This is a genomic window from Streptomyces sp. NPDC001373 (assembly GCF_042895815.1).
In the GTDB taxonomy this organism is placed as follows: Bacteria; Actinomycetota; Actinomycetes; order Streptomycetales; family Streptomycetaceae; genus Streptomyces.
In genome coordinates, this window is sequence record NZ_JBIAWQ010000001.1 from 335,554 (window position 1) to 562,658 (window position 227,105).

Sequence of the window (227,105 nt, forward strand, 5' to 3'; positions counted from 1 at the left end):
GTCGATCAACGACGACCACAGATCGGCCGGCACGACGCCGCGGTGCGGGTAGTAGGTGACGAGCTCCGAGGCACTCGCCGTCTCGGTCTGCCGGGCAACGGTCGGCCAGAGGTAGAGCTCGTCGACGCCGAGGAACGTCGCGGCCTTCCAGCGATGGGTCCGGTGCGGTGTGCGGCCCGTCGTGATCCAGCGTTCCACCGTTTTGGGATCGACCCCGATCTGGGCGGCAACCGACTGGATGGTGGCCGCGCTCGCCGAAATGGCAGCGCGCAGGCGCTCGTTGGCCACGGGTTGAGCCTTCCCACCGGGACGCCAGGACGTTTTCACCGTAGACCGAGACGTCCCCAAACGTCCACACGGACCGTGACGCGTCCACTACGTCGAGCAGTTTCCTGCACTCATGAACGAAACGCGCACGCGCAGCGACCGCAGGGGCCCCCTGCCCGACCCCCCTCCCGGCCCGAGCCCCCGCCTGCTCGTGCGGGCCGCACGCGGCTGGGCCCGGTTCCTCACCTCCGCCGATCCCCGACCGGGAGTGCGCGGGAGGCCCTGTGACCTCCGTGACCTCTGACGACGCCTTCGGGCACGAGTGGCACCCCTGGCTCGGGCGGACCGTGATGGACATCCCGAGCAAGGGAACGGGACGCCTGATGGCCGTTGTGCTCGAGCAGGTGTGCACCTACGGAGGACAGGAGCACTGGGTGCGGCTCGCCTACATCCGGCCTGCCTCCGGGATCGAGTGGTCCACCGCGCTCGGGAACATCTCGCTGGTTTCGTGACGACGCGCGGACGCCGCCGGACCCCCGGGGGGGTGCGGCGGCGTCCGTGAGTGGGGTTGTCATGCCGGGAGCCAGGCGTAGCAGTTCGTCGAGGTGAAGGTTGCTGCGCCTGCGGGGATGGTGGCCGTGATCCTGTCCCCGGGCTTCGGCGGGGTTTCCGGGCCCGAGGTGAGGACCGTGCCGTCCTTCGACTTGGCTTCCCAGGTGCACGTGGTGGTCTGGGTGGCGGCGCGGTAGGTGCCGGGGGCGGGGTTCTCGCGGGAGCCGTCGCCGAAGCCCTTCTGGGCCGCGTCCAGGACCGGCTTCTGGTCCGGGCAGAGGAAGGTGATCGCGTCCCTGGCGCCCGTCACCTCGCCCGAGGCGATCGACGCGGCCGCCGCGTCCTTGTCGCGCTTCGCGGTGCGCTCCACCCGCTGGCAGGTCTCCTGGCCGGTCTGGAGGACGGCCGCCGGGTCCGTCTTCTCCGGGACGCGGCCGCTCAGGTACTTCTTCTCGTTCTCCTTGAAGCTGCCCGTCTTCGGGGTGAGCCTGGCGTCCGGAAGGACCGGGCCGGCCGGCTTGGCGTTCGGGTCGGAGGGGGCCGACGGGCTCGCGTCCGCGGGGTCCGGGGCCGGTGACGCGGCCGGCGGCTTCGGCCTGGCCGGGCCCGCGTCGGCCTTGGTGTCGCCGGAGGAGCTGCATCCGGTCAGGGCCAGGGCGGAGGCCAGGAGGAGGGCGGCGGTCGCCGTTGCGGAGCGGAGGTGCATGGAGGGCTCCCGAGGGGTGGGAAGGCGTACGGGGCCCGGCGGTCTGCGCGCCGGGCCCCGTACGTCCTCAGGTGGTTACTTCTGGCCGAAGGTGAGGATCAGCTGCGGAGCGGCGTCCGCGGCGGTCGACTCCGAGGACCAGAGCCACAGCGCGTCGGTGCCCGTGCTGGTCAGGCCGAGGCTGTAGCTGCTGCCCAGCACCGCGGAGAGCGCGGTGGTGTCCAGCTCGACGTTCTGGAGGGCCGAGCCGTCCGGAACGCCCGCGATGCTGCCGAGCGGGGTGGTGCCGAGGGTGGGCTTGGTGGTGAACGTCGTGCCCGCACCGCTCCAGGTGCCGGTGACCGGGACCACGGAGACGGTGTCGGTGGTGCCCGCACCGGTCTGCGTGGAGGTCTTGAACTGGAGCGAGGCGGCCTTCAGGACCTGCCCGGCCGGGGCGGCCGGGAGGGTGAAGCGCAGGTACGACTCGTACGCGGAGGTGCCTCGCACCGCGAGCTGCGTGGAGGTGCCGTAGGCCGTGGACGGGGCGCCCTGGTTGATGTAGGTGTCCTCGGCCGCGGGGACCTTGGAGACCGTGTCGGTGGGCGCCTTGGCCAGGTCGTAGTGGTTCTTGACCTGGGCCTGGGTGAGGGCCGTCGGGTAGACCGCCGTCTCGTCGATCTGGCCGGCGAAGAAGTTGCTGGTCGGACGGTTCGGCCAGCTGTTGAGGTTGTCCCCGCCCACGTGCCAGTAGCCGGCGTACGGGGTGGAGGTGGTGGCGCTGTTGGTGCCCTTGTTCTGGCCGTCGACGTAGAGCGTCATGCCGCCGGGGCCCTGGGTGCCGACCACGTGGTGCCACTTGTTGTCGTTGTACGTCTCGAACAGGCCCGTGGTGATGGTGCGGGTCGAGCCGTTGAAGACGCCGAAGGCGAGGCGGCCGGTGTTGGTCATGTACAGCTGCTTGTCGTAGGAGCCGCTGTTGTTGACCGTGTTGTTGCCGAAGCCGATCAGCTTGCCGCCGCGCGTGGTGTTCGTCCTGAACCAGGTCTCGACGGTGAAGCTGCTGCCCACGAACTGGCGGTGGTCGCTGTACACCTGCTGGCTGGTGCCGTTGAAGCCCATGGCCGTGCTGGTGCCGCTGACGGCGCCGGGGCTCTGCTTCAGCGCCGGGGCGTTGACCTGGATGCCGCTGGTGTTGCCGCCGTCGGAGGAGTCGGCCACGTACGGGCTGACGGTGTCGTCGTAGCGCCAGTACAGGTTGGCGCCGTCGGCGCGGACCTTGTCCGGGTAGGCCTGGACGGACGTCGGAACGTTCACGGAGGCGGTCGCCGACAGGGCGCTGGTGTTGCCGGCGCCGTCGGTCGCGGTCACCCGGTAGGTGTAGGACTGGCCGGCCTTGACGGTGGTGTCGGTCCAGGAGGCCTGCGGCCGCTCGAACTCCAGGGAGTCGGCGGTCATGGTCTGGATCGGGGTGGCCGAGCCGTTGCGGTAGATCCGGTACGTCAGCTTGCTGTCGTCCTGGTCGTAGCTGGTGCGCCAGCGGACCTGGACCTCGCCGGGCCCGGTGGCGGCGGCGCTGGCGACCGGGGTGGTGGGCGCGCCGACGTCACCGGTGTTCGCGAAGCGGGTCAGACCCGCCTGCGGCTTCCCGTTGATCTGGGTGAACTCGCCGCCCACCCAGAGGTACTTGACGTCGGACTTCTCGGCCACGGCCAGGACGCGCGGGCCGATGCCCTCGCCGATGCCGTCGTTGGCGGTCGGGTGCCAGCCGAGCTTGCGCGGGCCGCGCACGAAGCCGTCCACGGGGGCGGGTGCGGCGCCGGTGTGGTCGGTCGGCTGGGCCATCAGGAAGTTGCGCTTGCCGTCGGGGAACTCCAGCTCGGAGGAGCAGTCGTGGGCGTGCGAGGCGCTGTAGAGGACGCCGTCGTAGGGGAGCACGAACTGGGTCGCGCCGAGGCAGCGGTCGCGCCACTTCTCGTTGAAGTCGGTGTTGAGGCCGATGCGGCCGTCGAACACGCCGCCGCCGGAGCCCTCGTTGGCGGTGTAGTAGCCCGTGGAGTCGGCGGCGATGTCCTTGACGACCGAGTTCGACGGGATGGTGGAGTAGGTCTTGGCGACCGCCCCGGTGGTGGCGTCGACGACGGCCAGGGCGTGCGAGTTGGAACCGTTGACCGTGAAGAAGTCGCCGCCGAGCAGGACCTGCTTGCCGTCGTTGCTGACCTTGATGGCGCGACCGGGCTCGTCGGCGTTGGCGGTGAAGGGCTTGAGGGCGCCGGAGGAGGCGTCCACGGCGGCGAACCGCTCGCGGGTCTGGCCCTCGACGGCGGCGAAGTCGCCGCCGACGTACAGGGTGTCGTCGGTGACCTCCAGCGCGCGCACGGTGGCGGGCACGCCGGGGTGGAAGGAGGCCTTGGGGGTGCAGGTCTCGATGTCGACGGCCGCGAGGCTGGAGACCGGGGTGCCGTTGACGGCGCCGAAGTAGCCGCCCGCGTACAGGGTCTTGCCGTCCTTGGAGACGGCCAGCGCCCGGACGGTCGCGGTGCCGTCGCCGACGGTGAACGCCAGCTTGCAGGAGGTGGGGTTGCCCGTGGCGGCGTCGAGCGCCACGAAGTTCACGGCCTCCTGCTCGGTGCCGCCGACGGCGTCGGGCGGGAGGACGGCCGAGAAGGTGCCGCCGGCGAAGACGGTTCCGTTCGCCTCGGCCATGGCGAAGACGACGCCGTTCGGCTGCCAGGTGGGCAGCTCGTCGGCGGTGAACGCCACCGGCGGCGTGATGGCCGACGCCGCCGGCATCAGCACGACGCCCAGGCCGGTGCCGGCACCGGCCAGGGACAGGGCGAGGGCAGCAGTCAGCCCTCTGGATCTACGCATGAACCCCCCAGGGCAGTCGCCCGGTCTGATGGCTGGAACTGTACGAACAGCCATGTGTACCCGGCGCAGACTAGGACGCGGGCGAAGGCCCGGTCACCTCACTTGACCCACTGCATACCAACTTGGGATCAACAGGGTTCAGAACAGAGGGCGCACGAGGACATACGGCAGGTTTGCCCCGGTCAGGACCGCGGAGCATCGCGGGCATGACCGAGACACGGCAAATCGTAGGCGAAATATACGGCCTCAGCGGTCGATTCGGACGGTCGCGCCCGCCAGTTGGTCCTCGACCTGCCGGATGTCCGCGTCGACCATGATGCGGGCCAGTTCGGGCACGAGGACCGTCGGCTTCCAGCCGAGGATCTCCCGCGCCTTGGAGGCGTCGCCGATGAGGGCGTCGACCTCGCTGGGGCGCTCGTACTTGGGGTCGTAGCGGACGTGCTCGTTCCAGTCCAGGCCGGCGTGGCCGAAGGAGGACTCGACGAACTCCCGCACGGTGGCGGCGACTCCGGTGGCGACCACGTAGTCGGTCGGCTCGTCCTGCTGGAGCATCCGCCACATCGCCTCGACGTACTCGGGCGCGTAGCCCCAGTCGCGGACGGCGTCGAGGTTGCCGAGGTAGAGGTGGTCCTGGAGACCGGCCTTGATCCGGGCCACCGCGCGGGTGATCTTGCGGGTCACGAAGGTCTCGCCGCGGCGCGGGGACTCGTGGTTGAAGAGGATCCCGTTGACGGCGAACATGTCGTATGCCTCACGGTAGTTGACCGTGGTCCAGTACGCGAAGACCTTCGCGGCGCCGTACGGGCTGCGCGGGTGGAACGGGGTGTCCTCGTTCTGCGGGGGCGGGGTGGAGCCGTACATCTCCGAGGACGAGGCCTGGTAGATGCGCGTGTCCACGCCGCTGGCCCGGATGGCCTCCAGCAGCCGCAGCGCGCCGAGTCCGGTGACGTCGCCGGTGTAGAGGGGCGCGTCGAAGGAGACCCGGACATGGGACTGGGCGCCGAGGTTGTAGACCTCGTCGGGGCGTATGTCGCGCAGCAGGTTCACCAGGGCCACGCCGTCGGAGAGGTCGGCGTGGTGCAGGACGAAGGAACGATTCGCCGTCTGCGGGTCCTGGTAGACGTGGTCGATCCGCTCCGTGTTGAAGCTGGAGGACCGCCGCACGAGTCCGTGCACCGTGTAGCCCTTCGAGAGCAGGAGCTCGGCGAGGTACGAGCCGTCCTGCCCGGTGACGCCGGTGATCAGTGCGGTCTTGCCCATGGGTCCCCCTGGGGTCCGTTGTTGCTGTTGCCTGTGAGGCTGCGCCTCGGTGTGCGGTCTGTGTGGTCGGTGCGACGGGCGGGACGCCGTAAGTCCGGGTCGGCGCGCTTCGGCGGACTGGCATCATCGGCGGTATGACTAATCCGCAGCCGCTCCTGCCCCCGCACGCCCGCGTCTTCGTCGCCGGACACCGCGGCCTGGTGGGGTCCGCGGTCGTCCGCCGCCTCACCGCCGACGGCCACGAGGTGCTCACCCGCGGCCGCGCCGAGCTCGACCTGCGCGACGCCGCCGCGACGGAGGCGTACCTGAGGGACGTCCGCCCGGACGCCGTGGTGCTGGCCGCCGCCAAGGTCGGCGGGATCATGGCCAACAGCACCTACCCGGTGCAGTTCCTGGAGGACAACCTCCGGATCCAGCTCAGCGTCATCGGCGGGTCGCACGCCGCAGGGGTGGGCCGCCTGCTCTTCCTGGGCTCCTCCTGCATCTACCCCAAGCTCGCCCCGCAGCCCATCACGGAGGACGCCCTCCTGACCGGGCCGCTGGAGCCCACCAACGAGGCCTACGCCCTCGCGAAGATCGCGGGCATCGTGCAGGTCCAGTCGTACCGCAAGCAGTACGGGGCCTCGTACGTCTCCGCCATGCCCACCAACCTCTACGGCCCCGGGGACAACTTCGACCTGGAGTCCTCGCACGTGCTGCCCGCACTGATCCGGCGCTTCCACGAGGCCGCCGCCGCGGGCCGCGAGGAGGTCACGCTGTGGGGCAGCGGCACCCCGCGCCGGGAGTTCCTGCACGTCGACGACCTGGCGGCCGCCTGCGCGGTGCTGCTGGAGCGCTACGACGGGGACGAGCCCGTCAACATCGGCTGCGGCGAGGACCTGACCATCCGGGAGCTGGCCGAGACGGTCGCCGAGGTGACCGGATTCGAGGGCCGGCTCGCCTGGGACACGTCCAAGCCGGACGGGACCCCGCGCAAGCTGCTGGACGTGTCCCGCCTGACCGCGCTGGGCTGGAAGCCCGGCATCGGGCTGCGCGACGGCATCGCCTCCACCTACCGGTGGTGGCTGGAGCAGAACTGATCTCAACCCGGGCCCCTCAGTACGCTCCGCGGCCGTCGACGACGGCGCGGAGGGTACGGCCCATGACGTCGACATCGCTGGTGAAGGACCAGTTGTCCACGTACTGGAGATCAAGCTGAATCGTTTCATCCCAGGAGAGGTCGGAGCGTCCGCTGATCTGCCACAGCCCCGTCATCCCGGGCCGTACCGTGAGCCGGCGCAGCTCGACCTCGTCGTACTCCGCCACCTCCTCCGGCAGCGGCGGGCGCGGGCCGACCAGGGACATGCTGCCCGTCAGGACGTTGAACAACTGAGGCAGTTCGTCCAGCGAGGTGCGGCGCAGCAGCCTGCCCACCCGGGTCACCCGGGGGTCCCGGCGCATCTTGAACATCAGCCCGTCGTTGTCGTTGGACCCCGACAGCTCGGCCTTGAGCCGGTCGGCGTCCACCACCATCGTGCGGAACTTCCACATGACGAAAGGGATCCCGTCCCGCCCGATCCGGCGCTGGCTGTAGAAGGCCGGGCCGCGCGAGCCGAGGCGGATGGCCAGCACGAGCCCGAGGAACAGCGGTGACAGCAGGAGCAGTCCGGCCGCGGCCGCGACCCGGTCGAGCACCGACTTCAGCAGGGTCTGCGCCCCCCGCCGCACGGGCGGGGCGACCCGCAGCACGGCGAGCCCGCCGGCGGACAGGGTCTCCAGCCGTTTGACGGAGACCTCCACCAGGCCGGGGAAGACCGCCATCTCCAGGCCCTCGTCGTGCAGCGCCCACGCCACCCGCCGCAGCCGCTCCCCCGCGATCCGCGCCCCGGGCACCACGAGCACCAGGTCGGCGTGGTGGCTGCGGACCGCGCCGAGCACGGCGGCCGAGTCCTCGGACAGGGCCCCGGGCATCCGCGCGGCGAGCCGGGCCGCGACGGGCACCCCGCCCTCCAGGGAGCCCTCGCCGACCGGGAGCACGCCGACGACCACGTACGGGTGGTCGGTGCGCGCGGCGAGGTGCGCGATGACGTGTTCGGCGGCGGCCGGCTCCCCGACCACGAGCACCCGGCTGACGGCCTGGGCCGCGCGCCGGGCCGCGAACAGGTGACGGTAGATCAGTTTGCGGCAGGCGACGGTGACGAGCAGCGCCGGCAGCAGCGCCCCGAGGGCGGCCAGCCGCGGGGTGCTCTCCCCGGTGACCACGCGGGCGACGGCCAGGACACCGATCAGAATCAGCCAGTCGTGCACCATCGGCAGCACGCCGCGGGATTCGCCGAGCGCGCGGGTGGCGTAACGTCGGCGCAGCGCCTGCACGCCCGTCCACGCGAGGGCCGCGCCCAGGGCGCAGTACACCGGCCTGGCCTGCTGCGCCGCGTCGAAGACCAGGCCCACGGGAACGGCGGCGCCGGCGAAGTCGGCGGCCACGGCGGCGGGCAGGTACCAGCGGGCCTTGTCACCGATGCGCCGCGCGGGGGCGTCCGGGGCCCCGTCCGCATCCCCGGCCGCCGCGGCCACTCTTTGCGCAGGAAAATGGACATGCCTCATGGGCCCCCCTGGCACGTGGTCTATGTCGGTGGCGCTTGTCCGCCGCTTCCCCAAGCAACGAACATCTGTCGCACCGGGAAACAGTACGACAAACGCCCGTACGGTAAATGCCGTTCGACTGAACGCCGCCTCTTGTTACCCAAGGGTTAGCAACCGGTACCAACCGTTCCACGGCACCCGGAGCGCCCTCGCACACAAAGGTGAATGGTCCGGATACCGGATACGTCTCTTCGGACAACGAACCGTTTCCAGCCAACCTTTTGATGTGACCCTGACATCGGACACTCCAGGTGGCACGCTCTGATCCGTTCATCGCACAGCCCTGATCTGCCCGGAGGCCCACCCAGCCATCCGGAACCCCCCCTTGCAGAAGGAGTCTGCGTTGAGTCCCACCCCCCAGCGGCGTGCCACCGCGGCCGGCGCACTCGTAGCCGCGGCTGCCCTGGTCGCCGTAGGTATGCAGGCCGGTACCGCCACCGCCGCCGCCGACGTCACCGCGTCGCAGGCCCGCACGGCCGCCCAGCCCAACCCGGGCGCGGCCAACCTCGTACTCAGCGCTTCGGAGCGTGCGACGCTCATCAGCGAGGCCAACTCGACCACCGCGCAGGCCGCCAAGGCGCTCGGCCTCGGCAGCGGCGAGAAGCTGATCGTCCGTGATGTGTCCAAGGACGCCGACGGCACCACGCACACCACCTACGAGCGGACCTACGACGGCCTGCCCGTGCTCGGCGGCGACCTGACCGTCCACGCCAAGGGCGGCGTCACCAAGAGCGTGACCAAGGCGACCCAGCACGAGATCAAGGTCGCGGACACCAACGCCACGGTCAGCACCGCCGCCGCAGAGGACCAGGCGGTCTCCGCCGCCAACTCCGCGGGCTCCAAGCAGTCCAAGGCCGACAAGGGCGCCCGCAAGGTGATCTGGGCCGGCTCCGGCGTCCCGGTCCTCGCCTTCGAGACGGTCGTCGGCGGCCTCCAGGACGACGGCACCCCCAGCCGCCTGCACGTGATCACCGACGCCAGGACCGGCGCGAAGATCACCCAGTGGCAGGCCGTCGAGACCGGCACCGGCAACACGCAGTACAGCGGCCAGGTGACCCTCGGTACCACCCAGTCGGGCAGCTCCTACACCCTGACCGACGGCGGCCGCGGCGGCCACAAGACGTACAACCTCAACGGCGGTTCGTCCGGCACCGGCACGCTCTTCAGCAACTCCACCGACACCTGGGGCAACGGCCTGCCCTCCAACAAGGAAACGGCCGGCGCCGACGCCGCCTACGGCGCCCAGCTGACCTGGGACTACTACAAGAACGTCCACGGCCGCAACGGCCTGCGCAACGACGGCGTGGCCCCCTACAGCCGGGTCCACTACGGCAACGCGTACGTCAACGCCTTCTGGGACGACTCCTGCTTCTGCATGACCTACGGCGACGGCTCGGGCAACAGCAAGCCCCTGACGTCCATCGACGTGGCCGCGCACGAGATGACCCACGGTCTGACCTCGGTCACCGGCAACATGACCTACAGCGGTGAGTCCGGCGGCCTGAACGAGGCCACCTCCGACATCATGGCGGCGGCCGTCGAGTTCTGGGCCAACAACGCGAACGACGTGGGCGACTACCTCGTCGGCGAGAAGATCGACATCAACGGCGACGGCAGCCCGCTGCGCTACATGGACAAGCCGAGCAAGGACGGCGCGTCGAAGGACGCGTGGTACTCCGGCATCGGCTCGGTCGACGTCCACTACTCCTCGGGTCCGGCCAACCACTGGTTCTACCTGGCCTCCGAGGGCTCCGGCGCCAAGGTCATCAACGGCGTGAGCTACAACTCGCCGACCTCCGACGGCCTCCCGGTCACCGCCATCGGCCGTGACGCCGCCGCGAAGATCTGGTTCCGCGCGCTGACGGTGGGCTACTTCAAGTCGACCACCAACTACGCCGACGCCCGCGTCCAGACCCTGAAGGCCGCCGCCGACCTGTACGGCCAGGGCTCCGCCACGTACAACAACGTGGCGAACGCCTGGGCCGCCATCAACGTCGGCCCGCGCATCAACGACGGGGTCACCGTCACCGCGATCCAGAACCAGACCACCCAGGTCAACACCGCGGTGAGCCTCCAGGTCCAGGCGACCAGCACCAACGCGGGCGCCCTGACCTACGCGGCGACAGGCCTGCCGGCCGGCCTGTCGATCAACTCCTCGACCGGTCTGATCTCCGGTACGGCGACCACCACGGGCACGTCCAACGTGACCGTCACCGTCACCGACTCGGCGAGCAAGACGGGCACCGCGTCCTTCACCTGGACCGTCGGGACCTCGCAGCAGAACGTGTTCGAGAACACGACCGACTACGCGATCAACGACAACGCCACAGTCGAGTCCCCGATCACGGTCACCCGCACGGGCAACGCACCGAGCACCCTCAAGGTGGACGTCAACATCCTCCACACCTACATCGGTGACCTGAAGGTCGACCTGGTCGCCCCCGACGGCACGGTCTACAACCTGCACAACCGTTCCGGCGGCAGCGCCGACAACATCATCAAGAGCTACACGGTGGACGCCTCCTCCGAGGTCGCCCAGGGCGTCTGGAAGCTGCGCGTGAACGACAACGCCACCTTCGACACCGGCAGGATCGACAGCTGGAAGCTCACCTTCTGACCCCTCGGGGCAGGCAGTGAACCACGGCTGAACCGCTCAAACCACGGGGCCGCCCGGGAGGAATCCTCCCCGGGCGGCCCTGTCCCATGCGCCCCTGCGGTGCGGGGCACGCGGGCGGTGGATCAGCCGATCGAACGGAAGGCCGCGCCGAGGAAGGCCCGGTCGAAGACGACGCGGTCCTTGCCGCGGTCCTGACGGGGGCGGGCGCGGTCCTCGTCGCCCCAGTCGTCGTCGCGGTCGTGGCGGCCGTGGTGGTGGTCGTCCGTCGGCTTGAGGTACACCGAGCGGGCGTTCAGGTCGTGCGCGCGCTCGCCCGGCCGCAGCGCCTCCTGGGTCTCGCCGCCGCAGCTGTTGTCACGGAAGACGAGGGCCAGCGAGTCCGTGTCGTTCTGCACCGCGAAGGCCGACCGGTTGCGGCTGGTGCCCGTCAGGCGGTAGCAGGTGTCGTTGTCGCCCGGCTCGATCGTGCCGTGGCGCACGTCCCCGTCGTCGTCCGTGAACCGGTAGTGGATCTCGCCGAGGGTGCCGTGGTCGTGGTCGTTGGCCAGGGCCTGGCCGGAGGCGGGAAGGACCAGTGCGACGGCGAGGAGGGCGGTGGCTGCTGTGGCTGTGGAGCGAAGGCGCATGGGGGGTCCGTTTCTCGCGGGGGCGTCCGCGGGGCAGCCTAGGAGCCCGCGGGGCGGCGTGGCCGGTGCCATGCGCCAGGATGTTCGGAGGTTCACCCTCCTGGAGCGCCCTGCCCCGCCGCTGCGCGGGCCTGGTCCCCTACCCGCCCTTCCACCGTTCCCAGGGGCTCCGCCCCTGACCCCGTGCGTGCGCTGCGCACCCGTGCGCTCGAACGCGGCGCGGGGTCTGGGGCGGAGCCCCAGGGAACGGGCGAAGGGCGGGGCGGGGAGCAAGGGCCCGCGCAGCGGTGACCCGGCCGGCCGGAGCCCTTACGCCGGCTGCTGCGGCCGGGTCGGGTCGGTGGCCGGGGACGGGGTCGGGACCTTGGCGGCGTCCGTGCCGGCCGGTGCCGTGCGGCGCATCAGCAGGACCACCGCCAGACCGCCGGCCAGGCCCAGCGCGCCCGAGACCACGAAGGTCTCCCGCAGCCCGCTCGCGAAGGCCACGTCCACCCAGGCCCGGGCCCCGGGCACGGCCTCCAGCAGCCGGCCGGCCCCGCCGGAGGCCAGGGCGTCGGCGGTGCCGGCGGGCCGCCCGTCGAGCCCGTCCGCCAGCCCGGCCTGGAACACGGCACCCAGCACCGCGATGCCCAGAGCCGTGCCCAGCTGCCGCGAGGTGTTCAGCACCCCGCCGGCCATGCCCGCCCGTGCCGGGGGCACCGCCCCCATCGCGGCGGCGGCCAGCGCCGGCATCGACACGCCCACCCCGACCCCGGTCAGCGCCAGCCCCGGCACCAGCGCGGGCCAGCTGTCGCCGGCGTCGAGCATCCAGGCCTGGAGCAGCGCTCCCCCGCCGATCAGCAGCAGCCCGCCGCCGATGGTCAGCCGCGCGGAGACCCCGTGCAGCAGCCGCCCGGCCACCGCCGCGACGACGAAGGCCGCCAGGCTCATCGGCACCAGCGCCAGACCGGCGCCCACCGGGGTCATGCCCTCGGCGGACTGCAGCCACAGGGAGACGTACATCAGGTAAGAGAACGCCGCCCCGGAGGTCAGCAGTCCGGCGGTCATCACCGCCACGAAGGCCGGGCTGCGGAAGAGCGAGAGGTCCAGCATCGGGCGGGAGCCGCGCAGCTCGACGAGGACGAAGCAGGCGAAGGCGGCCGCCGCCAGGGCGAACAGCCCGAGGGTCGCGGGCGAGCCCCAGCCGTCCTCACCGGACCGGATCAGCGCGTAGGTCAGGGCCCCGGCCCCCACGGTGAAGGTGGCCATGCCCGGCAGGTCGAGCCCCCGGGCCCGCGGGTCGCGGGACTCCGTCACCGCCCTGAGGGTCACGAACACGGCCAGGGCGCACAGGGGCAGGTTGATGAAGAAGATCCAGCGCCAGCCGAAGTGCTCGGTGAGCAGCCCGCCGACAATCGGCCCGGCCGCCGCGGCGGCGCCGTTGACCGCGCCCCACACGCCGAAGGCCACCCCGCGGTCGCGGCCCTGGTAGGAGGCGCTGAGCAGGGCCATGGAGGTGGCGGCCATCGCCGCGCCGCCTATGCCCTGGACGGCGCGGAAGGCGATCAGCGCACCCGGTCCGCCGGCCAGGCCGCAGACGAGGGATGCGGCGGCGAAGACCACGAGCCCGCCGAGGTAGACCCGGCGGCGGCCGATCCGGTCGGCGAGCGACCCCGAGCCGAGCAGCAGGGCGGCGAGGGCGAGGGCGTAGATGTCCATCACCCACTGGAGCCCCGAGAAACCGGTGTGCATGTCGGCGGCCATGTCCGGGAGGGCGACGGTCACGATCGTGACGTCGACCAGGAGCATGAACGCCCCGATGCACACCGCCGTCAGGGGCAGCCATTTGCGCATGGGGATTCTCCTCTGGTTCTTGCGGGCCGGGGTCGTCGGTGCCCGGCGTCGGGTCTTCTCTGCGGTCGCCCCACCGTGGCAGCGGAGCCCCGAATCACCCACCCGGAAGGCCGGTTCCGCAGGATTCCGGTCATTGCCTCACCTGGAATGATGGAAACCATGCATCTCACGACCCGCGGGGACCGGTCCACCGAGCTGGACGCCTTCGACCAGGCCCTGGCCCAGGCCCTGTCCATCGACGGCCGGGCCCCCTTCAGCCGGCTGGCCGAGGTACTGGAGGTCTCCGACCAGACGGTGGTGCGCCGCTACCACCGGCTGCGCGGCAACGGCCTGCTCCGGGTCGTCGGCCTGCCCGTCGGCGGCCGGGTCGGGCTGTTCGAGTCCTGGGTGCGCGTCCAGTGCGCCCCGGACGCGGCGGTCGCGGTGGCCGAGGCGCTGGCCCGCCGGCCGGACATCGCCTGGGTGACCCTGAACTCGGGCGGTACGGAGATCCACTGCATGACCCGTGCCCGGACCCGCGAGGACCGGGACGCCCTGCTGCTGGAGAAGCTGCCGCGCACCCGCCGGGTGACCGCCATCAGCGCGCACACCGTCCTGCGCAAGTACATCGGCGGCCCCGGGGTCTGGGCGGCACTGAAGGGGCTGCGCCCGGACCAGATCGAGGCTTTGCGCCCGCCGCCGCCCGCGCCGGAGTACAAGGAGGCGCGCTACACCCTCGACGAGGCCGAGCTGGCCCTGCTGGCGGTCCTGCGGCAGGACGGCCGGGCCGGCTACCCGGAACTGGCGCGGGCCTCGGGCCTGTCGGAGTCCACGGCCCGGCGCCGGCTGGAGCGGCTGCGGGAGCGCGGGGCGGTCTACTTCGACGTGGAGATCATCCCGGAGCACCTCGGCTACGAGGCGGACGCCTCCCTGCTGCTGACCGTTCCGCCGGCCCGGCTGGCTGAGGTGGGGGCCGCGCTGGGCAGCCATCCGGAGGTGCCGTTCGCGGCGGCCATCACCGGGGCGGCGAACCTGCTGGCCGTGGTGGTGTGCCGGGACACCGACGCGCTGTACACGTACCTCACCGAGCGGATCGGCGCGGTGCCCGGCATAGGGCAGGTGGAGGTCATCCCGAATCTGCGGACCCTCAAGCGGGCCGGGATGCTGGTCGAGGACGGGCGGCTGGTCGACCCGCCGCCCGCCCCCTGACCCGGGTCAGCGCAGCAGGACGCCGCCCGTCGCCGTGTCGGCGTCCACCGGGCCCGCGACCAGGCCCAGTTCGGCCGGGGTGGCCAGCATGGGGTGCGTGGGCAGGACCCGTACCGTGTAGCCGAAGGGGCCCGTCCGGTCGAGGGCGAGGGGACCCTCGTAGACCCAGCGCCCCTCCAGGTCGGGACCGGCGGCGGGCTTGAGCGGGAAGGCCCGCCCGTCCTTGATCACGTCCTCGGAGTCGACCCGGCCCGCGACCGCCTGCACCTCCACGTCGTCCGGCGCGAGCGCGTCGAGCGCCACCCGGACCCGCAGCGTGAGGGTGGCGCCCAGCTCGGCGGTACCGCCCACCGGCGTGGCGGCGACGGCCTCCACGTGCTCGACGGCCACCCTCGGCCAGGCCGCCCGGACCCGGCCCTTCCACCAGGCCAGGTCCCGCGCCGCGTCGGCGGTCAGGGCGCGGTGCGCGAGCGCCGCCGGAGCGTAGAGCCGTTCCACGTACTCCCGTACCATCCGCCCCGCGAGCACCTTCGGGCCCAGGGACACCAGGGTGCGTCGGACCATCTCGATCCAGCGGTCGGGCAGCCCGGTGCGGCCTGCCCGGTCGTAGAAGCGGGGCGCGACCCGGTTCTCGATCAGCTCGTAGAGGGCGGCCGCCTCCAGGTCGTCGCGCCGCTCCTCGTCCGTGCCGAGCCCGTCGGCGGTGGGGATGGCCCAGCCGAAGTCGGGCTCGAACCACTCGTCCCACCAGCCGTCCAGCACCGACAGGTTGAGGCAGCCGTTGAGCGCCGCCTTCATCCCGCTGGTCCCGCAGGCCTCCAGCGGCCGCAGCGGGTTGTTGAGCCAGACGTCGCAGCCCGGGTAGAGCTTCTGCGCCATGCCCATGCCGTAGTCCGGCAGGAAGACGATCCGGTGCCGCACGCGCGGGTCGTCCGAGAAGCGCACCAGCTCCTGGACGAGCCGCTTGCCGCCGTCGTCCGCCGGGTGCGCCTTGCCCGCGACGACGATCTGCACCGGGCGCTCCGGGTCCAGCAGCAGGGCGCGCAGCCGCTCGGGGTCGCGCAGCATCAGCGTGAGCCGCTTGTACGAGGGGACGCGGCGGGCGAAGCCGATGGTCAGCACGTCCGGGTCGAGGACGCCGTCCACCCAGCCGAGCTCGGCGTCGGCGGCGCCGCGCTGCTTCCAGGAGGCGCGCAGCCGGTCGCGCACCTCCTGGACCAGCTGCTCGCGCAGGGAGCGCCGTACGTCCCACACGTCCTGGTCGGCGATCTGCGCGACGGCGTCCCAGCGGGTGGAGCCGCCGACCGCGAGGGCGTCCTCGGTGCGTCCGGCGCCGATCTGGCGGGCGCCCAGACGCATGACCTCGGGGGCGACCCAGGTCGGTGCGTGCACCCCGTTGGTCACGGAGGTGATGGGCACGTCGGCCGGATCGAAGCCCGGCCAGAGCCCGGCGAACATGCCGCGGCTGACCGCGCCGTGGAGGGTGGAGACCCCGTTGGCGCGCTGGGCGAGGCGCAGTCCCATGACGGCCATGTTGAACACCCCCGGGTCGCCGCCGGGGTAGGACTCGGCGCCGAGTTCCAGGATCCGTTCGACGGGCACGCCGACCAGCTCGCCGCCCTCGCCGAAGTGCCGGGCGACGAGGGAGCGCTCGAAGCGGTCGATGCCGGCGGGGACGGGGGTGTGGGTGGTGAAGACGGTCCCGGCGCGGACCGCTTCGAGGGCGGCGTCGAAGCCCAGGCCCTGCTCCCCCTCCAGTTCCCTCATGCGTTCGAGGCCGAGGAACCCGGCGTGTCCCTCGTTGGTGTGGAAGACCTCGGGTTCGGGGTGGCCGGTGATGCGGCAGTAGGTGCGGACGGCCCGGACGCCTCCGATGCCGAGCAGCATCTCCTGGAGGAGGCGGTGGTCGCTGCCGCCGCCGTAGAGGCGGTCGGTCACCTCGCGGGCGCCGGCGTCGTTGTCCTCGACGTCGGAGTCGAGCAGGAGCAGCGGGACGCGGCCGACGCGGGCCTGCCAGATGTGCGCGTGCAACGACCGTCCGCCGGGGAGGGCGAGGGTCACGCGGGCGGGGGTGCCGTCCTCCTGGCGGAGCAGGGCGAGGGGCAGTTCCTGGGGGTCGAGGACCGGGTAGTGCTCCTGCTGCCAGCCGTCGCGGGAGAGCGACTGGCGGAAGTAGCCGTGCCGGTAGAGCAGGCCGACGCCGATGATCGGGACGCCGAGGTCGCTGGCGGCCTTGAGGTGGTCGCCGGCGAGGATCCCGAGCCCGCCGGAGTACTGGGGGAGGGCTGCGGTGATGCCGAATTCGGGGGAGAAGTAGGCGATGGCGGCGGGCAGCCCGCCGCTGTTCTCGTGGGTCTGGTACCACCTCCCGCCGTGGACGTAGTCGTCGAGGTCGGCGACCGCGACGGCGAGCCGCCGCAGGAAGCGCCGGTCGGCCGCGAGTTCGGCGAGCCGGGTGGCGGAGACCGAGCCGAGCAGCCGGACGGGGTCGCCGGCGGCGGCCTGCCAGCCCTCGGGGTCGACGGATTGGAAGAGTTCGCGGGTTTCCGTATGCCACGACCAGCGCAGGTTGCGCGCGAGTTCGGCGAGTGGCATGAGCGGCTCGGGGAGGACGGGGCGCACGGTGAATCGACGGATAGCCTTCACGTGTTCCACCTTCGCAGGGGATGACGGATCGGAGCGGCCGCACCACGCTGTGCAGGCGCGCAACGCCCCCGGAAGGCTACTGCCGGATCCGGTCCCCGGGCGGCCGTTCGTCCAACAGGTCGTCCAGATGCGGGCGCAGCGAGGGCGGCAGGGCGGCGCGTTCGAGGCCGCGCAGCAGGACGAGCACCGGGAACGAGACGAAGACGGCGAGGCGGAGCAGGGCGTGCAACTCGCCCTCCAGGGCCTCCGGGTCGGTCTCGGCCGCGGCGGCCCGGGCGAGGGCGGCGCAGAGCCGGCGCCCGGCGTCGTCGTCCCAGGAGTCGGGCCAGTCGCAGGCCTCGGCGGCGGCCAGGCAGCGCACCCGGGGGTCGGGCGAGAGGAGCCCCTGGACGCACTCCCGCGCGCGGGGGTCGGCGTCGAGGCGGTCCCACTCCTCCAGCCCGCGCGCCCCGGTCCCGGAGAGCAGGACCCGGGCGCTGCTGCCGGCGTCCAGCCGGTCGACGGCCCGCCCGTAGAGCTCGATCCGCTCCAGCACCACCCACGCCCCGCCGGTGGTGCGCAGCCGCGACCCGGCGCGGGGGGCCCCGCGCAGGCAGCGGACCACGGCGAGGGTGGCAGCGGCGCCGCCGGGGGTGACGGGGGCGGAGACCTGGAGCCGGCCGGCCCGCGAGAGGAGCCGCTCCAGGGCGGGCGGCGCGGGCCAGAGCAGTCCGAGCCGCTGGAGCCCGAGGTCGCTGATCCCCGCCTCGACGGCGACGAGCGCGCCGACCTGCGCCTCCAGCGCGGCCGGGTCCTCCTCCACGCAGGCGGCCTCGACGAGCACTCCGGCCAGTTCCGCCTCCGCCCCGGGATCCCACACCGCTTCGCTCACCCACCGCGCGGCCCCTTCCCGCTGCCGGGGGTCGGGATGCACGAGCTGCTCGGTCAGACCCATGCGGCGCATTCTCGCGCGGATCACGTCCCCGGATGACCCCTTCCGAAATGCTGAAACACCGTCAGCCTCCGGTGCGGGGCGCTCGGCCCCGCGCCCGCGTCCCGGCGCCCTGGCGGGGCGCCGGGGACCGGTGGGACAGGGGGTGCGGGGGTGTCGGGCCGGACCTCACCTGGTCCCGGCCGACTTGACGGAGCCTCGGCCGATGTCGACCAGGGGCTTGGGGAATCGGGCGCTCCTTACGTACGAGTAGTTGACCGACAGCACGGATTGGGCGCTGCGGGATTGGGAAGGGCTCAGCGGGTACACGCGGTACACGCACGGCGCACCCTCCCCCGACCTTCTCCCGCCACCCGAGTGAACGCGGACAGGAGCGGCCATGCCCGCAGCCCAGCCGTCTTCCGAGCGGCTAGAAACAGAGCGAACAGAGCGTGCACTACCAGCCGTGATTCCGGCTGGCCCGTCACCGAGCCCTGCGAACTGCCTTCAGGTGATCCCATCATGATCGGTCGCATTCCCGTGCTGGACGTCCGCCCCGCCGTCGACTGTGGCGCCAGACCCGCCAAAGCGGTGGTGGACGAGGTCTTCGAGATTTCCGCCACCGTCTTCCGCGAGGGGCACGACGCCGTTTCCGCCCATGTCGTCCTGCGCGATCCCAGCGGGCGGCTGCGCCCGCCGGTTCCGATGCGCGAGCTGGCCCCCGGTACCGACCGGTGGGGAGCCCGCGTCTCCGCCGAGATCGAGGGGAGGTGGACGTACACCGTCGAGGCGTGGAGCGATCCGGTCGCGACCTGGCGAGCCCAGGCCGCGGTCAAGATCCCGGCCGGCCTCGACACCGGCCTGACGCTCCTCGAGGGCGCCGAGCTCTACGAGCGGGCCGCCGCCAAGATCCCCAAGCGCGACGGACGCGAGGCCGTGCTGGCCGCCGCGGACGTGATGCGCGACGAGGACCGGCCCGTGGAGGTGCGCCACGCGGCCGCGCTCGCCCCGGCCGTCGACGCGGCGCTCGCCCGGCGCCCCTACCGGGAGCTGGTGACGTCCGCGAAGGCGCTGCCGCTGCTCGTCGAGCGCAGGAGGGCCCTCTTCGGCTCCTGGTACGAGATGTTCCCCCGCTCCGAGGGAGCCGTGGTGGAGCCCGGCTCGAACCCCGTGAGCGGCACGTTCCGGACCGCCGCCGAACGGCTCCCGGCCATTGCCGCGATGGGTTTCGACGTGGTGTACCTGCCACCGGTCCACCCGATCGGGTCGACCTTCCGCAAGGGCCCCAACAACACCCTTTCGGCGGGAAGTTGGGATCCGGGAGTACCGTGGGCCATCGGCTCCCCGGAGGGCGGGCACGACGCCGTCCACCCCGACCTGGGGACCCTGGAGGACTTCGACGCCTTCGTCGCACGGGCCCGCGAGCTCCGGATGGAGATCGCCCTCGACTTCGCCCTCCAGTGCTCCCCGGACCACCCCTGGGTGGAGAAGCACCCGGAGTGGTTCCGCCACCGCGCCGACGGGACGATTGCCTACGCCGAGAACCCGCCGAAGAAGTACCAGGACATCTACCCGATCCACTTCGACACGGACATGGCCGGGATCATCGAGGAGACCTGCCGGATCCTGCGCCACTGGATGGACCACGGGGTCCGGATCTTCCGCGTCGACAATCCGCACACCAAGCCGGTCGTCTTCTGGCAGAAGGTGATCGCGGACATCAACAGGACAGACCCGGACGTGATCTTCCTGGCGGAGGCCTTCACCCGGCCCGCCATGATGCGCGCCCTGGCCTCGATCGGCTTCCAGCAGTCGTACACGTATTTCACCTGGCGCAACACCAAGGCCGAGCTGACCGAGTACCTGACCGAGCTGTCCGGCACCCGCTCGGCCTCCGTGATGCGGCCGAACTTCTTCGTCAACACGCCGGACATCCTCCACGAGTACCTCCAGAAGGGCGGCCGCCCCGCCTTCGAGGTCCGGGCGGTCCTCGCCGCCACCCTCTCCCCGACCTGGGGCGTCTACGCCGGCTACGAGCTCTGTGAGAACGAGCCGGTCCGCGAGGGCAGCGAGGAGTACCTGAACTCCGAGAAGTACGAGCTGCGCCCCCGCGACTGGGCGGCGGCCGACCGCGAGGGCCGCTCCATCGCCCCGCTGATCACCGCCCTGAACCGGATGCGCCGGCGCAACCCCGCCCTCCAGCAGCTGAGGGACATCCACTTCCATTCGACCGACAACGAACAAGTGATCGCCTATTCGAAACACGCGGAGGGCAATTCCGTACTGGTGGTCGTCAACCTCGATCCGCACCACACCCAGGAGGCGACGGTCTCGTTGGACATGCCGGTACTCGGCCTCGACTGGCACGGGTCCCTCGCGGTGCGCGACGAGCTCACCGGCGAGACCTATCACTGGGGCAGGGCGAACTACGTGCGCCTGGAACCGGGCCGTACGCCCGCGCACGTCCTGGCCGCCCTGCGACCGTCCCCGCCCACCGGAGGGTCACCCACCACATGATGATCAACGACCCCGTCCACGACACCTTCGAGGACACCCCCGCCAAGGACCGCGACCCCGACTGGTTCAAGCGGGCCGTCTTCTACGAGGTCCTCGTCCGCTCCTTCCACGACAGCAACGGCGACGGCGTCGGGGACCTCAAGGGGCTCACCCAGAAACTGGACTACCTCCAGTGGCTGGGGATCGACTGCCTCTGGCTGCCGCCGTTCTTCGCCTCGCCGCTGCGCGACGGGGGCTACGACGTCTCCGACTACACCTCGGTGCTCCCCGAGTTCGGGGACCTCGCCGACTTCGTGGAGTTCGTGGACGCCGCACACGGCCGCGGCATGCGGGTGATCATCGACTTCGTCATGAACCACACCAGCGACCAGCACGAGTGGTTCCAGCAGTCCCGCAAGGACCCGGACGGGCCCTACGGGGACTACTACATGTGGGCGGACAACGACAAGCAGTACCAGGACGCCCGCATCATCTTCGTCGACACCGAGACCTCGAACTGGACCTACGACCCGGTCCGCAAGCAGTACTACTGGCACCGCTTCTTCTCGCACCAGCCGGACCTCAACTTCGAGAACCCGGCCGTGCAGGAGGAGATCATCTCCGCCCTGCGGTTCTGGCTGGACCTCGGCATCGACGGCTTCCGCCTGGACGCCGTGCCCTACCTGTACGCCGAGGAGGGCACCAACTGCGAGAACCTGCCCCGGACCCACGCGCTCCTCAAGCGGGTCAGGGCGGAGATCGACGCACACTACCCGGACACCGTCCTGCTCGCCGAGGCCAACCAGTGGCCCGAGGACGTCGTGGACTACTTCGGGGACTACGCGACCGGCGGGGACGAGTGCCACATGGCCTTCCACTTCCCGGTCATGCCCCGCATCTTCATGGCCGTGCGCCGCGAGTCGCGCTACCCCGTCTCCGAGATCCTGGCCAAGACCCCGGCGATCCCGGACCGCTGCCAGTGGGGCATCTTCCTGCGCAACCACGACGAGCTGACCCTCGAAATGGTCACCGACGAAGAGCGCGACTACATGTACGCCGAGTACGCCAAGGACCCGCGGATGCGGGCCAACATCGGCATCCGGCGCCGGCTGGCCCCGCTCCTGGACAACGACCGCAACCAGATGGAGCTGTTCACCGCCCTGCTGCTGTCCCTGCCCGGCTCGCCCGTCCTGTACTACGGCGACGAGATCGGCATGGGCGACAACATCTGGCTCGGCGACCGCGACGGGGTCCGCACGCCCATGCAGTGGACCCCCGACCGCAACGCCGGTTTCTCCTCCTGCGATCCGGGAAGGCTGAACCTGCCGGTCATCATGGATCCGGTCTACGGGTACCGCGTCACCAACGTCGAGGCCGCGATGTCCTCGCCCTCCTCGCTGCTGCACTGGACCCGCAGGCTGATCGAGGTCCGCAAGGCGAACCCGGCCTTCGGCCTCGGCTCGTACACCGAACTCCCCTCGTCCAACCCGGCCGTCCTCGCGTTCCTGCGCGAGTTCGGGGACGACCTGGTGCTGTGCGTGCACAACTTCTCCCGCTTCGCACAGCCCACCGAGCTGGACCTGCGGTCGTTCAACGGGCGGGTCCCGGTGGAGCTCACGGGCGACGTGCGCTTCCCGCCGATCGGTGAATGGCCGTACCTGCTGACCCTGGCGGGCCACGGCTTCTACTGGTTCCGCCTGCGCCGGGAACAGCCCGGCCTGTAGGCCAGTCGCGCGAACCTGCGCGCCACCGGAACGGGGCGGGCACTCCAACGGGTCAACGCCCGCCCCTGTACGGAGCATCCTGACCCGACACTCGCACTTACCGGAGAAGCAACTGCCGCACATCCGGGACACTCTGCGCATTCTGTGACGGCCCGGGGAAAGGACGCGACGCCATGTCGGAGGCTGCATCCGCCCGGAGCCGGCTGACGGCCGACCGGGCCGCCGGGATCGGCCCGCTCGAACCGATGCTGAGGGAATGGCTGCCCGCGCAGCGCTGGTTCGCGGGCAAGGGACGCGGGATCGTCCGGCTCAGGGCCGTCTCGGCGGCCGAACTGCTGCCGCCGGGCTCCGTCCCGGGACTGCTGCACCTGCTGCTCGACGTGGACGGGGACTGCTACCAACTCCTCCTGGGCATCAGGCCGTCCCCGCTGCCGCCCGCCCTCGCCCCCGCCCTGATCGGCCACCCCCGGTCCGGCCCGTACGCGGGCAGGGCGGTGTACGAGGCCCTGGGCGACCCCCGGCTCGCCGCCATGCTGCTGGAGCGGCTGCGCTCCCCCGGCACCCTGGGGCCGCTGCGCTTCGACCGGGACCCGGACGCCCCGATCGAGGCCGGACTCGCCCCCCGGCCGCTGTCCGGGGAGCAGACCAACTCCTCTCTGATCTACGGGGACGCGTACATCCTCAAGGTGTTCCGCCGGGTCGGCCCCGGGACCAACCCGGACCTGGAGCTGCCCAGAGCCCTCGCCGCCGCCGGCTGCGCACGCGTCCCCGCCCCGGTCGCCTGGTACGAGGCCGCGCCGGGCGGCGGAGAACCGTTGACCCTCGGCGTGCTCCAGCCCTACCTGCGCGGCTCCGACGACGGCTGGCAGCTGGCCCTGCGCCGGCTCGGGGCCGGCGCCGACTTCACCGCCGAGGCGCACGCCCTGGGCCGGGCCACCGCCGAGGTGCACAGCGCCCTGGCCGGCGCCCTGCCCACCCTGGCCCTGGGGCCCGAGCAGACCGCCCGGCTCGCCGCCGGGATGACCGCGCGGCTGGCCGCCACCGCCCGCGAGGTGCCCGCGCTGCGGCCCTACGAGGCCGGGCTGCGCGGCGCCTTCGACGCGCTGGCCGCCTCCCGGGGCGCCGGAGTGCCCGCCCAGCGCATCCATGGGGACCTGCACCTGGGCCAGACCCTGCGCACAGCCGACGGCAGCTGGGCGCTGATCGACTTCGAGGGCGAGCCCGCCCGCCCGCTGGCCGACCGCCGCCGCCCCGAACCGGCCGTCCGCGACATCGCCGGGATACTGCGCTCCTTCGACTACGCCGCCCGCTCCCACCGGCCCTTCGCCCCCGCCTGGGCGGACGCCTGCCGGGCCGCGTTCTGCGAGGGCTACGCCCGCACCACCGGCCGCGACCCGCGCGAGGACCCGGTCCTGCTGCGGGCGTACGAGACCGACAAGGCGGTGTACGAGGCCCGCTACGAGTCCCGGCACCGCCCCGACTGGCTGCACGTCCCGATGGCGGCGATCCGCCGGCTGTCGGCGCCCGAACGCCCCGCCCACCGCATGCCCCCGCCCGTACCCGGCACCACCCCCCACCCGAAGCCCCCGAGGAGGCCGCTCGCGTGAGCGCCGCACGACAGCCGTCACCGACCGTCCGAGAGGAAGCCGCCCCCGACGCGGCCCCGACGCCCGCGCCGAAGACGGCCGCCCGGCCGCCCGTACCCAGGGGGTCGCGGGCCCGTCGCGCCGCGCCGCCCCACGGGGTCCGGCCGGCCGCCGCGCTGGACGCGGGGGAACGGGCCCGGCTGCTGGAGGGCCGCCACCACGACCCGCACGCGCTGCTCGGCGCCCGCGCCCAGCGGGGCGGGGTGACCTTCCGGGTGCTGCGCCCCTACGCGAAGGCCGTCACGATCGTGGCGAAGGGGCTGCGGGCCGAGCTCTTCGACGACGGCGACGGGCTGTTCTCAGGGCTGCTGCCGCTGACCGGGGTGCCGGACTACCGGCTGCTGGTGACCTACGACAGCGACGAGGTCGAGGTCCACGACCCCTACCGGTTCCTGCCCACCCTCGGCGAGCTGGACCTGCACCTGATCGGCGAGGGCCGGCACGAGGAGCTGTGGACGGCCCTGGGCTCGGAGGTCATGGAGCACCAGGGGGTCTGCGGCACCCGTTTCACGGTGTGGGCGCCGAACGCGCAGGGGGTGCGGGTCACCGGGGACTTCTCCTGCTGGGACCCGGTGGCGTACCCGATGCGCTCGCTGGGCTCGACCGGGGTGTGGGAGCTGTTCCTGCCGGGGGTGGGCGAGGGGGCCCTGTACAAGTACGACGTCACCCGCCCGGACGGGGGCCACACCCTGCGGGCCGACCCGATGGCCCGGTACGCGGAGGTCCCGCCGGCGAACGCCTCGGTGGTCACCGCCTCCCGCTACGAGTGGGGGGACGCGCGGTGGATGGCCGCGCGGGGGCTGCGCCCGGCGCACCAGTCGCCGATGTCGGTGTACGAACTGCACCTGGCGTCCTGGCGGCCGGGGCTGAGCTACCGCAGCCTGGCCGAGCAGCTGCCCTCGTACGTCAAGGAGCTGGGCTTCACGCACGTGGAGTTCATGCCGGTCGCCGAGCACCCCTTCGGCGGCTCGTGGGGCTACCAGGTGACCGGCTTCTACGCGCCGACCTCGCGGCTGGGCACCCCGGACGACTTCCGCTTCCTGGTGGACTCGCTGCACCGGGCAGGGATCGGGGTGATCGTCGACTGGGTGCCGGCGCACTTCCCGCGGGACGCGTGGGCACTGGCCGAGTTCGACGGGCGGCCGCTCTACGAGCACCAGGACCCCCGGCGGGCCGCGCACCCGGACTGGGGGACGCTGGAGTTCGACTACGGGCGCAAGGAGGTCCGCAACTTCCTCGTGGCCAACGCCGTGTACTGGTGCCAGGAGTTCCACGTGGACGGGCTGCGCGTGGACGCGGTGGCCTCGATGCTGTACCTGGACTACTCGCGCGCCGAAGGCGACTGGTCGCCCAACGAGCACGGCGGCCGGGAGGACCTGGACGCGGTGGCGCTGCTCCAGGAGATGAACGCGACGGTGTACCGGCGCTGTCCGGGGGTGGTGACGATCGCGGAGGAGTCCACGGCCTGGAACGGGGTGACGCGGCCCACGGACTCGGGCGGGCTGGGCTTCGGGCTGAAGTGGAACATGGGCTGGATGCACGACACGCTGCGGTACGTGTCGAAGGAGCCCGTGCACCGCAAGTACCACCACCACGACATGACCTTCGGGATGGTGTACGCGTTCAGCGAGAACTTCGTGCTGCCGATCTCGCACGACGAGGTGGTGCACGGCAAGCGCTCGCTGGTGTCGAAGATGCCGGGCGACTGGTGGCAGCAGCGGGCCACGCACCGGGCGTACCTGGGGTTCATGTGGGCCCATCCGGGCAAGCAGCTGCTGTTCATGGGGCAGGAGTTCGCGCAGGGTTCGGAGTGGTCGGAGACCTACGGGCCGGACTGGTGGCTGCTGGACACCTCCTACCCGGCGGCCGGGGACCACCGGGGGGTGCGGGAGCTGGTGCGCGACCTGAACCGGGCGTACACGGCGGCGCCGGCGCTGTGGGAGCGGGACTCGGTGCCGGAGGGCTTCGCGTGGGTGGACGCGGACGCCTCCGACGACAACGTGTTCGCGTTCCTGCGCTACGGACACGACGGCTCGCAGCTGCTGTGCGTGTCGAACTTCTCCCCGGTGGTCCGGCACGGGTACCGGATCGGGGTGCCGGAGGAGGTCCCGGCGTGGCGGGAGGTCCTCAACACGGACCGGGAGGTGTACGGAGGGAGCGGCGTCCACCACGGCCGTCCGCTGCGTCCCGAGCCGGTGCCGGCCCAGGGGCGCGCCAAGAGCCTGCGGCTGACGCTCCCGCCGATGGCGACGGTCTGGCTCAGGCCCTGAGTGCGTGGGGCCCTCGCCACCCCCGTATGCGAGGGCCCCGTTATGGATCACGCAAGGCATAGGGGCGTGGTTCACGGTGTGTGGCGGGGATCACGCGACGGGTCCCCGGAGGCACCTGAAATGGAGTGGCCTGATCCGTACCCTGTACAGGGATCTTCCGGCCCTCCGATTACCGGACAGTCGCCGGGAAAACCGCATAAAGTCATGAACTGCCTAGGACTTTCCTACGAGTTATTGGCTTGTTTGATTGGTCTGTAGTCGCAGCGGCTCGGCCACTCCTACGGTGTGCCCTGTGCACTCCAGCCCACCTTTCAATGCCCCCGCCGCGCGTCGCCTGCGCGCGGCCCTGGGCATGGCGCCCGGTCATGTCGCCTACGGCCTGCGGGCCCAGTACGGCCTGCTCGTCGCGCCCGAGACCGTGACGGCCTGGGAGCAGGGCGAGCAGTCGCCCAGCTCCGCCGAGCTCACCGCCCTCGCCGGCGTGCTCTGGTGCTCCCCCGGGGAGCTGCTCGCCGAGCCCGTGACCCTGCGGGAACACCGGCTGGCCCGGGGCATGGACCCCGAGGACCTGGCCCGCCGGGTCGGGCTGGAGCCGGGCGCGTACCTCAAGATGGAGGACAGCGGGCGCTGGAAGGGCAACGAGCGCCAGTCCGCCGCCCTCGCCTCGGCCCTCAAGCTGAGCCTCGCCCAGTTCGTGGCGGTGACCGGCAAACAGGAGGAGCTCGACGGGCTGCTGCGCAGCGCGGCGACCACCCGCTGGCAGGCGTACGCGAAGCCGCTGGCCAAGCTGCTGCCGGTGCCCAGGTCGCATCTGGAACGGGTCCTGGAGCTGCTCCACAACGAGTACCAGCAGCGGATGGCGGCCACGGTGAGCTGGGGCGGCGGCGAGAGCTCGACCTGGACCGGCGACGCCGGCCGGGAGTACCTGGAGGCGATCTCGGAGCGGTTCTGGTCGCTGGCCGGCGGTGCGGGATAGGACGCTCCGGGCGCGGCGGCCCCGGACGCCCCCCTCGCCGGAGGACGTCCGGGGCCGTTCGGCGCGCGAGCGGGGGCGCAGGTCCCGGCGGGCCGGGCCGTACGGTCCGCTCAGAAGACGGACTCGGCCTCGTACATGCGGCCTTCGGGGACGGTCTTCAGCTCGGTGACGGCCTCGGCCAGCGGGGCCATGACCACGTCGGTGCCGCGCAGGGCGGTCATGTTGCCGAAGTCCCCGCGGTGCACGGCCTCCACGGCGTGCCAGCCGAAGCGCGTCGCCAGGACGCGGTCGTAGGCGGTGGGGACGCCGCCGCGCTGGACGTGGCCGAGGATGACCGGGCGGGCCTCCTTGCCGAGGCGGTGCTCCAGCTCGGCGGCCAGGCGGTTGCCGATGCCGGCGAAGCGCTCGTGGCCGTAGGCGTCGATCGCGCCCTTCTCGTACGGCATGGAGCCCTCGGCCGGGTGCGCGCCCTCGGCCACGCAGATGACGGCGAACTTCTTGCCCCGGGAGAACCGTTCCTCCACCATCTTGACCAGGGCGTCCACCTCGAAGGGGCGCTCCGGCAGGCAGATGCCGTGGGCGCCGCCGGCCATGCCGGACTCCAGGGCGATCCAGCCGGCGTGGCGGCCCATGACCTCGACGACCATCACGCGCTGGTGCGATTCGGCGGTGGTCTTGAGGCGGTCGATGGCCTCGGTGGCGACGGTGACGGCGGTGTCGAAGCCGAAGGTGCGGTCGGTGGCGGAGATGTCGTTGTCGATGGTCTTCGGAACGCCGACGACCGGCATCCCCGCGTCCGAGAGCATCCGCGAGGCCGTCAGGGTGCCCTCGCCGCCGATCGGGATCAGGGCGTCGAGCTCGTAGCGCCGGGCCAGCTCGTGCGCGTTCTCGGCGGCCTCGTGCAGCCGGGCCCGCTCCATGCGCGCCGAACCCAGGATGGTGCCGCCGCGGGCCAGGATGCCGCTGACGGCGTTGATGTCCAGGGAGCGGTAGTGGCCGTCGAGGAGGCCCTTGAAGCCGTCCTCGAATCCGATGACCTCGTCGCCGTGGCCGACCAGCGCGCGGTGTACGACCGACCGGATGACGGCGTTCAGGCCGGGACAGTCGCCGCCTGCGGTGAGAACTCCGATACGCATCGTCCTGTGTCTCCTGCTCCTGGTCGTACCTGATGGGCGTATTGATCCCACGTGTCCGATTGTTCCATGGCGGCAGGGTGGCCCGCGCTCCGCGCCGCTCCGCCCACCAGGCCTTTCGCCCCCGCCCTCCGGGCCTTTCTTCCGTCGGGTGCTTTATCCACTGAACGGGGTATTGTCAAGAGGTCGAGCCGCACCAAACAGATATCCACCAGCATGGACGGAGACCAGGCGTGACGCGCAGCGTGTACGTGACCGGGATCGAGCGGGGGGACGGCCGCCAGGTCGTCGAACTGGGGATCATGGAGCTGCTGACCCGCCGGACTAGCCGGGTCGGCGTCTACCGTCCGCTGCTGCACGATGCGCCGGACCGCCTCTTCGACCTGCTGAAGGCCCGCTACCGGCTCGACCAGGACGCCTCGGACGCGTACGGGATGGAGTACGGCGAGGCCTCCGCCGTCCTGGCCGAGAAGGGCACGGACGAGCTGGTCTCCCGGCTCGTGGACCGCTACCACCGGGTGGCCCGCGACTACGAGGTCATGCTGGTCCTCGGCACCGACTACGCCGACACCAACCTGCCCGACGAGCTGGCCCTGAACGCCCGCCTCGCCAACGAGCTCGGCGCGGTCGTGGTGCCCGTGGTCGGCGGCACCCGGCACGCGGCCGACGCCGTGCGCGCCGAGGCCCGCAACGCCCACCGGGCCTACGAGAGCCTGGGCTGCCACGTCGTGGCGATGGTGGTCAACCGGGTCTCCCCCGCGGACCGGGACTCCATGGCGGAGCGGCTGGCCGCCCGCCTGCCCGTGCCCTGCTACGTCCTGCCGGAGGACAAGTCCCTGTCCGCCCCGACCGTCGCCCAGATCACCCGGGCGCTCGGCGGCGAGGTGCTGCTCGGCGACGACGCCGGGCTGGCGCGCGACGCCGTGGACTTCGTCTTCGGCGGCGCGATGCTGCCCAACTTCCTGAACGCCCTGACCCCCGGCTGCCTGGTGGTCACCCCCGGGGACCGCGCCGACCTCGTCGTCGGGGCCCTCGCCGCGCACGCCTCCGGCACCCCGCCGATCGCGGGCGTGCTGCTGACCCTGGGCGAGCGCCCGGGACAGGACGTCCTGGCCCTCGCCTCGAAGCTGGCGCCCGGCACCCCCGTGGTCTCGGTGGCCGGCAACAGCTTCCCGACAGCCGCCGAACTCTTCTCCCTGCAGAGCCGTCTGAACTCCGCGACCCCCCGCAAGCTGGAGACCGCGCTCGGCCTCTTCGAGCGGCACGTGGACACCGCCGAGCTGCGCGGGCTGCTGTCGGTGGCCCGCTCGGAGCGCGTCACCCCGATGATGTTCGAGCACGAACTGCTGGAGCGGGCCCGCTCCCAGCGGCGGCGCGTGGTCCTGCCCGAGGGCACCGAGGAGCGGGTGCTGCGGGCGGCCGACGTGGTGCTCCGCCGGGGGGTCTGCGACCTGACCCTGCTGGGCGACGAGCAGGCCGTCCTGAAGAAGGCCGCGGACCTGGGCGTCGACATCTCGGGCGCGCAGCTCATCGACCCGGCCGTCTCCCCGATGCGGGAACGGTTCGCCGAGTACTACGCCCGGGCCCGCGCCCACAAGGGCATGACCGTCGAACTGGCCCACGACGTGGTCACCGACGCCAACTACTTCGGCACGCTGATGGTCCAGGAGGGCCTGGCCGACGGCATGGTCTCCGGCTCGGTGCACTCCACCGCCGCGACCATCCGCCCCGCCTTCGAGATCATCAAGACCAAGCCCGAGGCGTCGATCGTCTCCTCCGTCTTCTTCATGTGCCTGGCCGACCAGGTCCTCGTGTACGGCGACTGCGCGGTCAACCCGGACCCGAACGCCGAGCAGCTCGCCGACATCGCCGTCCAGTCGGCCGCCACCGCCGCGGCCTTCGGCGTCGAGCCGCGGATCGCGATGCTCTCGTACTCCACCGGCACCTCGGGCTCCGGCGCGGACGTGGACAAGGTCCGCAAGGCCACCGAGATCGTCCGCGAGCGCCGGCCGGACCTGCTCATCGAGGGCCCGATCCAGTACGACGCGGCCGTGGAGCCCTCGGTGGCGGCGACCAAGCTGCCCGGCTCCGAGGTGGCCGGCCGGGCGAGCGTGCTGATCTTCCCGGACCTGAACACGGGCAACAACACGTACAAGGCCGTGCAGCGTTCGGCGGGCGCCGTCGCGGTCGGCCCGGTGCTCCAGGGCCTGCGCAAGCCCGTCAACGACCTCTCGCGCGGGGCACTGGTCCAGGACATCGTCACCACGGTGGCCATCACCGCGATCCAGGCCCAGACCCAGGGCGCACCGGCCCCCACCGCCTGACCCTCCCCCAGCACCCCTCCCCCGCCTCCCCGCCCGTTCCGAAGGAAAGACACCCGCCGTGACCGCAACGCGCGTACTCGTCCTCAACTCCGGCTCCTCGTCGGTCAAGTACCAGCTCCTCGACATGGCGGACTCCTCCCGCCTGGCGGTCGGCCTGGTGGAGCGGATCGGGGAAGAGGGCTCGCGCCTGGTGCACGAGCCGCTCGCCGGGCCCGGGGCCGGGGGCGGCAAGCGCGAGCGGACCGGCGCGATCGCGGACCACGCGCAGGCCCTGCGGGCGGTCGCCGAGGAGCTGGCCGCCGACGGCCTGGGCCTGGACTCCCCCGAACTGGCCGCCGTGGGCCACCGGGTGGTGCACGGCGGGACCCGGTTCGCCGCACCGACGGTGATCGACGACGAGGTGCTGGCGGAGATCCGCAGCCTGATCCCGCTGGCCCCGCTGCACAACCCGGCGAACGTGACGGGCATCGAGGTGGCGCGCGGGCTGCGCGCGGACCTCCCGCAGGTGGCCGTCTTCGACACGGCCTTCCACGCGACGATGCCGGAGCACGTGGCCCGGTACGCGATCGACGCGTCGACCGCCGAGAAGTACTCCATACGGCGCTACGGCTTCCACGGCACCTCCCACGCCTACGTCTCGCGGGCGACGGCCGCGCTGCTGGGCCGCGCGGTGGAGGACGTGAACGTGATCGTGCTGCACCTGGGCAACGGCGCCTCCGCCTCGGCCGTGCGCGGCGGGGTGTGCGTGGAGACCTCGATGGGCCTGACCCCGCTGGAGGGGCTGGTCATGGGGACCCGCTCGGGGGACCTGGACCCGGCCGTGATCTTCCACCTGGCGCGGGTGGGCGGGCTGTCGGTCGACGAGATCGACTCGCTGCTCAACAAGAAGAGCGGTCTGCTGGGTCTGTGCGGCGACAACGACATGCGCGAGGTGACCCGGCGGGCGGGCGAGGGCGACGAGTCGGCGCGCCTGGCGCTGGCCGCGTACGTCCACCGGCTGAAGAAGTACATCGGCGCGTACACGGCGGTGCTGGGCCGGGTGGACGCGGTGGTGTTCACGGCCGGTGTCGGCGAGAACGCCTCGGTGGTCCGGGAGGCGGCGGTTTCCGGACTGGAGGCACTGGGGCTCGCACTGGACCCGGAGGCCAACGCGGCGCGGTCCGCGGAGCCCCGGGTGATCTCGCCGGACCACGCCCGGGTGGCGGTGGCCGTGGTGCCGACCGATGAGGAGCTGGAGATCGCCACCCAGGCGTACGCGCTGGTTACCCCGTAGTCACTTGGACTTTCCACCAGACGGAATATTCCGCTACGAAACAAACGGATAGGATCCGCTTCATGCGCCGTTCCAAAATCGTCTGCACGCTGGGCCCCGCCGTCGACTCGCTTGAGCAGCTGAAAGCACTCATCGAGGCAGGTATGAACGTGGCCCGATTCAACTTCAGCCACGGTTCCCAGGCAGAACACCAGGAGCGGTACGACCGCGTCCGGAGGGCTTGCGAGGAGACCGGGCGCGCGGTCGGCGTCCTCGCCGACCTCCAGGGTCCGAAGATCCGCCTGGAGACCTTCGCCGAGGGCCCCGTCGAGCTGGTGCGCGGTGACGAGTTCACCATCACCACCGAGGACGTCCCGGGCGACAAGTCCATCTGCGGCACCACCTACAAGGGCCTCCCGGGCGACGTCGCCAAGGGTGACCAGATCCTGATCAACGACGGCAACGTCGAGCTGCGGGTGACCGAGGTCGACGGCCCGCGGGTCAGGACCATCGTCATCGAGGGCGGTGTCATCTCGGACCACAAGGGCATCAACCTGCCGGGTGCCGCCGTGAACGTCCCCGCCCTGTCCGAGAAGGACGTCGACGACCTGCGCTTCGCCCTCCGCATGGGCTGCGACATGGTCGCCCTGTCCTTCGTCCGCGACGCCAACGACGTCAAGGACGTCCACCGCGTCATGGACGAGGAGGGCCGCCGGGTCCCCGTCATCGCCAAGGTGGAGAAGCCTCAGGCCGTCGAGAACATGGAGGCCGTGGTCGCGGCCTTCGACGCGGTCATGGTGGCCCGCGGCGACCTGGCCGTCGAGTACCCGCTCGAAAAGGTCCCGATGGTCCAGAAGCGGCTCATCGAGATGTGCCGCCGCAACGCCAAGCCGGTCATCGTCGCCACCCAGATGATGGAATCGATGATCACCAACTCCCGGCCGACCCGCGCCGAGGCCTCCGACGTCGCCAACGCCATCCTCGACGGCGCCGACGCGGTCATGCTCTCCGCCGAGTCCTCCGTGGGCGCCTACCCGATCGAGACCGTCAAGACGATGTCGAAGATCGTCACCGCGGCCGAGGAGGAGCTGCTCTCCAAGGGTCTCCAGCCGCTGGTCCCGGGCAAGAAGCCGCGCACCCAGGGCGGCTCCGTCGCCCGCGCGGCCTGCGAGATCGCGGACTTCCTCGACGGCAAGGCCCTGGTCGCCTTCACCCAGTCCGGCGACACCGCCCGCCGCCTGTCGCGCTACCGCGCCCAGCAGCCGATCCTGGCGTTCACCACCGACGTGAACACCCGCAACCAGCTCACCCTGAGCTGGGGCGTCGAGTCGGCCATCGTCCCGCACGCCGACAGCACCGACGCGATGGTCGAGCTGGTCGACGCCGAGGTGCTGAAGCTCCAGCGCTTCAACGCCGGCGACACCATGATCATCACCGCCGGCTCGCCCCCCGGCGTCCCGGGCACGACCAACATGGTCCGCGTCCACCACCTGGGCGGCACCGGCCGCGACTGAGGCCCCGGGCCCGCCCGGCTCCGCCGCACAGAGACCGAGGGCGGCACCCCGGCCCCGCAAGGGACCCGGGGTGCCGCCCTCGGTGTGTTCACCGGGGCCGCCGCGCGCGTCAGCCCTCCGGCGGGCCGATGTAGTTGTGCAGGCCCGGGACCGTGAGGTTGCCGCCGAACTGGCCGGCCTGGACGACCTTGACGTGCGTGAAGAACGCGAAGGGGACGTTCAGGGGCGGCGGGCTGTTCGGGGTGAACTCGATCGGGATGAGCCCGAAGAGGTTGCCCTTGAGGCTCTCCGTGTACATCGTGACCTTGCCGTCGCGGATCTTGGACGTGGAGCCCGGGCGCGACTTCAGGTGGGCGACGTTCCCGCTCTTGCCGACCGTCTGGTACAGGTCCTTGATGTCCAGTGAGTCCGCCGTGAACTTCAGGACCTTCTTGGTCTTCCCGCTCGCCGTCTTCACCTCGACGATGCCCTCGTAGTCCAGGCCGTAGAGGGTCAGCAGGGAGCTGTCCAGGTACCAGGGCTCGTCCGGCAGCAGCGGGATGCCCTGCTCCAGCTTCGCGTCGGCCAGGGCCTTGGCGTCGAAGGTCGGGCAGGGGAACGGCTGCTTGCCGTCCGGGTCCGCGGTCGTCGAGGACGTGGGGGACGGGGAGGCCTCCTCCGCCTGGTCCGCGTCGGCCTTGTCCGCCGCCTTGCCCGTCTCGTCCTTGGGGGTCTTGACGGTGTCCTTGACGGACTGCGGCAGCTCCTCGACCGTGGCGCCGGCCTTCTTCGCGGCGTCGCGGATCGCGTCGGCGGTCGGGTCGGCGGCGGGGGCCTTCGGGGTGCCCGGGGCGGGCGTCGCGGGGGCGGCCGGCTTCTGCGCGCCCTGGAGGGGCTTGCCGAAGGCGTCCACCAGGCCCTTGAGGGCGTCTCCGACGCCCAGCGGGTCGAGCGGGTTCGGGGTTCTGGTCGCCGAGGGCGACGGGGAGGCGCTCGCGGACGGCTTGGCCGACGGGGTCTCCTGCTTCCGCTCCTTCGGCGCCTCGGGCTGCTTGGCCGACGGGGTCGCCGCCGGGCTCGCACCCGGCTTCGGGGCCTGGCTCGCGCCCGGCGAGGGGCTCGCACCCGGCGACGTACCCGGCGAGGGCGTCGCGGACGGGGAGCCGGACGGGGACGGCGAGGCCGAGGCCGACGGCTCGTCGGAGCGCGTCACGCACGGGCCGGGGGCGAAGGGGATCTCCTTGTCGTCCGCCAGGGCCAGCTTCGGGGCGATCCCCATCCCGACGAGGACGGCCGTCGGCATCGCCGCCAGCGCCATCGTCTTGCCGACGGGTATCTGGAGCTTGTTCAGCAGCGACTTCCTGGGCGCCGCGTGGCGTCCCTTTCTCTCACGGGACTCTGCGCCTGGGGCCACGCCCCGCTGCGTCTCGTCACCCCGCACTGTTCCTCCCGCCATCGGCGTGGGCAGTCTTCTCGGTCACGTACGGCGTTTCCGTGTCGCGGGGGCCCGGGAGGCCGTGGAACGGGTCCACGGGCGCCACCTCGGCCGCTTCTGCCTGCTCGGGTCCGTCTTCCACCGGGATGCCCGGCGCCCAGGCCAGCGCGAGGCAGCCGCCGACCATGGAGGTGAGGAAGCCGATGAAGAACCCGCCGAGGTTGGACAGCGGGATCGACACCAGGGCCAGCAGGATCGCGGCGACGCCCGCGAAGACGCGGATGCCCTGCTGGAACCAGAGCGCCAGGCCCAGCGTGATCAGCAGGATGCCGATGATCAGCGAGCCGGAGCCGGTCGTCGTCGCCATCGCGAGGGTGACGTTGCCCAGCCGGATGTCCGCGAACGGGAAGTAGACGATCGGGACCCCGCCGAGGAGCGTGAACAGGCCGGCCCAGAAGGGGCGCTCGCCCCGCCAGGCACGGAAGCGGTGGTGCACGACGGCGAGCCAGTGTTCGTCTGCGGCGTGAACCGGGGCCTGGGGGTTCATGGACAACAGCTCCCTGGAAACGGTGGTACGGAGAACTCTGTGGAGCCCGGACGGGCGGGCGCAGGCGGCTGCCCGCCGCCCGCCCGTCCGGTCAGTCACACGTCCGGGACGAGGCCTACTTCTCGTCCTGGTAGCACGGCTGGTTGCCGCTGAGCAGACGGAGCTTGAGGTCGGGGAGCGTGAAGGTGCCCGCCGTCGTCGCCCATGCCTTCTGGCGCACGTTCGTCAGCGTCGCCTTCTTGGCGCGCTGCGAGAACAGGCCGCCGTCCGCCACCGTGCCGGGGACCGGCTTGGTGACGTGGCTGCCGTCGCCGACCGCGACACCGATGTCGAGCTGGTCGAACTTGGCGTCGGCGTCCAGCTCGGCGACGTCGAGGTAGATGTTCTCCGCGACGGCCGGCTTGCCCTTGTTGCCGGTGTGCAGCTGGAGGGTGATGGCGCCGAGGCCCGGCACCGGGGTGACCAGCGACTGGCACATGTTGGTGATCTCGGCGCGGCTGAAGCCGGAGATCGTGACCGGGTGCTTGCTGATCTTGTCCTTGTCGCCCAGGGTCGCACCCTCGGCAACGCTGCCGTACTGGATCAGGTTGTCACCGACGAGTTGGTCGGCCGACACCTTGAAGTCCTGGCCGGAAACGCTGAACGAGGCCGCGAGGGCACCCTGCGCCAGACCCACACCGACCGCGGCCGTGGCCGCGAGGGACGGCACCATGACGAGCGCGAAGCGCTTCCATCTGGTCCCGCCACGAACCTGAGAACTCATATTCGTTCCTCCTTCTCGGACGTACATCTCCGGTCCGGACAGAGCCCGGCCTGGGATGGGAGAAGTGCTACGTCCTCGGGAAGGAGCGCAGGCGGCCGAGCCGCGGCGCAGCCGCGTCCGATACACCGGCGATCACCCCCGAGCGACAACCACTGGGCCACGCGTTCGCGCAACCTGGAGGACAGGCCCTGCCGGTGTGGCAGAGACCCCCCTGTCCACGGCCGGTGTGCGTGCCACCGGCCCACCCGGTGGGGACCCTCCGCCGCGGCCGCCGGATGAGCGGCTCTACGGGAAGGACCGAGCGTCGCCGATCGTGGTCCATTCCAGGCCGGGGCACAAGGGGGGTCGTTACTCGCGGGTAATGGCTGGGTAACCGGAGCGCCGTCCTACGTCACACAGCGGCCACACAGGGTGTCACCCTGGGCCACGACAGAAGGGGTGAAGAAGGAACCAACCGGACAGTTCACGGGGTTCGATTTACTCCGAGTAACAGCAGCCGCGATTACCAAGTTTTGGCAAAGCGCGGCCGCTGTTTATCTCTGTGTCAACAAATCGCCGGTCACCCGGCTGCGTACCGCTCCAGCCGGGGCCCGGCCAGGCTCTAGAAGAGGACCCGCGCCAGCGCCGTACGGGCCGCGGTCACCCGCGGGTCGTCGGCGCCGATCACCTCGAAGAGCTCCAGGAGCCGCACCCGTACGGAGTTCCGCTCGTCACCGACCGTCACCCGTACGGTGTCCACCAGGCGGGAGAAGGCGTCGGCCACGTGCCCGCCGGCCAGGTCCAGATCGGCCGCGGCCATCTGGGCGGCCGGGTCGCGCGGGTTCTCGGCCGCCGCGGTGCGCACGGCCTGCGGGTTCATGTGCTGCACCCGGGAGAGCAGCTCGGCCTGGGCCAGGCCCAGCTTGGCCTCGGTGTTGGCCGGGTCGTCCGCGAGCACGTTCTTGTACGCCTGCACGGCACCGCCCAGGTCGCCCGCGTCCAGCGCGGCGACCGCCGCCTCCAGCAGCGCGTCGTACGGACCGGCCGGCACGGGGGCCGGGGCCGCCGGGGCGCCCGTGGAGTCGGGGTCGACCTGGAGGCCGAGGATGCCGAAGCGCTCCTCGGCGACCTGGACCAGCTGGGCCAGGGTCTCGCGGATCTGCTGCTCGGGGGCCACGCCCTGGAACAGCGGCAGCACCTGGCCGGCGACCACGGCGAACACGGCCGGGATGCCCTGGATGCCGAACTGCTGCATCAGCATCTGGTTGGCGTCGACGTCGATCTTCGCCAGCACGAAGCGGCCGTTCGCCTCGACGGCCAGCCGCTCGAGGAGCGGGCCGAGCTGCTTGCACGGCTCGCACCACTCGGCCCAGAAGTCGAGGACGACCGGGACCTCGTTGGAGAGCTGGAGGACGTCGCTTTCGAAGCCGGCCTCGTCGACGTCGACGACGAGCGCGGACGGCGGTACGGCACCGCCGGGCGCGCCGTCGCCACCCTGGCGGGCCGCCTCCGCGCGGGCCTGCTCGGCCTTCGCCTTGGCTTCGCCGGCCGCCTTCACCGCGGCGAGGTCGACGACGCCGCTCATGGACATGTTTCTGGGCTGCATACGTACATCCTCCCCCGTGTGCGCGCGCCGACGAAAAAGATCCCGGAAGATCCCGTGCGAAACCTCGTATCCGATGGTTCCACAGGGTGCCGCCGTCGATCCGCACTGCTGTGGCGCCGGGTCCCCACCTGGCGCCGGTAGCTCTTCGCGTGGTTGTCGCTCTTACGCTACGAGCCGTAGCGTAACTCCCCCGGGCGCCGGGCGCCCCGTGATCTGAACCACAGCGCGGAGGCCCCCGGCGGTTCCGCTACTGACGGGTATGGTCTCGGCCATGCGCAACCCGTGCCCCCGTACGACCCCCCGGCCCGGCCGCACCGGCCGCCCCCGCAGCGCGGCTGCGGACGCGGCGATCCTGGCGGCGACGCGGGAGGCGCTGGTGGAGCTGGGGTGGTCGAAGCTGACCATGGGGGACGTCTCGGCCCGGGCCGGCGTCGCCAAGACCACCCTGTACCGCCGCTGGGCGGGGAAGAACGAGCTGGTCGTGGACGCGGTGGCGGAGCTCTTCGACGCGCTCGAACTGCCCGACCGGGGGTCGCTGGAGGCGGACATCGAGTACGTGGTCCTGCAGTTCGCGGGACTGCTGCGGCGCCCGGAGGCCCGTACGGCCCTGATGGCGGTGGTCGCCGAGTCCACCCGGGACGAGGCGCTGCGGGACCGGATCCGGTCGGCGATCGTGGACCGGCAGAAACGTCTCGTCGTACTGGGCCGTGAACGGGCCCAGGCCCGCGGGGAGCTCCCGTACGAGGAGGACCCGTCCCTCGCCGGGCACACCACGGACCTGATCTTCGACGTGATCGCGGGCACGGTGGTGCACCGCGCGCTGGTGAGCTCCGAGCCGGTGGACGAGGGCTGGGTGGCGGCCTTCACGGCGCTGCTGATGCACGGCCTCGCCGCCCGAGGCTGAGACACCGCGCGGAACGCGCGGGAAATGCGGGCGGGGCCGGCCGGGGGGTTCCCCGCGGGGGACTCCTCGGCCGGCCCGTGGCGCGGTGCGCGGACTAGAAGCCGGGGGGCTCGGTGTAGGTGCCCCACTCGTCGCGCAGGACGTTGCAGATCTCGCCCATCGTGGCCTCGGCCCGTACGGCGTCCAGCATGGCCGGGATCATGTTGGAGCCGTCGCGGGCGGCGTCCAGCATGGCCTTCAGCGAGGCCGTCACCCTGGCGTCGTCGCGGCGCTCCTTGCGCGCGGCGAGCACCCGCACCTGCTCGCGCTCCACCTCGTGGCTGACGCGGAGGATCTCCAGGTCGCCGGTGACCGAGCCGTGGTGGACGTTGACGCCGACGACCCGCTTGTCGCCCTTCTCCAGGGCGCGCTGGTACTGGAAGGCCGACTCGGCGATCTCGCCGGTGAACCAGCCGTCCTCGATGCCGCGCAGGATGCCCGAGGTGATGGGGCCGATCGGGTGCTGCCCGTCCGGGTGGGCGCGCAGGCCCCGCTCCTTGATCTGGTCGAAGATCTTCTCGGCGTCGGCCTCGATGCGGTCGGTGAGCTGCTCGACGTACCAGGAGCCGCCCAGCGGGTCGGCCACGTTGGCGACGCCGGTCTCCTCCATCAGCACCTGCTGGGTGCGCAGCGCGATCTCGGCGGCCTGCTCGCTGGGGAGGGCGAGGGTCTCGTCGAGGGCGTTGGTGTGCAGCGAGTTGGTGCCGCCGAGGACGGCCGCGAGGGCTTCGACGGCGGTGCGCACGACGTTGTTGTACGGCTGCTGGGCCGTCAGGGAGACGCCGGCGGTCTGCGTGTGGAAGCGCAGCCACATCGACTTCTCGTTCTTCGCGCCGTACACCTCCTTCATCCAGCGGGCCCAGATCCGGCGGGCGGCGCGGAACTTGGCGATCTCCTCGAAGAAGTCGAGGTGCGCGTCGAAGAAGAAGGACAGGCCGGGCGCGAAGTGGTCGACGTCCAGGCCGCGGGAGAGGCCGAGCTCCACGTACCCGAAGCCGTCGGCGAGGGTGTACGCGAGCTCCTGCGCGGCCGTGGCCCCGGCCTCGCGGATGTGGTAGCCGGAGACGGACAGCGGCTTGTAGGCCGGGATGCCGTTCGCGCAGTACTCGATCAGGTCGCCGATGAGGCGCAGGTGGGGCTCGGGTTCGAAGAGCCACTCCTTCTGGGCGATGTACTCCTTGAAGATGTCCGTCTGGAGGGTGCCGTTGAGCACGCCCGGGTCGACGCCCTGGCGCTCGGCGGCCACGAGGTACATGCAGAAGGCGGGGACGGCCGGGCCGGAGATCGTCATCGACGTGGTGACGTCGCCGAGGGGGATGTCCTTGAAGAGGACCTCCATGTCGGCGGCGGAGTCGATGGCGACGCCGCAGTGCCCGACCTCGCCGAGCGAGCGCGGGTCGTCGGAGTCGCGCCCCATCAGGGTGGGCATGTCGAAGGCCACCGAGAGCCCGCCGCCGCCGGCGGCGAGGATCATCTTGTAGCGCTCGTTGGTCTGCTCGGCGTTGCCGAAGCCGGCGAACTGCCGGATGGTCCAGGTCCGGCCGCGGTACCCGGTGGCGTGCAGGCCGCGGGTGTAGGGGTACTCCCCCGGCCAGCCGATGCGCTCGAAGCCCTCGTACGCGTCTCCGGGGCGGGGCCCGTAGACGGGGTCGACCTCATCGCCGGAGAGCGTGGTGAAATCCGCGTCCCGCTTGCGGGCCTTGTCATATCGGGCCTGCCAGCGGCGGCGGCCCTCCTCGATGGCGTCTGCGTCCATACCTTCGAATTTACTAGGACGTCCTAGTAAATGTCGATGGCAAACCCCCGGGGAGTCGTCCCCGGGGGTGAGGTTTCGAGCGTTCCTACAGGCCCGCGCGAGCGGGCCCGGAGGCGGGCTCAGGCGCCGACGGTGACCGGGGCGTCCGCGACCAGCGGCTCGACCTCGGCGCGGACCCCGCGCTCGACGAAGAAGGCGGCCAGCGGGATGGTCCCCGACACCAGGACCCACAGCAGCTTCCCGAACGGCCACTTGGCCTTGGAGCCGAGGTCGAAGGCGAAGACCAGGTAGATCATGAAGAGCACGCCGTGGACCTGCGAGACCGCGAGGGTCAGGTCGGCGCCGGTGTCGAAGCCGTACTTCGCCACCATGCAGGCACAGAGGATCAGGAGCATGACCGCGGTCACGTAGGCCATGACGCGGTAGCGGGTCAGCACGCTTCGTTTCATGCCGTCGAGCGTAACCGCCCGATTTGCGCGATCTTGACGCGCCCCGGCCCTCAGCTCTCCTGGAAGTCGGCGGCGGCCACCCGCAGCGGCCTGAGCAGCGCGAAGATCTCCGCGCACTCCTCCGCGTCATAGACGCCGAGCCCGAACTCGACCGCCATCAGGTCCTTGGTCGCCGCCTCGACGACCTCGCGGCCCTTCTCCGTGATGGACGCGAGCGTGCCGCGGCCGTCGTGCGGGTTGGGCCGCTTGGCCACCAGCCCGGACTTCACGAGCCGGTCCACCGTGTTCGTCACCGAGGTGGGGTGGACCATCAGCCGCTCGCCGATCTTCGACATCGGGAGCTCCCCCGCCTGGGAGAAGGTGAGCAGCACCAGCGCCTCGTACCGGGCGAAGGTCAGCCCGTACGGCTTCACCACCGCGTCGACCTCGCCGAGCAGGATCTGGTGCGCGCGCATGATCGAGGTGATCGCGGCCATGGAGGGCACGGGACCCCAGCGCTGCCGCCAGAGCTCGTCGGCACGGGCGATGGGGTCGAAGGGGAGGCTGAGCGGCTTCGGCATCCACCAGACCCTACCGGGCGGTCATTTCCGGCGGCCCCCCGTCTCATTCCTCGGCCACCGCGCCGGCCGGCGCGGTGGCGCGCAGTTGTGCGAGCAGGACGAGGACGACGAGGGTGCCGAGCAGGGCGGAGCCGGCGACGACGGCGTGCGCCGGGAAGACCTCGGCGGCGGCCCCGGCCAGCGCCATGCCCACCCCCTGGAGGGTCATCAGCCCGGTGCTGAGCAGCGTCATCGCCCGGCCGCGCAGCTCGTCGGGGACGGTGTCCACGTACATCCGGTCGATGCCGAGCGCGTGGGCGTGCGCCAGCCCGGCGAGGACCAGGGCCGCCGCGACGGCGGCCGGGCCCGGGCGGAGCGCGTACACGAGGAAGGGGAGCAGGCAGACGGCGGCCAGCGGGGCGGTGATCCGCGCCCGGGTCTGCTCGGTGAGGGCGGAGCCGGCCCAGAGTTCACCCGCGACGGTGCCCACGGGAAGGGCGCACATCAGGATCCCGAGCGTGACGGTCCCGGCGCCGATGCCGTCGGCGTAAGGGGTGAGCAGGGCCTCCGGGACGACGGTGAAGGCGGACGGGACCCAGCACAGCAGGGTCAGGACGCGCAGCCGGCGGTTCCCGAACACGGCGCGCAGCCCGCCGAGCGCGGAATGCCGGGCGGCCGCCGCCCGGGCGGGCCGGGCCCGGGTGCCCAGGCGCAGCAGCAGGGCGGAGGCCAGGAACCCGGCGGCGGTCAGGGCGATGGCCCCGCGCGGCGCGAGGACGGTCAGCAGCAGCCCGCCGAGGCCGAAGCCGATGAGCTGGGCGCTCTGCGCGACCATCCGCAGCAGGGACCGGCCGAGGACGAAGGCCCCGCCGGAGCCGAGGATGTCGGCGAGGGAGGCGCTGCGCGCGCCCTGGAAGAGGGGCGCGACGAAGGCCATGGCGCAGCGCAGGACGAGGATCCCCGCGATCGGCGTCCTTGGCCAGACCATGGCCGCCGCGCAGGCGGCACACACCAGGTCGCAGGCGGTGAGCACCCGCCGGGCGGGGTACCGGTCGGCGATCCCGGCGAGCAGGGTGCCGCCGAGGGCGTGGGGCAGGAAGCCGAGGGCGAAGGTGAGCGCGCTCATCAGGGGGGAGCCGGTGGCGCGGTAGACGAGGACGGTGAGGGAGATCTCGGCGACGACGACGCCCAGCAGGGAGAGCAGGTGCGCGGCGAAGACGGCCCGGAACTCACGGACCCGGAACACGGCCCGGTATCCGGCCTCCGGGATGGCGGGGCCGGATGCCGCAGGATCGGCGGGGGCCGGAACGGCCGGGCCCGAGGCGGCGGAACCCGCAGCGGCGGGGCCCGGGGCCGAGGCGGCGGAACCCGCAGCGGCGGGGTCCGGGGCCGGAGCGGCGGGGGCCGGGGCCGGGGCGGCGGGGCCGGGGGCCGGAGCGGCGGCGGCCGGGGCCGGGGCGGCGGGGCCGGGGGCCGGAGCGGCGGCGGCCGGGGCCGGGGCGGCGGGGCCTGGGGCGGCGGGGCCCGGGGCGGCCGGGGTCGGGGCCGCGGGGGCCGGGGTGGGGACGGGTCGGGGGGTGCGGGGTGCGGCCCGGTCGACGGGGGCGGCGGGGGCGGGGGCGTCGTGGTCGGTCGGCATGGCGGCAGCCTCCGTGACCCGGCCCCCGGAGCGTAGGGATTCGCGTGGGGGCGAATGTCGGGGCAGAGTCCTCGGGTCGGCGCCGTCGCGTACACGAGGGGAGGCGGGCCGGGATGGGGCTGCTCCACCACTTCGGGCACGAGGACCTGCTGCGGTGCCGGTTCGCGCTGTCGCCGCTGTGGGAGACCCAGGAGGCGGTCCGCACCCTCAAGCGCCCGGACCGGCAGGGCTTCCACCTGCCCTGGCTGCGCGGGATCCGGGCCGCGGCCGCGGGGCTGGACCTGCGGCCGCTGTGGCTGCTGATGCCCCGCCGCGGGCACAGCACGGATTTCGTCAGCCCGCCGCCGAGCGGGCCCGGGGTGACCTTCGCGGAGGAGCTGGCGCAGGTCCGCGCGGCGGACCCGGCCGCGGCCCGCGAGGACATGCTCAGGGCACTGGCCTGCACGCCGGGCGCGCTCGACAGCGAGCTGGGCCGGTCCCTGGTCGCCGATCCCGCGCGGTCCGTGCGGCAGCTGGCCGATCTGCTGGAGCGGGCCTGGACCGTGCTGGTCGAGCCGCACTGGCCGAGACTGCGGGCCCTGCTGGAGGCGGACGTCCTCTTCCACTCGCGCCGGCTCGCCGCCGGGGGGCTGGAGGCCCTCTTCGACGGGCTGCACCCGGACCTCTCCTGGGACTCCGCCTCCCTCACCCTGACCATCGAGCGGCCCTCCGCGCACGCGCGGGTCCTGGGCGGCCAGGGGCTGCTGCTGATGCCGAGCGCCTTCGTCTGGCCGCAGATCGCGGGCGGCTTCGACCCGCCCTGGCAGCCGACCGTGGTGTACCCGGCCCGGGGCATCGGCGCCCTGTGGACCCCGGTACGGGAGGACACCCCGGCCGCGCTGGCCCGCCTGCTGGGCCGGGGCAGGGCCGACGTGCTGTGCGCCCTGGAGGAGCCGGCCTCCACCACGGCGCTGGCCCACCGGCTCGGCTTGGCCCCGTCGACGGTCTCGGCGCATCTGAAGGTGCTTCAGGAGGCGGGCCTGCTCATCTCCGCCCGCCACGGCCACCAGGTCCGCTACGAACGCACCCCCCTGGCCATAGCCCTCGCCTCGGGCACCGCCGTGGTGTGACCCGCCCGCCGACCCGTCCGGCGGTGAGACCCGTCACACCCCTGCGGGTCCGGGCGTACGACAGTGCCCCCCGTCGGCGGGCGGGGGGCACTGTCGGGGAAGGGCGTCGAGGCGCCGGGTCAGTCCCGCGCGAGGTGGCGTTCGACCGTGTCGACCTTCGAGGTGATCCCGTCGGTGACACCGGGGCGGATGTCGGCCTTGAGGACCAGGGAGACCCGCGGGGCGCGCTCCTCGACCGCGGCCACCGCGCGCCGGACCACGTCCATGACCTCGTGCCACTCCCCTTCGAGGGTGGTGAACATGGCGTCGGTGCGGTGGGGCAGGCCGGACTCGCGCACCGCGCGGACCGCGTCGGCGACGTACTCGCCGACCTCCTCGCCCACCCCCAGCGGGGTCACCGAGAACGCGACGATCATGCCCGGGCCGCCTCGCGCGCGCGGGCGGCGACGACGCTGTCGGCCTCGTCCCGCTTGAGCAGCCGGTCGCCGTAGAGCCCGCCGAAGGGCAGCAGCGCGAGCACGAAGAACAGGGCGACCCTCTTCAGCGGCCACTTCGCCTTGTTCCACACGTCCAGCAGGAAGACCGCGTAGATGACGAACAGGATCCCGTGCAGGATGCCCAGCGGCATCATCAGGTAGTCGATGTCCGAGATCCGGCTCAGCAGGGAGCCGAAGATCAGCAGGGCCGGGAACGACAGCGCCTCCGGTACGGAGATGAGGCGCAGCCGGTGCAGGGCGGAGGCGGTCTTGATGTCCACGTGGAACCTTCGGGGCCGGGGACCGGGGGGCCGTTCCAGTGTCTCAGCAGTCCCCGGGGATCTTCGGGCGGGGGGCCGGAACCCCCAACCCCGGTGAATGTGGCGCATATCGGCGTCCCGGGCCTGTGCGGTGCCGCCCGGTACCGATACCGTCACCCCGTGGCTCAGTTCCGACTCCAAGGCAGCAAGGTGCTGGCCGTCGCACTGACCGGGGACGCCGTGAAAGCGAAGAACGGCTCCATGGTCGCGTACGACGGGCAGATGGCCTTCAAGAAGATGACGGGCGGCGGCGAAGGCCTCCGCGGGATGGTGACGCGCCGGCTGACCGGCGAGCAGATGACGGTGATGGAGGTGCAGGGGCACGGCACCTGCTACTTCGCGGACCGCGCCAGCGAGATCAACCTGGTCGACCTGCGCGGCGAGAAGCTGTACGTCGAGTCCAGCAACCTGTTGTGCACCGACGCCTCCCTGCGCACCGGCACGACGTTCACCGGCCTGCGCGGCGCGAGCACCGGCAACGGGCTCTTCACCACGACCGTGGAGGGCACCGGCCAGGCGGCGGTCATGTCCGACGGCCCGGCGGTGGTGCTGCGTGTCAGCGCCCAGTACCCGCTCTCGGTGGACCCGGGCGCGTACATCGCCCACACCGGCGACCTCCGGCAGTCCTTCCAGTCGGGGATCAACTTCCGCACCCTGATCGGCGAGGGCTCCGGCGAGGCGTTCCAGATCCGCTTCGAGGGCGAGGGCCTGGTGTACGTGCAACCCAGCGAGCGCAACACGGTCGGGGGCGACCTCTGATGCCGTTCCGCGAGATCAACTCGAAGATGGTCGAGGCCCAGGTGGTCCCCGGGCAGAAGATGTACAGCCAGCGCGGGGCGATGCTCGCCTACCGCGGCGAGGTCTCCTTCACGCCGAGCATCACCGGCGGCCAGGGCGGCGTCATGAGCATGATCGGCCGCCGGGTGGCCAACGAGCAGACCCCGCTGATGGCGGTCGAGGGCAGCGGCACGGTGATGTTCGGCCACGGCGGCCACCACATCCAGGTGATCAACCTCCAGGGCGACACCCTCTACGTCGAGGCCGACCGGCTGCTCGCCTTCGACGGCACCCTCCAGCAGGGCACCATGTTCATGGGCTCGCAGGGCGGTGTCATGGGCATGGTGCGCGGCCAGGTGACGGGTCAGGGCCTGTTCACCACCACCCTCAAGGGCCACGGCGCGGTCGCCGTGATGGCCCACGGCGGGGTCATCGAGCTCCCCATCACCCCGAACCGGCCGGTCCACGTCGACCCGCAGGCGTACGTGGCCCACCACGGGGACGTCAGGAACAAGCTCTCCACCGCGCTCGGCTGGCGCGACATGGTGGGGCGCGGCTCGGGCGAGGCGTTCCAGCTGGAGCTCTCCGGCCAGGGCGCGGTCTACGTACAGGCCTCGGAGGAGAAGCTGTGAATTTCGGCCCCGTGACCGGCGGACCGGGCGGCCCGACCGTCTTCGACCCGTACACACTGCCCTCCGACGACAACGTGAACGCGTACACCTTCTGTGTGGAGCTCAAGGGGAACCAGTGGTTCCTGCAGAAGGGCAAGATGATCTCGTACTACGGGCACATCGAGTTCAACGGCATCGGCCACGGCCGCTTCGACCGGCTGCTGCGCACCAGCTTCCACTCGCCGCTGCACGCGAGCGACTGGGTGGTCGCCGAGGGACAGGGCAAGATGCTCCTGGCCGACCGGGCCTTCGACGTGAACTCGTACGACCTGGACGACGGGAACCTGACCATCCGGTCGGGGAACCTGCTGGCCTACCAGCCCACGCTGGCCCTCAAGCAGTCGATCGTCCCGGGATTCCTGACGCTGATCGGAACCGGGAAGTTCGTGGCGGCGTCCAACGGACCGGTGGTCTTCATGGAGCCGCCGCTGCGGGTGGACCCGCAGGCGCTGGTGGGCTGGGCGGACTGCCCCTCCCCGTGCCACCACTACGACCACGGCTACATGTCCGGCGTGATCGGCGGGCTGCGCGCACTGACGGGCATCGGCGGCACCTCGGGTGAGGAGCACCAGTTCGAGTTCGTCGGTGCGGGCACGGTGCTGCTCCAGTCGACCGAGCTGCTGATGGCGGAGCAGTCGGTCGGCGAGGTGGGTGCCGGGGCGGCCACGGGCAACGCGCAGGGCGTCCCGGGGGCCGGCCAGGGTCCGCTGGGGCAGCTGGGGGTGCCGCGGATGCCGGGGCAGCTCGGCGACCTGCAGCGGCGACTTGGTCTGTGAGGCGCCTCCCGCCCCAGGGGCCGGGAAGATCTTCCTATTTTTGTACGTAATTCAACTTCTTAGGTAGAGTTCACTCATGGAGACGATGGAGACCGAGACGGCCACCCGCTGGCTCACCGACGCCGAACAGTGCGCCTGGCGCACCCACCTGGACGTCAGCAGACTGCTGATGCACCAGCTGGAAAAGGATCTCCAGCCCTTCGGACTCACCAACAACGACTACGAGATCCTGGTCAACCTCTCGGAGTCGGAGGGCCACCGGATGCGCATGAGCGACCTGGCCACCGCGACCCTCCAGTCGAAGAGCCGGCTGTCCCACCAGATCACCCGCATGGAGGCCGCGGGCCTGGTGCGCCGGGTCAACTGCGAGTCCGACCGGCGCGGCCTGTACGCCGTGCTCACCGACGAGGGCATGGAGACCATGCGCAAGGTCGCCCCGCACCACGTGGCGTCCGTCCGGGAGCACTTCATCGACCTGCTCCCCCCGGAGGCCCTGCAGGCGCTGCGCAGCTCGCTGGCGCCCGTCGCGGAGCACCTGCGCGGCAACCGCGGCAAGATCTAGCGCGGGCCGTCCGGAGCCCCCGGACGGCCCGTACGCGCGCCGGAGGAGCGGGGGAGGCACCTCCCCCGCCCCTCCGGCGTCTCCGGGCGCCTCAGCGCTCGGTCAGGCTCTCCAGCAGCGCGTCGGCCGCCGCGTACGGGTCCAGCTCCCCGGCCGCGACCCGCGCGGCCAGGCCGCCCAGGTGCGCGTCGCCGTGCACGTTCGCGAGGCGCCCGCGCAGCGCGGTGATCGCGATGGTCTCCACCTCGCGCGCGGCCCGCGCGGCACGGCGCTCGGCGAGCACCCCGCGCTCGTCCATCCACGCCCGGTGCTTCTCCAGCTGCTCGACCAGCTCGTCGATGCCCTGGGCCCGGGCCGCGACCGTCTTGACGATCGGCGGGCGCCAGTCGCCCGGGCCCCGGGACTCGCCCAGGCCCAGCATGTGGTTCAGCTCCCGGGCGGTCGCGTCCGCGCCGTCCCGGTCCGCCTTGTTCACCACGTACACGTCGCCGATCTCCAGGATCCCGGCCTTCGCGGCCTGGATCCCGTCGCCCATCCCGGGCGCGAGCAGCACCACCGAGGTGTCGGCCTGCGAGGCGATCTCCACCTCCGACTGCCCGACGCCGACCGTCTCGACCAGGATCACGTCGCAGCCCGCCGCGTCCAGCACCCGGATCGCCTGCGGCGCCGCCCAGGCGAGCCCGCCCAGGTGGCCCCGGGTGGCCATGGAGCGGATGTAGACCCCCGGGTCGGAGGCGTGGTCCGACATGCGGACCCGGTCGCCGAGCAGGGCCCCGCCCGAGAAGGGCGAGGACGGGTCCACCGCGAGCACGCCGACCCGCTTGCCGGCCTTGCGGTACGCCGTGACCAGGGCCGAGGTCGAGGTCGACTTGCCGACACCGGGAGAACCCGTCAGCCCGACCACGTACGCGCCGCCCGTGAGCGGGGCCAGGGCGGCCATGACCTCGCGCAGGTGCGGGGACGCCCCCTCGACCAGTGAGATCAGCCGGGCCACGGCCCGCGGCCGGCCCTCGCGGGCCTGCGCCACCAGCGCGGGGACGTCCACCGTCGCCATCAGCGCAGCACCTACGCCTTCGGGACGCGGATCACGAGGGCGTCGCCCTGGCCGCCGCCGCCGCACAGCGCGGCCGCGCCGACCCCGCCGCCACGCCGCTTGAGCTCCAGCGCCAGGTGGAGCACCACGCGGGCGCCGGACATGCCGATCGGGTGGCCCAGGGCGATCGCGCCACCGTTGACGTTCACCTTTTCCGGGGTCACGCCGAGGTCCTTCATTGACTGCACGGCGACCGCGGCGAAGGCCTCGTTGATCTCGATCAGGTCCAGGTCGGCGACCTCCAGGCCCTCCTTCCCCAGGGCGTGCAGGATCGCGTTCGAGGGCTGCGACTGGAGGGAGTTGTCGGGGCCGGCCACGTTGCCGTGGGCGCCGATCTCGGCGATCCACTCCAGGCCCAGCTCCTCGGCCTTGGCCTTGCTCATCACGACCACGGCGGCGGCGCCGTCGGAGATCTGCGAGGAGGTGCCGGCGGTGATGGTGCCGTCCTTGGCGAACGCCGGGCGCAGCCTGCCCAGGGACTCCACCGTGGTCTCCGGGCGGATGCCCTCGTCGGCGGCGAAGACCACCGGGTCGCCCTTGCGCTGCGGGATCTCGACCGGGGTGATCTCGGCCTCGAAGACGCCGTTCTTCTGCGCGGCGGCGGCCCGCTGGTGCGAGGCGGCGGCGAACTCGTCCTGCGGGGCGCGCTCGATGCCCAGGCGCGTGTTGTGCTTCTCCGTGGACTCGCCCATCGCGATGTTCTCGAAGGCGTCGGTGAGGCCGTCGTAGGCCATCGCGTCCAGCATCTCGATCGCACCGTACTTGTAGCCCTCGCGGGACTTCGGCAGCAGGTGCGGGGCGTTGGTCATCGACTCCTGGCCGCCCGCGACCACGACGTCGAACTCGCCCGCGCGGATGAGCTGGTCGGCGAGGGCGATGGCGTCGAGGCCCGACAGGCACACCTTGTTGATCGTGAGCGCCGGCACGTTCATGGGGATGCCGGCCTTGACGGCGGCCTGGCGGGCGGGGATCTGGCCCGCGCCGGCCTGGAGCACCTGGCCCATGATCACGTACTGGACCTGGTCGCCGGAGATCCCGGCCCGCTCCAGCGCGGACTTGATGGCGAAGCCGCCGAGGTCGGCGCCCGAGAAGGACTTCAGCGAGCCGAGCAGCCGCCCCATGGGCGTGCGGGCCCCGGCGACGATCACGGAGGTGGTGTTGTTCGTTCCGGACATGAGGGCGAATCCCCTTTCAGCGGGGAAGCTGAGGAGTGAACGAGGGTTTACCTGAATGTACTGAGCAGTACCCGCGCCGTCACCGGGCAGTCGGTGTGATCGCTGGCACGTTGCGTGACGACCCTCCTCGGCGGTGCACTGGACCCATGCTGACAAGAATCGACCACATCGGGATCGCCTGCTTCGACCTGGACAAGACCGTCGAGTTCTACCGTGCCACGTACGGCTTCGAGGTGTTCCACACCGAGGTCAACGAGGAGCAGGGCGTCCGCGAGGCCATGCTGAAGATCAACGAGACCTCCGACGGCGGCGCCTCCTACCTCCAGCTCCTGGAGCCCACCCGCGAGGACTCCGCGGTGGGCAAGTGGCTGGCCAAGAACGGCGAGGGCGTGCACCACATCGCCTTCGGCACGGCGGACGTCGACGGCGACGCCGAGGCCATCCGCGGCAAGGGCGTCCGGGTCCTCTACGACCAGCCCCGCATCGGCTCGATGGGCTCCCGGATCACCTTCCTCCACCCCAAGGACTGCCACGGAGTCCTCACCGAACTCGTCACGAGCAACCCTGATCACTGATGCCCCCATTCCCCGGCCGGTAGAGTGGCCATGGCTCGGCCGGGGTTCGGCGCGGAGACGGGGCGGGACCTGTAACCCCTGCCCCGGTTTCTGACACCATTTCCCCGGGGGCGTCGTTCAGCGGGCGAGCGATGCTCAATTGAGATGAGCTTGCGACCAGGGGACGGACGGGACCGCGCTGTGCTCGGCTACGAAAGCCAGGAGAGCCATCAGGCTGAAGCCGACCATCTCACGCGCCTCGAAGCCGAGATGGAGCGGCTGAGGAAGGAGCGCGGGAAGGCAGTCCAGCACGCCGAGGACCTGGGCTACCAGGTCGAGGTGCTGCGGGCCAAGCTGCACGAGGTGCGGCGCGCCCTCGCGTCCCGGCCCGCCTACGACAGCGCGGACATGGGATACCAGGCGGAGCAGCTGCTGCGCAACGCCCAGATCCAGGCCGACCAGATGCGCTCCGACGCCGAGCGCGAACTGCGCGACGCCCGGGCCCAGACCCAGCGCATCCTCCAGGAGCACGCCGAGCACCAGGCGCGCCTCCAGGCCGAGCTGCACACCGAGGCCGTCAACCGCCGTCAGCGGCTGGACCAGGAGCTCAACGAGCGCCGCCAGACCGTAGAGGCGCACGTCAACGAGAACGTCGCCTGGGCCGAGCAGCTGCGCGCCCGGACCGAGGCCCAGGCCCGCCGGCTCATGGAGGAGTCCCGCGCCGAGGCCGAGCAGGCGCTCAACGCCGCCCGCGCCGAGGCCGCCCGGACCGCCGAGGAGGCCCGCCGCCGGCTCGCCGCCGACGCCGAGGCCGCCCGTGCCGAGGCCGAGGCCTCGCTGCTGCGCGCCCGCAAGGAGGCCGAGCGGCTGCTGGCCGCCGCCTCCGCGCAGGCCCAGGAGGCCACCGAGCACGCCGAGCGGCTGCGCTCCACCACCGCCGCCGAGGCCGAGCAGACCCGGCAGCAGACCATGGACCTCGGCCGGGTGGCCGAGGCACGGGTCCAGGAGGCCGACGGGGCGCTGCGCGCGGCCCGGGCGGAGGCGGAGACCCTGCTCGCCGAGGCCAAGGAGAGCGCCGCCCGGCAGCTCGCCTCGGCCGAGTCCGTCAACGAGCAGCGCACCCGCACCGCGAAGGAACAGGTCGCCCGGCTGGTCGGCGAGGCCACCAAGGAAGCCGAGATCCTCAAGGCCGAGGCCGAGCACGCGCTGGCCGACGCCCGCGCGGAGGCGGAGCGGCTGCGCACCGAGGCCGGCGAGCAGGCCCGTACGGCCGCCGCCGAGGACATGGCGGCCCAGCTGGCGAAGGCGGCCCGCACCGCCGAGGACGTGCTGAACAAGGCCTCGGAGGACGCCCGGGCGACCACCCGCGCCGCCTCCGAGGAGGCCGAGCGGATCCGCCGCGAGGCGGAGGCCGAGGCGGAGCGGCTGCGCGCCCAGGCGGCCGACGCGGCCGCAGAGCTCAAGGGCGCCGCGAAGGACGACACCGAGGAGTACCGGGCCCGCACGGTCGAACTCCAGGCGGAGGCGCGGCGGCTGCGCGGCGAGGCCGAGCAGCTGCGCGCCGAGGCCGTCGCCGAGGGCGAGCGGATCCGCGGCGAGGCCCGCCGCGAGGCGGTCCAGCAGATCGAGGAGGCGGCCAAGACCGCCGAGGAGCTCCTGGGCAAGGCCAAGGCCGACGCCGACGAGCTGCGCTCCGGCGCGAGCGCCGAGAGCGAGCGGGTCCGCGCCGAGGCCGTGGAGCGGGCCACCACCCTGCGCCGGCAGGCCGAGGAGACCCTGGAGCGCACCCGCGCCGAGGCCGAACGGCTGCGCGCCGAGGCCGAGGAGGCGGCCGGCGCGGTCGCCGCCGAGGCGGACGCGGCGGCCCGGGCGCGGCGCGAGGAGACCGAGCAGGCGCTGGCGGCCAAGCGGGCGGAGGCCGAGGCGGAGCTGGCGCGGCTGCAGTCGGACGCCGAGGCCCGCCTGACGTCGGCCGAGCAGACCCTGCGCGAGTCCCGTCTGGCGGCGGAGAACATCCGCAAGGAGACGACCGAGGAGAGCGACCGGCTGCGCGCCGAGGCGGCGGAGCGGATCCGCACCCTCCAGGGCCAGGCGGAGGCGGAGGCCGAGCAGCTGCGCTCCGAGGCCGCGCAGGACGCCGGACGGGTCCGGGCGGAGGCCGAGCTGGTCTCCGTACGGCTGCGCGCCGAGGCGGAGGCCGAGTCGGAGCGGGTGCGCACGGAGGCGCAGGAGACCGCGGACCGGCTGCGCGCCGAGGCGAAGGCGGCGGCCGAGCGGGTCGCCGAGGAGGCCGCGGAGGCGCTGGCCGCCGCCCAGGAGGAGGCCGCCCGGCGTCGCCGCGAGGCCGAGGAGACCCTGTCCGCGGCCCGTACGGACGCGGGCAACGAGCGGGCCCAGGCCCGTGAGCAGAGCGAGGAGCTGCTGGCGCAGGCCCGCAAGCGCTCGGAGGAGGCGCAGGCCGAGGCGGCCCGCCTGACCGAGGAGGCGGAGGTCCGCGCGGCGGAGCTGGTCGCGGCGGCCGAGGCCACCGCCCAGCAGGTACGGGACTCCGTGGCCGGGCTGCACGAGCAGGCCGAGGAGGAGATCGCCGGGCTGCGCAGCGCGGCGGAGCACGCGGCGGAGCGCACCCGCGGCGAGGCCGAGGAAGAGGCGGACCGGGTCCGCGCCGACGCCCACGCCGAGCGGGACCGGGCCGCCGAGGACGCGGCGCGCGTGCGCAGCGAGGCCAAGGTCGAGACGGACGCGGCGAAGGCCCTGGCCGAGCGCACGGTCGGCGACGCCATCGCCGAGGCCGAGCAGCTGCGCGCCGACACGGCCGAGTACGCGCAGCGCGTGCGCACCGAGGCGACCGACGCCCTGGCGGCGTCCGAGCGCGACGCGGCGCGGACGCGGGCGGACGCCCGTGACGACGCCAACCGGATCCGCAACGAGGCGGCGGAGTCCCTGGAGGCCTCCCGCGCCGAGGGTGCCCGGATCACGGCCGAGGCGACGGCGGAGGCGGAGCGGGTCACCGAGGAGACCCGCGCGGCCAACGAGCTGACGGTCGCCGAGGCCACCGCCGAGGCCGAGCGCCTCATGACGGAGGCCGAGCAGGCTGCCGAGGCCACCCGCGCCGAGGCGGCCTCCGTCCTGGACGAGGCGCGTGCCGAGGGCAACCGGCTGCGCACCGAGGCCGCCGAGCAGGCCGACCGGCTCATCACCGAGGCCGCCGCCGAGGCGGAGCGGCTGACGGAGGAGACCCGCGCGGCCAACGAGCTGACGCTCGCCGAGGCCACCGCCGAGGCCGAGCGCCTCACGACGGAGGCCGAGCAGGCGGCGGAGGCCGCCCGCACCGAGGCGCAGGCCGTGCTGGACGAGGCCCGCGCCGAGGGCAACCGGCTGCGCACCGAGGCGGCCGAGCAGGCCGACCGGCTCATCACCGAGGCCGCCGCCGAGGCGGAGAAGCTGACGGCGCAGGCCGCGGCGACGCTGGCCTCGGCGGAGCGGGATTCGGCCAGGATCCTGGTGGACTCCCGTGCCGAGGGCGACCGCCTCATCGAGGAGACCCGCGCGGCCAACGAGCTGACGCTCGGCGAGGCCGCGGCGGAGGCCGACCGGCTGGTCACCGAGGCGGAGGAGACCCTCGACGAGGCCCGCGCGGAGGGCGGCCGGATCGTCGGCGAGGCCACCGCGGAGGCGGAGCGCGTCACGGCCGCCGCGAACGAGACCCTGGCGAGCGCCGAGCGCGAGGCGGAGCAGACCCTCGACGAGGCGCGCGCGGAGGGCAACCGGCTGCGCACGGAGGCCGCGGAGCAGGCGGACCGGCTCATCACCGAGGCGGTGTCCGAGTCGGAGAAGCTCACCGAGCAGACCCGCAAGGACAACGAGCGCACGGTCGGCGAGGCTGCCGACGAGGCGGAGCGGCTGCGCGCCGAGGCCGCCGAGACGCTGTCCTCGGCCCAGGAGCACGCGACGCGCACCCGTGCCGAGGCGGAGCGGGTGAAGGCGGAGGCCGCCACCGAGGCGGACCGCACCCGTACCGAGGCCCGCGAGGAGGCCGAGCGGGCGCTGGACGAGGCGCGCGAGGAGGCCAACAGGCGCCGCCGCGAGGCCGCGGAGCAGGTCGACCGGCTCATCACCGAGGCCGTGGCGGAGGCCGACAAGCTGACCTCCGACGCGGGCCGGCAGGCCCTGGCCGCCACCACGGCGGCCGAGGAGCAGGCCGACGCGATGGTGGACGCGGCGCGCAAGGAGGCCGCGCGGATCGCCTCGGAGGCCACGATCGAGGGCAACTCCCTGGTGGAGAAGGCCCGTACGGACGCCGACGAGCTGCTGGTCGGGGCGCGTACGGACGCGGCCGCCATAAGGGAGCGGGCGGAGGAGCTGCGCTCCCGCGTCGAGTCCGAGGTGGAGGAGCTGCACGAGCGTGCCCGCCGGGAGTCGGCGGAGCAGATGAAGTCGGCCGGCGAGCGCGTGGACAAGCTGGTCCGCGCGGCGACCGAGCAGAGCGCCGAGGCGGAGGCGAAGGCCAAGGAGCTGCTGTCGGACGCGAGCAGCGAGGCGAGCAAGGTCCGCATCGCCGCCGTGCGCAAGGCCGAGACGCTGCTCAAGGAGGCCGAGCAGAAGAAGGCGGAGCTGTCGCGGCAGGCCGAGCGGGCCCTCGCGGAGGCGCAGGCGGAGGCGGAGCGGCTGGTCGACGAGGGCCGGCGCGAGCTGGAGGTCCTGGTGCGCAGGCGCGAGGACATTCAGGCGGAGATCTCCCGTGTCCAGGACGTTCTTGAGGCGTTGGAATCATTCGAGGCGCCTTCGGGTGGCGGAAAGTCGTCCGTGGGCGGCCAGGGCTCGGGGGGCGTGAAGGCCGGCGCTTCGGCGGGGTCCACTCGTTCGGGTGGCAAGGCATCACAGGGGTAGTCGGAGCTCAGGATGCGTGCTTCCGGGGGAGGTTCAGCCGAAGGAGTGACAATCATTCCGCCGCCTTGCCACTCAAAAGGGGTGTCATTGTCCAGGGCAAACGCGGATTGACTCGATGACACGCCGCCCGGGCGCCTAGGATTCCCCTCAACACCTCACGTAGCACCTCATCGGTCTCACTTCGACAGGAACCCCATGAGCGACACTTCCTCCCCCTTCGGCTTCGAGCTCGTGCGGCGTGGTTACGACCGCGGTCAGGTGGACGACCGCATTACCAAGCTGGTCTCGGACCGCGACAGCGCCCTAGGACGTATCAACTCTCTGGAAAAGCGGATCGAGGAGCTGCACCTCGAAACGCAGAACGCCCAGGCCCAGGTGAGCGACGCGGAGCCGTCGTACGCCGGTCTCGGCGCCCGGGTCGAGAAGATCCTGCGGCTGGCCGAGGAGGAGGCGAAGGACCTGCGCGAGGAGGCCCGTCGCGCGGCCGAGCAGCACCGTGAGCTGGCCGAGTCCGCCGCGCAGCAGGTGCGCAACGACGCCGAGTCGTTCGCCGCGGACCGGAAGTCGAAGGCGGAGGACGAGGGCGTCCGCATCGTCGACAAGGCGAAGGGGGACGCCGCCACCCTGCGCGCCGAGGCCCAGAAGGACGCCGCCTCCAAGCGCGAGGAGGCCGACGCCCTCTTCGAGGAGACCCGCGCCAAGGCCGCCCAGGCCGCCGCGGACTTCGAGACCAACCTGGCCAAGCGCCGTGAGCAGTCCGAGCGTGACCTCGCCTCCCGTCAGCAGAAGGCCGAAAAGCGCCTTGCGGAGATCGAGCACCGTGCCGAACAGCTCCGCCTGGAGGCCGAGAAGCTGCGTACGGACGCCGAGCGCCGGGCCCGCCAGACCGTGGAGACCGCGCAGCGCCAGGCCGAGGACATCGTCGCCGACGCCAACGCGAAGGCCGACCGCATCCGCAGCGAGTCCGAGCGCGAGCTGGCGGCGCTGACCAACCGCCGCGACTCCATCAACGCCCAGCTGACCAACGTCCGCGAGATGCTGGCGACCCTGACCGGTGCGGCCGTGGCCGCCGCCGGCTCCCCGATCGACGACGAGCCGGTCACCCGCGGCGTCCCGGCGCAGCAGAGCCGCTAGCAACTCCCTTACGCCCGCGTGCGGATACACCCCCGTGCGCACGCGAGCTGCTTCCCGGTAGTCGAATTCGGGCATCCAGGGCCGTACATCACCATTTCGAGGTGGCGTACGGCCCTGCCGCGTTCTAGCGTGGCCGCATGATCGAGCTAGAGGGACTCACCAAGCGATTCGGCGCGAAAACCGCCGTGGACCACCTCAGCTTCCAGGTCAGACCGGGGGCGGTGACCGGCTTCCTCGGCCCGAACGGGGCGGGGAAGTCGACGACCATGCGCATGATGCTCGACCTCGACCGGCCGACCAGCGGCACGGTCCGGATCGACGGGAAGCACTACCGGGACCTCAAGGAACCGCTGAAGCACATCGGGGCGTTGCTGGACGCCAAGGCCATGCACGGCGGGCGCAGCGCCCACGACAACCTGCTCTGCCTCGCCCAGTCGAACCGGATTCCGAAGAGCCGCGTCGGCGAAGTGCTGGACCTGGTCGGACTGACGCCGGTGGCGCGGAAGAAATCGAAAGGATTTTCGCTCGGAATGGGCCAACGGCTGGGAATCGCTGCCGCCCTGCTGGGTGATCCGGAGATCCTCATGTTCGACGAACCCGTCAATGGTCTGGACCCGGAGGGAATTCTCTGGATCCGCAATCTGATGAAGGGTCTGGCATCCGAGGGAAGGACGATCTTCGTCTCCTCCCACCTGATGAGCGAAATGGCGCTCACCGCGGACCATTTGGTGGTCATCGGGCAGGGAAGGCTCCTCGCCGACTTGTCGATGGCGGATTTCATCCAGCAGAACTCCCGCAGTTACGTCCGCCTGCGCTCGCCGCAGCAGGAGCGCCTCAAGGACGTCCTGCACGAGGCCGGCATCGACGCGATCGGCGTCCCCGCCACCGGCGCCCTGGAAATCGACGGCGTCCCGAGCGAGCGGCTCGGCGAACTCGCGGCCCGGCACCAGATCGTCCTGCACGAACTCAGCCCGCAGCGGGCTTCACTGGAGGAAGCGTTCATGCGCATGACGGCGGGCTCCGTCGAATACCACGCCCACGCACCCCGGAAGGGCGGCGAGTGACCGTGTCCTCCTTCCCCGCCGTCCTCCGGTCCGAGTGGACCAAGATCCGCACCGTCGCGTCCACCACCTGGACCCTGGCCTCGGCCCTGGTCGTCACGGTCGGCCTCGGCGCCCTGCTGTGCTCGTTCGCCGCGTCCCGCTTCCCGGACATGACCCCCGCCGAGCAGCTCGCCTTCGACCCGATCACGGCGAGCTTCGCGGGGATGTCCCTGGGCCAGCTCGCCATGATCGTCTTCGGTGTCCTGCTGGTCGGCACCGAGTACGGCTCGGGCATGATCCGCACCTCGCTGGCCGCCGTGCCGCGCCGCGCGGAGTTCCTGCTCGGCAAGCTCACGGCCGCCACCGCCCTGGCCCTGGCCGTGGGCCTCGCCACCAGCTTCCTGGCCTTCTTCCTCAGCCAGGCGATCCTGGGCGAGCACGGCACCGGACTCGGCGAGGAGCACGTCCTGCGCGCGGTGACCGGCGCCGGCCTCTACATGGCCCTGATCGCGCTGTTCTCGATGGGCGTGACCGCCGTCCTGCGCAGCTCGGTCCTGGCGCTGGGCATCCTGATGCCGTTCTTCTTCCTGATCTCGACGATCCTGCGCGCCTTCGCCACGACCCGGAAGGTGTCCCAGTTCTTCCCGGACCAGGCCGGCTCGAAGATCATGGAGACCGTTCCGGACACCCTGAACCAGGTCCAGGCCCCCTACGGCCCCTGGGGCGGCCTCGGGATCATGGTCCTGTGGGTCCTGGCCGCCGTGGGCGGCGGCTGCCTCGTCCTCAGGAAGCGGGACGCCTGACGGCCGGGTCCGCCTCAGGGCGGACGTCCCGCGTACTACGGGAAAACCCCGGGCCGGATCTCAGGGAGAGCTCAGGGATCCGGTCCCGGCGGGAACCGGCCGCGGCTCGATATCCTCTTAGGGCATAGGCGGGCGAGAGCCGTCCGGGGCCGACAAGGGGCAGCACGATGATCGAGGCAGTCGGCCTGACGAAGCGTTTCGGCAGCAAGACCGCGGTCGACGGGCTGTCCTTCCAGGTCAAGCCCGGCCACGTGACCGGCTTCCTCGGGCCCAACGGCTCCGGCAAGTCGACCACCATGCGCATGATCCTCGGGCTGGACCGGCCCACCGCCGGTCACGTCACGATCAACGGCGCCCCCTTCCGGGACCTCCCCAACGCCCAGCGGCACGTCGGCGCCCTGCTCGACGCCAAAGCCGTGCACGGCGGCCGGCGGGCCCGGACGCACCTGCTGGCCATCGCCCAGCTCTCCGGGATCCCCGAGAAGCGGGTGGACGAGGTCCTCGGCGTGGTGGGCCTCCAGGCCGCCGCCCGCCAGCGGACGAAGGGCTTCTCGCTCGGCATGGGCCAGCGGCTCGGCATCGCGGCCGCCCTCCTCGGCGACCCGCAGGTGCTGCTCTTCGACGAGCCGGTCAACGGCCTCGACCCCGAGGGCATCCTCTGGGTCCGGAACCTGATGCGGCAGCTCGCCGCCGAGGGCCGCACCGTCTTCGTCTCCTCGCACCTGATGAGCGAGATGGCCCTGACCGCCGACCACCTGATCGTGATCGGCCGGGGACGCCTGCTGGCCGACATGAGCACGCAGGACTTCATCACGCACAACTCGGCCGGATTCGCGCGGGTCCGTGTCGCCGACGGGGAGCCCGCGGGCCGCGGGACCCTGGCGACCGCGCTGGCCAAGGCGGGCGGCCGGGTCCTCCAGGAGCCCGACGGGGCGCTGCGCGTCACCGGACTGGAGCTCCCGCGGATCAGCGATCTCGCGCACGCGGCCGGCGTGCGGCTGTGGGAGCTGTCCCCGCACCGGGCCTCACTGGAGGAGGCCTACATGCGGATGACCCAGGCCTCCGTCGAGTACACCTCCTCCGACGACCCACGCGCCGAGCTCTGGGAGCCCGAGCCGCTGTCCGTCCCCGAGTGGGAGGACGAGGACGGGACGGCCGTCGCGCCCGAGACGGCGGCGAGCTTCTTCGCTCCCCCGCCCCCGGGAGCGCAGCGGCGGCCCTTCCTGATGCCGGGCAGCGCCGCCGACCTGGCCCCCTCCCCCCAGCACACCCCCGAGGACCCCCGATGACCACCACCCCCGCCGGGAAGCCGACGGCGAGCGCGCCCGCGCCGAGCGGGTCCGCGCCGAGCGGGTCCGCGCCGAGCGGGTCCGGCGCCTACAGCTCCCCGCTGCCGACCCCCCGGCCGCACCTGGGGCACGCGCTGGCCTCGGAGTGGACCAAGCTCACCTCCGTGCGCTCCACCCTGTGGACGCTCGGCTCCCTCGTGGCGCTGGTCGTCGGCGTCGGCATGCTGGCCGTGGTCGAGACCGCGTCCCGGGACTACGAGAGCCTTCCCTACCCCGCGCCGGCCCTCTTCGGGCTGATGGTCGGCCAGCTCGCCGTGATCGTGCTCGGCGTGCTGACGATCTCCTCCGAGTACGGCACGGGCCTGATCCGCACCACCTTGACCGCCGCCCCCGACCGGCTGCGGGTGCTCACCGCGAAGTACCTGGTCTTCGGCTCGGTCGCGTTCGCCACCACCACCTGCTCGGTGGGGTTCGTCGGCCTGTGGGCGGCGATCCTGCACAGCGGGCCCGCCGCCGGGCCGCACGGCCTCGCCGAATGGGCGGGCGCGCTGGCCGGCTGTGCCTACGTGACCCTGCTGGGCCTGCTCGCCCTGGCCGTCGGGGCGCTGGTGCGGCACTCGGCGGGCGCCATCGCGGTGATGCTTGGCCTGGTCACCATGCCGCCGGTGCTCGGGTCGATACTGATGGCCTGGCCGGTCACGAGCGGGGTGGGGTCGGTGGTCCTGCGCTACAACGCGCCCGTCGGCCTCTTCCAGCTCTTCGGGGTGCAGGACGGCGGGGTCTCCGGGTCCACGATGCCCAGCGACCTCGCCCAGATCACGCTGCTCGTCCTGGTGACGGCGGGCGCGGTCGCCGCCTCCTACGCCGTCGTCCGCCGCCGGGACGTCTGAGGTCCGCCGGCCGCGCGGCTCAGTACCGCGGCGCGTTGCGGGACCGCTGCACCTTGGAGGTGCGGCGGTCCTTCGCGTTCCAGCAGGCCTTGTGCCAGTGCCGCCGGTCGTCCACGCCGCCGTACTCGGGCCAGGCCACCACGTGCGGGGTGCCCGGGGGGATCTCCTGGTCGCAGCCCGGGCAGCGGTAGCGCTTGCCCGCCGCGCCGGCGCCCGAGACGTGCCGGACCTTCCACTCCTCGCCCAGGTACTCCTCGGTGCGCTCCAGCCCGTAGCGGTCGTAGCCCGAGCCGGGCCGTTCGTCCGGGGTCTCTCCGCCCCGGGGGCGGTTGTGGCGCGGTGACACGTATACCTCACGGAGGGGTGGCGGACGGTGACTTTCCCCAGACTACGCGCAGCGGATCGCGCCGCCCCCAGGGTGTCCGGTGAAGGCCCTCCCGCGAATGGAACTGGCCCGACTATCCCAATAACTTTCGTGTCAGGCCGTGCCTTTGGCACGTGTCAGGCGTTGTTGCCATCGGACATCGATGCCATGAACGAGCAAAGTGCCGGTCCACCTGGGGAGGCCGCGCCAGCCGCGAGGAGGCCAAGGGCGATGCGCGTAGGAGCGTTTGTAGTGGCGGCCCAGTTCCCGGGCCAGGGACAGGGGGAGGCGCTGCACCGGGCGGTACGGACCGCCGAGGTGGCGGAGGGGGCCGGGCTCGACTCGGTCTGGCTCGCCGAGCACCACTTCGTCCCGTACGGGGTCTGCCCGTCGGCGGTGACGCTGGCCGCGCTGCTGCTGGGGCGGACCCGGCGGCTGCGGGTGGGCACGGCCGTGAGCGTGCTGCCCAACACGCACCCGGTGGCGCTCGGGGAGCAGGCGGCCCTGCTCCACGTCACCTCCGGCGGCCGGTTCACCCTCGGGGTGGGGCGGGGCGGGCCGTGGGTGGACCTGGAGGTGTTCGGGGGCGGCCTGGAAGCGTACGAGTCCGGCTTCCCGGAGGACCTCGACCTGCTGCGGCGCTGGCTGGCCGAGCCGCGGGTGGGGGCGGCCGGCGAGCGGTACGGCTTCCGCGAGGTGGCCGTCGTACCCCGCCCGGACCAGGCGCTGGACGGGGACGGGACGGGGCCGGAAGTGATCGTCGCGTGCACCTCCCCCGCGTCGGTGCGGACGGCCGCGCGGCGCGGGCTGCCGATGCTGCTGGGCATGCACTGCGGGGACGAGGAGAAGGCGGGGATGGTCGCGCTCTGGCGGGAGACGGCACTGGCCGCCGGGCATGCGCCGGAGACCGTACGGGAGGCCGGGCACGTGTCGGCCGGGGTGTGCCAGCTGGCGGACCGTACGGGCCACGCCCGCGAGACCCTGCTGAAGGCGATGCCGGGCTGGCTCCGGCAGGGCCTCGACGCGCACGTGACGGTGGACGGCCGGGCCCGCTCGATGCGCGACCCGCACGCGTACACGGAGCTGCTGTGCGACCTGCACCCGGTCGGCACGCCGCAGCTGGCGGCGGACCGGCTGGCGGCCACCGCGGAGCGCACGGGCATCACGCGCTTCGCCCTGCTGGCGGAGGGTTCCGGCGACCTCGCCGCGACGGAGGAGAACGTCCGGCGACTGGGCACGGAGGTCCTGCCGCTGCTGGCGTGACCCGCAGCGGCCCCGGCGCGTACGGCCTGGGCTGCCGCTCCGGTGTCCGTCGCCCTGCGGCGACTCGGAGCGGCAGCGGAGTACCGGTCCCGCTAGCAGTCGCGCAGTTCGGGCGACTGGTTGAGCAGCTGGCCGCGGATCGAGGTGAACTTGGCCAGCCGGCCGTCCACCGAGGGGTCCAGCGGGAAGACCGCCACGCGGTGGCAGTTCTGGAAGGCCAGGCGCACCCCGAAGTGCCGCTGCAGCGCACCCCTGATCGCGTCACTCGCGAGCGCGCGCAGCAGCTGCCCGCGCGCCTGCTCGTCCGGCGGCGGCGTCTGGTTGTCGGCGAACTCTCCGCCCTCAACCTCCAGCTGGGCCACCAACGAGCTGATCATCTCCCACGCGTAGGGCAGGGAGGTCCGGACGCAGTCGACGAAGGCGGCTTCGTCGACCTCGCCTCGCTCGGCCTGTTCGAGTAGGGCCGGTGAGACGTCGAGCGACATGGGTTCTCCTCTCGTGACTCCGGCGTCTGGGCCGCCGGAGTCATGCGGGCAGGGAGGGAGGCCGCGACGCAGTGTGCACGCTCGGCAACCTCCCGCTCACCACGGTAGGCGCCCACCGGGTGGCGCACCAGGAGAATGCGCATACAACGCGCCATCGGCGAACGGGGCTTTCAGGGGCGAATCGCGTGAAGGCCCGTCGGTCGAGTAGCGTTGCCGACCATGCGTCTCGTCATTGCCCGCTGCTCCGTCGACTACGCGGGCCGGCTCACCGCCCATCTGCCCTCGGCACCCCGTCTGATCCTCGTGAAGGCCGACGGCAGTGTCTCGATCCATGCGGACGACCGGGCGTACAAACCGCTCAACTGGATGTCGCCTCCGTGCACCCTCAAGGAGGGGAGCGGGGACGACGCGAACGTCTGGACCGTCGTCAACAAGGCGGGCGAGAAGCTCATCATCACCATGGAGGAGGTCCTCCACGACTCCTCCCACGAGCTGGGCACCGACCCGGGCCTCATCAAGGACGGCGTCGAGGCGCACCTCCAGGAGCTGCTGGCCGACCGCATCGAGACGCTGGGCGAGGGCTACACCCTGATCCGGCGCGAGTACATGACGGCGATCGGCCCCGTGGACATCCTGTGCCGGGACGCGGCGGGCGCGACGGTGGCCGTGGAGATCAAGCGGCGCGGCGAGATCGACGGCGTCGAGCAGCTGACCCGGTACCTGGAGCTGCTGAACCGCGACCCGCACCTGGCGCCGGTGCGCGGTGTCTTCGCGGCGCAGGAGATCAAGCCGCAGGCGCGGGTTCTCGCCACTGACCGGGGCATGGGCTGCGTGGTCCTGGACTACGACGCCCTGCGCGGCATCGAGGACGACAAGCTCCGCCTGTTCTGACGCACGCGGACCGGACGCCGGCGGGGCTGGATCTTCCAGCCCCGCCGGCGTTTGAGGCGTGGGGGTACCCCCAGCGGTAGCCGGGGGAGGGTCTGGGGCGGAGCCCCAGGGAACGGTGGAAGGGCGGGGAGGGCCGGCCCCGCAGGGCCCGGAGCCGCCTCAGCCCGTGGCTGCCGCGGACCGGGGCACCGGCGTGAGCGGGTCGACGGCTTCGACGGCGCCGGGTCCGACGGGCTCAGCCGGGGGTCGTCGAGGAGCTCGCGGAGGAGCCCGCCGTCGGCCCGGAGGCCGTCGCGGTCGACGTGGACGTGGACGTGGCGGTCGGCGTCGGCGTGGGGGTCGGGGTGGGCGTGGGCGTCGGGGTGGGGGTCGGCGTGGGCGTGGGGGTAGGCGTCGGGGTGGGCGTCGGCGACGCCGGGGGCTGCGCGGTGGCCGTGCCGGTCGGCGTCGGCGAGGCGGAGGCCGCCCCGCTGCCGCCCGGCTGCGGGGCCGGGGACGACTGACCGGGCCGGGCCGGGCGGGCCGGCTCGCCCGCCGGGTCGTCGCCGCCCGTGCCGGGCACCTGCGGGACGTGCGGGGACACCTGTGCCGAGGGGCTGGACGACACCGAGGGGGACTGCGGGTCCTCCGCGCCGTCCGAGGCCAGCGCGAGGCCGATGACCGTGCCGAGCGCCGCGACGGTGAGCACCCCGGCCGCCCCGAGCAGGGCCGTCCGGCGCCGCCGGGCCCGGGCGGCGGCCGCCGCCGGGTGCGGGACGGGCGGGCCGGCCGGGCGGGCCGGTGCGGGACGGGCGGGCGCGGGCGGCGGGAAGGCGTTCCCGAACACCGCCGAGAGGTTCGCAGGGGTCTCCGCGGGCGGCAGCTGGGCCCGGCGGATCACCGGGTTGACCTGGGTGACGGCCTCCGAGCCCCGTGCGGGGGCAGCTGCCTGGCCGGGCCGGGCGGTGGGGGCCGTCGTCCCCGCCCCGGCCGTGGGGGCCGGGGGCTGCGCGACGGGCTTCTCGGTGCGGGGGGCCGGGGCGGCGGCCGCCGGGGGCGTCGTCGCGTCCGTGGCCGAGGGCTGCGCCAGCGGCGTCGTCGCAGCCGTGGACTCGGCCGCCGCCGAGGGCTTCGCCAGGGGCGCCGACGCGGCCGCCGACGGCTTCGCCACGGGCCACGCCGAGGGCTTCGCCAGAGGCGTCGTCGCAGCCGTGGACTCGGCCGCCGCCGAGGGCCTCGGCAGGGGCGCCGTCGGGGCCGTCTCCGACACCGTCGCGGGTGTCGGCGGAGCCTCCAGCCGCAGCGGCGGGGAGGCCGCCGCGCCCAGGACCTCGCGGTCGGTGACCAGGGCCAGCGCCCGCCGTCCGGCGACCGTCCCACGCTTGTCCGCGAGCGCGCCGCGCAGTCCGATCGAGGCCTCCAGCTCGGCGCGCGCCCGGTCCAGGCGCCCCTCGCACAGGGCGAGGACACCCAGCTCGTGGTGGAAGTACGCCTGCTCGGCGACCTCCCCGGCCTTCCGCGCGGCCTCCGACCCCGCACGCAGCACCCGCTCCCACGCGTCCCAGTGCAGCGAGGCCGCGAAGGCGGGCGCCGCGGTCCGGGCCAGGAGCACGGCGGCCACCACGTCCGCCCCGGCCAGCGCGGCGAGCACCGCGTCGGCCTCGGCCGCGACCCGCTCCGGGGTGACCGAGGCGTGCCCGGTCCACCAGGCGTAGTGCCGTGCGGCCGTACGGGCCTCCTCGGCGCCGGCGCCTCCGTAGCCGGCCTCCTCCAGCTGCCGGGCGACGCCCTCGGCGAGCCGGAAGCGCGGTCCGACGGGGGTGACCAGCCCGCAGCCGAGCAGTTCGGCGACGGCCGCGTCCGCGTGGGTGTCGCCGACCAGCGCGGGCAGGTGCGCCGGGTGCGGGAGTTCCCCGCCCAGCGCGCAGGCGATCCGCAGGGCGGCGCGGGCCGACTCGCTCACGCGGGAGGCCAGCAGTTCGGCAGGGGCTGCGGCCTGGGCCAGGGTGGGCAGCGGCACGGGGGCACGGTCGCGGGGGCGCTCCTCGAAGACGCCGGGCTCCTCGTCCCCGTCCCCGGCGGCCGAGCCGTTCAGCTCGTCGCGCTGCCGCAGCAGGGCGGCCGCCTGGACGAAGCACAGCGGCAGGCCCTCGGAGGCGAACCGCAGGTCCCCGGCCCAGGCCGTCTCCGCCTCGGTCAGGGGCCGGCCGGTAAGCGCCTCCAGGAGCTCGGTGCAGCCGGTGTGGCCGAGGCCCCCGAGGAAGACCTCCTCCAGGTGGGAGTCGTCGGAGAGGGCCTTGGCGTCGGGGGTGGCGGCGAGCAGGTAGGCGCACTCGGGGGTGGCGCGCAGCAGCTCGTCCAGCGCGGGACCGCCCAGCTCCAGGTCGTCGAGGAGCACGATGGCGCCGATCTCGCGGACCCGCGCGAGGAGGGCCGTACGGTCGGGGCGCCGGCCGGCGGTGTCGTACACGGTGGAGTAGAGGGCGTGGAGCAGCTCGGCCGGCTGCTGCTGGCCGTGGCCGCTGAGCCGGACGACGCCGTCGGGGGCGAGGTCGGCGCAGTCCCGCGCGACCGCGTCGAGCAGGGCGGTGCGGCCGGATCCGGCGGGGCCGGTCAGCCGGACGGAGCGGCCGCGCTGGAGCAGCCCTACGAGCCGCTCCCGCTCCTCTGCGCGCTCCAGGAGCGGGCGGGCGGGCGCGGGCGGCCCGGGCAGTGCGGGCGGCCGTGCGGCGGCGTCTTGGGCGGCGCGGGAGGAAGCCTCGCGCCTGGCGGGGCGGCGGTCGGCGTCCGGGCCGGCGCCGGGCCGGTGGGGTTCGATCTCGCTGCCGTCGACGGGGTTGACGGTGAGGATGAACTCCCCGGCGGTCAGGGTCACGATCCGCGCGTGCGCGGCGGGCAGCGGCGGCACCCCGTCGGCGGGGGTGCCAACGGCGGGCATACCGGCGGCGGGGGTGCCGACGGCGGGCATACCGGCGGCGGGCGTGCCGACACCGGGCCCGCCCAGCACCGCTCCCCCGGCGGACGGCCGGTCCTCGGGCCGCTGCGCCCGGTCGGCGGGCCGGTCGGCATTCCGGTCCTCTGGCCGCTGCGTCCGGTCCTCGGGCCGCAGGCCCTCCCCGGGCTTCCCCTCTGTACGGTCCATGACCCCGTCCCCCCGCCTCGCGTCGCGCGCTCCGTCGCCGTCTTCCCTACCGCCCGGCCTCGCTCGCGCCGCTCGTCGCCACTGGTCCGGTTTCGCCCGACCCTAAACGCTGCCGGGTCGCGCCGGAACCACAGGGGTGCCTCCACCATAGGTCCGCCCCGTTCCCCGCCCGTACCAGCGGACGCCGGAACTCCGCTGCTACCGGGCCCTATCCGGGCTCAGTCCTTGCGGCCGGTCGCGGCGACGGCGGCACCCAGGCCGATCATGGTGAGCCCGCCGATCCCGCCGACGATGTCGAGCCGGCGCGGGGATCCGGCGAACCAGCCCCGGGTGGTGGCGGCGACGAGCCCCCAGACACTGTCGGACACGACCGCGATGAGGTTGAAGACCAGGCCGAGCAGCAGCATCTGGAGGACGACGTGACCCCGATCGCGGTCGACGAACTGGGGCAGCACGGCGGCGAAGAAGACGATGGTCTTGGGGTTGGCCACGCCCACCAGGAAACCCTCCCCCAGGGTCCGCAGCCCGCCGCGCTCGGTGGGGGCCGCCTCGGCGAGGGCCGCCCGCAGGGATCCGCGCCGGCGCACGGCCTTGACGCCCAGGTACACCAGGTAGCCGGCGCCGATCAGCTTCAGCGCCGTGAAGACCAGGACCGAGCGCTCGACGACGGTCCCCGCCCCGAGGGCCACGGCCACGACCAGCACGTACGCCCCGAGCGTGTTTCCGGCCACCGTGGTCAGGGCGGCCCGGCGGCCCTGCGCCAGCGCCCGTCCGATCACGAAGAGCACGCTCGGGCCGGGGATCACGATCAGCAGGAACGACATGGCCGCGAAGGCCAATAGTCTGTCGGTGGACACCATGCGCCCATGAAAGCCGGGCCCGGCCCGCCCGCGCAGCCCCTTTTCCGCGGGGCCGCCGCACGCCCGGCCGCCCGAACGCCCGGCCCGTCCGTCCGTCCGTCCCGGATCAGACCCGGGGCAGGGACTCCGCTTCCAGCCCGCCCTCGATCGCGAGGATGCGGTGCAGCCGGGTCGCGACGAGCAGCCGCTGCATCCGGTCGGGCACCCCGCGCAGGACCAGCCGCCGGCCGGTCCGGCCGGCCCGCCGGTGCGCTCCCATGATCACGCCGAGTCCGGTCGCGTCCCAGGAGTCGAGCCCGGTCAGGTCGAGCACGAGGTCGCCGTGGCCGTCGTCGAGGGCGGTGTGGAGGGCGGTACGGGCGTCCGCCGCGCTGCGCACGTCGAGGCGTCCCCCGACAGCGAGTTCGGCGTGGTCGCCCCTGATGTGCATATGTGCTCCCCGGCTGTACCTGCGTGCGTGTGGTCCGACGGATCCGTGATCGGCTCGTGAGCGGCTCGTGGTCGGCAACTCTCACCGCAACTGACTGCCCTGCGGGCGGTGAAGTTGCCGACCGTGAGCGAACCGATACCTAATTCACCCCGTAGGGTGCGGGGATTCGAACGGACGTGCTCAGTGCTTGTAGAAGCCCTGACCGCTCTTGCGGCCGATGTCACCCGCGTCGACCATGCGGCGCATGAGCTCCGGCGGCGCGAACTTCTCGTCCTGGGACTCGGTGTAGATGTTGCTGGTGGCGTGCAGCAGGATGTCCACGCCCGTGAGGTCGGCGGTGGCCAGCGGGCCCATGGCGTGCCCGAATCCCAGCTTGCAGGCGATGTCGATGTCCTCGGCGGAGGCCACGCCCGATTCGTAGAGCTTCGCGGCCTCGACGACGAGGGCGGAGATCAGGCGGGTGGTGACGAAGCCGGCGACGTCGCGGTTGACGACGATGCAGGTCTTGCCCACGGACTCGGCGAACGCACGGGTGGTGGCGAGGGTCTCGTCGCTCGTCTTGTAGCCGCGGACCAGCTCGCAGAGCTGCATCATCGGGACGGGCGAGAAGAAGTGCGCGCCGACGACCCGCTCCGGGCGCTTGGTGACCGCCGCGATCTTGGTGATCGGGATGGCGGAGGTGTTGGAGGCGAGGACGGTGTCCTCGCGGACCAGGTCGTCCAGGGTGCGGAAGATCTCGTGCTTGACCTCGATCTTCTCGAAGACGGCCTCGACGACGATGTCCACGTCGGCGACCGCGTCGAAGTCGGTGGTCGTGGTGATGCGCGCGAGGGCCGCCTCGGCGTCCTCGGCCGTCATCTTCCCCTTGGAGACGAACTTGTCGTACGAGGCCTTGATCCCGTCCGTGCCCCGGGTCAGCGCGGCGTCGGTGACGTCCCGCAGGACGACGTCCCAACCCGCCTGAGCGGAGACCTGAGCGATCCCGGAACCCATCAGTCCCGCGCCGATGACGGCGAGCTTCCCAGCCACTGCACACCCCTCGTTGTTCTCAGTACGACCCGGCCTCGTAGCCTCTCCGGCGGAGACTAGCGTCCGTGAGGGGCCCAGTGACCGCGAAGTAACACGCGTCACGTCTCAGATGACGGACATCACACCGACACGGCCCAGCAGTGCGCGGGCCGCCCGCAGTTGGCCCGCACTACCCTGGCGCCATGGTGAACCTCACGCGCATCTACACCCGCACCGGCGACCAGGGCACGACCGCCCTGGGCGACATGAGCCGCACGCGGAAGACGGACCTGCGGATCTCCGCGTACGCCGACGCCAACGAGGCCAACGCCGCCATCGGGACCGCGATCGCGCTGGGCTCGCTGCCGGAGGAGGTCGTCAAGGTCCTGGTCCGCGTGCAGAACGACCTGTTCGACGTGGGCGCCGACCTGTGCACCCCGGTCGTCGAGGACCCCCAGTACCCGCCGCTGCGGGTGGAGCAGTTCTACGTCGACCGGCTGGAGGCGGACTGCGACGTCTTCAACGAGCGCCTGGAGAAGCTGCGCAGCTTCATCCTCCCGGGCGGCACCCCCGGCGCGGCCCTGCTGCACCAGGCCTGCACGGTGGTGCGCCGGGCGGAGCGCTCGACCTGGGCGGCGCTGGAGGCGCACGGCGAGGTGATGAACCCGCTGACGGCCACCTACCTCAACCGCCTCTCGGACCTCCTGTTCATCCTGGCCCGCACGGCCAACACGGAGGTCGGGGACGTGCTCTGGGTCCCGGGCGGCGAGCGCTAGCACCGGCCGGCGGCCGGCACGGCGCCGGCGGCGGCCGCGTCACCGGTGACGGACCCCCACTGCATCCTTCGGTGCAGCCGGGTCTCCTCCCCTCCGCCGACGCCGGGCGGCGGCGGCGCGTGTTGGATGGGACCGTGCACCCCACGACCTTCCGCCCGCACCGCGACGACGTGCTCCTCGCGGTGGTCAGCGTGCTCGCCGGGCTGCTGCTGTGGTCCCTGGGGATCTACAGCACCAACAACCGGCACTTCTTCCCGGCCTGGGCGGCGCTGGTGCCGCTGCTCGCCATCGGGCCGATGGAGCTGCTGCGGCGCACGGCCCACACCACCACCCTGGCCGTCGGCACGGTCGCGGTGATCGCCGACCAGTTCACCGTGGGCAACCTGGGCACCGTCCTCGTCTTCACGGACCTGGTCTACGCGGCCGTCGTCTACGGCAAACCGTCCACGGCACGGCGGCTGCCGATCTCCACCGGCCTGGTCACGGTCGTCGTCACCGTCGCCGCCGTGGCGTGGCTGCGCACTCCGCAGTCCCTGATGATCGGCGTCATCACCGGCATCGTGTGCTTCGGCCCGGCCCTGACCGGCGCCACCCTGCGCAACCACCGCGAGGCCGCCGAGGCCGCCCGGCTGCGCGCCGAGCAGACGGCGCTGCTGGCCGAGATGGACCGTACGCAGGCCGTGGCGGCCGAGCGCGCGCGGATGGCCCGTGAGCTGCACGACATGGTCGCCAACCACCTCTCCGCCATCGCCATCCACTCCACCGCCGCACTGTCCATCGACTCCCCCGCCACCAGCCGCGAGGCCCTCGGAGTGATCCGCGAGAACAGCGTCCAGGGGCTCGCCGAGATGCGCCGGCTGATCGGGCTGCTACGCGAGGCGGGGGCCGGGCAGGAGGCCGCGCCCGTCCCCTCCCTCGACGGGCTGGAGGCCCTGCTGGCGCGGGCCCGGGCGAACGGCACCGCGAGCGGGCTGGACTTCGTGCTGCACGACGCGCGACGGCAGGCGCCGCCGCTGCCGGCACCGGTGGAGCTGGCGGCGTACCGGATCGTCCAGGAGTCGCTGACCAACGCCCTCAAGCACGCCGCCGCCGGGACGGTCGCCGTCCGGGTCGCCCGCGAGGAGGGCCTGCTGACGGTGGCGGTGGACTCCCCGTACGGAGACCGGCCGGGCCCGCGCGCGCCCGGCTCCGGGGCGGGGCTGGTCGGCATGCGCGAGCGGACGGAACTGCTCGGCGGAAGGTTCACGGCGGGCCCACGGGGGCCCGTCTGGCAGGTGCGGGCGCAACTGCCCGCGGAGGACGGGGTGGTACCGGAATGAGCATCAGGGTCGTGGTGGCGGAGGACCAGCGGGCGGTACGGGCCGGGCTGGTGCTGATCCTGCGCAGTGCGGGCGACGTCGAGGTGGTGGGCGAGGCCGCCGACGGCGAGGAGGCGGTGCGGCTGGCCCGGGAGCTGCGGCCGGACCTGGTCCTCATGGACGTGCAGATGCCGGTCCTCGACGGGGTGGAGGCCACCCGCCGGGTGGCCGCGGAGGGCCTGGCCGACGTGTTGGTGCTGACCACCTTCGACCTCGACGAGTACGTGTTCGGGGCTTTGCGGGCGGGGGCCGCCGGCTTTTTGCTCAAGGACGCGGACGCGGCCGAGCTGATCGCGGCGGTGCGGACGGTGGCCCGCGGCGAGGGCCTGATCGCGCCCGCGGTGACCCGTCGGCTGATCGCCGAGTTCGCCGCTCCCCGGCCGGTACGGGCGCCCGCGCGGCCGGAGGCGGCCGCAGCGGTGGAGTCGCTGACCCGGCGCGAGCGGGAGGTGCTGGGAGCGCTGGGCGAGGGGCTGTCGAACGCGGAGATCGCCGTACGGCTGGAGATGGCGGAGGCCACGGTGAAGACGCACGTCAGCAGGCTGCTGGCGAAGCTGGAGCTGCGCAGCCGGGTCCAAGCGGCGGTACTGGCGCGGGAGTTGGGCATCCAGTAGACCGACCGGGGATGAGGTCTGGACCTCTCGACGGTTGGTACAGACCTTTCTAGTCTCACCGCAACACTGTGGTGAGCGTGCCATGACAAAGATCGCTTCCGGCGTGCTCACGGGCGGCGCAGGTCCCATCCCCAGTGCCGGTCGGCCCCCCGACCGGCACGGACCTCCGGAGGAGCACCCTTGAGCACAGCACCCCCACGACGCATCCCCCTCATCAGGCGGCTGGCCGCCACCGCGGCCGCCCTCGCCCTGCCCGTCGCCGGCCTCGTCGGCCTGGCCGGGCCCGCGCAGGCGGCCGCCTCCGCGACCGCCACCTACACCAAGGTCTCCGACTGGGGCACCGGCTTCGAGGGCAAGTGGACGGTGAAGAACACCGGCACCACCGCCCTCAGCAGCTGGACCGTGGAGTGGGACTTCCCGGCCGGCACCCAGGTGACCTCGGCCTGGGACGCCACCGTCACCGGCTCCGGCACCCACTGGACCGCCAAGAACGTCGGCTGGAACGGCGCCCTCGCCCCCGGCGCCACCGCCAGTTTCGGCTTCAACGGCAGCGGCCCCGGCGCCCCCTCCGGCTGCAAGGTCAACGGCGGCTCCTGCGAGGGCGGCACCACCCCCACCGACACCCCTCCCTCGGCCCCCGGCACCCCCACGGCCTCCGGGCTCACGGAGAACGCCCTGACCCTGTCCTGGGCGGCGGCCACCGACGACAAGGGCGTCAAGAACTACGACGTCTACCGCAACGGCACCAGGCTCACCACCGTCACCGGCACCACCTACGGCGACAGCGGCCTGACCAAGGGCACCGCCTACACCTACACGGTCACCGCCCGCGACACCGCCGACCAGACCGGCCCCTCCTCCGCCCCCCTCACCGTCACCACCCCCGGTGGCGGCACCGATCCCGGACCCGGACCCGACCCGGGCGCCAGGGTCAAGCTCGGCTACTTCACCGACTGGGGCGTCTATCAGCGCAACTACCACGTGAAGAACCTGGTCACCTCCGGCACCGCCGCGAAGATCACCCACATCAACTACGCCTTCGGCAACGTCCAGAACGGCAAGTGCACCATCGGCGACTCCTACGCCGACTACGACAAGGCCTACACCGCCGACCAGAGCGTCGACGGCGTCGCCGACACCTGGGACCAGCCCCTGCGCGGCAACTTCAACCAGCTGCGCAAGCTGAAGGCCAAGTACCCCGACATCAAGGTCGTCTACTCCTTCGGCGGCTGGACCTGGTCCGGCGGGTTCGGCCAGGCCGCGCAGAACCCGGCCGCCTTCGCCCAGTCCTGCTACGACCTGGTCGAGGACCCCCGCTGGGCGGACGTCTTCGACGGCATCGACATCGACTGGGAGTACCCGAACGCCTGCGGCCTGTCCTGCGACACCAGCGGCGGCGCCGCCTTCAAGAACCTGATGTCGGCCCTGCGCGCCACGTTCGGCTCCTCCAACCTGGTCACCGCCGCCATCTCCGCCGACGGCTCCAACGGCGGCAAGCTCGACCTCGCGGACTACGCGGGCGCCGCCCCGTACGTCGACTTCTACAACGTGATGACGTACGACTTCTTCGGCGCGTGGGACGCCAAGGGCCCGACCGCCCCGCACTCCCCGCTGACCTCCTACGCGGGCATCCCGATCGCCGGATTCAACTCCGAGGCGGCGATCACCAAGCTCAAGGGCAAGGGCATCCCCGGCTCCAAGCTCAACCTCGGCATCGGCTTCTACGGCCGCGGCTGGACCGGAGTCACCCAGGACGCCCCCGGCGGCACCGCGACCGGTCCCGCCCCCGGCACCTACGAGCAGGGCATCGAGGACTACAAGGTCCTCAAGACCAGCTGCCCCGCCACCGGCACCGTCGCCGGCACCGCCTACGCCAGGTGCGGCAGCAACTGGTGGAGCTACGACACCCCCGCCACCATCGCCGGGAAGATGAGCTGGCTGAAGAACCAGGGGCTCAAGGGAGCCTTCTTCTGGGAGTTCAGCGGCGACACCGCGGGCGGCGAACTCGCCTCCGCGATCCACACCGGACTGCAGTAAAGAGATGAACGAAGCCGGGGAGACGGGTCCGCCCCCGTCTCCCCGGCTTCCTCACGTTCTGGTCCACATTCACCCTCCCCCGGACTTCGTCCGGGGGGGGACCCCCATCCAACGGGCAAGGAATTTTTAAGCGACATTCACCCGTTGGCCCGGAGGCGCCGCCTCCAGCCAGGCCAGGAAACCGGTCAGGGCGTCCTCGCTCATCGCCAGCTCCAGGCGCGTCCCCTGGTGGGAACAGCCGAGCACGACGGAGTCCGACAGCAGGGCCAGCTCCTCCTCGCCCTCCGGCGCGCGGCGGGCGAGCACCTCGATGGACGAGCGCTCCAGCAGCCGGCGCGGCCGCGGCGAATAGCTGAACACGCGGAACCACTCGATGCGGTCACCGCTGTAGCGGGCGACCCCGTAGACCCACCCCTTGCCGGAGACGTCGGGCTCCTCGGCCACGCCCCAGCGCAGGCTGCAGTCGAAGGTCCCGCCGGAGCGCTGGATCAGTCTGCGGCGCAGCCCGAACACGAACAGCCCGATCACCACCAGGGCTACGACCAGGCCGCTCACAAGCAGAGCGAGGAGCATCTTCACCGACCTCCTCGCTCATCGAAAACCGCACAAACAAAAAGTACGTACATCGCCTCAGCCGCGACCCGCTCCGGAAAATTCCGGAACGGACCGCGGCTGAGGTTTCAAACTCTTCGGTACGGGGCTCAGCGCCCCGCGACCGCGCGCAGCCGGACATCGGCGCGACGTTCGGCGGCCGCGTCAGCGTCCGCCTTCGCGCGCTCCAGTGCCCGCTCCGCCCGCTGGACGTCGATCTCGTCCGCGAGCTCGGCGATCTCGGCCAGCAGGGACAGCTTGTTGTCCGCGAACGAGATGAAACCGCCGTGCACCGCGGCGACGACCGTGCCGCCCTCGCTGGTACGGATGGTCACCGGGCCCGATTCCAGCACACCGAGAAGCGGCTGGTGACCGGGCATGACGCCGATGTCGCCGGACGTGGTGCGGGCGACGACCAGCGTGGCCTCGCCGGACCAGACATTGCGGTCCGCCGCGACCATCTCGACGTGCAGCTCAGCAGCCAAGGTGGCTCCTCGGGTCACCACCCGGCGGGTCCGCCGGGTGTTGGGTCAAATTCTAATGGGCGTGGAGAGAGGGGCGGGACACACCCGCCCCTCTCCTGGGGGCATCAGGAGACGCCCAGCTCCTTGGCGTTGGCCTTGAGGTCCTCGATGCCACCGCACATGAAGAACGCCTGCTCGGGGAAGTGGTCGTACTCACCGTCGCAGATCGCGTTGAACGCGGCGATCGACTCGTCGAGCGGAACGTCCGAACCGTCCACGCCGGTGAACTGCTTGGCGACGTGGGTGTTCTGCGACAGGAAGCGCTCGACGCGACGGGCACGGTGGACAACGAGCTTGTCCTCCTCGCCCAGCTCGTCGATACCGAGGATCGCGATGATGTCCTGGAGGTCCTTGTACTTCTGCAGGATCCCCTTGACGCGCATGGCCGCGTTGTAGTGGTCCGCCGCGATGTAGCGGGGGTCCAGGATCCGGGACGTGGAGTCCAGCGGGTCCACGGCCGGGTAGATGCCCTTCTCGGAGATCGGACGGGAGAGAACCGTCGTCGCGTCGAGGTGGGCGAAGGTGGTCGCCGGCGCCGGGTCGGTGAGGTCGTCGGCGGGGACGTAGATCGCCTGCATGGAGGTGATCGAGTGACCACGGGTCGAGGTGATGCGCTCCTGGAGGAGACCCATCTCGTCGGCCAGGTTCGGCTGGTAACCCACCGCGGAGGGCATACGGCCGAGCAGGGTCGACACCTCGGAACCGGCCTGGGTGTACCGGAAGATGTTGTCGATGAAGAAGAGGACGTCCTGCTTCTGCACATCGCGGAAGTACTCCGCCATGGTCAGACCGGCCAGGGCGACGCGCAGACGGGTGCCCGGGGGCTCGTCCATCTGGCCGAAGACCAGCGCGGTCTTGTCCAGAACGCCGGAGTCCGACATCTCCTCGATGAGGTCGTTGCCCTCACGGGTACGCTCACCGACACCCGCGAACACCGACACACCGTCGTGGTTGTTGGCGACGCGGTAGATCATTTCCTGGATCAGAACGGTCTTGCCGACACCGGCACCACCGAACAGACCGATCTTTCCACCCTTGACGTACGGGGTGAGAAGGTCGATGACCTTGACGCCGGTCTCGAACATCTCGGTCTTCGACTCGAGCTCGTCGAAGTTCGGCGCCTTGCGGTGGATCGCCCAGCGCTCGGTGACCTCGGCGTTGGCCTCCGGGTAGTTCAGCACCTCACCGAGGGTGTTGAACACCTTGCCCTTGGTGAAGTCGCCGACGGGGACGGTGATGCCCTCGCCCGTGTCGGTCACCGGGGCCTGGCGGACCAGGCCGTCGGTGGGCTGCATGGAGATCGTGCGGACCATGCCGTCACCCAGGTGCTGGGCGACCTCGAGGGTCAGCGTCTTGAGCGCGCCCTCCTCGGCCGGGTCGGCGACCTGGACCTTCAGCGCGTTGTAGATGTCGGGCATCGCGTCGACGGGGAACTCCACGTCGACGACCGGGCCGATGACCCGGGCGATGCGGCCCGTGGCAGCGGCCGTCTCAACAGAGGTCGTCATTACTTGTCACTCCCCGCGGTCGCGTCGGCCATGGCGCTCGCGCCACCGACGATCTCGCTGATTTCCTGGGTGATTTCGGCCTGGCGGGCCGCGTTGGCAAGCCGGGAGAGGCTCTTGATGAGCTCACCGGCGTTGTCGGTCGCCGACTTCATCGCGCGGCGGCGGGCGGCGTGCTCGGAAGCGGCCGACTGCAGCAGTGCGTTGTAGATGCGGCTCTCGACGTAGCGCGGCAGCAGGGCGTCGAGGACGTCCTCCGCCGACGGCTCGAACTCGAACAGCGGAAGGATCTCGCCCTTCGCACCGTCCTCCTCCGCAGCCTTTTCGAGGCTGAGCGGCAGCATCCGGCCGTCCACCGCGTTCTGCGTCATCATCGACACGAATTCCGTGAAGACGATGTGCAGTTCGTCGACGCCGCCGTCGGCCGTCTCCTTCTGGATGGCCTCGATCAGCGGCTCCGCGACGCGCTTGGCGTCGGCGTAGGCCGGGCTGTCGGTGAAGCCGGTCCACGAGTCCGTGACCTTGCGCTCACGGAAGCCGTAGTAGGCGACGCCCTTGCGGCCGACGATGTAGCTGTCGACCTCCTTGCCCTCAGCGCGCAGCCGCTCGGTGAGCCGGTCGGCCTGCTTGATGGCGTTCGAGGAGTAGCCGCCGGCCAGACCGCGGTCGCTCGTGATGAGCAGGACCGCGGCGCGGGTCGGCGCCTCGACCTCGGTGGTCAGGGCGTGCTTGGTGTTCGAGCCGGTCGCGACCGCGGTCACCGCACGGGTGAGCTCGGTCGCGTACGGCATCGACGCCGCCACCTTGCGCTGCGCCTTGACGATGCGCGAGGCGGCGATCATCTCCATCGCCTTGGTGATCTTCTTGGTCGCCGTGATGGCACGGATGCGACGCTTGTAGACCCGGAGCTGCGCTCCCATGAGTCAGGTCCCTTCCGTCGTCACTTGGAGACGTTGACGGCCGGGACGTCCTCGCCCAGGAGCTTTCCGTCCGAGGTCTCGAACTGGCGCTTGAAGGCGGCGATCGCGTCGGCGATCGAGCCCAGCGTGTCGTCCGACATCTTGCCGCCGTCGGCGATGGAGGTGAGGAGGTCCTTGCGCTCGCGGCGCAGGTGCTCCAGCAGCTCCGACTCGAAGCGGCGGATGTCCTCGACCGGGACGTCGTCCATCTTGCCGGTGGTGCCGGCCCAGACGGAGACGACCTGCTCCTCGACGGGCATCGGCTGGTACTGGCCCTGCTTCAGCAGCTCGACCATGCGCTTGCCGCGCTCCAGCGAGGCCTTCGACGCGGCGTCCAGGTCGGAACCGAAGGCGGCGAACGCCTCCAGCTCGCGGTACTGGGCCAGGTCGACGCGAAGACGGCCGGAGACCTGCTTCATCGCCTTGTGCTGGGCGGAGCCACCGACGCGGGAGACCGAGATACCGACGTTCAGGGCCGGACGCTGGCCGGCGTTGAACAGGTCGGACTCCAGGAAGCACTGGCCGTCGGTGATGGAGATGACGTTGGTCGGGATGAACGCCGAGACGTCGTTCGCCTTGGTCTCGACGATCGGCAGACCGGTCATCGAGCCGGCACCCATGTCGTCGGAGAGCTTCGCGCAGCGCTCGAGCAGACGGGAGTGCAGGTAGAAGACGTCACCCGGGTAGGCCTCACGGCCCGGCGGGCGGCGCAGCAGGAGCGACACGGCGCGGTAGGCGTCGGCCTGCTTCGACAGGTCGTCGAAGATGATCAGGACGTGCTTGCCGGCGTACATCCAGTGCTGGCCGATGGCGGAACCGGTGTACGGCGCCAGGTACTTGAAGCCGGCCGGGTCGGACGCCGGGGCGGCGACGATCGTCGTGTACTCGAGCGCGCCGGCCTCTTCCAGGGCGCCGCGCACGGACGCGATGGTCGAGCCCTTCTGGCCGATGGCGACGTAGATGCAGCGGACCTGCTTGTTCACGTCGCCCGAGCGCCAGTTGTCGCGCTGGTTGATGATCGTGTCGACGGCCAGGGCGGTCTTGCCGGTCTGGCGGTCACCGATGATCAGCTGACGCTGGCCACGGCCGATCGGCACCATCGCGTCGACGGCCTTGTAGCCGGTCTGCATGGGCTCGTGCACCGACTTACGGACCATGACGCCCGGGGCCTGCAGCTCGAGGGCGCGGCGGCCCTCGGTCGCGATCTCGCCGAGGCCGTCGATCGGGTTGCCGAGCGGGTCGACAACGCGGCCGAGGTAGCCCTCGCCGACACCTACGGAGAGAACCTCACCGGTGCGCTGCACCGGCTGGCCCTCCTCGATACCGCTGAACTCGCCGAGGACGATCGCACCGATCTCGCGCTCCTCGAGGTTGAGGGCGAGACCGAGGGTGCCGTCCTCGAACTTCAGCAGCTCGTTCGCCATGGCGGAGGGCAGACCCTCCACCTTCGCGATGCCGTCGCCGGCAACGCTGACCGTTCCGACCTCCTCGCGCGAGGCCGCGTCCGGCTGGTACGACTGGACAAAGGTCTCCAGTGCGTCCCGGATCTCCTCCGGCCGGATCGTGAGCTCCGCCATCTGGGTTCCCTGCTCTCCTTGTTGGGCCTGAAGCTTCTTAGGGGTCTGGGGGCGACCCCCAGGAATCTTCTGCAAGTTCTGCACGGCCCAACCGGGCCGCTAGGAATGCTTTGTATCTGTGTGGTGGCGGCTGGTCAGCCGGCCATGCGGCGGGTCGCCTCGGAGAGGCGCTCCGCGATGGTGCCGTCGATGACCTCGTCGCCGACCCGCACCGAGATCCCGCCGAGGACCTCGGGGTCCACGTCGAGGTTCAGGTGCATCTGGCGGCCGTACAGCTTGGCCAGCACCGCGCCGAGACGCTGCTTCTGCACGTCGCTGAGCGGGACCGCACTGGTCACGGTGGCGACCATGCGGTCACGACGCGCAGCGGCGAGCGTCGAGAGGGACTCGAGTCCCCCCTCAAGGCTACGTCCACGCGGGTGCGTGACGAGACGGATCACCAGGCGCTCGGTGACGGCGTTCACCTTGCCGCCGAGCAGGCTGCGCAGCAGCTCGCTCTTGGCGGAGGAGGTGGCGGCGCGGTCGGTCAGCGCGGCACGCAGCCCGGTGTTCGAGGCGACGATCCGGCCGAACCGGAACAGCTCGTCCTCGACGTTGTCGAGCGCGCCCGCCTGCTGGGCGGCCGTGAGGTCGGCGGTGGCCGCCAGCTCCTCCAGCGCGTCCACCAGGTCGCGGGACTGCGACCAGCGGGACCGGGCCATGCCGGACACCAGGTCGAGGGTCTCCCCGCCCACCTGGCCCGACAGCAGCCGGCCGACCAGCTCGGCCTTGGCCTCGCCGAACTGCGCCGGGTCCGTGATGACCCGACGCAGCGAGACCTCACGGTCGAGCAGCGCGGTGACGGCTGCCAGCTCACCGGCGAGCTTCGTCGCGTCGACGGACGTGTTGTCCGTCAGCGCGTCGAGACGCTCGCGCGCGGAGGCCAGCGCCTCGCGGCTCGCTCCGTTCATCGGGCCGCCTCGGCCTTCTCCTCGAGCTCGCTGAGGAAGCGGTCGATGGTGCGGCTCTGCCGGGCGACGTCCTCGAGGGACTCGCCGACGAGCTTGCCGGCCAGGTCGGTGGCAAGCTTGCCCACGTCCTGACGCAGCGCCTGAGCGGCGGCCTTGCGGTCCGCGGCGATCTGGGCGTGACCGGCAGCGATGATCTCCTCACGCTGCCGCTGGCCCTCTGCGCGCAGTTCTTCCTTGAGCGCAGTGCCCTGCTCCAGCGCGTCCTGGCGCAGGCGCGCGGCCTCGTGCCGGGCCTCGGCGAGCTGGGCCTTGTACTGCTCCAGCACGCTCTGGGCCTCGGTCTGAGCGGCCTCAGCCTTCTCGATACCGCCCTCGATGGCCTCGCGACGCTCGTCCAGAACCTTGTTGATGTTCGGGAGGAGCTTCTTCGCGAGGAAACCGAAGACGATGACGAAGGCGATCAGACCGATGACGAGCTCGGGGATCGGCGGGTAGAGGGGGTTTTCCAGCTCCTCGGCCGCCAGAACCATGAGGTTCACATCAGTGCCTTTCGTCTAATCGGACTAGTGGGAGCTGTTCGTCAGCTGTAGACGAACGGCATGACCAGACCGATGAGGGCGAGCGCCTCACAGAAGGCGAAGCCGAGGATCTGGTTGGCGCGGATCAGACCGGCGGCCTCGGGCTGGCGGGCGAGGGCCTGGGTGCCGTTACCGAAGATGATGCCGACGCCGACGCCGGGGCCGATGGCCGCGAGACCGTAACCGACGGAGCTGAGGGAACCGGTGACGGCGGCAAGGGTCTGGGACATGCCAGTTCTTCCTTCTCTTTCACGGATCCGGTGGGGGTTGGCCACCGGACGACAAGGGGGTTTGGGGGAGGGCCTGACTCAGTGGTGCTCGGCGAGCGCGCCCTGGATGAAGCTGCACGCCAGGAGGACGAAGACGTACGCCTGGACGGCCTGGATGAAGAGCTCGAAGGCGGTCATCACGATCACCATCACGAACGACACGCCCGCGTAGGCGATGCCGATGCCGTTCAGCAGGTACCAGCTGGCGATCGTGAAGAGCAGCAGCAGGGTGTGACCGGCGAACATGTTCGCGAAGAGTCGGACCGCGTGGGTGAACGGGCGGACCAGGACGTTCGAGAAGAACTCGATGATCATGACCAGCGGCAGCACCGCGCCGAGCGACTTGTCGTAGCCGGTCAGGTTCTTCAGACCGCCGACGAAGCCGTGGCGCTTGAACGTCACCGACATCCAGATGAAGTACACGATCAGGGCGAGGGCGGCCGGGTACGCGATGATCGCGGTCACCGGGAACTGCGCCACGGGGACGATCGACCAGACGTTCAGGATCCACACGAAGAAGAACAGCGAGACCATGAAGGGGACGTACTTCTCGCCCTCCTTCTTGCCGAGCGTCTCGTAGACGATGCCGCGGCGCACGAAGTCGTAGCCGGTCTCGGCGACCATCTGGAGCTTGCCCGGGACGACCTTCGGCTTGGCGAAGGCGGCCCAGAAGAAGGCCACGATGATGACCGAGCCCAGCAGGGCCAGCAGCATCGGCTTGTTGAAGTACGCGCTCGTCAGGCCGGGTTCGCCCCACAGCGGCTCGAAGAGGAACGAGTGCAGGCCCGGACCGGGGAAGCCACATCCGGAGAAGATGTGACAGTCGGTCTCGAAAGCGAGGACCTGCGTCGGGTCAGCACTCACCGCGGGCTCCTTCAGCGTGGCGCATAGGTACGGCAACCTCATCGTGTCGGCGCGGCGCACGGCCGCGGTTCGGCACTGGACTGGTGTAACGGGTGTGGGGGCGGCAGTCAGGCATCGAGCCTCGCGATGGAACAGGCGTCAGCTCAGATGCCCGCGCCCGCAGTGCCGCAGTTTGAACCGGACGATAGCAGCATCTCGAACGCACACTTATCCCGGCCCTACCCCTCACGGCTTGGACCCCGGATTTTCGGGCTTTTCCCCCTTGGTCGAGTCCGGCTCGACGTAAAGGATCTTGGCTTTCATGTGAGCACGCGTCTGCGCGCCGGTCCACACGAGGGTGGCGACGACGAGCGTGATCGCGAACGCCCGGGGGTGGAACAGCGTCGTGTTCTTGAACACGGCGAGAAAGACGAAGAGCAGCAGGATCTGAGCGGCGTAGAGCATGAGGCCCATCGCCTGGAACAGGTGCGGCAGGGATTTCGCCGTGCGCTGGAGAACGATGAATCCGAGACCCATGAACACGATCACCACGGCGGTGGCGACGAGCGACCCGACCGCACCCTTGCCACCGACGACCAGACCGCTGATGACGGCGGCGATGACGCCGGCGACAGCGGTGGGTACGGCGGTTTGCAGGAGGGATCGGACGTCGTTAGACCGCATGGCGGTTTGCTCCGCGTGGTGGTGGGGGCACGGACTCGTACGGGAACTCGTACGGGGACGAGCGTAAGCCCGGTCCGAGTGGTCGCCTCGGGCCGATGGACCGTCGCACTACGGTCCTTCGGCTCTGTCGCCGGGTTTAGTGAACGGTATCACAAACTATTTGATGAGAGCTTTACCTGTGCGGTGTGCTGACTGTCACACATGAGGGCTAATCCGCCCGTGTGTGCAAGACAGGGCGACGGCTTGTCTGGTAAAGGGCTTCCATGTCGGACATGCGCCGGGCGCGTCAGCGTGCCGAACCCGCCTTACGCCGGTCGGGAAAGCGCGAACGGGGGCCTACCGCTGTCGCGCCGTTGACGCCGGACACCCCGGCCGCGATCGGCCGCGCCGGCTCCGGCTCGGTCCCGGCGTCCTCCCGGACCGCCGCCTCCGCCGCCGCCTCGGCCGCACGGCGGGTGTGCCGGTAGCGCGGCGGGACCAGCCCCTCGGCCCAGCGCGGGGCGCGCGGGGTGAACCGCGGCAGCAGGAGCAGTACGAGGCCCAGGGCGCTCAGCGCGGCGATGGAGAGAACGATCCACATCGAGGCGGAGTGCACCGAGTAGGCCACCGTCCCGAAGGCGATCAGCCCCGACCAGAAGTACATGATGAGTACAGCGCGGCTGTGCGAGTGCCCGAGTTCCAGGAGCCGGTGGTGCAGGTGCCCGCGGTCCGCGGCGAAGGGCGACTGGCCCTTCCAGGTGCGCCGCACGATGGCCAGGAGCAGGTCCGCCATCGGGATCGCGATGATCGTCAGCGGCAGCAGCAGGGGGATGAAGACCGGCAGCATCGCGTGCGTGGCGTTGCGCTCGCCGCCGACGAACAGGGCCATGGTGTCGGGGTCGACCTGCCCGGTGATCGAGATCGCCGAGGCGGCCAGGACCAGGCCGATCAGCATCGAGCCGGAGTCGCCCATGAAGATCCGCGCGGGGTGCATGTTGTGGGGCAGGAAGCCCAGGCACATGCCCATCAGGATGGCGGCGAAGAGCGTCGCGGGGGCGGCCGCCTCGATGCCGTAGCCGAACCAGATCCGGTAGGCGTAGAGGAAGAACGCGCAGGTGGCGATGCAGACCATGCCGGCGGCCAGGCCGTCGAGCCCGTCGACGAAGTTCACCGCGTTGATGGTGATCACCACCAGCGCCACGGTGAGCAGGGTGCCCTGCCACTGGGTCAGCGCGACGGTGCCGATGCCCGGAACCGGAATCCACAGGATGGTCAGGCCCTGGATGACCATGACACCCGCGGCGATCATCTGGGCACCCAGCTTGATCAGCGCGTCGAGCTCGAACTTGTCGTCGAGGACCCCGACGAGCCAGATCAGCGCGGCGCCCGAAAGCAGCGCTCTGGGTTCGTTGGAGCGTTCGAAGACCCCGTTGAGGTTCTGCAGGTGGTCGGCGATGAGCAGGCCCGCGCACAGGCCGCCGAACATGGCGATGCCGCCCAGCCGGGGGGTCGGTTCGCGGTGCACGTCGCGGGCGCGGATCTCCGGCATCGCACCCGCGGCGATCGCGAACTTCCGGACGGGCCCGGTCAGCAGGTAGGTCACCGCGACCGTGACGCAAAGCGTCAGCAGATATTCACGCACTGGCTGCCCCAGATGTATCGCCGGCCATCTCAGCCCCACACATTAGCCGCGATGTACACGGGGACGAGGACGCGCGGAGTCCCCGTTCCGGTTGCACTACGGGATACTCGTCCCGGTTACGCCTCGTACGGGGGAAATCGTCCGGCCAGTTCGGCGACCTCGGCCCGTGTTCCGTCCGCGTCCCCGCCGCTCAGCGCGGCGGCGAACAGCTCGCAGATCCGCGCCATCTCGGGCTCCCCCATCCCCTGCGTGGTCACCGCCGCGGTGCCCAGGCGGATCCCGCGCCGGTCCCCGTACGGCAGGGCGCAGGTGTCCAGGACGATCCCGGCGGCGGCCAGCCGGTCGCGCGCGGCCGGGCCGTCGATGCCGAGGGGGGCGGGGTCCGCGGTGATCAGATGGGTGTCCGTGCCGCCTGTGGTCACGGCCAGCCCGTGCGCCCGGAGGGCCCCGGCGAGCGCCCGGGCGTTGGCCACGACCTTGTGGGCGTACCGGGTGAAGGCCGGGCCGGCCGCCTCTCCGAAGGCCACCGCCTTGGCGGCGATGGTGTGCATCTGGGCGCCGCCCTGGGTGAAGGGGAAGACCGCCCGGTCGACGCGCTCGGCGAACTCGGCCCCGCACAGCACCATCCCGCCGCGCGGGCCGCGCAGCACCTTGTGGGTGGTCGCGCAGACCACGTCCGCGTAGGGCACGGGGCTGGGCGCGGCCCCTCCGGCCACCAGTCCGATGGGATGGGCGGCGTCGGCGATCAGGTAGGCCCCGGCCTCGTCGGCGATCTCCCGGAAGGCCGAGTACTCCAGGTGCCGGGGGTAGGAGATGGACCCGCACACGATGGCCCTGGGCCGGTGCGACCGGGCCAGCCTCTGCACCTGCTCGTAGTCGACGAGCCCGGTTGCCGCGTCGACCCCGTACCCCACGAAGTGGAACCACCGGCCGGAGAGGTTGGCGGGCGAGCCGTGCGTGAGGTGTCCGCCGTACGCGAGTCCCATGGCCAGGACGGTGTCCCCGGGCCGCAACAGCGCGGCGTACGCGGCGAGGACGGCGGAGGAGCCCGAATGCGGCTGCACGTTCGCGTGCTCGACCCCGAACAGCGCCCGGGCCCGCTCCTGCGCCACCCGTTCGGCCTGGTCCGCGTACGCGCAGCCGCCGTGGTAGCGGGCGCCGGGGTACCCCTCGGCGTACTTGTTGGCGAGCGGGGAACCCAGTGCGGCGAGGACGGCGGCGGAGGTGAAGTTCTCGGCGGCACTCATCTGCAGCGTGGTGGCCTGCCGGTGCCGCTCCCCTTCGAGGATGTCGGCCATCTGCGGGTCCTGCGCCCGCAGCACGTCCGTGGCCCGCTCAGTGGTGACGCTCATGGCGCGACTCCCGCGCAGTGGGGGTACCGGTACCAGCCACTGTAGGCCGGACCCCGCGTTCACGCCCTGCGAGCCGCCCCGCCGCGGCCGCCGGACGGGGCGCCCGCCGGCCCCGCGGACCTGCGCGCCCCCCGGAGGGTCAGCGCGGTCCGGACACGCCCGTCAGCGCGGTGACGACGGGGTCCAGCGCCTGGTTGATCTCATCGCCGATGGAGCGGAAGAACGTGATCGGCGACCCGTACGGGTCGTACACCTCGTCGGCGTCGGCGGAGGGCGCCAGCAGCCACCCGCGCAGCGCGGCGGCGGCCCGCACCAGCGCCCGGGCCCGCTCGGCCATCCCGTCGTCGAGCGGCGGCAGCGTCGCCGGGTCTATGGCCCGCACCAGCCGCGTGAACTCCTTCAGCGTGAAGGTCCGCAGCCCCGCCGAGTGCCCCATGGAGATGACCTGGGCCCGGTGGTCGCGGGTGGCGGTCAGCACCAGGTCGGCCCGTATGACGTGCTCGTCGAGCAGCTCGCGCCCGGTGAACCCCGACGCGTCCGCGCCGAAGTCCTCCAGCACGGCCGCCGCGTTGGCCTCCATCGGCGCGCCCTCGTGGCCCCAGGTGCCCGCGCTCTCCACGATCAGGTCGCCGGCGGCCAGCCCCAGCGCGCCCAGCCGGTGCGCCAGCGCGTGCCGCGTCAGCCGCTCGGTGATGGGCGAGCGGCACACGTTCCCGGTGCTGACGTGGAGTATGCGGAAGGTGTCCCCCTTGGCTATGCCACGCCCCTGAGGGCTCACGGAGCCACCTCGAGGTCGGGTACGACCTCCCGCAGCTGCTCGGCGGTCAGCGCGCCCTCGCGCAGCAGCACGGGAACCTTCCCGGTGACGTCGACGATCGACGACGGCAGGGTGCTCGGGGTCGGCCCGCCGTCCAGGTAGACGGAGACGGAGTCGCCCAGCATGGCGCGCGCCGCGTCGCAGTCCTCCGGCGCCGGGTGCCCGGACAGGTTCGCCGAGGACACCGCCATCGGGCCGACCTCGGTCAGCAGCTCGATCGCGACGGGGTGCAGGGGCATGCGCACGGCCACGGTCCCGCGGGTCTCCCCCAGGTCCCAGGCCAGCGACGGCTGGTGCTTGGCGACGAGCGTGAGCCCGCCCGGCCAGAAGGCGTCGACGAGCTCCCACGCCTGCTCGGAGAAGTCCGTGACGAGGCCGTGCAGGGTGTTGGGGGAGCCGATGAGCACCGGGGTGGGCATGGTGCGGCCGCGGCCCTTGGCGGCGAGCAGGTCGCCGACGGCCTCGGCGCTGAAGGCGTCCGCGCCGATCCCGTACAGGGTGTCGGTGGGCAGCACGACGAGCTCCCCGCGGCGTACGGCGGAGGCCGCTTCACGCAGGCCCGTCTTGCGGTCCGTCGCGTCGTTGCAGTCGTATCGCCGGGCCATCAGCGGGCCTCCTCGTGCAGCGGGGTGGTGTCGTGGGCGGTCGGGGTCGTGGGCATCACGGCATGGCCTTGCGGGCGGTCGCGAAGCGCGGGCGGTTGTTCAGGTCCGGGTGGTCGGCGGCGTCGGCCCAGCCCCGCTCGTCGGCGAAGATCCACGGCACCTGGCCGCCCTGGGTGTCGGCGTGCTCGATCACGACGATGCCGCCGGGCCGCAGCAGCCGGTGGGCGGTGCGCTCGATCCCGCGGATGGTGTCGAGGCCGTCCTCGCCGGAGAACAGCGCCATCTCGGGGTCGTGGTCCCGGGCCTCGGGGGCCACGTACTCCCACTCGGTGAGCGGGATGTACGGCGGGTTGGAGATGACGAGGTCGACCTGGCCGTCCAGCTCGGGCAGCGCGGTCAGGGCGTCGCCCTGGTGGACGGTGACCCGGGAGCCCTCGGCGTTCTTGCGGGTCCAGCGCAGGGCGTCCTCGGACAGCTCCACGGCGTGCACGCGCGAGCGCGGCACCTCCTGAGCCATGGCGAGGGCGATGGCACCGGACCCGGTGCACAGGTCCACGATCAGCGGCTCGACCACGTCCATGGCCCGGACGGCCTGTATGGCCCAGTCCACGACCGACTCGGTCTCGGGCCGAGGCACGAACACCCCGGGGCCGACCTGGAGCTCCAGGTAGCGGAAGAAAGCCCGGCCGGTGATGTGCTGGAGCGGCTCGCGCGCCTCGCGGCGGGCGACGGCCTCCCAGTAGCGGGCGTCGAAGTCGGCGTCCTTGACGTGGTGCAGTTCCCCCCGCTTGACGCCGTGCACGAAGGCCGCGAGCTCCTCCGCGTCGAAACGCGGTGAGGGCACGCCGGCGGCGGCCAGCCGCTGGGTGGCCTGGGCCACCTCGGCAAGCAGCAAGTTCACGCTGGTCCTCCGGGCTGCTGTCGTACGGGGGGGGTGGTGCGAGGGTCAGTGCGCGGCCGCGAGCTTCGCCGCGGAGTCGGTGTCGACGCAGGCCTGGATGACCGAGTCGAGGTCGCCGTCGAGCACCTGGTCCAGGTTGTACGCCTTGAAACCGGTGCGGTGGTCCGAGATGCGGTTCTCCGGGAAGTTGTACGTACGGATCTTCTCGGAGCGGTCCACGGTGCGCACCTGGCTGCGGCGCACGTCGGAGGCCTCCTGCTCGGCGGCTTCCTGGGCGGCGGCCAGCAGGCGCGAGCGCAGGATGCGCATGGCCTGCTCCTTGTTCTGGAGCTGGCTCTTCTCGTTCTGGCAGGAGGCGACCACACCGGTCGGGAGGTGCGTGATGCGCACGGCCGAGTCGGTGGTGTTGACGGACTGGCCGCCGGGGCCGGAGGAGCGGTACACGTCGATGCGGAGGTCGTTCGGGTTGATCTCGACCTCGACCTCCTCGGCCTCCGGGGTGACGAGCACGCCGGCGGCGGAGGTGTGGATGCGGCCCTGGGACTCGGTGGCGGGGACGCGCTGGACGCGGTGGACGCCGCCCTCGTACTTCATCCGGGCCCACACGCCCTGGCCGGGCTCGGTGGCACCGTTACCGCCCTTGGTGCGGACGGAGACCTGGACGTCCTTGTAGCCGCCGAGCTCGGACTCGGTGGAGTCGATGATCTCGGTCTTCCAGCCGACGCGCTCGGCGTAGCGCAGGTACATGCGCAGCAGGTCGCCCGCGAACAGGGCGGACTCGTCGCCGCCGGCGCCCGCCTTGATCTCCAGGAGCACGTCCTTGTCGTCGCTGGGGTCGCGCGGGACGAGCAGCAGGCGGAGCTTCTCGGTGAGCTCCTCGCGCTGCGCGCTCAGCTCCTTGACCTCGGCGGCGAAGTCGGGGTCGTCGGCCGCCAGCTCCTTGGCCGTCTCGATGTCCTCGGCCGACTGCTTCCACGCACGGAAGGTCGCCACGATCGGGGTCAGCTCCGCGTAGCGCTTGTTCAGCTTGCGCGCGTTCGCCTGATCGGAGTGGACCGAAGGGTCGGCGAGCTTCTTCTCGAGGTCGGCGTGCTCGCCGACCAGGTCCTCGACCGCTTCGAACATCGGGTGCTCCTGGGGGAAAAGTCAAAAATGGGCTGGGCTGGCTGAACGACGACAAAGGCGCCGGCCCGGCCGCCCCCGCGTGATCAGGGGGCGGCCGGAGACCGGCGCCTGGGTCGCGCTACTTCTTGGCCGCACCCTTGCCGAAGCGGGCCTCGAAGCGGGCCACACGGCCACCGGTGTCGAGGATCTTCTGCTTGCCCGTGTAGAACGGGTGGCACTCGGAGCAGACCTCGGCACGGATGGTGCCCTCGGTCAGGGTGCTACGAGTGGTGAACGACGCGCCACAGGTGCAGCTGACCTGGGTCTCGACGTACTCGGGGTGAACATCGCGCTTCAAGGTGTCTCCTAGATTCGGGAGGGCGCCGGGTCGCAGGAGCCGAATTGCGCACTGCGTGAACCGGGGCCGACAGACCAGTCTGCCAGGACCGGGCCGCCTGTCAAAATTCTCGGAACGCTCCCCTCAACGGGGTGGGGCCGGCATCTATTCCGGCCCGGCCCGGGAGGCCGCGCTACTGCACGATCGAGCCCGCGGTGCTCTTGTCGCCGTTGGAGTGCTCGGTGGCCGCGGCGGGGATGGGCTGGTCGGCCAGCAGGGCGTCCCAGACCATCTTGGAGTCCTTGGCCAGGACCGCGACGCGGTCCTTGTCGAGCGGGTCCTGGGTCACCGGCAGGGTGATCATGCGCATGTTCTCGGCGCTGATGCCCTGGAGCCCCTGGGCGAAGCTCGCGAGGGACTTCACGTCGCCGAGCGCCTTGTCGGTGGTGATCGCCTTGGTCGCGGAGTCGGCGAGACCGTAGAGCTTCTTCGGGCTGTCGAAGACCCCGACGCCCTTGACCTGCTTGATCAGCGCCTTGATGAAGGCCTGCTGGAGCTGTATTCGGCCCAGGTCGCCGCCGTCGCCGACGGTCTTGCGCGTACGGACCAGGCCGAGGGACTGCTCACCGTTGAGCTTGTGGGAGCCGGCCGGCAGGTCGAGGTGGCTGCCGTAGTCCTTGATCGGCTTGGTGGTCGTGAGCTCGACGCCGCCGAGGTTGTCGATGATGTTCTTGAAGCCGGTGAAGTCGACCTCGATGTAGTGGTCCATGCGGATCCCCGACATCGCCTCGACGGTCTTCACCGCGCAGGCGGCCCCGCCGATGGTGAAGGCCTCGTTGAACTGCGCGCGCTGCCGGGGGGCGCTGTTCTTCCCCTTGCCGATGGGGCAGGCGGGCCGCGGCAGCATCGTGTCGCGCGGGATCGACACCACGCTGGCCTGCTTGTGGCCCTCGTAGAGGTGGATGATCATCGCCGTGTCGGAGCGGGCCGAGCCACCGTCGTCCGCGCCGTACTCACGGTTCGCCCCCTCGCGGGAGTCGGAGCCGAGGACCAGGATGTCCATCGAGCCGTTGTCGACGTTCGGCGGGCGGTCCTTGCCCAGGGCCTGGTCGATGTCGACGCTGTGCAGGTTGCCGTTGAGCTTGACGTAGAACCAGCCGAGGCTGCCGCCGCCCAGCAGGACCACGCCGGCGGCGGTCCAGGCGGCCACTCTGAGGCCCTTGCGGCGCTGGGGCTGCCCCCTGCGCCGTCCCCCGCGGGCGGCCCGGCGGCCGCCACCTCTGCTGTCCTCGCTCATGCTCTCCTCAGTCCTGGCTCCGTTGCCCGTCTTCCCTCACTCAGACGGACGAACGCATTCCAGGGTTCCACGGCATTCTGTGAGAGCCGCCCGCCTGTGGCGAAGGTCGCACCGACGCGAACGCCCCCGCCGCGGGTGCGGCGGGGGCGTTCGCGTCGTACGGGCGACCCGGTCAGTCGTCGTTCTTGCCGGCCGGGGTCGTCTTGGCGATCTGCATCAGGAACTCGGCGTTCGACTTCGTCTGCTTCATCTTGTCGAGCAGCAGCTCGATCGCCTGCTGCGAGTCGAGCGCGTGCAGCACCCGGCGCAGCTTCCAGACGATGGCGAGCTCCTCGCTGTTGAGGAGGATCTCCTCCTTGCGCGTACCCGAGGGGTCGACGTCGACGGCCGGGAAGATGCGCTTGTCGGCGAGCTTGCGGTCGAGCTTGAGCTCCATGTTGCCGGTGCCCTTGAACTCCTCGAAGATCACCTCGTCCATGCGCGAGCCCGTGTCGACGAGCGCGGTGGCCAGGATGGTCAGCGAGCCGCCGTCCTCGATGTTGCGCGCGGCACCGAAGAAGCGCTTCGGCGGGTACAGCGCGGTCGAGTCGACACCACCGGACAGGATGCGGCCGGAGGCGGGCGCCGCGAGGTTGTACGCGCGGCCCAGACGGGTGATGGAGTCCAGCAGGACGACCACGTCGTGACCCAGCTCCACGAGGCGCTTGGCGCGCTCGATGGCCAGCTCGGCGACGGTGGTGTGGTCCTCGGCCGGGCGGTCGAAGGTCGAGGAGATGACCTCGCCCTTGACCGACCGCTGCATGTCTGTGACCTCTTCCGGACGCTCGTCGACCAGGACGACCATCAGGTGGCACTCGGGGTTGTTGGTGGTGATCGCGTTGGCGATCGCCTGCATGATCATGGTCTTGCCGGTCTTCGGCGGGGCCACGATCAGGCCTCGCTGGCCCTTTCCGATCGGCGACACGAGGTCGATGATGCGGGTGGTCAGCACCCCCGGGTCGGTCTCCAGGCGGAGCCGGTCCTGCGGGTAGAGCGGGGTCAGCTTCTGGAACTCCGGGCGGCCTCGGCCCGATTCGGGCGCCATGCCGTTGACGGAGTCCAGGCGCACCAGGGCGTTGAACTTCTCGCGGCGCTCGCCGTCCTTGGGCTGGCGCACGGCGCCGGTGGTGTGGTCGCCCTTGCGCAGGCCGGCCTTGCGGACCTGGGCGAGGGAGACGTACACGTCGTTCGGGCCGGGCAGGTAGCCGGAGGTCCGGATGAACGCGTAGTTGTCGAGGATGTCGAGGATGCCCGCGACGGGGATCAGGACGTCGTCGTCGGCGACCTGCGGCTCGCCCGGGGCGAACTCGTCACGGCCGCGGCGGCCACGGCGGTCGCGGTAGCGGCCGCGCCGGCCGCGACGGCCGTCCTCGTCGAAGTCGTCCTGCGGACCGTTGTCCTGGCGGCCCTGCTGGCCACGCCCGCCGCCCTGCTGCTGGCGGTCCTGGCGGTCGGCGCGGTCCTGGCGGCCGCCCTGCTGCTGGGCCTGGCCGCCCTGCTGCTGGCCCTGCTCGTCGGCCTTGGCGCCGCGGTCGCGGCGGCCCTGGCGCTCACCGCGCTCGCCGCGGTCGCGGCGGTCACGGCGGCTGCGGCCCTCGCCGGCCTCCTGGGCGGGGGCCTGGCCCTGGGAGGACACGGCGACGGCCTGCTCCGCCTTGGCCTCGGCCTGCGGGGCGACCGCGGGGGCCTCGGTCTTCTGCTCGACCTGCACGACGGCGGGGGCCGAGGACTCGGGGCTGCCGGAGGGAGCGGTGGCGCGGCGGCGGCGGCGCTCGCCGGCCGGGGCGTCCTCGCTGATCGGCTGGCCCGGGATCTCGATCTGGGCCTGTGCGGCGGGCTTCTCGGCGGGCGCTGCGGCGGCCGCCTCACCCGTACGGGCCTTGCTGGTGGCGCGGCGCTTCGGCTTGGCCTCGACGGCGTCGGCGGCGGGGGCCGCGGCCTTGGGGGCGCTGCCGCCCTGCGCCTCCTTGATGACCTCGATCAGCTGGCTCTTGCGCATGCGCGCGGTGCCCCTGATACCGAGGCCCGACGCGACCTGCTGCAGCTCGGCCAGGACCATGCCCTCGAGGCCGGTGCCGGAGCGGCGGCGCCGGGTGGCGGTGGCAGCTGCGGCGCCCGCGGCGGGGGCACTGGTGTCGACGTTGGTGTCGGCAGCGCCCATCAGATCGGTGGTGTCGCTCACGAAGGGTCCTTCCCTGGAGCGGACGTCGGCCTGTCTGGCTCGGCGACCGGTTGTGCTGTCCGACAACAGTCCTAGGTGTGTGGACCGTGCCGGGGCGGTGGTCCGCCGGTAGAACGGCGGAGAGAGAAACGTGCGTGGTTCCGGCGAGAAGCCCCCGAGCTGGAAGCGTGGGAATGTCACGCCGATTCCGGAGCGTGCCCGAAACTGCTGACAGCGATCAGAGCAGTCGGGGAGGCTCCCGGAAGAAAGGTGGTCCCGGATGGGGACACTGAGCACCGAGCCATGGCGGCTTCGGTTGCGTACTTGAGATTAACACTACCGGATCCAACAGACATTCCCCCTCTCAATCACCGGCAATCGCCCTCCGCGGGCGGGCGGCCTGCCCGGCCGCCCGCCTCGGCGGGCCCCGCTTCCCAGCACCCGGGGTGCTAGGACACGGGCTGACCGCCCTGGGCGCCCAGCGGAAGGACGCTCGCTCCCGCGGCGTCGAGGGCCAGCCGGTTCGCGGCCCACCCCTCGCCCGCGAGCTGCGCGACCTTGTCGGCCGCGTCGTTGTCGACCAGCGCGAGGACCGTGGGGCCCGCGCCGGAGATGACCGCGGGGATGCCGTCCGCCCGCAGCCGGTTGACGAGTCCCACGCTCTCCGGCATCGCCGGGGAGCGGTACTCCTGGTGCAGCCGGTCCTCGGTGGCGGGCAGCAGGAACTCGGGACGCCTGGTCATGGCCTCCACGAGCAGGCCCGCGCGCCCCGCGTTCACGGCGGCGTCCACGTGCGGGACGGAGCGCGGCAGCAGGCCGCGGGCGGTCTCGGTCAGGACCGGCTTCGACGGCACGAAGACCACCGGAACGATGGAATCGGCGGGGTCCATACGGATCGCCTTCGCACTGCCCCCCTCCATCCAGGCGAGGGTGAAGCCGCCGAGCAGGCAGGCCGCGACGTTGTCCGGGTGGCCCTCGATCTCGGTGGCGAGCTCCAGCAGCGCCGTGTCGTCGAGCCGGGCCTCTCCGCCTATGGTCACGGCGCGCGCGGCGACGATGCCGGCGCAGATCGCGGCCGAGGAGGAGCCGAGGCCCCGCCCGTGCGGGATGCGGTTGGCGCAGACGACCTCCAGGCCCCGCGGCTGTCCGCCCAGCAGGTCGAAGGCGGTGCGCATGGAGCGTACGAGGAGGTGGCTCTCGTCGCGCGGGAGGGTGTCGGCGCCCTCACCCGCGATGTCGATGTTCAGGCCGGAGTCGGCGACGCGGACGACCACGTCGTCGTAGAGCCCCAGGGCCAGGCCGAGGGCGTCGAAGCCGGGGCCGAGGTTGGCACTGCTGGCGGGCACGCGCACTCGTACGGCGGCGGCGCGGAACGCTGGACCTGCCATCGGTCGATGACACTCCTTGTGACTGTGCGGGATCCGGCGGGCTGTGCGGGATCTTCGCTGCGAAATGTACTGGAGAACGTACGACACCCGAAGGCCCTCGGGGCAGCACCGCGGTCATATGCGCGGTGGCGGATGTAAGTACAGCGTATCGAAGGAAGGTTCTCCCGCGACATAGGGCGCACAGAAGGCGCACGATGCGTGTCGGCGTCTTCCGGTGGATTCCGCTGAATTGCCGTTGACTTCCGGTGTCGTACGGACCGGGTCGCCGGATTCCGGAAAGTTTCCGGAATCCGGCAATCGGGTCATGGGCCGCGGGTGCGCTCGGAGCCCGGACCTGGCCCTGGGTCAGACCAGGCCGAGGCGGACGGCGGCGGCCTCGGCGTCCACCGGGACGGTGACGGGCTGCGGCGCACCGGCGACCGCCCAGTCGGGGTCCTTCAGGCCGTTGCCGGTGACGGTGCAGACGATCTGCTGACCGGGGTCGACCAGGCCCAGCTCGGCGGCCTTGAGCAGACCGGCCACGGAGGCGGCCGAGGCGGGCTCGACGAAGACGCCCTCCTGGGAGGCCAACAGGCGGTAGGCGGCCAGGATCTGGCGGTCCGTCACCTCGTCGATGAAGCCGCCCGACTCCTCCTTCGCGGCGAGCGCGTAGTCCCAGGAGGCCGGGTTGCCGATGCGGATCGCGGTGGCGATGGTGTGCGGCTCCTTGACGACCTCGCCGCGCACGATCGGCGCCGAGCCGGAGGCCTGGAAACCCCAGACACGGGGCGTACGGGAGGCCAGGCCGTCGGCCTTGTACTCCTTGAAGCCCTTCCAGTACGCGGTGATGTTGCCGGCGTTGCCGACGGGCAGCACGTGGATGTCGGGGGCGTCACCGAGCGCGTCGACGATCTCGAACGCGGCCGTCTTCTGACCCTCGATGCGCACCGGGTTGACGGAATTGACCAGCGCCACCGGGTAGTTGTCGGACAGCGCGCGGGCCAGGTCCAGGCAGTCGTCGAAGTTGCCGTCAACCTGCAGGATCCTGGCGCCGTGAACGAGGGCCTGGCCCATCTTGCCGAGCGCGATCTTGCCGCGCGGCACGAGGACCGCGGACACCATGCCGGCGCGCACCGCGTACGCGGCGGCGGAGGCGGAGGTGTTGCCCGTGGAGGCGCAGATCACGGCCTTGGCGCCGTCCTCCTTGGCCTTGGTGATGGCCATGGTCATGCCGCGGTCCTTGAAGGACCCGGTGGGGTTCGCGCCTTCGACCTTGAGGTGCACCTCACAGCCGGTGCGCTCGGAGAGCACCTGGGCGGGAACGAGGGGAGTGCCACCCTCCCGGAGCGTGACCACGGGGGTCGTCTCGGTGACCGGCAGGCGGTCCCGGTACTCCTCGATGATGCCGCGCCACTGGTGGGTGCGATTGCTGCTCATGGGTCCTTACTCCCCTTCAACACGCATGATGCTGGCGACACCGCGCACGGTGTCCAGCTTCCGCAGCGCCTCGACGGTCCCGGAGAGGGCGGCGTCGGGTGCGCGGTGGGTGACGACGACGAGGGAGGCCTCACCGTCCTTGCCCTGCTGCCTGACGGTGTCGATCGACACGCCGTGCTCCGCGAAGGTGGTCGCCACCTGGGCGAGGACGCCCGGCTTGTCCGCCACATCGAGGCTGATGTGGTAGCGGGTGACGACGTCCCCCATGGGGCTGACGGGCAGCTGGGTGTACGCCGACTCGCCGGGCCCCGTTGCCTCGGCGAGCTTGTTGCGGCAGACGGCGACGAGGTCGCCGAGTACCGCGGACGCGGTCGGCGAACCGCCCGCGCCGGGCCCGTAGAACATGAGCCGCCCGGCTGCCTCCGCCTCGACGAAGACCGCGTTGTAGGCCTCGCGGACGGAGGCGAGCGGGTGGCTGAGCGGGATCATCGCCGGGTGGACGCGGGCGGTGACGGACTCGCCGTCGGCGGCGCGCTCCAGGATGGCGAGGAGCTTGATGGTGCAGCCCATCCGCTTGGCGGAGGCGAAGTCCGCGGCGCTGACCTCGGTCATGCCCTCGCGGTACACGTCGTCGAGGCGGACGCGGGTGTGGAAGGCGATGCCCGCCAGGATCGCGGCCTTGGCGGCGGCGTCGTAGCCCTCGACGTCGGCGGTGGGGTCGGCCTCGGCGTAGCCGAGGGCGGTGGCCTCGTCGAGCGCCTCCTGGTAGCCGGCGCCGGTGGAGTCCATCTTGTCGAGGATGAAGTTCGTCGTGCCGTTGACGATGCCCATCACCCGGTTGATCTTGTCGCCGGCGAGGGACTCGCGCATCGGGCGGACCAGCGGGATGGCGCCGGCGACGGCGGCCTCGTAGTACAGGTCCAGCCCGTGCGCCTCGGCCGCGGCGTGCAGCGCGGCGCCGTCCTGGGCGAGCAGCGCCTTGTTGGCGGAGACGACGGAGATGCCGTTCTCGAAGGCGGTGGTGATCAGGGTGCGGGCGGGCTCGATGCCGCCGATGACCTCGATGGCCACGTCGATGTCGCCCCGTTTGAGCAGGGCGGTGGCATCGGTGGTGACCAGCGCGGGGTCGATGCCCTCGCGCACCTTGGAGGGGCGGCGCACGGCGACGCCGGCGAGCTCGACGGGCGCGCCGATCCTGGCCGCCAGATCGTCGGCGTGCGTCGTCATGATGCGCGCCACCTCTGAGCCGACCACTCCACAGCCCAGCAGCGCCACCTTCAGCGGACGCGTACGCATCATTCGACCTACGCCTTTCGATCTTTCTTCGCTCCCGGCGCGCGGGTTGCGCGCCAGGTATGAACCAGTCTCACTCAATGGACAGCAGTTTCCATCCTCGGTCCATTGAGTGAGACGTCTATTTCCGGGACCGGACGCCCTGTCCCGGAAATATGGGAATCATCCGAGGTCCAGGGACAGGAGATCTTCCTCCGTCTCGCGCCGGACGATCACCCGCGCGGCCCCGTCGCGCACGGCGACGACGGGCGGGCGGAGCGCGTGGTTGTAGTTGCTCGCCATGGAGCGGCAGTACGCCCCGGTGGCGGGCACGGCGATCAGGTCGCCGGGGGCCAGGTCGGCGGGCAGGAAGGCGTCACGGACGACGATGTCGCCGCTCTCGCAGTGCTTGCCGACGACACGGACGAGCATGGGCTCGGCGTCGGAGACGCGGGAGACGAGGGTGACGGCGTACTCGGCGTCGTACAGGGCCGTCCGGATGTTGTCGGACATGCCGCCGTCGACGGAGACGTACGTGCGCAGGCCCTCCAGCGGCTTGATCGTGCCGACCTCGTAGAGGGTGAAGGCGGTGGGGCCGACGATGGCGCGGCCGGGCTCGACCGAGATCCGGGGGGCCTTGAGCCCCGCACTCTCGCACTCCCGCGCGACGATCTCGGTCAGCGCCTTGGCGATCTCGTGGGGCTCGCGCGGGTCGTCGGCGGAGGTGTAGGCGATGCCCAGGCCGCCGCCGAGGTCGATCTCGGGGAGCTCGACGCCGTGCTCGTCTCGGACGGCGGCCAGCAGCCGGACCACCCGCTTGGCGGACACCTCGAAGCCGGCCATGTCGAAGATCTGGGAGCCGATGTGGGAGTGGACGCCGAGCAGCTCCAGGCTGTCGTGCCCGAGCGCCCGCCGCACCGCCTCGGCGGCGGAGCCGTCGGCGACGGCGATCCCGAACTTCTGGTCCTCGTGCGCGGTGGCGATGAACTCGTGGGTGTGCGCCTCCACGCCGACCGTGACGCGGATCTGCACGGGCTGGCGCACCCCCAGCTCGGCGGCGATGTGCGCGACCCGTGCGATCTCCTGGAACGAGTCGAGCACGATCCGCCCCACACCGGCGCCGACCGCGCGCCGGATCTCCGCCTCCGACTTGTTGTTGCCGTGGAAGGCGATCCGCTCGGCGGGCATCTCGGCGGCGAGGGCGGTGGCCAGCTCCCCGCCCGAACACACGTCGAGGTTCAGCCCCTCCTCCTTCAGCCACCGCACGACGGCCTTGGACAGGAACGCCTTGCCCGCGTAGAAGACGTCTGCGTCCTTGCCGAAGGCGTGCGCCCAGGCCCGGCAGCGGGCCCGGAAGTCCTCCTCGTCGAGGAAGTAGGCCGGGGTCCCGAACTCCTCCGCGAGCCGGGTCACTTCGATGCCGCCGACGCGGACGACCCCGTCCGCGCCCCGCGTGACGGTCCGCGACCAGACCTTCTCGTCGAGCGCGTTCAGGTCGGCGGGCGGCGGGGCGTAGTGGCCCTCGGGCAGGACGTCGGCGTGGCGGGGCCCGGCGGGGTGCGCGGAACGGCTCATCGGAATCTCTCTTCGGAAGTCACAAGAAGGCTGGGGCGTCCATGCCGAGGAGGGCGAGGCCGCCGGCCAGCACCGCCCCGGCGGCTTCGGCAAGAGCCAGCCGGGCACGGTGGGCGGCCGAGGGTTTCTCGTCCCCGAGGGGCAGGACCTGGTGCTGGAAGTCGAGCAGCGCGTCGGCGACGGCGACGAGGTGCCGGGCGAGCCGCTCGGGCGCCCCGTGGTGCGCGGCGGCCTCGAGGGCGAGGGGGTGGTCGGCGAGGGCGCGCAGCAGGGCGGGCGCGTCGACGTCGCCGGGCTCGGCCCGGAACCCGAGGCGGCCGGCCTCGCGGGTCAGGGCGCGGGCGCGCGAGGCGGCGTACCGCACGAGGAAGAACTCGTTCTCCTCGCCCTGGACGAGCAGCGCGTCGGTGAAGGAGGGCGTCTCCTTGGCGGGCACGGCGAGCATGGCCCAGACGGCGGCTCCGGCCCCGTAGCGGGCGCGCACGTCCCCGTCCCGGCGGGCGACGGGCGCGACGCGCGGGCCCTCACCGCCCCCGGCGCCGTCGAGGCCCTGCCCCTCCCGGATCCGGGCGACGGCGCGGCGCACGACCTGCTCCCGGTCCCCGCCGACGGCCTCGGGGAGCGCCTCGGCGCACCCGTACCGCCCGGCGCGCACGCGCACGTCACGCACCAGCTCGGCGCCGGACAGGGGGGCGAGGGTGAAGTTCAGGAACCCGGGCCCGGTGACGTCGACGGTCTCGATCCCGGGCTCCAGGACCAGCGTCCCGGCGAGTACCCGGGCGGCCTCGGCCCCCCTTCCCATCCGCAGGGCGACGGGGCTGGCGTACTCCCCCACCCCTCCGGGCCGGGTGCGCTCGACGACCACTCGCGCGGGCACGGGCCCGTCCAGTTCCCCGGCCTCGACGGCACGGCGCACGGCGTGTACGACGGCACGAGAGAGGTCGGAGGGGATCACGGGGCCCAGCCTAGGGGAGAAGCCCCTCCCCCATGCATCGGGTTTCGCCATATGGAACGGGCCGCGGAACAGGCGGCCCCCGGGCCCTCCCTGCGCCCCGCGCCCTACACCCCTCTGCCGGCCGGGGCGCCCTTGCGCTCCCGCCGGTCCTTCCGCTCGACGAGCCGCCGCACGACCCGCACCAGCTCGGCGGGCTCGAAGGGCTTGGCAAGGAAGGCGTCCACCCCGGCGGCGATCCCGGCCTCCACCTCGTGCTGCGTACACGCACTGACGATGGCGACGGGCACGTGCCGCGTCCGCGGGTCGGCCCGCAGTTGCGCGGCGGCCCCGAACCCGTCGAGCCGGGGCATGACCACATCAAGGGTGATGGCGTCGGGACGCACGCGGTGGACGACGTCCAGGCACTCGGCACCATCGTTCGCGGTCACGACCTCGAAGCCCTCCAGCTCGAGATTGACCTTGATCAGCTGCCGGATGACCTTGTTGTCGTCGACCACAAGGACCCGGCCCGAGGCGCCTGGCACAACTCGAGAGTAGGTCGCCCTAAGCCCCCGCGTCCGGGTTTTCGCCACTTCCACCCCCTCCGGGCGACCGACCTCCCTCCTCCCGCCCAAAACGGTTCCTGATCACCCCGTGGAAGCTGGTAGTGTTCAACCCGTCGCCGCAACGCGAACGACACGCCCCCGTAGCTCAGGGGATAGAGCAACGGCCTCCGGAGCCGTGTGCGCAGGTTCGAATCCTGCCGGGGGCACTTCGCAGGAAGTGCTAAATAAGCCCCTGACTTGCAGAAATGCAGGTCAGGGGCTTATTTGTTCATGTCAGAAGACACACGGCCCATGTGGCTGCGCTTTTACGGCAACCCGCCTACCAGGCGAGGCTCTCCAGACCCCTCGAAACAGGCCTGCGCGGGACATCTGTGGGACGCGAGGTTCATGGGGGCCACTCGGTTCGCCGCGAGGGGGTGACGAGCCCTCAGCCGTATTCACCCAGAAGCGCGTCGATGCGCCTGTTGGCGAGGGCCTGGCGACCGTAGAGGCACTTCGCGTACCGGGTCATGAGGACCTCGACGCTGTTGCCCGCCCGTTCGGCGACCTCGGTGGGATCGACGCCGGCGTTCAGCCAGGTGGACGGGGCAGAATGCCGCAGGTCGTTGGGACGGTTAGCGAGGGGTGACGCCACCAGGCCCGGTGGCAGAGCAAGTTCGCGGGCCTCGTGCCAGGCACGGTCGTACGTGGTGGATCCCACGATGCCGCCCTTCTCATTGAAGAACAGCCGACCGTCGCCCGCGGTACCGAAGGTGTCAACACTCTCCCGCCACAGGCTGACGAGCTCAGGCGGGAGCGGCACCGTACGCGCGCCTCCCGGAGGGCGGCCCTTCAGGCCACGCAGGTCGTGGTTCCGTCCATCGTCGGTCCATTTCTTGCCGACGGAAGGGCGAGTGGCGTGAAGGACCACGCTGCCCCACCCCGCCGTCGGCAGTTCACAGTCCGGCAGTGTGACCGCCACGGTTTCGGCCGGCCGCAGCCCGGCGTAGTACATCCCGGCGAAGAGGCCGACCAGCCTCGGCCCCCGCGCCCGCTTGTGGCCACCGATGCAGGAGACCGCACAAAGCAGGTTCCGGCCCTCGGCCCGCGCCCTCTCTTTGGGAGTACCTCGCGCCGGCCTACCGGACTTCGCATGGCGCCCACCGCCTCTCCCCCAGGCCAACGCGCCGCCTGCGGCCGCCATGCCAACCAGAAAGACCCAACAGGCGCGGAGGATTCCAGGTAGGATAGGTGGCATGAGCGAGCCTACCGGCAAGTACTCGATCACCATGCCGCGCGACATCGCCGAGGCCGCCAAAGCCCGCAGCGGCCCCTCCGGCCTCTCCGCCTACGTGGCTGCAGCCGTTGCCCGCCAGATCGAACGCGACAACCTCAATGAACTCATCACCGTCGCCGAGGCCGAGCACGGCGCCGTCACGGACGAAGAGATCCAGTCTCTGCGTGACCAGCTCACCCAGGCACGACGCGAACAGACCCAGCCCGGAGCGAGCGCCGCGTGACCCGCTCCCCCGCGATCCCCGGCGGCACCCTCGTCCTGGACAGTGAAGGCCTGGCCAAGGCCGTCCTGCGCGACCGTACGGTCACCGCCTGGCTTGCCCTGGCCCGCGCCGACGACCTGCGCGTGATCACCTCAGCGGCCACCCTCGTCGAAGTGGTTCACCCCCGAGTCAACCGCCCGGCCCTGGAGTGGACGCTCTCCCGCCTGGTCATCGAACCGATCACCGAGCCGATCGCCCGCCACGCCGCCAGCCTGCTCGCCAATGCCGGCCTGCACGGCCACAAATACGCCATCGACGCGATGCTCGCCGCCACCGCCTTGGCCGCCGCCGGACCGGTCACCATCCTGACCTCGGATCCAGAGGACCTCACCACGCTGTGTGGTGGAAGCGTCACTGTCGTCAAGGTCTGACGAACGCCTGGCCACACGCAGGCGATTACGGATTCCCGAAGGCCTCGTCAGCCCTTGCCCTGAACCCCCAGCGATGACTCGAAGGCCATCAGCTGCTCACCCACGGCCCCGAGCGAGTACGGCGACGACTCGTACTGCACCGACAGATTGACCTCGTAAAGCTTGTATACCGCTGGCGCTGTCTTCCCCGGCCAGGCTCCGCTGGACGCTCGACGGGCACGTTACGAGTCCAAGCCGTTCTGGGCAGCCGTGGCCGCTGGCGCACCAGTTGGGTGCGAGCAGCGCACTCTGTGCCATCGCGTCGCTACAGGGTGAGTGTTGCGGGGGCGCGGCCTATCCGTGGACGAGTACGGAGCCGTGGCCGCCTCGCGAGTACCTGACCTGCGTGAATACCTGAGACGCAGGGGGCCTCCGGAGCCGTGTGCGCAGGTTCGAATCCTGCCGGGGGCACTTCGCAGGAAGTGCCCGGAGACCCCGCCATCAGCGGTCACGCTGAGACGGGGTCTTCGCGTTTCTGTAGTCATGTGCCCTGCCGGACGGGGGTGTTGGAGCCGGGAGGCAGGGGCCGGTCCCGGGTCAGGCCGTTCGCCAGGTGTGGCGGTGTCGGGCTGCCGCGTAGATATGGGCCACCTGTTGGGCGTTCAGGACTCCGTTGTCGTGGGCGAGGGCCGCGAGGCCGCGGTCGTCGTAGGCCCGGACCTTCTGGTGGGGGGTGGCGCGTTCGAGCGCCGCCGGTCGTACGAAGACCAGCAGCGGGGTCACGGTGACCGGGAAGCCGCAGTGGGCGGACAGGGTTCCGGCGGCGCGTTCGGACTCCCGTCGGGCCTTGCGCGGGATCGGGCGCCCCTGGCCGTGATCGACCTTCACGACGTCGTCACCGACCCAGATCCTGCGTCCGCGGAAGTTCTTCGTGTTCAGGGTGAACACCCCGCCGGGCCCGATCAGCAGGTGGTCGATGTCGTGCCGGGGAGGCAGCGGGACCGAGTGCAGCACCTGCCAGCCGTGGCCGAGGAAGCGCCGCAGCTCCCTGCCGACCTTCCGCTCGCCCTCCAGGCCCTTGCGCCAGCTGTCCCACTCGGAGGGGCGCCGGAGCATCGCGTCGAGCAGGCGGCGTGCCGGTCCGGGGCCCTCCGCGTCCAGCTTCTCCTTGAGTGAGGCGCCGGGCCGGTTGCGGGCCAGGTCGTCCGCGTCCGTCAGGGGCGGCAGGGGCGGGCGAGGGGGCTCCGCGCACGTCTCTCGCGGTACGTGGCGCGCGAGCGCCTTCAGGACCTCCGCCCGCGACTCCGGCCGGAGCAGTTCCAGGTGGCCGGTGACCTGGTCCAACCAGGCCACCGGACTGCCGCCGGCGTCGTTGACGTACAGCCGGTCCCGCCCGTGCTTCTTCCACGCCTTGACCGTCAGATCCCCCACGGACCCCCCTCAGCGGCAGCCGTCCCCCAGCACATGGCAGCAGTCGGCGCGGCCGGGCGCAAGACGGCCCCGCAGGGGTATCCGGGGTTGCGGGCTGCGTCAAGACACGGGATCGCGGGCCATGACGTCGGGGCAGGGCCGGGGCCTACTGGTGGTGGGGCGGGAAGGGCCGGAGGGTGCTTCCCGACCGTTCGTTCCGAGTGGAGGAGGATTCCCATGACACAGCCGTTCTGGACCCGTCGTCTCTTCGTGTTCACCGCCTCGACCGTCGTGGCCGTGGGAGGTGCCCTGCTGAACGCCGCCGCGCTCGCCGCCGTCCACGGGACGCCGCACCCGAGCGCCGCCGGGCAGCGGTGGGAGTGCTTCACGGCGCCCTGCAACCCGCCGGACGGCCGCTTCCCTCCCCCGAACCCGGCACCGGTGGGAACGCCGGCCCAGGGGGGCGTCCTGGTCTGAGAGCGGATCGCGGCCCGTCGGGTTCCCCGGCGGGCCGTTTCGTCTAGCCGGCGTCGGGCCACTCCTGCGCGGGGTCCGCCCGGCGCTGTACGCGGCGGCCGTTCTCGGTGCGCAGGGTCGTCAGCCAGGGCCAGAGGTCCGGGAGGGGCTGGGCCGAGCAGGCGAGGCGGTGTTCGACGCGGCAGCGCTGGAACGGGTCCGGCGGGCAGACCCCGTAGACGGTCACGCGGCCGTCGGACAGCTCGATCCAGCGGTGCTGCGCCGGCACGACGTGGGCCGGCGGTGCCATGTCGGGCTCCAGCAGCACCCAGTCGTGGTCGTCCGTCGCCACCCGGTCCACGGGCAGGCCGCAGTACGGGCAGTGCGGCTGCCCGGCTCGCAGCCGGGTCGGTTCGTCCTGGTAGTCCCCCATACCGTGAGGGTCGACAGTGCGGCGGGCTGCGCAAAGGGCGCGAACCGGCCAGGACGGGTGGGGTGAACGGGTACGGGTGGGGCGGAGGGTGACCCATGGGGCGGCGCCTGTCACACGTGGCCCACCGCCTTCGGCCGGTAGGGGCGGGGGCGGTCGCGGAGGGGGCTGGAGGGGCTGCGGCGGGGGCAGGTGTTCCGGTGGTCCGTACGAGGGGGTGGGGCAGGGTCTGTGTGTTCGGGGGGTGGTGGGGGGAGCGGGGGTGCGTAGGGTGGATTTGAGGCCGCTTCGTGCCGTTGACCTGGTGCTTTGCGGTGTGATGGCGCACAAAGGATGGGGCGACGAGATGCGTGGGCTGGCGGAGACGGCGCGGCGGTGGGCTGCCGAGGGGCGGGTGGCGTTCCTGGCGCGGCCGGTGACCGAGCAGGGGTTCGGGCCGCGGGATCCCGCCGGGGCCGTGCTCGTGGACGCGCGGGGCGAGTGCGTGGGGACCCTGTACCGCGGGGTGTTCGACGCCGAGCTCGTCGCCGAGGCCGGGGTGGTGGGGGCCGGGGGCGGTGCGCGGGTGTGCGAGGTGTCGGTCGGGGCCGGTGAGGCCACCGAGGCGAAGCTGACCTGTGGCGGGCAGGCCGAGGTGCTGTTGCAGCCGCTGTCCGCGATCCCCGCCGAGTGGTGGGAGCTGCTCGGTTCGGGGGCCGGGGTGGCGCTGGTGACCCGGCTCAGCGAGGGGGCGGACGCCGCCGTGAGCGAGGTCGTACGGGCGGGGGACGTGCCGTCCGACGACGCCGGGCGGCGGGCCGGGGAGCTGCTCGGGACCCGTCGGCCGGGGCGGGACGCGCTGTACGGGGGGTCCGGGCTGGTGCTCGTGGAGGCGTACCCGTCGTCCCCGCACCTGGTGATCGGTGGCGGCGGGGAGCTGGCCGGGGTGATCGGGGCGCAGGCCGCGCTCCTCGGGTGGGAGTCGGTGGTGGTCGAGGACGCCGGCGAGGCGGAGAGGGTGCTCGGCCGGCACCGGGACGCCGCCTGCCTGGTGCTGCTCAGCCACGAGCCGGGTTTCGACGTGCCGACGCTGCGGTACGCCCTGGCCCTCGGGATCCCGTACGTGGGGGCGCTGGGGTCGCGGCGGACCACGGCGCGGCGCCGGGAGGGGCTGGTGGCCGCGGGCGTGGGTGAGGCCGAGCTGGCGCGGGTGCACGGGCCGATCGGGCTCGACCTGGGGGCGAAGACCACGGCCGAGACGGCCCTGGCGATCTGTGCGGAGATCCTCGGGGTGCTCGGGGGGCGGGACGCCCGGGGGCTGCGGGACTCCGACGGGCCGCTGAGGTAGGAGCGGCCGCCCGGCGGGGTGGGGGTCCGTTCATGATTCTTTGCGCCGGCCGCGTGAAAAAGGTCTGAAAACGGGAAAATGGGATGCATGGACATGATCCTGAGCGTGGACGCGACCCTCACCCACAGCGCATGGTTCTTCATCGTCGGCATCGCCATCGCCGGGTTCCTGCTCGCCGGGTTCAAGCTCGGACAGATCGTGCGGGCCAAGGAGCCGCCGCCGCCCACTCCCGAGAGCCAGCCACACCTGCCGGACGGCGGCGCCGTGCACGAGGTCCGGGAGGAGCGGGACTCCGTCGAGATCCCCGAGGGCGGGCTGAGGCCGCACGAGATGCAGGGGTACGGGAACTTCGGCTCCACCACCTCCCTGCACCCGGACGAGGTACGGGCCGAACGGGAGTCCGGGTACAAGCACGTGAGCGGGCCCGGTCCGCACCCGCAGCCCGGGGCTCCGCCCAACGCGGGGCGCGGCGCACACGCGTAGCCGGCTCCGAAGAGGAGGAGAAGGAGCAGAAGGGGAAGAAGGGGAACGCACACCTGCCTCTGACCCGCGCCCTCCGCGCGGGTCAGAGGTCCGTCCGGAGGCGGAGCACCTGCGGTGGGGGGTGGCGGGCCGAGGTGTGGCGGACCTCGGCCGTGAGGGGCGGGTCCAGGGGGGTGTAGGGGGTTTCGCCCACGCCGATCGCCGTGGCCACCGCGCGGCCGGCCACCGCGCCGCCGGCGGCGCGCCCGCCGGCGGGCGCGGCGGTCCGGGGGCGGTCGCGCAGGGCCGCCGCGAGGTCCGTGCGCAGGGCGGGCGGGAGGGGGCTCGACACCAGGGGGGTCTCCTCGTCCTCCCCCGGGAGGACGAGGACCAGCGCCAGCGGGCGGCGCGCGGTGCCGGTGTAGCCGATCACCGCCGCGTCGCGGACGTCCGTGTGGCGGAGCTTGCGCCAGGCGCGGCGGCCGGAGGGGTAGGGCTGGTCCAGGCGTTTGACGACCAGCCCCTCGATGCCGCTCGCGGGCAGGGTCGCGTACCAGGTCTCGGCCAGTTCGGGGTCGGTCGTCATGGGCACCGGCTGGAGCGGCGGCCCGAGGGGGGCGAGCAGGTCGACCAGGAGGGCGCGGCGGCGTTCGTAGGGGCGGGCGCGTACGTCGAGACCGGCCAGCTCCAGGACGTCGAAGGCGGCGTACGAGGCCGGGAGGGTGCGGGCCAGGACTGCCGCGCGGGCCGGGGTGGCCGCCGCGCGGCGCTGGACCAGGGCGAAGTCCGTCCGGCCGGCATGCCAGACGACCACCTCCCCGTCCAGGACGGTCCCGGCCGGCAGCTGCCGTGCGGCGGCCACGAGGTCGGGGAAGGCGGTGGTGACGGTGCGGCCGGAGCGGGCCTGGAGGACGACTCCCGCGGCCTCGCGGCGGATGACCATGCGGTGGCCGTCGAACTTCGGCTCGTAGGCCAGGCCCGGGCCGCGCGGGAGGGTGCGTACGGAGGCCGCCAGGGCCACCCGGACCGGCGCCGTCACCGCGGCGTCCCGGGCAGCGCGCCCGCCTGGGCGGGGTCCAGCAGGGGGGCCAGGAGGTCGCCGTCGCGTTCGAGGCGGGGCGGTACGTCGTCGGCGAGGAACACCAGGTCGGACGGGTCGCGGCAGGCCTCGACCTCCGCCCAGGAGACGGGGGTGGAGGCGGTGGGCAGGGCCCGCGCGCGCAGGGTGTAGGGGGCGGCGGTGGTCTTGGCGGCGGCGTTCTGGCTGTGGTCGACGAAGACCTTGCCGGGCCGCAGCGCCCTGGCCATGCGGTGCACGACCCCGCCGGGGAGGGCGGCCTCGGCCTCCTGGGCGAGGGTCTTGGCGTACGCGGACACCCGCGCGGACGGGGTCGGCTCCACCGGGACGGTCACGTGCAGGCCCTTGGAACCGGAGGTCTTGGCGTACGCGTGCAGACCGTCGGCGGCGAGGCGCTCGCGCAGCCAGAGGGCGACGGCACAGCATTCGACGACGGTCGCGGGCGCGCCGGGGTCCAGGTCGAAGACGAGCCGGTCGGCGACGGCGGGGGTGGCGGCGGGCCACTGGTGGACGTGGAACTCGACGACCAGGTTGGCGGCCCAGATGAGGGCCGGCAGATCGGATACGAGCACCTGTTCGGCCCCGGGGTCGTCGGAGCGGGGCACGGGGGCGGTCTTCACCCATGCGGGGGTGCCGGGCGGCGGGTTCTTGGTGAAGAACAGCTGCCCGTCCGGGCCGTCCGGATAGCGGAGGAAGGAGACCGGGCGGTCGTGGACGTGGGCGAGGAGGGCGGGCGCGACGGTGGCGTAGTAGTGCAGCACCTCGCCCTTGGTGAAGCCGGTCCGGGGGTACAGGACCTTGTCCAGGTTGCTGAGCGCGATGCGACGCCCCTCCACCGACGTGATCGGCGTCATACGATGAGATTGCCACGAATCAGGAGGAAACGTGCGATCCATTTGGAACGGGGCGATCTCCTTCGGCCTGGTCAGCATCCCGATCAAGCTCGTGAACGCCACCGAGAGCCACTCCATCTCCTTCCGCCAGATCCACGTGACGGACGGCGGACGCGTCCGCTACCGCAAGGTGTGCGAGCTGGACGGGGAGGAGGTGTCGTCGGACGAGATCGGGAAGGGGTACGAGGAGGCGGACGGGTCGATCGTGCCGATCACGGACGAGGACCTGGCGCGGTTGCCGATCGCCACGGCGAAGACGATCGAGATCGTCTCCTTCGTGCCGGCCGATCAGATCGATCCGTTGCAGATGGACTCCGCCTACTACCTGGCGGCGAACGGGGCCACCGCGGCGAAGCCGTACACGCTGCTGCGGGAGGCGCTGAAGCGGAGCCGGAAGGTTGCCATCGCCAAGTTCGCGCTGCGGGGGCGGGAGCGGCTGGGGATGCTGCGCGTGGTCGACGACGTCATCGCCATGCACGGGCTGCTGTGGCCCGACGAGATCCGGGCGCCGGAGGGGGTGGCGCCGGAGGCGTCGGTCTCGGTGCGGGACGCCGAGCTGGACCTGGCGGACGCGTTGATGGCGACGCTGGGAGAGGTCGAGATCTCCTCGCTGCACGACGAGTACCAGGAGGCCGTCGAGACGATGATCGCGGCGAAGGCGGGGGGCGCGTTCGAGCCGTCGGAGGCGGTGGTCGAGCCGTCCGGCGGGCAGGTGATCGACCTGATGGCGGCGCTGGAGAGCAGTGTGCGGGCGGCCCGGGCCTCGCGGGGCGGGGGCTCGGGGGACGGCGGCGGGGGTGGGGAGGCCGAAGTGACGCCGATCCGGCGCAAGGCGGCCCCGGCGGCCTCCACGCCGAAGGCGGTGGGCGGGAAGAAGTCGGCCGCGGCGGGGGCCCGGAAGAGCGCCGGGGCCACGAAGAAGACTGCGGCGAAGTCGACTTCGAAGGCGACGGCCGGCAAGCCGGGGACGCGGCAGGCGGCTTCCGGTACGGAGTCCACGGCCACCAAGTCCACGGCCACCAGGTCCACGGCAAGGAAATCCGCAGCCACGAAGTCCACGGCTGCCGGGGGGAAGCGTGCCGCGGGGGCGGGTGGAACGGCGAAGAAGGCCGCGCCGCGGAAGCGGAGTTCGGCCTGACCCTGGCGGGCGAACGGATGGCGGGTACGCGGTGGCCGCCGCGCCGGTCCCGGCCCGCCGGGGGCGGGCGGGCGGCCAGGTGGGTTACGGCTCGGGCGTCCAGGTCGTCCGGGAGCGGGCCAGCGTGAACAGGGCCTCCACGTCCGGCGGTTTGAGGGTCGGGGGGATCGCACGGAGGGTGACCGCCAGGGTGGGGGGCTGGAGGACCAGGACGTCCCGGAGGGTGGGGGCCACTTCCACCCGGGAGGAGTCCGCGAGGGTCAGGGCCGGGGTGACCGGGGACGCCAGGGCGCGGGCGGCGCGGGCCGCCGCGCGGCGGATCCAGCGGGGGTCCGGGCTGGGGGCGCTGCGCCCCACCGTCAGCAGGAGGTCGCCCACCTGGGCGCGCCGGCGGCGGCCCGGGACCGTACGGAGGGCGAAGACGCCCGGCGGGCCGATGAGCAGGTGGTCCAGGAGCCCGAGGCCCGGCAGGGGGACGTCGTGGACGGCCCGCCAGTCATCGGCTTCGAGGAGGTCGAGCTCCACGCCCGTCCGCTGGAGCGCCAGGAGTTGACGGCGCATGCGGTGCCGGGTCCGGCCGACTCCCGGTGTGCCGTACGCCAGTTCGCCGAGCAGCGTCTCGCCGGGGAGGTTCGGGGCCAGGTCGTGGTCCGGCGGGAGGTACAGGCGGCGGAGTTCGGCCGGGGTGGGGACGGGGGGCGGCCCGATCGTCCAGTCCCCGCTCAAGTAGGGGCGCAGCGCCGCCAGTACGGCCTCGCGCCCGTCGTCCGACAGGATGCTGATCCGCCTGGTCCGGCGGTCGTACCAGGCCACCGTCCGGCCGTCGGGCAGGCTGACGTAGAGCCGGCCGCGGCCGGGCCGGCCGCTCGGAAGGACCTTGAGTCCGCGCATCGGCCTCACCCCCGCGTCCATGTGAGCAGGCGCCGCCGCAACTCGGCAATCCCTCGAACATGTAACAGCTCCGTCGGCTCGCTGCTGCCTTCCTGTTACAAGGCCAGCGCCCTACCGCAACAGCCCGCGCCTACGTTGGAGCCACACCCGCCGGCACCGACCGTACCCAAGGACTCCCGTGAACACCGTCAGCCGCCGCACCATCGTTCGCGCCACCGCCGTGACCGCATGCGCCGCGGGCCTGCTGGCGCTGCCCACCGCCGCCGCGCTCGCCGACGGGGTCCCGGCCGCGTACGCCGCCGGCGCGCCGCGGACCCTGGTCGGCAGCCTCGCCCTCGCGGACGGCCGCTCGACCGCGAACGTGTACCGCCTCGCGAAGGACGCCTACCAGGCCGAGATCCTCCGCTCGGGCGCCACGGTCGCAACACTGACCAGCCGTGACGGCACCACCGGCGTGGGCGGGGCCGGCGAGCTGCACGCCGCGCTGCGGCCGGACGGGCGACTCTCCTCCTGGGTCGGCGAGACCCCCGCACGGGACGGCTCGCACACGGTGGCCGGTGACGGCCACAAGACGGCGACCCGCCGGGGCGCCGGGCACGTGGTGCCTGCCGACGCCGAGACCCACCGCATCGCCGGCACCGCCGAGGCGCTGCGGCTGAACACCCTGGCCGACGGCCCGGGCGGCGGGGTGCTGCTGCTCGCGGCGGGCGGCGGGATCGCGGCCGTGGGCGCGGCCGGACTGGGCTTCGCCATGCTGCGCCGGGGCCGTACGGACGGCTGAGCCCCGGGGCGCGGGGACGACTCCCGGCTGATGACCGGAAATCCCGAAAAGGGCTTATCTCCGCATAAGGCGGTCGGGACGACGTCCCTGACGACTGCCTGATCCACGCCCGGAGAGGAGGGCCCGCGCCGTGCGCTTGCCCCGCTCCCGCGCGGGTGCGCATCCACATGCGGGCTCGCACAGGGGTGCGCGGTCGCGTGCGGGTGCCGGTGCGGGTGCCGGGCTGGTCGTCCTGCTGGTCCTGCTGCCGTCGGCCGCCGGCTGCGGGAACACGGGCGGGCTCAGGGCGTCGGGGACGGACACGGAGATGGTCGTCGTCCGGGACGCGCACGTGGAGACAAACCGGCGGCGGCTGGAGCGGGTGCTGGGGAACCTGGTCGCGAACGCCCACAAGCACGGGCGGGGGCCGGTGGTGATGACGGTGAACGGCCCGGTGGTGACCGTACGGAACCACGGCGACGGGTACCCGCAGTACCTGCTGGACGGGGGGCCGCAGCGGTTCCGGAGCGGGGGCGGGGGGCACGGACTCGGGCTGACCATCGCGGCGGGCCAGGCGGAGGCGATCGGCGCCCGGCTGGAGTTCCGCGCGGCGCCGGGTGGCGGGGCCCTGGCGGTGCTGACGCTGCCGGCGTCGCCGGCGCCGCCGGCGTCGTAGGGGCCGGGCCCCTGTAGGGCCGGGTGCCACGGGGGGCCGGGCGGCGGCTGCCCGCCCGCCCCCGCCGGTCAGGCCTCGCGCCGCGGGGGCTTCGTCCACGGCCAGCGGAGCTTCGGCTTCTCGCCCGTCGGGCAGAACGCGTACTTCCACCCCTTCTGGAGCCCCAGCCGCTTCGTGTACCCCGAGGGCACCCGCTCGTACAGCAGGACCGTCGGCGGTCCCCCGTCCGCCGCCGGGACGGGGATCTCGTACCACTTCGGCGGGTGTCCCGTCGGGCCGAGGAGGATCGGGAGGACCCGGCCGTCCATCGGTCCGCCCTCGAAGGGGGTCGGTTCGCTTCTCACCCCACCAGTGTCACAGCAGGTGGGCCGCGTCGGAGACCACGGGGATCACGCGCCGTGCGAGGACGCCCGCCGGGCCGTCCGCGCGTTCCAGGGCGAGGGCCGCGCGGGCGGCGGAGGCCGTTTCGGGGTCGGTGGCGGCGGTGGCCGTCAGGAGGGCGATGAACTGGTCCACCAGCCAGTCCCGGAGGGTGGCGGCCTCCGGCTGCTTGCCCTCGTCCAGCCAGATCAGGGAGGCCGCCTCGACCGCCGTGATCCAGGTGCGGACCATCATCCGCAGCCGGGGCCCGGGCCCCGGGGCGGGCAGCTCCAGGTGGAGGAGGATCTGCTCGGCGGCCGCGCGGCGGATGCCGTCCACCGTGGCGGTGGTGCGGGAGGTCTCCACGACGCTGCCGCCCTGGAGGAGGGCGGCGAAGCCGGCGTCGTGTTGGTCGACGAAGGCCAGGTAGCGGTCGAGGACCCGGGTGAGCCGTGCGGTCAGCGGGCCGGCCTGGGGCTCGGCGAAGCAGAGTTCGAGGACGTCCGCCGCCGAGCGCAGCGCGGCCTCGTACAGCTGCTGCTTGCCGCCGGGGAAGTAGCGGTAGACCAGCGGTCGCGAGACCCCCGCGGCCTCCGCGACGTCGTCGAGGGAGATCTCCTCCGGGGCCCGGTGCGCGAACAGCGACAGGGCCGCGTCGAGGAGTTGGGCTCGCCGCTCCTCGACGCTCAGTCTGCGGTAGGCGCGTACGGTCATGTCCGCAGCGTAGACGTACGGTGCGGCCGGCGGGGGCTTACGGGAGGAGGCCGGAGCTCTTCCAGAGGCGGCGGCCGGCGCCGCGCAGGACGCCGATGTCGTCGAGGAAGTCGGTGAGCCGCCTGGCTCCGGTCTGCATGACCTCGCGGCGGTGGCCGCTGGCCTTGACCTGGGCGACGGCCTCGCGCCGGTCGAGGCCGACGTTGTCGTAGACGGCCGGGTTCACGAAGGCGAGGGAGAAGACGCGGGCGGCCTCGCCGCAGCTGAGCCGGGTGAGTTCGCGCTCCCAGCGGGGGGCGGTCAGCATCTGGCGGCGCAGCTCCTCGCGGGCGTAGCGGACGTGCCGGGCCTCCTCGATGACGTGGATGCGGGTCACTCCGCGCACGAGGGGCTGGATGCGCTCGTCCGGGAACGTCAGGCGCTGCATCCAGTCGAGGATCTCCTCGCCGAGGAGGGTGCAGGCGAAGGAGCCGGGGGTGGTGGAGACCGTCTTCAGGATCCGGGCGAGGTTGTGGTTGGCGCGGGAGACCGGGTAGGCGGGGGCGCCGCCCGTCCGGATCATGCGGGCGAACATCATCGAGTGGCGGCACTCGTCGGCGATCTCGGTGAGCGCGTAGCGGACGTGGTTGCTGGTCAGCGACTTGTCGTAGATGTGCCGGACCAGCAGCTGCATGAGGATGATCTCGAACCAGATGCCGAGCGAGGCGAGGGCGGCCGCTTCGTGGCGGGAGAGTTCGATGCGCTGCTCCTCCCCCATCTTCTTCCACATCGGGGTGGCGTAGAGGGAGAGCAGCTCGGGCGGCCAGTAGTACTTGCCGTCGACGGGCGGGGCCTCCCAGTCGAGGTCCTTGTCGGGGTCGAAGGAGTGCTTCGCGGAGGATTCGAGCAGGCGCTCGGCGATCTGTTCGCGGTCCTTGAGAAGGCCGAGGGCGTCACTCAGCGCGGCTCGCTCCGTCACGGTCGTCATGGCTTCGGGCCCCTCGGCGGTCGGGTTACCAGCGGTCAGGTCTTATAAGACTGCTTGTCAGCAAGGCCGTCAATCCCTCGCGCACGACTTGTTGACCCCGTGTCTACCAACGTGTGACGCTGCCAACCGTCCAGTCCTGTACGGCAGTACGGCAGTACGTGAGACGAGGAGGCGTCAGTGTCGACGCACGAGCTCTACACCACGGCCCCGGGCGAGGGCGTCTGGCAGGTGCCCGCCGGCGGCTCGGCCCGCTTCAGCTGGGAGTACGACGAGGGCCGCGAACGCCTCCTCGCGCTCTACCAGAAGGGCAAGGACAAGCAGTGGGACGGCGCCAAGCGCATCGACTGGGACATCGAGGTCGACCCGTACGACCCGCTGGGCACCCCCGACGAGGTCCTGACCCTCTACGGCACCCGGCACTGGGCCAAGCTGACCGAACGGGACAAGGGCGAGCTGCGCCGCCACTACAGCGCGTGGAACTTCAGCCAGTTCCTGCACGGCGAGCAGGGCGCGATGGTGTGCGCGGCGCGCATCGTGGAGTCCGTGCCGGACCTGGACGCCAAGTTCTACTCCGCCACCCAGACCATGGACGAGGCCCGGCACGCCGAGGTCTTCGGGCGCTTCCTGCACGAGAAGGTCGGGATGCTCTACCCGATCAACGACAGCCTCCAGGGCCTGCTGGGCGACACCCTGCGCGATTCCCGCTGGGACATGCCGTACCTGGGCATGCAGGTGCTCATCGAGGGGCTGGCGCTGGCCGCGTTCGGGATGATCCGCGACACGACGGACAAGCCGCTGCCCAAGCAGATCCTCGCGTACGTGATGCAGGACGAGGCCCGTCACGTGGCCTTCGGGCGGATGGCCCTGCGCGACTACTACCGGCAGCTGACGGACGCCGAGCTGCGCGAGCGCGAGGAGTTCGTCATCGAGGGCTGCCACCTGATGCGCGACCGGCTGCGCGGGGTGGAGGTGCTGGAGAACTTCGGCATCCCGCGGCGGGAGGCCGAGGAGTTCTCCGAGCAGTCGGAGTTCCTCCACCTGTTCCGCAGGCTGCTCTTCAGCCGGATCGTGCCGTGCGTGAGGGACATCGGGCTGTGGGGCGAACGGCTGCAGAAGGCGTACCGGGACATGGGCGTCTTCGAGATGGGTGACTCCAACCTCGACCTGCTGATGACCCAGGACGAGGAGATCGCCGAGGCCCTCGACCGGGAACGCTTCGCGACCGAGGAGCGGGAACGGGTGGCGGAGGTGGAGGCGGCCATCGAGGAGGGCGCGGGAGCCTAGGCGGCGGGCGGGGGCGGGCCCCGGGGGGGAACCCGGGCACCCGAGCCCGGGGACGGGCCTGGGGGCGGAGCCCCGAGGGCCGGACCCCGGAGCGGAGCCCAAGGCCGGGCCCGGGCAGGCGGGCCCGGGCAGGCGGGCCCGGGCAGGAGGGCCCGGGCAGGAGGGCCCGGGCAGGAGGGCCCGGGGGGCGAGGCGTCGGTTCGTCAGTGGCCGGACAGGGACGCCCGCATCATCGCGCGGGCGATCGGGGCCGCCGCGCCGTTGCCGCTGATGTCCCCGCGGACCGCCGAGGCGTCCTCGACCACCACCGCCACCGCGACCGCCGGCACCGACGTCTCCCCGGCCCCGGCCCAGCCGATGAACCATGCGTAGGGCGTGCCGACGTTGCCCACGCCGTGCTGTGCGGTGCCGGTCTTGCCGCCGACCCGGGCGCCCGGGATCGCCGCGTTGCGCCCGGTGCCCTCCTCCACCACCTTCACCATCAGCTCCTGCATCCGCAGCGCCGTCGGCGGGCTCATGGCCCGGCCCAGGGTGCGCGGGCCGGAGCGCCGGAGCAGGCCGCCGCCCTGACGGGTCGTACGGTCCACCAGGTAGGGGGTTTCGATCTCGCCGCCGTTGGCCACCGCCGCCGCCACCATCGCCATCTGCAGCGGCGTGGCCCTGGTGTTGAACTGCCCGATCGAGGACAGCGCCAGCTGGTCGGGGCTCATGTCGGTGTCGAAGTTCGACCGGGACACCCAGGACGGCACCCGCAGCTCCTCGTCGTTGAACCCGAACCGCTCCGCCGCCTCGACCATGCCCCTCAGGCCCACCCGCACCCCGATCCCGGCCATCACGGTGTTGCAGGACCACTGCACCGCCTCCGCCATCGAGGCGTCCTCGCAGCCCGTGCCCGCGTTCGGCAGCAGGGTGCTCGTGCCCGGCAGCGGGTACGGGTCCGGGGTGCGGGTGGGGGCGTCCACGTCGTTGACCACGCCCGCGTCGAGGGCCGCGGCGGCCGTCACGATCTTGAAGGTGGAACCTGGCGGATAGGTCTCGCGCAACGCCCGGTTGAGCATCGGCCTGGCGGGGTCCGCGTTCAGCCGGGACCAGGCCTCCTTGACCTTCGTACCGGTGCCGGAGAACAGGCCCGGGTCGTAGGAGGGGCTGCTGACCAGGGCCAGGATCCGGCCGGTCGCCGGCTCCAGCGCGACCGCCGCGCCGCGCTTGCCACCGAGCCCCTGGTACGCGGCCCGCTGCACGTCCGCGCGCAGGGTGGTCGCGGCGTCGCCCCCGGCGGGGCGGCCCCGCGAGAGGTCGTACCAGAGGGGGAAGGCGGAGAGCCCCGGATCGGTGCCGGCCAGGACGGCGTCCTCGGCGCGCTCGGCGAAGCTGGTCCCGTACGTCTGGGAGGAGAAGCCGGTGACGGGCGCGTAGAGGGGGCCGTCGGTGTAGGTCCGCTCGTAGCGCAGCAGCTGTCCGCTGTCGCGGGAGCCGGTGACGGGCCGGCCGTCGACGAGGAGGTTCCCGCGCGGCTGGGCGTAGCGCGCGACGGCGGGGCGCTTGTTGGCCGGGTTCGCACCGTAGGCGGCGGACTCCCAGACCTGCACGCGGGCCACGTTGACGAGGAGGGCGGCGAGGAGGAGCACGCAGAAGTACCCGCACCAGCGGATGCAGCGGATCATCCCGGCCCTCCGGTGGCCCCGGTGCCCACGGGCAGCCCGGTACCCCCGACTCCCCCGGGCAGCCCGGTCAGCCCGCCGCCGCGGGCGCTGTCGCTGAGCCGGACCAGCAGGGCGACGATGATCCAGTTGGTGACGACGGAGGAGCCGCCCTGGGCCAGGAAGGGCATGGCCATGCCGGTGAGCGGGATCAGGCCGGTGACGCCGCCCGCGATGACGAAGACCTGGAGCGCGACGATCGAGGCCAGCCCGGTGGCGAGGAGCCGTCCGAAGGGGTCGCGGAGGGCGAGCCCGGCACGGAAGCCGCGTGATACGAGGAGCCCGTAGAGGAGCAGGAGGGCGCTCAGGCCGACGAGGCCCAGCTCCTCGCCGGCGGTGGCGAGGACGAAGTCCGATTTGGCGGCGAAGCCGATGAGGAAGGACTGGCCGTGGCCGATGCCTGCGCCGAGGAGGCCGCCGGCGGCGAAGGCGAAGAGGGACTGGGCGAGCTGGCCGGGACCCTCGCCGCGGTCGATGGAGGCGAAAGGATTCATCCAGTCCTGGACGCGGCTGTGGACGTGCGGTTCGAGGGTGCCGACGGCGTACGCGCCGAGCGCGGCGAGGAGCAGCCCGACCGCGATCCAGCCGATCCGGCCGGTGGCGGTGAACAGCATGATCACGAAGAGGCCGAAGAAGAGGAGCGAGGTGCCGAGGTCCCGCTCCAGAACGAGGACGCCCACGCTGAGCAGCCAGATCGTGAGGATCGGCCCGAGCACCCGGCCGGGCAGGAGCCGGAGCCTCCAGAAGAGCCGGCGGCCGGTGAGGGCCAGGGCGGTGCGGTTGGCGGCGAGGTAGGCGGCGAAGAAGACGGCCAGCAGGATCTTGGCGAACTCCCCCGGCTGGAAGGAGAGCCCGGCGAAACGGATCCAGATGTGGGCGCCGTTGACGGCCGGGAAGAAGACGGGGACGAGCATGAGCGCGAGGGCGGCGGTGACGGAGAGGTAGGCGTACCGCTGGAGTACCCGGTGGTCGCGCAGGCCGGCGACGACCAGGGCGAACAGCCCCACCCCGAGCCCCGACCAGCGCAGCTGGTCCCCCGCGCCGGCCTGGCCCGGGGTGGCGAGGTCGAGCCGCTCGATGAGTACGAGGCCGAGTCCGTTGAGCAGGACGGCGATGGGGAGGAGGACCGGGTCGGCGTACGGGGCCCGGAGGCGTACGGCGAGGTGCGCGACCAGCGCGGCCACGGCGAGGCCCGCGGCGTAGTGGGTGGTGGGGTGGTGGGCGGCGGGGGCCGGGTCCCCGTCGGCGAGGCCCACGTAGGCGTGGCCCAGCGCGGAGATCAGGACGGCTCCGGCCAGGAGCATCAGCTCGATGCCCCGGCGCTTGGGGGTGCGGACGCCGGGGAGAGGGGGCGGAGCGGGCTCCGTCACCTTCGCCGTCAGGGCTGGCGGGGGCATAGGGGAAACGTAGCAAGTCAGCCACCCCTCTGTCCGGTTATGCCATAGTCTGCCGAAGAGTCGTCAGAAACGGTCGGAATCGCCACGATCAGGAGCCGGAGCCGAGCCTTATGGGACCTGTGGAATTCATCGTCCTCGCCTTCCCGGAGGAACAGCTCCGAGTCCCGGCGGTCGAGGCCGTCATGGGGCTGCGCAAGACCGGGGTGGTGCGCCTGATCGACGGCCTCGTCACGACGAAGACGGCCTCGGGGGAGGTCATGGCGGCGGAGTTCGACGAGTTCGTGGAGCTGCGCGGCCTGCTGGCGGGGCGCGACGTGGCCCGGCTGATCGGCCCGGAGGACGTGCGCGAGGCGGCGGAGCTCCTGGACCGGGGCAGCAGCGCGCTGTTGCTGGTGGTCGAGCACGTCTGGGCGCAGGACGCGGCCGTCGCCGTACGGGCGGCGGGCGGGCGGATCGTGGGCTCGGTCCGGATCCCGGCGGAGCGGGTGGAGGTGGCCTGATGTTCATCCGGCCGGTGAACGTGACGGTGACGCCGGCGGCCCGGCCTCCGGGCCACCCCCTGCTGCGGGGCCTGCTGCTGCGGGCGGCGGGGGCGGCGGAGTGGAGCCAGGACGTGGGGGTGGGGGAGGGGGAGGGGGAGCGTTTCGGTGCCGGTTCGGGGGCCGGTGCCGGTGGGGGTGACTCCCTCGCCGACGCGTTCGCGGAGGACGAGGCCGAGGCCCTGGCGGAGGCTGCGGGCGCTGCCGGGATGGAGGGGCGGGCGGAGGCTGCGGACGAGGCCGACGCGATGGCCCGGCCGAGTCCCTGGCCGGCCGTCCCGCCCCCGACACCCCAGCCGGCGCCGCCCGCACACGGAACCCTGGTCCCGGAGCTCAGCCAACTGGCCGACCTCGCCAGGGAGGGGCTGCTGACCCCGGAGGAGTTCAGCCGGGCCAAGGCGCGGCTGCTGGAGGGGTGAGCGGGGCGGGGGGCGGGGGGCGGGGCGGGGGGCGGGAACGGAGCGCGGCGGGGTCGGTGGGGCGGGGTCTCGGCCGGGCGGTCCGGGGAGGCATCGGGGGGTTCCCGTCCGTCTCGTCGTCCTTCCGCGTCGGGCCGTTCCGCCCCCGTCCGGGTGACCCCGCCGCCCCCCGCCGGGGGTGGTCCGGAGTCCCCGGGCTCGGCCGTGGCAGCATCAGGCCGCGGAGGTGATTACATGACAAAACGACTGTTGAGCACCGGCTGTCTCGCCGCCGCCCTCGCCGGCGTCCTCGTCGCCGCCGGTCCGCCGCCCGCCGCCCGGGCCGAGCCCGTCGGGGAGTTGCTCACTCGGCTCCAGGGGCTGTACCAGAAGGCCGAGGAGGCCGCCGAGACCTACAACGCCGCCGAGGTCGCCCTCAAGGCCCGGCAGGCGGAGGAGGAGCGGCTCAGCTCCGCCCTCGGCAGGGCGCGTTCCGCCCTCGACTCCGAGCGGGCCACCGCCGGGCGGCTCGCCCGGGAGCAGTACCAGGCGGCGCAGGGCAGCGGCCTCTCCCCCTACCTGCGGATGCTGCTTTCCGGCAATCCCGGCCAGGCCCTCGACCAGCGCCGCCTCGCCGCCCGCGAGGGAGCCCGCCGGGCCGGGGTCGTGGCGCGGCTGGAGCGGGACCGGAAGCAGGCGGGTACGCTCGCCGACGCCGCACGCAAGGCCCTCGAAGCCCAGCAGGCCCTCGCGGCGCAGCAGAAGGAGGCCCGCCGGGACGTCACCGGCCGGCTCAAGGAGGTCGAGCGGCTGCTCGCCTCGCTGACGCCGGCCGAGCTCGCCGGGCTCGGCGCGCGGGAGGCGGCCGTCACCGCCGGGGCGCAGCGCTCCCTGCTGGACTCGGGCCGGCTGCCGGCCCGTACGACCCCGCCCACCGCCGCGGGCGACGCCGCGCTGCGCTACGCCGCCGCCCAGATCGGCAAGCCGTACGTGTGGGGCGCCGAGGGCCCGGCCTCGTTCGACTGCTCAGGGCTGACCTCGCAGGCCTGGCAGCACGCCGGGCGGTCCATCCCCCGCACCAGCCAGGAGCAGTGGGCGCAGCTGCGCCGGGTACCGCTGGAGCAGCTGCGACCGGGGGACCTGGTGGTCTACTTCCCCAAGGCCACCCATGTCGCCCTGTACATCGGCGATGGCAAGGTGATCCAGGCCCCCCGGCCGGGAGCCAGGGTCAAGGTCTCCCCGATCGCGGCGAACCCGCTCCTGGGCGCGGTCCGCCCCGACCCTGAAGGGACCCCCCTCGCCCGCTTCACCCCGCCGCCGCTGCCCGAGGGCGCGGCGGCGGACGGCGCGGCGGACGACCGGGGCTACGACGCGGAGGAGGGGCCGGCCGCCTCCGCGACCTCGGCCAGGTAGTCCTCCGCGTCCTGCGGGTCGTAGAAGTACGCGTCGAAGTCGGCCGGGTTGTCGAAGCCGTTGGCGAATCGGTCCGCCACCCGCTGATACTTCCCGGCCGCCCCGATCAGGTTCAGGACGTGCTCGGGCGGGGCGCCCAGCATGGCGTTGCTCCACTGGGTGACGGGCTTGCCCGTGGTGAACCAGTACTTGTCGAACGTCGCCTTCATCCAGGCCTCGTCGAACGGCTTGTCACCGTGCATGAGGATCGACGACAGGTACGAGGCCGCGCACTTGGCGGCGGCGTTCGCCCCCTGCCCGGTGATCGGGTCGTTGGCGACGACCACGTCCGCCACGCCCAGCACCAGGCCGCCGCCCGGCAGCCGCCCGACCGGCTTGCGCACCACCGGCGCGTAGCGGCCGGCCAGGGTGCCGCCCGCGTCGGTCAGTTCGACCTTCGTGGCGCGGGAGTACTCCCACGGCACGTGCTTCTTCATGAGCTCCAGCGTCAGCGCCAGGTGCTCACCCGGGTCGTTCACCCCCCGGAAGACGTCCAGCGGCCCGCCCGGGAGGCCCTCCCAGAACAGGATGTCCGCCCGCCCCGACGTCGTCAGCGTCGGCATGACGAACAGTTCGCCGACGCCCGGGACGAGGTTGCAGCGCACGGCGTCGGTGTCCGGGTGCTCGGGGCGCGGCCCGAGCCCGTGCACGTAGGCGACGGCCAGCGCGCGCTGCGGGCTGTCGTACGGGGAGCGTGCCGCGTCCCGGCCGAACATGGAGACGAGCTCGCCCTTGCCTGCGGCGACCAGCACCAGCTCGTAGGCGCGCGAGAAGTAGTCCAGGTCGGCGACGGACGCGCCGTGGATGACGAGCTGGCCGCCGCGCTGCACGAACACGTCGAGCCAGCCGGCCATCTTCACGCGCTGGTCCACGGACTGCGCGTAGCCCTTGAGGCGCCCGAGCCAGTCGACGGCGCGGCCGCCGTCGGGGGCGGCGACGGAGACGCCGAGGCCCTGGATCCGGGGGGCCTGCCGCTCCCAGAAGTTCAGCTGGAGGTCGCGCTCGTGCCGGAGCGCGGAGTCGAACATGCACTGCGTGGACATGACCCGCCCGGTGCGGATCTCGTCCGCGGTCCGGTTGGACATGAGGGTGACCTCGTAGCCCTTCGCCTGGAGGCCGAGGGCGAGCTGGAGGCCGGACTGCCCGGCCCCCACGACAAGTATCCTGCGCATCTCACGTTCTCAATCTGGCGGTACGGGCACTGCACGGGCACTGCCGCCGCTCCGGGCGGTACGGACCGCGCCCGGGGCCGACGGGCGGGGTCATGCGGGTGTGGCGTCCAGCGCGTGGCCCACCAGGGTGAGCAGGGACTCGACGACCGTCTCCCGGCGCCGCGCGTCCATGATCACGACGGGTACGTCGGGCGGGATGGTGAGAGCCTCCCGCACGTCCTCCGGCTCGTACTCCTTCGACCCCTCGAAGTGGTTGACGGCGACGGCGTACGGCAGCCCGCAGCTCTCGAAGTAGTCGAGGGCGGGGAAGCAGTCCCGCAGCCGGCGCGTGTCGGCGAGCACCAGGCCGCCGATGGCTCCGCGCACGAGGTCGTCCCACATGAACCAGAACCGCTCCTGGCCCGGGGTCCCGTACACGTAGAGGACGAGGTCGTCGGCGAGGGTGATGCGGCCGAAGTCCATCGCGACGGTGGTCGTGTTCTTGTCCGGGGTCCCGGTCAGGTCGTCGGTGGGGACGCTGGCCTGGGTCATCACCGCCTCGGTGCGCAGCGGGGTGATCTCGGAGACGGAGGACACGAAGGTGGTTTTGCCGACGCCGAAGCCGCCCGCGACCAGCACCTTGACGGCGACGGGAGCGCGCGAGCGGTCGTACTGCCACGGCTGGACGGGTTCGTCGTCCAGCAGGAGCGCGGTGTCCGGACCAGAGACGGCTTCAGAGACGGCGAAGGCCATCGAGCACCCTTTCCAGCAGCGCGCGTTCGGGGCGGCCGGTGCCGTGCCCGGTGCCGTAGACGCGGATCCGGCCCTGGTCGGCGAGGTCGCTGACGAGGACCCGGACCACGCCGAGCGGCAGCTTCAGCAGTGCGGAGATCTCGGCGATGGTCCGCATGCGCCGGCACACCTCGACGATGGCCCGCATCTCGGGCATCCGGTCGGGCGTCTTGGCCGGACCGGCGTCCAGGGTGGCGACGAAGGTCTCCACCAGCAGGACCTGCGTGAAGCGGGTGCGGCCGCCCGTGAGGGAGTACGGGCGGACGCGGGCGGGGCGGCGGTCGGCTCCGCGTATCGGCAGCCGGTCGGAGGCCGGACTCCTCACGGGGTGTTCTCCATCGACTGGCGCAGCTCGCTGCGGACTTCGGGGGTCAGGACGTGGCCGGCACGGCCGACGAACAGGGCCATGTGGTAGGCGACGACGCCCATGTCGCAGTCGGGCGTGGCGTGCACGCCCAGCAGGGAGCCGTCACTGATCGACATGACGAAGACGGAGCCGTTCTCCATCGCCACCATCGTCTGCTTGACCGTGCCGAACTCCATCAGGGAGGCGGCGCCGGTGGTGAGGCTGCCGAGCCCGGACACGATGGTGGCCAGGTCGGCCGAGGCCCCCCGGGGGCCCTTGGGCCGGCCGGCCCTGCCCGACTCCGGCGCCGCCTCGGAGGAGAGCAGCAGCAGCCCGTCCGAGGAGACCACGGCCACGGAGTTGACCCCGGGCACCTCCTCCACCAGGTCGGTCAGCAGCCACTGCAGGTTGCGGGCCTGGCTGCTCAGTCCGTACGTACTGGGCGCGGTCATGTGCGTGCCTCCTGTGCCGTGTCCCCCTGGTCGGTGTGTCCCTGTCCGTGGGCCTCCTGGGCCCCCGGACCCCCCGGGGTCTGCCGCTGGTCCTGCGCGAGTTCGGCGGCGACGACCCGGCGCCCGTCCTGGGCGCCCTGGTAGAACCCGCCGAGACGGCGGCGCAGTTCCTCGGCGTCGACCCGGCGGGGCTCAGGGCGGGCCGCGGCGGGACGTCCGGCGCCGCCGCCGGGGGCGGCCACGGCGCGCGGGGTGCGCTTGGGGAGGCCCTTCGCGGTGACGGCCTCGGTGACGGGCTCGGGGTGGCTGCCCTGGCGGGGGACGAAGCCGTCCCCGGCGTCGGGTGCCCGCCCGTGCCCGCCCTGGTCGGGGTCGGCTGCCGGTGTGCGGCGCGGCAGTCTCGCCTTGCGTACGGGGGCTCCGGGCGCGGGGTCCGTCCCGCCGGCGGGGTCGCCCGCCGCAGGGGCACCTGCGCCGGCGCCGGCCGTGAAGACCTGGTCGGCCGGGGGCAGCTGCGCGTCCTCGAGGGCCCCGGCCGGCGGGACGACTCGGGCGGGCCGGTCCTCGCCCCCGTCGTCCGCGGACTGCGGGTCGGCCGGGTGCGGGGCGGTGTCGGCGTCCCGGTCGGCGACGGCGGCCTTCTTGGTGAAGGCACGCTCCCCGAAGGCCTCGGCCACGAGGTCCGCGGCGGCGAAAAATCCGATGTCGTCGGAGTCGGCGTCGGAGTCGGCGCTGTCGACGCCGTCGGTCTCGGACCCGGCGGTGTCGGCCTCGACGTCGTCGGACCCGGCACTCACGGAACCGGCGGCGTCGAACGCAGCAGCCTCGGAGTCGGCGCCGTCGAAGCCGACGGTCTCGGACCCGGTGGCGTCGAACGCAGCGGCCTCGGACTGGGCAGCCTCCGGCTCGGCGGCGCCGGCCGCGGCAGCCCCGGACGTGGCGTCACCGGAACCGGCGCCCTCGGACTCGGCGGCGCCGGACTCGGCGGCCTCGGACTCGACGGCCTCGGACTCGACGGCCTCGGACTCGGCGGCCCCCGGGTCAACGGCGGCGTCCCCGGCGGCACTGGCCTCGACGGCAGCGGCCCCGGCAGCGCCCGTCTCAACCGCGTCAGCCTCGGACTCGGCGGCCCCGGGCTCAACGGCAGCGGCCCCGGCGGCCCCGTCCCCGGTGGGCTCCGCGTCGAAGGCCTCGGCCGGCGGGACCACCTTGGCGGTCTCCTCGGGGGCCGGCGCGTCGGCCGTGGCCGGGCGCAGCCGGGGCGGGAGGGTGTGCTCGTTGGCCTCGGCGATCACGCCGGGCAGCTGGAGCGCGGGCACGCCGGAGGAGCCCAGGCTGTGGACCGGGGAGGCCGGCGGGGCGTCCGGCAGCAGCGAGGCGGGGATCACGACGACGGCCTCGGTACCGCCGTGGGCGGCGGTGCGCAGCTCCGCGGTGACGCCGTGGCGCGCCGCGAGGCGTCCGGCGACGTAGAGGCCGAGGCCCAGGCCGTGCTCGGCCTCGGGCTCCTCGTCGTAGGCCTCGGGCGAGGCGAGACGGGAGTTCAGGGAGTCGAGCCGGTCCCCGGTCACGCCGATGCCCTCGTCGACGACGGACAGCACCACGTCGCCGGCGTCGGTGATCAGGCCGGAGACCTTCACCTTGGCGTCCGGCGGGGAGAAGGTGGTGGCGTTCTCCAGGAGCTCGGCGACGACGTGCGAGATGTCGTCGGCGGCGTGCCCGGCGACCTGCGTGTAGGAGGGCAGGGTGGTCAGGTCGACGCGCTCGTACCGCTCGATCTCGCTGACGGCGGCGCGCATGACGTCGACCAGCGGCACCGGCAGGCTCTGGCCGTGGCCGTGTTCCTGTCCGGCGAGGACCAGCAGGTTCTCGTTGTGGCGGCGCATGACCGTGGCGAGGTGGTCCAGCTTGAAGAGGGTGGCGAGCCGGTCCGGGTCGCCTTCCTTGGACTCCATGTCCTCGATGACCGCGAGCTGGCGCTCGACGAGGCCGAGGGTGCGCAGCGAGAGGGAGACCGAGGTGGTCGACATGACGCGGCGGTGCTCCTCCAGCCCCGCGCGCAGCTCCGCCAGCTCCTTCTCCAGGGCCTTGCGGCCGGCGGCGGTCTCCCGCTCCAGGGCCTCACGGCCGGAGGTGAGGGCCTCGTTGCGGCCGATGAGCCGACGCCGGTCGGCGTCGAGTCCGGCGACCTTGGTGTGGAGGGCGACGGTCTGCTCACGGACCGCGTTGAGGTGGCGGACGACCTCGGCGAACTCGTCGTTGCGGCCGGTGAAGCGCACCGGCTCCTGGGCGCCCTCGGGGGTCGCCAGCCGTTCGGCGCCGCGGCGCAGTACGGACAGGGGCCGGGTCAGGGAGCGGGCGACGGCGGTGGAGAAGCCGATGACGAAGAGGAAGAGGACGCCGAGACCGGCGACCATCAGCTCCAGGCGGGTCACGTCGTCGTCGCGCAGGGTGGCGAGGGCGGTGGCCCGCTGGCCGGCGAGGGTGGCCTCGACGGAGCGCATGCGGTCGATGCGGGCGGTCAGCGCGGCGGCGAGGGCGGCCGGGTCGGTGGTCTTGCGTTCGGCGGGGGTCAGCGCGGGCCGCTCGGTGAGCCGCTTGAGCTGGTCCTCGGCGCTCTTGACCTCGGGGCCGGTGACGGTGGCGGCGAGGGTCTGCCGGACGTCGGGGCGCGCGGCGCGCGTGAAGTCGTCGAGGGCGGCCTGCTCGCGGACGCGGGAGCGCTGCGCGGCGGCGCTGAGCTCGTCGGCGACGGCGCTGCCCGGGGCCTGTTCGGCGCGGGGGACGGCCAGCGCGGCGAGGAGCAGTCCGCGGGCGGCAGAGGCCTGGTCCACGGCCTGGCTCAGCGGGGCCATGGGGCGGGTGAAGGCGAGGGCGGCGTCGGCGCGGGGCGGGGTGAGCTCGGCGAGCCGGTCGCCGGGCGCGAGGAGTTCGGTGAGGACGCCGGCGTAGGCCTGCTGTGCGGCCACGGCGGTGCCCTTGCCGTCGACGGCCTCGGCGCGGGCGGCCCTGACGTGGCCGAGGGCGCGGGCGAGGTCCTCGTCGGCCTCCGGGCGGAGTTCGGCGAGCTGCCGGTCGGTGCGCGCGGTGCGCTCGTCGACGGGGGCCTTGGCGTTGCCGGGGCGGCCCTTGGCCACGTACTCGACGACGGCGTCGCGTTCGTCGCCGAGGAGGTGGACGAGGGTGAGGGCGTGCTGTGTCTGCTCGGCGAGGGTGACGAGTCGCTGGGAGTCGTCCAGTTCCCTGGTGGCGGAGACGACGGCGGGGGTGCCGGCCGCGAGGACGGTGAGTCCGGCGACTGCTACTCCGACGACCAGCCTGCTGCGGACGCGCACGCGTCGTCCTGCGTTGGCGGGTCCGTCGGCGCTGGCGGTGCCGTTCTTCCGAGACCGCTTCTTCTGCACCGGTGCTCGCAATCCTGTACGTGAGGTCGTGCTCGTCTACTCGTGTGGCCGAGGTAACGGCCGGTCAACAAGTAAACGCCCCCTGCCCCCTCGTACCGCCTCAGACCTTCGCAGTGTGTTGGGAGGAGAGCCGCACATCGCCCACCCGGCCACTCGAAGGAGTGAACATCACGGAGGAGTGGCCGACCAACTCGGGCACAGCGCGCCAGGGGCCCTCCTTGGACGGGTGGTTGAAGGTCGGGGCGGGCTTTGGCAATATGCCCGCCCACACTTACCGGCAGTACCTGTTCCGATATTGGTACGTACCTTCCCGGCGCCAATCGGCCCCGGTGGGCAGAATGTCCCCATGCGCATCGACCTCGCCTCGGCCCCCGGAAGTGCGGAACGCCCCAACGAGGACTGGGTGTCGGCGTCGACACCTGCGGCGGGAGGGGGTGTTGTGGTCGTCCTGGACGGGGTCACTCCGCCACGCGGGGACGACGGGTGCGCGCACGGGGTGCCCTGGTTCACCACCCGGCTGGGCGGCCGATTGACCGAACTGTCCGGATCGCGGCGGGACATGCCGCTCGACCGGATCCTGGCGCGGGCCATCGGGGACACCGCCGACGCACACCGTGACACCTGTGACCTTTCTCACGTCCGGACCCCGCAGGCGACGGTGGTGATGGCGCGCTGGGACGCGGCCTGCGTGGAGCACCTCGTGCTGTCGGACTCCGTGCTCCTGCTGCGGGCGCCCGGCGGCGTGGTCACGGCGGTGCTCGACGACCGGCTGGACCGGATCCCGCAGGAGGTGCGCGGCTCGGTGGCGGCGACGGACGCGCTGCGCAACGCCGAGGGCGGGTTCTTCACGGCCGCCGCGGACCCGTCGGTGGCGGCCCGGGCGGTCACCGGGCGCACCCCGCGCGACCGGGTGGGGGCGCTCGCCGCGCTGACGGACGGGGCGAGCCGGTGGACGGACACGTTCGGGGAGGGCGACTGGGCGGCCTGTCTGGACGTGCTGCGCGAGGAGGGGGCGCGGGGGCTGATCGGGCGGGTCCGGGCCATCGAGTCCGATCCGCTGCGCCCGCCGGCCCGCCACAAGCGGCACGACGACGCCTCGGCGGTCTACGCGGAGCTGTGAGGCGGCGCTCCGGGCGGGTGCTACTCCTCGCCGGAGTTCAGCTGGTTCAGCAGCCGGGCCAGCTCGGCGACCTCGCCGCGGTCCCAGTCGGCCAGCTTGCGCATGTACTGCTCGCGCCGGGCCCCCCGTACGCGCAGGAAACGCTCCCGGCCCTCGTCCGTGAGGCCGACGAGGAAGGCGCGGCCGTCGGCGGGGTCCGGCTCGCGGGCGACCAGGCCCAGGAGCTCCAGGGCGCGCAGCTGCCGGCTCATCGTGGCCTTGCCGACGCCGAAGTAGGCGGCCAGCTCGGTGGCCCGCTGGCGGCCGGCGGCCTCCAGGCGGACGAGCAGCCCGTACGCGGCGGGCTCCAGCTCCGGGTGCAGGGCCCGGGCCATCTCGCCCGAGGAGGCGCGGGCGCGCCGAAGGAAGACGGACAGCTCCCGCTCCAGGGCGAGGAACTCCTGGTCTTCACTGCCGTGCACGTGCCGCTCCCATCGGTGATGGGGGTGCGAGCCTGGCACCCCTGTACGGGTCCAGTATTTCGCAGGTGGTGCGCCGCAGGCCCGGGGCCCCGCCGGTGCGGGGTCCCGGGCCTGCGGTGACGCTGCGCCGCCGGTCAGGCGGCCTTGGTGAAGGAGACCACCGCCGGGGCGAGGGCAAGCTCCAGCACCTGGCGCACGTCGGTCACCGGGTGCACCTCCAGCCCCTCCAGCACCTCACTGGGGACGTCGTCCAGGTCGGCCTCGTTGCGCTTCGGAATGATCACCGTGGTCAGCCCGGCCCGGTGCGCGGCGAGCAGCTTCTGCTTGACCCCGCCGATGGGCAGCACCCGCCCGGTCAGCGAGACCTCGCCGGTCATGGCCACGTCCGTGCGGACCTGGCGGCCGGAGAGCAGGGAGGCCAGCGCGGTGGTCATGGTGATGCCCGCGCTCGGCCCGTCCTTGGGGACGGCTCCCGCCGGAAAGTGGATGTGCACGCCCCGGTCCTTCAGGTCGGCGACCGGGAGCTCCAGCTCCGCGCCGTGCGAGCGCAGGAAGCTGAGTGCGATCTGCGCGGACTCCTTCATCACGTCGCCCAGCTGCCCGGTCAGGGTCAGCCCGGCGGCCCCCGTCTCGGGGTCGGCCAGGGACGCCTCGACGAAGAGCACGTCGCCGCCGGCGCCGGTGACGGCGAGGCCGGTGGCCACGCCCGGGACGGCCGTGCGCCGCTCCGCCGGGTCCTGGGCCGACTCCGGCACGTGGTGCGGGCGCCCGATCAGGCCGCGCAGCTCGCCCGCGCCGATCGAGAACGGGAACTCCCGCTCGCCCAGCTCGTGCTGCGAGGCGACCTTGCGCAGCAGCCGCGCGATGGACCGCTCCAGGGTGCGCACGCCCGCCTCGCGGGTGTACTCCCCCGCGAGCTTGCGCAGGGCGTCCTCCTCCAGGACCACCTCGTCGGCGGCGAGGCCGGCGCGCTCCAGCTGGCGGGGCAGCAGGTGGTCGCGGGCGATGACGACCTTCTCGTCCTCGGTGTAGCCGTCGAGGCGCACCAGCTCCATGCGGTCGGCCAGGGCCTCCGGAATGGCCTCCAGCACGTTGGCGGTGGCCAGGAAGACCACGTCGCTCAGGTCGAGCTCGACCTCCAGGTAGTGGTCGCGGAAGGTGTGGTTCTGCGCCGGGTCCAGTACCTCCAGCAGGGCCGCGGCGGGGTCGCCGCGGAAGTCGGAGCCGACCTTGTCGATCTCGTCGAGGAGCACGACCGGGTTCATCGACCCGGCCTCCTTGATCGCCCGTACGATCCGGCCCGGCAGGGCGCCGACATAGGTGCGGCGGTGACCGCGGATCTCGGCCTCGTCGCGGACGCCGCCGAGGGCGACGCGGACGAACGTGCGGCCCATGGCGTGGGCCACGCTCTCCCCGAGCGAGGTCTTGCCGACTCCGGGGGGCCCGACCAGCGCGAGCACGGCGCCGCCGCGCCGCCCGCCGATGACGCCCATCCCCCGCTCGCCGCGCCGCTTGCGCACGGCGAGGTATTCGGTGATGCGGTCCTTCACGTCGTCCAGGCCGGCGTGCTCGGCGTCGAGCACGGCCCGCGCGCCGCGGATGTCGTAGCTGTCCTCGCTGCGCTCGTTCCAGGGCAGCTCCAGGACGGTGTCCAGCCAGGTGCGGATCCAGGAGCCCTCGGGGCTCTGGTCGCTGGAGCGCTCCAGCTTGTCGACCTCCTTGAGGGCGGCCTCGCGCACCTTCCCGGGCAGGTCGGCGGCCTCGACGCGGGTGCGGTAGTCGTCGGACTCCTCGCCCTCCTTCTCCCCGCCCAGCTCGCGCAACTCCTTGCGGACGGCCTCCAGCTGGCGGCGCAGCAGGAACTCGCGCTGCTGCTTCTCCACGCCGTCCTGGACGTCCTTGGCGATGGACTCGGCGACGTCCTGCTCGGCGAGGTGGTCGCCGAGCGCCTTGACGGCGAGCCGCAGCCGGGCGACCGGGTCGACGGTCTCCAGCAGTTCGACCTTCTGGGCGACGGTCAGGAACGGCGAGTACCCGGAGTTGTCGGCGAGCGCCGACACTCCCTCGATCTGCTGCACCCGGTCCACGACCTGCCAGGCGCCGCGCTTCTTGAGCCAGCTGGTGGCGAGGGCCTTGTACTCCTTGACGAGCTCGGCGACCGATCCGGGCAGCGGGTCGGGCACCTTCTCCTCGACGGTCTCCCCCTCGACCCAGAGCGCCGCTCCGGGCCCGGTGGTCCCGGCGCCGATCCGGACGCGTCCTCGCCCGCGGATCAGCGCCCCGGGATCTCCGTCGGAGAGCCGCCCGACCTGCTCGACGGTCCCCAGCACACCGATCCCGGCGTACTTCCCGTCGACCCGTGGCACGAGCAGCACCCGGGGCTTCCCGCTGCCCCGCGCGGCCTGCGCGGCCTCGACGGCCGCGCGCACCTCGGCGTCGGACAGGTCCAGCGGGACGACCATCCCGGGCAGCACGACCTCGTCGTCGAGCGGCAGCACGGGCAGGGTGAGCGTTACGGACGTCGAAGCCATGATCTTCCCTCCGGCAGTGAAGTTGAGCTATGCCGACTCAATGCTTCTGCGCGCCCCGATGTTCCCCAACTGGCGTTCGCCGGGGGCGAACACCACCGTCCGCCGCCGCGTAGCACCATGACGCCATGACAGACATACGACGCACCGTCAGCTCGGGCTCCCCGCTGGAGCCCCGGATCGGGTTCTCGCGCGCGGTGCGCGTCGGGCGGCACGTGGCCGTCGCGGGTACGGCGCCGATCGGGGACGACGGCTCCACCGTCGGCCCCGGCGACGTCCACTCCCAGACGCTGCGCTGTCTGGACATCGCCCAGCGGGCCCTGGAGGAGGCGGGCGGCTCGCTGGAGCACACCGTGCGGACCCGGATCATGCTCACCGACATCACCCGCTGGGAGGAGGCCGCGCGGGCCCACGGCGAGCGCTTCGCCGGCATCCGCCCGGCGGCCACCTTCGTGGAGGTGTCCCGCTTCATCGACCCCGCCTGGCTGGTCGAGGTGGAGCTCGACGCGATCCTCGACGAGGAGGACTAGGAGGCCGCGACCCGGATGTCGCCCGAGGAGGTGCGCACCGTGATGGCCGCCGCGGCACCGGGGGTATCGGCCAGGGCGAGGTGCCGGGTCCCGGAGGCCGTGTCCGTGGACAGCCGGTACGGGCCCTGTGGGGCCGTCAGGCCGACGTCGCCGGAGCTGGTGGTGACCGACACCGAGGACGGCGACTTCGCGAACTCCGCCCCGACGTCCCCGGAACTGGCCCGGAACTCGGCCTCGGCCCCCTGAAGACCGGTCGCGGTGATCCGCCCCGAGGACGTGCGGACCTTCAGCGGGCCGGTGATCCCCTCGGCCCGGACGTCCCCGGACGACGAGGTCAGGTCGGCGCGGGCCACCCCTTTGACGGTGATGTCGCCGCTGCTGCTCTCCACCCGCACCCGCGCCGCCGCCGGAACCTCCAGGCGGTAGTCGATCCAGCAGTCGTCCTCGCAGCCGTCGCTGAAGGTCAGCACCCCGCCCGAGACCCGCTGTCCGGGCGCGGGCGCCGTGCCGCCGCGGTAGTGGACGACCCGGCGGACGCTCACCCCGGGCCCGGTGCCCGCGGCCACCTCGACGTCACCGCTGCGGACGTCCTTCAGCTCGACCGCCGTCACCGCCTCGGAGACGGTGGCGTCGGCGTCGGCGGTGTTCACGGGGCCCACCCCCGTCAGGGCGCAGCCGGACAGCAGGAGGGCGGCCCCGAGGGCCGTGACGGCGAGGCGGGTTGACGCGGTGTGAGGTGCCATACCCCCAGCCTGCCCAGTGCGGCCCCGAACCGCGCGGGTGCAGGCATCCCGACCGAGGGTGGTGCCAGCCCCACCCCCGGCCCCCGCCCCCGTCTCAGCCCCCGGTCGCCACCGGCCGGTCCGAGGGCATGCCCCACTCGCTCCACGAGCCGTCGTACACGGCGCTCTCCCCGTACCCGGCCAGCGTCGCCCCCAGGGCGAGCACGCACGCCGTGACGCCGGAACCGCAGCTGAAGTAGAACCGCTCCCGGCGGCCGGCCAAGGCCTCGAAGGCCTCACGGAGTTCCCCGGCCGGGCGCATCCGCCCGTCGGGCCCCTGGAGCTCGCCGAACGGCAGGTTCAGCGCGCCCGGCATGTGCCCGCCGCGCAGCCCCGGCCGGGGTTCGGGGGCGGTGCCGGCGAACCGCTCCCGCGTCCGGGCGTCGAGCACGGCGGCGGCCGGGTCGCCGAGCGCGGCGGCGACGGTGTCGGCGTCCACGAGCAGCCCGGGGCGCGGCCGGGCGGTGAAGGACCCGCGCGGCCCCTCGTACGCCGCCGCCGCGGCCTCGACGGGCAACCCCGCGGCCCTCCAGGCGGGCAGCCCGCCGTCCAGCACGGCGACCCGGTCGAAGCCCATGGCCCGGAACATCCACCAGGCACGGGCACTGGAGTAGATGCCGGCGGCGTCGTACACGACCACCCCGTCGGTGTCATCGACGCCGAGGCCCCGCACGGCCTCCTCGAACGCCGCCGCCGTCGGCATGGTGTGCGGGACGGGGGCGCAGTGGTCGGAGAGACCCCCGTCCAGGTCGAAGGGCCGGGCCCCGGGAATCCTCGTGCCCCCGCCCCGCCGCGCCCCGACGGAGGCGTCGAAGACCACGACCCGGCTGAGGTTCCCGCCGAGCCAGTCGACGGTGACGAGGGGCCCGGGTATCGCGGGCACGGGTGTCTCGGGCACGGGCATGCGGAGCCTCCGGGGCGGGGTCGTGAACGATATCCCGCCCATCCTCGCCCACCACGGATGGGTCGGGGCGGGAGTGACGCCGTCCCCCGCCGGAACGGCGGGGGACGGCCGCCACCCCCGCCTCCCCCCCGTCCCGCCTCACCCGCACCCGCCCCGCCGCGCGTACACCGCCACCCGCGCCCCGCGGACCTCCGTCACCGAGCAGCGGTCGAAGGCGGCCGCCAGGGTGTCGCGCTTCACCGCCTCGGCCGGGTACGGGTCCAGCGGCCGGCCCACGGGGTCCAGGAGCGCTGTCACCCGTGGCGAGGACAGCAGGGCCTCCCGCACGCCGTCCGGGGGGAGCTCCGTGCCGTGGAGGGTGTGCGAGGCGGCCGGGGGTCCGGCCAGGGCCACGTCGCGCAGCCCCGCGTACACCCCGGGCGAGGACAGCAGCCACTCCCGTCTGCGCGCTGGCATGAACAGCACCGCGTCCCCCGGCCGGGCCCCTTCCCGTACCGCCGCGGCGACCGCGAGGACGTCGTCCTTGCGGCTCTCCGGGGTCCGCAGCCACGCCGACCACACCCCCACCGGCACCAGCAACGCGGCCCCCAGCACCCACGGCAGCCACCGCCGGAAGCCCGCCCCCCGAACCGGCCGCGCCCCCGCCACCCGGACCCCCGCCAGCAGGGCGAATCCGGCCAGGGCGTACAGGACGTACCGGTCGACGTACCAAGGGTGGACCAGCGAGACCGCCATCAGCAGCCCCGGCGGCAGCAGCGCCAGGGGCACAGCGACCCGGACCACGTCCGGAACCCGCCCCCGGGCCCGGCACTCCCCCCGGGCCAGCAGCACCACCGCGCCCACCAGCACCCCGTACGCCGCCCAGTCCTGCCAGCCGGGCCGTCCCAGCCAGCCCAGCTGCCGGCCCGCCTGCCCCGCGCTCACCACCGCCAGCGGCAGCAGCCCGGCGGCGACCGCCCCGGCCGCCCACCGCCAGCCCCGCGCCCGCCAGGCGCAGCGGCCGTGCGCGAGCAGCGCCAGCGCGGCGAACTCGTGCAGCCAGCAGCCCGCCAGCAGCACCACCGCGTAGGCGGCCCACCACCGCCGCAGCATCAGGTACGTCGCCCAGGCCACGGCCGCCGCGACCAGGGCGTACGAGCGCCCTTCCTGCCCGTACATCTGCACCGGCGGGAGCAGGACGTAGACGGTGCCCGCCGCCAGCGCGGCCCGCGGCCCGGCCAGCCGGTGGGCCGCGACCGCCACGCCCCCGGCGGCGAGGGCCGTCCCCGCCACGGACGGCAGCCGCAGCGCCCACAGGCCCGGGCCGCCGGCGTCCCCCGGAAGGGGGAACGCCGCGAACACGGCGTGCATCACTCCGTAGTACAGCCCGTGCACCGCGTCGACGTGCCCGAGCAGGTCGACGAGCTGCCCGGCCGGCCGGTGCGCGACCTGCCAGGTGGTCGATTCGTCGCGCCACATGCTGCCGGGGCCCGGTCCCCGCTCCAGCCCCCACAGGCCGAGAAGCAGGACGGCGAGCAGCGGCGGGCACCAGCGCCAGGGGGCCGTGCGGCGGATGACGTCCTCCGGGGTGCTTTCCGTGGCGGTTCGGGGCCTCCATACTCGGGGGCGGTACCGGTGACCCGCTGGAGGTGGGGCGTGCGAGCGATGCGAGCGGCCGGGGCCGCGGCGGCGGTGCTGCTCGCCGCGGTGTCCCTGGCGGGATGCGGCCCCGACGGCGCCCGGGGCGGCCCTGCGCCGGCGGGGGCCACGGCGGCCGGCCCGACGGCACCCGCGGCGACCACCCCGGGGCCCACGCCCACCTCCCCGCCCGCCACCCGCACGACGGCGACCGCCCCCGGCACCGCGCCCACCGCCGACCCGTCCACCGCGAGCCCGCTGCGCGTCACCCGCAGCGGCGGTTTCGCGGGCCGGACCCGCACCCTGCTCGTCGACGGCGACGGCTCCTGGACCCTCCTGGGCGAGCGGGACAAGGACCTGCGCAAGGGCCGTCTCACCCCGGCGGAACTGGAGGAGCTGCGCGCCGCGCTGCGCGAGGCGGACTTCGCGCACCTGCCCCGCACCGCGACCGCCGACCCGCCGGTCTACGACGGGTTCACGTACTCCTTCGTCCACGGCGGATTCGAGGTGGCGGCGGACCAGACGGCACTGCCGCCGGCCCTGGCCCGGGTGCTGGCGGCCCTCCCCGGATTCGACTCCGCCTGAGGAATCCGGGATGAATCTCTGATTCCGCATAGTGTCCGGTCCTGTCCGAACCCTCCATGGCCGCAGCCCGGTGCCTCCTCTACGCTGCACCCCAGCCATCACGCGGATCATCAGGGGCGGGACATGGAACAGACACACACCCACAACGCCGCGGCCACCCCAGGTGCCCAGCGGCGCGTGCTGGTGGTCGAGGACGACCGCACCATCGCCGACGCCATCGCGGCCCGGCTGCGCGCCGAGGGCTTCCAGGTGCAGACGGCCTACGACGGCCCGGCCGCCGTCGCGTCCGCCGAGAGCTGGCTGCCCGAGCTGCTGGTGCTGGACGTCATGCTGCCCGGGTTCGACGGGCTGGAGGTGTGCCGGCGGGTGCAGGCGCAGCGGCCGGTCCCGGTGCTGATGCTGACGGCGCGGGACGACGAGACCGACATGCTGGTCGGCCTGGGTGTCGGGGCGGACGACTACATGACGAAGCCGTTCTCCATGCGCGAGCTGGCCGCGCGGGTGCACGTGCTGCTGCGCCGGGTGGAGCGGGCCACCCAGGCCGCCACCGCCCCGCGCGGGGCGACCCTGCGGCTGGGGGACCTGGAGATCGACCACGCGCAGCGGCGGGTGCGGGTGCAGGCGGAGGACGTGCACCTGACGCCGACCGAGTTCGACCTGTTGGTGTGCCTGGCGGGGACCCCGAGGGCGGTCCTGTCGCGGGAGCAGCTGCTGGCGGAGGTGTGGGACTGGGCCGACGCGTCGGGCACCCGGACCGTCGACAGCCACATCAAGGCCCTGCGCCGGAAGATCGGCGCGGAGCGGATCCGCACGGTCCACGGCGTCGGGTACGCCCTGGAGACCCCGGCGCAGGCGTGAGCGGCGGGCGCCCCGACGGGGGGCTCCGGCCTTTCTCGCCGTTCTCGATCAAGACGAAGCTGGGCACGCTCGTCGTGGTCTCGGTGTTCATCACCACCGGGCTGCTGATGGTGGCGCTGCGCACGGACACGGAGCTGCGGTTCATCACGGTCTTCTCGGTGATCGCCTCGATGCTGATCACCCAGTTCGTGGCGCACGGGCTGACGGCGCCGCTGGACGAGATGACGACGGTCGCCCGGGCCGTCTCGCACGGGGACTACACCCGCCGGGTGCGCGGGGCGGGGCGCCGGGACGAGCTGGGCGATCTGGCGTCGACGATCAACCGGATGGCCGACGATCTGGAGGCCGAGGACAGGCACCGTCGAGAGCTGGTCGCGAACGTCTCGCACGAGCTGCGTACTCCGATCGCGGGACTGCGGGCGGTGCTGGAGAACGTGGTGGACGGGGTCTCGGAGGCCGATCCGGAGACCATGCGGACGATGCTGAAGCAGACGGAGCGGCTCGGCCGGCTGGTGGAGACGCTGCTGGACCTGTCGCGGGTGGACAACGGGGTGGTGCCGCTGAAGGCCCGCCGCTTCGAGGTGTGGCCGTACCTGTCGGGGGTGCTGAAGGAGTCGGGGCTGGCGGCCGCGGGGCGGCCGGGGCTGTCCTCCGGTTCGGGTGGGCACACCCGCAACGACGTGCACCTCCACCTGGACGTGCATCCTCCGGAGCTGACCGCGTACGCGGACGCGGAGCGACTGCACCAGGTGGTGGCCAACCTGATCGACAACGCCGTGAAGCACAGCCCGGCGCACGGCCGGGTCACGGTCCGGGCGCGGGCGGGCGACACGCCCGGGAGCCTGGCGCTGGAGGTCGTGGACGAGGGGCCGGGGATTCCGGAGGCGGAGCGGCACCGGGTCTTCGAGCGGTTCAACCGGGGCTCGGCGCGCGGCGGCGACGGGGGCACCGGGCTGGGGCTGGCGATCGCCCGCTGGGCCGTCGGCCTGCACGGAGGGGAGATCCGCGTGGCCGAATCGTCACGTGGTTGCCGAATCCTTGTCACCCTTCCGGGCAGCTCGCCGGTGCTGTCTTGACGTAGGGTTCGAGTGGGAAGGACATGATCTCGGCCACACGTGCCCGAGGTCGTCAGGGGTGCGAGGCCACGGGGGTCGCAACCTGGCTGCCGCCTACCCGAACCACGCTTGTTTCCCGCCATTCCACGTGGCGAAACCCGCCGTTCGGTGTGACCTGCGCGACGGAAGTCCCGCCCGGCCTGCATTGCACCGCCGGGGAGGCGTAGCCTTTATTCCCGCTGTCCATACCTTGTGAAGCGGAAGAGGGCGGTTGCCGCCGTGTCGCCACAGTCCCCCAGTAACCCGAGCACCACGACCGAAGCAGCAGAGGGCGGGAAGACCCCTGCCTCAGGCTTCGGCGCGAATGAGTGGCTCGTCGACGAGATCTATCAGCAGTACCTCCAGGACCCGAACTCGGTCGACCGGGCCTGGTGGGACTTCTTCGCCGACTACAAGCCGGGGGGCACTGCCGCTCCGGTGAAGGCGGACGGTCCCGAGAAGTCCGCGACGACGGATGGCGCCTCCGCACAGGCCGCCACCGCCCCCGTCGCGCTCCCGCAGGCCGCCGACGCCGCCACGGGGGCGGCGCACGCCGCGCCCTCCCCCGCCGCGACCACACCTGTGTCAGCTCCTTCCCCTGCTCCTGCCACTCCCTCTGGTGCCCCTGCTGTGACTGTCACCTCCCAGGCCCCGGCCGCCGCACCGGCCGCGCCCGCCCCTCAGGCCGCGGCTCCGGCCGCCACCACCCCGGCTCAGAAGTCCGCGCCCGCCACAGAGGCCCCGCAGGGCCCCGAGCTGGTGACGCTCCGCGGTCCCGCGGCCGCCGTGGCCAAGAACATGAACGCCTCGCTGGAGGTGCCGACGGCCACGTCCGTGCGCGCCGTCCCGGTGAAGCTGCTGTTCGACAACCGCATCGTCATCAACAACCACCTCAAGCGCGCCCGCGGTGGGAAGATCTCCTTCACCCACCTCATCGGCTACGCGATGGTGCAGGCCATCAAGGCCATGCCGTCGATGAACCACTCCTTCCAGGAGAAGGACGGCAAGCCGACCCTGGTCAAGCCGGAGCACGTGAACTTCGGCCTCGCGATCGACCTGGTCAAGCCGAACGGCGACCGCCAGCTCGTCGTCGCCGGCATCAAGAAGGCCGAGACCCTGAGCTTCTTCGAGTTCTGGCAGGCCTACGAGGACATCGTCCGCCGCGCCCGCGTCGGCAAGCTGACGATGGACGACTTCACCGGCGTCACGGTCTCCCTGACCAACCCCGGCGGCCTGGGCACCGTCCACTCCGTGCCCCGCCTGATGCCCGGACAGTCGGTCATCATGGGCGTCGGCTCCATGGACTACCCCGCCGAGTTCCAGGGCACCTCGCAGGACACCCTGAACAAGCTGGGCATCTCCAAGGTCATGACCCTGACCTCGACCTACGACCACCGGGTCATCCAGGGTGCGGCCTCCGGCGAGTTCCTGCGCGTCGTCGCGAACTTCCTCCTCGGCGAGAACGGCTTCTACGACAGCGTCTTCGAGTCGCTGCGGATCCCGTACGAGCCGGTCCGCTGGATGCGCGACATCGACGCGTCCCACGACGACGACGTCACCAAGGCCGCCCGCGTCTTCGAGCTGATCCACTCCTACCGGGTCCGCGGCCACGTCATGGCCGACACCGACCCGCTGGAGTACAAGCAGCGCAAGCACCCCGACCTCGACATCACCGAGCACGGCCTCACCCTGTGGGACCTGGAGCGCGAGTTCGCCGTCGGCGGCTTCGCCGGCAAGTCGATGATGAAGCTGCGCGACATCCTCGGCGTGCTGCGCGACTCGTACTGCCGCACCACCGGCGTCGAGTTCATGCACATCCAGGACCCCAAGCAGCGCCGCTGGATCCAGGACCGCATCGAGCGCGCGCACTCCAAGCCGGAGCGCGAGGAGCAGCTGCGCATCCTGCGCCGCCTGAACGCGGCGGAGGCCTTCGAGACCTTCCTGCAGACGAAGTACGTCGGCCAGAAGCGCTTCTCGCTGGAGGGCGGCGAGTCCGTCATCCCGCTGCTCGACGCCGTCATCGACTCGGCCGCCGAGGCCCGCCTCGACGAGGTCGTCATCGGCATGGCCCACCGCGGCCGCCTGAACGTCCTGGCGAACATCGTCGGCAAGTCGTACGCGCAGATCTTCCGCGAGTTCGAGGGCAACCTCGACCCGAAGTCCATGCACGGCTCCGGCGACGTCAAGTACCACCTGGGCGCCGAGGGCACCTTCACGGGCCTGGACGGGGAGCAGATCAAGGTCTCGCTCGTCGCCAACCCCTCGCACCTGGAGGCCGTGGACCCGGTCCTGGAGGGTGTCGCCCGCGCCAAGCAGGACGTCATCGGCAAGGCCGGCACGGACTTCACCGTCCTTCCCGTCGCCCTGCACGGCGACGCCGCGTTCGCCGGCCAGGGCGTGGTCGCCGAGACGCTGAACATGTCGCAGCTGCGCGGCTACCGCACCGGCGGCACCGTCCACGTCGTCATCAACAACCAGGTCGGCTTCACCGCCGCCCCGGAGTCCTCGCGTTCGTCGATGTACGCGACCGACGTGGCCCGCATGATCGAGGCGCCGATCTTCCACGTGAACGGCGACGACCCGGAGGCCGTGGTCCGCGTCGCGCGGCTCGCCTTCGAGTTCCGCCAGGCGTTCAACAAGGACGTCGTGATCGACCTCATCTGCTACCGCCGCCGCGGTCACAACGAGTCGGACAACCCGGCGTTCACGCAGCCGCTGATGTACGACCTGATCGACAAGAAGCGCTCGGTGCGCAAGCTGTACACCGAGTCCCTCATCGGTCGCGGCGACATCACGCTGGAAGAGGCGGAGCAGGCGCTCCAGGACTTCCAGGGCCAGCTGGAGAAGGTCTTCGCGGAGGTCCGCGAGGCCGCCACGCAGCCCGCGGGCGCCGCCGTCGCGCCGGCGCAGACCGCGCAGGAGTTCCCGGTCGTGGTGAACACCGCGATCTCGCAGGACGTCGTCAAGCGGATCGCCGAGTCCCAGGTCAACATCCCCGAGGGCCACACGGTCCACCCGCGTCTGCTGCCGCAGCTGCAGCGCCGCGCGGCGATGATCGACGACGGCACCATCGACTGGGGCATGGGCGAGACCCTGGCCTTCGGCTCGCTGCTGATGGAGGGCACCCCGGTCCGCCTGTCCGGCCAGGACTCCCGCCGCGGCACCTTCGGCCAGCGCCACGCGGTCCTCATCGACCGGGAGACCGGCAAGGACTACACGCCGCTGCAGTACCTGTCGGACGACCAGGCCCGCTACAACGTCTACGACTCGCTGCTCTCCGAGTACGCGGCCATGGGCTTCGAGTACGGCTACTCGCTGGCCCGCCCGGACGCGCTGGTGCTGTGGGAGGCCCAGTTCGGTGACTTCGTCAACGGCGCGCAGACCGTCGTCGACGAGTTCATCTCCTCGGCCGAGCAGAAGTGGGGCCAGACCTCCGGCGTCACGCTCCTGCTGCCGCACGGCTACGAGGGCCAGGGCCCGGACCACTCGTCCGCCCGCCCGGAGCGCTTCCTGCAGATGTGCGCGCAGGACAACATGACGGTCGCGATGCCGACCCTGCCGTCGAACTACTTCCACCTGCTGCGCTGGCAGGTCCACAACCCGCACCACAAGCCGCTCATCGTCTTCACCCCGAAGTCGATGCTGCGTCTGAAGGCCGCGGCGTCGAAGGCGGAGGAGTTCACGAGCGGTACCTTCCGTCCGGTCATCGGGGACACCACGGTCGACCCGAACGCCGTCCGCAAGGTCGTCTTCTGCGCGGGCAAGGTCTACTACGACCTGGAGGCCGAGCGGGAGAAGCGCGGCATCACCGACACCGCGATCATCCGCATCGAGCGACTGTACCCGCTGCCGGGCGCGGAACTCCAGGCGGAGATCGCCAAGTTCCCGAACGCGGCGAAGTACATCTGGGCGCAGGAGGAGCCGGCGAACCAGGGTGCGTGGCCGTTCATCGCGCTGAACCTGATCGACCACCTCGACCTGGCGGTCGGCGCGGACATCCCGGCGGGCGAGCGCCTGCGGCGCATCTCGCGTCCGCACGGCTCGTCCCCGGCGGTGGGCTCCGCGAAGCGCCACCAGGCGGAGCAGCAGCTGCTGATGAACGAGGTCTTCGAGGCGTAGTCGCCACCGCGACCCGCAACGAAGGAGGAAGGCCCGGCCCCCGGAGGGGGCCGGGCCTTCCGGCGTGCCGCAGCACAACCCGGCCTCGCCGGCGTTTGAGGCGCGGGGTTCTACGGCTGCGGTTCGAAGTCCCAGTAGGGACGCGTCTGCTGGCGGGCCGAGACCGTGTGGACGTGCTGGGGGCCCAGGGTGCGGGTGAGGGCCTTCAGGCCGGCGTCCTCGTGCTTGGCGGCCTCGGCGTCCTCCCGTACCGCGCGCAGGTCGGCGGCCAGGGCGATCTGGGCGCTGAGGGCCATGGGATGGTCGGGGCCGAGGACCTGTTCGGTGGCGCGCAGGGTCTCGCGGCTGAGGTCCAGGGCGGAGTCCAGGCGGCCGGTGATGTTGCGGTGGCCGGTGGCGTTGAGGGCGCAGCCCAGGGTCCAGGGGTGGCGGTCGCCGAGGGCGCCGCGCATGCCGACCAGGGCCTGTTCGGCCAGGCTCAGGGCCTCGGCGCGTTCGCCCTGGGCACGCAGGACCAGGCCGAGGTTGCCGACCGTGCCGATGCTGTACGGGTGGGCGAGGCCCAGCTGCGACTGGTAGCCGCGGACGACTTCCTCGGAGATCCGGCGGGCCTCCTCGATGTCCCCGTACTCGCGCAGGTAGGTGGCGTAGTCGGAGGCGACCATCAGGGTCCAGGGGAACTCGGCGCCGAACACGCGGGTGGAGCGTTCCAGGACGCTGCGCAGGCGGGCGCCGGCGCCGGGGATGTCGCCGGTGCGGCGCAGGCACTGGCCGAGGTTGTGTTCGGCGCGCAGGGTCTGCGGGTGGTTGGCGCCGAGGACCTGCACGTGCAGTTTGAGGCCCTGCTCCTGGCGGGCGAGCGCTTCGCGGTAGCGGCCCATCAGGCGCAGGCCCATGGCGCAGCCGATGCCGGAGGAGAGGGTGGCGATGTGCCGGACGCGCAGCACGCGTTCGCGGCGGCGCAGGGTGTCCAGGTCGGTGTCGTAGGCCTCCTGGTAGCGGCCGAGCAGGCGCAGGGCGACGGCGACGTTGTTCTGGGCGTTGAGGGTGGTGGAGTCGTCCTCGCCGAGGAGTTCGCGGTAGCTGGCGAAGGCGTGTTCCAGGAGGGCGCGGGCCTGGTCGAACTTGGCGGTGCTGAGCAGGACGCCCGCGTAGGTGCTGGTGGCGCGGAGGGTCTCCAGGTCGCGTTCGCCGCGTTCGGCGACGAGCCGGTCGGCGACCTGCCGGGCGAGGGCCTCGGCCCGGCGGAAGTGGCCGAGCATGCGCAGGGCGCCGCCGTAGTGGTAGCTGAGTTCGCGGACCTGGTCGTGGTCGTCTCCGAGCATGGCCCGCCAGACGCCGTCGGTCTGTTCGGACAGGCGCAGGCAGGTGCGGTACTCGCCGGCGAGGATCAGGAAGCGCAGGCAGTGCAGCAGGAAGTTCTGGATGCGGGGGTTGCTGCTGGTGAGCACCCCGGCGGGTTCCAGGTGCGGGATGAGTTCGGCGTAGCGGGGCCAGAGCCGGGAGTCGGTGGGGCGGCCGGGGTCGGCGGCGGCGAGGACCTGGCGGACGGCTCGGGAGAGCTGGTCGGCCTCGTCCTCGGCGAGGTTCTCGCGGACGATGTTGTGGACCATGCGGTGCAGCTGGACGGTCTCCAGGCCGCCGCCCTCCTCGACGGAGAGGTCGGAGTACTCCAGGCGGACGACGGAGAACTGGACGAGTTTGTTGAGGGCGGCGTTCCAGCGGATCTGGTCGTTGACGATCCCGGCGAGGTGTTCGGGGACGTCCTCGGCGGGGAACTCGCGCAGCAGGCGCAGCGGGACCCGGCCGGGGGCGAAGAAGACGAACAGGCGGAGCAGGGCGAGGGCGTCGGGGAAGTTCTCGCGGACGTTGTTGAGGAGTATCGCCAGGGCGGTCGGGAAGGGCAGCGGGTAGTCGTCGGAGAGGGTGACGGCCTCGTGGGAGTCGAGGCGGCGCTGGAGGAGGGCGAGGTACTCGCCGACGCCGAGCGGGGAGTCGGCGAGCCAGCCGGCGGTCTGGTCGAGGGCGAGGGGGTAGTCCTCCAGGGCCTCGGCGAGCTGGTCGGCCTCCTCTCCGGTGAGGCGGCGGGCCCGGCGGCGGATGAAGGTGACGGACTCGGGGCGGGCGTAGAGGGGGACTTCGACGAGGCTGGTGTGCCGGGCGGCCCATTCGCGGTTGCGGGAGGTGATGATGACGTCGCCGGCGCCGGAGGGCAGCAGGTCGGTGAGGTCGTCCGGGTTGTCGCAGCCGTCGAAGACCATCAGCCAGCGGTGGTACGGGGAGCCGCGCCGCAGTGCCTCCAGGACGGCCCGGATCTGCTCGCCGTAGCTGCCGGCGCCGCGCGGCAGGCCGAGTTCGACGGCCAGGTCGGCGAGGCGTTCGCGGAGGGTGGGGCGGTCCTCGGCGGGGACCCACCAGACGACGTCGTACTCGGAGGCGAAGCGGTAGGCGTACTCGGTGGCGACCTGGGTCTTGCCCACCCCGGACAGTCCCAGGAGGGTGACGGTGGAGGCTCCGGGCGGGGCCTCGGTGAGGGCGGCGCGCAGGCGGCCGATGACGTCGTTGCGGCCGGTGAAGCGGGGATTGCGGCGCGGGACGCGGCCCCAGACCTCGGGCGGGTCGTTGGGGAAGCGGGGGCCGCGGCGGCCGCTCTCGGTGCCGATCCGGTCCGTGGGCAGGTCGAGGCGGCGCAGGACGCGGTACTCGGCCTCGTAGGCGTCCAGGCCCCACAGGTCGGCCTTCTCCAGGGCGGCGACGGCGCTGGGCAGCGGGGCGTCGGTGAGGCAGACGGCGGCGAACCGGTCGGGGTGGGCCTCGGTGACGGCGCGCAGGGCCGCGTTCCACTCCTCGTCGGTGTGGGTGCCGACGGAGAAGTAGCGCTCGCTGAGGACGACGAGGACCTTGCCGCCCGCGCGGGCGAGGTCGTCGAGGGCCTCGGTGATGCCGGCGCCGGTCTGCGGGTCCCAGCGCTGGAGGGCGACGCGGTGGCCGTGCTCCTCCAGGCGGTGGGCGATCCACACCGCCCACGGGCGGTTGAAGCCGGCGAAGCTGATGACGAAGCGCTGGGGCTGGGCGGCTCCGTCGCGGTCGTGACGCGTACCGGTACCGGTCATGCGGCCGTCTCCCTGGGGTGTCCGTGCGGCGGTGGACGGGTGCGGGGCGGTGCGGGGGCGCTGCCGCCGTCGGTGGTGCCGGGGCGGCAGGGCCGGTGCGAGGGGCGGGCTTGAAAGGTACCGCAGCGGACGGCCCGTCAGGCCCCTGTTAACGGCGCGAGTTCGGGGTGTTCCGCGCACCAGGCGCGGCGCTCGCGTTCGAGGGCGCGGCGGGCGGTGGCGTGCTGGTCGCCGGGCGGCGGAAGCTCGTCCATGGCCCGCTCGGCCTCGGCCATGCCGTCGACGAACTCCCGCCCGGCGGAGGTCAGTCGGGCGTGGGCGCGCAGGACGGGCAGGACGGCCGCCACCTGGGCGCGGATCCGGGCGTGCCGGGCCCAGGCGCCGCGGGCCCCGTAGAGGGCGGCGCGCTGCCAGTAGCCGGCCAGGGCCAGGTGGGCGTACGTGCCGTGGAGCAGCCCGTCGAGGGGGCGCGGGTCGGGGCGCCAGGGGGCCCAGTGGCGGGGGGTGCGGTCGGCGGTGTGGAGGGTGAGGACGTCGGTGAGGGCGGCCAGTTTGCCGTGCTGCACCTCGTGGACGAGGGTCGCGGCCAGCGCGGGCGGGGACTGGCCCCGGGCCAGGACCGCCCCGGCGGCGGCGGGGAGGGTGGCGCCGCTGGAGCGGGAGCCGCCGCCGAGCGGGACGACGCAGCGCAGCAGGCGGCCCGCCTCGTGGGCGCGGGCGGAGTCATAGCGCTCCAGGAGGGTGAGCGCGCCGGTCCACTGGGTGTCCCAGCGTTTGTGCCCCTTGGGGGTGAGCCGGCGGGCCGGGCGGACGGGCGCGGGGTGGCCGGTGGCGGGGGCGCGGTAGGGGTCGAGGTCGTCGAGGGAGGTGCGGCCGCCTGGCAGGGGGTGCAGCGGGAGGACGTCGGAGGTGTCCCAGGAGCGCTCGGTCAGGGCGAGCGGGCCGGGCCGCTCGGGGCGCAGCAGGCCGAGGGTGGGCAGGGCGAGGCGGCCGTGGGCGGGCCGCAGGGTGGTCTTGAAGCCGATCCCGGCGCGCAGGGCGGCGGCGGCCGCGAGGGCTCCGAGGTGTCCGAGGTCGGGGGCGGGCCCGTACGGGGCGTGCAGCCGGCGCAGGGTCTCCTCGGCCCACACCCCGGTGGAGGGGTAGTGCAGGACGTCACGCACGGCGTCGGGCTCCTGCCGCTCGGCCTCCTCCAGGAGTTCCCACCACTCGCCGGCCTCGGTCCCGGGGGCGGCGTCGAGCACGGCCCGCAGCAGGAGCAGCCGCTTGGACCGGCGGATGTCCCCGACGAGCCGCAGCCCTTCGGGCGAGGGTTCGGTGGAGGCGAGGCCGCGCAGGACGCTGGACCCGACGGAGAACCGCGCGAGGACGGCGGGCGGGCCGTCGGGGCGGCCGGCGGAGTCGGGGTCGCCAGGCCCGGGTCGTCCGACGGGCCGCGCCGGGCCGGCCGGGCGGGCGGGGACGGCCGGGCGGGCCGGGGCGGCCGGGCGGGCACCCGGCGGGGCCCCGGTGCCGCGAGGGGGTTCGGCGGCGTGCGCCGGGCCGGCGGACTGGGCGGGGAGCGTCGGGCGGGCCCCCGGCGGGGTTTCGGCGGGGGCAGGGGATCGCGGCGGGCGGGCCGGGTCGGCGGGCCCGGTGGAGCGGGCGGGGTCGGGGGGTGCGGGGTGGGTCATGAGGCGGCCCGCTGGGTCGCGGCGGCCGTGTGGACCGCGCGGGCGATGTGGCGGATCAGGGTCTGGAGGTCGGCGCAGTACACGGACGGCTGCTGGAAGCCCTCCCCCTCGCGGTAGCGGTGGGGGTAGTGGCCGCCGCCGCAGACCTCCACGAGCTCGCAGCCCCGGCAGCCGGCGGCGAGGGCGTCGCGGCCGAGTTGGCGGGCGACGAAGCCGGGGTGGTCGAGGAGGTCGTCGAAGCTGTGGGTGTCGAGGGTCATGCCGGTCGCCGCGGCCCCTTCGTAGGCGGACTTCAGGGAGTCGGCCTGCTCGATGCTGCCGTCGGTCTCCACCACGGCGGTGGTGGCGGGCGCCAGGCCGAGGCTCTCGGTCGCCGCGGGCAGGCCCAGCAGCAGCGCGATGACCTCTTCGAAGATCCGGATGCGGGTGCGCCGCGCCCCGTCGTGCCACCAGCGTTCGAAGACGGCGATCAGCCAGTCGGCGTACGGGGTGCCGGGGGCCGGGCCGGTGCGGCCGGGCGGCGGGGTGCTCCAGTTGGCCAGGGGGAGCAGCAGGCCGACGGCGGGCGGGGCGAACGCCAGCAGGGACTCGTACGTCTCCACCGGGTCCTGCGCGATGTCGGCCACGCACAGCACCCCGGCGTAGGCGGCCGGGTACCGGGCCAGCAGCCTCAGGCCGCGGGCGGCCGCGCCGAAGCCGGGCCGGCCGGCGTGGTCGACGCGGCGGGCGTTGTGCGCGGGGAGCCCGCCGTCGAGGCTGACGCCGATGCGGATCCCGGCGGCGGCCAGGGCGGCGATCCGGCCCCGGGTGAGCAGGGTCGCGTTGGTCTGCACGCTCGCCGTGACCCGGGTGCGGGGCGAGCGGCGGGCCAGCGCGGCCCGTACCGCCTCGACGGGGGCGGCCAGTTCGGCGGGGGCGGCGAGGAGGGGCTCCCCGCCGTGCAGGACGAGGTCCACGCGGGGCAGTTCGTGCGCGGCGGCGTGTTCGGCGATGCGTTCGGCCGCGCGCAGGGCGGTGGCGGGGGCCATGGCGGCGGGGCGGGTGCGCCAGCTCTGGTCGGCCATCTCGTAGACGTAGCAGTACGTGCAGGCGAGGTTGCAGCGGCTGTGGGTCTTGAGCACGAACTGCGCCACGGGCTGCGGCAGATGGCCGGCGGCGCGCAGGGCGGGGACGTCGAGCCGGGCGTACGGCCAGGGGGCGTGCCGGGCATGGGCGGCGAGGCCGGCGGGGGGCCGGTGCGCGGGCAGCGCGGGGCCGCTCGTGGTCGCTCGGCTCATCGCCCGTGCCTCCTCCCCCGGCCGACCCCGGGGTGATCCGGCCCCCGGGACGGTCCATCCCTGCCCTCCGGACAGGCCCGGCTAACGGCGGAAAGTGGTCAACTCCGGGCGGTACGGACCCGTGCGACGGCCCCGCGGGGCGGGGGTCAGGCGACGCCCGAGTCGAAGGCGTTGAGGATCTCGGCCGGATGGGTGACCCGCTCGACGAGGCCTTCGATGACCTCGGCGAGCACCGGATGGGCGATGCCGCGCAGGGCGGCCAGGTCGAGCCCGGAGAGGTCGGGGAGCTGCCCGGCGCAGGGGCGGGGGTCGGGGGGCGCGGCCACTTCCTGACGTCCGGTCACCATGGGCTGCCCGTCCCCCTGTCGCACCGTGGAATGTGGAATGCGGTGGAATGCCGTGGTCCACTGCCCTTTCCCGCGGTCCGGCGGGGGGAAACGGCTCATCCGCCGCTCTCCAGGGCGTGGATCCGCGCCCGGACGGCCTCGGCGCGCTCCCCGTCGGGCAGGCCCTGGCGCTGCCACAGCTCCAGGGCGGCCCGGTACGCGTCCAGGGCCGCGCGGGGTCTGGCCAGGCGTTCCAGGACCCCGCCGCGCCGTTCCTGGACCCGTGCGGCGAGCCGGAGGGCGGCGGCGGTGTCCCCGGGCCCGTCGTCCGGGCCGGTCCCCAGGGCGGCGCGCCAGGCCCGGCGGTAGGAGTCCGCCGCCCGGTCGAGCCGGTCGGCGGTGCGGGTGTGGAAGTGGATCTCCTGCTGCACGTCGCCGTGGTCGCGCCAGGCGCGGGCCCGCTCCAGGGGGCTGCGGCCATGCCGGACGGCCAGCTCCAGCAGGTACTCGGCCTCGCGGAGGTCCACCAGGTCCCCCTCGTACGTGTGCCGCAGCCGCAGCCCGGAGGCCAGCCGCAGCAGCCGGTACGCGGCCCCGGGGTCCGACTGGGCCACCGCCGACCGGCTCTCGCGCAGCACCCGTACGGCGGTGGAGGCGAAGCGGCGTCCGTCGGCGGCGCGGGCCCGCTCCAGGAGCACGTCGCCCCACTCGGGCAGCAGTTCGGCGTAGGCGTCCCCGTCGCGGGGGATCAGCCGCCGGGCCCGCCCGTACGCCTCGGCGGCCTCCTCCAGGGCCGCCGGCTCACCGTCGCGGGCGTACCGGGCCCGGTGCACGCGGGCGAGGCACAGCAGGGCGGCGAGCCGCAGTTCGGGCTCCCCGACCCCCTCGTCGAGCGCCCGCAGCAGCTGGGCCCGCGCCTCCTCCAGCCGTCCGGGCAGATACCGCAGCGCCCCGGCGAGCTCCACGCGCACCCGGGCGATCCGCCGCGCCCGCTCGGGGGCGGTCCGGGCCCGTCCGCCCGTACCGGCGCCGGTACGGGCGGACGGGCCCGCGCCCCACCCGGCGGCCGGGTCGGCGCCGGGGAGGGCGGCGTCGTCCGTGCCGGGCCCCGCGATCCCGCCCGAGCCGGGCCGGCCGGGGGTACCGTCGCCGTCCCCGGGCCCGGGGCACTCGTGGGCCGGGGCGCCCCCGGGCCACCCGGCGGTGCCGGGGCCGGTGCCAGGCCCGGTGCCAGGCCCGGTGCCAGGCCCGGGGCCTAGGCCGGAACCGGATCCGGAGCCCGTGCCGGGGCCAGGGCCGGAGCCTGGGCCTGGGCCTGGGCCTGGGCCGGAGCCCGTGCCAGGGCCTGGGCCTGGGCCTGGGCCTGGGCCGGAGCCCGTGCCAGGGCCTGGGCCGGAGCCGGAGCCGGGGCCAGGGCCTGGGCCTGGGCCGGAGCCGAAGCCCGTGCCGGGGCCAGTGCCGATGCTGGTGCCAGTGCCGGGGCCGGTGCCGGAGCAGAGGTCGGAGCCGGGGCCAGACCCGGGGCCAGTGCCGAGGTCGGAGCCGGGGCCAGACCCGGGGCCAGTGCCGAGGTCGGAGCCGGGGCCGGAGCCGAGGTCGGAGCCGAGGCCAGACCCGGGGCCAGTGCCGGGGCCGGAGCCGAGGTCGGAGCCGAGGCCAGACCCGGGGCCAGTGCCGGGGCCGGAGCCTGGGCCAAGGCCGGGACCCGTGCCGGGGTCAGTGCCGTTGCCGGTGCCGGTGCCAGGGCCGGGGGCCGCGTGCCCGGGGGTGACGCCGACACCGGAACGGGCGGCGCCGGCCTCGCCCGCCCCCGCGCCACCGTCCGCACCGCCCCCGGGAGCCGGGTGCCCGAGGGCGCCGGAGGCCCGGCCACCGTCGCTCGCGGCGGCCGGTCCGCCGGCGGGAGGGCCGTGCGGGGCGGGGACCGCTCCGGGAGCAGCGGGGTCCGGCCGGCGGTCCGGGACGGGGGCCACCTCCACCGGGTCCGCCTCCAGCGCGGCGAGGGCCGTCACCAGGGCGGCGGCCGCGCGTTCCGCCAGCGCCGTGCGCTCCACCGGGCCGGGGGTGCGGGCCAGGAGGGCCAGCAGGGCCCCGCCCAGGGCCAGCAGGACGTCCGGACGCGCGGTACCCGGGTCGGCGGCCAGGGGCTCCAGGGCTGCCAGGGCCTCGTGGAGCGGGCCCGCGTCCGCGCGGAGTTCACCCAGCCGGATCAGGGTCCGGGCCCGGCGCACGGCGCAGTCCACCCGCAGGTCCCCGTCCTGCGCGGCGGCGGCCCCGGCGGCGCCGAACTCCCGGGCGGCGGCGGCCAGCAGCCGCTCCTCGTCGGGACCCGACGCCAGGGCCCGCTCGTACAGCACCCGGCCCAGCGCCGCCCACCCCGCAGGGGTCCGCAGCCCGGTCACGGCCCGCTCGGCCTCGTCGAGGAGCTCCGGGTCCCGCTGGGCCGCCCACAGCCGCAGCAGCACCCCGGCCAGTTGGGCCTCGGCCTCCTCCGGCGGGTCCCCGGGCCCGGGCGGGACCGCCACGGCCCGCCGCAGCAGCGCGGCGGCGTCGTGCAGGTGGCGCGCGTCGCCGTCGGTGTCGCCGAGGGCCAGCCGGTCGCGCGCCGCCCGCACCGACACGGCGCGGCCGGGCGGTACGGGGGTGGGCGCAGGCTCCGGTTCCTCCTCCGGGGGGCCGGGCAGGTAGCGGCGTACGACCTTGGCCGAGACCTGCGCGAAGGCCTGCGGCAGCGGCCCCGCCGGCGCCTGCTCGCCGTCCTCGCCGTCCTCCGCGGGCTCTCCGGCCGGGGAGCCGGTCAGCTGGGAGACCGCGAGCGCGGGGAAGTTGCGCACGCCCCGGCCGAAATGCGCCAGGACGTACTCCGAGCAGTGCTTGAGCACCAGCGCGGCCTCGTCCCGCCCCAACGGCCCCAGCAGCACGTCCTGCACCCCGGGTACGAACTCGTACCAGGGCCCGGACGCGGCGCCGCTGCGCCGCAGCAGCCCGCTGAGCAGGACCTCGGCGAGGTCGGACGGCTCCGAGTCGGGCAGCATCGTCCGCTGCACCAGCCGCATCACGGGCAGGGTCAGCGGCGCCGCCGACAGGTACACGGCGAGCTGTACGGCGCCGGGCGCGGCGGAGGAGCGGAAGCGGTGCACCAGCTCGCGCGGGGGCCGGGCGGTCGCGGGCAGCGGCACGGGGGCGGCCGGATGGCGGGCCAGCACCCGGCCCACCTCCGCCGGTACGGGCCCGGAGCCGAGGCCGGCGACGAGCCGGGCCCAGGCGCCCAGCGCCCTCGCGCTCGGCGGCAGCACGGGCACGGTCAGCCCGCCGGTGGGCCGCCCGGGGCGGGCGGGCCGGTCCGGGCGGAACCGCAGCCCCGGCCCGCCGCGCGCCGCGCCGGCCCCGCCGCCCGGGGCCCGCTCCAGCATCCCGCGCTCGGTCGGCAGCCAGCTGCGGCCCCACAGCCGCTGCGGCAGCGGCTGGACCACGACGCAGGGGGCGCACTCGGCCCAGCGGTGCAGCAGACGCTGCGCCTCTCCCTCCCGCCACACCGGGCCGGCGCAGTCGGAGACCACCATGGTCAGCGCCCGTCCGGTGGGGTCGCGGAGCTGGTCCCCGGAACGCACCCCGGCGGCCGGGGAGGGGCCGCGGCCGACGGCGGCGGCGCCGTCGGGGAGCCGGTGCAGGTAGTGCACCTGGACGTCCCGGAATGCGCCCAGCCGCTCGCACACCGCCCGCAGTTCGTCGAACATGTCCTGCCACACCGCCATGGACGGGGAGGCGTCCATCACCAGCCGTACGGTCGCCTCGCGCCGGCTCTCGGGCCGGAAGACCGGCAGGACCAGCCCGAGGGCGCGGGCGCTGGCCTCGGCGGTGGCGGGCTCGTCGAGGACGGTACGGGCGGGCGGGCCGGGCGGCCGGTGGCGCTGGAGGGCGCGCAGGGCCCGCTGGATGTCGAGTATCCGGGGCAGCGCGGCCGCCCCGGGCACCCGTACGGGGACCCCGGCGACCGGGACCTCGGCCTCGGGGGGTTCCAGGGCTCCGGCGGGGTAGAGCCGGACCGGGTCCTCGTCCCCGTCGTCGTCCGCCCGTACCCGGGCGGGCGGCGGCTCCCCGGCGTCCTCCGGGCGGCTTCCGGCGGCGGGCCGCCCGGGCGGGGCCTTCGCCCGCGTCCGGGCCGGCGGCGGCTCCCGGCCGGGGCCGTCGCCGGGCGCCGCCGCGCGGGCGGCCTCCCGGGTCCGCCCGGCCAGCCACAGCGCGTCGGCGAGCTCCTCGGGGGACGGGTCGAGCCCCGCGGCCCGGAGCAGCCCGGCCAGCGTGCGCAGACCCGCGGCCTCGTGGTCCGCGTGCTCTCGGGGCACCGGCCCTCACCTCGGACGGTCGAGGCGCTGGATGAGCAGGTCCGCGAGGTCCTCCCGGCTGGGCGGTGAGGCGTAGTGGGTGAGGTAGATCGCGTTGAGCAGCTGGTCGGCGGCGACCAGCTCGGAGCGCGAGCGGCTGAGGAACTCGCGGATCAGGTCCGCCCCGAGCTGGGCGGCCTGGTCCCCGAGGTGGGCCCGGACCATGGTGGCGAGGCGCTTCTCGCCGGGCTGGGCCAGCTTGAGCTGGATGCAGCGGCGCAGCAGGGCGGCGGGGAAGTCCCGTTCGCCGTTGCTGGTCAGGATGATGAAGGGGAAGGCGCGGCAGCGGACCCGCCCGTCGCGGACGGTCGCCCTGGTCCCGTCGTCGGTGAGGACGTGCACCTCCGGCTCGGAGTCGGCGACGCGTTCGAGCTCGGGGAGGGTGAACTCGCCCTCCTCCAGCACGTTGAGCAGGTCGTTGGGGAGGTCGATGTCGCTCTTGTCGAGCTCGTCGACGAGCAGGACGCGCGGCCGCGCGGTGGGCAGCAGGGCGGTACCGAGGGGGCCGAGCCGGATGTACTTCCCGATGCCGGGGGCGGCCCCCGCCCCTCCGCCGGTGGCGGCGATCTGTACGTCCTGGAGCCGCGCGAGGGCGTCGTAGCGGTAGAGGCCCTCCTGGAGCACGGTCCGCGACACCACGGGCCAGCGCAGCACGCGGCCGAGCTTCAGCTCGTGCGCGACGGCGTGCGCGAGGGTGGACTTGCCGGTGCCGGGGTAGCCGGTCACCAGCAGCGGCCTGCGCAGGTAGAGCGCGGCGTTGATGGCCTCCAGCTCCTCCGGCTCGGGCCGGTGCAGTTCGGCGGCCTGCCGGTGGGCTCCCAGCCGACGGGCGACGTTCCCGTCGGCGGCCGCGGCGGCCGCTCCGGGCTCGGCGACGGGCCCGCCGTCGAAGTCCCGCCAGGGCGGCGGGTCGGGCAGGGCGTCGATCCCGTCGTGGGGCTCGCCCACGCCCCGGTAGATGAGCCATTCCTCGTTCACTGCCGATCCCTCCCGCGCCTCAGCCGCTCTTCCCCGGGCCCCCGCCTCACAGATCCCCCTGGAGCGGCTCGTCCTCCGGCAGGGCCCGGGCCGGGTCCTCCCAGACGAGGGCCAGCCCGGCCGCCCAGTACGCGTCGGGGTCCGCTCCGTGGGCCCTGCGGCGCAGGGCCTGGAGGCGCTGCGGGAGCACCGCGCCCCGGCCCGCCTCGGCGAGCTCCTCCCGCAGCCCCCGGTGGAAGGGCGCGCACGAGGCCGCCGGGTCCGCCGGGGGGCGCCGGCACAGCACGGCCCCGTACCCCGCGTCCCGTGCGGAGTGCAGCGCGCCCAGCGTCGGTTCGGCGGCCGGGTCCCGGCAGAGCACCGGCACGGTGGCGTCGGCCAGCCCCTCCAGCCAGCCCGGCGAGGGGCTGCGGGGGCGGCCCCGCGCGCAGTCGGCGCGCTGGTCCAGCAGGGGTCCCGCCTGCACCCGGGCCCAGCGCGCGTCGGCGGCGGGGCTCCCGGTGCCGTCCGGGTGGCGGAACACCACCGGCCGCTGCACCCCCACCGGGACCCCGCCCGAGACGGCCCACTCGTCGACCGCGAGCCCGAACAGCTCGGGTGCGACCGCCACTTCGAGCAGCGCCGCCGCCTCGTGCGTGTCGCAGCGGCGGAACCCCTCGGCGAGCGGGGCCCGCAGCGCCTCGGGCAGTCCCGCCAGGGTGGCCCGTACCCCGGCGGCGACCGGGGTGACGCGGCCGGGGCGGGCGGGGCCCACCAGGACCGACACCCGCCAGTCGTAGACGTCCTCCCAGCCGTGCGCCCATGCCTCCAGCAGCACGGACGGCCCGGCCGGCAGGCCCGCCGGCAGGCGCGCGCGGCCCAGCGCCGCCTGCCCGGCGGCCTGGCGCCGGCGGCGCTCCCGCTCGTCCAGGCCCCGTTCGTGCCGCTCGGCGAGCTCCCGGCGCAGCGGCCGCCACAGCCGTTCGGCGGTGGTCCGCACCCAGTCCCACAGCTCCTCGTCGGCGCCGGGCGCGGGCGGCTCGCGGTGGTCGGCGACGCTGACGCCGGTCGCGTAGCGGAGCACCGCAGCGGCCTCGCCGCCGGCGCCGGGCGGATCATGCAGCAGCCCGAGGCCGTCGCGCCAGCTGAGCGGGGCGGGCAGGGTGCTGTCGGGTTCCTCGCCGCGCGCCTGCTCGGCGAGCTCCCGTACGGCCTCCGAGGAGCCGGGCGGAGGCAGTTCGGCGAGCAGCCCGCACAGGGTGGTCCGCTCGCCGGGGGTGAGCCGCCCTCTGCCGCCGTACGGGTCGGCCTCCCCGAGGAGCAGGACGTCGTGCACGTCGGTCCAGGTCCGGCGGTTGTCGAGGTCGCTGAGGTGGCGGTCGTAGTGGTAGAGGTCGTGGGCCTGCATGACCCGGCGGTAGAGCCCGGTCCGGCCGGTCGCGGGCATCGGCAGGGTGCGCAGCTGCGCCACGGACACGGCGAGCCCGCCGCCGCCCGTGTGCCGCCGGGCCTTGACCACGCCGACGACCTCCCCGCGGGCCAGGTCGACGACGGGGCCGCCGGACATCCCGGCCTCGATCTCGTCGTCGTCGCCGAGGCGGATGGCGGCCCCGTTGCCGGCGAGGCCGCGCAGCCGGGTGGTGCGGCCGGTGATCTCGCGGATGCCGAGCTCCTCGGTGCAGCCGAAGTAGGCGGCCTCGTCGAGCCGGGGCCGGGCCCGGTCGGTGAGCCAGACGCAGGTGTGGGTGACGGGTGCGAGGACGCGGACCAGCGCGAGGTCCGGGAGGTCCCACAGGGCCCGCCGCCCGGGCCGGCGCTCTTCCAGCCGCTCGGGCAGGACGCACTCCACCCGCCCGGTGACCGTCCCGGTGGTGGTGGTGTCTCCTCCGGGGAAGAAGCTGATGCCGACCTCACGCCCCGCCAGACGCACCCCGGCACCCCCTTCACCGACGACGTGCGCGCACGTGAGGACCCAGCCGGGGGCGATGAAGAAGCCGCTCCCCCAGGTGGGTCCGGTTCCAGCGCTGTCATACCCGCCCGGGGCGGCGTGGACGCGTACCGTCGCGGCCCGGACCAGGGGCTCCAGGAGCTCGAAGGCGCGCGCGGATCCGGCCGTGCGCCCGTCCGGCATCCCGTGACCCCCTTCTCCCGCACGTCCCAGCGGGTGCGTCCACGCTAGCGCCGGGGGCCGCACATCGGGAGGTGTCGCCGGGGACCCGGCTTATCCTGGCGGGAAACACCCCATCCCGACACGGCACGGAGCCCGACTTGTACTTCACCGATCGCGGCATCGAGGAGCTGGAGAAGCGGCGCGGCGAGGAGGAGGTCACCTTCGAGTGGCTCGCCGAGCAGCTGCGCACCTTCGTGGACCTCAACCCCGACTTCGAGGTTCCGGTCGAACGCCTGGCCACCTGGCTGGCGCGGCTGGACGACGACGAGGACGAGGACGAGTAGTCCGGAGGGCGGTCCCCGGGGCGCGCGGCGACCAGCGCCCGCGCCGTCCGGGGCGGACGACCGAGGGGCCCGACCGCCGTGCGGTCGGGCCCCTCGGTGGTTCCGCCGGGGGAAGGCCTGGATCAGGCGGCCTTCGTCTCCCAGAAGATGCGGTCGATCTCGGCGATGAGCTCGAGGGCCTTGGCGCCGGTCGCCGGGTCGTTCGACGCCTTGGCGGCCGAGAGGGCCTTCAGGGTGTCGTTGACCAGCGTGTGCAGCTGCGGGTACTTCTCGAAGTGCGGGGGCTTGAAGTAGTCGCTCCAGAGCACCGACACGTGGTGCTTCGCGAGCTCGGCGCGCTGCTCCTTGATGGTGATGGCGCGCGCGCGGAAGTCCGCGTCCTCGTTGGCCTGGTACTTCTCCTGGACGGCCTTGACGGACTCGGCCTCGATGCGGGCCTGGGCCGGGTCGTACACGCCGCAGGGCAGGTCGCAGTGGGCGGAGACCTTCACCTTGGGGGCGAAGAAGCGGGAAAGCATGGAGTGGGTCCTCCTCGTGATCGTCTTCTCAAGGGTGGAGATTACTCGCTGAGAAGACGGAAATCGCGGGCGCCCCCATGGGCTTAGGACAAAAGTCCAGCCTCGGCCGAGGAGTGGTGAGCGAACCTACGGGGCCGTGCGGCAGCATGCGGGGCAAGGACGAGGAGGCCGGAGATGGCGGAGAGCGGGCGGGCGCGGGTGCGCATCGGGATCACGGAGGTGTCGGGACCGTCGATGGTGCCGACGCTGCTGCACGGGGACCGGATGGTGGTCCGGTACGGGGCGCTGGTCCGGCCGGGTGACGTGGTGGTGTTCCGGCATCCGCTCCAGCAGGACCTGCTGGTGGTGAAGCGGGCCGCCGAGCGCCGGCCGGGCGGCTGGTGGATGCTCGGCGACAACCCGTTCAACGAGACGGGGGACAGCACCGACTACGGGGCCGTCCCCGACGAGCTCGTGCTGGCGACGGCCGTGCTGCGGCTGCGGCCCCGCGGGGCCCATCAGAGTTCGCTGAGGGCCCGGCTGTCCTGGGCGCTCTCGGCGGTCCGGCCGCTGCGCGCGGACTCCTCGGCCTCCAGGCGCTTGCGGGCGCGGTAGGCGGCGACGTTGGCGCGGGTGGCGCAGCGGTCGGAGCAGTAGCGCCGGGAGCGGTTGGTGGAGGTGTCGAGGTAGGCGTTGCGGCAGGGCGGGGCCTGGCAGAGGCCGAGCCGGTCGGGGCCGTGCTCGGTGAGGTGGAAGGCCAGCCCGAAGGAGGCGATCGCGGCGTAGCCGGCGGAGGCGTTGGACGGGTGGTCGGCGAGGTGGATGTGCCAGTCGGGGCGGCCGTCGGGGCCGACGAGCTCGTGGCCGGAGACCTGGGGGCTGACGGGGAACTCCATGAGCAGGGAGTTGAGGAGGTCCACCGCGAGGACGTGGTCGCCGCTGTCGGCGGCCTCGAAGACGGCGCGCAGCCTGCCGCGGACGTTGCGGAAGCGGGTGACGTCGGTGTCGGTGACCCGGCGGGCCATCTGCACGCTGGCGCCGAAGAGGGCACGGACGTCGTCCGCCGAAGTGAGGGCGTCCTTGTTGCGGGCCGGCTCCTCGGTGTTGACCAGGCGCACGGCATAGTCCGAGTAATGGGCCAGTTCCACTTGTAGTCCTTACAGCTGCGGGTTAGGGTCGGTGCGGGCGCCGGTAACGGCTGCTCTCGCTTCGAGGGTATTACGTACGGAGGGGTTCGGGGTGACGGATGCGGCGACTGGCTCGTTCGGTACGGACTGGCAGGCCTGGCAGGACAGCTGGGACCGCCAGCAGGAGTGGTACATGCCCGACCGCGAGGAGCGGTTCCGGGTGATGCTGGACATGGTCGAGGCGCTGACCGGCCCCGCGCCCCGGGTGCTGGACCTCGCGTGCGGTACGGGAAGTATCACGGACCGCCTCCTGAAACGGTTCCCGGAGGCGGTCGCCACGGGGCTGGATCTCGACCCCGCGCTGCTGGCCATCGCCCGCGGCCACTTCGCCGGCGACGACCGGGCCGCCTTCGTCACGGCCGACCTCAAGGACCCCGGCTGGCCCGCCGCGCTGCCGTACGACGCGTACGACGCCGTCCTGACCGCGACCGCCCTGCACTGGCTGCACAGCGACGACCTGGCGGCCCTCTACCGCCGGATCGCGCCGCTGGTCCGCCCCGGCGGGGTCTTCATGAACGCCGACCGCATGCCCGGCGCCTCCACCCCGCGCATCGACGCCGCCGAGCGCGCCCACCGGCACGCCGGGATGGACCGGGCACGGGCGGCCGGGGCGCTGGACTGGCGCGAGTGGTGGGCCCTGGCCGCCTCCGACCCGGTCCTGTCCGAGTCCGTGCAGCCCCGCTTCGCCCTCTACGGGGAGCACGCCGACGGGGACACCCCCGACGAGGCCTGGCACGCCCGCGCCCTGCGCGAGGCCGGCTTCGCCGAGGCCCGCACGGTCTGGCGCTCCCCCTCGGACGCGCTGGTCCTGGGACTGAAGTAGGAACTTCCCCGGCGGCAGCGCGAAGGGGCGGTACGGCAGACCCGTACCGCCCCTTCTCCGCACCCCTTCGGGGCCCGGAGCGCTAGAGCACCTTGGAGAGGAACGCCTTCGTGCGATCGTGCTGCGGATTGCCGAGCACCTCGCGCGGGTGGCCGGACTCGACCACGACGCCGCCGTCCATGAAGACGAGGTTGTCGCCGACCTCGCGGGCGAAGCCCATCTCGTGGGTCACCACGATCATGGTCATGCCCGACTCGGCCAGGTCGCGCATGACGTCGAGGACGTCGCCGACCAGCTCCGGGTCGAGGGCCGAGGTGGGCTCGTCGAAGAGCATCAGCTTCGGCTCCATGGCCAGCGCGCGGGCGATCGCCACGCGCTGCTGCTGGCCGCCGGAGAGCTGCGTCGGGTAGTTCCCGCCCTTGTCCCCGAGGCCCACGCGGTCCAGGAGCTTGACGGCGCGCTCGCGCGCCGTCGCCTTGCTCTCGCCCTTGACCATGACGGGCGCTTCCATGACGTTCTCTATGGCCGTCATGTGCGGGAAGAGGTTGAAGCGCTGGAAGACCATGCCGATGTCGCGGCGCTGTGCGGCGACCTCGCTGTCCTTCAGCTCGTAGAGCTTGTCGCCCTTCTGCTTGTACCCCACCAGCTGGCCGTCGACCGAGAGCCGGCCGGCGTTGATGCGCTCCAGGTGGTTGATGCACCGCAGGAAGGTGGACTTGCCGGAGCCGGACGGGCCGACCAGGCAGAAGACCTCGCGGGGGGCGACTTCCAGGTCGATGCCCCGCAGGATGTGGGCGGCGCCGTACGACTTGTGGACGCCTTCGGCCTTGACCATCGGCTGGGCGGTCACTTCGCCACCTCCGTACGGCGGAACATGTTCAGGTTGGCCTTGAGCCGCTCGAACGGGGTGGGGGGCAGGGTGCGCAGCGAGCCGCGGGCGTAGCGGCGCTCCAGGTAGTACTGGCCGACGCTGAAGATGCTGGTCAGGGTCAGGTACCAGATGGACGCCACGAAGAGCATCTCCATGATGGCGCCCGCCGTGGTGCCGATGTTGGAGCTGGCCCGCAGGAGTTCGGGGTACTGCACCGCCGAGACCAGGGAGGAGGTCTTCAGCATGTTGATGAACTCGTTGCCGGTCGGCGGGATGATCACGCGCATCGCCTGCGGGAGAACGACGCGGCGCATGGTCTGCATCTGGGTCATGCCGAGCGCGTGCGAGGCCTCGGTCTGGCCCTCGTCGACGGACTGGATGCCAGAGCGGACGATCTCCGCCATGTAGGCGCCCTCGTTCAGGCCGAGGCCCAGCAGGGCGACCATGAACGGCGTCAGGACGTCGACGGTCTCGTTCTTGTAGATCGGCCCCAGGTTGATGTACTGGAAGATCAGCGACAGGTTGAACCACACCAGCAGCTGCACGTAGACCGGGGTGCCGCGGAAGAACCAGATGTAGATCCAGGACACGAAGCTCGTGACCGGGTTCTTCGACAGCCGCATCACCGCGAACAGGATGCCGAGCACGAGGCCCAGCGCCATGGACGAGACGCTGATGATGACGGTGTTGCCGAGGCCGCTGAGGACCGAGGGGTCGAACAGCTTGTCGCCGACCGTCGCCCACATGATCTTGCCCTGGGAGAAGGCGTAGAGAAGCCATCCGAGGAGCACGGCGACGACCACAGCGCTGATCCAGCGGCCGTAGTGCCGTACGGGGATTGCCTTGATGGCCTCGTAGGGGGTGGTGCCCGAGGCCCCGGGCCCGGCCGGCGGAGTCGCGGCCGAACCCTTGTCGATCTTGTCAGTCACAATGACTGCCCTTCAGTGGAGCGCTCGGTATTACTTTCCAGCGTTGACCGTGGCGGACTGCACGGCGCTTTCCTTCACGTTCCACTTCTCGAGGACCTTGGCGTAGGAGCCGTCCTTGATGGTGGCGTCGAGGGCGTCCTTCAGGGCGTCCCGGAGCTGGGTGTTGTCCTTGGAGACCGCGATGCCGAAGAGACCGACGTCGGACTGCGCGCCGCCGACCTCGAAGTCGTTGCCGCCGCCGGAGGTCTTGGCGATGTAGGCGGTGACCGGGTAGTCGTTCAGGTCGGCCACGGCGCCGCCGGCCTTGACGCGGGTCTGGGCCTCGGCGTCGGTGTCGAAGGCCTCGATGGTGAGCTTCTTGTCGGCGCCGCACTTGTCGGCCTGGGCCTTGAAGGTGTCCTCGTAGATGGTGCCGCGCTGGACGGCGACCGTCTTGCCGCAGAGGTCGTCGAGGGACTTGATGTTGTCCGGGTTGCCCTTCTTGACCAGGAGCGAGACGCCGGAGGACATGTAGTCGACGAAGTCGACGCCCTTGCCGATCTTCTGGCCCTTGTCGTCGAGGCCTTCCTGGCGCTTCTTGTTGTCCGTGATCGAGGAGATCGCGACGTCCTGGCGGCCGGTCTCCAGCGAGGTGATCAGGCCGTCGAAGGTGCCGGAGGTGAAGACGAACTTCACGCCGAGCTGCTTGCCGAGCGCCTCGGCGAGGTCCGGGTCCACGCCGACGATCTTGCCGTTGTCGACGTACTCCATCGGGGCGTAGGCGGTGTCCGAGCCGACCTTGATGACACCGGCGTCCTGGATCTTCTTAGGCAGCTTGGAGAACAGCGGGGCGCTGCTGTCCGCCTTGCCCGTGCCGGAGGAAGCCTTGTCGGTCTGGTCGCCACAGCCGGTGAGGATCAGGGCGCCGGCGACCGCGATCGCGCCGACCGCGGCGATCCGGGACCGGGCGGCGGTCGTACGACGGGTGGTGCTTGCGGTCATGAGCTGGTTCCTCCGACGGGGGTGGAAAAGCATCCGAGAACAGGTCGAGCACGCACCATCGAGTGCCGCGTCCCTGTGTGATTACGGCATCTTGCCATTCGGACTGGCGCATTCAGGGTGCCCGTGAGGTCAAAATCAGATAACGGGCGCCCCCGACTACCCAACAGGACTGCGGGCAAGGCCCCTCGGAGCCGCACAAACCGCCGTGACCTGGCGTTTTCACCTCACTATTTGCGGTGCGTCTCAGGTGTTGGACACAGACCTTTGGACTTTTGGCCAAAACCGGGACAAGGACCCTACGATCGGTCCGGAATCGACTCGTCTGGGCGTGTGCTCTTCGGGTAGAACAGATCCTTACACCCCTCATCCGGGGCTCAGGGCGCGCGTGCGGCGCGCCCGCGCGTACGAACCTCCCCTCCGCGGAGACGGGCCAACCGTCGATGCGGAGTACGAACGCGGTGCCCGCCCACCCCTTAACCAGGAGTGGCCACCCTCAATGATCAAAGGACTTAAGGGGTCACACGAAGTGGCAGCGGAGATCGTCAACCCTCGCAGTGACAGTGCGACGGACAACAACCCCGATGCGGTGTTCGCGCTGCACCGGGGCGGCAAGATGGCCATCCAGGCCACCGTGCCCGTCAAGGACAAGGATGACCTGTCCCTGGCCTACACGCCCGGCGTGGCGAAGGTGTGCACCGCCATCGCCGAGCAGCCCGAGCTCGTGAACGAGTACACCTGGAAGTCCAACGTGGTCGCCGTCGTCACCGACGGTACGGCCGTGCTCGGACTCGGTGACATCGGTCCCGAGGCCTCCCTCCCCGTCATGGAGGGCAAGGCGATCCTGTTCAAGCAGTTCGGCGGCGTGGACGCGGTGCCGATCGCGCTCGCGACCAAGGACACGGACGAGATCGTCGAGACGGTCATCCGTCTGGCGCCGTCCTTCGGCGGGGTGAACCTGGAGGACATCTCCGCCCCGCGCTGCTTCGAGATCGAGCGGCGCCTCCAGGAGGCCCTGGACATCCCGGTCTTCCACGACGACCAGCACGGCACGGCCATCGTGACGCTGGCCGCCCTGCGCAACGCGGCCAAGCTGACCGGCCGCACCCTCGGCGACCTGCGCGCCGTGATCGCGGGCGCCGGCGCGGCGGGCATCGCCATCGCCAAGATCCTCGTGGACGCGGGCATCGGCGACGTGTGCGTCACCGACCGCAAGGGCGTCGTCTCGGCGGACCGCACCGACCTGACGGACGTCAAGGCGGAGATCGCGGGCCTGACCAACAGGACGGGCCGCAGCGGCACGCTGGAGGAGGCCCTCGCGGGCGCCGACGTCTTCATCGGCGTCTCCGGCGGCACGGTGGGCGAGGAGGCCGTGGCCTCGATGGCCCGGAACTCCTTCGTCTTCGCCATGGCCAACCCGAACCCGGAGGTCCACCCCGACATCGCGCACAAGTACGCGGCGGTCGTGGCCACGGGCCGTTCGGACTTCCCGAACCAGATCAACAACGTGCTGGCCTTCCCGGGCATCTTCGCGGGCGCCCTGAAGGTCCGCGCGACCCGGATCACCGAGGGCATGAAGATCGCCGCCGCCGACGCCATCGCCGGTGTCGTGGGTGACGAGCTCGCCGCCGACTACGTGATCCCCTCACCGTTCGACGAGCGCGTCGCCGAGGCCGTCACGGCCGCGGTCGCCGCGGCGGCGAAGGCCGACGGGGTGGCCCGCCTCGTCTGAGCGCAGGCCCCAGCCCCGCGGGGCGGTACACGAAGAGGCCCGGCCGGAGCGATCCGGCCGGGCCTCTTCGTGTACGGAAGGCCGCCGCGCAGGGGAACGCACCCTCCCCGCCCCCGAACGGGGAGGGGACGCCGGGTCCTTCGCCGCGGCCCGCCGTGGGCCTCCTCACCGGCTCGACCAGGCACGACCAGGCACGACCGGGCGCGCGGAAAGAGCGCGCGAAGGGCGCCCCGGGAACGCGGCAGGAGTGTGCGGGGCGCTCGACACGATCATGGCGAGCCACCGCATGGCCTGAATATTACCCCCATCCGGAGACAGTCGATCTCTTCCGTTTAGCCTTATGGAGCCCACAAATCACATGGCACAGACGGTAGTTGAGAGAACTCCCTCCGCTTCCGTTCCTGCCTGCTTGGACCCGGTCGCCCCTGGTCAGGAGCCCTACCGACCGGTAGCCTCTGGCGCCATGTTCGCTGCCTACGCCGCCCGAATCGACCGAGACCAGCCCCTGAACGGCCTCGTGCTGGGCGAACGCCCGGCACCCGAGGCCCGCCCCGGCTGGGTGACCGTCAACGTCAGAGCCGCCTCGCTGAACCACCACGACCTGTGGTCCCTGCGCGGGGTGGGGCTCGACTCCGACAAACTGCCCATGATCCTCGGCTGCGACGCGGCCGGCACCGACCAGGACGGCAACGAGGTCGTCCTGCACTCCGTGATCGGCCAGAGCGGCCACGGCGTCGGCCCGGACGAGCCCCGCTCGGTCCTGACCGAGCGCTACCAGGGGACCTTCGCCGAGCAGGTCAGCGTCCCGGCCTGGAACGTGCTGAGCAAGCCCGCGGAGCTCTCCTTCGCGGAGGCCGCCTGCATGCCGACGGCCTGGCTGACGGCGTACCGGATGCTCTTCACCAACGCCGGGGTCCGCCCCGGGGACTCGGTCCTCGTCCAGGGCGCCGGCGGCGGGGTCGCCACCGCCGCGATCGTCCTCGGCCGGGCGGCGGGCCTGCGGGTCTACGCCACCAGCCGCGACGAGGCCAAGCGCAAGCGCGCGGTGGAGCTCGGCGCCCTGGAGGCCTTCCCCCCGGGCGCCCGGCTCCCGCAGCGCGTGGACGCGGTGATCGAGACCGTGGGCGCGGCCACCTGGTCCCACTCGGTCAAGTGCCTGCGCCCCGGCGGCACCCTGGTCATCTCGGGTGCCACCAGCGGGGACACCCCGCCGCACGGGGAGCTGCGGCGGATCTTCTTCCTGGAGCTGAAGGTGGTCGGCTCGACCATGGGGACGAAGGACGAGCTGGAGGACCTCCTGGCCTTCTGCGCCACCACCGGCGTCCGCCCGGTCATCGACGAGGTTCTCCCCCTGGACCGGGCCCGCGAGGGCTTCGAGCGCCTGGAGTCCGGCGACCTGTTCGGGAAGATCGTCCTCACGGTCTGAGCCGCCGCCGTCCCCCTCACCCAGGGCGCGAGAAAGGCCCTGGAGCAGTCCCTGCGCATCGCACTGGGCCGCAAGGACCGCCACATCGGCACCCCTCACCTGCTCCTGGCCCTGGTCTCCCGCCCGGGCGTGGTCTCCGAGGTCCCGGCGGACCACGGAGTCACGTACGCGCGGGTGGAGACGGTCCTCGCGGCCTGACCTAGGCCCCCCGGCGCAGGTTCGCCTCGATGCGGGCCGCCGCGGCCGCCAGGTGGGCCCGGGCCTCGGACAGCTGGGCCGGGGTGACCCCGTGGTCGCGGGCCGCGTCGCGGATGTCGTCCCGGAAGCGGTCCAGCAGCCGGTCCAGGTCGCGGGCCGGGTCGGCGGTGGGCTCCAGGTCCCCGGCCCAGGACCGGCCGGCCGGCCCCGGAGGGGCGGGCGCCTCCGGGGCGGTGGAGCCGCCGTTGCCCAGCCAGGCCCCGGCGAGGCTGCCGATCATCCCGCCCGTCCTGCTGAACTGCTCCTGGAGCTGCGCGGCGATCCGCTGGACCTCCTCGCGGGCCCGCTCCTGGGCCTCCTTGGCCTGGCGGCGGGCCTGCTGCGCCTCCTCGCGGGCCCGGCGGCTCTCGTCCTTCGCCCGGCGGGCCTGCTCCTTCCACTCCTGCTTCGCCTTGCGGAGCTCCTCCTTGGCGGCCTTCCAGGACTCGTCCTCGACCGGGGTCGCCGAGGCGCTGGCGGCGGCCCTCATCTCACGCCGCAGGTCGCCCGCGGCGCCCCGGACGTCGTCGCGGATCTCGGCGGCCAGCTCGGAGACCGAGTCGCGGATCTCCAGCTCCAGGTCGGCCAGCTCCCCGCCCCGGTCGGCGAGTTCGGCCCGGCCCGCCTCGGTGATCGAGTACACCTTGCGCCCGCCCTCGGTGGCGTACGTGACGAGCCCCTCGGCCTCCAGCTTCGCCAGCCGCGGGTACACGGTGCCGGCGGAGGGCGCGTACAGCCCCTGGAAGCGCTCCTCCAGCAGGCGGATCACCTCGTACCCGTGGCGGGGCGCCTCGTCCAGCAGCTTGAGGAGGTAGAGCCGGAGGCGGCCGTGGGCGAAGACGGGCGGCATGTCAGAGCACCTTCTTGTCGAGCTGGAGGGGGGCGGCGGCGTCGCCGTCGGCCTGCGGGCGGCGCAGCACGGCGATGGAGCCCGAGACGGTGGTGGCCCGCAGGGTGCCCGAGCCCGTGCCGAGGGTGCCGGTGATCCGCTTGGCGCCCAGCTGTCCGGTGACCCTCAGGTCCTCGAAGGCGTTGGAGACGCTGCCGGTCGCCGTGTTGGCCTCGACCTTGGCGTCGGCGGGATGCGGGAGGCGGATCGCGACCTGGCCGGAGACGGAGTTGAGGGAGATGTCCACCGGCTTGGGGCCCGCGCCGTGCGGGGCGAGGTCGATGAGCATGTCGCCGCTGACGGAGTCGGCCCGCACGCTGCCGCCCGCGCCGTCGACGACGGTCAGACCGCCGGAGACCGAGTGGAAGCCGAGCTCACCGGTGACGGACTGCGCCTCGACGCTGCCGGACACGGTGTGCGCCCTGACCCGCCCGGAGAGGCCGACCAGGGTGGCGTCGCCCGAGACCCCGTTGACCTCGGTGGCGGCCGAGATGCCGGAGACGAAGGCGGTGGCGCTGACGGTGGCCAGCTGGACGGTGGTGCCGGCGGGCACGGTCAGGGTGACGGTGACGCTGCGCTCCCAGGCCTTGCGCCCCTCGGAGGAGGATCCGGACCAGGCCTTCCAGGGCTTGTTCTCGATCCACTTCCTGAAGCCCTGGGAACCGTTCCAGGGGAGGTCCTCGTAGGACAGCGTCAGCGTGCCGCCCTCCTGCACCACGTGCAGCGGGGGCCCGTCGACCTCGGTGACCTCCAGACGGGCGGGACCGTCCTCGGCGGCGACGACGTTGACGGTGCCGGCGACGACGCGGACACGCAGGTCCGTGACCGGCTGCTCGAAGGCGAGCCGCTGGGGGGCGGGAACGGACCAGGTCATCTGCTCAGGCATGGTGCTGCTCCTCCTCATGGACTGACGCACGCAACATATCGCGTCTTCTTCAGAACACGATATATCGCGGTTGGGGGAAGTCAAGCACGCCACAGGCCGCCCGCGCGTCCTCACGGGGCGGGGGCGGACGTGGGGGTGGGGCGGAGGCGGGGGTGGGGGCGGGCGGAGCTCCGGCAGGGCGGACCGGGACGGCCGCCCGGGACCCACTGGACCGGGGGACACCTGGGCGGTGTCGCCCCCGACGGCTCGCGGGGCGACGGCGGGCCCTAAGCCACCAGCAGGGGACTCCCCTGCCGCGAGAGCCACGCACGGTAGGGCGGGGCGCCCAGGGCCGCCTCGCGGTAGGCGGCGCGGAGGTCGTCGTAGGCCTCCGCATGCTCCCCGGGGCGGGTGGCCAGCAGCAGGCGGACCGCCAGGGGGTCACCCAGCAGCGGGCGGATCGCCATGTCCTCCCGCGGGCCCGACGTCGGCTGGCACGGCGCCACCGCCTCGCCGGAGACGATCAGCGACGCCGCCGTGTGATAGTCGGCGTGCAGGACCTGCGGGGTGAGGCCGGCCCGCGCGAACACCCGCCGCAGACCGTCCCATTCACCGTCGACCGAGGGGTCCACCGTCCAGCGGTCCCCGGCCAGGTCCTGTAACTCCACCACCGGCGACCGTGCGGCAGGGTGGTCCAGGGACATGGACACGAACTGCGGCTCGCGCTCCATCAGCACCCGCAGTTCCAGCCCGTCCGGCACCCGCAGCGGGCTGCCCTCCACCTCGTGCACGAACGCCACGTCCAGCTGCCCGGCCGCGGTCATCCGCAGCAGGGCGTTCGCCGAGACGTCGACCACCAGCGTGGTCTCGGTGTCCGGTGCGCGCCGGTGGAGCCGGCGCAGCCACCCCGGCAGGGCCCGGCTCGCGGTCGAGCCGATCCGCAGCCGCGGGCCGTGCGCGGCGGCCCGCGCCTCGGCGACCAGTGCGGCCATCTCGGCGAGGAGCGGTCTCGCCCGCCCGAGGACCGTACGCCCGAAGGGAGTCGGCCGGCAGCCGGTGCGCTCGCGGAGGAACAGCTCGCCTTCCAGGGCCCGTTCGATCCGGCGAAGCTGCGTCGTCAGGGAGGGCTGGCTCACGCCGAGCTGCCGGGCGGCCTTGTGCAGGCTGCCGGCGTCGGCGATGGCGCACAGCGCGCGCAGGTGCCTCACCTCGAGCTCCATGACCCGAGGGTAGGCGGGCCCAGGGGGCCGCACCAGCCGCCTATAGCCCCCCGAATCCCGCCATTCTCACGCTAGTTGACCAAGGTAAATCTCACCGAAACCCCCCGATAGGGCGGTGTTATCGGCCTCTGACATCATCCGCCGCCCCCATCGGCTCCCGCAGACTCCGGTACCGGACGTCCTCTCCACCCCCCACCGCACCAACGAGTAGGAGCCCCCCACATGCGCCACTCCCGCAGGACCATGCTGTCCGCCGCGTCCGTCGGACTCGGCGTCGTCGCCGTCCTCGCCGGCGTCGTCCCGACGGCCACGGCCGCGACCCCGGCGGGCGGCAGCCCGGCGAGCTACGCCGCGTACGAGCGCTCGCCGGAGAACCAGGCCGCGAACAAGGCGTTCTTCGAGGCTGTCCAGCGCGCGGTCGCCGAGCAGCGTGCCGCGAACCCGAGCGCCACGGCCGTCGTCACGGTCACCTACAACACCCGCAACGCGCCCAGCTTCCGCACCCAGATAGCCAACTCGACCCGCATCTGGAACGGTTCGGTCGCCAACGTGAAGCTGCAGGAGGTGGCCTCGGGCGGGAACTTCTCGTACTACGAGGGCAACGACTCCCGCGGCTCGTACGCGAGCACGGACGGGCACGGACGGGGATACATCTTCCTCGACTACGCCCAGAACCAGCAGTACAACTCCACCCGCGTGACGGCCCACGAGACCGGGCACGTGCTGGGCCTGCCGGACCACTACTCGGGTCCGTGCAGCGAGCTGATGTCGGGTGGCGGCCCGGGCACCTCGTGCACCAACGCCTACCCGAACAGCACCGAGCGTTCGCGCGTCAACCAGCTGTGGGCGAACGGCCTGGTCGGCTCGGGGCTGGGCACCAAGGGCTGAGGCCCCGCACGGGTCCGGGGGCCCTCGGGCCCCCCGTGAACGGGCGGCGCCCGCGGAGGGTCATCCCTCCGCGGGCGCGCTCCGGGGACAGTCCGCGTTCCGGCAGGGGCCGGGGCCCCACTCGGGAATGAAGATCCCCAGCGACTTGCGGCGGCGGACCACCGTCTCCACGGGTTTCCCGCAGGCCGGGCAGATCCTCTGCTCGTGCCCGGCCTGCGGGGCGACCGTCACGTGTTCGTACCGCTGCTGTTCACCGGCCATACCTCCACGGTAGGCCGGTTCCGCGCGTCCGGCCGGTCAGCGCCTGACGTCGTACGAGGTGACGACCTGGCCGCCGCCGAAGGCGGTGCAGCCGGTCAGCTCCAGCGGGCGCACCCCGAAGCCGGCGCGGGACATCGGCATGCCGGTGCCCGCCACGACGGGGTAGGTCTTGACGATGTACTCGTCGATCTCGTCGACCAGCTGGGCCGCGAGGTCGGCGCCGCCGCACAGCCAGATGCCCAGGCCGTCCCGCTCCTTGAGCTCGCGGACCTCGGCGGCGATGTCCCCGCCGATCAGCTGCACCCCGGGGTCGGGGGCCTCGGTGAGGGAGCGCGAGACGACGTACTGCTCGCGGAAGTGGCCGTACGGGCTGGTCATGCCGGCCCTGAGGCCCGGCTCGTAGGCGCCCCGGCCCATGATCACCGCGTCGAAGCGCTTCGGGGCCGTGCCGGCGAGGCCGAGGTGGGCGCGGCCGGCGGCGGCGATGGTCTCCGGGTACTCGGCGATCAGGTGTCCGAGGAACTCCTGGTCGACGTGGGCGTACATGAAATCGGCATCACCGTCCGGGGCTCCGATGAACCCGTCGACCGTGGTGGCGATGAAGTACGTGAGCTTGCGCAAGCGAGATCTCTTCCGTCGGGGAAGTGCCACCGCATCGAGGCACGACAGTTAAAGTACTTCAGCTGTAGTGGTTAGGCAAGGGGTCGCGCGCGGACTCGGGCCCCCTACCCCCGGGGCTTGCGCCACATGGGCCACATCGGCGGACCGTCCGGCAGCTGCACCGTCTCGCCGGTGAACTCCCAGCCCAGCCGCTCGTACAGGCGCATGCTCCGCTCGCTGCTCGCCTCCAGGTACGCCGGGACCCCGTCCCGGTCGCAGCGCTCCAGCACCGGCCGGATCAGCTCCGTGCCCAGCCCCTCGCCCTGCCGGCCGGGTGCGACCGCGATCATCAGCAGGTACTCGTGCTCCTCGGTGGTGGGGTGGACCGCCCCGGTGAGCCGCCCGACGAGCTCGCACCGCTCGTTGCCGGGGTCGGCGACCGCGCGCATCCTCGCCGGGACGTCGTCCTCGGCGGCCCCGCCCTCCGGATCGCCGGCCGGGATCCGCAGCCACAGCGCGGCCGCCGAGCCGTCCGCGGCGTAGTCGATCCGACCCTCCGCCAGGGCGACGTCCACGAAGACGCCGAGGAACCTGCCGTGGACGGCGGCCCGGTGCACGGGGTCGGGAAAGACCCAGGAGCTGACCGGGTCGCTGCGGAAGGTCTCGTCCAGCAGGCGCGCGACGGCGTCCCGGTCCGACTGATCCGCCTGGCGTATCTCCAGCACCACAGGTCACACCCTTCACTCGCGTCAACTACCGCGAGCGATCCTAGAGTTGGTCCGAGCGCGCGAAAAGGCCTGTTCCGGCACCCCCGCGGTGCCGGAACAGGCCTCCCCCGCTCCCCCTGTTACCTCGTGCGGCGCGTCACGAACTCCGCGAGCGACAGCAGGCCGCCCGCCGCCGCCACGTCCGGCACCGCGCGGGACAGCTCCTGCACCGCCCGGCCCATCCGGTCGCCGGCGTGCGCCTGCGCCCAGTCCCGGCCGCCGGCCCGCTCCACGGCCCGGGCGGCCCGCCGTACGTCGTCCTCCCCGGTCATGGGGCCGGCGTACAGGGCCGCGAGTTCCTCCCCCGACTCGGTGCCCGAAGTGAGGGCGGCCACGACCGGGAGGGACTTCTTGCGGGCGAGCAGGTCGGCCCCGGCGGGCTTGCCGGTGTGCCCAGGGTCTCCCCAGATGCCGATCAGGTCGTCGATCAGCTGGAAGGCGAGGCCGGCCTCCCGGCCGAAGGCGTCCATCGCCTCGACCTCCTCCGGGCCGGCGCCCGCGTACAGCGCGCCGACCGCGCAGGCGCAGCCCAGGAGGGCGCCGGTCTTGGCCGTGGCCATGGCCAGGCACTCCTCCAGCGAGACGGACGCGCGCCGTTCGAAGGCGCAGTCCGCCTGCTGCCCCGCGCACAGCTCGACGATGCAGGCCGCGAGGCGGGCCGAGGCGCGCGCCGAGGCCGGGTGCGGGTCGTCGGCGAGCATCCGCAGGGCGAGGGCCATCATGGCGTCGCCCGCGAGGAGGGCGTCCGGGATCCCGAAGACGGCCCAGGCGGTGGGCCGTCCGCGCCGGCGGGAGTCGTTGTCGATGACGTCGTCGTGGAGCAGCGTGAAGTTGTGCGCGAGCTCCACGGCGGCCGCCGCCCTGAGGAGGGACTCCGGGTTGCCGCGGGGCCCGCCGAGGGCCCGCGCCGAGGCGAGGACGAGAGCCGGGCGGATGGCCTTGCCCGCGCCGACGGCGGCCGGGCTGCCGTCTTCGTACTCCCAGCCGAAGTGGTACATCGCCACGCGGCGCGTGGGGCCGGGCAGGCTCTCGACGGCACGGCGCAGCTCCGGGTCGACCGTCTCCTTCGTGCCCTCCAGCAGGGCGGCCGCCTCCTGCCCCTCGCCGGCGGCGATGGTCTGCGCGGCCATCAGCGGCGGCGGCCGATCTCGACGTTCTCCAGTACGCCGAGCGCGTCGGGGACGAGCACGGCGGCGGAGAAGTAGGCGGTGACCAGGTAGGACATGATCGCCTGCTCGCTGATGCCCATGAAGCGCACCGACATGCTCGGCTCGATCTCGTCGGGGATGCCGGGCTGGTGGAGCCCGATCACGCCCTGGTTCTCCTCGCCGGTGCGCATGCACAGGATGGACGTCGTACGGGCGTCGCTGACCGGGATCTTGTCGCACGGGAAGAGGGGGACGCCCCGCCAGGCCCGCACCCGGGTCCCGGCGACGTCGACGGTCTCGGGGTAGAGGCCGCGCCTGTTGCACTCGCGGCCGAAGGCGGCGATGGCCTTGGGGTGGGCGAGGAAGAGGTCGGAGTCGCGGCGCATGCTGAGCAGCGCGTCGAAGTCGTCGGGGGTGGGCGCGCCGTCGTGGGGCTGGATGCGCTGGTCGTAGTCGGCGTTGTGGAGCAGGCCGAAGTCGGGGTTGTTGAGCATCTCGTGCTCCTGGCGCTCCCGCAGCGCCTCGACCGTGAGCCGCAGCTGCTGCTCGGTCTGGTTCATCGGATGGTTGTAGAGGTCGGCGACGCGGGTGTGGACGCGCAGGACCGTCTGCGCGATGGAGAGCTCGTACTCGCGGGGGCGGGCCTCGTAGTCGACGAAGGTGCCGGGGAGGAGGGCCTCGCCGTGGTGGCCGGCCGAGAGGTCGATGGCGGCCTCGCCGTACTGGTTGGCGTTGCGCTCGGGCCGGGCCCGTTCGCGGTCGAGGTGGGCTCGCAGGGAGTCGGCGCGGTCGGCGAGGAGCCGGAAGTCCCGGCGGGTCAGGACGAGGGCGGTGCCCGGGGTGACGGCGCGGGCGGTGTACTCCCAGATGGCCTCGTCGTCGGTGAGGGCGTCCTCGCCGAAGTAGGCGCCGTCGGCGACGGTGCGCAGGACGGCGTCGTCACCGTAGAGGCCGGGGCCGATCTGGTCGACGCGGCCGTGGGCGAGGAGGAAGACCTGGTCGGCGGGGCTGCCGAAGGAGGTGAGCTCCTGGCCGGCCTCGAAGTCGACCTGCCGGCAGCGCGCGGCGAGTTCGGTGAGGACCTCCTCGTCGCCATAGTCGCGCAGCAGGGGCAGCTCGCCGAGTTCGGCGGGGATGACCTGGACCCGGCTGCCCGTCTTGACGAACTCCACGATGCCGTTGCCGACGGAGTAGCTGAGGCGGCGGTTGAGGCGGTAGGTGCCTCCCTGCACCGAGACCCACGGGAGCATCCGCAGCAGCCACCGCGAGGTGATCTCCTGCATCTGCGGGGCGGACTTGGTGGTGCTGGCCAAGTTCCGCGCGGCCGCGGTTCCGAGACTGCGCTGCGGCGTCTGGGCTTCGGTTTCGGAGCCCGCCTGGACCGACATGTCTTCGCCTTTCGATCACTCCATGGTCTGCGGTGGAGAAGCCTTTCAGCACGCAGCGCGGTCGGACCATTACACAAAAGGGTGGGACTACTCCGGGCCCGGCTGGGCATCCGCCAGGGTTCGCATCATTAACTTGCATCTTCGATGCCATTTTTTCTACGCTACCGCCATGCGGCTGACCCGATTCACCGACCTGGCGCTGCGCGTCCTGATGCGCCTGGCGGTCGAGGACGCGGAACTCCCCACCACCCGCGAGGTGGCGGCGACCATGGAGGTTCCGTACACCCACACCGCCAAGGTGGTCGCCCGACTCCAGCACCTCGGCCTGGTCGAGGCGCGGCGCGGCCGCGGCGGCGGGCTGGCCCTCACCGCGGCCGGACGCGTCGCCTCGGTGGGCGGCGTGGTGCGGGAGCTGGAGGGCGCGGGGGACGTGGTGGAGTGCGAAGGCGCCACCCCCTGCCCGCTGCGCGGGGCGTGCGTCCTGCGCGGCGCGCTGCGCCGGGCCCAGGAGGCCTTCTTCGCCGCACTGGACCCGCTCACGGTCGACGAGCTGGTGGCCGCCCCCACGGGCCCCGTCCTGCTCGGCATCGCGGGCGCCGCCCGCGGCCCGGCCGGGAGGCCGACCCCCTAGACCCGCCCCGAACGGACCTCCGCACCCGGCGGAGGGCTCCGCCGCAACTTTAAATACGAACCTCACATACCAATTAACGACCCACGCGAGGAGCACCCATGCTGTCCGAGAAGTCGGCCGCGACCGTACGCGCCACCCTGCCCGCCGTCGGGGCGGCCATAGGCGACATCACGGAGCTGTTCTACGAGAAGCTGTTCGCGGCCCACCCGGCGCTCCTGCGCGACCTGTTCAACCGGGGCAACCAGAACGCCGGCCTCCAGAAGCAGGCCCTCGCCGGCTCCATCGCGGCCTTCGCCACCCACCTCCTGGAGCACCCGGACACCCGCCCGGACGTGATGCTCGGCCGCATCGCCCACAAGCACGCGTCCCTCGGCGTCACCCGCGAGCAGTACCCGGTCGTCCACCTGCACCTCTTCGAGGCCATAACCGAGGTCCTCGGCGAGGCCGTCACCCCGGAGGTCGCCGAGGCCTGGGACGAGGTCTACTGGCTGATGGCGAACGCCCTCATCGCCATCGAGGAGCGCCTCTACGCCGAACAGCAGGTCCTGGCCGGCGACGTCTGGCGGGAGTGGACCGTGGCCGCGCGGATCGAGGAGACCGCCGACTGCACCACCTTCCACCTCACCCCCGCGGACGGCGCCCCCGCCCCCGGCTTCAAGCCCGGCCAGTACGTCTCCGTCCAGACCGAACTGCCCGACGGCGCGCGCCAGATCCGCCAGTACAGCCTCTCCGGCTCCCCCGGCTCCGCCGTCCGCGCCATCACGGTCAAGCGGGTCCACGGCACCGGCGGCCCCGACGGCGAGGTCTCCCACCACCTCCACACCCGCGTGCGCACCGGCGACACCCTGCGCGTCTCGGCCCCGTACGGCGACCTGGTCCTGCGGGACTCCGCCGCACCGGTGCTGCTCGCCTCCGCCGGCATCGGCTGCACCCCGATGCTCTCGATGCTGGAGCACCTGGCCGAAACCGGCCACCCCGCCCCCGTCACCGTCCTGCACGCCGACCGCACGCCCGCCGACCACGCCCTGCGCTCCGACCACCGCGCCCTGGCGCAGAAGCTCCCCGACGCCTCGGCCCGCTTCTGGTACGAGTCCGACGCCGAGCCGGGCGACGAGACCGGGCTCCTCGACCTGGCCGGCATCCCCGTCGCCCCCGGCACCCAGGCCTACCTCTGCGGTCCGCTCCCCTTCATGCGGTCCGTCCGCGAGCAGCTGATCGCCAAGGGCCTCCCGGCGTCCGACATCCACTACGAGGTCTTCGGACCGGACCTCTGGCTCGCCTCGGTGTGACGACTGGCCGAAACACGCCCTAGTCGCGGAAGGGCCACCTCCACTACACCGGTACGTAACGAACCGAGCACGTACCGTAAGGGAGGCGGCCATGTCCGCACCCATGTCCGCGGACCGCTTCATCAACGCCCTGCGCGCCGAAGGCCTGACCGTCGTCGAGGTCGGGAACTGGCGCGTACACAACCGCAACCACCGCGGGCCATGGGGGCCGGTGCACGGGGTGATGATCCACCACACCGTCACCAGCGGCGCCTCCTACACCGTGGAACTCTGCCGCGACGGGGACCGGGCCCTGCCCGGTCCCCTCTGCCACGGGGTCATCACCAAGGACGGCCGCGTCCACCTCGTCGGCTACGGCCGCGCCAACCACGCCGGCGCCGGCGACTCCGACGTCCTGGCGGCGGTCATCGCCGAGCGGCGCCTCCCCCCGGCCCACCGCGCCGACACCGACGGCAACCGCTACTTCTACGGCTTCGAGTGCGAGAACCTCGGCGACGGCGAGGACCCCTGGCCGGCCGTCCAGCTGGACGCCATCGCCCGCGCGGCGGCGGCCGTCTGCCGGTTCCACGGCTGGACGTCCCCGTCGGTCATCGGCCACCTCGAATGGCAGCCGGGCAAGATCGACCCCAGGGGGTTCACGATGCAGTCCCTGCGCGACCGCGTCGCGGAGCGCCTGAAGTAGCCCGTCCCGCGCCCCCGCCCCGCGCCCGCCCTTCCCACGGGTGCGGGCGCGGCTCCCGCGTGCGGCGGCGGGGCCGCCGCCGCCCACAATGGGAGGGTGGACCACCCCGCCGGCCGCGACGCCCTCCTGCACCCCCGCCCGCCCTCCCCCGTACGGGAGGTCCGCGACGAGCGGTTCGAACGGCACGGCGTGCGGCTGCTGCTCAAGCGGGACGACCTCGTGCACCCGGAGCTCCCCGAGAGTAAACCCACTGGTGTTTGCGGGCCTGACCAGCAGAAATAATCGGTTTGGCCCGTGATCGCCCCAACCTAGGGTGACTCTCATGGGCATAGCGACCGACCCGGCCAAGTTGTGTGACCTCTACCTGCGCCGCACCTTGCAGGACAACAAGGACACCTTGAAGGCGCACGAACGCGACCTCAGGGACCGGGCACAGCGCGAAGGACTGACCGTCCGGGAGGTCTGGACAGACGAGGCGTCGGCCTTCAAGGCCGGCGTCACGCGCGAGAAGTTCGACAAGGCGATTGCCGCCGTGGTCGTCGGCGAGGTCCGCCACCTCCTGGTGTGGGAGCTGGACCGCCTGAGCCGTCGTGGCATGCGGCAGGTGGGCGACGTACTCGACACGTTCGAACCTTCACCGCGCTGGAGCCAGGGCAGTGGACTAACGATCGGGGCTATGTGGCTCTGGCAAGACTTCGATCACTTGGCCTTCGACTTCGCCGAAGGGATGCGGCCAACGGAGGACTTCCGAAGCGACGAGCAGTTCACTGCTGTGGCCGATGCCCTGGCCCTTGAAGCCGCCCAACATGTGCAGGACATCCGATCTCGATTCTCCGGTCTCGACAAGGTCACAGAATGCCTACTGCAACGGCCTGACCGGTCCGGCTATCTCTGGGAGAACTTCAACGCTGGCGTAGCAGCAGCTCTCATGGGGCAACCCGAGGCTGCCCGTCAGAGACTCCAGAAGGTCTTGGATGAGGACCCGATGTCTGAGTGGATTCGCGAGGCGCAACAGACGGCACGCGACGTGTCAGCCATGGCGCACGACACGCTCGCCGTACAGGAGTGGGCGCAAACCAGGGTCTCATCGTGTTGATCCAAGCTCCGTCAAAGGGCTGTCCCGAAATCCAGTGCCGGGCTGGGGCGCCACTACCTCAGGGCGGGAGGTGGAGGCTAATGGCCTGGCACTTGCGTTTGGTGCCTGCCCCGGGAAGAGTTTCGCGGACGCCGTTCGGGGCGAAGTCGTGAGGGCAGGGGCAGAGAGATGTGTGTGATAGATGCGGCGGTCAAAGAGGCTGCCGTTTCCCGGTTCCTCCGCGAGTATCCACAGATGGAGCGAGCTGCATGCGACCACCCCGCACTGCTGGGCTGCACGGATGTCGACTGGTCGCAGATTCCCGGGTGCCCTGCCGGGATCCCGGTCCTGCTCCGCAGTCTCCTGGATGAGGTATCCGGCCCCGCGGCTCTGCCCGTACTGGAAAACGTCCTGATGAACAACGTCTTCCACGTGAGCGCCGTGATGCCGGCCGTCCTACCCTTCCTGATCCGCCTGGCAGCTGTCCCTGACATCGCGGTGCGGCCCGACCTGGTAGAACTCTTGGTCCTTGCCGCGGAACTGTCTCTGCCCGTCAACGCCGACGATGAACGCCAGGTGATGATGTTCGGGAAGGATTGCGATCACCCGGAACGCGAGTGGTGCAGGGCTGCCTTCGCCTCACACGCTTCCGACCTGCACGCGTTGCTGGAGGAGGGGACCCTTCCGGACGGATTGATCAGCGTGGACGACCGCGAGTGTCTGCTCAGGGCTGTGGCACCGCAGCGATGTCCCTCCTGACTGCCCGCAGGCCGGCACTGCGGCCCGTGAAAAGATCTTGCGGTGTCTGGTGTGATTACGGCGTCGGAGCCTTCCTGGATAGTCATCCCGGGCCCTGTCGGTCCCGCCCGTGGCCGGGAAAATTGGGGCGGGTGTCCGTCCGGATGACGTCGATGGAGCTTGGTGCCGAACGTTGAGCCCGTTGGATAGTCGGACGTGGGGGCCAAGCGCAGGAGTCCAGTGTTGTTGCCATGAGCACGCAAGAGAGCCGAGCAGTCGAAGGACTACCGATACTCCACCAACCACCAGGTCGTCATTGACGCCGACACCCGACGCGTCGTCGTGGTCGGCCGGCCGTTGCCCGGCAACCGCAACGACTGCAAGGCGTGGGCGCTGTCCGGAGCCAAGGACGCAGTCGGCCGCACCACCGTAATCGCCGACGGCGGCCACCGAGGCACCGGCCTGGTCATCCCGCACCGCCGCGCGCGGGCAGAGCGAATTGCCGACTTGGAAGGAAGAGCACAACACTTCCCACCGCCAGGTCCGCGCCCGTGTCGAGCACGCCTTCGCCCGCATGAAGATCTGGAAGATCCTCCGAGACTGCCGATTGAAGGGTGACGGCGTCCATAACGCAATGAACGGAACCGCCCACCTGCACAACCTCACACTCGGCCGACAGGCAAGCCGAGTGGGCAGGAGCCGGTCACGGCCTACCGACTCAAAGATCTTTACGGGACAGCCCTTAGGGCTTTCAGAACAATAAGTTGCGTGGCCGCACTCTTGACATCGCAGCTCAGGCAAGGTGTTCGAGAGCAAGTTGATTCTCTGCAAGCCCTTAGCGCATGTCCCGCAAACCCTGCCGCTTTAGCCCATCGGGTGGTCCAGAAGCGCCTTCTGAATCGATGCGTAAAGCACTTGCGCCGCTACAGTTGACGTACGGACATCCAGGGTCCACTTCTGTCCGTCGCCCGGCATTAGGAACAACAAGGGGCTGCCGTCGCGAGGGTCAACCAACATGCGAGAGGTCCAGACATCCTGGCCCCCTTTCACTGCCGCCTTCTGGAAGTCGCCTTGCCCCTTCTCGTAGGCGTCAAAGTGCTCCAGAACGTCCCGAATGTCCTTGAGGTTCGGCACGGCAAGTTCGAATGAGTGAAGAGCCTTGTCTACAGGACTGGTGGCGACGGTTCCATCAACGGTCCACTTGATGAGGTCGGCGGCCCTCAGGAAGTCCCGCAACGCGGATGCGAACAGCAGAGCATCTGCCTCCTGAGCCAACCCTGCGCCAGAAGCTGGCGGCGTGTCACCGACAGGGTTCGCGAACGGCGGAGGGGCGCACACTCGCTCAGCTTGCAGCTCAACAGCAGTCAGCCACCGCATCAGGTGCCCTATTGCGCCGGCCTGGACAGTCACGCGCTCCGGTTTCATTGTCATGCACCCGCATGCTGCCAGCCTGCGGGCGGCAGCACACCAACAATTGCGAACATCTCAAAAACGATGGTTTGCGAGGCACCCGCCACAGAACCCCCGGGGCGCTCATCGTCGGGATCAAAACCCGTCTCAGAACAGCTCGGGAACCCTTGATGTCTTGAGATGAGTTCTGAGTCTATCCCTACATGACGACGACCTCAGGTCACCTGATCGGATACGCGCGAGTCTCTACCGACGAACAGGAAGCGCAGTTGCAGCACGGCGCGCTGACGGACGCCGGCTGCGCCCGGGTCTTCACGGACAAGGCGAGCGGCAAGAACACCGACCGCCCGGAGCTGACTGCCGCTCTGGACTACCTGCGTCCTGGGGACACCCTGTGCGTGTGAAGTTGGACCGGTTCGCTCGCTCGCTGATCGATCTCGTGACGCTGGTGGACTCGCTCGCTGCCCGTGGGATCGGCTTCAAGGTGCTGACAGGCGCGCTGGCGAGCATCGACCCGAACACCCCGGACGGGCGGCTCATGCTTCAGGTGGTGGGCGCCATGGCGAAGTTCGAGCGGAGCTTGATCAAGGAGCGCACCCGCGCCGGACTGGACGCTGCCCGCGCTCAGGGGCGTACCGGCGGACGTCCGGTGGTCATGGACGCGGACAAGCTCGCTGCTGCCAAGGCCCGCCGCGCGAAAGGGGATAGCGTCACTGCCATCGCCAAGGCGCTCGGGGTCTCCCGCGCGACGCTGTACCGGGCACTGGGTGGCTCGGCCTGAGGACGGCGGCAAGGCGTGTGCGGTGGTTCGGTGATTCTTGGGCTTTTTCTGTATGCATATAGAAACCTATAAGGAAAACCAAAAGTGCCTTAGAACCACCGAACCACCGCAGGGGGGTAGGGCAGCGTCAAAGTTCAGGTGGCACGGCTCCCAGCGATCCCGGCCCCAGCACGACAGAAACGCCCTGGGTGTACGCCCGTTTTTTGAGCGCCTACATGTGGTCTGGCCAGCGGCAACGCGTGGCCGAGGGCCCGAGAACGACCGCGGGAAGGCCCCTCCAACGCCTTGTTGGAACCTGCCAGAGCCCGCTAGCCGAGGTATGGGGCGGGGCGGCTCTCCAAGAAGTGCTGTACTCGCAGGCGTTGGGTGTGGTGCATGGGCAGGGCCCCCAGCTCAGCCGACTCCACGAAGCGGAGTTCCGTGCTCTCGTCCGAGATCGCCAGCGTGCCCCCGGTGATGCGGGCCGTGAAGCAGACGTTGAACTGGCGGCGGACCTCGCCGTCGCTGTACTCGATGATGTGCTTCGGGTCCGTGTAGGTGCCGACCAGTCCCGTGATCTCCACGTCGAGGCCCGTCTCCTCCTTGACCTCTCTGACGGCCGTGCCGGGGAGGGAGTCCGTGAGGTCCATCCCGCCGCCGGGGAGGGCCCACAGGTCGTTGTCGCGGCGCCGTTGCAGCAGGATGCGGCCCTGGTCGTCCGTGACGACGGCGGAGGCTGCCACGACCATGCTGTTCGGCGCGGGCGCGTGGGGATCGTCGTAGTACTCGGTCCGGGCCATCGGTCACTCCTCCACGGGACGGGCCGTCTCCCACACCGCATCGAAGCTCTCGGCGTAGGTGTCGAACATGCCCCCGGCTTCGTGGCGGCGAAGGTGCCACACGGGCGCACCGTACGCGTTCACACCCCAGACGTGGGCATTGATCAAGGCTTCGTCATCCGCCCGGTACAGGCTGTTGTAGAGGGTCGTGTCGTGCGTTCGAAGCTCGATGCCGGGAATGTCGGCCAAGGGTCGGTAGTGCATGAGGGCGAGACGGCAGCGGGATTCGATGCCGTGCCCGAATCTCTCTTCCTGTCCACGCTGCCTGACGTTCTCGCTGTCCGCGTCACCGATGGCGATCCGGACCGTACAGCCGTCGGCCGCACGTTCCCGAAGGAGTTCGTTCAGGCGGGGATACGCCTCGTGCAGGAACACCGCTGCGTAGACCAGCACGTCGATCCGCTCGCGAGCTGACGTCAGCAGGTCCACGAACACGGAAACGGGAAGGTCCGCTCGCTGGTCGTACAGCGCCACCAGTTCGGGACTGACGGCCCGCGCGGCACGGGCCTGTCTCAGCGCCGGCCATAGTGCGTGGACGTCCTCGCCCAGTGTCTCGGCAGCCAACAGCGCCGTTGCCCGTCGTGGGGTGCGTCCCAGGTTGACCCAGCGTTCGACGCTCTTCGGATCAACGCCCGTGGCGCTCGCCAGCGACGCATGGGTCCAGCCGCCGGATGCCATAAGGGCCCTTAACCGCTCGTTCTGCATAGGGACGTTCTACAGGTCGTGGGACGTCCCGAAGTGGGAAACGTACGAGGTTCCCCCGTCCTGATCACCACGGCGACGATCCCGGTACCAGCGAGATACGAAGGGATCCGGAATGGTGCGGGGACTGTGGCAGCAGGTCGAACAGCGTGATCCGTTTCCGGTGCCCGATCCCGATCCGACGGACCCGACGTGCGACGTGTGTGCGGCCCTGGTCGTTCAGCGCGCGGAGTGCTACCGGCTTCGGGACCTGTCAGGGGTCGTGGACTGCAACGTCGAGATCCGTCAGCACCCCCACACGAAGGTGAGCCGATGACCCGCGCCGTGCTGCGCTACGTCCCCCACACCATCCGGCACGCCCCAGAGGGCGGGGTGACCTACGAGGCGTTCTGCGTCGCCGAAGGCTGCGGAGCCGAGTCGGGCTCGCACGACGAACAGGAAGGGCCGCAGGACTGGGCGCTCCGGCACGCCGGGCGGACCGGGCACGACCTGTTCCGGCGCGTGTTCACCGATCACGCCCGGGTCAGCCGCGACGCGTAGACCCCGGCCCGCTGGGCGACGGCGAGCAAGGCAGTCCAGCGCGCCGGCTTCGGCCCCGCTCACACGACCCGAACCGTGTGGGCGGGGCTCTGACGTGCGACGGCGAGGACGGGCGCGCCCCACAATGGACGGGTGAACCGCCCCGCGAACCTTGACGTGCTCTTGCAGCCGCGCCCGCCGTCCCCATTGCAGGAGATCCATGACGAGCGGTTCGAGCGGCACGGCGTCCGCCTGCTGCTGAAGCGGGACGACCTGATCCACAGCACCATTCCGTGGGACACGGATCTGTTTGGACCAGTGGACCTGTACCCTCCGGGCAACAAGTGGCGCAAACTCGCGCCGAACCTCCGGGCGGCCCTGGCGGCCGGCCACGGCCGCCTCGCCACCTTCGGCGGCGCCTACTCCAACCACCTCCGGGCCACGGCGGCCGCCGGACGGCTCCTCGGCCTGGAGACGGTGGGCCTCGTCCGGGGCGACGAGCTCGCGGACCGCCCTCTGAACGACTCCCTCGCCCGCTGCGCGGCGGACGGGATGCGGCTGTGTTTCGTCACGCGCGCGGAGTACCGGCGCAAGGCGGAGCCGGAGGTCCTGGCCCGGCTGCTGGCCGCCGCCGGAGCCCCCGACGCGTACGTCGTCCCCGAGGGCGGCAGCAACGCCCTCGCCCTCACCGGGTGCGCGGAGCTCGGGCGCGAGCTGCGGGGCCTCTGCGACGTGGCCGCGGTGGCCTGCGGCACGGGCGGCACCCTGGCCGGCCTCGCGGCGGGACTGGCCCCCGGCCAGTCGGCCCTGGGCGTCCCCGTCCTGGCGGGGGGCTTCCTGGGGGCGGAGATACGTTCCCTCCAGGCGGCGGCCTTCGGGGGCCCGGTCGGCTCCTGGACCCTGGCCGAGGGCTACGACCACGGCGGCTACGCCCGCGTCCCCCGGCCCCTGGAGGCCTTCGCCGCGGACTTCGAGGCCCGCCACGGCGTCCCGGTGGAGCGCATCTACGTGGCGAAGCTCCTCTGGGCCCTGGAGGCCCTGACCGCCACCGGAGCCTTCTCCCCCGGCACGACCGTCACCGCGGTCGTCACGGGCCGGCCGTACTGACGGCCGGCCCGCTCGGGGCCGGCCCGCTCGGGGCCGACCCCTCAGGCGGTCTCCTCCCGGTACGCCGCCGCCTCCTCCAGGTCCAGCCTGCGCAGCAGCCCCCGCAGCATCTCGTCGTCGATGCGGCGGCCGTCGCGGAGGGTCACGAAAACCTCCCGCTCCGCCTCGATCATCTCCCGGGCCAGCCTGCGGTAGACGTCGTCCGCCGACTCCCCCGTCACCGGGTTGACCTCCCCCAGCCGCTCCCACACCGCGTTGCGGCGCCGCTCCAGGACCGTCCGCAGCCGGTCCGCCAGCGGCGGCGGCAGGGTGCTGTTCTCCGGGGCCTCCAGCAGCTCCGCCAGGCGTTCCTCCGCCGCCCGCGAGGCCTCGCTCTGGGCCTGGGCCTCCGCCAGGGTCTCCGCCCGGGTGTCGCGCGGCGGCAGCCGCAGTGCCCGGATCAGCGGCGGAAGGGTCAGGCCCTGCACGACCAGGGTGCCGATCACCGTGGTGAAGGTCAGGAAGAGGATCAGGTTGCGGTGCGGCACGCTCATCGGCACGGAGAACGCGATCGCGAGCGAGACCACCCCGCGCATGCCGGCCCACCCCACGATCACCGGGGACTTCCAGTCGGTGTCCGGCTCCCGCTCGCGGATCCGCTCCGACACCCACCGCGGCACGAAGGTCGCCGGGAACACCCAGACGAACCGCGCGAGCACCACCGCGAGGAACACCGCCACCGCGTACCAGGCCGCGGCCGGCCCCTCGTACTCGCTCAGCCCCCGCAGAACCACCGGCAGCTGGAGCCCGATCAGGGCGAAGACCACCGACTCCAGCACGAACGCGACGACCTTCCACACCGCCTCCTCCTGGAGCCGGGTCGCGAAGTCGACCTGCCAGTTCCGGTGCCCCAGGTACAGCGCGACGACCACCACCGCCAGCACGCCCGACGCGTGCACCCGCTCCGCCGCCGCGTACGCCACGAAGGGGATCAGCAGCGACAGCGTGTTCTGCAGCAGGGGCTCCCGCAGCCGCTTCCTCAACTGGTGGATCGGGACCATCAGCAGCAGGCCCACCCCGACCCCGCCCACCGCGGCCAGCAGGAACTCGGCGACCCCGCCCGCCCAGCCGGCGCTCACCCCGACCGCCGCGGCCAAGGCCACGTTGTAGGCGGTGATGGCGGTGGCGTCGTTCACCAGGGACTCGCCCTGGAGGATGGTCGTCACCCGGTTCGGCAGCCCCAGCCGCCGGGCGATCGCGGTCGCGGCGACCGCGTCCGGCGGGGCCACGACCGCGCCCAGCACCAGCGCCACCGGCAGCGTGACCCCGGGCACGACCAGGTACGTCACCCAGCCCACCGCCAGCGTCGCGAACAGCACGTACCCCACCGACAGCAGGGCGATCGGCCGCGCGTTGGCCCGCAGGTCCAGGTACGAGCTGTCCACCGCGGCCGTGTGCAGCAGCGGCGGGAGCAGCAGGGGCAGCACGATGTGCGGGTCGAGGACGTACGGGGGCACCCCCGGCAGGTACGCGGCGACGAGTCCCACGGCGACCAGCAGCAGCGGCGCCGGCACGGGCGTGCGCCGGGCCGCCCCCGCCACGGCGGTGCTCACCGCCACCAGCGCCACCAGCGGCAATACCTCCATCGAAGATCCGCCCCCATCCCTCGTCGCCGATGTCGCACCCGCACCCTGGCCGTAACCTGGCCATCATGAGCGAGTGCACCCACGTTGCCGAACTGCCGCGCCCCGAGCCGGTCCCGCTTGCGCTGACCTGCCCGGAATGTGAGGTGCTCGGCAGCCATCCCGTCCAGCTGCGCATGTGCCTCGGGTGCGGGTACGTGGGCTGTTGCGACAGCTCTCCCCACCGCCACGCCACCGCGCACCACCAGGAGACCGGTCATCCGGTGATGCGCAGCTTCGAACCGGGCGAGACGTGGCGTTGGTGTTTTGTCGACGGTTCGATCGTCTGAAGCGGGGTAGTTCAACCCTCCGCCGGTTCCCCCGATTTGGGCCCGCAGACCCCTAGCCACTGTGTGTACCCATGGGCTTACCATCAGTCACTGCACGGAGGCGGGGTCGGCCCGGCCGCTCCACAGCGGGCGTCATGAGGGGTGCCGCGACACGATCACCCGGATCGCGATAGCGTCACCGGCGAACAGAGCTCGTACCACCTTGGAGGTGAGGGTGTCCCAGATTGCAGGCGAGCCCGCGACCCAGGACTTCGTGGAAGTCCGGCTGCCGGCTGCGGGTGCCTACCTGTCGGTGCTGCGAACGGCCACGGCCGGTCTCGCGGCACGGTTGGACTTCACCCTCGACGAGATCGAGGACCTCCGCATCGCGGTGGACGAGGCCTGCGCGATCCTGCTCCAGCAGGCCGTGCCGGGCTCCGTCCTCAGCTGCGTCTTCCGGTTGATCGACGATTCACTGGAAGTGACCGTCTCCGCGCCCACCACCGACGGGCGCGCGCCGGAGCGGGACACGTTCGCGTGGACCGTGCTGTCGGCGCTGGCCGGCAAGGTCGAGGCGACGGTCGAGGACAACCGGACGGTGAGCATCAGCCTCTACAAACAGCGCGGCGCGGGGCCAGGCCCGGCGTGAACGGCGGGGAGATCCCGGTGCGGGGCGGGGATCGGCCCCGGGTACGGCATGAGGTCGACGGCGGCATCCCGGAACAGCACCACGCCCGGCCGCACCCGGCTGACGCGGATGCGGAAGACGGCTTTTTGGACTCGGCGGAGCGACGGGCGGGCCCTATGAGCGAGAACGAGCACGACCAACCACGGCCGCCGGAGGCCCTGGCCCCGGAGGCGGCGGACGAGGCGCACCCGGTGCTGCCGGATCCGCGGGACCGCAGTGGCGCGCGGGCCCTGTTCTTCGAGCTGCGCGAGCTGCCCGAGGGGTCACCGGAGCGGGCGGAGCTGCGCAACCGGCTGGTGCGGATGCACCTGCCGCTGGTCGAGCACCTGGCGCGGCGGTTCCGCAACCGCGGCGAGCCGCTGGACGACCTGACACAGGTCGCGACCATCGGCCTGATCAAGTCGGTGGACCGGTTCGACCCGGACCGGGGGGTGGAGTTCTCGACGTACGCCACCCCGACCGTGGTCGGGGAGATCAAGCGGCACTTCCGCGACAAGGGCTGGGCGGTGCGGGTGCCCCGGCGCCTCCAGGAACTGCGGCTCTCGCTGACCACGGCCACGGCGGAGCTGTCCCAGCAGCACGGCCGCTCCCCCACGGTGCACGAGCTGGCCGAGCGGCTGGGGATCTCCGAGGAGGAGGTGCTGGAAGGGCTGGAATCGGCCAATGCCTACAGCACGCTCTCGCTGGACGTGCCGGACACCGACGACGAGTCGCCGGCGGTGGCGGACACCCTCGGCTCGGAGGACGAGGCGCTGGAGGGCGTCGAGTACCGCGAGTCGCTCAAGCCGCTGCTGGAAGGGCTGCCGCCGCGGGAGAAGCGGATTCTGCTGCTCCGCTTCTTCGGGAACATGACCCAGTCGCAGATCGCCCAGGAGGTCGGCATCTCCCAGATGCACGTCTCCCGGCTGCTGGCCCGCACGCTGGCCCAGCTCCGCGACAAGCTCCTCGTCGAGGAGTGAGCGCGGGAGCGGTGGAGGGGTAACGGAGGGTTCATCGGGCCCGGTCGGCGGGTCCGATGCCCAGCGCCTCGGTCGCCGTCGGGTTCACCAGGAGCCCGACGACGGCCACCGCCGCCAGGGCCAGGGCCACGGCGGCGACGCTCATCGCACCGCCGGTGTTCCACAGGGTCCAGGCGACCGGCAGGGCCATCAGCTGGGTGATCAGCGCGGGGCCGCGGCTCCAGCGGCGGCCCAGGCGCAGCCCGCGCGCCGCGATCAGCGGGAGCGCGGCGAGGGCGAGGAGGGTCACTCCCCCGGTCTCGGCCTGCTGCGGGGAGTCGGGGCGGCCGGCGATGCCGACGAACAGCATGTAGACGCCGAGTCCGGCGAGGGCGAGGCCCTCCAGCGCGGTCAGCACGGCGGCTGCGGTCAGCCGGCCGGGCAGCGTCGTGGGCTCCGCGGTCGCGGCGACGGGGCCTTCGGGGGACGCGGCGGGGGTGCGGGGGCTCGGCTTCTTGCTCACCCCAGCAGGGTAGCCGCGGCGGGCCCGGCCCGGACGGGGACGGTCGGTAGGGGACGCGGGCGCGGGGGTGGGTAGTCTGGCGACCATGCGTGCACTTCTCGTGGCCAATCCAGCAGCGACGACCACCAGTGCGCGCACGCGCGACGTCCTCATCCATGCCCTGGCCAGCGAGATGAAGCTGGAGGCGGTGACCACCGAGTACCGGGGGCACGCCCGCGACCTGGGGCGCAAGGCCGCGCACGAGGGGCTCGACCTCGTGGTGGCGCTGGGCGGTGACGGCACCGTCAACGAGGTGGTCAACGGGCTCCTGCACGACGGGCCGGACCCGGAGAACCTGCCGCGGCTCGCGGTGGTCCCGGGCGGTTCCACGAACGTCTTCGCCCGTGCGCTCGGGCTGCCGAACGATTCGGTCGAGGCGACCGGCGCGCTGCTGGACGCGCTGCGCGAGCGCCGTGAGCGGACGGTGGGCCTGGGGCTGGCCGCGGGCGTTCCGGGGACGGAGGACGAGGGGGTCCCGTCGCGCTGGTTCACGTTCTGCGCGGGCTTCGGTTTCGACGCGGGCGTGGTGGGGCGGGTCGAGCAGCAGCGGGAGCGCGGCAAGCGTTCGACGCACGCCCTCTATGTACGACAGCTGATGCGGCAGTTCTGGGAGGAGCCCAACCGCCGGCACGGAACGATCACGCTGGAGCAGCCCGGGGCGGATCCGGTGACGGATCTGGTGCTGTCGATAGTCTGCAACACCTCTCCGTGGACGTACCTCGGAAATCGGCCCCTGTACGCCTCGCCGGAGGCCTCGTTCGATACCGCGCTTGACGTATTGGCGCTGGACCGTTTGTCAACTCCGGCCGTCGCGCGGTACGCGACACAGCTCCTGACCTCGACTCCTGAGCGCGGTCCGCACGGCAAGCACGCACTGTCCCTGCACGATCTGACCGACTTCACCTTGCATTCGAAGGTTCCGCTCCCTTTCCAGATGGACGGCGATCATCTCGGAGTGCGCACCAGCGTTCGGTTCACAGGCGTTCGCCGTGCACTGCGTGTGATTGTGTGAGTAGAAGAGCCCAAAGTCCTTTCAGTCGAACGTTTACACGCCGGTCCACCCCCAAGAACTAGGGCTGTGACCTAGTCGACACCGACGAATCCAAAAAAACTTTCCGGAAGGGGTTGTATCCCCGTCCGAGGTTTGCGAATCTCTACATGGCGATCGGGACAGCCCGCAGGACCCGGCACCCACACAGACCGCCAGAACCCCACCACGAATCTTCGGACCGCACCAGGCAACTGGGCGTCGGCCCTTCCCTCACGGGGGGATTCGTGAAAGCGTTCACATTCACAAGCACCCTGCCCGCAATACAAGGAGATGGAGCAGCCATGGACTGGCGTCACAACGCCGTTTGCCGCGAGGAAGACCCCGAGCTCTTCTTCCCCATCGGCAACACCGGTCCTGCGCTGCTGCAGATCGAGGAAGCCAAGGCCGTCTGCCGCCGTTGCCCCGTCATGGAGCAGTGCCTGCAGTGGGCGCTCGAGTCCGGTCAGGACTCCGGTGTCTGGGGCGGCCTGAGCGAGGACGAGCGCCGCGCCATGAAGCGCCGCGCCGCTCGCAACCGGGCGCGCAACGCCAGCGCCTGATATCGACTTTCGAGCCTCGACGCGCAGCGCGTAGTACCCATATAGCGCTCAGCAACGTGCTCTTGAGCCCCGGACCGATCACCCTTCGGTCCGGGGCTCAGTGCTTCCCCGACACCGGCCTGTCACGATGAGTGACGGACCCGTGCGGGCTACTTCTGCGGGCTGACCGGGACGTCGAGGACGACCTTGGTGCCACGCGGCTCCGCACGGACCATGTCGAAGGTGCCGCCGAGCTCCCCCTCCACGAGGGTCCGGACGATCTGGAGCCCGAGGTTGCCGGCCTTCTGCGGGTCGAAGCCCTCGGGCAGCCCGGAGCCGTCGTCGAGGATCGTGATCAGCAGCCGGCCGTCGGTGCGGCCCGATCCGCTGCGGGCGGCGGTCACCTCCACGGTGCCGCCCTCCCCCTGGGTGAAGGCGTGCTCCAGGGCGTTCTGCAGGATCTCCGTCAGGACCATCGACAGCGGCGTGGCCACCTCGGCGTCCAGGATCCCGAACCGCCCGATGCGCCGGCACCGCACCTTCCCGGGCGAGATCTCGGCGACCATCGCGATCACGCGGTCGGCGATCTCGTCGAACTCGACGCGCTCGTCGAGGTTCTGGGAGAGGGTCTCGTGCACAATCGCGATCGAACCGACGCGCCGCACCGCCTCGTTGAGCGCCTCGCGCCCGCTCTCGGAATCCATCCGGCGGGCCTGGAGCCGCAGGAGCGCGGCCACCGTCTGGAGGTTGTTCTTCACCCGGTGGTGGATCTCCCGGATGGTGGCGTCCTTGGTGATCAGTTCACGTTCGCGACGGCGCAGTTCGGTGACGTCGCGACAGAGGACCAGGGAGCCGATCCGGGTGCCCTTGGGCTTGAGCGGGATCGCGCGGAGCTGGATGACCCCGCCGCTGCCCTCGACCTCGGTCTCGCGTGGGGCCCAGCCGCTGGCGAGCTTGGCGAGCGCCTCGTCCACCGGCCCCCGGGACGGGGCGAGTTCGGCGGTGGTGGTGCCCAGGTGCTGGCCGACCAGATCGGCGGCGAGGCCCAGCCGGTGGTAGGCGGAGAGGGCGTTGGGGGACGCGTACGTCACCACGCCGTCGGCGTCGAGGCGCATCAGGCCGTCGCCGACCCGCGGGGAGGCGTCCATGTCGACCTGCTGGCCGGGGAACGGGAAGGTGCCCGCGGCGATCATCTGCGCGAGGTCCGAGGCGGACTGGAGGTAGGTCAGCTCCAGCCGGCTCGGTGTACGCACAGTGAGCAGGTTGGTGTTGCGCGCGATCACGCCCAGGACCCGGCCCTCGCGGCGGACGGGGATCGACTCGACGCGGACCGGCACCTCCTCGCGCCACTCCGGGTCGCCCTCGCGCACGATCCGGCCCTCGTCGAGGGCGGCGTCGAGCAGGGGGCGGCGGCCGCGCGGCACGAGGTGGCCGACCATGTCGTCCTGGTACGAGGTGGGGCCGGTGTTCGGCCGCATCTGCGCGACGGAGACGTAGCGGGTGCCGTCCAGGGTCGGGACCCAGAGCACGAGGTCCGCGAAGGAGAGGTCGGAGAGCAGTTGCCACTCCGAGACCAGCAGGTGGAGCCACTCCAGGTCGGTTTCACCGAGAGCGGTGTGCTGGCGTACGAGATCGTTCATGGAGGGCACATTGCGAGCGTACCCCGGGTACGGGGATGACTTTCCCCACGACCGGTACTCGGGAGTATCCAGGAAGGGCACACTCCGCGTACTGTTGGAGGAAGTGACGGGCCAGTAAGGCCGCGCTTTGGATGGACAGGACAGATTGGTCTAGTCCACAATTGCCTCACGCTTCCGCCCTCCCCGCACAGGAGGACGGATCGAGGTGGCCACGCGTTCTGCCCTGACCGCGCAGGCACCTCCGACCGGCCGCCGGGAACCGCACACCTGACGGCCGTAAGTACTCCGGGCTACGGTGCCGGACGGGTTGAGGGTCCCGTCCTGCACCGTGGCCCAGAGGAAATCCCCGGCGCGGTGCGCGGGGAATCGCGGTGCGGACCGCCCGGCGCCCAGGCCCCGGGCTTTTCGCTATTCCGGCCGGGGTGCGGGCCGCGGCTGCGGCCCGGCCGCCGGCCGCCCGGGCCAGGCCAGGAGCGCCCGGTCCGCCACGGCCTCCAGCTCCTCCCGCGTCGCCCCGTCGCGGGACTGCTGGCTCATCCCCTGGAGCACCGCGCCGGCGTAGACGGCCAGCGCCCGCGCGTCCGTGCCGGCGGGCAGCTCCCCGCTCGCGATGTCGGCCCTGATCCGGCTCTCGAACATCGCCAGGTTGGCGTTGCGGCGCTCGCGCAGGGCCTCGGCCACCTCCTTCGAGGTCGTGTTGGCGGCCGCGCTGATCACCATGCAGCCCGGCGGGTGGGCGGGGTCGGTGTAGATCCCGGCCGCCTCGCGCAGGATCCGGGCCATCGCGGCGCCGGCGGTGGGCTCCTCGCGCAGCGCCACGCCCGCGAAGTCCCCGTAGCGGCCGGCGTAGACCACCACGGCCTCGTCGAAGAGCCTGCGCTTGTCACCGAAGGCCGCGTAGAGGCTGGGCGCGCCGATGCCCAGGGCGCGGGTCAGGTCGGAGATGGACGTGGCTTCGTAGCCGTGCTCCCAGAAGGTCAGCATCGCCTGGTCGAGGGCGGCGTCCCGGTCGAAGGAGCGGGGCCTGCCGCGCTGTCCTGTCACCATGCCGAGGATTCTATAGCGGTCGCTAGGGAATCTGGTACGGTCCCCTTCTGTATCGATCGCTAGCAAATGATGGAGGGGGGCGCGTCATGGGCGTGCTCGAAGGGAAGACGGCTCTGGTCACGGGCGGCAGCCGGGGTATCGGACGGGCCGTCGCGGAGCGGCTGGCGCGGGACGGGGCACTGGTCGCCGTGCACTACGGGCACAACGGGGCAGCGGCCACGGAGACCGTCGCGGCGATCGAGGCCGCGGGCGGGCGGGCCTTCGCGATCGGGGCAGAGCTCGGGGTTCCGGGGGACGCGCAGGCCCTGTGGGCCGCGTACGAGGCCCACCCCGCGCACACCGAGCGGGTGGACGTCCTGGTGAACAACGCCGGGGCGGCCGTCTTCGCGGGCATCGGGGAGACCGACGAGGAGACCTTCCAGCGGGTCCAGGCGCTCAACGCCCAGGCGCCCTTCTTCGTGATCCGGCACGGGCTGGACCGGCTCGCGGACGGGGGCCGGATCGTCAACGTGACCGGCACCCCTCACATCGCACTGCCGGCGATCCTCGCCACGGTCATGGCCAAGGGGGCGGTGAACGCGCTGACGGTCTCGCTGGCCGCCGCCCTCGCACCGCGCGGGATCACGGTCAACTCGGTGGGCCCCGGGATCACGGAGACCGAGCTGAACGCGGCCTGGCTGGCCGATCCGGCGGCCCGGGCGCACGCCGCCTCGCGGTCCGTCTTCGGCCGGGTAGGCACGGTGGAGGAGGTGGCCGACGTGGTGGCCTTCCTGGCCTCGCCGGACTCGCGCTGGGTCACCGGCCAGCACCTGGACGCGACGGGCGGGCTCCAGCTCGCTCTCCTGTAGACCCCGCCGCGCCCCTCCCCCGCACCGGGCGGGGCGCGGCCGGAGGGTCGAGCATGGAAGGGGGGCGGAGTACCGCCATCCGGGGGGCACTCTCTGCTAGATTGGTCTATACCACCAGCCCACCCCTCCCACTCAGATCGGCAGGCCCCGCGTGGAAGTTGTCATCGTCCCGGACGCCAAGGCAGGCGGCGAGCTCATCGCGGAGGCCATGGCCGCCCTGGTCCGCCGCAAGCCCGACGCCCTGCTGGGCGTGGCGACCGGCTCCACCCCGCTGCCCGTCTACGAGGCTCTCGCCGCCAAGGTCCGGGCCGGCGAGGTCGACGCCTCCCGGGCCCGGGTCTGCCAGCTCGACGAGTACGTCGGCCTGCCGGCCGGGCACCCGGAGTCCTACCGCGCGGTCGTGCTCCGCGAGGTGGTCGAGCCCCTGGGCCTGACCGAGGACTCCTTCATGGGCCCCGACGGCTCCGCCGCCGACGTCCACGCGGCCTGCGAGGCCTACGACCAGGCTCTCGCCGACGCGGGCGGGGTGGACCTCCAGCTGCTGGGGATCGGCACCGACGGGCACATCGGCTTCAACGAGCCCTGTTCCTCGCTGGCCTCCCGCACCCGCATCAAGACGCTGACGGAGCAGACCCGCGTCGACAACGCGCGCTTCTTCGAGGACGACCTGGACCAGGTGCCGCACCACGTCATCACCCAGGGCATCGGCACCATCCTCGACGCCCGCCACCTGGTCCTGCTGGCCACCGGCGAGGGCAAGGCCGAGGCGGTCGCCCAGACCGTCGAGGGCCCGCTGTCCGCGCTGGTCCCGGCCTCCGCGCTCCAGCTGCACCGGCACGCGACCGTCGTGGTGGACGAGGCGGCCGCCTCCAAGCTGAAGCTGGCCGACTACTTCCGCCACACCTACGCGAACAAGCCCTCCTGGCAGGGCCTGTAGCAGCGGCGCGAAAGGGCCGGGCCCCCCTCCTCAGGGGGCCCGGCCCTTTCGCGTGCCCGGTGGACTACCGGAGGCCGGCGACGACCTCGGCGGCGGCCCGCCCGCAGGCGCGGGAGGCACCGTGCGTGGCGACGTACAGCGACCCGCGCGGCTCGGCGCGCGGCACGCCCATCTCCACGACCACGGTGTCCGGCCGCGCGGCGACCAGCGCGTCCAGCGCCTCGGTCATCCACGGGTGCCGGTGCGCGTCGCGGACGACCGCGACGACCGTACGGTCCCCCGCGGCGGCCAGCACGTCCCCGGCGGCCGAACCCTCGGGGTAGACGCCCGAGACCGTCCCCGGGACCAGGGCGGCCAGCTCCGCGGCCACCCCCCAGGGGGTCTCGTCGCCGACCGCGATGTTCGCGACGGGTGCGAGCGTGGCGACGTACGGGGCGGCCACGGGGGCCCGTTCGCCCGACACGGCCAGCGCGCGGCGGGCCGCCTCCAGGCCGATGCCGGACGCGCGGCTCCCCTCCGGCTGCGCGTCCGGCCGGGCCTGCCGGGCCCATCCGGCGAGGGCGCGCACCCGGCCGGCGGCGTCGGCGAGCCGCTCCTCGGGCAGCGCGCCCTCGCGCACGGCGGCGACCAGCGCGTCGCGCAGACGCAGGACGGTCGCCTCGTCGGCGAGGCCCCCGCCGACGCAGATGGCGTCGGCGCCGGCCGCGATGGCCAGCACCGAGCCGCGCTCGATGCCGTACGTCCCGGCGATGGCGTTCATCTCCATGCCGTCGGTGACGATGAGGCCCTCGTAGCCGAGTTCCCTGCGCAGCAGACCGGTGAGGATCTGCGGGCTGAGGGTGGCGGGCCGGGTCGGGTCGAGGGCGGACACCAGGATGTGGGCGCTCATGACGGCCTTGGTGCCGGCCGCGATGGCCGCCTTGAACGGGACCAGCTCGCGGGCCTGGAGGGTGTCCAGGTCCACGTCGATGCGGGGCAGCGCGTGGTGCGAGTCGACGTTGGTGTCGCCGTGGCCCGGGAAGTGCTTGGTGCAGGCGGCGACCCCGGCGGCCTGGAGGCCCTCGACGTACGCGGCCGTGTGCCGGGCGGCGAGCCGGGTGTCGGCGCCGAAGGAGCGCACGCCGATGACCGGGTTGTCGGGGTTGGAGTTGACGTCGGCGGACGGGGCCCAGTTGAGGTTGACCCCGCACTCGGCGAGGCGGCGGCCGAGCTCGCGGGCCACCTCGCGGGTGAGCTCCGTGTCGTCGACGGCGCCGAGCGCCAGGTTGCCGGGGAAGGACGAGCCGCCGCGGACCTCCAGGCGGGTGACGTCGCCGCCCTCCTCGTCGATGGCGACGAGGACGTCGTCCCGCTCGCGGCGCAACTGCGCGGTGAGCGAGGCGAGCTGCTCGGGCGAGGCGATGTTGCGGCCGAAGAGGCCGACGGCGGTGAGCCCCTCGCCGACCTGGCGCAGCAGCCAGGAGGGGGCGGTGGTGCCCTCGAAGCCGGGCTGGAGGACCGCGAGGGCGTCGCGGGTCACGCCGTCGTTCGCATCGGACCCGGTGGCGTGGTGCGCAAGGATGGTCACGGCCGTTATCCCTTCACGGCGCCGGCGGTCATGCCGCCGACGGCCTTGCGCTGGAGGAAGACGAAGATCACCAGGACGGGGATCGCGAAGATCGAGGACGCGGCCATGGTGGCGCCCCAGTCGTTGCCGAAGGCGGTCTTGAACTGGGTCAGCCACAGCGGCAGGGTCTGGGCGGTCTTGTCCTTGTTGAGGATCAGGACCATCGCGAACTCGTTCCAGGCGGTGATGAAGCCGAAGAGCGAGGTGGACATCAGGCCGGGGGCCAGCAGCGGGAAGATCACCTTGCGGAAGGCCTGGCCGCGGGTGCAGCCGTCGATCTGGGCGGCCTCCTCCAGGGTCACCGGGACGGCTGCGATGAAGCCGCGCAGGGTCCAGATGGTGAAGGGGAGGACCATCACGAAGTAGATCGCGGTGAGCACGCCGATGCTGTTCAGCATCTCGGCGTCGCGGACGATCATGTACATCGCGATGACCATGACCTCCCACGGGGCCATCTGGGCCATCATCACGCCGAGGACGAGACCCTTGCGGCCCCGGAACTTCATCCGGGCGATGGCGAAGCTCGCGGCGAGGGCCACCAGCAGGGCCAGCAGGACGGCGCCGACGGTGACGACGAGGCTGTTGGTGACGTAGGTCCAGAAGTTCTCGACTCCGGTGGCCTTGGTGAAGTTGTCCAGCGTCGGGGTGAAGACGAAGACCGGGTCCTTGGTGAGGATCTCGCTGTTGGGCTTGAGGGCCGAGGAGAACATCCAGTAGACCGGGAAGACGAAGACCAGGGCCAGGAGCAGCGCGCCGAGGTTCTTGGCGACGGTCGCGGGGCGCAGCGGCCCGCGGGTGCGCAGCCGCTGGGCGGGCTTGTCCGGGGCGGTGGTGGTGCTCACTGCTCCTCCTCCTGCTTCAGGATCAGGCGGAAGTAGAAGGACATGACGACCAGGAGGATCAGGATCGTCAGGACGGAGATCGCGGCGGCGAGGCCGTAGTGGAACTGGCTCTGGCCCTCCACGTAGGCGAAGACCGGGAGGATCTCGGAGGCGCGGTCCGGGCCACCCTTGTTCATCGCGTAGACCTGGGTGAAGGCCTTGAAGACCCAGATCACCTCGAGGAACGTGGTGACCAGGAAGAAGGGCTTCAGGTTGGGGAAGACGACCTTCCAGAAGGTCTGCCAGCCGTTGGCCCCGTCCATGCGGGCGGCCTCGTACAGCTCGGCGCCGACCGTGGTGAGGCCGGCGTACATGTTGAGGGCGACGAAGGGGATGGAGCCCCAGACCACCAGGAGGGTGACGATCGTCAGGGTGGACAGGCCGGTCTCGAACCAGTTGTGCTGCTCGTAGCCGGAGAAGCCGAGCGTGCGCATGACCCAGTTCATGACGCCGAACTGCTCGTCGAACAGCCAGGAGAAGACCTGGACCGAGGCGACGACGGGCATGGCCCAGGCCATCACCAGCGCCATCGACAGGACCAGGCGCATCCACGTGCCGAGCCGGTTGAGCAGGATCCCGATGAGGCTGCCGATCACCATGATCAGTACGACGTTGGCGAAGGTGAAGGCGAAGCTGCGGACGACGACGGTCCAGAAGCCGGAGTCGCCGAGCAGCTGGGTGTAGTTGGCGAGTCCCGCGAAGGGGTACTTCCGCTGGATGAACTCGATCTTGTTGATGTCCTGGAAGGACAGGATCACGTTCTTGATCAGCGGGTACAGCAGCAGGAGGGCCATGGCGGCCACGGCCGGCAGCACCAGCAGGTAGGGCAGCCACCCCGAGGGGAGCGGCTTTCTGCCCCCGCGAGGAGGGGCGGGACGGGGGCCGGCTGCGGGGCTGGGCGCCTTCGGCCGTCCGGCGGACTTCTGTGGTGCGTCCTGTGGAGCGCTGGTCGTCGCTCCCTGGGAGTGCACGGTCATGGCTTGGCTTCCTCGCGGTTGACTGTGGAGTCAAATGCGCGACCGGGGGCGCGGCAGGCGGCCGGGGCCTGCCGCACCCCCCGGTGCGATCACACGGCTGGATCGTGCGGGCACTGCGGGCTGCGGCGGTTACTTGTTGATGCGGTTCGCGATTTCCTTGTCCGCGTCCGCGCCCGCCTTGGCGGCGTCCTCACCCTTCAGGACCTTGGTCATGAACTCCTTGACGGGGTTCGGCTCGGTCTCGACGTTCGCCCAGCCCGCGGTCACCGGGGTGATCTTGCCGTTGAGGCCGGCCTTGGCCATGGCCTCGGCGAAGGAGCCGGCGGCGGGTGTGAAGTTGGCGCCGACCTGGTTGGGCAGCAGCGCGCCCTTGACCTCGGCGGCGTACTTGGTCATCTGGTCCTTGCCGGTGGCCAGGGCCAGCCACTCCTTGGCGAGCTCCTTGTTCTTGGAGCGCTCGGCCACGGCGAGGTTCGAGCCGCCGAGGAAGACGGTGCCGGACTTGTCGGCCGTCTTGCCCGGAATCGGGAAGTAGCCGAAGTCGGCGTCCTTGCCCGCGTCCTTCAGGGCCTTCTCGGCACCGCCGGCCTCCCAGCCGAGGCCGACCCAGGAGGAGACGCCGCCCTTGGGGACGATGTCGGTGGACTGCTGCGGGGTGGCCTCGTCCTTGTCCTTGGGGGCCGTGGAGTACGACTGGAGCTTCTTGTAGAAGTCCATCGCGGCGGCGGCCTGCGGGGTGGAGAGCTGGCCCTTCCACTTGCCGCCGTCCTTGACGGCGAGGTCGCCGCCCTCGTCCCAGATGAAGCCGGCGAGGATGTACCAGCTCTGGCCGGGGAGGTAGATCGGCTGGGCGGAGGGGTCGGACGCCTTCAGCTTCTCCAGGCCGGCGATCCACTCGTCGCGGGTCTTGGGCGGGGTGACGCCGGCCTTCTCGTAGGCCTTCTTGTCGTAGACGACCACGCGGTTGGCGGCGTACCAGGGGGCGGAGTAGAGCTTGCCGTCGACCTCGGCGGAGGCGAGCATGCTCTTCTGCCAGGCGTCGGCGCCGAGTTGGGCCTTGTCCTTGGTGAGGTCGGCGAGTCCGCCGGTGACCGCGTAGCCGGCGGTCTGCGTGTTGCCGAGTTCGAGGACGTCCGGCGGGGTGTCCTCGGAGAGGGCCGTGGTGACCTTCTCCTGGATGCCCGTCCACTTCTGCTCCTCGACCTTCACCGTCACACCGGGGTGCTTGGCCGAGAACTCCTTGTTGACCTGCTCGATCCAGGCCTTCGGGGCGGATCCGTCCATCACCCAGACGGTGATCTCCTTGGCGCCACCCGACGCGTCGGACTTCGGCTTGTCGTCGCCGCCGTTGCCGCACGCGGCGGCACCGACCATCATGCCCACGACACCGACCGCCGCAATGAGCTTGCGCTTCACGCCACCCTCCTCAGGGATGCTGCTGCTGTGCACCTTCCCTCGCCCGCCGCGGTGACGTACGTACCAAGTACTGCCCGTGGGGCCGGGATCTGATCCATATTGGTGTAGACCAGTACCGGGAGCTTGGCCTAGACCTTTAGGGGTGTCAAGGGTCTAATGAGCGGGTGCTCGGTCCGTTATCGGACCGACACCTGGGGGAGGGAGGAGGCCTGCCCTCCCGCCCGTGTCACCATGTGACCGCACATATCGGAGGAGCCGGTGACGGCAGCGAAACTGGAGTCGGGAAGGCGGGCGGCGATGTCCACCGAAGGGGCGACCACGGAGCCGGAGGGCGGGCCAGCCACTCGAACGGCGCGTGTGCCCAAGTACTACCGACTCAAGCGGCACTTGCTCGACATGACCGAAACCCTGCCCCCCGGCACCCCGGTGCCGCCGGAGCGGACGCTCGCCGCCGAGTTCGACACCTCCCGGACCACCGTCCGGCAGGCCCTCCAGGAGCTGGTGGTCGAGGGCCGGCTGGAGCGCATCCAGGGCAAGGGCACCTTCGTCGCCAAGCCCAAGGTCTCCCAGCCGCTGCAACTCTCCTCCTACACGGAGGACATGCGCGCGCAGGGCCTGGAGCCGACCTCCCAGCTCCTGGACATCGGCTACGTGACCGCCGACGACACCCTCGCCGGACTGCTCAAGATCGCCACCGGCGGGCGGGTGCTGCGCATCGAGCGGCTGCGCCTGGCCAGCGGCGAGCCGATGGCCATCGAGACCACGCACCTGTCGGCCAAGCGCTTCCCCGCGCTGCGCCGCTCGCTGGCCAAGTACACCTCCCTCTACACCGCCCTCGCCGAGGTGTACGACGTCCGGCTCGCGGAGGCCGAGGAGACCATCGAGACCTCCCTCGCCACCCCGCGCGAGGCGGGGCTGCTCGGCACCGACGTGGGCCTGCCGATGCTCATGCTCTCGCGGCACTCGCTGGACGCCGACGGAGAACCGGTCGAATGGGTGCGATCGGTATATCGCGGCGACCGTTACAAGTTCGTTGCCCGCCTCCAGCGACCTGCCGTGTGATCACCTGTTGACTCTCCTTCGAACCCCGGTGGACGCTCGTACCGCTATGCGGACGGGGGCTTACCTCCACCGGTAACCCCCCGTAGATTCCGTGCGCTTACGCAGATGATCAACGAGGGGACGAGGATCATGCCGGAACCGGGAGCAACAGGGACACAGCGGACGCCGGCGGCGAGAGCCACCCCGCGGTCGATCGCCGTATGGGTGGCCGTGGCCCTCGTCGGGGCCGTCGGCTGGGGGGTGCTGGCACTCTCGCGCGGTGAGGAGATCTCGGCCGCCTGGCTGCTGGCCGCCGCGCTGGGCTCGTACGCCATCGGCTACCGCTTCTACGCGCGGTTCATCGCGAACCGCGTGCTGAAGCTGGACAGGACCCGGGCCACCCCCGCCGAACGTCTCGACAACGGCGTCGACTTCCACCCCACCGACCGGCGCGTGCTCTTCGGGCACCACTTCGCCGCCGTCGCCGGCGCCGGCCCGCTCGTCGGCCCGGTGCTCGCCGCCCAGATGGGCTACCTGCCGGGCACCATCTGGATCGTCGCGGGCGTCATCTTCGCCGGCGCCGTCCAGGACATGGTGACGCTGTTCTTCTCCACCCGGCGCGACGGCCGCTCGCTCGGCCAGATGGCCCGGGACGAGATCGGCCCCGTCGGCGGCGCCGCCGCGCTGCTCGCCGTGTTCACCATCATGATCATCCTGCTGGCGGTGCTCGGCCTGGTCATCGTCAACGCGCTGGGGCACTCCCCCTGGGGCGTCTTCTCGATCGGCATGACCATCCCGATCGCCCTCCTCATGGGGGTCTACCTGCGCTACCTGCGGCCGGGCCGGGTCACCGAGGTCTCCGTCGTCGGCGTCGCGCTGCTGCTTCTCGCGATCGTGGCGGGCGGCTGGGTGGCCGAGTCCTCCTGGGCGGACTTCTTCACCCTGGACAAGGAGACCCTGGTCCTCTGGATGATCGGGTACGGCTTCTTCGCCTCGGTCCTCCCGGTGTGGCTGCTGCTCGCTCCGCGCGACTACCTCTCCACCTTCATGAAGGTCGGCACGATCGCGCTGATGGCGGTCGGCGTGGTCGTCGCGATGCCGACGCTGAAGATGCCGGCGGTGACCGACTTCGCCACGCGCGGCGACGGCCCGGTCTTCGCCGGCTCGATGTTCCCCTTCGTCTTCATCACCATCGCCTGCGGCGCCCTGTCGGGCTTCCACTCCCTGGTCGCCTCGGGCACCACCCCGAAGATGATCCAGAAGGAGACCCAGATCCGGGTCGTCGGCTACGGCGCGATGCTCACCGAGTCCTTCGTCGCCGTCATGGCCGTGATCGCCGCGTGCATCATCGAGCCCGGCCTGTTCTTCGGCGTCAACTCCCCCGCCGGAGTCATCGGCACCACCGTCCAGAGCGCCTCGGCGGCGGTCGGCCACTTCGGCTTCGCCATCTCCCCCGACACCCTCGCGCAGGCCGCCAAGGACGTGGAGGAGACCACCCTGCTGTCCCGGACGGGCGGCGCTCCGACGTTCGCGCTCGGAATGTCGGAGATCTTCTCCGCCGTGGTCGGCGGGGCCGGGATGAAGGCGTTCTGGTACCACTTCGCCATCATGTTCGAGGCCCTGTTCATCCTGACGACGGTGGACGCGGGCACCCGCGTGGGCCGCTTCATGCTCCAGGACACCCTGGGCAACGTGCACAAGTCCTTCAAGGACGTCAGCTGGAAGCCGGGCGTCTGGCTGGCCAGCGCGGTCGTCGTCGGCGGCTGGGGCTACTTCCTGTGGGTCGGCGTCAAGGACCCGCTGGGCGGCATCAACCAGCTCTTCCCGCTGTTCGGCATCGCGAACCAGCTGCTCGCGGCGGTCGCGCTGGCCGTCTGCACCACGCTGCTCGTCAAGTCGGGCCGGCTCAAGTGGGCCTGGGTCACGGGCGTTCCGCTCGCATGGGACGTGGCCGTCACCCTGACGGCGAGCTACCAGAAGGTCTTCTCGGAGGACGTGAAGATCGGCTTCTTCGCCCAGCGCGACAAGTACCAGACCGGCATCGACGCCGGGAAGGTGCTGCCGCCCGCCAAGAACATGGACGAGATGCACACCGTGGTCACCAACGCCACGGTCGACGGGGTCCTCTCGGCTCTGTTCGCCGTCCTGATCGTCATCGTCCTGCTCGACGCGGCCCGCACCTGCTTCAAGGCCGTGGCCGACCCGGGCTCCGTCCGCCTCTCCGAGGTGCCGTGGACCGAGTCGAAGATCATCGCCCCGGCCGGGCTGATCGCGACGGCCGCGGAGAAGGCCGAACTCGCGGCGGCCGGCCTCGACGGGGGCGGCGGCCGGGTGAAGGACCCGGTCGGATGAGCGGCGCGGTCCGCGGGGCGCTGGCGAAGGCGCGGTACTACGTCCGGGAGTTCTCCGGCGAGGCCGCCTACGACCGCTACGTCGCCCACGCCCGCTCCCACGACCCCGAGGCCGAGATCCTGACCCGCCGCGCCTTCGAACGCGCCCGCACCGACGCCCGCGAAGCGGACCCCCGCGAGGGCTTCCGCTGTTGCTGAACCCACACCTGGGCCCCGCCGTCCCCCACCGCGGGACGGCGGGGCCCTTCGGCTCGCTCAGCGCACCCGGTCCTTGAGGACCTCGGTCTGAAGGGTGAGGCCTCACTCGCCTTCCTCGACGGTGCCGCCTCCGACGATAGCGCCGAGCACGGACACCCGTCCGGCACACTCGGCGGCAGCCCGCACGACGCCGAGTTCCGCATGCTCGCGGTCGCCGCGGAGGTGCGCGGGCAGGGCGTCGCGGAGGCCCTCGTCCGCCCCTGCGCCGACCGCGCCCGGGCCGCGGACGGGCTTCGTCCGCCCCCCCGAACGGGACTGCTCCCCCTCCCCGCACCGACCCCGCTCACGTACCGAATGGAGCTGTGACGACACGCTCCGCATGCACCCGACACAACATGTGGGGGCTACCGCATCGGGTCGCCCCCACATGTATGCTCATGGCTGCTGCCGCCGCAGGGGAATCCGGTGGGAATCCGGAACTGTCCCGCAACGGTGTGACGTACGCCGAACGGCGTATCCGCGAGTCCGAAGACCTGCCGGCAGTGCCCCCCGGATCGACCGAGCCGGGGTGTCGATTCGTCCGGGCCTCGCGGTTGGGCCGGTGGACGCCACGCGGTGGTGAGCGCTCTCGTGCGCGCCCGCGTGCGCCCGCTCGCGCTCGCTCCGCCTATGACCGGACCGAGTGAGGGAGAGCTCCCCCGTGACCATCGCGCCCGCCGCACCGCGCGCCGAGTCCGACCACCCCGAAGCCGAAGGTCCCGGGGCCGCGCTGCTGCGCACCCTCACCGAGCTCACGGCCGACCTCCCCGACACCGACCCCGGCCGGGTCGCCGCCGCCGCCCTGCGCGGCCGCAGCGCCGCCGCCGACGAGGCCGAGCTGCGCGGGCTCGCCACCGAGGCCGCGGCCGGCCTGATCTCCGAGGACCCGGCCTACTCCCGCCTCGCCGCCCGCCTGCTGACCCTGGCGGTGGCCGACGAGGCCGCCGGCCAGGGCGCCACCTCCTTCGCCGAGTCCGTCGCGGTCGGCCACCGCGAGGGCCTGATCGCCGACCGCACCGCCGAGTTCGTCGCCGCCCACGCCGCCCGCCTGGACTCCCTCGTCGAGCTCGCGCTCGCCGAGGGCGCGGACGACCGCTTCGGCTTCTTCGGCCTGCGCACCCTGCACAGCCGCTACCTGCTGCGCCACCCGCTGACCCGTCAGGTCATCGAGACCCCGCAGTACTTCATGCTGCGCGTGGCCTGCGGCCTCGCCGAGGACGACAGCGTCCGCGCGGTCGAGGAAGTGGCCTCGCTCTACCGGCTGATGAGCCGCCTCGACTACCTGCCGTCCTCCCCGACGCTGTTCAACTCCGGTACGCGCCACCCGCAGATGTCCTCCTGCTACCTCCTCGACTCCCCGCTGGACGAGCTGGACTCCATCTACGACCGCTACCACCAGGTCGCCCGCCTCTCGAAGCACGCCGGCGGCATCGGCCTCTCCTACTCCCGCATCCGCGCCCGCGGCTCGCTGATCCGCGGCACCAACGGCCACTCCAACGGCATCGTGCCGTTCCTGAAGACCCTCGACGCCTCCGTCGCCGCCGTGAACCAGGGCGGCCGCCGCAAGGGCGCCGCCGCCGTCTACCTGGAGACCTGGCACGCGGACATCGAGGAGTTCCTGGAGCTCCGCGACAACACCGGCGAGGACCAGCGCCGGACGCACAACCTCAACCTCGCCCACTGGATCCCGGACGAGTTCATGCGCCGCGTGAACGCCGACGCCGAGTGGTCGCTGTTCTCCCCGTCCGACGTCCCCGAGCTGGTGGACCTGTACGGCGACGAGTTCGACGCCGCCTACGTCAAGGCCGAGGCCGCCGGGCTCGCCAAGAAGACCATGCCGGCCCGCGACCTCTACGGCCGCATGATGCGCACCCTCGCCCAGACCGGCCAGGGCTGGATGACCTTCAAGGACGCCTCCAACCGGACGGCGAACCAGACCGCGCTGCCCGGCACCGTGGTCCACTCCTCCAACCTCTGCACCGAGATCATCGAGGTCACCAACGACGGCGAGACGGCCGTCTGCAACCTCGGCTCCGTCAACCTCGGCGCGTTCGTCGTCGACGGGGAGATGGACTGGGAGCGCCTGGACGAGACCGTCCGCACCGCCGTCACCTTCCTCGACCGCGTCGTCGACATCAACTTCTACCCGACCGAGCAGGCCGGCCGCTCCAACGCCAGGTGGCGCCCGGTGGGCCTGGGCGCGATGGGCCTCCAGGACGTCTTCTTCAAGATGCGCCTGCCCTTCGACTCCGCCGCGGCGAAGGCCCTCTCCACGAAGATCTCCGAGCGCATCATGCTCGCCGCGTACGAGGCCTCGTGCGACCTCGCCGAGCGCAGCGGCCCGCTCCCGGCCTGGGCCGAGACCCGCACCGCCCAGGGCGTCCTGCACCCGGACCACTACGAGACCGAGCGCCACTGGCCCGAGCGCTGGGACGCCCTGCGCGCCCGGGTCGCGAAGTCCGGCATGCGCAACTCGCTGCTCCTCGCGATCGCCCCGACGGCGACGATCGCCTCGATCGCCGGCGTGTACGAGTGCATCGAGCCGCAGGTCTCCAACCTCTTCAAGCGCGAGACCCTCAGCGGTGAGTTCCTCCAGGTCAACGGCTACCTGGTCGAGGACCTGAAGAAGCTGGGCGTGTGGGACGCGCAGACCCGCGAGGCCCTGCGCGACTCCTCCGGCTCCGTCCAGGGCTTCGGCTGGATCCCGGAGGAGATCCGCGAGCTGTACCGCACGGCGTGGGAGATCCCGCAGCGCGGCCTGATCGACATGGCGGCGGCCCGTACGCCGTACCTGGACCAGAGCCAGTCGCTGAACCTGTTCCTGGAGACGCCCACCATCGGCAAGCTCAGCTCGATGTACGCGTACGCCTGGAAGCAGGGCCTGAAGACCACGTACTACCTGCGCTCGCGCCCGGCGACGAAGATCGCCCGCGCTGCCTCCGGTACGGCCGTCCCGGCCGCCGCCACTCCCACCCAGCTGCCGCAGGCCATGGACGCCGAGGCGCTGGCCTGCTCCCTTGAGAACCCCGAGTCCTGCGAGGCCTGCCAGTAATGAGCTCCACCGAGAAGAAGAACCTCCTCGACCCGGGCTTCGAGCTCACGCTCCGCCCGATGCGCTACCCGGACTTCTACGAGCGATACCGGGACGCGATCAAGAACACCTGGACCGTGGAGGAGGTCGACCTCCACTCCGACGTCGCCGATCTCGCGAAGCTGACGCCGGCCGAGCAGCACATGATCGGCCGCCTGGTCGCGTTCTTCGCGACGGGCGACTCGATCGTGGCGAACAACCTGGTCCTGACGCTGTACAAGCACATCAACTCCCCGGAGGCGCGCCTGTACCTGTCGCGCCAGCTGTTCGAGGAGGCCGTGCACGTCCAGTTCTACCTGACGCTGCTCGACACCTACCTGCCCGACCCGGACGACCGCGCGGCCGCCTTCGCGGCCGTGGAGAACATCCCGTCGATCCGCGAGAAGGCGCAGTTCTGCTTCAAGTGGATGGACTCGGTCGAGAAGATCGACCAGCTGGAGACGGCCGCCGACCGCCGCCGCTTCCTGCTGAACCTGATCTGCTTCGCCGCCTGCATCGAGGGCCTGTTCTTCTACGGTGCCTTCGCGTACGTGTACTGGTTCCGCTCGCGCGGCCTGCTGCACGGCCTGGCGACGGGCACCAACTGGGTCTTCCGCGACGAGAGCGCCCACATGAGCTTCGCCTTCGAGGTCATCGACACCGTCCGCAAGGAGGAGCCGGAACTCTTCGACACCGAACTCCAGCAGCAGGTCACCGACATGCTGAAGGAGGCCGTGGAGGCGGAGCTCCAGTTCGGCCGCGACCTGTGCGGTGACGGCCTGCCGGGCATGAACACCGACTCGATGCGCGAGTACCTGGAGTGCGTCGCCGACCAGCGCCTGGTCCGCCTCGGCTTCCCGCCGGTGTACGGCTCGCAGAACCCGTTCTCGTTCATGGAGCTCCAGGGCGTCCAGGAACTGACGAACTTCTTCGAGCGCCGCCCGTCGGCCTACCAGGTGGCCGTCGAGGGCACCGTCGACCTGGACGAGGACTTCTAGTCCACAGGCCGGCCTCTGCATGAGGAGCCGGGGCGCGTCGTGCGAACGCGCCCCGGCTCCTCACGTTCCGCGCACGGTCGCCCGAGGGGCGGCAACGGCCGGTAATCGCCCATGACTTGACATTCAGGGCGGGGGTGCCTGGCCGCCGCGCGCCGGCGGTGGTGTGATCCGGGTACGCCGTACCGCGCGACCCACGCGGAGGAACCCCCCACAGGCGAAGGCCCCGCTCCGGAGCGTTCCGGAGCGGGGCCTTCGTGCGGTTGCGGGCGCGCGGCCGGGGTCAGTCGTTGGCGACGACGGGGTAGCGCGGGGTGTTCTCCGCCATCTGGCGCAGCGCGTCCTTGCGGTCGCGCTTCGAGAGGCGGTCGATGTACAGGTAGCCGTACAGGTGGTCGGTCTCGTGCTGGAGGCAGCGGGCGAAGTAGCCGGTGCCGCGGACCTTGATCGGGTTGCCCTGGGCGTCCTGGCCGGTGACCTCGGCGTAGTCCGGGCGGGCCAGAGAGGCGTAGGCGGTGGGGACCGAGAGGCAGCCCTCGTTGGAGTCGTCCAGGACGCGGGAGCCGGCCGGGAGCTCGACGAGCCTGGGGTTGACCACGACGCCGGTGTGGCGGACGCCGTCGTCGTCCGGGCAGTCGTAGACGAAGACCTTGGCGTCCACACCGATCTGGTTGGCGGCCAGGCCGACGCCCTCGGCGGTCTTCTGGCTGGCGAACATGTCGTCGATCAGCTGCGCCAGCTCGTCGCCGAACTCGGTGACGTCCTTGCACTCGCGATGCAGGACCGGGTTGCCGACGACCGTGATCGGGCGGGACGTACCGCGCTCGCGGTGGGCGAGCTCGCGCGCCTCACAGTCCTCGGTGTCCACGACCCAGCCCTCGTCGTCGATCGGGGTCACCTGGTTCTCCTGCTGCGCCATGTCCGCCGTACGCCTTCCCTCAAGTCCGTGGTGTGCCCGTACAGCCTACGGCCCGGGGTCAGCAGACTTCTTCGAGATCCCGCCACTCCCGGCTGTCGGGGCTGTCCGCGACCCAGCCGTCGAGCAGTCCGCGCACCAGGCCGGCCGGGGCCGCGATGCCGCATTCGCGCTCGGGTACCCACAGCGAGCCGGATCCGGCCGTGCGGTGGCCCAGCGGGCCGGGGTGGCCGGGTTCGCTGTGGTCGTGCGGGTCGAGGTGGTCGCCGACGCCCTCGCCGCTGGGCATCGAGCTCTCCGAACAGGTCCGGCAGAGGAGCCGCACCGACGAGGACCAGTCCTCGGCGGCGAAGCCCGCGTCCGAGGCCAGCTGTTCCAGGGCGTCGCGGTCGGCCTCGGTGGCCGCCTCCAGGAGCACCACCCAGGTCGGCACCGGGGAGGGCGCCCACAGCTCGATCTCGTCGAAGACGGGGTACGAGGGACCGGCGGCGGTGACCCGCTCGCCGTGCGGAACCCCGTCGTGCAGGACGACCTCGCCCCAGCGCCGTCCCGAGGACGGCAGCGGAATCGACAGGACCTCCATGCGGGCTGGATCGAGCCTGCGGCCCCACACGACCTCGGCCTCGCCCTCGGGCGACAGCCGTACGGCCGCGCTGCCGAGCTCCATGCCCACCGGTTCGCCCGCCCCGGCCGTGCTGTGCGGGTCGCCGGGCACCTTCAGCCCGTACGCCTGCCAGGCCCGGCGGGCCAGCGGCCAGTCCTGGAGCGCGGTCGCGGCGATGCCGACGTTCCACCAGTCCGGGGCGCCTGCCTCGCGGTCCAGCAGGGCGACGGCGCGCAGGCCGGCGGCCCGCGCCTGCTCCCAGTCGTGCCGGAACTTGTGGAGGAGGGCCAGGTTGAACCAGGACTCGGACAGCCAGGGCTCCAGGTCCGCCGCCCTGGTCAGCAGCGCACCCGCGTCCTCGTACCGACCGTCGCCGATCAGCGTGAACGCGCGGTCGGTGGCCTGCCGCCACGAGGCGGAGGGCCGATGCCGTACCTTCCCGAAGATCCTCACGATTCCCGCCTGCCGCTCCAACGGTTCAGCCCTGCGGACACCCTCACGGACACCCCTTACTGCATCCAACCATGCCCGCTCGGACGACCGCTCATTACCCATGGGTTACCACGGCGGGACGGGGACGACTCTGCCGCGTCCGCCCCTGGCCAGAACCCTCGCCAGGGACTCCACGACCTCGGGCTGGTAGTCGTGCCCCGTTCCCAGGCGCAGCCGTTCCAGGGCGGCCAGTGAGCCGATCGGGTGACGTCCGGTTCCGGCCAGGTCGTCGTACGCGTTCACCGCGCGCACGATCCGCGCGGCGACGGGCTGCTGCCGGTACGGGTCCGCCTGCCGCTCCACGATCACCGCGACCTCCGCCGGCACCCCGGTCTGCCGGGCCACCTCGCCGCCGAGCCCGGCGATCCGGCGGGCCTCGTCCGCGGGCAGTTCGGCGGTGGCCCCGCCGGGGACGGGGTCGACGAGCGAGAGCTGGCCGATGTCGTGCATCAGGGCCGCGTACTCCAGCACCGTGAGCTCCCGTTCGGAGAGCCCGAGCTCGCGGCCGACGGCGCAGCTGAGGAAGGCGACGCGGCGGGTGTGGCCGGGGGCGGTGCAGCCGGCGATCTCGGTGGCCCGGGCCAGGGAGGTGATGGTCTGGCGGTAGGTGGTGCGGACGGCGTCGATCCGGTGGAAGGACAGCTGGGTCAGCAGCAGCGGCACGCTGAGGACGGGCAGGGCCCACAGGCCCGCCACGGCCACGCCGAGCGCCATCACGACCCCGGTGGCGCAGATGGCCGGGCCGATGCCGAGCTGTGCGCGCAGTTCGTCGCGCAGCAGCGGCCCGTACGGCCAGCCGGTGCGGGCTCCGGCCAGTGCGGCGGCGAGGACGGCGTCGCACAGGGCGGTCAGGCCGAGCAGGACCAGCAGCGACAGGACGAGGCGGGGGCCCTGGCCGATCCGGTGGGCGAGGAGGCCGGAGCCGTGGAGGGGCTGGAAGCAGGCGGCGGCGAAGGCGACGGTCAGGACCCGGCGGGCCACGTGGTCCAGGGCGGGGCCGTGGCCGCGGGCGATGTGCGGGACGGTCCCGGCCAGGGCGGCCGCGACGACGACGGCGACGGCCTGGAGCGCGCCTTGGTGGGTGGGGTGTCCGGCGTCCTGCCCGAGCAGGGCGTAGGCGAGGGCGGCGGCGGAGCCGAGGGGTGCGGGGCGGCGGTCCTCGGCGCTCCGGTGGCGGCGGGCGAGTTCGCCGACGGTGACCAGGGTGGCGAAGGCGAGGGCGGTGGCGGGTTCGGCGACGCCGGTCCACAGGGTGTGCCCCAGCGCCCCGGCGGTGAGCGCGGCGGCGGCCCCCCGTACGGCCCACCCGGCGAACGTCCTCACGGGCCGGCCCTGCCCGGTCCGGACGGCCCGGTCTGGGCGGCGTCGCGGCCCTGGGCCGGCATCCCGGGCAGGCCCTCGCCCGTCGCGCCCGGGGCGGCGGCCTCGGCCGCCACCGACCGGGGGGCGTCGTCGGAGGTGACCACGGGGTGCCAGCCGTCCCGGGCGACGGCGGCGGTCAGGGCCCGGACCATGACGGGGTCGAACTGGGAGCCCGCGCAGCGTTCGAGCTCCGCCAGGGCGGTCTCCACGGGCCGGGCCCGGCTGTAGGAGCGGGTGGAGGTCATCGCGTCGAAGGAGTCGGCCACGGCCACCACCCGGGCCGGCACCGGGATCTGCTCCCCGCGCAGCCCGTACGGGTAGCCGGAGCCGTCGATCCGCTCGTGGTGGTGCAGGATCGCCGAGCGGGCCTCCCCGAGGAAGCCGATGCCGCGGACCATCTCGTGCCCGTACTCCGGGTGCAGTTCGATGACGCGGCGTTCCTCGGGCGTCAGCGGGCCGTCCTTGCGCAGCAGCCGCGTCGGCACGCCCAGCTTGCCGACGTCGTGGAGGATCCCGGCGATGCGGACGACCTCGCGGAGGTCGTCGGCCATGCCCAGTTCGCGGGCGATCATCGCGGAGGCCTGGCCCACGCGTTCGCTGTGCCCGCGCGTGTAGCGGTCCTTGATGTCGACGGCCTGGACGAGGGCGCGGATCGTGGCCTGGTGCGCGGTGTGCTCGCGCTGGTACTGGGCGAAGACCCAGCAGGAGATGTACATCGGCAGCAGGACCGGCAGGGCGGCCGTGGGGCCGTAGGCGCTGTGCCACATCACGGCCGTCATCAGGCCGACCAGGCCGTGCAGGCCGTACGGGGCGAGGGCCGGCGTCCGCCGGGCCGCGGTCCGCAGGAGGGCGGGCGGTGGCCGCCGGGCGGTGGCCGCCGGGCGGCCTTCGGCGGCGGTCACCACGGCCGTGTCGAGGACGGTGAGGACCAGGCCGAAGACGACGGCGGCGACGGCGGCGGGAAGCAGGGCGTACGGCAGGGCGGCCGGCCCGGCGAGCACCTCCGGGCCGCCGAGGAGCCCGTAGGCCCGTCCGGCCGTCCAGGCGGCGACGGCCTGCCGGGCCGCGTACCAGACCCGGCGTACGGCGACGGGGCGCCCGGCGGCGGGCTGGGCGAGTCCGCCGGGCAGGGCCACGAGGGCGGCGGCAGCGGGCGGCAGCAGGTAGACGGCGGCCAGCACCACCGGGAAGAAGGGGCCGATCCCCTCGGGCATCCCGCGCCGGCGGAAGGGCAGGACCCGGGCGGCCTCGCAGCCGAGGCAGAGGGCGGCCAGCAGCCCCACGGCCGGCCAGGGCACGGCGGATCCGGGGAGCAGGGCGGGGGCGGCGCACGCGGCGGCGGCGAGCGCGACGCCCAGGACACAGGCGCGCGCCGCCGGCGGAAGGACCCGCATGGCGCTCTCCTCCCCTGGGCGGGCAATGCGGGTACCGCATCGGAAGGGGTACCGCGAGGGGAGAATAAGTCGACCCCCGTGCGAAGCGGGGGACATTTTCACATTGCCCCGTACGGGCGCCTCCGGATTAGCGCCTTCGAGTGAATGAAGGGTGCTTCCGGAGGCGTTGTCGGCCGTACGGGTGGAGGGGCTCCGGCGGGAACGGGCTGCGGATCAGCCGCCCGAGGGCCCCGCCGTCACGTCGTGGTCGGGAACGGCCTGGCCCGAGCGGATCAGCTCGATCCGTCCCATGACCTTGGACCGCAGGTCGGTCGGTACGTCGTCCGAGCCGCAGCAGCGTTTGACCAGCTTCTTCACGGCCTGCTCCAGACCGTACTTCTCCAGACAGGGATTGCATTCACCGAAGTGGGTCTCGAACTTCGTGCAGTCGCTGTCGGGCATCTCGTGGTCCAGGAACTCGTAAAGGTGGTCCAGGACCTCGGCGCACTCCGTCTCGTGCGGCTCTCCGCAGCTCATGACCCCGAGCCTTTCAGGTCGTTCGACTCTCCCGCGCCCGCGGGGACCAGCCCGCGCTCGCGGGCGTAGTCCTCCAGCATTCCGCGGAGTTGACGGCGGCCACGGTGCAGCCGGGACATGACCGTACCGATGGGTGTACCCATGATGTCCGCGATCTCCTTGTACGCAAAGCCCTCTACGTCGGCAAGATAGACCGCGATGCGGAACTCCTCGGGAATGGCCTGGAGGGCCTCCTTCACGTCGGAATCCGGCAGATGGTCGAGCGCCTGCGACTCGGCCGAACGCAGTCCGGTCGACATGTGCGACTCGGCGCGCGCCAGCTGCCAGTCCTCGATCTCCTCCGCGGCGCTGCGCTGCGGCTCGCGCTGCTTCTTGCGGTAGGAGTTGATGAAGGTGTTGGTCAGAATGCGGTACAGCCACGCCTTGAGGTTGGTGCCCTCGCGGAACTGGTGGAAGGACGCGTAGGCCTTCGCGTACGTCTCCTGGACCAGGTCCTCGGCGTCGGCCGGATTGCGCGTCATGCGCAGCGCGGCGGAGTACATCTGGTCGAGGTAGCCGAGGGCGTCCCGCTCGAACCGCGCGTTGCGCTCAGCGGTCGTCTCCTGCGCCTGGCCTTCGTCGGTCCCAGCGACAGGACCCACCTCCTCCGACAGCGTGGCGGCTCCGAAAGCGGATCCGCTCGAATCGGAGAATAGTCGACCATCCCGGCCTTCCGCCGCCTGAACCGAGCGGCGCTTGGGCGCGGTCAGAACAGTCCACTCCAGGTCAGCGGCCTGCCGACGGTTCTGGCTGATGACCTGGGTCATGCGCTCCCTCTCCTCCGACGTCTTTCCCCTGCGTACCGACACTCCCCACAACAGGAGCACCGGCCCGCGCATTCCCGGGCGCGGCAAGGGATCCGGCGCGTCCGCGGGGGCCGGCGGGGCGGCGGGTGAGCGGGATCACGCGCCGCGCCGCCGCGAATCTGTCAGGTCGGTGCCGCCGGGGTCAGCCGAGGGTCCGGGCGAGCCAGGGGGCGACCGCTCCGGTGATCACCGCGAGGGCCTCGTCCTGCGTCAGGGCGGCCTTCCTGGGCACCGCGAAGCCGTGATCGCCGTGGGGGACCTCCACCAGCTCGTACTCCCCTTCCGGGAACTCCTCGGGGCGCCCGAAGGAGTCCCGGCCGCCCTGGAGCACCAGGGTGGGCCGGCCGGCCTCCAGCAGCTCGCCGGCCCGGGACTTCTCGGGCCTGCCCGGCGGGTGCAGGGGGAAGGCCAGGGCGAGCACGCCGGCCGCGCCGAGCTCTGCGGCGGTCCGGCAGGCCACGCGGGCCCCGGCGCTGCGCCCGCCGGCCACGACGGGCAGTCCGGGCCGGGTCAGGGCGGGCCACAGGCCCCGCCACCCCTCGTCGAGGACCTTGGGGGCGGCCGCGACCTTCTTCCCGGCGACCCGCCAGGGCTGCTCGACCAGGGCGACGGTGAAGCCCCGCGCGGGCAGGTCGGCGGCCAGGGCCTGGAGGTCGCGGGCCTCGACGCCGCCGCCGGCTCCGTGGCCGAGGGCCAGTACGGCCCGGGCCGCGGGGGCGGTGTGCCAGGTGACGCGGGCCTGTCCGGCCGGGGTCTCGACGGTCTCGCTGCGCGGGGTCATCCCCCCATCGTGCCGGGTGGGGGCCGCCGCGCCGCGCAGGCCGGGGCCGGAAAGGCCGCGCAGGCCGGGGCCGGAAAGGCCGCGCAGGCCCGGGGTCGGAAAGGCCGCGCAGGCCGGGGGCCGGAAAGGCCGCTCAGGCCCGGGGGCTAGAAGAGCGTGCCCTCCTCGGGGGCCTCCAGCTCGCCCAGCAGCTCGGGCCCGTTGTTGCGGACGTTGCTCACGGCGGTGGAGACCGGGTAGGCCCGCATCAGCCCGGCGGGCGGCGGGGCCAGGAGCGCCCGCAGCTCGTGCTCGTCGGTGCGGGCCGGGTCCAGCCAGGCGTCCCAGCGGTCCGGGGTCAGCATCAGCGGCATCCGCGGGTGGATGTCGGACAGCGAGCGCGGGCCCTCGGCGGGGGCCACGCCCAGCGGGGTGGTCTCGGCCTCGGCGGTGATCACCGAGCAGGTGGCCCACCAGGCCTGCGGGTGGTCGGGGGGCAGGGCGGCATCGCGCCAGAACTCGTAGACCCCGGCCATCGCGAAGACGGAGCCGTCGGCGGGCAGCACGAAGTAGGGCTGCTTGCGGGCCCGTTTCCTTCTCCCCTCCACCTCCAGCTGCCGCTCGTCGTGCGCCGTGACCCACTCGTAGTAGCCGTCGGCGGGGACGATGCAGCGCCGCTGGGCGAAGGGGCGCCGGAAGGACGGCTTCTCGTGCAGGGTCTCCGACCGGGCGTTGATCATCCGGGCGGCACCCTCGGGGTTCTTGGCCCAGGAGGGAACCAGGCCCCACTTCAGGGTCCGCAGCTGGCGAACCGGGCGCGGGTCCCGAGCGTCTTTGAGGGGACGGTCGAGGACGACGTGGACCTCCTTGGTCGGCGCCACGTTGAAGTCGGGGGCCAGAGTCTCCTCGGGCTCCCACCGCTCGATGCCGAATATCCCCGCCAGTTCCTGTGGCGTCCTGCCGGCCGCAAACCTTCCGCACATGGCTGACACACTGCCACGACCGCCCCGGCCGCCGCCGGGGTGTCCGCGCAAGCCCACCACCGCGAGGAGTCCGCCCCTCCATGGACAGCAGCACGACCGCCGGTCTCTGGGACCGGCTGACCGGCATACAGACCGCCCCGGACTGGTGGCTGGTGGCCGCCACCGGCCTGGCCGCCCTGGCCGTCGTGGCGTGGCGCCCGCTGTGGCTGCCGGCCCGCAACGCGATCACCATCGCGCACGAGGGCGGCCACGGGCTGGTGGCCCGGCTGACCGGGCGCAGGCTGGAGGGGATCCGGCTGCACTCGGACACCAGCGGGGTGACCGTCAGCTGGGGCAAGCCGACCGGGGTCGGCATGGTCCTGACGGCCGCCGCCGGGTACACGGCGCCCTCGCTGCTGGGCCTGGGCGGCGCGGCCCTGCTGTCGGCGCACCGGATCACGGTGCTGCTGTGGGCGGCGACCCTGCTGCTGGTGCTGCTGCTGGTGCGGATCCGCAACGCCTACGGGCTGCTGACGGTGGTGCTGGCCGGTGCGGCGTTCGTCCTGGTGTCCTGGCTGGCCTCGGCCGCGGTACAGGCGGTGTTCGCGTACGCGGTGGTGTGGTTCCTGCTGGTGGGCGGGGTGCGGCCGGTCTTCGAGCTCCAGCGCAAGCGACGCGGGGGCGCCGCGCCGGACTCGGACGCCGATCAGCTGGGGCGGCTCACGCACCTGCATCCGGTGGTGTGGCTGGCCTTCTTCCACACGGTCGCCCTGTGCTGCCTCGTGGGCGGCGGGCGCTGGCTGCTCGGCCTGTGAGACGCGGGAGCGATCAAAATCCCGGGTGGCGGGGAGCCACTAAAGTGGGGGCCATGACCGAGACCCCCGCGCTCCACCCCCTCTGGCCCGCCCCGCTCGCCGAGGGTGCCGTCCACGCCACCGTCACCGTGCCGGGGTCCAAATCGGTCACCAACCGCGCCCTCGTGCTCGCCGCCCTGGCCGCCGAGCCGGGCTGGGTGCGCCGCCCGCTGCGCTCGCGCGACTCGCAGCTGATGTCGGACGCGCTGCGCGCCCTGGGCGTGGGCATCGAGGAGACGGTCTCCTCCAGCTCCGCCGGGGACGGCGCGGGCGGCGAGGCCTGGCGGGTCATCCCGGCCGCCCTGCACGGCCCGGCCACGGTCGACGTCGGCAACGCGGGCACGGTCATGCGCTTCCTGCCGCCCGTCGCCACCCTGGCCGCCGGCGCCATCCGCTTCGACGGCGACCCGCGCTCCTACGAGCGCCCCCTCGGCGAGGTCATCAACGCCCTGCGCGCCCTGGGCGCCCGGATCGACGACGACGGCCGCGGCGCGCTGCCGATGACCGTCCACGGCGGCGGCGCCCTGGAGGGCGGCACGGTCGAGATCGACGCCTCCAACTCCTCGCAGTTCGTCTCGGCGCTGCTGCTGTCGGCCCCGCGCTTCAACCAGGGCGTCGAAGTCCGGCACACGGGCGCGAACCTGCCGTCGATGCCGCACATCCGGATGACGGTGGAGATGCTGCGCGCCGCGGGCGCCCAGGTCGACACGCCCGAGGCAGGGGGCGAGAAGAACGTGTGGCGGGTCGCGCCCGGCGCGCTCCTCGGCCGCGACCTGGTCGTCGAGCCGGACCTGTCCAACGCCCAGCCCTTCCTGGCGGCGGCCCTGATCACCGGCGGTACGGTCACCATCCCGGACTGGCCGCGCCGCACCACGCAGCCCGGCGACGAGCTGCGCCGCATCTTCACGGAGATGGGCGGCTCCTGCGAGCTGACCGACGCGGGCCTGGTCTTCACCGGCGGCGGCACCATCCACGGCATCGACGTGGACCTCGGCGAGGTCGGCGAGCTGACCCCGGGCATCGCGGCGGTGGCGGCGCTGGCCGACTCCCCGTCCACCCTGCGCGGGGTGGCCCACCTGCGGCTGCACGAGACGGACCGGCTGGCCGCGCTCACCAAGGAGATCAACGGGCTCGGCGGCGACGTCACCGAGACGGCGGACGGGCTGCACATCCGTCCGCGCGCGCTGCGCGGCGGGGTCTTCCACACCTACGACGACCACCGCATGGCCACCGCGGGCGCGGTGATCGGCCTGGCCGTGAAGGGCGTGGAGGTCGAGAACGTGGCGACGACCGCGAAGACGCTGCCCGACTTCCCGGAGATGTGGGCGGACATGCTCTCGGGGGCACGAGCGGGAGCGGGAGCGTAGGGGCCCGGTCATGCGCAGGTACGGCAAGCACACCGACGAGGACGACATCCGCCAGCGCCCGAACCCCAAGGGCAACCGGGCGCGGACGAACATCCGGCCCAAGCACGAGGACGCCTCCGAGGGCTTCGTCCTCACCGTCGACCGGGGACGGCTGACCTGCCTGGTCGAGGACCGCACGGTCACCGCGATGAAGGCCCGCGAACTGGGCCGCAAGGCGGCGGTGGTCGGCGACCGGGTGTCCCTCGTCGGTGACCTGTCCGGCAGGAAGGACACCCTCGCCCGCATCGTGCGGATCGAGGAGCGCAAGTCCGTGCTGCGGCGCACCGCCGACGACGACGACCCGTACGAGCGGGTGGTCGTCGCCAACGCCGACCAGCTGGCCATCGTCACGGCCCTGGCCGACCCGGAGCCCCGGCCCCGGATGATCGACCGCTGCCTGGTGGCGGCGTACGACGCCGGGCTGGAGCCCCTGCTGGTGCTCACCAAGTCCGATCTGACCTCCCCCGACAAGATCCTGGAGGTCTACTCGACCTTCGGGCTGAACTACGTGGTGACCAACCGCGAGGAGCTGGAGACGGGCGGCGCCGCCGACCGGGTCCGCGAGCGCCTCCACGGCCGGATCACCGCCTTCGTCGGCCATTCGGGCGTGGGCAAGACGACGCTGGTGAACTCGCTGGTCGCCGAGGGCCGCCAGCGGGCCACCGGGCGCGTCAACGCGGTGACCGGCCGCGGCCGGCACACCACCACCTCGGCGCTGGCCCTGCCTCTGCCCTCCGGGGACGGCTGGGTCATCGACACCCCGGGCGTGCGCTCCTTCGGCCTGCACCACGTGGACCCCTCCCGGGTGGTGCTGGCCTTCCCGGACCTGGTGCCGGGTACCGAGGGTTGCCCGCGCGCGTGCAGCCACGACGAGCCGGACTGCGCGCTCGACCAGTGGGTGGAGGACGGCCACGCGGACCCGGCGCGGCTGTACTCGCTGCGCCGGCTGCTGGGGACGCGCGAGCACCGCGAAGGCGACTGATCGCCGGTCGGGGTTTGCACCGCGCCTTGTCTGGTAAATGCATCATCGCACCAAGTGGCGCGATGTCACCTGACGCGGGGAGGCATTCGACATGGCGTGGCTGCTGGTCGTGGTCGCGGGAATCCTGGAGACCGGTTTCGCGGTCTGCCTCAAGCTGTCCCACGGGTTCACCCGGCTGTGGCCGACGATCGCGTTCGCGTGCTTCGCGCTCGGCAGCTTCGGCCTTCTGACCCTGGCGCTCAAGAAGCTGGACGTGGGCCCGGCGTACGCGGTGTGGACGGGCATCGGGGCGGCCGGGACCGCCATCTACGGCATGGTCTTCCTCGGGGACCTGGTCTCCACCCTGAAGCTGGTCTCCATCACGCTGGTGATCCTGGGCGTCATCGGCCTCCAGCTCTCCGGCTCGGCCCACTGAGCAGCCTCATCAGCTCCTGCTCGCCAGGTTCCTCCCCGGGCGCCACCACGTAGGACAGCGCGAGCCGAACGGCGAGCTCGCAGCGGCGCGCCGGCTCCTGCGGCAGCGCGGCGGCGGCCCGGTCCCGGGCGGCGCGGGCCAGTTCGCCCGGCCCGACCGCGTGCCGGCTCCCGGGCGGGGGCGGCGCGGGCAGCGCCGGGTCCCAGGCGCCGGTCAGCAGGGCCCGTACGAGCGCCTGTGCGCCGGCGGCCCGGACGGTCCACTCGGCGACCGCCGCGAGCCGCTCGGCGGCGGTGTGCCCGGGCGGGGCGGCGGCCAGCGCCCGGTCGACCCCGTCGAGGTACCGGTCGGCGGCGCGCCGCACCAGGGCCCTCCCCAGGCCGTCCTTGCCGCCGAACTCGTTGTAGAGGGTCTGCCGCGAGACCCCGGCGGAGGTCGCGACCTCCACCATCCGCACGGCCGGCCAGGGGCGGGCGCTCAGCGCCGCTTCGGCCGCTTCCAGCAAGGACTCCCGGGCCGCCGACATCGTCGCCTCCCCCGCCGTCGCGCCGGCCGGCGGACACCGGGCCTGGCTCACCCGCCAGAGTTGACGGACCGCCAGATCCTGTCAAGGGCGCGTCCCGGCCGTACCGTGGACGGCGTTCGCCGGGCCGGTGGAGTCTCGATACTGTTCGGTCATGCCCACGTATGACGACGATCTGCGCCTCGCCCTCGAACTCGCCGACGCGGCGGACGCCGCCACCATGCAGCGGTTCCGCGCCCTGGACCTGAAGGTGGAGACGAAGCCGGACATGACTCCGGTGAGTGAGGCCGACCAGGCCGCCGAGGAGATCATCCGGGCAGGCATCCTGGCCGCCCGCCCGGCCGACGCGATCCTCGGCGAGGAGTACGGGCTCAAGGGCGAGGGGCCGCGCCGCTGGGTCGTGGACCCGATCGACGGCACGAAGAACTACGTCCGCGGCGTTCCCGTGTGGGCGACCCTGATCTCCCTCATGGAGGAGGGCGCGGACGGGGTGTTCCGCCCGGTCGTCGGCGTGGTCTCGGCCCCGGCGCTGGGCCGCCGCTGGTGGGCCTCGCAGGGCGGGGGCGCCTTCGCGGGCGGCGCGCTGGGCGAGCCCGCGGGCCCGATCGGGGTCTCGAAGGTGGCCTCCCTGGGCGACGCCTCGTTCGCCTTCTCCTCGCTGACCGGCTGGGAGGAGCTGGGCCGCCTCCCCGGGTTCCTGGAGCTGACCCGCGCCTGCTGGCGCACCCGGGGCTACGGTGACTTCTGGCCGTACATGATGGTCGCCGAGGGCTCCCTGGACCTGTGCGCCGAGCCGGAGCTGAACCTGTGGGACATGGCGGCCCTGGCGGTCGTGGTCGAGGAGGCGGGCGGCCGGTTCACGAGCATCGACGGCGCGGACGGGGTGCACGGCGGCAACGCGGCGGCCTCGAACGGCCTGCTCCACGACGAGATGCTGGGCTTCCTGCGCCCCTCCCTCTGATCCCGACGCGCGGGGGCGTGCGCTCAGCGCGCCCCCTTGATGACGCTGCGTGCTCGTGGGAATCTGGGACTCCCCCGCTTGTGCGCTTGTGAAGCGGTTCTCGAAGCGGGACACACCCAGGAGGTGGTTCTCTTCATGCTCGTCCGTGACGCCATGAGCACCGTGATCCTGACCCTCGGACCCGCCCACACCCTCCGTCAGGCAGCCTGCCTGATGTCCGGCCGGCGCGTCGGCGCGGCCGTCGTCCTCGATCCCGACCACAGCGGCATCGGCATCCTGACCGAGCGCGACATCCTCAACTCGATCGGCGCGGGCCACGATCCCGACCGGGAGCCGGTGGGCGCGCACACCACGAACAACGTCGTCTTCTGCACCCCCGAGGCCACCGTGGCGGAGGCCGCCGAGGCGATGGCCATCGGCGGATTCCGGCACCTGATCGTGCTGGAGGACGGCGGCCCGGTGGGCATCGTCTCCGTCCGGGACGTCATCCGCTCCTGGGTGCGCACGCGGCGCACCATCGCGGCGTAGAACGGCGGCGGGCCGGAACCCCGAGGGGTCCCGGCCCGCCGTCCCGCTACGGCAAGCGGTCCGTACTAGCCGCGGAGGGCCTGGACCGCGGCTTCCAGCCGCTTGCCGAAGTCGGCGTCCGCCTGGCGGAAGTTGTCGATCGCGCGCTCGGCGATGTCGTCACGGGAGACCTTGGCGATGAAGCCGGAGAGGTTCTCGATCAGGCGGGCCTTCTCGTCCTCGGAGAACAGGCGGTAGAGGTTGCCCGCCTGGACGAAGTCGTCGTCCTCTGAGTGCGAGGGGGTGGCGTGGTTGCCCGTGCCGCCGGTGACCGGGGTGGACTGCCACAGCGGGCGGTCCGTCTGGAAGGGGCCGCCGAAGCTGTTGGGCTCGTAGTTCTTCGCGCCCTTGTGGCGGCCGTCGTACAGGTAGCCGTCACGGGAGTTGGTGCGCGCCTCGGTGGCGTGCGGACGGTTCACCGGCAGGTGGTCGGCGTTGATGCCGACGCGGTAGCGGTGCGCGTCGCCGTAGGCGAAGAGGCGGCCCTGGAGCATCTTGTCCGGGGACGGACCGATGCCGGGGACGAAGTGCGCCGGGGAGAAGATGGACTGCTCGACCTCGGCGAAGATGTTCTCCGGGTTGCGGTTGAGCTCCAGCTTGCCGATCTCGATCGGCGGGTAGTCCTCGTGCGGCCACACCTTGGTGAGGTCGAACGGGTTGAAGCGGTAGTTCGCCGCGTCGGCGTCCGGCATGATCTGGACCTGCACGGTCCAGGTCGGGAACTCGCCGCGCTCGATGGACTCGCGCAGGTCGCGCTGGTGGGAGTCCGGGTCCTCGCCGGCGAGCCGGTTGGCCTCGGCCTGGGTGAGGTTCTTGATGCCCTGGTCGGTCTTGAAGTGGTACTTGACCCAGAAGATTTCGCCGGCCTCGTTGTTCCACTGGAACGCGTGCGAGCCGTAGCCGTTCATGTGGCGGTAGGACGCCGGGATGCCGCGGTCGCCGAACAGCCAGGTCACCTGGTGTGTGGACTCGGGCGACAGGCCCCAGAAGTCCCAGACGTTGTCCGCCTCCTGCGAGCCCGTGTACGGGTCGCGCTTCTGGGTGTGGATGAAGTCGGGGAACTTGATGGCGTCGCGTATGAAGAACACCGGCGTGTTGTTGCCGACGAGGTCGTAGTTGCCCTCTTCGGTGTAGAACTTCAGCGCCCAGCCGCGCGGGTCGCGGCGGGCGTCGGCGCCGCCGAGGCTGTCCGCGACGGTGGAGAAGCGCAGGAAGGTCTCGGTCTGCTTGCCGACCTCGGAGAGGAACTTCGCGCGGGTGTACCGCGTGACGTCCGCGGTCACGGTGAAGGTGCCGTAGGCGCCGGCGCCGCGGGCGTGCACCACGCGCTCCGGGATGCGCTCGCGGTTGAAGTGGGCGAGCTTCTCCAGGAGGAGCTGGTCCTGGACGAGGACCGGCCCGCCGACCCCAGCGGTCTCGCTGTTCTGGTTGTCGGCGACCGGTGCCCCGGCCTCCGTGGTGAGCGGTCCCTGCGTCACGTGCGCCTCCTGCGTCATTCCTGCAAGTCCTGTCCTTGGCGTTTGCCGTATCCGATCCTACGATGGACTTTGTCTAAGTCAAGTAAGCATCCAAGTCCATATCGGTTCGGGATCTGCACCGAATCCCCACTGTTAGGCTGGCGTGTATGAGTGACCTGCTGGAACGACTTCGCGGACGCGGCTGGCGCATGACGGCCCAGCGGCGTGTCGTGGCCGAAGTACTCGACGGTGACCACGTTCACCTGACGGCAGACGAAGTGCACGCACGCGCTGTGATCAAACTGCCCGAGATTTCTCGAGCGACGGTGTACAACACCTTGGGCGAGCTGGTCTCGCTCGGCGAGGTGCTGGAAGTCTCGACGGACCGCCGGGCCAAGCGGTACGACCCGAACGCGCATCGCCCGCACCACCACCTGGTCTGCGCCCAGTGCGGCGCCATACGGGACGTGCACCCGTCGGGCGATCCGCTGGCCGACCTGCCCGCCGGCGAACGCTTCGGCTTCACGGTCTCCGCGGTCGAGGTGACCTACCGCGGGCTGTGCCCGAACTGCGCGGCCGGCTGATCCGGAAGACGGCGAAGGGCCGGGGACCCCGTCCCCGGCCCTTCCTCTGTGCCCACGTTCACGGTCAGAAACGACTCGAGGCCCGGATCCATGGGATCCGGGCCTCGGGCCTTCAGTAGCGGGGACAGGATTTGAACCTGCGACCTCTGGGTTATGAGCCCAGCGAGCTACCGAGCTGCTCCACCCCGCGTCGGTAAACAAGACTTTACGGGAGTCCACCCGGCAGATGCAAATCAGTGAACCGCCGCCCCGCCCGGCCTCAGACGGAGAGCTCCTCCGCGAGCGCGTCGCGCAGCCGCGCCGCCCGCTCGGCGACCTCCGCCGGACCGAGCTCCATGGCCCGCACGCACCACTTCTGCCCCTCCGCGAGGTCCCCGTGCCGGGCCGCGAGCAGCCCGAGCCGCAGGGCGGCCCGGCCGTGCCCGGCGACCGCCGCCCGGGTCCACCACAGGGCCGCCTCCGGCTCGTTCCCCTCGCGGGCGAGCAGCAGCCCGAGGTTGAAGGCGCCGTTGCGGGAGCCGGCCTCGGCCGCCTCCCGGTACCAGCGGGCGGCCACGGCCAGGTCGCCCCGGGCCGCGGCCAGCATCCCGACCCGCACCTGGGCCCGGCGGTGACCCTGCTCGGCGGCGCGCTCGTACCAGTCCTCGCTCTCGCTGCGCGCGCTGCCGCCCACGGGCTCGCCCAGCGCCACCGGCTCCGGCGGCGGGGCCAGCGACTCCAGCAGGGAGGCCAGCCGGAAGGCCGCCTCCGCGCTGCCGCCGCTCGCCGCGCAGCGCAGGTGCCGCTCGGCGGCGCGCTCCTCGCCGTCGCGCACCAGGGCGATCCCGACCTGGAGGGCGGCGTCGGTGTGCCCGGCCGCGGCTGCGCGCTCGTACCACTTCAGGGCGGAGCGGTCCTCGTCGCGGCTGGCGAAGAGGATCCCGAGGTTGAAGGCGGCGTCCACGCTGCCGGCCTCCGCCGCCTTCGAGAACCAGGGCTCGGCGCCCGCCGCGTCCCCGGCCTGGAGCAGCATGATCGCCAGTGCGTTGGCGGCCTCGCGGTGCCCCGCGTAGGCGGCACGGCGGTACCACTGCTCGGCCTGGGCGGTCCGCTCCTGGGCGGCGCACAGCAGGGCGAGGTTGTAGGCGCCGTTGTGGTCGCCGGCGTCCATCGCGACCCGGTACCACTTCTCGGCCGTCTCGGTCTCGCCGCGCGCGGCGTGCAGCGCGCCGAGGGCGTTCGCCGCGTTCCCGTCGCCGTCCTGGGCCGCGCGGTGCCACCAGGCGGCCGCGCTCTCCTCGTCCCCGGCATCGCGCAGCAGGAAGCCGAGCGCGCAGGCCGCACGGGCCTCGCCCTGCTTGGCCGAGCTCAGGTACCAGCGGCCGGCCTCCTTCAGCTCGCCGCGCGCCTCCAGGAGGGCGCCCAGGTGCAGCCCGGCGCGCCGGTGGCCGCGGGCCGCGGCCTGCCGGTACCACTGCTCGGCCTCGGCGGGGTCGCCCTTGCGCAGGTGCCGGGCCAGCCGGTAGGCGGCCTCGCGGTGGCCCTGTTCGGCGGCGGCCCGGAACCAGCGCTCGACGCCCTTGTCCCCGCGGTGCTCCAGCAGGTCGGCCAGGCCGTAGGCGCCCAGGGCGTGGCCGGACTCGGCCGCCTGGCGCAGCCAGTACTCGGCGGCGGGCTCGTCCCCGCGCTCGCGGTAGTGGCGGCCCAGGGCGTGCGCGGCGGGGGCGGAGCCGGCGACGGCGGCGACCCGCCACCAGCCGGCGGCCTCGTCGGGGTAGCCGCGCTGGAGGAGGAGGACGCCGAGGTTGTTGGCGGCGGCGCGGTCCCCCGCGCCGGTCGCGCCGCGCAGGTAGGGCTCGGCCCCGGCCAGGTCGCCGCGGCGCAGCAGCAGGGCGCCGAGCACGCTCATGGCACCGGGGTCGCCCTTGTCGGCGGCCACCCGGTGGCGCGCCTCCAGTTCGGCGTCGGTGGCCCCCTCGGCGTCGCCGAAAGCCTCTTCCGCGAAATCCGCATCGGTCAGTGCGGTCTGCGCGTTGACAGCGGGAGCCGCCTTACCGGCCTCCGTGCCCGACCCGGCCTCCGCCCTCACAAACCGCCCTGTCTCCAGCAGAGTTGACCTGTCCCCCATAAATCCCATCGTCGCATCACCTGCTACCCGCGTACACCTGGTATGTCGCAGCCAGTGAGGTCACTACAGCGTTTTGTCGACATGCCCACAGAGAGACAAGTCAAACACGCTCACGCCCCAACTCACCCGCCCCGGTGACCCCATGTCGCCCAGCAGCCTGCCACCGGCCTCCGGGCCGGTCCCTCCGCACCGCTTCCGGGCATGACGAAGGCCCGGATCCCATGGGATCCGGGCCTTCGTCTTCAGTAGCGGGGACAGGATTTGAACCTGCGACCTCTGGGTTATGAGCCCAGCGAGCTACCGAGCTGCTCCACCCCGCGTCGGTGAAACCACAGTATCACGACGCGGGACGGAGCCATGACCGCCCGTCCAGCCGACCAGACACAGCCGGCAGGGCCGCCTAGCCCGCCGGCTTGGGGGCCGTCAGCTTCGCCTCGGCGTCGATCGCCCGCTTCAGCGCCGCCTGGAGGTCGCTCTGCGCCTTGCCGTAGGCGGTCCAGTCGCCGGCCTTCATGGCCTTGTCGGCCTCCTCGACCGCCTTCTGGGCGTCGGAGAGGGCCGCCTTGACCGTCGGGTCCTGCGCGGCCGGCGGGTTCCCCGTGCCCTCGCCCGGCTTGGCCGGCGGGTTCTCCGGGGGTACCGGCGTGGTCGGGGCCTCGGCTCCGAACACCACGTTCAGCGCCTTCTCCAGGGTGTCCTCGAAGGCCGTCTGGCCGCCGTAGGTCACGAGCACCTTGCGCAGCAGCGGGTACTTCAGACCGGAGCTGCGAACGTAGACCGGCTCCACGTAGAGCATCCCGCCGTCCATCGGCACTGCGAGCAGGTTGCCGTACTCGATCTCCGAGTCACCGCCGCGCAGCAGCCGGATCGACTCGGCGATCTTCGGCTCCGACTGGAACTTGCTCTGCACCTGGCCCGGGCCGTCCGGCGGCTTGCTGGTCGGCATCTTCAGGATCCGGATCTTGCCGTAGTCCGGGGTGCCCGGATCGGCGTTCACCGCCATGAAGGCGCTCAGGTTGGGCCGCTCGTTCGGCGTGAAGGTGGTGGTGAGCGAGAAGACCTGGTCCTTCTCCGTCTGGCCCGGCATCTTCATCGACAGGTAGTACGGCGGAACCGCCGTACCGGCCTTGGTCGTCGGGTCGTCCGGGACGGCCCACGCCTCGCTGCCGCTGAGGAAGGTCTGCGGGTCGGTGACGTGGTAGCGGGTCAGGAGCTCGCGCTGGACCTTGAACAGGTCCTGCGGGTAGCGCATGTGGTCCATGAGCGGCTTGGAGATCTCGCTCTTGGGCTTCACCGTGCCGGGGAAGGCCTTCATCCAGGTCTTCAGGACCGGGTCCTGGGTGTCCCACTGGTAGAGGTCCACCGTGCCGTCGTAGGCGTCGACGGTGGCCTTCACCGAGTTGCGGATGTAGTTGACCCGGTTCTCCTGGGCCACCACCGCGCGCTGGCTGTTGGTCAGCGAGTCCGCGGTGCTCTGGCCGAGCGTGGTGCGCGAGGCGTACGGGTAGCCGTTCGTCGTCGTGTAGGCGTCGACGATCCACTTGATCCGGCCGTCGACGACGGCCGGGTACGGGGCGCCGTCGATGGTGAGCCAGGGCGCGACGGCCTCGACGCGGTCCTTGGGCGTGCGGTTGTAGAGGATCCGCGAACCGTCGCCGATGGCTCCCGAGTACAGGATCTGCGGCTCGCTGAAGGCGAGCGCGTACGCGGCGCGGTTGACCGGGTTGTCCAGGTTGACGCCGGAGCCGCCCTTGTAGCTCGTCTCCTTCTCGCCCTTGTCGTCCGAGTAGTCGAGCTCCTTCTGCGGTCCGCCGACGATCGAGTACTGCTTCGTCTGCTCGCCGTAGTAGATGCGCTGCTCGAAGTCCGTGCCGAACATGCCCTTGGAGGGCAGGTCGGACTGCGTGAAGTCGGGGGCGCCGTCCTTGACGGTCGTGCCCTTGGCGGCGACCACGCCGTAGCCGTGCGTGTACTTGAAGTGGTCGTTGATCCAGTTGTTCTTCGGGATGCCGCCGATGTTCAGCTCACGCAGCCCGATCACCGTGTCCTGGCCGTTGTACCGGTCGACCGCCAGCGTGGACGGGAAGCCGTAGTAGCCCTTGACCTGCTGGAGCTGCTGGAAGGCCGGCGAGACGATGTTCGGGTCGAGCAGGCGCAGGCTCGCGGTGGTGTCGGCCACCGGCCGCAGCCTGGTCCGGTCGTCCGTCTTCGGGACGCCCGGGTAGTCCTTGACCTCGGCTCCGTCGATCCCGTAGGCGTCGCGCGTGGCCTTGATGTTCTTCTCGACGTACGGGGATTCCTTGGCCTGCTCGTTCGGCTGGACCTGGAACTTCTGCACGATCGCCGGGTACAGCCCGCCGATCAGGATCGCCGAGAGGACCATCAGGCCGAAGCCGATGACCGGCAGCTGCCAGGTGCGCCGCCACAGGGTGGCGAAGAACAGCACCGCGCAGATCGCCGCGATGGCGACGAGGATCGTCTTGGCCGGCAGGTAGGCGTTGGCGTCGACGTAGCGCAGGCCGGTCCAGTTGTCGGAGGCCTTGAAGTCGCTGGACTTCACGGCGAGGCCGTACCGGTCGAGCCAGTACGCGATCGCCTTGAAGGTGACGAACAGCCCGAGGAGCACCGACAGGTGGCCGGTCGCCGCGGCGGTGGCCCGGGCGCCCGGGCTGGTCACGCGCAGTCCGCCGTACAGGTAGTGGACGACGACCGCCGCCAGCACCGACAGCACGACCGCGGCGAAGCCGAAGCCGAGCAGGAAGCGGTACCAGGGCAGGTCGAAGGTGTAGAAGGACACGTCGAGGTGGAACTGGGGGTCCTTCTTCCCGAAGGGCACCCCGTTCACGTACATCAGCCAGGTCTTCCACTGGCCGGCCGCCGACGCCCCCGCGATCAGCCCGACGACCGCGGCGATGCCCAGGAGCAGCCACTTCCTGTACGGGGCGACGCTCATCCGGTAGCGGTCGAGGCTCTGCTGCTCCATCGACATCGCGCTGAGCGGCGGCCGCAGCCGGTAGGCCAGCCAGACGTTCAGCCCGACGGCGCCCGCCATCAGCAGGCCGAAGACGGCGAAGAGGCCGACCTTGGTCCACAGGGTGGTGGTGAAGACCGAGGAGTACCTGACGGAGCGGAACCAGAGCCAGTCCGTCCAGAACCCGGCGAACATGATGAACGCCATGGCCAGGACGGCCAGGACGCCCAGGGTCAGCAGAAGGGTCCGGGCGCGCCGGGAGGGGCGGCCGACTCTCATCCGTGGCCCGGAGGGGCCTCCGCCGCGGTCCGGCATCTGGAAAGCCAAGGTGCGCACCTCGAAAGTCGCTGTGTGGTCGTGGGCCCACGATCGTAGGTCCCACTCCTGCAACTTACTGAGGCTTTAGTCAGTTCCCGGTATCGGGGAGAAAGGAGGCAGGATGTTTCCCATGTCCAACCTTTCGCCCTCCCCCGGCACCCCCATGGCGGCCAGCCCGCTTACCCGCGCCGTCCTCGAGATCGACGAGTACGCCTCCACCCTCGGCTGGGACAAGCCCGCCCGCCTCTTCGCCCTGGTCGACACGGCCCGCCTGCGCCGCCAGGAGCCCGGCCTCGCCCATCAGCTCGGCCTCGACACCGACGACGCCGGCAAGGCCCAGCTCACCCCGATCGAGCAGGACGAGGTGCCGGCCGGGACCCCGCTGGACAAGTTCCTGGGGACCGTCGCCTGGCCCGACGCGGTCGTCGGGTGCGCCCTGACCGTGGAGCGGCTGATGCTGCCGCCGTCCGCCGAGGCCTCCGTACCGGAGGGGCTGAACGACAAGCAGCTGACCAAGTGGGTCGCCGGCCACCCCGAGCGGCAGGAGGTGCGCCTGACCGTCGGCGTCCTGCGCAACGGCTCGCGGGAGTCGGCCGTACGGCTGCGGGACAAGGACTCCTCCAGCGAGGTGCTGACCGGCGCGGGCCTGGTGCCGGGCCTGGCCGACGCGCTGGCGGCCACCTTCGCCTGAGGCCCCGCAGAGGCGGGGCCGGGGACGCGGCCGCAGCCACAGCCGCCGGATCAGGACGTCGTGCACCGCGGCAGTCCGGCCGCGTCCCCCTTGCCGATCTTCTGCACGGCCTTGGTGGCGTCGTCGATGGTGGAGACCTTCACCAGGGTGAGGCCGTCGGGGACCTGCGCGGCGGCCGCGGCGCAGTTCTCGGCCGGGGTCAGAAAGTACTCGGCCCCGGCCTGGCGGGCGCCGATGGTCTTCATCTGGATGCCGCCGATCGGTCCGACCTTGCCCGTGTCGTCGATGGTGCCGGTGCCGGCGATGAACTTCCCGCCGGTCAGGTCCTCGGGGGTGAGCTTGTCGACGATGCCCAGGGCGAACATCAGGCCGGCGCTGGGGCCGCCGACGTCGGCGAGCTTGATGTCGATCGGGAAGGGGAAGGTGTGGTCGGTCCCGGCCCGGATGCCGACGACGGCGTGGCCGTCGTCCGGCGCCTTGCCCGCGGTGATGGTCACCTTGGTGGTGGCGGTGGGCTCGCGGCCCGCCTTCTCGGCCTCCGCCGCCGCGGCGGCGGGCACGATGGTGAACTCGACGGGCTCGCCCGGCTTGTGCCGGGTGACGAGCTTGGCGACGTCGCCGGGCTGGGTGACGGGGCCGCCGTCGACCTCCTTGATCACGTCGCCCGCGTGCAGCCTGCCCTCGGCGGGGCTGCCCTTGACGACGGTGGAGACCACGACGCGGGCGCTGACCGGGATGCCGAGCTGCTTGAGGGCGGCCACCTTGGCGCTCTCCTGCGACTGGCTGAACTCCTCGGCGTTCTCCTGCGTGGACTCCTTGTCCGTCTTGCCGTCCGGGTAGAGGTTCTCGTGCGGGACGACGATGTTGTCGCCCGCGAGCCAGCCGTAGACCGCTTCGAGCAGGTTCATGTCGTAGTCGGCGCCGGTGACGCGGACCGTGGTCATGTTGAGGTGCCCGGTGGTCGGGTACGTCTTGTGCCCGGAGATGTTCAGGACCGGCTCCCCGTGCGACTCGCCCAGCGTGTTCACGGTCGGGCCGGGGCTCATCTCGGAGTACGGGACCTTGAGGAACACCCCTGCGCAGAGCAACGCGAACAGCACGAGGGTGGAGGCGAGCATCGTCGCGGGACGGCGTGGCATGGATCGACAGTACGGGACGGTTTCCGCGCGCGACCCGTGGGGCCGGTCCGTACGGGGCCCGCGGACGGAACTCTCAGGCGATTCTCAGCGGGGCCCCGCCCGGCCCGCCGGACGTGGACTCCGGGACGCGTCAGACGGCGTCGGAACCGGAGTGCGCCTTCTCCCTCTGCCTCGCCCCGTCGGCCCGGTCCATGGCCTCGCGGAACCTCGCGTAGCCGGCGAGCTCGGATATGTCCCCCTGGGTGCGGTCGCGTGCCGC

200 protein-coding genes, 3 tRNA genes, 6 pseudogenes and 1 riboswitch (2 of these 210 only partly in view) are annotated in these 227,105 nt (G+C 72.4%); of the genes and pseudogenes, 88 read left to right on the plus strand and 121 right to left on the minus strand.

Annotation, left to right across the window (positions count from 1 at the left end):
• On the minus strand, positions 1-288 hold the 5' portion of the coding sequence (locus tag ACFY15_RS01665) for a hypothetical protein (RefSeq protein ID WP_390685415.1). It extends 33 nt beyond the left edge of the window; only the first 288 of its 321 coding nucleotides appear in the window; the start codon lies at positions 286-288; its stop codon lies beyond the left edge, outside the window.
• A 272-nt stretch (positions 289-560) separates the two neighbouring features.
• Here ACFY15_RS01665 and ACFY15_RS01670 point away from each other — a divergent pair, with 272 nt between their 5' ends.
• A complete protein-coding gene (locus tag ACFY15_RS01670) occupies positions 561-779 on the plus strand; it encodes a hypothetical protein (protein WP_390685414.1) in 219 nt (72 codons plus the stop codon).
• Positions 780-838: 59 nt separating this feature from the next.
• Here the strand turns inward: ACFY15_RS01670 and ACFY15_RS01675 are convergent, their stop codons facing one another.
• From ACFY15_RS01675 to gmd, 3 genes are all read right to left on the minus strand, one after another.
• Positions 839-1,525, minus strand: coding sequence for a hypothetical protein (locus ACFY15_RS01675; RefSeq protein ID WP_390685413.1), 687 nt, complete (start codon positions 1,523-1,525; stop codon positions 839-841).
• Positions 1,526-1,600: 75 nt separating this feature from the next.
• Positions 1,601-4,375 (minus strand): LamG-like jellyroll fold domain-containing protein, encoded by a 2,775-nt coding sequence (locus ACFY15_RS01680; protein ID WP_390685411.1) that lies wholly within the window; start codon positions 4,373-4,375, stop codon positions 1,601-1,603.
• A 246-nt stretch (positions 4,376-4,621) separates the two neighbouring features.
• The gene (gmd, locus tag ACFY15_RS01685) at positions 4,622-5,635 is read right to left on the minus strand and encodes a GDP-mannose 4,6-dehydratase (RefSeq protein ID WP_390685410.1); all 1,014 of its coding nucleotides are present in this window, start codon (positions 5,633-5,635) and stop codon (positions 4,622-4,624) included.
• Positions 5,636-5,769: 134 nt separating this feature from the next.
• Between gmd and ACFY15_RS01690 the strand changes: the two genes are divergently transcribed.
• Positions 5,770-6,714 (plus strand): GDP-L-fucose synthase family protein, encoded by a 945-nt coding sequence (locus tag ACFY15_RS01690; protein ID WP_390685409.1) that lies wholly within the window; start codon positions 5,770-5,772, stop codon positions 6,712-6,714.
• Between the two features lie 16 nt (positions 6,715-6,730).
• Here the strand turns inward: ACFY15_RS01690 and ACFY15_RS01695 are convergent, their stop codons facing one another.
• Positions 6,731-8,218, minus strand: coding sequence for a sugar transferase (locus tag ACFY15_RS01695; protein ID WP_390685408.1), 1,488 nt, complete (start codon positions 8,216-8,218; stop codon positions 6,731-6,733).
• Between the two features lie 382 nt (positions 8,219-8,600).
• On the opposite strand from ACFY15_RS01695, the gene ACFY15_RS01700 reads away from it, so the two are divergent.
• The gene (locus ACFY15_RS01700) at positions 8,601-10,874 is read left to right on the plus strand and encodes a M4 family metallopeptidase (protein ID WP_390685407.1); all 2,274 of its coding nucleotides are present in this window, start codon (positions 8,601-8,603) and stop codon (positions 10,872-10,874) included.
• 122 nt (positions 10,875-10,996) lie between these two features.
• On the opposite strand, the gene ACFY15_RS01705 is transcribed toward ACFY15_RS01700, so the two are convergent.
• Together ACFY15_RS01705 and ACFY15_RS01710 are read right to left on the minus strand one after the other, a co-directional pair.
• Positions 10,997-11,500 (minus strand): hypothetical protein, encoded by a 504-nt coding sequence (locus ACFY15_RS01705; RefSeq protein ID WP_390685406.1) that lies wholly within the window; start codon positions 11,498-11,500, stop codon positions 10,997-10,999.
• 309 nt (positions 11,501-11,809) lie between these two features.
• Positions 11,810-13,333 carry an MFS transporter gene (locus ACFY15_RS01710; RefSeq protein ID WP_390824871.1) on the minus strand — a complete coding sequence of 508 codons (1,524 nt, stop codon included), beginning with the start codon at positions 13,331-13,333 and terminating at the stop codon, positions 11,810-11,812.
• A gap of 159 nt (positions 13,334-13,492) precedes the next feature.
• Here ACFY15_RS01710 and ACFY15_RS01715 point away from each other — a divergent pair, with 159 nt between their 5' ends.
• Complete coding sequence (locus tag ACFY15_RS01715) at positions 13,493-14,521, plus strand: Lrp/AsnC family transcriptional regulator (protein WP_390685404.1); 1,029 nt, start codon at positions 13,493-13,495, stop codon at positions 14,519-14,521.
• A gap of 6 nt (positions 14,522-14,527) precedes the next feature.
• On the opposite strand, the gene glgP is transcribed toward ACFY15_RS01715, so the two are convergent.
• Together glgP and ACFY15_RS01725 are read right to left on the minus strand one after the other, a co-directional pair.
• Positions 14,528-17,167 (minus strand): alpha-glucan family phosphorylase, encoded by a 2,640-nt coding sequence (gene glgP, locus ACFY15_RS01720; protein ID WP_390824872.1) that lies wholly within the window; start codon positions 17,165-17,167, stop codon positions 14,528-14,530.
• A gap of 76 nt (positions 17,168-17,243) precedes the next feature.
• Positions 17,244-18,101: a hypothetical protein gene (locus tag ACFY15_RS01725; protein WP_390685402.1), complete on the minus strand. Its 858-nt coding sequence runs from the start codon at positions 18,099-18,101 to the stop codon at positions 17,244-17,246.
• Positions 18,102-18,599: 498 nt separating this feature from the next.
• On the opposite strand from ACFY15_RS01725, the gene ACFY15_RS01730 reads away from it, so the two are divergent.
• From ACFY15_RS01730 to ACFY15_RS01750, 5 genes are all read left to right on the plus strand, one after another.
• Positions 18,600-20,594 (plus strand): maltotransferase domain-containing protein, encoded by a 1,995-nt coding sequence (locus ACFY15_RS01730; RefSeq protein WP_390685401.1) that lies wholly within the window; start codon positions 18,600-18,602, stop codon positions 20,592-20,594.
• On the plus strand, positions 20,591-22,297 hold the full coding sequence (treS, locus tag ACFY15_RS01735) for a maltose alpha-D-glucosyltransferase (RefSeq protein ID WP_366452001.1): 1,707 nt from the start codon (positions 20,591-20,593) through the stop codon (positions 22,295-22,297). The genes ACFY15_RS01730 and treS overlap by 4 nt, the downstream gene beginning before the upstream one ends.
• Before the next feature lie 173 nt (positions 22,298-22,470).
• Positions 22,471-23,904 (plus strand): maltokinase, encoded by a 1,434-nt coding sequence (locus ACFY15_RS01740; RefSeq protein ID WP_390685400.1) that lies wholly within the window; start codon positions 22,471-22,473, stop codon positions 23,902-23,904.
• Positions 23,901-26,213, plus strand: a complete 2,313-nt coding sequence (glgB, locus tag ACFY15_RS01745; protein ID WP_390685399.1) for a 1,4-alpha-glucan branching enzyme — start codon at positions 23,901-23,903, stop codon at positions 26,211-26,213. Before ACFY15_RS01740 ends, glgB begins: the two co-directional genes overlap by 4 nt.
• Before the next feature lie 283 nt (positions 26,214-26,496).
• On the plus strand, positions 26,497-27,189 hold the full coding sequence (locus ACFY15_RS01750) for an XRE family transcriptional regulator (protein ID WP_390685398.1): 693 nt from the start codon (positions 26,497-26,499) through the stop codon (positions 27,187-27,189).
• A gap of 110 nt (positions 27,190-27,299) precedes the next feature.
• Here the strand turns inward: ACFY15_RS01750 and ACFY15_RS01755 are convergent, their stop codons facing one another.
• The gene (locus tag ACFY15_RS01755) at positions 27,300-28,325 is read right to left on the minus strand and encodes an ATP-dependent 6-phosphofructokinase (protein ID WP_390685397.1); all 1,026 of its coding nucleotides are present in this window, start codon (positions 28,323-28,325) and stop codon (positions 27,300-27,302) included.
• Between the two features lie 230 nt (positions 28,326-28,555).
• On the opposite strand from ACFY15_RS01755, the gene pta reads away from it, so the two are divergent.
• From pta to pyk, 3 genes are all read left to right on the plus strand, one after another.
• Entirely contained in the window at positions 28,556-30,646 is a 2,091-nt protein-coding gene (pta, locus tag ACFY15_RS01760; protein WP_390685396.1) for a phosphate acetyltransferase, read from the plus strand.
• Between the two features lie 58 nt (positions 30,647-30,704).
• Positions 30,705-31,919 carry an acetate kinase gene (locus ACFY15_RS01765; RefSeq protein WP_390685395.1) on the plus strand — a complete coding sequence of 405 codons (1,215 nt, stop codon included), beginning with the start codon at positions 30,705-30,707 and terminating at the stop codon, positions 31,917-31,919.
• 62 nt (positions 31,920-31,981) lie between these two features.
• Positions 31,982-33,412, plus strand: a complete 1,431-nt coding sequence (gene pyk / locus ACFY15_RS01770) for a pyruvate kinase (protein ID WP_390685394.1) — start codon at positions 31,982-31,984, stop codon at positions 33,410-33,412.
• Between the two features lie 109 nt (positions 33,413-33,521).
• On the opposite strand, the gene ACFY15_RS01775 is transcribed toward pyk, so the two are convergent.
• The 4 genes from ACFY15_RS01775 to ACFY15_RS01790 form a co-directional block, all read right to left on the minus strand.
• Entirely contained in the window at positions 33,522-34,832 is a 1,311-nt protein-coding gene (locus ACFY15_RS01775; RefSeq protein ID WP_390685519.1) for a hypothetical protein, read from the minus strand.
• Positions 34,822-35,373: a DUF6114 domain-containing protein gene (locus ACFY15_RS01780; RefSeq protein ID WP_390685393.1), complete on the minus strand. Its 552-nt coding sequence runs from the start codon at positions 35,371-35,373 to the stop codon at positions 34,822-34,824. The genes ACFY15_RS01775 and ACFY15_RS01780 overlap by 11 nt, the downstream gene beginning before the upstream one ends.
• A 115-nt stretch (positions 35,374-35,488) precedes the next feature.
• Positions 35,489-36,136 (minus strand): DUF6230 family protein, encoded by a 648-nt coding sequence (locus ACFY15_RS01785; RefSeq protein ID WP_390685392.1) that lies wholly within the window; start codon positions 36,134-36,136, stop codon positions 35,489-35,491.
• 601 nt (positions 36,137-36,737) lie between these two features.
• Positions 36,738-37,721, minus strand: a complete 984-nt coding sequence (locus tag ACFY15_RS01790) for a tetratricopeptide repeat protein (RefSeq protein WP_390685391.1) — start codon at positions 37,719-37,721, stop codon at positions 36,738-36,740.
• A 271-nt stretch (positions 37,722-37,992) separates the two neighbouring features.
• Here ACFY15_RS01790 and ACFY15_RS01795 point away from each other — a divergent pair, with 271 nt between their 5' ends.
• Positions 37,993-38,625, plus strand: a complete 633-nt coding sequence (locus ACFY15_RS01795) for a TetR/AcrR family transcriptional regulator (protein ID WP_390685390.1) — start codon at positions 37,993-37,995, stop codon at positions 38,623-38,625.
• 94 nt (positions 38,626-38,719) lie between these two features.
• On the opposite strand, the gene ACFY15_RS01800 is transcribed toward ACFY15_RS01795, so the two are convergent.
• From ACFY15_RS01800 to ACFY15_RS01815, 4 genes are all read right to left on the minus strand, one after another.
• Positions 38,720-40,420: a methylmalonyl-CoA mutase gene (locus tag ACFY15_RS01800; RefSeq protein ID WP_390685389.1), complete on the minus strand. Its 1,701-nt coding sequence runs from the start codon at positions 40,418-40,420 to the stop codon at positions 38,720-38,722.
• A 119-nt stretch (positions 40,421-40,539) separates the two neighbouring features.
• A complete protein-coding gene (locus ACFY15_RS01805) occupies positions 40,540-40,869 on the minus strand; it encodes a DUF3817 domain-containing protein (RefSeq protein WP_042809084.1) in 330 nt (109 codons plus the stop codon).
• A gap of 50 nt (positions 40,870-40,919) precedes the next feature.
• Entirely contained in the window at positions 40,920-41,429 is a 510-nt protein-coding gene (locus tag ACFY15_RS01810) for a MarR family winged helix-turn-helix transcriptional regulator (protein WP_390685388.1), read from the minus strand.
• 43 nt (positions 41,430-41,472) lie between these two features.
• Positions 41,473-43,047 carry an MFS transporter gene (locus tag ACFY15_RS01815; RefSeq protein WP_390824873.1) on the minus strand — a complete coding sequence of 525 codons (1,575 nt, stop codon included), beginning with the start codon at positions 43,045-43,047 and terminating at the stop codon, positions 41,473-41,475.
• 113 nt (positions 43,048-43,160) lie between these two features.
• On the opposite strand from ACFY15_RS01815, the gene ACFY15_RS01820 reads away from it, so the two are divergent.
• Positions 43,161-44,156, plus strand: a complete 996-nt coding sequence (locus tag ACFY15_RS01820; protein WP_390685387.1) for a DUF5937 family protein — start codon at positions 43,161-43,163, stop codon at positions 44,154-44,156.
• A 119-nt stretch (positions 44,157-44,275) separates the two neighbouring features.
• Here the strand turns inward: ACFY15_RS01820 and ACFY15_RS01825 are convergent, their stop codons facing one another.
• Positions 44,276-44,572 carry an MTH1187 family thiamine-binding protein gene (locus ACFY15_RS01825; protein WP_390685386.1) on the minus strand — a complete coding sequence of 99 codons (297 nt, stop codon included), beginning with the start codon at positions 44,570-44,572 and terminating at the stop codon, positions 44,276-44,278.
• Positions 44,569-44,913 (minus strand): DUF3817 domain-containing protein, encoded by a 345-nt coding sequence (locus ACFY15_RS01830; protein WP_390685385.1) that lies wholly within the window; start codon positions 44,911-44,913, stop codon positions 44,569-44,571. Before ACFY15_RS01830 ends, ACFY15_RS01825 begins: the two co-directional genes overlap by 4 nt.
• 159 nt (positions 44,914-45,072) lie before the next feature.
• On the opposite strand from ACFY15_RS01830, the gene ACFY15_RS01835 reads away from it, so the two are divergent.
• The 4 genes from ACFY15_RS01835 to ACFY15_RS01850 all read left to right on the plus strand — a co-directional run bounded on the left by ACFY15_RS01835 (position 45,073) and on the right by ACFY15_RS01850 (position 47,738).
• Positions 45,073-45,711, plus strand: coding sequence for an AIM24 family protein (locus tag ACFY15_RS01835; protein ID WP_390685384.1), 639 nt, complete (start codon positions 45,073-45,075; stop codon positions 45,709-45,711).
• Complete coding sequence (locus tag ACFY15_RS01840; RefSeq protein ID WP_390685383.1) at positions 45,711-46,361, plus strand: AIM24 family protein; 651 nt, start codon at positions 45,711-45,713, stop codon at positions 46,359-46,361. Before ACFY15_RS01835 ends, ACFY15_RS01840 begins: the two co-directional genes overlap by 1 nt.
• Positions 46,362-46,372: 11 nt before the next feature.
• Positions 46,373-47,176: an AIM24 family protein gene (locus tag ACFY15_RS01845; protein ID WP_390685517.1), complete on the plus strand. Its 804-nt coding sequence runs from the start codon at positions 46,373-46,375 to the stop codon at positions 47,174-47,176.
• Positions 47,177-47,261: 85 nt separating this feature from the next.
• Positions 47,262-47,738 (plus strand): MarR family winged helix-turn-helix transcriptional regulator, encoded by a 477-nt coding sequence (locus tag ACFY15_RS01850; RefSeq protein ID WP_390685516.1) that lies wholly within the window; start codon positions 47,262-47,264, stop codon positions 47,736-47,738.
• 91 nt (positions 47,739-47,829) lie between these two features.
• Here the strand turns inward: ACFY15_RS01850 and meaB are convergent, their stop codons facing one another.
• Entirely contained in the window at positions 47,830-48,792 is a 963-nt protein-coding gene (gene meaB, locus ACFY15_RS01855; RefSeq protein ID WP_390685382.1) for a methylmalonyl Co-A mutase-associated GTPase MeaB, read from the minus strand.
• Between the two features lie 11 nt (positions 48,793-48,803).
• On the minus strand, positions 48,804-50,006 hold the full coding sequence (locus ACFY15_RS01860; protein WP_390685381.1) for an acetyl-CoA C-acetyltransferase: 1,203 nt from the start codon (positions 50,004-50,006) through the stop codon (positions 48,804-48,806).
• Between the two features lie 146 nt (positions 50,007-50,152).
• Between ACFY15_RS01860 and mce the strand changes: the two genes are divergently transcribed.
• From mce to ACFY15_RS01895, 7 genes are all read left to right on the plus strand, one after another.
• Positions 50,153-50,581 carry a methylmalonyl-CoA epimerase gene (gene mce / locus ACFY15_RS01865; RefSeq protein WP_365155017.1) on the plus strand — a complete coding sequence of 143 codons (429 nt, stop codon included), beginning with the start codon at positions 50,153-50,155 and terminating at the stop codon, positions 50,579-50,581.
• Between the two features lie 144 nt (positions 50,582-50,725).
• A complete protein-coding gene (scy, locus tag ACFY15_RS01870) occupies positions 50,726-55,450 on the plus strand; it encodes a polarized growth protein Scy (protein WP_390685380.1) in 4,725 nt (1,574 codons plus the stop codon).
• A 195-nt stretch (positions 55,451-55,645) separates the two neighbouring features.
• The gene (locus ACFY15_RS01875) at positions 55,646-56,584 is read left to right on the plus strand and encodes a cellulose-binding protein (protein WP_390685379.1); all 939 of its coding nucleotides are present in this window, start codon (positions 55,646-55,648) and stop codon (positions 56,582-56,584) included.
• 137 nt (positions 56,585-56,721) lie between these two features.
• Positions 56,722-57,648, plus strand: coding sequence for an ABC transporter ATP-binding protein (locus ACFY15_RS01880; protein WP_390685378.1), 927 nt, complete (start codon positions 56,722-56,724; stop codon positions 57,646-57,648).
• A 2-nt stretch (positions 57,649-57,650) separates the two neighbouring features.
• Positions 57,651-58,430, plus strand: coding sequence for an ABC transporter permease subunit (locus ACFY15_RS01885; RefSeq protein ID WP_390685515.1), 780 nt, complete (start codon positions 57,651-57,653; stop codon positions 58,428-58,430).
• A gap of 167 nt (positions 58,431-58,597) precedes the next feature.
• Positions 58,598-59,719: an ABC transporter ATP-binding protein gene (locus ACFY15_RS01890; RefSeq protein ID WP_390685377.1), complete on the plus strand. Its 1,122-nt coding sequence runs from the start codon at positions 58,598-58,600 to the stop codon at positions 59,717-59,719.
• Complete coding sequence (locus tag ACFY15_RS01895) at positions 59,716-60,609, plus strand: ABC transporter permease (protein WP_390824874.1); 894 nt, start codon at positions 59,716-59,718, stop codon at positions 60,607-60,609. The genes ACFY15_RS01890 and ACFY15_RS01895 overlap by 4 nt, the downstream gene beginning before the upstream one ends.
• Before the next feature lie 19 nt (positions 60,610-60,628).
• Here the strand turns inward: ACFY15_RS01895 and ACFY15_RS01900 are convergent, their stop codons facing one another.
• Entirely contained in the window at positions 60,629-60,955 is a 327-nt protein-coding gene (locus ACFY15_RS01900; RefSeq protein ID WP_042811580.1) for a hypothetical protein, read from the minus strand.
• A gap of 249 nt (positions 60,956-61,204) precedes the next feature.
• Here ACFY15_RS01900 and ACFY15_RS01905 point away from each other — a divergent pair, with 249 nt between their 5' ends.
• Complete coding sequence (locus ACFY15_RS01905) at positions 61,205-62,236, plus strand: LLM class flavin-dependent oxidoreductase (RefSeq protein ID WP_390685375.1); 1,032 nt, start codon at positions 61,205-61,207, stop codon at positions 62,234-62,236.
• A 92-nt stretch (positions 62,237-62,328) separates the two neighbouring features.
• On the opposite strand, the gene ACFY15_RS01910 is transcribed toward ACFY15_RS01905, so the two are convergent.
• Positions 62,329-62,721, minus strand: coding sequence for an SCO5389 family protein (locus tag ACFY15_RS01910; protein ID WP_042811577.1), 393 nt, complete (start codon positions 62,719-62,721; stop codon positions 62,329-62,331).
• A 219-nt stretch (positions 62,722-62,940) separates the two neighbouring features.
• Between ACFY15_RS01910 and nucS the strand changes: the two genes are divergently transcribed.
• Complete coding sequence (gene nucS / locus ACFY15_RS01915) at positions 62,941-63,612, plus strand: endonuclease NucS (RefSeq protein ID WP_390685374.1); 672 nt, start codon at positions 62,941-62,943, stop codon at positions 63,610-63,612.
• 235 nt (positions 63,613-63,847) lie between these two features.
• Here the strand turns inward: nucS and ACFY15_RS01920 are convergent, their stop codons facing one another.
• The 4 genes from ACFY15_RS01920 to ACFY15_RS01935 all read right to left on the minus strand — a co-directional run bounded on the left by ACFY15_RS01920 (position 63,848) and on the right by ACFY15_RS01935 (position 69,052).
• On the minus strand, positions 63,848-66,733 hold the full coding sequence (locus ACFY15_RS01920; protein ID WP_390824875.1) for an ATP-binding protein: 2,886 nt from the start codon (positions 66,731-66,733) through the stop codon (positions 63,848-63,850).
• A gap of 218 nt (positions 66,734-66,951) precedes the next feature.
• A complete protein-coding gene (locus ACFY15_RS01925; protein WP_390685373.1) occupies positions 66,952-67,593 on the minus strand; it encodes a LysE family translocator in 642 nt (213 codons plus the stop codon).
• A 106-nt stretch (positions 67,594-67,699) separates the two neighbouring features.
• On the minus strand, positions 67,700-68,023 hold the full coding sequence (locus ACFY15_RS01930; protein ID WP_344165298.1) for an STAS domain-containing protein: 324 nt from the start codon (positions 68,021-68,023) through the stop codon (positions 67,700-67,702).
• Between the two features lie 180 nt (positions 68,024-68,203).
• Complete coding sequence (locus tag ACFY15_RS01935; protein WP_344165295.1) at positions 68,204-69,052, minus strand: 3-hydroxyacyl-CoA dehydrogenase family protein; 849 nt, start codon at positions 69,050-69,052, stop codon at positions 68,204-68,206.
• 182 nt (positions 69,053-69,234) lie between these two features.
• Between ACFY15_RS01935 and ACFY15_RS01940 the strand changes: the two genes are divergently transcribed.
• The 4 genes from ACFY15_RS01940 (at position 69,235) to ACFY15_RS01955 (ending at position 73,816) form a co-directional block, all read left to right on the plus strand.
• Entirely contained in the window at positions 69,235-69,807 is a 573-nt protein-coding gene (locus ACFY15_RS01940) for a cob(I)yrinic acid a,c-diamide adenosyltransferase (RefSeq protein ID WP_390685372.1), read from the plus strand.
• Positions 69,808-69,929: 122 nt separating this feature from the next.
• On the plus strand, positions 69,930-71,126 hold the full coding sequence (locus ACFY15_RS01945) for a sensor histidine kinase (protein WP_390685513.1): 1,197 nt from the start codon (positions 69,930-69,932) through the stop codon (positions 71,124-71,126).
• Positions 71,123-71,779 (plus strand): response regulator, encoded by a 657-nt coding sequence (locus ACFY15_RS01950; RefSeq protein ID WP_390685371.1) that lies wholly within the window; start codon positions 71,123-71,125, stop codon positions 71,777-71,779. The genes ACFY15_RS01945 and ACFY15_RS01950 overlap by 4 nt, the downstream gene beginning before the upstream one ends.
• Positions 71,780-71,959: 180 nt before the next feature.
• Positions 71,960-73,816 (plus strand): glycosyl hydrolase family 18 protein, encoded by a 1,857-nt coding sequence (locus ACFY15_RS01955; protein WP_390685370.1) that lies wholly within the window; start codon positions 71,960-71,962, stop codon positions 73,814-73,816.
• A gap of 126 nt (positions 73,817-73,942) precedes the next feature.
• On the opposite strand, the gene ACFY15_RS01960 is transcribed toward ACFY15_RS01955, so the two are convergent.
• From ACFY15_RS01960 to ACFY15_RS02080, 25 genes are all read right to left on the minus strand, one after another.
• Positions 73,943-74,389 carry a DUF2550 domain-containing protein gene (locus ACFY15_RS01960; RefSeq protein WP_211275098.1) on the minus strand — a complete coding sequence of 149 codons (447 nt, stop codon included), beginning with the start codon at positions 74,387-74,389 and terminating at the stop codon, positions 73,943-73,945.
• Between the two features lie 128 nt (positions 74,390-74,517).
• The gene (locus ACFY15_RS01965) at positions 74,518-74,892 is read right to left on the minus strand and encodes a F0F1 ATP synthase subunit epsilon (RefSeq protein ID WP_390685369.1); all 375 of its coding nucleotides are present in this window, start codon (positions 74,890-74,892) and stop codon (positions 74,518-74,520) included.
• Positions 74,893-74,996: 104 nt separating this feature from the next.
• Complete coding sequence (gene atpD, locus ACFY15_RS01970) at positions 74,997-76,439, minus strand: F0F1 ATP synthase subunit beta (protein WP_366452036.1); 1,443 nt, start codon at positions 76,437-76,439, stop codon at positions 74,997-74,999.
• Complete coding sequence (locus ACFY15_RS01975) at positions 76,439-77,356, minus strand: F0F1 ATP synthase subunit gamma (protein WP_390685368.1); 918 nt, start codon at positions 77,354-77,356, stop codon at positions 76,439-76,441. Before ACFY15_RS01975 ends, atpD begins: the two co-directional genes overlap by 1 nt.
• Positions 77,357-77,376: 20 nt before the next feature.
• On the minus strand, positions 77,377-78,972 hold the full coding sequence (gene atpA, locus ACFY15_RS01980) for a F0F1 ATP synthase subunit alpha (RefSeq protein WP_079429789.1): 1,596 nt from the start codon (positions 78,970-78,972) through the stop codon (positions 77,377-77,379).
• 134 nt (positions 78,973-79,106) lie between these two features.
• Entirely contained in the window at positions 79,107-79,922 is an 816-nt protein-coding gene (locus ACFY15_RS01985; protein ID WP_390824876.1) for a F0F1 ATP synthase subunit delta, read from the minus strand.
• Entirely contained in the window at positions 79,919-80,452 is a 534-nt protein-coding gene (locus ACFY15_RS01990) for a F0F1 ATP synthase subunit B (protein WP_390685512.1), read from the minus strand. Before ACFY15_RS01990 ends, ACFY15_RS01985 begins: the two co-directional genes overlap by 4 nt.
• 50 nt (positions 80,453-80,502) lie before the next feature.
• Entirely contained in the window at positions 80,503-80,730 is a 228-nt protein-coding gene (gene atpE / locus ACFY15_RS01995) for an ATP synthase F0 subunit C (protein WP_030386954.1), read from the minus strand.
• Positions 80,731-80,808: 78 nt separating this feature from the next.
• Entirely contained in the window at positions 80,809-81,633 is an 825-nt protein-coding gene (gene atpB, locus ACFY15_RS02000) for a F0F1 ATP synthase subunit A (RefSeq protein ID WP_390685366.1), read from the minus strand.
• Between the two features lie 225 nt (positions 81,634-81,858).
• On the minus strand, positions 81,859-82,296 hold the full coding sequence (locus ACFY15_RS02005; protein WP_390685365.1) for a hypothetical protein: 438 nt from the start codon (positions 82,294-82,296) through the stop codon (positions 81,859-81,861).
• A 286-nt stretch (positions 82,297-82,582) separates the two neighbouring features.
• Positions 82,583-83,929, minus strand: a complete 1,347-nt coding sequence (locus ACFY15_RS02010; RefSeq protein ID WP_390685511.1) for an MraY family glycosyltransferase — start codon at positions 83,927-83,929, stop codon at positions 82,583-82,585.
• Positions 83,930-84,033: 104 nt separating this feature from the next.
• Positions 84,034-85,269 carry a serine hydroxymethyltransferase gene (gene glyA, locus ACFY15_RS02015; protein ID WP_390685364.1) on the minus strand — a complete coding sequence of 412 codons (1,236 nt, stop codon included), beginning with the start codon at positions 85,267-85,269 and terminating at the stop codon, positions 84,034-84,036.
• A gap of 139 nt (positions 85,270-85,408) precedes the next feature.
• Complete coding sequence (locus tag ACFY15_RS02020; RefSeq protein ID WP_390685363.1) at positions 85,409-86,047, minus strand: protein-tyrosine-phosphatase; 639 nt, start codon at positions 86,045-86,047, stop codon at positions 85,409-85,411.
• Entirely contained in the window at positions 86,044-86,691 is a 648-nt protein-coding gene (locus ACFY15_RS02025) for an L-threonylcarbamoyladenylate synthase (RefSeq protein WP_358892379.1), read from the minus strand. The genes ACFY15_RS02020 and ACFY15_RS02025 overlap by 4 nt, the downstream gene beginning before the upstream one ends.
• Positions 86,692-86,746: 55 nt before the next feature.
• Positions 86,747-87,592, minus strand: coding sequence for a peptide chain release factor N(5)-glutamine methyltransferase (gene prmC, locus ACFY15_RS02030; RefSeq protein ID WP_042813202.1), 846 nt, complete (start codon positions 87,590-87,592; stop codon positions 86,747-86,749).
• A 45-nt stretch (positions 87,593-87,637) separates the two neighbouring features.
• Complete coding sequence (gene prfA / locus ACFY15_RS02035; protein WP_389609813.1) at positions 87,638-88,717, minus strand: peptide chain release factor 1; 1,080 nt, start codon at positions 88,715-88,717, stop codon at positions 87,638-87,640.
• A 118-nt stretch (positions 88,718-88,835) separates the two neighbouring features.
• Positions 88,836-89,054: a 50S ribosomal protein L31 gene (gene rpmE, locus ACFY15_RS02040; RefSeq protein WP_007266580.1), complete on the minus strand. Its 219-nt coding sequence runs from the start codon at positions 89,052-89,054 to the stop codon at positions 88,836-88,838.
• A gap of 172 nt (positions 89,055-89,226) precedes the next feature.
• Positions 89,227-90,330, minus strand: a complete 1,104-nt coding sequence (locus tag ACFY15_RS02045) for an LCP family protein (RefSeq protein WP_390685362.1) — start codon at positions 90,328-90,330, stop codon at positions 89,227-89,229.
• A gap of 172 nt (positions 90,331-90,502) precedes the next feature.
• Positions 90,503-92,551 (minus strand): transcription termination factor Rho, encoded by a 2,049-nt coding sequence (gene rho, locus ACFY15_RS02050; RefSeq protein ID WP_390824877.1) that lies wholly within the window; start codon positions 92,549-92,551, stop codon positions 90,503-90,505.
• A gap of 428 nt (positions 92,552-92,979) precedes the next feature.
• Positions 92,980-93,918, minus strand: a complete 939-nt coding sequence (gene thrB, locus ACFY15_RS02055; protein ID WP_366452046.1) for a homoserine kinase — start codon at positions 93,916-93,918, stop codon at positions 92,980-92,982.
• A gap of 345 nt (positions 93,919-94,263) precedes the next feature.
• Entirely contained in the window at positions 94,264-95,334 is a 1,071-nt protein-coding gene (thrC, locus tag ACFY15_RS02060) for a threonine synthase (protein ID WP_390685359.1), read from the minus strand.
• A 6-nt stretch (positions 95,335-95,340) separates the two neighbouring features.
• A complete protein-coding gene (locus ACFY15_RS02065; RefSeq protein WP_042820321.1) occupies positions 95,341-96,630 on the minus strand; it encodes a homoserine dehydrogenase in 1,290 nt (429 codons plus the stop codon).
• Between the two features lie 159 nt (positions 96,631-96,789).
• A complete protein-coding gene (gene lysA / locus ACFY15_RS02070; RefSeq protein ID WP_390685358.1) occupies positions 96,790-98,181 on the minus strand; it encodes a diaminopimelate decarboxylase in 1,392 nt (463 codons plus the stop codon).
• A 19-nt stretch (positions 98,182-98,200) separates the two neighbouring features.
• Positions 98,201-99,136, minus strand: a complete 936-nt coding sequence (nrtL, locus tag ACFY15_RS02075; RefSeq protein WP_390824878.1) for an ArgS-related anticodon-binding protein NrtL — start codon at positions 99,134-99,136, stop codon at positions 98,201-98,203.
• Positions 99,137-99,240: 104 nt separating this feature from the next.
• Entirely contained in the window at positions 99,241-99,660 is a 420-nt protein-coding gene (locus ACFY15_RS02080; protein ID WP_390685356.1) for a response regulator, read from the minus strand.
• Positions 99,661-99,815: 155 nt separating this feature from the next.
• Here ACFY15_RS02080 and ACFY15_RS02085 point away from each other — a divergent pair.
• A tRNA-Arg gene (locus ACFY15_RS02085) sits at positions 99,816-99,887 on the plus strand.
• A 221-nt stretch (positions 99,888-100,108) separates the two neighbouring features.
• On the opposite strand, the pseudogene ACFY15_RS02090 reads toward ACFY15_RS02085, so the two are convergent.
• Positions 100,109-100,762 (minus strand): annotated as a pseudogene (locus ACFY15_RS02090) (site-specific integrase); the annotation flags it as partial.
• Positions 100,763-100,916: 154 nt separating this feature from the next.
• Between ACFY15_RS02090 and ACFY15_RS02095 the strand changes: the two are divergent.
• Positions 100,917-101,180: a CopG family transcriptional regulator gene (locus tag ACFY15_RS02095; RefSeq protein WP_390824880.1), complete on the plus strand. Its 264-nt coding sequence runs from the start codon at positions 100,917-100,919 to the stop codon at positions 101,178-101,180.
• Positions 101,177-101,590, plus strand: coding sequence for a PIN domain-containing protein (locus ACFY15_RS02100; RefSeq protein WP_390824881.1), 414 nt, complete (start codon positions 101,177-101,179; stop codon positions 101,588-101,590). The genes ACFY15_RS02095 and ACFY15_RS02100 overlap by 4 nt, the downstream gene beginning before the upstream one ends.
• A 576-nt stretch (positions 101,591-102,166) precedes the next feature.
• Here ACFY15_RS02100 and ACFY15_RS02105 read toward each other — a convergent pair.
• A complete protein-coding gene (locus tag ACFY15_RS02105) occupies positions 102,167-103,000 on the minus strand; it encodes a nuclease-related domain-containing protein (protein ID WP_390824882.1) in 834 nt (277 codons plus the stop codon).
• 216 nt (positions 103,001-103,216) lie between these two features.
• Here ACFY15_RS02105 and ACFY15_RS02110 point away from each other — a divergent pair, with 216 nt between their 5' ends.
• Positions 103,217-103,456: a hypothetical protein gene (locus tag ACFY15_RS02110; protein WP_390685342.1), complete on the plus strand. Its 240-nt coding sequence runs from the start codon at positions 103,217-103,219 to the stop codon at positions 103,454-103,456.
• 43 nt (positions 103,457-103,499) lie between these two features.
• Here ACFY15_RS02110 and ACFY15_RS02115 read toward each other — a convergent pair whose 3' ends face one another.
• Positions 103,500-103,868: a DUF6083 domain-containing protein gene (locus ACFY15_RS02115; RefSeq protein ID WP_390685341.1), complete on the minus strand. Its 369-nt coding sequence runs from the start codon at positions 103,866-103,868 to the stop codon at positions 103,500-103,502.
• A gap of 343 nt (positions 103,869-104,211) precedes the next feature.
• Between ACFY15_RS02115 and ACFY15_RS02120 the strand changes: the two genes are divergently transcribed.
• The gene (locus tag ACFY15_RS02120; RefSeq protein WP_390824883.1) at positions 104,212-105,192 is read left to right on the plus strand and encodes an XdhC family protein; all 981 of its coding nucleotides are present in this window, start codon (positions 104,212-104,214) and stop codon (positions 105,190-105,192) included.
• Positions 105,193-105,279: 87 nt separating this feature from the next.
• A complete protein-coding gene (locus tag ACFY15_RS02125) occupies positions 105,280-105,675 on the plus strand; it encodes a DUF6479 family protein (RefSeq protein ID WP_390685339.1) in 396 nt (131 codons plus the stop codon).
• Between the two features lie 82 nt (positions 105,676-105,757).
• On the opposite strand, the gene ACFY15_RS02130 is transcribed toward ACFY15_RS02125, so the two are convergent.
• Both ACFY15_RS02130 and ligD read right to left on the minus strand, forming a co-directional pair.
• A complete protein-coding gene (locus ACFY15_RS02130; RefSeq protein ID WP_390685338.1) occupies positions 105,758-106,693 on the minus strand; it encodes an ATP-dependent DNA ligase in 936 nt (311 codons plus the stop codon).
• On the minus strand, positions 106,690-107,586 hold the full coding sequence (gene ligD / locus ACFY15_RS02135; protein ID WP_390685337.1) for a non-homologous end-joining DNA ligase: 897 nt from the start codon (positions 107,584-107,586) through the stop codon (positions 106,690-106,692). Before ligD ends, ACFY15_RS02130 begins: the two co-directional genes overlap by 4 nt.
• A gap of 31 nt (positions 107,587-107,617) precedes the next feature.
• Here ligD and ACFY15_RS02140 point away from each other — a divergent pair, with 31 nt between their 5' ends.
• On the plus strand, positions 107,618-108,763 hold the full coding sequence (locus ACFY15_RS02140; RefSeq protein ID WP_390824884.1) for a Ku protein: 1,146 nt from the start codon (positions 107,618-107,620) through the stop codon (positions 108,761-108,763).
• Between the two features lie 84 nt (positions 108,764-108,847).
• On the opposite strand, the gene ACFY15_RS02145 is transcribed toward ACFY15_RS02140, so the two are convergent.
• Entirely contained in the window at positions 108,848-109,654 is an 807-nt protein-coding gene (locus ACFY15_RS02145) for an NERD domain-containing protein (protein ID WP_390824885.1), read from the minus strand.
• 178 nt (positions 109,655-109,832) lie between these two features.
• Here ACFY15_RS02145 and ACFY15_RS02150 point away from each other — a divergent pair, with 178 nt between their 5' ends.
• Positions 109,833-110,435: a hypothetical protein gene (locus ACFY15_RS02150; protein ID WP_390685334.1), complete on the plus strand. Its 603-nt coding sequence runs from the start codon at positions 109,833-109,835 to the stop codon at positions 110,433-110,435.
• A 280-nt stretch (positions 110,436-110,715) separates the two neighbouring features.
• Positions 110,716-111,090 (plus strand): annotated as a pseudogene (locus ACFY15_RS02155) (ATP-binding protein); the annotation flags it as partial.
• Positions 111,091-111,158: 68 nt separating this feature from the next.
• On the opposite strand, the gene ACFY15_RS02160 reads toward ACFY15_RS02155, so the two are convergent.
• From ACFY15_RS02160 to ACFY15_RS02170, 3 genes are read right to left on the minus strand one after another with little or no spacing between them, the layout of a single operon-like run.
• Positions 111,159-111,434: a hypothetical protein gene (locus tag ACFY15_RS02160; protein ID WP_390685333.1), complete on the minus strand. Its 276-nt coding sequence runs from the start codon at positions 111,432-111,434 to the stop codon at positions 111,159-111,161.
• A 10-nt stretch (positions 111,435-111,444) separates the two neighbouring features.
• On the minus strand, positions 111,445-112,164 hold the full coding sequence (locus tag ACFY15_RS02165) for a TetR/AcrR family transcriptional regulator (RefSeq protein ID WP_390685332.1): 720 nt from the start codon (positions 112,162-112,164) through the stop codon (positions 111,445-111,447).
• 37 nt (positions 112,165-112,201) lie between these two features.
• Positions 112,202-113,131 (minus strand): diiron oxygenase, encoded by a 930-nt coding sequence (locus ACFY15_RS02170; RefSeq protein WP_390685331.1) that lies wholly within the window; start codon positions 113,129-113,131, stop codon positions 112,202-112,204.
• Between the two features lie 177 nt (positions 113,132-113,308).
• On the opposite strand from ACFY15_RS02170, the gene ACFY15_RS02175 reads away from it, so the two are divergent.
• Entirely contained in the window at positions 113,309-114,415 is a 1,107-nt protein-coding gene (locus tag ACFY15_RS02175) for a ferritin-like domain-containing protein (RefSeq protein WP_390685330.1), read from the plus strand.
• A gap of 203 nt (positions 114,416-114,618) precedes the next feature.
• On the opposite strand, the gene ACFY15_RS02180 is transcribed toward ACFY15_RS02175, so the two are convergent.
• A complete protein-coding gene (locus tag ACFY15_RS02180; protein WP_390824886.1) occupies positions 114,619-116,079 on the minus strand; it encodes a penicillin-binding transpeptidase domain-containing protein in 1,461 nt (486 codons plus the stop codon).
• Positions 116,076-117,512 (minus strand): FtsW/RodA/SpoVE family cell cycle protein, encoded by a 1,437-nt coding sequence (locus ACFY15_RS02185; protein ID WP_390685328.1) that lies wholly within the window; start codon positions 117,510-117,512, stop codon positions 116,076-116,078. The genes ACFY15_RS02180 and ACFY15_RS02185 overlap by 4 nt, the downstream gene beginning before the upstream one ends.
• Before the next feature lie 110 nt (positions 117,513-117,622).
• Between ACFY15_RS02185 and ACFY15_RS02190 the strand changes: the two genes are divergently transcribed.
• The 3 genes from ACFY15_RS02190 (at position 117,623) to ACFY15_RS02200 (ending at position 119,862) form a co-directional block, all read left to right on the plus strand.
• Positions 117,623-118,012 (plus strand): DUF6325 family protein, encoded by a 390-nt coding sequence (locus ACFY15_RS02190; RefSeq protein WP_390685327.1) that lies wholly within the window; start codon positions 117,623-117,625, stop codon positions 118,010-118,012.
• Positions 118,012-118,470 (plus strand): SHOCT domain-containing protein, encoded by a 459-nt coding sequence (locus ACFY15_RS02195; protein WP_390685326.1) that lies wholly within the window; start codon positions 118,012-118,014, stop codon positions 118,468-118,470. Before ACFY15_RS02190 ends, ACFY15_RS02195 begins: the two co-directional genes overlap by 1 nt.
• A gap of 234 nt (positions 118,471-118,704) precedes the next feature.
• A complete protein-coding gene (locus ACFY15_RS02200; protein WP_390685325.1) occupies positions 118,705-119,862 on the plus strand; it encodes an NlpC/P60 family protein in 1,158 nt (385 codons plus the stop codon).
• Here the strand turns inward: ACFY15_RS02200 and ACFY15_RS02205 are convergent.
• From ACFY15_RS02205 to ACFY15_RS02225, 5 genes are all read right to left on the minus strand, one after another.
• Entirely contained in the window at positions 119,814-121,073 is a 1,260-nt protein-coding gene (locus ACFY15_RS02205; RefSeq protein WP_390685324.1) for a styrene monooxygenase/indole monooxygenase family protein, read from the minus strand. The genes ACFY15_RS02200 and ACFY15_RS02205 overlap by 49 nt on opposite strands.
• A 90-nt stretch (positions 121,074-121,163) precedes the next feature.
• On the minus strand, positions 121,164-121,805 hold the full coding sequence (locus ACFY15_RS02210; RefSeq protein WP_390685323.1) for an ATP/GTP-binding protein: 642 nt from the start codon (positions 121,803-121,805) through the stop codon (positions 121,164-121,166).
• The gene (locus ACFY15_RS02215) at positions 121,786-122,169 is read right to left on the minus strand and encodes a DUF742 domain-containing protein (RefSeq protein WP_042811570.1); all 384 of its coding nucleotides are present in this window, start codon (positions 122,167-122,169) and stop codon (positions 121,786-121,788) included. Before ACFY15_RS02215 ends, ACFY15_RS02210 begins: the two co-directional genes overlap by 20 nt.
• On the minus strand, positions 122,166-122,642 hold the full coding sequence (locus tag ACFY15_RS02220) for a roadblock/LC7 domain-containing protein (protein ID WP_390685322.1): 477 nt from the start codon (positions 122,640-122,642) through the stop codon (positions 122,166-122,168). Before ACFY15_RS02220 ends, ACFY15_RS02215 begins: the two co-directional genes overlap by 4 nt.
• The gene (locus ACFY15_RS02225; protein WP_390685321.1) at positions 122,639-125,977 is read right to left on the minus strand and encodes a nitrate- and nitrite sensing domain-containing protein; all 3,339 of its coding nucleotides are present in this window, start codon (positions 125,975-125,977) and stop codon (positions 122,639-122,641) included. Before ACFY15_RS02225 ends, ACFY15_RS02220 begins: the two co-directional genes overlap by 4 nt.
• Before the next feature lie 415 nt (positions 125,978-126,392).
• On the opposite strand from ACFY15_RS02225, the gene ACFY15_RS02230 reads away from it, so the two are divergent.
• Positions 126,393-127,166 carry a hypothetical protein gene (locus ACFY15_RS02230; protein WP_390685320.1) on the plus strand — a complete coding sequence of 258 codons (774 nt, stop codon included), beginning with the start codon at positions 126,393-126,395 and terminating at the stop codon, positions 127,164-127,166.
• A 20-nt stretch (positions 127,167-127,186) separates the two neighbouring features.
• Here the strand turns inward: ACFY15_RS02230 and ACFY15_RS02235 are convergent, their stop codons facing one another.
• A complete protein-coding gene (locus tag ACFY15_RS02235) occupies positions 127,187-127,627 on the minus strand; it encodes a MarR family winged helix-turn-helix transcriptional regulator (RefSeq protein ID WP_042818349.1) in 441 nt (146 codons plus the stop codon).
• Positions 127,628-127,761: 134 nt separating this feature from the next.
• Positions 127,762-130,158, minus strand: coding sequence for an endopeptidase La (gene lon, locus ACFY15_RS02240; RefSeq protein ID WP_390685319.1), 2,397 nt, complete (start codon positions 130,156-130,158; stop codon positions 127,762-127,764).
• A 125-nt stretch (positions 130,159-130,283) separates the two neighbouring features.
• Here lon and ACFY15_RS02245 point away from each other — a divergent pair, with 125 nt between their 5' ends.
• Positions 130,284-130,685: a RidA family protein gene (locus ACFY15_RS02245; protein ID WP_390685318.1), complete on the plus strand. Its 402-nt coding sequence runs from the start codon at positions 130,284-130,286 to the stop codon at positions 130,683-130,685.
• On the opposite strand, the gene ACFY15_RS02250 is transcribed toward ACFY15_RS02245, so the two are convergent.
• The 3 genes from ACFY15_RS02250 to ACFY15_RS02260 form a co-directional block, all read right to left on the minus strand.
• Positions 130,682-131,428 (minus strand): DUF4097 family beta strand repeat-containing protein, encoded by a 747-nt coding sequence (locus tag ACFY15_RS02250; protein WP_390685317.1) that lies wholly within the window; start codon positions 131,426-131,428, stop codon positions 130,682-130,684. The two genes, ACFY15_RS02245 and ACFY15_RS02250, sit on opposite strands and share 4 nt — an antisense overlap.
• 94 nt (positions 131,429-131,522) lie before the next feature.
• Positions 131,523-132,371, minus strand: a complete 849-nt coding sequence (locus tag ACFY15_RS02255; RefSeq protein WP_390685316.1) for a sulfurtransferase — start codon at positions 132,369-132,371, stop codon at positions 131,523-131,525.
• Between the two features lie 138 nt (positions 132,372-132,509).
• The gene (locus ACFY15_RS02260; RefSeq protein WP_390824887.1) at positions 132,510-133,829 is read right to left on the minus strand and encodes a hypothetical protein; all 1,320 of its coding nucleotides are present in this window, start codon (positions 133,827-133,829) and stop codon (positions 132,510-132,512) included.
• A gap of 177 nt (positions 133,830-134,006) precedes the next feature.
• Between ACFY15_RS02260 and ACFY15_RS02265 the strand changes: the two genes are divergently transcribed.
• From ACFY15_RS02265 to ACFY15_RS02280, 4 genes are all read left to right on the plus strand, one after another.
• Entirely contained in the window at positions 134,007-134,573 is a 567-nt protein-coding gene (locus ACFY15_RS02265) for a hypothetical protein (RefSeq protein ID WP_390685314.1), read from the plus strand.
• Between the two features lie 123 nt (positions 134,574-134,696).
• Positions 134,697-135,431 (plus strand): response regulator transcription factor, encoded by a 735-nt coding sequence (locus ACFY15_RS02270; protein WP_390685313.1) that lies wholly within the window; start codon positions 134,697-134,699, stop codon positions 135,429-135,431.
• Complete coding sequence (locus ACFY15_RS02275) at positions 135,428-136,507, plus strand: ATP-binding protein (protein WP_390685312.1); 1,080 nt, start codon at positions 135,428-135,430, stop codon at positions 136,505-136,507. The genes ACFY15_RS02270 and ACFY15_RS02275 overlap by 4 nt, the downstream gene beginning before the upstream one ends.
• A gap of 258 nt (positions 136,508-136,765) precedes the next feature.
• Positions 136,766-140,644 carry a multifunctional oxoglutarate decarboxylase/oxoglutarate dehydrogenase thiamine pyrophosphate-binding subunit/dihydrolipoyllysine-residue succinyltransferase subunit gene (locus tag ACFY15_RS02280; protein WP_390685311.1) on the plus strand — a complete coding sequence of 1,293 codons (3,879 nt, stop codon included), beginning with the start codon at positions 136,766-136,768 and terminating at the stop codon, positions 140,642-140,644.
• A 110-nt stretch (positions 140,645-140,754) separates the two neighbouring features.
• Here the strand turns inward: ACFY15_RS02280 and fxsT are convergent, their stop codons facing one another.
• From fxsT to ACFY15_RS02315, 7 genes are all read right to left on the minus strand, one after another.
• Positions 140,755-143,757: an FxSxx-COOH system tetratricopeptide repeat protein gene (fxsT, locus tag ACFY15_RS02285; protein ID WP_390824888.1), complete on the minus strand. Its 3,003-nt coding sequence runs from the start codon at positions 143,755-143,757 to the stop codon at positions 140,755-140,757.
• A 137-nt stretch (positions 143,758-143,894) separates the two neighbouring features.
• On the minus strand, positions 143,895-145,430 hold the full coding sequence (locus tag ACFY15_RS02290) for an aKG-HExxH-type peptide beta-hydroxylase (RefSeq protein ID WP_390824889.1): 1,536 nt from the start codon (positions 145,428-145,430) through the stop codon (positions 143,895-143,897).
• Positions 145,427-146,707, minus strand: coding sequence for an FxsB family cyclophane-forming radical SAM/SPASM peptide maturase (locus ACFY15_RS02295; protein WP_390685308.1), 1,281 nt, complete (start codon positions 146,705-146,707; stop codon positions 145,427-145,429). Before ACFY15_RS02295 ends, ACFY15_RS02290 begins: the two co-directional genes overlap by 4 nt.
• Before the next feature lie 146 nt (positions 146,708-146,853).
• Positions 146,854-147,054, minus strand: a complete 201-nt coding sequence (gene fxsA, locus ACFY15_RS02300; protein WP_366452523.1) for an FxSxx-COOH cyclophane-containing RiPP peptide — start codon at positions 147,052-147,054, stop codon at positions 146,854-146,856.
• Positions 147,055-147,149: 95 nt separating this feature from the next.
• Positions 147,150-151,379, minus strand: coding sequence for an SAV_2336 N-terminal domain-related protein (locus ACFY15_RS02305; protein WP_390824890.1), 4,230 nt, complete (start codon positions 151,377-151,379; stop codon positions 147,150-147,152).
• A gap of 6 nt (positions 151,380-151,385) precedes the next feature.
• A complete protein-coding gene (locus ACFY15_RS02310; RefSeq protein ID WP_390685306.1) occupies positions 151,386-152,396 on the minus strand; it encodes an AAA family ATPase in 1,011 nt (336 codons plus the stop codon).
• A gap of 46 nt (positions 152,397-152,442) precedes the next feature.
• Complete coding sequence (locus ACFY15_RS02315; protein WP_390824891.1) at positions 152,443-154,506, minus strand: trypsin-like peptidase domain-containing protein; 2,064 nt, start codon at positions 154,504-154,506, stop codon at positions 152,443-152,445.
• Positions 154,507-154,643: 137 nt separating this feature from the next.
• Between ACFY15_RS02315 and ACFY15_RS02320 the strand changes: the two genes are divergently transcribed.
• The gene (locus ACFY15_RS02320) at positions 154,644-154,829 is read left to right on the plus strand and encodes a DUF6104 family protein (protein WP_018102711.1); all 186 of its coding nucleotides are present in this window, start codon (positions 154,644-154,646) and stop codon (positions 154,827-154,829) included.
• Positions 154,830-154,951: 122 nt separating this feature from the next.
• Here the strand turns inward: ACFY15_RS02320 and sodN are convergent, their stop codons facing one another.
• Positions 154,952-155,347: a superoxide dismutase, Ni gene (sodN, locus tag ACFY15_RS02325; protein WP_007266490.1), complete on the minus strand. Its 396-nt coding sequence runs from the start codon at positions 155,345-155,347 to the stop codon at positions 154,952-154,954.
• 174 nt (positions 155,348-155,521) lie between these two features.
• Between sodN and sodX the strand changes: the two genes are divergently transcribed.
• The gene (gene sodX, locus ACFY15_RS02330) at positions 155,522-155,941 is read left to right on the plus strand and encodes a nickel-type superoxide dismutase maturation protease (protein ID WP_390685303.1); all 420 of its coding nucleotides are present in this window, start codon (positions 155,522-155,524) and stop codon (positions 155,939-155,941) included.
• On the opposite strand, the gene ACFY15_RS02335 is transcribed toward sodX, so the two are convergent.
• Positions 155,845-156,474 carry a CGNR zinc finger domain-containing protein gene (locus ACFY15_RS02335; RefSeq protein WP_390685302.1) on the minus strand — a complete coding sequence of 210 codons (630 nt, stop codon included), beginning with the start codon at positions 156,472-156,474 and terminating at the stop codon, positions 155,845-155,847. The two genes, sodX and ACFY15_RS02335, sit on opposite strands and share 97 nt — an antisense overlap.
• 91 nt (positions 156,475-156,565) lie before the next feature.
• On the opposite strand from ACFY15_RS02335, the gene ACFY15_RS02340 reads away from it, so the two are divergent.
• Positions 156,566-157,336 carry a class I SAM-dependent methyltransferase gene (locus ACFY15_RS02340; protein WP_390824892.1) on the plus strand — a complete coding sequence of 257 codons (771 nt, stop codon included), beginning with the start codon at positions 156,566-156,568 and terminating at the stop codon, positions 157,334-157,336.
• 82 nt (positions 157,337-157,418) lie between these two features.
• Here ACFY15_RS02340 and ACFY15_RS02345 read toward each other — a convergent pair whose 3' ends face one another.
• Genes ACFY15_RS02345 through ACFY15_RS02355 form a run of 3 tightly spaced genes read right to left on the minus strand, consistent with a single transcriptional unit; the run spans position 157,419 to position 160,117 of the window.
• The gene (locus tag ACFY15_RS02345) at positions 157,419-158,171 is read right to left on the minus strand and encodes an amino acid ABC transporter ATP-binding protein (protein ID WP_390685510.1); all 753 of its coding nucleotides are present in this window, start codon (positions 158,169-158,171) and stop codon (positions 157,419-157,421) included.
• 11 nt (positions 158,172-158,182) lie between these two features.
• Positions 158,183-159,136 carry an amino acid ABC transporter permease gene (locus ACFY15_RS02350; RefSeq protein ID WP_390685300.1) on the minus strand — a complete coding sequence of 318 codons (954 nt, stop codon included), beginning with the start codon at positions 159,134-159,136 and terminating at the stop codon, positions 158,183-158,185.
• 30 nt (positions 159,137-159,166) lie between these two features.
• Positions 159,167-160,117, minus strand: a complete 951-nt coding sequence (locus ACFY15_RS02355; protein WP_390685299.1) for an ABC transporter substrate-binding protein — start codon at positions 160,115-160,117, stop codon at positions 159,167-159,169.
• A 526-nt stretch (positions 160,118-160,643) separates the two neighbouring features.
• On the opposite strand from ACFY15_RS02355, the gene ACFY15_RS02360 reads away from it, so the two are divergent.
• From ACFY15_RS02360 to ACFY15_RS02370, 3 genes are all read left to right on the plus strand, one after another.
• Positions 160,644-161,846 carry an NADP-dependent malic enzyme gene (locus ACFY15_RS02360; RefSeq protein WP_390685298.1) on the plus strand — a complete coding sequence of 401 codons (1,203 nt, stop codon included), beginning with the start codon at positions 160,644-160,646 and terminating at the stop codon, positions 161,844-161,846.
• A 463-nt stretch (positions 161,847-162,309) separates the two neighbouring features.
• Positions 162,310-163,272, plus strand: a complete 963-nt coding sequence (locus ACFY15_RS02365; protein ID WP_390685297.1) for a zinc-binding dehydrogenase — start codon at positions 162,310-162,312, stop codon at positions 163,270-163,272.
• A 111-nt stretch (positions 163,273-163,383) separates the two neighbouring features.
• A complete protein-coding gene (locus tag ACFY15_RS02370) occupies positions 163,384-163,470 on the plus strand; it encodes a hypothetical protein (protein ID WP_390825037.1) in 87 nt (28 codons plus the stop codon).
• Position 163,471: 1 nt separating this feature from the next.
• On the opposite strand, the gene ACFY15_RS02375 is transcribed toward ACFY15_RS02370, so the two are convergent.
• The 3 genes from ACFY15_RS02375 to ACFY15_RS02385 form a co-directional block, all read right to left on the minus strand.
• Positions 163,472-164,359, minus strand: coding sequence for a helix-turn-helix transcriptional regulator (locus ACFY15_RS02375; protein WP_390685296.1), 888 nt, complete (start codon positions 164,357-164,359; stop codon positions 163,472-163,474).
• Position 164,360: 1 nt separating this feature from the next.
• Positions 164,361-165,284 carry a DUF4097 domain-containing protein gene (locus ACFY15_RS02380; protein ID WP_390685295.1) on the minus strand — a complete coding sequence of 308 codons (924 nt, stop codon included), beginning with the start codon at positions 165,282-165,284 and terminating at the stop codon, positions 164,361-164,363.
• 266 nt (positions 165,285-165,550) lie between these two features.
• Complete coding sequence (locus tag ACFY15_RS02385) at positions 165,551-166,483, minus strand: LysR family transcriptional regulator (protein WP_390685294.1); 933 nt, start codon at positions 166,481-166,483, stop codon at positions 165,551-165,553.
• A 222-nt stretch (positions 166,484-166,705) separates the two neighbouring features.
• Between ACFY15_RS02385 and snpA the strand changes: the two genes are divergently transcribed.
• Positions 166,706-167,371 (plus strand): snapalysin, encoded by a 666-nt coding sequence (gene snpA, locus ACFY15_RS02390; protein ID WP_366452537.1) that lies wholly within the window; start codon positions 166,706-166,708, stop codon positions 167,369-167,371.
• Between the two features lie 60 nt (positions 167,372-167,431).
• Here snpA and ACFY15_RS02395 read toward each other — a convergent pair whose 3' ends face one another.
• The 5 genes from ACFY15_RS02395 to ACFY15_RS02415 form a co-directional block, all read right to left on the minus strand.
• On the minus strand, positions 167,432-167,632 hold the full coding sequence (locus tag ACFY15_RS02395; protein ID WP_390685293.1) for a hypothetical protein: 201 nt from the start codon (positions 167,630-167,632) through the stop codon (positions 167,432-167,434).
• A 36-nt stretch (positions 167,633-167,668) separates the two neighbouring features.
• A complete protein-coding gene (locus ACFY15_RS02400) occupies positions 167,669-168,253 on the minus strand; it encodes a dihydrofolate reductase family protein (protein ID WP_390685292.1) in 585 nt (194 codons plus the stop codon).
• 104 nt (positions 168,254-168,357) lie between these two features.
• The gene (locus tag ACFY15_RS02405) at positions 168,358-168,960 is read right to left on the minus strand and encodes a GNAT family N-acetyltransferase (RefSeq protein WP_390685291.1); all 603 of its coding nucleotides are present in this window, start codon (positions 168,958-168,960) and stop codon (positions 168,358-168,360) included.
• Between the two features lie 119 nt (positions 168,961-169,079).
• Entirely contained in the window at positions 169,080-170,129 is a 1,050-nt protein-coding gene (locus ACFY15_RS02410) for a family 2 encapsulin nanocompartment cargo protein polyprenyl transferase (RefSeq protein WP_390685290.1), read from the minus strand.
• Positions 170,129-171,535, minus strand: coding sequence for a family 2B encapsulin nanocompartment shell protein (locus ACFY15_RS02415; RefSeq protein ID WP_390685289.1), 1,407 nt, complete (start codon positions 171,533-171,535; stop codon positions 170,129-170,131). The genes ACFY15_RS02410 and ACFY15_RS02415 overlap by 1 nt, the downstream gene beginning before the upstream one ends.
• 169 nt (positions 171,536-171,704) lie before the next feature.
• On the opposite strand from ACFY15_RS02415, the gene ACFY15_RS02420 reads away from it, so the two are divergent.
• The 7 genes and pseudogenes from ACFY15_RS02420 to ACFY15_RS02450 form a co-directional block, all read left to right on the plus strand.
• Positions 171,705-172,166, plus strand: coding sequence for an RrF2 family transcriptional regulator (locus ACFY15_RS02420; RefSeq protein ID WP_390685288.1), 462 nt, complete (start codon positions 171,705-171,707; stop codon positions 172,164-172,166).
• Positions 172,167-172,264: 98 nt separating this feature from the next.
• A complete protein-coding gene (locus tag ACFY15_RS02425; protein ID WP_390685287.1) occupies positions 172,265-173,455 on the plus strand; it encodes a globin domain-containing protein in 1,191 nt (396 codons plus the stop codon).
• 91 nt (positions 173,456-173,546) lie between these two features.
• A complete protein-coding gene (locus ACFY15_RS02430) occupies positions 173,547-174,137 on the plus strand; it encodes an N-acetylmuramoyl-L-alanine amidase (protein ID WP_390685286.1) in 591 nt (196 codons plus the stop codon).
• 111 nt (positions 174,138-174,248) lie between these two features.
• A pseudogene (locus tag ACFY15_RS02435) lies at positions 174,249-174,383 on the plus strand (1-aminocyclopropane-1-carboxylate deaminase); the annotation flags it as partial.
• 76 nt (positions 174,384-174,459) lie between these two features.
• Positions 174,460-175,233, plus strand: a complete 774-nt coding sequence (locus ACFY15_RS02440; RefSeq protein ID WP_390824893.1) for a recombinase family protein — start codon at positions 174,460-174,462, stop codon at positions 175,231-175,233.
• 174 nt (positions 175,234-175,407) lie between these two features.
• Positions 175,408-175,971, plus strand: a complete 564-nt coding sequence (locus tag ACFY15_RS02445) for a hypothetical protein (protein WP_390824894.1) — start codon at positions 175,408-175,410, stop codon at positions 175,969-175,971.
• Positions 175,972-176,217: 246 nt separating this feature from the next.
• A pseudogene (locus tag ACFY15_RS02450) lies at positions 176,218-176,713 on the plus strand (transposase); the annotation flags it as partial.
• A gap of 101 nt (positions 176,714-176,814) precedes the next feature.
• Here ACFY15_RS02450 and ACFY15_RS02455 read toward each other — a convergent pair.
• Positions 176,815-177,381: a hypothetical protein gene (locus tag ACFY15_RS02455; protein WP_390824895.1), complete on the minus strand. Its 567-nt coding sequence runs from the start codon at positions 177,379-177,381 to the stop codon at positions 176,815-176,817.
• Between the two features lie 182 nt (positions 177,382-177,563).
• Here ACFY15_RS02455 and ACFY15_RS02460 point away from each other — a divergent pair.
• Positions 177,564-178,141: pseudogene (locus ACFY15_RS02460) on the plus strand (recombinase family protein).
• Between the two features lie 308 nt (positions 178,142-178,449).
• Here ACFY15_RS02460 and ACFY15_RS02465 read toward each other — a convergent pair.
• Complete coding sequence (locus ACFY15_RS02465) at positions 178,450-178,920, minus strand: NUDIX domain-containing protein (protein ID WP_390824896.1); 471 nt, start codon at positions 178,918-178,920, stop codon at positions 178,450-178,452.
• A 3-nt stretch (positions 178,921-178,923) separates the two neighbouring features.
• Entirely contained in the window at positions 178,924-179,664 is a 741-nt protein-coding gene (locus tag ACFY15_RS02470) for a DUF5919 domain-containing protein (RefSeq protein ID WP_390824897.1), read from the minus strand.
• A gap of 309 nt (positions 179,665-179,973) precedes the next feature.
• On the opposite strand from ACFY15_RS02470, the gene ACFY15_RS02475 reads away from it, so the two are divergent.
• Together ACFY15_RS02475 and ACFY15_RS02480 are read left to right on the plus strand one after the other, a co-directional pair.
• Complete coding sequence (locus ACFY15_RS02475) at positions 179,974-180,201, plus strand: hypothetical protein (RefSeq protein WP_390824898.1); 228 nt, start codon at positions 179,974-179,976, stop codon at positions 180,199-180,201.
• Between the two features lie 132 nt (positions 180,202-180,333).
• Complete coding sequence (locus tag ACFY15_RS02480; protein ID WP_390824899.1) at positions 180,334-181,287, plus strand: 1-aminocyclopropane-1-carboxylate deaminase/D-cysteine desulfhydrase; 954 nt, start codon at positions 180,334-180,336, stop codon at positions 181,285-181,287.
• 41 nt (positions 181,288-181,328) lie between these two features.
• Here the strand turns inward: ACFY15_RS02480 and ACFY15_RS02485 are convergent, their stop codons facing one another.
• Entirely contained in the window at positions 181,329-182,912 is a 1,584-nt protein-coding gene (locus tag ACFY15_RS02485; RefSeq protein WP_390685284.1) for a Na+/H+ antiporter, read from the minus strand.
• Positions 182,913-182,977: 65 nt separating this feature from the next.
• Here ACFY15_RS02485 and ACFY15_RS02490 point away from each other — a divergent pair, with 65 nt between their 5' ends.
• The 3 genes from ACFY15_RS02490 (at position 182,978) to ACFY15_RS02500 (ending at position 184,864) form a co-directional block, all read left to right on the plus strand.
• Positions 182,978-183,238 (plus strand): UBP-type zinc finger domain-containing protein, encoded by a 261-nt coding sequence (locus ACFY15_RS02490; protein ID WP_390685283.1) that lies wholly within the window; start codon positions 182,978-182,980, stop codon positions 183,236-183,238.
• A 214-nt stretch (positions 183,239-183,452) separates the two neighbouring features.
• Positions 183,453-183,866: an anti-sigma regulatory factor gene (locus ACFY15_RS02495; protein WP_362064397.1), complete on the plus strand. Its 414-nt coding sequence runs from the start codon at positions 183,453-183,455 to the stop codon at positions 183,864-183,866.
• Between the two features lie 11 nt (positions 183,867-183,877).
• Positions 183,878-184,864: an RNA polymerase sigma factor SigF gene (locus tag ACFY15_RS02500; protein ID WP_390685508.1), complete on the plus strand. Its 987-nt coding sequence runs from the start codon at positions 183,878-183,880 to the stop codon at positions 184,862-184,864.
• 31 nt (positions 184,865-184,895) lie between these two features.
• Here the strand turns inward: ACFY15_RS02500 and ACFY15_RS02505 are convergent, their stop codons facing one another.
• Positions 184,896-185,366 (minus strand): hypothetical protein, encoded by a 471-nt coding sequence (locus ACFY15_RS02505; protein WP_390685282.1) that lies wholly within the window; start codon positions 185,364-185,366, stop codon positions 184,896-184,898.
• 85 nt (positions 185,367-185,451) lie between these two features.
• On the opposite strand from ACFY15_RS02505, the gene ACFY15_RS02510 reads away from it, so the two are divergent.
• Positions 185,452-186,417 (plus strand): diacylglycerol/lipid kinase family protein, encoded by a 966-nt coding sequence (locus ACFY15_RS02510; RefSeq protein WP_390685281.1) that lies wholly within the window; start codon positions 185,452-185,454, stop codon positions 186,415-186,417.
• 320 nt (positions 186,418-186,737) lie between these two features.
• Positions 186,738-186,995: a WhiB family transcriptional regulator gene (locus tag ACFY15_RS02515; RefSeq protein WP_003953983.1), complete on the plus strand. Its 258-nt coding sequence runs from the start codon at positions 186,738-186,740 to the stop codon at positions 186,993-186,995.
• Between the two features lie 149 nt (positions 186,996-187,144).
• Here the strand turns inward: ACFY15_RS02515 and ACFY15_RS02520 are convergent, their stop codons facing one another.
• Together ACFY15_RS02520 and ACFY15_RS02525 are read right to left on the minus strand one after the other, a co-directional pair.
• Entirely contained in the window at positions 187,145-188,614 is a 1,470-nt protein-coding gene (locus ACFY15_RS02520) for a sensor histidine kinase (RefSeq protein WP_390685280.1), read from the minus strand.
• 408 nt (positions 188,615-189,022) lie between these two features.
• On the minus strand, positions 189,023-189,661 hold the full coding sequence (locus ACFY15_RS02525; protein ID WP_390685279.1) for a TetR/AcrR family transcriptional regulator: 639 nt from the start codon (positions 189,659-189,661) through the stop codon (positions 189,023-189,025).
• A gap of 86 nt (positions 189,662-189,747) precedes the next feature.
• Here ACFY15_RS02525 and ACFY15_RS02530 point away from each other — a divergent pair, with 86 nt between their 5' ends.
• Both ACFY15_RS02530 and nagB read left to right on the plus strand, forming a co-directional pair.
• The gene (locus tag ACFY15_RS02530) at positions 189,748-190,509 is read left to right on the plus strand and encodes an SDR family oxidoreductase (protein ID WP_390685278.1); all 762 of its coding nucleotides are present in this window, start codon (positions 189,748-189,750) and stop codon (positions 190,507-190,509) included.
• 151 nt (positions 190,510-190,660) lie between these two features.
• Entirely contained in the window at positions 190,661-191,446 is a 786-nt protein-coding gene (nagB, locus tag ACFY15_RS02535) for a glucosamine-6-phosphate deaminase (protein WP_390685277.1), read from the plus strand.
• Positions 191,447-191,510: 64 nt separating this feature from the next.
• Here nagB and ACFY15_RS02540 read toward each other — a convergent pair whose 3' ends face one another.
• The 4 genes from ACFY15_RS02540 to ACFY15_RS02555 all read right to left on the minus strand — a co-directional run bounded on the left by ACFY15_RS02540 (position 191,511) and on the right by ACFY15_RS02555 (position 196,326).
• Entirely contained in the window at positions 191,511-193,013 is a 1,503-nt protein-coding gene (locus tag ACFY15_RS02540; RefSeq protein ID WP_390685276.1) for a glycoside hydrolase family 3 protein, read from the minus strand.
• A gap of 5 nt (positions 193,014-193,018) precedes the next feature.
• Positions 193,019-193,855 (minus strand): carbohydrate ABC transporter permease, encoded by an 837-nt coding sequence (locus ACFY15_RS02545; protein ID WP_366452659.1) that lies wholly within the window; start codon positions 193,853-193,855, stop codon positions 193,019-193,021.
• A gap of 35 nt (positions 193,856-193,890) precedes the next feature.
• The gene (locus ACFY15_RS02550; protein ID WP_390685275.1) at positions 193,891-194,910 is read right to left on the minus strand and encodes a carbohydrate ABC transporter permease; all 1,020 of its coding nucleotides are present in this window, start codon (positions 194,908-194,910) and stop codon (positions 193,891-193,893) included.
• A gap of 129 nt (positions 194,911-195,039) precedes the next feature.
• A complete protein-coding gene (locus tag ACFY15_RS02555; RefSeq protein ID WP_390685274.1) occupies positions 195,040-196,326 on the minus strand; it encodes an extracellular solute-binding protein in 1,287 nt (428 codons plus the stop codon).
• A 297-nt stretch (positions 196,327-196,623) separates the two neighbouring features.
• Here ACFY15_RS02555 and ACFY15_RS02560 point away from each other — a divergent pair, with 297 nt between their 5' ends.
• From ACFY15_RS02560 to ACFY15_RS02585, 6 genes and pseudogenes are all read left to right on the plus strand, one after another.
• On the plus strand, positions 196,624-197,388 hold the full coding sequence (locus ACFY15_RS02560; protein WP_045945891.1) for a GntR family transcriptional regulator: 765 nt from the start codon (positions 196,624-196,626) through the stop codon (positions 197,386-197,388).
• Positions 197,389-197,517: 129 nt separating this feature from the next.
• Complete coding sequence (locus ACFY15_RS02565) at positions 197,518-199,719, plus strand: carbon starvation CstA family protein (RefSeq protein WP_390685273.1); 2,202 nt, start codon at positions 197,518-197,520, stop codon at positions 199,717-199,719.
• A complete protein-coding gene (locus ACFY15_RS02570; protein WP_390685272.1) occupies positions 199,716-199,916 on the plus strand; it encodes a CstA-like transporter-associated (seleno)protein in 201 nt (66 codons plus the stop codon). The genes ACFY15_RS02565 and ACFY15_RS02570 overlap by 4 nt, the downstream gene beginning before the upstream one ends.
• A gap of 87 nt (positions 199,917-200,003) precedes the next feature.
• A pseudogene (locus tag ACFY15_RS02575) lies at positions 200,004-200,213 on the plus strand (GNAT family N-acetyltransferase); the annotation flags it as partial.
• Between the two features lie 124 nt (positions 200,214-200,337).
• A riboswitch (cobalamin riboswitch) is annotated at positions 200,338-200,472 on the plus strand.
• 144 nt (positions 200,473-200,616) lie between these two features.
• Positions 200,617-203,007, plus strand: coding sequence for a ribonucleoside-diphosphate reductase subunit alpha (locus ACFY15_RS02580; protein ID WP_390685271.1), 2,391 nt, complete (start codon positions 200,617-200,619; stop codon positions 203,005-203,007).
• Entirely contained in the window at positions 203,007-204,023 is a 1,017-nt protein-coding gene (locus tag ACFY15_RS02585; RefSeq protein WP_390685270.1) for a ribonucleotide-diphosphate reductase subunit beta, read from the plus strand. The genes ACFY15_RS02580 and ACFY15_RS02585 overlap by 1 nt, the downstream gene beginning before the upstream one ends.
• Positions 204,024-204,303: 280 nt before the next feature.
• Here the strand turns inward: ACFY15_RS02585 and def are convergent, their stop codons facing one another.
• From def to ACFY15_RS02625, 8 genes are all read right to left on the minus strand, one after another.
• Positions 204,304-204,939, minus strand: coding sequence for a peptide deformylase (def, locus tag ACFY15_RS02590; protein ID WP_366452563.1), 636 nt, complete (start codon positions 204,937-204,939; stop codon positions 204,304-204,306).
• A 58-nt stretch (positions 204,940-204,997) separates the two neighbouring features.
• Positions 204,998-205,993, minus strand: a complete 996-nt coding sequence (locus ACFY15_RS02595; protein WP_366452564.1) for a hypothetical protein — start codon at positions 205,991-205,993, stop codon at positions 204,998-205,000.
• A gap of 105 nt (positions 205,994-206,098) precedes the next feature.
• The gene (locus ACFY15_RS02600; RefSeq protein WP_390685269.1) at positions 206,099-207,355 is read right to left on the minus strand and encodes an HD-GYP domain-containing protein; all 1,257 of its coding nucleotides are present in this window, start codon (positions 207,353-207,355) and stop codon (positions 206,099-206,101) included.
• A complete protein-coding gene (locus tag ACFY15_RS02605) occupies positions 207,352-208,788 on the minus strand; it encodes an HD-GYP domain-containing protein (RefSeq protein ID WP_390685268.1) in 1,437 nt (478 codons plus the stop codon). The genes ACFY15_RS02600 and ACFY15_RS02605 overlap by 4 nt, the downstream gene beginning before the upstream one ends.
• Positions 208,789-209,001: 213 nt before the next feature.
• The gene (gene rsrA / locus ACFY15_RS02610; RefSeq protein WP_390685267.1) at positions 209,002-209,304 is read right to left on the minus strand and encodes a mycothiol system anti-sigma-R factor; all 303 of its coding nucleotides are present in this window, start codon (positions 209,302-209,304) and stop codon (positions 209,002-209,004) included.
• Positions 209,301-209,945 (minus strand): sigma-70 family RNA polymerase sigma factor, encoded by a 645-nt coding sequence (locus ACFY15_RS02615; RefSeq protein ID WP_007266438.1) that lies wholly within the window; start codon positions 209,943-209,945, stop codon positions 209,301-209,303. The genes rsrA and ACFY15_RS02615 overlap by 4 nt, the downstream gene beginning before the upstream one ends.
• Before the next feature lie 346 nt (positions 209,946-210,291).
• Complete coding sequence (locus tag ACFY15_RS02620) at positions 210,292-210,930, minus strand: alpha/beta family hydrolase (protein WP_390824901.1); 639 nt, start codon at positions 210,928-210,930, stop codon at positions 210,292-210,294.
• 146 nt (positions 210,931-211,076) lie between these two features.
• Positions 211,077-211,892 carry an SOS response-associated peptidase gene (locus ACFY15_RS02625; protein ID WP_390685265.1) on the minus strand — a complete coding sequence of 272 codons (816 nt, stop codon included), beginning with the start codon at positions 211,890-211,892 and terminating at the stop codon, positions 211,077-211,079.
• An 80-nt stretch (positions 211,893-211,972) separates the two neighbouring features.
• Here ACFY15_RS02625 and ACFY15_RS02630 point away from each other — a divergent pair, with 80 nt between their 5' ends.
• The 4 genes from ACFY15_RS02630 (at position 211,973) to ACFY15_RS02645 (ending at position 215,528) form a co-directional block, all read left to right on the plus strand.
• Entirely contained in the window at positions 211,973-212,686 is a 714-nt protein-coding gene (locus ACFY15_RS02630) for a M50 family metallopeptidase (RefSeq protein WP_390685264.1), read from the plus strand.
• Between the two features lie 53 nt (positions 212,687-212,739).
• A complete protein-coding gene (gene aroA, locus ACFY15_RS02635; protein WP_390685263.1) occupies positions 212,740-214,092 on the plus strand; it encodes a 3-phosphoshikimate 1-carboxyvinyltransferase in 1,353 nt (450 codons plus the stop codon).
• Positions 214,093-214,102: 10 nt separating this feature from the next.
• Positions 214,103-215,113, plus strand: a complete 1,011-nt coding sequence (gene rsgA / locus ACFY15_RS02640; protein ID WP_390685262.1) for a ribosome small subunit-dependent GTPase A — start codon at positions 214,103-214,105, stop codon at positions 215,111-215,113.
• Between the two features lie 91 nt (positions 215,114-215,204).
• Positions 215,205-215,528 (plus strand): multidrug efflux SMR transporter, encoded by a 324-nt coding sequence (locus tag ACFY15_RS02645; RefSeq protein WP_007266432.1) that lies wholly within the window; start codon positions 215,205-215,207, stop codon positions 215,526-215,528.
• On the opposite strand, the gene ACFY15_RS02650 is transcribed toward ACFY15_RS02645, so the two are convergent.
• On the minus strand, positions 215,494-216,054 hold the full coding sequence (locus ACFY15_RS02650) for a TetR/AcrR family transcriptional regulator (RefSeq protein ID WP_390685261.1): 561 nt from the start codon (positions 216,052-216,054) through the stop codon (positions 215,494-215,496). The two genes, ACFY15_RS02645 and ACFY15_RS02650, sit on opposite strands and share 35 nt — an antisense overlap.
• Before the next feature lie 151 nt (positions 216,055-216,205).
• On the opposite strand from ACFY15_RS02650, the gene hisN reads away from it, so the two are divergent.
• On the plus strand, positions 216,206-217,012 hold the full coding sequence (gene hisN / locus ACFY15_RS02655) for a histidinol-phosphatase (protein ID WP_390685260.1): 807 nt from the start codon (positions 216,206-216,208) through the stop codon (positions 217,010-217,012).
• Positions 217,013-217,147: 135 nt separating this feature from the next.
• Positions 217,148-217,540: a CBS domain-containing protein gene (locus ACFY15_RS02660; RefSeq protein WP_366452573.1), complete on the plus strand. Its 393-nt coding sequence runs from the start codon at positions 217,148-217,150 to the stop codon at positions 217,538-217,540.
• A 65-nt stretch (positions 217,541-217,605) separates the two neighbouring features.
• Here ACFY15_RS02660 and ACFY15_RS02665 read toward each other — a convergent pair whose 3' ends face one another.
• Entirely contained in the window at positions 217,606-219,075 is a 1,470-nt protein-coding gene (locus tag ACFY15_RS02665) for a catalase (protein ID WP_390824902.1), read from the minus strand.
• Positions 219,076-219,203: 128 nt separating this feature from the next.
• On the opposite strand from ACFY15_RS02665, the gene ACFY15_RS02670 reads away from it, so the two are divergent.
• The gene (locus tag ACFY15_RS02670) at positions 219,204-219,620 is read left to right on the plus strand and encodes a Fur family transcriptional regulator (protein WP_390685258.1); all 417 of its coding nucleotides are present in this window, start codon (positions 219,204-219,206) and stop codon (positions 219,618-219,620) included.
• Between the two features lie 116 nt (positions 219,621-219,736).
• Here the strand turns inward: ACFY15_RS02670 and ACFY15_RS02675 are convergent.
• The 4 genes from ACFY15_RS02675 to ACFY15_RS02690 all read right to left on the minus strand — a co-directional run bounded on the left by ACFY15_RS02675 (position 219,737) and on the right by ACFY15_RS02690 (position 225,013).
• Positions 219,737-219,810 (minus strand) — tRNA-Met (locus tag ACFY15_RS02675).
• 69 nt (positions 219,811-219,879) lie between these two features.
• Positions 219,880-221,736 carry a tetratricopeptide repeat protein gene (locus ACFY15_RS02680; protein WP_390685257.1) on the minus strand — a complete coding sequence of 619 codons (1,857 nt, stop codon included), beginning with the start codon at positions 221,734-221,736 and terminating at the stop codon, positions 219,880-219,882.
• 237 nt (positions 221,737-221,973) lie between these two features.
• A tRNA-Met gene (locus ACFY15_RS02685) sits at positions 221,974-222,047 on the minus strand.
• An 80-nt stretch (positions 222,048-222,127) separates the two neighbouring features.
• The gene (locus tag ACFY15_RS02690; protein WP_390685506.1) at positions 222,128-225,013 is read right to left on the minus strand and encodes a UPF0182 family protein; all 2,886 of its coding nucleotides are present in this window, start codon (positions 225,011-225,013) and stop codon (positions 222,128-222,130) included.
• A gap of 124 nt (positions 225,014-225,137) precedes the next feature.
• On the opposite strand from ACFY15_RS02690, the gene ACFY15_RS02695 reads away from it, so the two are divergent.
• The gene (locus ACFY15_RS02695) at positions 225,138-225,707 is read left to right on the plus strand and encodes a PPA1309 family protein (RefSeq protein ID WP_390685256.1); all 570 of its coding nucleotides are present in this window, start codon (positions 225,138-225,140) and stop codon (positions 225,705-225,707) included.
• A 50-nt stretch (positions 225,708-225,757) separates the two neighbouring features.
• Here ACFY15_RS02695 and ACFY15_RS02700 read toward each other — a convergent pair whose 3' ends face one another.
• Positions 225,758-226,846 carry a PDZ domain-containing protein gene (locus ACFY15_RS02700; RefSeq protein WP_390824903.1) on the minus strand — a complete coding sequence of 363 codons (1,089 nt, stop codon included), beginning with the start codon at positions 226,844-226,846 and terminating at the stop codon, positions 225,758-225,760.
• A gap of 130 nt (positions 226,847-226,976) precedes the next feature.
• Positions 226,977-227,105 carry the 3' portion of a hypothetical protein gene (locus ACFY15_RS02705; protein WP_390685254.1) on the minus strand. It continues 69 nt past the right edge of the window, so 129 of the gene's 198 nt are visible here — the last part of the coding sequence; its start codon lies beyond the right edge, outside the window — the gene reads right to left on this strand; the stop codon is at positions 226,977-226,979.

Bases quoted from the DNA above. Each gene is read 5' to 3' on its own strand.
- ACFY15_RS01850 (WP_390685516.1), top strand. From the start codon at position 47,262: ATGGAGACCGAGACGGCCACCCGCTGGCTCACCGACGCCGAACAGTGC.
- ACFY15_RS02665 (WP_390824902.1), bottom strand. From the start codon at position 219,075: ATGACGCAGGAGGCGCACGTGACGCAGGGACCGCTCACCACGGAGGCC.
- ligD (WP_390685337.1), bottom strand. From the start codon at position 107,586: ATGACGCCGATCACGTCGGTGGAGGGGCGTCGCATCGCGCTCAGCAAC.
- fxsT (WP_390824888.1), bottom strand. From the start codon at position 143,757: ATGACCGGTACCGGTACGCGTCACGACCGCGACGGAGCCGCCCAGCCC.
- ACFY15_RS01795 (WP_390685390.1), top strand. From the start codon at position 37,993: ATGCGCAACCCGTGCCCCCGTACGACCCCCCGGCCCGGCCGCACCGGC.
- ACFY15_RS02465 (WP_390824896.1), bottom strand. From the start codon at position 178,920: ATGGCCCGGACCGAGTACTACGACGATCCCCACGCGCCCGCGCCGAAC.
- ACFY15_RS01820 (WP_390685387.1), top strand. From the start codon at position 43,161: ATGGGGCTGCTCCACCACTTCGGGCACGAGGACCTGCTGCGGTGCCGG.
- ACFY15_RS02485 (WP_390685284.1), bottom strand. From the start codon at position 182,912: ATGGAGGTATTGCCGCTGGTGGCGCTGGTGGCGGTGAGCACCGCCGTG.
- thrB (WP_366452046.1), bottom strand. From the start codon at position 93,918: ATGGCAGGTCCAGCGTTCCGCGCCGCCGCCGTACGAGTGCGCGTGCCC.
- hisN (WP_390685260.1), top strand. From the start codon at position 216,206: ATGCCCACGTATGACGACGATCTGCGCCTCGCCCTCGAACTCGCCGAC.
- ACFY15_RS02470 (WP_390824897.1), bottom strand. From the start codon at position 179,664: ATGCAGAACGAGCGGTTAAGGGCCCTTATGGCATCCGGCGGCTGGACC.
- pyk (WP_390685394.1), top strand. From the start codon at position 31,982: ATGCGCCGTTCCAAAATCGTCTGCACGCTGGGCCCCGCCGTCGACTCG.
- ACFY15_RS02570 (WP_390685272.1), top strand. From the start codon at position 199,716: ATGAGCGGCGCGGTCCGCGGGGCGCTGGCGAAGGCGCGGTACTACGTC.
- ACFY15_RS02385 (WP_390685294.1), bottom strand. From the start codon at position 166,483: ATGGAGCTCGAGGTGAGGCACCTGCGCGCGCTGTGCGCCATCGCCGAC.
- nucS (WP_390685374.1), top strand. From the start codon at position 62,941: ATGCGTCTCGTCATTGCCCGCTGCTCCGTCGACTACGCGGGCCGGCTC.
- ACFY15_RS01960 (WP_211275098.1), bottom strand. From the start codon at position 74,389: ATGCTCCTCGCTCTGCTTGTGAGCGGCCTGGTCGTAGCCCTGGTGGTG.
- ACFY15_RS01890 (WP_390685377.1), top strand. From the start codon at position 58,598: ATGATCGAGGCAGTCGGCCTGACGAAGCGTTTCGGCAGCAAGACCGCG.
- ACFY15_RS02630 (WP_390685264.1), top strand. From the start codon at position 211,973: ATGGACAGCAGCACGACCGCCGGTCTCTGGGACCGGCTGACCGGCATA.
- ACFY15_RS02125 (WP_390685339.1), top strand. From the start codon at position 105,280: ATGGACATGATCCTGAGCGTGGACGCGACCCTCACCCACAGCGCATGG.
- ACFY15_RS01755 (WP_390685397.1), bottom strand. From the start codon at position 28,325: ATGCGTATCGGAGTTCTCACCGCAGGCGGCGACTGTCCCGGCCTGAAC.
- ACFY15_RS02410 (WP_390685290.1), bottom strand. From the start codon at position 170,129: ATGGCCGCGCAGACCATCGCCGCCGGCGAGGGGCAGGAGGCGGCCGCC.
- prfA (WP_389609813.1), bottom strand. From the start codon at position 88,717: ATGTTCGAAGCGGTCGAGGACCTGGTCGGCGAGCACGCCGACCTCGAG.
- ACFY15_RS02700 (WP_390824903.1), bottom strand. From the start codon at position 226,846: ATGCCACGCCGTCCCGCGACGATGCTCGCCTCCACCCTCGTGCTGTTC.
- fxsA (WP_366452523.1), bottom strand. From the start codon at position 147,054: ATGGTGACCGGACGTCAGGAAGTGGCCGCGCCCCCCGACCCCCGCCCC.
- gmd (WP_390685410.1), bottom strand. From the start codon at position 5,635: ATGGGCAAGACCGCACTGATCACCGGCGTCACCGGGCAGGACGGCTCG.
- ACFY15_RS01910 (WP_042811577.1), bottom strand. From the start codon at position 62,721: ATGTCGCTCGACGTCTCACCGGCCCTACTCGAACAGGCCGAGCGAGGC.
- ACFY15_RS02365 (WP_390685297.1), top strand. From the start codon at position 162,310: ATGTTCGCTGCCTACGCCGCCCGAATCGACCGAGACCAGCCCCTGAAC.
- ACFY15_RS02355 (WP_390685299.1), bottom strand. From the start codon at position 160,117: ATGACCGCAAGCACCACCCGTCGTACGACCGCCGCCCGGTCCCGGATC.
- ACFY15_RS02290 (WP_390824889.1), bottom strand. From the start codon at position 145,430: ATGACCCACCCCGCACCCCCCGACCCCGCCCGCTCCACCGGGCCCGCC.
- ACFY15_RS02650 (WP_390685261.1), bottom strand. From the start codon at position 216,054: ATGTCGGCGGCCCGGGAGTCCTTGCTGGAAGCGGCCGAAGCGGCGCTG.
- ACFY15_RS01940 (WP_390685372.1), top strand. From the start codon at position 69,235: ATGGTGAACCTCACGCGCATCTACACCCGCACCGGCGACCAGGGCACG.
- ACFY15_RS01950 (WP_390685371.1), top strand. From the start codon at position 71,123: ATGAGCATCAGGGTCGTGGTGGCGGAGGACCAGCGGGCGGTACGGGCC.
- ACFY15_RS02530 (WP_390685278.1), top strand. From the start codon at position 189,748: ATGGGCGTGCTCGAAGGGAAGACGGCTCTGGTCACGGGCGGCAGCCGG.
- ACFY15_RS01800 (WP_390685389.1), bottom strand. From the start codon at position 40,420: ATGGACGCAGACGCCATCGAGGAGGGCCGCCGCCGCTGGCAGGCCCGA.
- ACFY15_RS02490 (WP_390685283.1), top strand. From the start codon at position 182,978: ATGAGCGAGTGCACCCACGTTGCCGAACTGCCGCGCCCCGAGCCGGTC.
- snpA (WP_366452537.1), top strand. From the start codon at position 166,706: ATGCGCCACTCCCGCAGGACCATGCTGTCCGCCGCGTCCGTCGGACTC.
- ACFY15_RS01990 (WP_390685512.1), bottom strand. From the start codon at position 80,452: ATGGTTCTGGCGGCCGAGGAGCTGGAAAACCCCCTCTACCCGCCGATC.
- ACFY15_RS01875 (WP_390685379.1), top strand. From the start codon at position 55,646: ATGAGCGACACTTCCTCCCCCTTCGGCTTCGAGCTCGTGCGGCGTGGT.
- ACFY15_RS02270 (WP_390685313.1), top strand. From the start codon at position 134,697: ATGGAACAGACACACACCCACAACGCCGCGGCCACCCCAGGTGCCCAG.
- rsrA (WP_390685267.1), bottom strand. From the start codon at position 209,304: ATGAGCTGCGGAGAGCCGCACGAGACGGAGTGCGCCGAGGTCCTGGAC.
- ACFY15_RS02565 (WP_390685273.1), top strand. From the start codon at position 197,518: ATGCCGGAACCGGGAGCAACAGGGACACAGCGGACGCCGGCGGCGAGA.
- ACFY15_RS01840 (WP_390685383.1), top strand. From the start codon at position 45,711: ATGCCGTTCCGCGAGATCAACTCGAAGATGGTCGAGGCCCAGGTGGTC.
- ACFY15_RS02315 (WP_390824891.1), bottom strand. From the start codon at position 154,506: ATGCCGGACGGGCGCACGGCCGGATCCGCGCGCGCCTTCGAGCTCCTG.
- ACFY15_RS02115 (WP_390685341.1), bottom strand. From the start codon at position 103,868: ATGGGGGACTACCAGGACGAACCGACCCGGCTGCGAGCCGGGCAGCCG.
- ACFY15_RS01815 (WP_390824873.1), bottom strand. From the start codon at position 43,047: ATGCCGACCGACCACGACGCCCCCGCCCCCGCCGCCCCCGTCGACCGG.
- ACFY15_RS02185 (WP_390685328.1), bottom strand. From the start codon at position 117,512: ATGCCCCCGCCAGCCCTGACGGCGAAGGTGACGGAGCCCGCTCCGCCC.
- ACFY15_RS02520 (WP_390685280.1), bottom strand. From the start codon at position 188,614: ATGAACGATCTCGTACGCCAGCACACCGCTCTCGGTGAAACCGACCTG.
- ACFY15_RS02690 (WP_390685506.1), bottom strand. From the start codon at position 225,013: ATGCCGGACCGCGGCGGAGGCCCCTCCGGGCCACGGATGAGAGTCGGC.
- mce (WP_365155017.1), top strand. From the start codon at position 50,153: ATGCTGACAAGAATCGACCACATCGGGATCGCCTGCTTCGACCTGGAC.
- atpD (WP_366452036.1), bottom strand. From the start codon at position 76,439: ATGACGACCTCTGTTGAGACGGCCGCTGCCACGGGCCGCATCGCCCGG.
- ACFY15_RS01680 (WP_390685411.1), bottom strand. From the start codon at position 4,375: ATGCGTAGATCCAGAGGGCTGACTGCTGCCCTCGCCCTGTCCCTGGCC.
- ACFY15_RS01930 (WP_344165298.1), bottom strand. From the start codon at position 68,023: ATGCACATCAGGGGCGACCACGCCGAACTCGCTGTCGGGGGACGCCTC.
- ACFY15_RS01725 (WP_390685402.1), bottom strand. From the start codon at position 18,101: ATGGGTCTGACCGAGCAGCTCGTGCATCCCGACCCCCGGCAGCGGGAA.
- ACFY15_RS01715 (WP_390685404.1), top strand. From the start codon at position 13,493: ATGCATCTCACGACCCGCGGGGACCGGTCCACCGAGCTGGACGCCTTC.
- ACFY15_RS02295 (WP_390685308.1), bottom strand. From the start codon at position 146,707: ATGAGCCGAGCGACCACGAGCGGCCCCGCGCTGCCCGCGCACCGGCCC.
- ACFY15_RS01920 (WP_390824875.1), bottom strand. From the start codon at position 66,733: ATGGACCGTACAGAGGGGAAGCCCGGGGAGGGCCTGCGGCCCGAGGAC.
- ACFY15_RS02170 (WP_390685331.1), bottom strand. From the start codon at position 113,131: ATGACGACCGTGACGGAGCGAGCCGCGCTGAGTGACGCCCTCGGCCTT.
- ACFY15_RS02245 (WP_390685318.1), top strand. From the start codon at position 130,284: ATGACAGACATACGACGCACCGTCAGCTCGGGCTCCCCGCTGGAGCCC.
- ACFY15_RS01860 (WP_390685381.1), bottom strand. From the start codon at position 50,006: ATGTCCGGAACGAACAACACCACCTCCGTGATCGTCGCCGGGGCCCGC.
- treS (WP_366452001.1), top strand. From the start codon at position 20,591: ATGATGATCAACGACCCCGTCCACGACACCTTCGAGGACACCCCCGCC.
- ACFY15_RS02375 (WP_390685296.1), bottom strand. From the start codon at position 164,359: ATGCCGCCCGTCTTCGCCCACGGCCGCCTCCGGCTCTACCTCCTCAAG.
- ACFY15_RS02455 (WP_390824895.1), bottom strand. From the start codon at position 177,381: ATGACAATGAAACCGGAGCGCGTGACTGTCCAGGCCGGCGCAATAGGG.
- def (WP_366452563.1), bottom strand. From the start codon at position 204,939: ATGGCGCAGCAGGAGAACCAGGTGACCCCGATCGACGACGAGGGCTGG.
- ACFY15_RS02025 (WP_358892379.1), bottom strand. From the start codon at position 86,691: ATGGCCCGGCGATACGACTGCAACGACGCGACGGACCGCAAGACGGGC.
- ACFY15_RS01805 (WP_042809084.1), bottom strand. From the start codon at position 40,869: ATGAAACGAAGCGTGCTGACCCGCTACCGCGTCATGGCCTACGTGACC.
- ACFY15_RS02420 (WP_390685288.1), top strand. From the start codon at position 171,705: ATGCGGCTGACCCGATTCACCGACCTGGCGCTGCGCGTCCTGATGCGC.
- ACFY15_RS02670 (WP_390685258.1), top strand. From the start codon at position 219,204: ATGAGTGACCTGCTGGAACGACTTCGCGGACGCGGCTGGCGCATGACG.
- ACFY15_RS02205 (WP_390685324.1), bottom strand. From the start codon at position 121,073: ATGCGCAGGATACTTGTCGTGGGGGCCGGGCAGTCCGGCCTCCAGCTC.
- ACFY15_RS01780 (WP_390685393.1), bottom strand. From the start codon at position 35,373: ATGAACCCCCAGGCCCCGGTTCACGCCGCAGACGAACACTGGCTCGCC.
- ACFY15_RS02425 (WP_390685287.1), top strand. From the start codon at position 172,265: ATGCTGTCCGAGAAGTCGGCCGCGACCGTACGCGCCACCCTGCCCGCC.
- ACFY15_RS01880 (WP_390685378.1), top strand. From the start codon at position 56,722: ATGATCGAGCTAGAGGGACTCACCAAGCGATTCGGCGCGAAAACCGCC.
- ACFY15_RS02110 (WP_390685342.1), top strand. From the start codon at position 103,217: ATGACACAGCCGTTCTGGACCCGTCGTCTCTTCGTGTTCACCGCCTCG.
- rsgA (WP_390685262.1), top strand. From the start codon at position 214,103: ATGCGCAGGTACGGCAAGCACACCGACGAGGACGACATCCGCCAGCGC.
- ACFY15_RS02525 (WP_390685279.1), bottom strand. From the start codon at position 189,661: ATGGTGACAGGACAGCGCGGCAGGCCCCGCTCCTTCGACCGGGACGCC.
- ACFY15_RS01810 (WP_390685388.1), bottom strand. From the start codon at position 41,429: ATGCCGAAGCCGCTCAGCCTCCCCTTCGACCCCATCGCCCGTGCCGAC.
- ACFY15_RS02255 (WP_390685316.1), bottom strand. From the start codon at position 132,371: ATGCCCGTGCCCGAGACACCCGTGCCCGCGATACCCGGGCCCCTCGTC.
- glyA (WP_390685364.1), bottom strand. From the start codon at position 85,269: ATGAGCGTCACCACTGAGCGGGCCACGGACGTGCTGCGGGCGCAGGAC.
- ACFY15_RS01985 (WP_390824876.1), bottom strand. From the start codon at position 79,922: ATGAACGGAGCGAGCCGCGAGGCGCTGGCCTCCGCGCGCGAGCGTCTC.
- sodN (WP_007266490.1), bottom strand. From the start codon at position 155,347: ATGCTTTCCCGCTTCTTCGCCCCCAAGGTGAAGGTCTCCGCCCACTGC.
- ACFY15_RS02145 (WP_390824885.1), bottom strand. From the start codon at position 109,654: ATGCGCGGACTCAAGGTCCTTCCGAGCGGCCGGCCCGGCCGCGGCCGG.
- ACFY15_RS02095 (WP_390824880.1), top strand. From the start codon at position 100,917: ATGAGCGAGCCTACCGGCAAGTACTCGATCACCATGCCGCGCGACATC.
- ACFY15_RS02195 (WP_390685326.1), top strand. From the start codon at position 118,012: ATGTTCATCCGGCCGGTGAACGTGACGGTGACGCCGGCGGCCCGGCCT.
- ACFY15_RS02380 (WP_390685295.1), bottom strand. From the start codon at position 165,284: ATGCCTGAGCAGATGACCTGGTCCGTTCCCGCCCCCCAGCGGCTCGCC.
- ACFY15_RS02345 (WP_390685510.1), bottom strand. From the start codon at position 158,171: ATGGTCAAGGCCGAAGGCGTCCACAAGTCGTACGGCGCCGCCCACATC.
- ACFY15_RS02440 (WP_390824893.1), top strand. From the start codon at position 174,460: ATGGGCATAGCGACCGACCCGGCCAAGTTGTGTGACCTCTACCTGCGC.
- ACFY15_RS02210 (WP_390685323.1), bottom strand. From the start codon at position 121,805: ATGGCCTTCGCCGTCTCTGAAGCCGTCTCTGGTCCGGACACCGCGCTC.
- atpE (WP_030386954.1), bottom strand. From the start codon at position 80,730: ATGTCCCAGACCCTTGCCGCCGTCACCGGTTCCCTCAGCTCCGTCGGT.
- ACFY15_RS02560 (WP_045945891.1), top strand. From the start codon at position 196,624: ATGTCCACCGAAGGGGCGACCACGGAGCCGGAGGGCGGGCCAGCCACT.
- ACFY15_RS02230 (WP_390685320.1), top strand. From the start codon at position 126,393: ATGCGCATCGACCTCGCCTCGGCCCCCGGAAGTGCGGAACGCCCCAAC.
- ACFY15_RS02165 (WP_390685332.1), bottom strand. From the start codon at position 112,164: ATGACCGTACGCGCCTACCGCAGACTGAGCGTCGAGGAGCGGCGAGCC.
- ACFY15_RS01825 (WP_390685386.1), bottom strand. From the start codon at position 44,572: ATGATCGTCGCGTTCTCGGTGACCCCGCTGGGGGTGGGCGAGGAGGTC.
- ACFY15_RS02415 (WP_390685289.1), bottom strand. From the start codon at position 171,535: ATGTCGGTCCAGGCGGGCTCCGAAACCGAAGCCCAGACGCCGCAGCGC.
- lysA (WP_390685358.1), bottom strand. From the start codon at position 98,181: ATGAGCCGTTCCGCGCACCCCGCCGGGCCCCGCCACGCCGACGTCCTG.
- sodX (WP_390685303.1), top strand. From the start codon at position 155,522: ATGGCGGAGAGCGGGCGGGCGCGGGTGCGCATCGGGATCACGGAGGTG.
- ACFY15_RS01925 (WP_390685373.1), bottom strand. From the start codon at position 67,593: ATGGTGTCCACCGACAGACTATTGGCCTTCGCGGCCATGTCGTTCCTG.
- ACFY15_RS02190 (WP_390685327.1), top strand. From the start codon at position 117,623: ATGGGACCTGTGGAATTCATCGTCCTCGCCTTCCCGGAGGAACAGCTC.
- ACFY15_RS01690 (WP_390685409.1), top strand. From the start codon at position 5,770: ATGACTAATCCGCAGCCGCTCCTGCCCCCGCACGCCCGCGTCTTCGTC.
- ACFY15_RS02005 (WP_390685365.1), bottom strand. From the start codon at position 82,296: ATGCGGTCTAACGACGTCCGATCCCTCCTGCAAACCGCCGTACCCACC.
- atpA (WP_079429789.1), bottom strand. From the start codon at position 78,972: ATGGCGGAGCTCACGATCCGGCCGGAGGAGATCCGGGACGCACTGGAG.
- ACFY15_RS02430 (WP_390685286.1), top strand. From the start codon at position 173,547: ATGTCCGCACCCATGTCCGCGGACCGCTTCATCAACGCCCTGCGCGCC.
- ACFY15_RS02645 (WP_007266432.1), top strand. From the start codon at position 215,205: ATGGCGTGGCTGCTGGTCGTGGTCGCGGGAATCCTGGAGACCGGTTTC.
- ACFY15_RS02510 (WP_390685281.1), top strand. From the start codon at position 185,452: ATGCGTGCACTTCTCGTGGCCAATCCAGCAGCGACGACCACCAGTGCG.
- ACFY15_RS02605 (WP_390685268.1), bottom strand. From the start codon at position 208,788: ATGCGGGTCCTTCCGCCGGCGGCGCGCGCCTGTGTCCTGGGCGTCGCG.
- ACFY15_RS01740 (WP_390685400.1), top strand. From the start codon at position 22,471: ATGTCGGAGGCTGCATCCGCCCGGAGCCGGCTGACGGCCGACCGGGCC.
- meaB (WP_390685382.1), bottom strand. From the start codon at position 48,792: ATGGCGACGGTGGACGTCCCCGCGCTGGTGGCGCAGGCCCGCGAGGGC.
- ACFY15_RS02395 (WP_390685293.1), bottom strand. From the start codon at position 167,632: ATGGCCGGTGAACAGCAGCGGTACGAACACGTGACGGTCGCCCCGCAG.
- ACFY15_RS02200 (WP_390685325.1), top strand. From the start codon at position 118,705: ATGACAAAACGACTGTTGAGCACCGGCTGTCTCGCCGCCGCCCTCGCC.
- ACFY15_RS01730 (WP_390685401.1), top strand. From the start codon at position 18,600: ATGATCGGTCGCATTCCCGTGCTGGACGTCCGCCCCGCCGTCGACTGT.
- ACFY15_RS01675 (WP_390685413.1), bottom strand. From the start codon at position 1,525: ATGCACCTCCGCTCCGCAACGGCGACCGCCGCCCTCCTCCTGGCCTCC.
- ACFY15_RS02065 (WP_042820321.1), bottom strand. From the start codon at position 96,630: ATGCGTACGCGTCCGCTGAAGGTGGCGCTGCTGGGCTGTGGAGTGGTC.
- lon (WP_390685319.1), bottom strand. From the start codon at position 130,158: ATGGCTTCGACGTCCGTAACGCTCACCCTGCCCGTGCTGCCGCTCGAC.
- ACFY15_RS01790 (WP_390685391.1), bottom strand. From the start codon at position 37,721: ATGCAGCCCAGAAACATGTCCATGAGCGGCGTCGTCGACCTCGCCGCG.
- ACFY15_RS01905 (WP_390685375.1), top strand. From the start codon at position 61,205: ATGCGCGTAGGAGCGTTTGTAGTGGCGGCCCAGTTCCCGGGCCAGGGA.
- ACFY15_RS01975 (WP_390685368.1), bottom strand. From the start codon at position 77,356: ATGGGAGCGCAGCTCCGGGTCTACAAGCGTCGCATCCGTGCCATCACG.
- ACFY15_RS02660 (WP_366452573.1), top strand. From the start codon at position 217,148: ATGCTCGTCCGTGACGCCATGAGCACCGTGATCCTGACCCTCGGACCC.
- ACFY15_RS02120 (WP_390824883.1), top strand. From the start codon at position 104,212: ATGCGTGGGCTGGCGGAGACGGCGCGGCGGTGGGCTGCCGAGGGGCGG.
- ACFY15_RS01785 (WP_390685392.1), bottom strand. From the start codon at position 36,136: ATGAGTTCTCAGGTTCGTGGCGGGACCAGATGGAAGCGCTTCGCGCTC.
- ACFY15_RS01705 (WP_390685406.1), bottom strand. From the start codon at position 11,500: ATGCGCCTTCGCTCCACAGCCACAGCAGCCACCGCCCTCCTCGCCGTC.
- scy (WP_390685380.1), top strand. From the start codon at position 50,726: ATGAGCTTGCGACCAGGGGACGGACGGGACCGCGCTGTGCTCGGCTAC.
- ACFY15_RS01895 (WP_390824874.1), top strand. From the start codon at position 59,716: ATGACCACCACCCCCGCCGGGAAGCCGACGGCGAGCGCGCCCGCGCCG.
- ACFY15_RS02475 (WP_390824898.1), top strand. From the start codon at position 179,974: ATGACCCGCGCCGTGCTGCGCTACGTCCCCCACACCATCCGGCACGCC.
- ACFY15_RS02625 (WP_390685265.1), bottom strand. From the start codon at position 211,892: ATGTGCGGAAGGTTTGCGGCCGGCAGGACGCCACAGGAACTGGCGGGG.
- ACFY15_RS02550 (WP_390685275.1), bottom strand. From the start codon at position 194,910: ATGACCGTGCACTCCCAGGGAGCGACGACCAGCGCTCCACAGGACGCA.
- ACFY15_RS02180 (WP_390824886.1), bottom strand. From the start codon at position 116,079: ATGATCCGCTGCATCCGCTGGTGCGGGTACTTCTGCGTGCTCCTCCTC.
- thrC (WP_390685359.1), bottom strand. From the start codon at position 95,334: ATGAGCAGCAATCGCACCCACCAGTGGCGCGGCATCATCGAGGAGTAC.
- ACFY15_RS02260 (WP_390824887.1), bottom strand. From the start codon at position 133,829: ATGTGGCGCGACGAATCGACCACCTGGCAGGTCGCGCACCGGCCGGCC.
- ACFY15_RS02695 (WP_390685256.1), top strand. From the start codon at position 225,138: ATGTTTCCCATGTCCAACCTTTCGCCCTCCCCCGGCACCCCCATGGCG.
- ACFY15_RS02045 (WP_390685362.1), bottom strand. From the start codon at position 90,330: ATGAGCGAGGACAGCAGAGGTGGCGGCCGCCGGGCCGCCCGCGGGGGA.
- ACFY15_RS02515 (WP_003953983.1), top strand. From the start codon at position 186,738: ATGGACTGGCGTCACAACGCCGTTTGCCGCGAGGAAGACCCCGAGCTC.
- aroA (WP_390685263.1), top strand. From the start codon at position 212,740: ATGACCGAGACCCCCGCGCTCCACCCCCTCTGGCCCGCCCCGCTCGCC.
- ACFY15_RS01695 (WP_390685408.1), bottom strand. From the start codon at position 8,218: ATGAGGCATGTCCATTTTCCTGCGCAAAGAGTGGCCGCGGCGGCCGGG.
- ACFY15_RS02220 (WP_390685322.1), bottom strand. From the start codon at position 122,642: ATGACCGCGCCCAGTACGTACGGACTGAGCAGCCAGGCCCGCAACCTG.
- ACFY15_RS02620 (WP_390824901.1), bottom strand. From the start codon at position 210,930: ATGACCCCGCGCAGCGAGACCGTCGAGACCCCGGCCGGACAGGCCCGC.
- ACFY15_RS02250 (WP_390685317.1), bottom strand. From the start codon at position 131,428: ATGGCACCTCACACCGCGTCAACCCGCCTCGCCGTCACGGCCCTCGGG.
- ACFY15_RS02585 (WP_390685270.1), top strand. From the start codon at position 203,007: ATGAGCTCCACCGAGAAGAAGAACCTCCTCGACCCGGGCTTCGAGCTC.
- ACFY15_RS01710 (WP_390824871.1), bottom strand. From the start codon at position 13,333: ATGCGCAAATGGCTGCCCCTGACGGCGGTGTGCATCGGGGCGTTCATG.
- ACFY15_RS02680 (WP_390685257.1), bottom strand. From the start codon at position 221,736: ATGGGATTTATGGGGGACAGGTCAACTCTGCTGGAGACAGGGCGGTTT.